Origin of the sequence: Pseudemcibacter aquimaris (assembly GCF_028869115.1) — a bacterium.
Classification (GTDB): Bacteria; Pseudomonadota; Alphaproteobacteria; order Sphingomonadales; family Emcibacteraceae; genus Pseudemcibacter; species Pseudemcibacter aquimaris.
Genome location: NZ_CP079800.1, coordinates 749,436 through 980,121, shown reverse-complemented (window position 1 = coordinate 980,121; position 230,686 = coordinate 749,436). Strand labels below are relative to the sequence as shown.

The window sequence follows — 230,686 nt, the reverse complement described above, 5'->3', positions numbered from 1 at the left end:
CCTACACCGCCGACAAAGATACTTGGATTGCAACAATTCCAGCCGGTCATGTGGACGGCGTTCCGCGCGCTGCAGCCAATGGTGGTTGGGTAAGAATTGGTGACACCAATTATCCTGTTATCGCCAGCGTTTCCGCAAGTCACACTCTGGTTGAAATCGGACCGGAAGAAGCCGTGAAAGCTGGTGACGAAGCCACTTTCTTTGATTGGCGTGATGGCTCTAGACCGGAAGATGCAAGCGCAGCATCGGGTGCTTCAGTATATGATATGATCATGCATTTAAACCCGACTTTACCAAAACGGATCGTTTAAATATTCTCGTCTCCCAATTTAATATAAAAATCGTTGCATGATTTTGCCGCAAAGGTTTACTATATTTTCAAAATATAGATATTGGGAGACAATCAATGAGCAATGCGAGACGGAATTTCCTGAGAGCTGTTGGGGGGGCTGCGGGAATGAGTGCACTTTATTTATCCGGCAGTCATTCGACCGCGCTTGCTGGCGCTGATGTTCGCGCTCTTGCCGCAGCCCAAAACGGAACTTCCGGTACAGAATTATTTTGGGATAAAATCCGCGAAGAATTTGTAATTGAAAAAGACCTTAATATTTTAAACGCGGCAAACATGACGCCGACACCAAAAGTGGTACATGACACGGTAATTGAACACACACTTGATATGGAAAGGAATTGTTCCTTTCAAAACCGCGCCAAGTATCGTGACTTAACGGAAAAGTCGCGTGAATTTATCGCCGGTTTCCTGGGCGCCGATACGGATGAAATTGGTTTCGTGCGCAACACTTCAGAAGCAAATAACACAGTGATTAATGGCCTTGATCTTGGTCCCGACGATGAAGTTTTAATCTGGGATCAAAATCATCCCTGCAACAACATAGCATGGCATCAACGTGCAGAAAGACTTGGATTTAAGGTGGTTACAGTTTCAACGCCCCCTATTCTAAACACAACTGAAGACCTGCTGCGCCCATTTAAAGAAGCCATTAATTCAAGAACAAAAGTACTGGCATTCAGCCATATTTCAAATCAAACAGGGACGTCTTTGCCGGGCAAAGAAATGACGGAACTTGCCCACGCGCATGGCGCCAAAAGCCTTGTAGATGGTGCACAGACATTTGGGTATATGGAAATTGATTTACATGATATGGGATGCGATTTTTACACCTCAAGCGGTCAAAAATGGATTCTTGGCCCGCGTGAAGCCAGCTTTGTTTATGTACGCAGAGATGCACAAGAGGAACTCTGGCCAAATATCGTAACGGTTGGCTGGGAACGTGTTAAAGAGCAAGGGGCTAAAAAATATGAAAGTCTCGGCCAACGCGACGATGGCCGTCTATGGGCATTGGGGCGAGCCGTCGAATTTCATCAAATGATCGGACAAAAACGCATTGAAAACCGCATAAATGATCTTGCCGCCGCGCTTCGAGGACACATGCAGGAAAAAATACGTGATATTGATTTCCTGACCGAGCAAGCTTCGGGCTATAACAGCGGCATTATCGTGGCATTAATTTCAAACACGGACGCCCCAAAAGCCGCACAGAAAATTTATGATAATTATCGTATCGCAGGTGCCATCGGCGGCAATGATAGCGTTCTTCGCGTCCGGCTCTGCCCACATATTTATAATTCCATGGAACAAATGGAACGCGTTGCTAATTATATTTCATTATCGATATAAGGATAAAAATTAATGAATAAAACAATCATTGGATTAACTCTGGCTGCATGTATGTCAATTACGGCCCATGCTGCTGATAACGAACTAACCGCTGAGGAAAAAGCAGCCGGTTGGGAACTTCTTTTCGACGGCAAAGATCTTAATAAAGATTGGCGTGGCTATAAAATGGAAACCAGCCCGACAAAATGGGAAGTCGAAGATGGCGCTATTTTCTTTAACCCAAATAATTACGGCACAGGTGGCGATATCATCAGTCGCAATCAATATAGTGAATTTGAATTTTCACTGGAATGGAAAGTGGCACCAGCATCAAACAGTGGTATTTTTTATCTTGCTGTTGAAAGTGATGATTATAAACATCCATATGAAACCGCACCGGAAATGCAAGTGCTTGATAACACAAGACACGGCGACGGAAAAATCAAGTCACATCGCGCAGGTGATCTTTATGATCTGATGGAAAGCCGTGTTGAAAATGTAAAGCCCGTTGGCGAATGGAACAAGGTTCTAATCAAGGTAGAAGGCAACAACCTTGAACATTGGCAAAACGGTGAATTGGTCATTAAAACCACCATGTGGGACGACAACTGGGCCGCACTGATTAAAGACAGCAAATTTGAAACTTGGCCGGGTTTCGGCAAAGCAAAGACTGGCCACTTTGCCTTACAAGATCATGGTGACCCAGTATGGTATAAAAACATCAAGGTTAGAAAATTAGACTAATCCCATTTCAGTTTTGATGCGGATGAACGACGCCCCTCTTCATCCGCATAAAGACCAACAATGCCGCGCATAAAAGCATTTGGAAACACCCCCTCATGTAACTCATCCGGCAGCACTTCAATATTCAATTTCAAATTTGGATCAAACCGTCGCTGCAATGAATTAAACAACACATATAAATCCGTCACTAGGCTCATACGTTCTTCCGCATCCCCGACGGCAAAATAAACACGTGTTTCAAACGGATATTTCGTATCCTTTGTATTTTCTGCAACCTTCATAATTGCGCGGTCCATTCGGGGATACAAAAAATCATCCCACCAAATTGATGGGCTAACAATCAAATACCGCTTAAATAATCCTGGTCTTGTCATAACAGCGTAGGATGCCGCCAAACCGCTCATAGATTTACCGACTAATACGCGTTCTTTATCATCAACATCATATTTTGCTTCGATAAATGGGATGACTTCGTTCTGAACGACATCGAAAAATGCATCAGCACCCCCTGAATTTTCATAATCTACAGGATTTCCGGATAAGAAATGACTATCATCCGGCGGAGCAAACGATGTTGGCGTATAATCACGAGTGCGATTTTCCTCTTTCCATTTTCCATCAGCCTCATCCTGATATCCTATTCCAACAAAATAACTACTGGGCATATAATTGAAATATTCGTAATTGTAACTCATGGCTGCGGCGGGGGTAAAAAGCGCTAACGGATCAAGGAAATATATTGTGGATGATTTTTGCCCTTCTTCAGGTGGTTCAATAGGTGGCCGTACATATAACCGATAGCCGACACCATTTGATGATGTGGGCAAATCAAAAACCTTCACTTCCCATGGATATTCAAACTTCTTTTCTTCAAGAGTTTGTGCCAGCTCTTGTGGTGTTTGCGCATGCGCAAAAATGGGCAATATGATTGCCATGATTGAAAGTAAGATAATTTTGAAATATTTCATGATGTCAACTGTCATTTAAAAATGGCAATTTCCATACTCCCTTTATGAACTATAACATCATGAAGATGAAAAGCAACTTTGCTTAAATTCGGGAATTCAGACTATTTGCAATCTCGGCCATCACATCTTCCCACTTACCAAGTTCATTTTGAAAGAAAGGTTGTATGGATGGAGTAATCGTAAATTTATTCTTTCCAAATGTTTCCCATCCAGGGCACCTAAATGGCACCAATGCTTCTTTACCCAAAACACACGCCATGTTTGCTGGCGCACTCATTACCCCGATCGTCAAATCCAGCTGTCCAATTAATGAAAAAACATCTTCAAGATCATTTTTATAATCAACATCATCAAATGTTATGATCTCTACACCCATTTCATTCTTAATTATTTCTATTTCTTCAGCGCAGTCGTCATACATAAGATTAAAGAAATGAACATCTTTTGCTTTAATAATAGGCCCCCACTCTTCAAGTGATGGATAATTGATATTTCTTTTTAATGACTGTTTTCCACTTCGCCAGCAAATACCGACTTTCAACTTGTCGCTATATGGCGTTAGCCTCTCTTTCCACTTTTGATCAAGAGCCTCATTGGTAACGAACTGTCTATCAACTTCTGAAAAATCATTGATATCATTCTTTAAAATTCGACAGGCTCCCAGCATTGAATCCGCATAATCAAGTTCATTGACGTCCCAGTCGTAATGAAAATGACTTACATTCGCTATCAATTTTACATTCAGCGACTTCACCGTGATTTCCGGATAGGTACGCGCGAAAATTTCTACTAGTCGCTCATCGATCTCAACAACAACCTCTTTAGCAGTAGATATGATGTCTTCTAACGCACTTAGATAACGCATTTGGTCACCGATCCCCTGCTCGCACGTCAGAAGAATTCTCTTATTCGTAAGATCTTCGCCTTTCCATCTTTTTAATTGGTGATGATATTTTTTTTGCTTATCTTTCCTGTTCCATGATGAAAAATCATGTTCTTTCCATCCTTCTTCCAAACGCCCCAGAAGGAATAATGCATCGCCACGGGTATGACGTATCAGTGCATTCCTTTTATCTCGTTTAAGAGCTTTATCAAGTAAAGTAAGCGCCTCTTCATAACGTTTTTTCTGCAAATAAATATCCGCAAGGTTTGTCATCGCTTCGACAGAGCCTGACTTTAACCTTAACGCCTCGTTGTAAAAAATTTCTGCGGTTTCAAGGTCATCTTTTAACAGCACACTATTTCCAACGTTAATCCATGTAGGAACATGTTCAGGATTTAATGCGAGTAATGCCTGATAAATATCAATCGCTTCATCGGGGCGGTCTTGTTCATTAATTACAATCGCAAGATTTGTTGCTGCCTCAATTGAATCTGGTTTTATGCCATAAACAGCCCTGAACATTTGTTCCGCTATTGAATACATACCCATTTTTTTAGCAACATTGCCCAGCGCAAATAAAATTTCTGGATTACCTGGATTTTCATTTAAAGCAGTTTCATAAACTGAAATGGCTTCGGCATTTTTACCTTGTGCCTCTAGCTTCTTGCCTTGCTTTAAATAAACCCTCGCTGCTTTATTCATCGAATGGCATTTCTCTATCACGTTTCAAATGATTTTTTAAAAGGCTCATAAAAATAGCAGCCGATATTCCTGATGCTGAAAATAACATACACATCACCATGATTTGATATCTAACGGCAATTAATGGCGAAACCCCTGATAAAATCTGCCCTGTCATCATACCGGGAAGCGATACGAGTCCAACGCCAAATAATGCATTTACAATTGGGATGAGTGCTGCACGTAATGCAATACTTCTTGCTTGTTCATAAGTTTCACCACGCGCCATTTCAGCGTTTATGCGTTCAGCAGATAGGCTGATACTATTCATAGAGCTGGAAAAAATCATACCTGCGAGCGGAATAAGGTATCTTGGCTCATACCAAGGGTCTAGCCCAAGTACACCTTGAGTAATCATAAATAATACGCTTCCACCACCAATAAATATTGAAACGATGGCATAGGAATATAATGTTCGACGCTCCGTTTTCACGGTCCTTAAAGATATCCAACTGGATACCGTAAGCATTACACAAAGCACTACAATTACTATCCATGCGCTTTCTGCTTCGAATAAAAACGTCAGAAAATAACCAACAATCAAAAGCTGGATTAGCATTCTTGAAATGCCAAGCATGGCCTCTTTGCCATCACTTTTCCATTTAAACAAAATAAAAAGAACAACCGATACAGGAACAAATGCGAGCGCAAGGTTTAAAAGTGATATTTCCTGAATATTGTCCATATTTTCCCTTTTGAATTAATTATGCTGACTTTATAACAGTGGAAAAATAAATGCATCAGTTAATTTGGCATTCATGTGAAGAGAATTATTCTTTATTTTGAAAAATCCAATTTTGTGATATTGAATGATGAAAACTGAAAAAAAGCGGGCAATTTCCCCGTAAACGTATTATACATACCGATTATTATTTTGAGAAATTAACAGGAAGCAATTTTATAATTAGTTTCCGATTATCTAAAAGGCATTTTTATGAGTATCAACTCAAGCATTTCAAATAAAATTCACCGACATGTCAATCCTGCAAAAATCAGCAAATCATTTCTGATCGCGCTTCAACTTGGAACTTTCGCTAGTGTTTCTGCTTATGCACAGGAAGTAACAATTTCTGATGACCGGACATCTGCAGTTGATACGGCCACAATTGATAGCGGCAGCCCGGCAGATATTGTTATTGATTCCGATGGTAGTATCACTGTTAGCACTGGTGCAGCAGTTACGGTAAATAGCGACAACAACCTAACATCAGAAGGTGGCATTATCGCTGAATCATTCGATAATGCCATTGCAATTCATGTTGATACACAAGGTGCAGGTACGCTGACTTCAGATATCAATATTACTTCTCGTATTGAGAGCAGTGCCGAAGATAATGATAATAATGTCGGCTCAAATAACTATGGCGTTCTTATTGATGGCGATGGTACTTTAGAAGGGGATGTTACCTTTTCAGGAAATGGTGATATTATTGTTTTTGGTGATAATTCCGCCGGTTTCTCTCTTCAATCAGACATGGTTGGTGATATCACATTTGATAATGTTGGTATTACAGGGGAAAACAGTAGAGGTGTTGAAATCCTCGGCAATCTAACTGGTGACATTTTAACAACACAAAATATTGTAAATCGTGATGCCGGAACAATAGGCGTGTATATCGGCGGTGATGTTGACGGTGGATATGATAATACTGGCGCTTTAAGCACAGGTAGGGATGCTGCGTTTAACTTTTCCACACAAGAAGATATTCCTGCGGTTAGCGGCATCGCAGCTGTTCAAATCAGTGGCAATTTAAGTGGTGGTTTTGAAAATAAAATCACATATTTCAATGGAGATGGCGACCCTGTAAATATCGCAGAAGGTGATTCAATATCAGGCTTTTCATCAGATACAAGTTCTGTTCAAGCCTTTGGTGGTGGATATGGTGTTTATATAACGCCAGAAAAAATTGACGCCGCACCTATGACCAATATCACTATCGGTAATACTGGCTCATTCTATGGCGATTATTCCGTCCTAAACCAAGGAAACATTAATGTTTCGGGTGCAAATTCAGGTGCTGCTACAACTGCAGTATATATTACTGGTGCAGTTGATGGCCCTGATACTTATACGACCACCCTCACCCACGGAATTTATAACGGCCTTTGGGGCGAAATTAAATCTGAATCAATTGATGCTACAGCAATAGCAGTTGAGATCGGCGATCACGCTAGTGCACCCGAATTTCGCAATAACGGCGAAATAAATGTGAAAGCTGCTGTCACCTATAATGATGATGATGAGATTGTTGGAACTGGCGGTGACGCATATGCATTACTTGTAAATGAAAATGCATCACTTACAACGTTTAATAACGACGGCCTAATCACAATCGAAGCAGAAGGTAATAACACATCCGCTTACGGTATTATTGATAGATCAGGCACAATTTCTTCATTTACAAATACTAGATTGATTGATTTGACACTAAATTCTGAAAACACGGGTGATCGCATCGCAGTGGATTTATCAGAAAACACCACATCAATCGATTTTTTCAATAGTGGTCGTATTAATGGTGATGTTCTTTTGGGCAGCGGAACCAATTCCATTACAATGGAAGGTTTATCTGAAACAGAATATGCCGAATTAGAGCAAGCCTTCATTGATGATGGCGCAATTGAATCAATCTATAGACCATTATTAGAAAGACATATTGACGGCGGCATTACTTTAGAGGGCGGCACAGCCACACTAGACATGTTCGACAATGCCCGATTAACAGGCGGCATCTTTTCACCAAATGGTCAATTAAATGTGACTTTAAATGACCAGTCAGAATTGGTTGTACCTGCAACAATCCCACTCAATGTGGAAAATATTTCTATCAATGATACTGCGCAATTAACCATTGGCGTGTCGGGTCAAGATGATCTAGCAGGTGGTGTTAACGCAACAGGAGACGTAATATTCGCTCCTGATAGTAAACTTAAAATTGAAATCGATTCTCTTATTGGCATAGAAAACACATATGAAATTATCTCAGCAGATAATTTGGTAATAAACAGTGAAGACAACCTACTTAATGAATCTGATCAAGTATTTATCTATGATATTGAAACCACGACTACTTCAAATTCCTTAAGCGTATCCCTAAGACGTAAAACGGCTGAAGAACTAGGACTTTCAGAAAATATTGGACGGTTGTATGAAGCATCGGTTCCAGCTTTGGAATCTACAAGTGATATTGGTGGTGAAATCAGCAGCATAACCACTGCAGATGACTTCAATAGAACATATAGACAAATGATGCCTAATAACCTTACACAGGCAAGTAGACAAATTTTGATCAATAGCAACAACCTTGCTTTTGGTGCAGTTTCAAGTCACTTGGACAACTTAAGAAATCTGAAATATGTCGCGGATGATCCATTACAATCTGGCCAGGGGTTATGGGCACAACAATATGGTAGTATGTATAATCTTGACACTACTATGGACGAAAAAGGCGCCGATGGCTTCACATTCGGCATTGCGGTTGGTTATGAATTTGCATTAACCAAACGAGGTGCATTCGGTATCAGTCTGGCCAGACATTTTGCAGACATTAAATTTGATGATGCTGGCGCTAGCCGTATGGGTATGGAAAACACGCAACTTGGCGTTTATGGCGGTATTTGGCTACGTGATTTCTTCATTGAAGGTCAGGCAAATGTTGGCCTTCTCGATTTCGAAAGTGACCGTTACGTTGAATTCACAAATTTTGACAGAACCTCTACAGCAAATTGGGACGGCTTACATTATTCATCGCATTTAAAAGCCGGCTACCAACTTAATATGGGCAAATTTACTGCGACCCCAAGCGGTAGCATCAGTTATAATAACATCAAACAAGATGGCTACACGGAAACAGGTGGCGGTGCTGGTGTTGATCTTGTTGTAAACGAGTACAGAACCAATTCCATGCTTGGTAACTTGAAAATGGAATTTGCGTATAACACTGATCTTTCTACAGATGAAGATACCATTGGCCAATTATCAATTGGCGTATATGGCGGTTGGACAAAAGAACTAAATGAGACAATTAATCCACTTACAGCACGCTTTGCTGGTTATAATAATTCATCGTTTACGTTACAATCCACACCGCTTGACCCTAATGGATTCCAGGCTGGAATGGGCTTATCATTTAAAACTGAAATTACTAACTTTAGTATTACCTATGATGCCAATTGGAAAGAAAACTATATGGCCCACACAGCAACTATGAGTTTCCGTGTAAGGTTCTAGAAAGGATATCGATATGATCAGAATAAAGCTAAATGGTATTTGTGTTGATGATCAAGCAAAGGCTCTTGAATTTTATACTGAGAAAATCGGTTTCGCAAAGAAACAAGATATTCCAATGGGTGAGTTTAGATGGCTAACTGTTGGCCATCTTGATGATGATTTAGAATTTGTGCTCGAACCCAACGCTCTTGATTCTGCCAAAGTTTTCTACGCTGACCTTTATGAAAAAGGTATTCCTGCAACTGCACTTGCGGTTGATAATATGGAAGAAACTTATAAAGAATTAACTTCTAAAGGCGTAAAGTTCAAATCTGAACCTCAAGATATGGGTGGTGTAATGGTTGCAGCTTTCGATGACACTTGCGGTAATTGGATACAGTTATATCAGGCATAGTACTCTAATTGGATTTTCACAGTGTTAGACGATAAAATTGATCATCATTTCAATGAACTTTCGCCATTGGATTTCAATATCTATGATGATTATTGCCTATTTGAAAAACTAAAATCCGAGCATATCAATTATCAAGTCGCTAATGATCTTCACGATTATATCCTTGGCATTAAAGAACAGGTTGGCAGCGTCATCAACGAAGAAGACGAGCACCTGGCTGTTGTTTATGATTTTTTATCCCCTACAGAACAAAATGACTATTATCGTTTTTTGTCAAAAATAGAATCGTCTACACAGAAATATTTACTCTTCTTAAATAAAAAATAGTATTATATCAGCTCATCTTTCAAAGGAGGGCGGAATTATGAGCACAATTCTAATTGTTGATGACGATGATGACACAAGATCATTAATCGAAAATCGTCTTGGTTCAATCGGCTATCAAATTATCACTGCCAATGATGGCCTAGATGGGTTAGGCAAAGCCAGACATCATAAACCTGACTTCATTCTAATGGACATGTTTATGCCTAAAATGGATGGTAGTGACGTTACAAGAGAGCTACGTATGCTTGGGTACACAACTCCCATTATCGCACTTACAGCGGCCGTAAAACCGGCTGATGAGAAAATAGCATTAGATGCAGGATGCAACGCTGTTATCGTAAAACCTATTAAAGATAATTTTGAAGAGCAAATAGCAGCGATGATTAGGGCTTATTCCTAAATCTTTCACATACTATTCTTAATGCTTATCATTAATTCCTTATGCGCCAAGGTTAAGCTTTCAACCGGAAGGCCACTACGGACCATTACACGAAAACCAGAATATGCAGCAAGAATCCAGCGCGCTTTATCGGCAAGCTCTTGTTTATCTATGGTTGGCTTAATCTCGTACAAAGCATTTACCAGTCCCTGTTCCAATTTGTTAAAAGCTCGCTGCACCATTTCGGATGTTTCTGGATTTAATGATGCGCGATCCGATGACGCATTGCATAAAAAACATCCGCTTCGGTCATTTAAAGTACCTACCGCCTCAATTGGCGCGAATAAAAAAGTTTGAATACGAGAAAAAGCATCCCCCTCACCATTTGTTAAAAACTGATAAGTCTGATTGACTATTTCACTTTCATAACTTTCAAATGCAGCAATATACATGGAATGTTTATCGCCAAAGGTCGCATATAAACTACCTTTTTTTAATCCAGTCGCGGCAATAATGTGCGAAAGAGAAGTGCCTTCATAACCATTCTTCCAAAACAGTTCCGTGATGTTTTTCAACACGTTATCCTTATCAAACTCTCGTGGGCGGCCTGCTAATTTGTTTTTAGTCATTTTTATCCATTTAATTATTGACCGATCGGTCCATATTATTTATAACAATTCTAAACGACAAATATGTCGTAAATTTTTTAACCTATTTTTGACCGATTGGTCAATATAATTATATTCTCCAAAGGAATTATTATGGAAAAAAGAACAGTAGATGTTGCAATTATCGGCACAGGAACATCTGGCATGGGTGCATATCGTGAAGCGGCTAAAACAACAGACAGCATTGCATTAATAGAGGGTAACAAATATGGCACAACATGCGCACGTGTTGGATGCATGCCTAGCAAACTACTCATTGCCGCAGCAGAAGCTGCCCATAATGTTGAAAAAGCCCCTCAATTTGGTGTTAACGCACAAATAAATGATATTGATGGTCGCAAAGTAATGGAACGCGTCAAATCCGAGCGCGATCGATTTGTTGGTTTTGTTTTGGAATCTGTCGATGGTTTTAATCCAGATCACTTAATTAAAGGGTATGCAAAATTTGTTAACGACAATACCTTGATCATTGATAATAAAATTGAAATAAAAGCAAAAACCATCGTAATCGCCACGGGGTCCTCGCCTGCCATACCACCGATATTTCAAAAAGTGACAGATCGCCTGATCATTAATGATGATGTATTTGATTGGGATGATTTGCCAGAATCTGTTGCGCTGTTTGGTCCCGGTGTGATTGGCCTGGAACTTGGTCAAGCTCTACATAGACTTGGTGTTAAAATTAAGATCTTTGGCCGTGGCGGGTTCGTTGGTCCACTTAGTGATCCTGAAATACTCGAATATGCGACAGATGCCTTTCAAGGTGAGTTCTATTTAAACCCTGATGCAGATGTTACTTCTATTGTCCAAAAGGATGATAAAGTTAACATTACTTATAAGCATTTCGATGGAAATTCTATTACTGAAGGTTTTGATTATGTATTGGCAACCACTGGTCGCACACCAAATGTAAGAAATCTTGGTCTTGAAAACACTACCTTGCCACTTGATGATCGTGGTGTTCCGCTGTTCAATCAATACACAATGCAAATCGGGGATCATCCCGTTTTTATTGCCGGTGATGCAAATAATGATAAACCCCTGCTGCATGAAGCCGCTGATGAAGGTAAAATCGCAGGCAAAAATGCCGCCCAATTCCCAAAAATTAGCGCAGGTAAACGTACAAGCCCAATTGGTGTGGTTTTTTCTGACCCGCAACTCGCAACAGTCGGTAGCTCATTCGCATCCCTGACTGAAGGTTGCTTTGAAACAGGCACTGTATCCTTCGAAGGACAAGGCAGAAGCCGTACCATGCTTGTGAATAAAGGATTGATGAATGTTTATGGTGAACTAGGTACAGGCTTATTACTAGGTGCTGAAATTTTTGGACCACGCGCAGAACATCTTGCGCATTTGCTCGCATGGTGTCATCAACAAAAAATGACAATACCAGAAATCTTGGAAATGCCATTCTATCATCCAGTAATAGAAGAAGGCTTAAGAACAGCGTTGAGAGATCTTAACAGTAAGCTCCAATTAGGCCCCATCCCTGTAAAACGATGCCTAGACTGCGGCCCAGGGGCTTGACTTTAAATATTAAGTGATGAATAGCCATCTTAGATTAAGGATCAGAAATACCAAGATCAAATGCAGACATTAAAAAAGGGTCCCAAAAGGGACCCTTTTTTAATGGCGGTGTATTGAACCCCTTTGAGTTCGAATCCTCTACACTCACCATTGTGTTGCAACAAATAATCGCCCTGAAAACAATAGAAAGCAAGTTTTATGTTGCAACACCTTGTGCTGCTTTGATTTCCGTTCTTGGTATGGCCTCAATCATAGCGATGAAAGTACCGTACCAATCATGCGTTCGAATCCCTGTTTGGGATTCATTGGAATTTAAAGTCACTTAGTATTTCTGGCAGATTGAATATCGCGTATTTTCTGCGGCCATGTCGATTTAATGTAGTTTAATATTGCAGCTATTTCTGCATCACTCAGGCTATCTTCATAAGCTGGCATGCCACTATTTGGGTTTTCATAACCCAACAGCTTGGCTATGCCCTTGCCCCCAAGTTTCGTATAATTAAATAACGTTTCATCATCATGATGCCATGTGTGTCCTGTTTCGTCATGGGGCGGGGCAGGAAAACTGCCATCAGTATTTGATGAACGCCAATTCGGCTGACCTTCTAGATTTGCCCCGTGACAACTGGCACAATTTTGTTGATACAACAGCTTGCCAGTTGCAATGGACCGAACTTGATTGTTTGAAACAAGTATTGTTGGCTTGTTCTTTATGAAAATGGCACCACCAAAAGCTCCAACAATGATAATAATAAATATCAAAATGATGGTGGTCTTATTCATTTTTTTGCAAAACATCGTCATTATTAGAAGTCTTGGTCTCAGAATGGCAAGATTTTCCCATAAATTTATGCAGAACTAAGTGCGCTCCTACGCATAACAACAACGGACTGGCTTGAAAAGCCAGCTCAACGACATCAAAATCAGATCTGTTGAATAACAGAAAGCTAAAGAGCGGTACAATCATCACGATGCAGCATAACCACATCATTGTATGAGATTTGATGTTTGTTGCTATCCTTGACATGAGCACATTCATAATAATTACTTTCCTTTCGTATGGGATCGCTAAATATCTTTTATGCAACTTCAACCCAGGTTTTCATTCCTGCAGCTTGGTGAGCCAACATATGGCAGTGAAGTAACCACTTTCCTGGATTATCGAAAACACAGGCAATTTTTGTGGTTTTCCCAGCATCAACAAGGATGGTATCTCGCAATGGCGACATGCCTCCTGATACGATCGCCTGAAAATGATGCCCATGCAGGTGAATCGCGTGTGGAAATCTGGTATCATTGACGAGTTCGATGACACCAGTCTGACCCGCTTTGAACTTATGGAATGGTGTATCTGTCATGCCTGATACACCATTGAAAGCCCAGACATCACCGTTCATCATGCCCCCCATCATCATGCGGCGGCTCATGGCTCCACCTTCCATTTGAAGAGTTAATTGCACAGCGTTTTTCAAATCAGGCATTTCATAGCGATTTATCATCGGTAGAATGACTTCGGCTTTCGCTGTTGGTTCGATCAGGCCTTGAACCGTAAATCCTCCCAATCGGAACAAACCATCACGAGCCGTAAAATTGACTTCAATTGTTTCACCGGTTACATCCGCGATGATATCGGCACGTTGCGCTGGTGCGAGAATAATATTGTCCATATCCTCTGGTTTTTCGAGTGGCATTCCATCATAAGCGATGATTTTCCCGTCTACACCAGTAAGCTGGAGCGGGAATATTCGGTCTGTTGCAACATTTATGAAGCGCAAACGAATTCTTTGGTTAAGTTTGATTGGAGAGGTTACACCTTGAAAGATTGCCTTAGCAAAATTACCCATTCTGCCAGCATGAGCTTGATCGTGCATATTCTCAAAATCACCGGCCTGCGAACCATCTCGGTTGAGACGCCAGTCATCGACAAAAACAATGATGTCATGGTCGACAAGAGGTGGATTTTCCTCTTCAACAATCAGCGCACCATACAAACCACGTGCAACTTGTTCCCACGATCTATCATGAGAATGATACCAGTAAGTTCCAGCATCCGGTGCAACAAAGTCGTAGAGAAAATCATTCCCAGAGGAAACCTGCGATTGCGTTAACCCTGGCACGCCATCCATCTTATTATCAATACGAATTCCGTGCCAATGTACCGCAGAAGATTGCTTCAAAGCATTCTCGAACCGAACCTTTACGCGCCCACCTTTGCGGGTCCGAATGGTAGGGCCAGGAGTGGAGCCGTTGAACCCCCAAAGTGAAGTCTGGTCTTGGTCTGGCAGCAAGTCAAGTTTAACTGGCTCGGCGCGTAGCCTCATGGCTTCATCTGCAAAAGCCAGAGAGGGTATGCACAGGCTAGCGGCGGTCGAGGCCAAAAAATGTCGACGAGTGATCATGAATGAGCCTCCGGCAAGGTGAGAACACTTGTTAGAACCGCAGTTGCAAACAATATGAAAGCCACCAAGTTAATCTCGACCAGTACTGAATGTTTAAGATGTTTCAGAGCATCCGAATCTCCACCCCTTAAAGCAGGGACAAACCGTAGCTTGTTGGCAGCTGCCAAGCCCAGCAGCCCAGTTACAAGGAAAATCTTGATAAGCAGAGTCTGTCCGTATCCTGTGGTGAATAAATTTGTGAGTGAATTTACCAGTTCATAAGCAAGCCACCCGCCCGCAATAAATAATATAGGTACGAAGAGCACTGCCAACCGACCAAACCGATGTGCGATCTCTTCGGTTGTTTTAATTTGTGCAGGATCTGAACTTAATCGGTATAAGGGGAACAAAATCCCGACCCAGATGGCAATTCCCATCAAATGGGTGAGCAGTAAAGCCTGAAAAAGAAAATTCGGTATATCTGCTACATGACCTATTTGAGTGAATGATCCTAGAACGACCAAACAGCCAATAGCCATTAAGCTCTTGCTAACTTTACCAGAAAAAAGTCCAACAATTATGAGGAAGAATCCCAAAGCACGTAAAAGCAATGCCGTTCCAACTGGAGTTTGCCATAGAATGCCGAGCATTTCTGGATCGACTGCGCCAGCTACTTCGCCGGTTAACCTTGCAGCAGCCAAGGCATAGCTGGTCAACGCAGAAATCAACCCAACAATAGCAAACAAACCCGTTATTGGACGACCATTGAAACTTGATTTTGCTTTATTTGTTTCAAAAACTATCAGATATATAATGGTGCCTGATGCAAACAAAGCACCTATGTAAAGCATAAGTTTCGATATGATTGAAAAGAGGCTCAACAAGTCCATCTGCCGCTATTCCATCACAGTAAACTGGAATGCACCCTCAATCGGATGACCATCCTGTCCAAGGGCACGCCAGGTTATATTATAAATCCCCGTACCCATGGGTTCGATTGGCAATGTGAATTCCGTTTGAAAGCTCTTATATTCGGAAGTATCAATTTCAAGGATTTCATGATCTTCATGTTGCATTTCTACTTTAGTCAAACGAATTTTTTTGGCCATATGGATTGAAATCGTTTCGGGGACTTCATCTAATATCGCTTCATTATCGGGTACGGTCATTTTAGTATCGGAATGTGCTAGAGCCTGTGAAGTTAAAACAGCTGAAAATGCGACTATCGTTACTAGGTTAAGAATGCGGTTCATTTTTTCCTCTTTGTTTGGTGCGTTAGTTAATTCCATTTGCCCGCTGTAGCTCGCGAACATAGGTTATAATGGTAGACACCTCAGCCCGAGTGAGCCCATCAACTGGCGGCATATTGCCAAATGGCCAATGGTGAGCACGAACCCCAAGCGCAGCCGCACGCTGGAAGCTCTCGTCCCCGTGGTGAGATGGTTCGTAGATTTTGTGTATCAAAGGTGGAGCTACGCCCTTTTGCCCCGCAGCGTTTTGACCATGACACGAAGCGCATTTTGCTTCAAAAATGCGCTTACCTACGATGGCATTATCGGAAAGCTGTTCAGGCAATGTAACAGACACCAAGGCGCTGTTTGACTTTGTGCCGTCAGAAACTTTGGCATTCTGCTCATCATTATTTGACAGCCAAAAGTAAACGCCGCCGATAAGGGCGATAATAAGAAGTATTACAATATTACGAGTCATAAATCGATTTAACCTCTAAATTATTCATTAAATGATTTTGAACAATATCCAGACAGCCATGCCGACCATCATCAAATTTTCTAGCAATGAGATAAATCCGAGCGGAACATTTGTATTACCTCCGACACAGGCACAAGTAAGGTCTCGTTTATCAATATAAACCGCCTTGAATACGCTGACGGCCCCAATCGACCCAAACACCAAAGCGACTGGCGCAGATAGCCAAGTCAAAATGCCTGCGAACATCAGCAAACCAGCACCCGCTTCCAGAAACGGATAAATTTTTCCATAGGGAGGCCATGCGCGTGCTAACAAATCATAATTCAAAAACATGTCAGCAAATGATTGAATATCTTTCAGCTTTTGCAAACCAAGCAGGATCATCGAAATGGCTATAAACCACGGGAGGGTCATATTTGAAAAAACCGATGTTGAGACCAACCAAGTCACTGATACTGCACTTAAAGCAGCAATGGAAAACAGCGCGATAACTGGCATATAGGTTTTGTCATTACCTGCTTGGTCACCAAAATGCTCAAGAGAAGCCTCATATCCACCAACAACTTGATTATCTATCACCAGCTGTGGGGTTGTTTTTACACCTAACTCATCTTTCAACGCCTCCACCTCATTTCTGCTTTTAAGAGGATGGTCTGTGAATTTAATACGCTTCTTTTCCAGATAGCTTTTCAACTTTACGCCGGAGGGGCAAAGATGGTCTGGCAATTCCATTCGATATAAATGTGCTGTCATGCTTATATCATGCCTTTCAAATTATATTTTCTTTCACTTTGGATCACGTAGAACCTTTCCGATCTATTCATATTTTTTAAGGAGCGTGACGATCTCCTCAATTTTTTTATTTTGTTCATCTGCGCTGTGACAACAGGCCTGATCGAGACAAGACTTCATGTGCGTTTCAAGAACGGCCAGCTCTACTGCCTTCAGAGCGCTTCGAGCCGCACGTATCTGTGTCATGATATCAACGCAGTATTTTCCTTCATCAATCATTCTTTTAACCGCCTCAACCTGCCCGGAAACGCGGTTTAATTTTCCTAAATGATCTTTGTGTGATGGATGCATCGCTTTATACCTATCTTAATATACCCAGTATGGGTATATACCCCAGTGGGGTATAATGTCAAGGGTCAACGCTTGCATATTCATCTATTTTCTACTATTTTCAATCCATATATCCCGAGAAGGACATTAAAGCTATGCCCAATGATGACATTATGACCGTGAAGGAACTCGCCGATTACCTCAAGATTGCTGAGAAGACGGCCTATCGATTTGCATCTGAGGGCAAGGTTCCGGGCTTCAAAGTGGGAAGCGCGTGGCGATTTCGCAAAAGCGAGATTGACCGTTGGATCAGTGAACAGGAAAGAAATGAAACAAAAGGTGAAGCTGGTGAGTAAAAAGCTAACGCTGAAAGAATTAGAGCACCAGCTCTGGATGGCCGCGCATATTATCACCGGGCCTATCGATGCGTCTGATTACAAGACCTACATCTTCCCGATCCTTTTCTTCAAACGCATCAACGATGTCTATAATGAAGAATTTGAAACGGCGATGGAGCTTTACGGTGATGAGGACCTCGCCAACGCTGCTGAGCAACACCGCATTCAAATTCCAAAAGGCTGCCGCTGGAGCGATGTGCTTTCAACCACAAAGGATGTCGGTAAAGCCCTGCAAGGTGCTTTCCGCTGTGTTGAAAAAGCCAATCCGCATCTTTATGGCATATTTGGTGATGCGCCGTGGACCAACAAAGATCGCTTGCCTGACAGCTTAATCACAGAACTGCTCAATCATTTCCATCAAATCCCGATGGGCGTGAAGGATGTCCGTGATGATGACATGGGTCGCGCCTACGAATTTCTAATCAAGAAGTTTGCTGACAAGGCCAATAAAAAAGCAGGTGAGTTCTATACACCGCGCACTGTTGTAAGGCTGATGGTCAATGTCCTTGACCCAAAAGCGGGTGAAGTTGTCTATGACCCGGCTTGCGGTACAGGCGGCATGCTGCTTGAAACAATCCACCATGTTCAGGAGCGTGGCGAAGACCCACGGCTTTTGACGCTCAAAGGCCAAGAGAAAAACCTGACCACCGAAGCTATTGCCCGCATGAACCTGTTTCTGCATGGCATGGAGGATTTTCAGATCATTCGCGGTGATACACTGCGCGATCCCAAATTTACCGATGGTGACAAGCTGGAAACCTTTGACTGCGTGATCGCTAACCCACCATTCAGCCTTGAAGACTGGGGTCATGATAGCTGGAGTGCTGATCAATATAACCGTAATGCCTACGGCATCGCACCAAAAAAGAACGGCGACTTTGCTTGGGTCATGCACATGTATGCGTCCATGCGTGATGATACAGGCCGGATGGCTGTTGTTGTGCCACATGGCGTTCTATTCAGAGGAAGCTCTGAGGCCAAAATCCGTGAGGCGCTTATCAAAAATGGCGCTTTGGAATGTGTGATTGGCCTTGCAGAGAACCTGTTTTATGGCACTGGTATTTCCGCTTGTGTGCTTGTCCTGCGAAAAGACAAGAAAACGCTGAACCGAAAAGAAGTCCTCTTCATCAACGCTGATGAGATTTACACCAAAGGCCGCGCTCAAAACACCATGAGCGAAGGCCAAGCCGATGAAATCTACGACATCTACAAACGCCAGCATGAAGCAGCGGAAGAAATCGAAGGCGTAAGTCGCTGGGTGCCGATCAAGGAGATCGAAGAAAACGACTTTAACCTCAACATTGCGCGATATGTGCAAAAGCCGCTTGAGGAAGAAACCATCACGGTGGAAGAAGCCCTGAAAGATTTTAAACAGAAACTCGCCAATCTTGAACAGGCAGAAGATGAATTAGAGGCCCTGCTGGCCAAGGAGGGTTTCGAGCTATGAGCATCACACAAAAACAACTGGAAGATTTGCTCTGGGGTGCGGCTGTTTTGCTGCGCGGTCAAATCGAAGCATCAGATTATAAACAATACATCTTCCCGCTGCTGTTTTATAAACGCATGGATGATGTCTATCAGGAAGAATATATCCAAGCGCTTGAGCTTTATGAGGATGATGAGCTTGCCAAAAAGCCTGAGCAGCACCGCTTTGTCATTCCCGATAATGCCCGCTGGAGCGTGGTCCAATCCACCACCAAGGATGTCGGCAAAGTCCTGAAAGATGCCCTGCGAGCCATCGAAAAAGCCAATCCGCGCTTATATGGCGTGTTCGGCGATGCCGTCTGGACGAATAAAGAGCGCTTGCCGGACCACCTACTGGTGTCGCTGATCAATCATTTTAGCCAAATCCCGCTCGGCGTGAAGGACATTGATCAGGATGATCTGGGTAATGCCTACGAATATCTGATCAAGCAATTCGCCGATGATTCAGGTCATACCGCAGCCGAGTTTTACACCAACCGCACCGTTGTGCATTTGATGACACGTATCCTTGGCTTGCAACCGGGTGAAACGGCCTATGACCCCACCTGCGGTACCGGAGGGATGTTGCTGAACGCCGTCATGGATTTACGCAAAGACGACCGCGAATGGCGCACCGTCAAACTCTATGGGCAAGAGGTCAATCTTCTGACCTCAGCGATTGCCAAGATGAACATGCTGCTCCACGATATTGAGGAATTTGATATTGCCCGTGGCGATACACTCAAAGAGCCGAAATTTACCAAAGGCGACAAGCTCCAGCAATTCGATGTGATCTTTGCTAACCCACCATACTCCATCAAGAAATGGGACCGAGAGGCATTCGGATCGGACCTATATGGCCGTAACATGCATGGCGTCCCCCCACAGGGCTGCGCCGATTATGCGTTTTTCCAGCATATCATGAAAAGCCTGAACCCGAAAACAGGCCGCGCTGCAATGCTTTGGCCGCATGGCGTGTTGTTCCGTGATCAGGAAGAAGATATCCGCAAAGGCGTGATCGCCAGTGACTTGGTTGAGGCCGTCATCGGCTTGGGGCCAAACCTGTTTTACAACAGTCCTATGGAATCTTGCGTGGTGGTCCTGCGCCATAACAAAACCGCCGACCGCAAAAACAAGATTGTCTTTGTGAATGGCGTGCATGAAGTCACCCGTGAACGCGCCACCAGCTTTTTATCCGACGACAATTTGGAAAAGCTGGTCGAAGCCTATTACGAGCCAGAAGATCACCCAGATATAGCGCGATTAGTCGATCTGGATGAGGTCAAAGACAATTTATTCAACCTGTCCATTCCACTCTATGTCACCGCCAAAAACGGCAATGGCAGTCACGAGGAAGAACAGGATTTAGAAGGTGCCATTGAAGATTGGAAAATCTCTCGCACCCTTCTCAAAAAGCAAACAAACAAGCTGTTCGATAGCTTGAAAGAATTGGGATATGAGGCGTAAACAGCGATGCAATTAACGGAGAAACAAAAATCAGAAGGCTGGCGCATCGTTAAGTTTGGCGAGATTGCCAAAAGCGTGAGCAAGCGTGTTGATCCTGCGGATACAGACTTGGAAGTGTATGTTGGACTTGAGCACCTTGATCCTGACAATTTACGCATTACCCGCAGAGGCGTACCGAGTGATGTGAAGGGCCAGAAGCTTCTGGTGAAGCCCGGCCAAATCATCTTTGGCAAACGTCGCGCTTATCAACGCAAAGTGGCCGTTGCTGATTTTGAGGGCATTTGTTCGGCGCATGCAATGGTGCTGGAAGCGATCCCAGAAGCAGTGGTGCCTGAATATCTGCCATTTTTTATGCAATCAGATATGTTCATGGAGCGAGCCGTTGCAATCTCCGAAGGTTCACTCTCACCAACCATCAAATGGAAAACACTGGCCAACCAAGAATTCCCACTGCCGCCCCGCCCACGACAGGAGGAGATGCTGGAGATCTTTGAGAAGATTGAAGATAAACTTTTTCAAATTGATGAACTCCTGAAAAGAACTGATTTTTTATTGGGTAAAATAAGGGCGGAGTCCGTTCATGATGATGAATATAAAAAAATCAACTTAGGCGACATCGTCAAATTTAAGGGTGGATCTGGTTTTAAACCTAAATACCAAGGAAATAAGCAAGGAGAAATACCCTTCATCAAGGTTGCAGACATGAATCACGGCGAGAATAGCAAATATATTATCAAGTCTGATAATTGGATAAGTGGCGAAGAGAAGAAAATAATGAAAGCCACAGAATTTCCTGCTGGCAGTGTTGTATTCGCAAAAGTTGGCGCAGCTCTTTTATTAAATAGAAGGCGCATTTTGAAGCATTCAACAATTATTGATAATAACATGATGGCAGCCTTACCAAGCGGAGAGATTTCAACTGAGTATCTATACCACTTCTTAAACACGATTGACTTTGCAACCTTCGTAAGGCAGGGCGCTGTTCCCTCGGTTAATCAGTCAGACATGGCTTCAGTCAAAATCAACCTTCCTGATTTAGAGAAACAAGAATCAATCTCTGAGACACTGAATGGTTTTGAAGCATCAATTGATTTACTTGAAGAAAAGAAAGATAAAACACTAAATATTCGAAAATTATTAATTAAAAATACTCTCGAGGAGGCAGCATGAGCGGATTTAACGAAGCCAATACCATCGAAGAAGCCATCCGCGACCGCCTTGCTGCGTTACCGGGTGATAACTGGACATTCATCCACGGGACCGAGTTGCCGCGTGAGCCGCAGGATGTGCTGATTGAATGCTGGCTGAAAGATGCGCTGTGCCGTTTGAATCCCGATATTGCCAAAGACTCCGAAAAAGCCGATGAGGTGATTTACAAGCTGCGCGGTGTCTTGCTGGAGGCCAGCCATAGCGGCCTTGTTCGCGCCAATGAGCTGTTTACCGAATGGTTGCGCGGTGAAAAATCCATGCCGCTAGGCAAAGATGGCGAGCATATCACTATCAACCTGATTGATTATCACGACCATTCCAAAAACCAGTATGTGGTCTCACAGCAAGTGCCCTCCATGGGCGCGAAAAACGCCTTCTTTGATCTGGTGCTGTATGTGAACGGTATACCGTTGGTGGTTGGAGAAGTTAAAACACCTGTCCGCATGGCGATCAGCTGGCAAGATGGTGCCTCTGATTTTATGGGCGGTGACAAGCATTACTGGGCTAATCAGAGCAGTTTTTTTGTACCGAACCTTTTATGTTTCGCCACGGAAGGCAAAACCTTTGCCTATGGCGCGGTGAATGCCGGGTTCAAACACTGGATGCCATGGCACAAAACCACAGATGGCGATGAGATTCCGCAGAACATGAATACGGTCCTGACCAGTGCCGAGCGCCTGTTGGAGCCGCAAACACTGTTGGAACTGCTGCAATCGTTTGCGCTGTATTCAGCCACCAAGCTGCCTAACACCAATGTGATCAAGCGTATCAAGCTGCTGCCCCGTTATCCGCAATATGAAGCGGCCAAACAAATCGTGGATCGTGTAAAAAGCGGTGAAATCCGCAAAGGGTTGATCTGGCATTTCCAAGGCTCCGGTAAATCCTTGCTGATGCTCTATGCCGCGAAGATGCTGAAAGCTGATCCGGATTTGAAAAACCCAACCGTGGTGGTTGTGGTGGATCGCGTTGATCTAGACAGCCAAATCAACACTACCTTTGACAATGCGGATGTGAAAAACGTCACCCCGGTGAAATCCTGCAAACAGCTTTCTAAAGAGCTGGAGCATGATAGCCGCAATATCCTTGTGACCACTGTCTTCAAATTTGATGACGTGGAAATTGACGAGAACAATAAGGACGGCCTGAACCCACGCGAAAATATCATTGTTCTGGTCGATGAAGCGCACCGCACTCAAGAAGGTATGCTGGGCGAAAAAATGCGTTGGGCGTTGCCGAATGCTTATTTCTTTGGCCTGACAGGCACGCCGATCTCTGGCATTGAGCGTAACACCTTCCGTCTCTTCGGTGCTGATCAAGACCAAGGGCGATATATGAACCGCTATTCATATAAACAGTCCATTCGTGATGAGGCTACACTTCCAGTTAAGTTTGAACCGCGTTTGGCTGAGCTGCGTGTTGATCAAGAGGCTATCGATAAAGAATTCGATGCGCTGGCCGAGGCTAATAACCTGACGGAAGAGGAAAAAACACAGCTCTCACAAAAGGCCGGGAAGCTCGCGCATTTGCTTAAAGCTCCTAAGCGTATGGAAGCCATCGCCAATGATATTCAAGAACACTTCACCAGCCATGTTGAGCCTAAAGGGCTGAAAGCCATGGTGGTGGTCTATGACCGCGAAGCCTGTGTTTTGATGTATGATCTTCTGACCAAGCGTTTCGGCGAAGGCATCTGCGAAGTGGTGATGAACCTCTCCCAAGGGGCGATTGATGATGAAAAGGACGAAAACGGCAATCCAAAGAAAAAGGCTGCCGATTGGGTCAAATGGGAAAAGCTGGGCCTGCCGCTAGATAAGGAAGCCTTTAAGCGCTGGCAGTCTATTGATGCCAGCTCAACCAATCAGGAAAAAGTGCTCGATCAATATCGTGACTCCACCGATCCACTGAAAATCCTGATTGTGACTGCTAAGCTCCTGACCGGATTCGACGCGCCGATTTGCTATTGCATGTATTTGGATAAGCCTCTGCGCGACCACACATTGCTGCAGGCCATGTGCCGGACGAACCGCCTGTATGATGAAACCAAGCAGCATGGCCTTATCATTGATTATTTGGGCGTGTTTGAAAACCTGGCAAAAGCACTCGCCTATGATCCGAAAGAGATTGAAGGCGTTGTGGATCAGCTGGGCAAATATAAAGACGAAGTGCCTGTTGCGATTGAAAAATGCTTGGCCTTTTTTAACGGCGTTGATCGCACCGTTGGTGGGTATGAGGGCTTGATTGCGGCGCAGGATTGCCTTGCCTCAAATGAGGTGCGTGACCAATTTGCGGCGCAGTTCAATGTTTTGAAAAAATTGTGGGAGGCTTTAACACCCGATCCATTCTTACAGCCATTCCAGAAAGATTATCGCTGGTTGGCGCAAGTCTATGACTCTGTGCGTCCAGTTGGTGGTTTAGGCTCATTGATTTGGCAGTCGCTTGGGCCAGAAACTATTCGCTTGATCCACCAGCACACAGATATTGACCAAATTCGTGGTGATCTCGACGAGTTGGTAATGGATGAGGATTCCATCTTCACTTTGACCGAAGCAGAGCAATCGAGACGTGCCAAAACACTGGAAATCAGTTTGATGGCTAAAGTTCGCAAGAAGTCTGGTGATCCCAGATATGTTGAGCTTGGTGAGCGCCTTGAAAAACTCCGCGAAAAATATGAATCTGGTGTATTAAGCTCTATCAACTGGCTCAAAGAACTTCTCGACGCTGCCCGTGAGACTGTACATTTAGACAATGGCTCTGGGCATGATGAAAAAATCGTCGAAGATAATAAAACGGCGTTGTCTGAATTGTTTAAGGAAGTTCGCAACGATCAGACACCTGAAATCATCTCTCGCATTGTTGATGACATTGATAAAATCGTCAAAGCAACACGCTTCCCGGGATGGCAAAACACGACAGCTGGTGATCGTGAGATGAAGCAGGTATTGAGAAAAACTCTTCTCAAATATCAGCTACATAAGGATGCGGAATTGTTTGATAAAGCCTATGGCTATATCAGCGAGCATTATTGATACGCATATAGATCACTTTCAGCAGCCCGACGCCTAACCAGCCCTTTGAGCTTACGGCCACCCGCCCAGACCCAGCGCATGAATTGCTCTGGTACTTCGGCGTGTTCCTCACGGTTGATTTTACGGCGCAGTGTGGAGCGTTGAAGCGCCCCGCCACCAAGATTATAGGTGAATGAGACCAGCGCATCGAACTGACCATCTGTCAGCGGCACATTGATCAGGCGCAAAACAGCACGTTCTGCAATCTGGGCATCTTGGCGCAATAATTCCTCGGCTTGTACCTCATCAATGCCTGACGAAAAGTCCTCGTCGTCTTTGACAACGTGGCCATAGCCGATGGTGGGATAACCAGCCGGGCAAAAATAAACGGTCCGAGAGAAGCCCTCGAACCGTTTGATCAGGTCCAATCCATTTTGTGTGATATGTCTCATTTTTCCAGTGTTCCTATAACTTTAAGGTTTTTGCTGCCATATTCAAAAACGCCATGCCATTGCTCTTGCCCGAGGACTTCTTTGCGCTCAATCATTAGCGTAAAGCGGTCAATGCCGTATTGTTTGGCAGTGGCGTAATCTTCCAGCGCGTACCAAGCTTTACGGGCTAGCGTGGTCGCCATTTTTTTGACTGTGTATTCAAAAGCATTGAGCAGCGCTTCCAGTTCGGCATCGGTGCATTTTTCGTTTTGAACATCCTCAATCATGGCTTTGCAAAATAGTTTGCTCATGGCGTTATCTCCTTGTTTTCAATTGCTTTTTACACTTACAGTAACGCTTCATTCCGGGCGCTTATCAAGTGAATAAGATCATGTTTTTCAAGGATTTGAGCGGAACTTGGCCAAGGCGCGTTGCCCGAACCAGAAGGACATGACAGCGGCAAATAACGCCTGCGTTTCAGCGTCCCATACGGCGATCAGTCCGTCGGTAATCCCGACACCCTGATCCAATAGCTTGAACAGTGCAGCGGTTTTGACGGTGGCAAACAGAATAAAAAACGCGTAGGTGATAATCGGGCGCACAGAGGCACGCAAAGCCTCAACCCATTTCACACCGCTGGGCTGGCTGGCATGAGCATAGAGCGCCTTGCTTTCGGCGATATCGGCCTGCACCTGTATTTCTTCAAGACGTTGTGTGTGGCCTTGGCGTTGCGCTTCCATCTGCCGATCCAGAATGGCCAGCTCATGTTTACGGTCGGCATGATCACGCCAGAGTTTTAAGAAATCCGGAAACGCGGATGATAAAAAGCCCAGCAGGCTTCCAAGTAATGTCAGCATAGTTTTTCTCCTGTTTATTTGGGGGTGAAGGGTCCAAGTTTTGCAGCCACGCCTGCGACCAAGAGCGCCAGAACACCAATGGTGATCCAGCGCACAACGGTTTGCAGAAAGGTGCGTTGCATAGCTTTGATTGAACTGACCAGATCGCGTAAATCGTGGATATCGTGAACAGCTTCTTCATCTGCTAAGCCCACTTCCTTTAGGGCTTTTCTGGCTCCTCGGCAGGCAGCTTGCTCCAGCAGAGCCTCAAATTCTGTACGCGGCAGGCACACCATATCGTCCTGCCGCTGATGGTTATCAGCGGTCATGATTACGTTCCTTACTTCAGAGTTAAATGCGGTGGGTTATGGCTGAGACGGCGTCTCAGCATCTAGGCGGCATTGATAGCCGCTATTATCCAAAACATGCTCAACACGGGTGGCGATCCATTCACCATCGACACCTGCGCGGATGCCAGAAAGCGTTATTTTGCCTTCGCTCATCAATCGTGTATTGCCGGGCAAGCTGATATTCAGCGTACCTGTGCCGCGTTTCAGGCGCTCTAATGCTGATCGGGCATTTTGTGTTGCCTGATCTGCGCCATCATAGGTGTGACGCAGCGTATAAACTGGCTCAGCATCACCAATCTTGATGGTTTCTTTTTCAGCGGTTTGCTTATTGTGGAAGCTGGCCTGAACTGATCCGTATTTATCCCGATCTGTAAAACTTGCCTCCCAACTGGTAAGCTGATGCCCTGCAATAGCAACTGGTTCTATTAATATGCCACTGACAGATTTGGCCTGACCTTTCGGCACGAAGAGCAATTTGCCATGGACAGGTTTGGTGATTGCGCCGTGGTTTCTGGCAAGACGCGTCAGCAAATGCAGGTCACTTTCCTCAGTCTGTGTCAGATATGGCAGCTGAATGGACGACATATCGCTTGATATTTTAGGCTCCAAGCCATGAGCTGCCGCGATCTCATTCACAACATCCACCAATGTGACTTCGCCCCATGTTTTTGTTCTGGGGGCTTTAAGCACTTGGCGCATATCAGCGGCATGGGCACGAATAGTCATGCTTTGCGGGGGGCTGGCGATACTGACTTCATCAACAATATAAAGCCCCATCCGCACAAGACCTGTTTCCTGATAGCCCAAGGCAATATCCAGTTCCGCTCCTGTGCGCGGCAAAGCGATTTTGCCATCACGATCATCCAGCTTGATTTCAACCTTATCGCTACCGACACCAGCCTCGTCAGTCACCCGCAAGGATAATAGACCACGCTTAATAGCAGCAGTAATATCGGTGCTATCAGCAATAACGCGGAAATCCGGTGTACTCATTTTCTTATCCTTATTACTTAATCCCAGAGGCGAATAACCTCGTCCGTTTCAGGTAGCGATAACTCGGGTAAGACGATCTCAACACCTGCGGGCAAAACATCACCTAAATCAGCAAGCCCATTATTGGCTTCCAAGACTGCTTCAACGGCACCGCTTTGGGCTCGGTAGTGTTTCCAGCATATCCAGTCCAACACGTCGCCCTCACGGGTGCGATAAATTGCACTCATCCTTCCTCCTTTCAAATGATTCACTGGATCATTTGATTTGCTTAACGCAAACCAGTCGTCAGTCTCCATATTTGCTAATGGACATGCGAAAACTGATCTTGCGGGGAACGCCGCCTTTTAAGAAAATCTGACGATTTTCTTCAAGCCGGGTAATAACCCATCGGCCCCAGATGCCGCCCATGCCATCAATCAAAAGGAGCGGCTCACCTTTGTCAGCCGCTCCTTTCATATCTTCAATTTGATCAAGCCCACCTCTGAATTCAGGGTAGATCGTGCCTTCCAGATGAATCTGCTCCATGCCATGCCCGAGATATTGCATAGCAGGATTATTTTGCAGCCGTTCCTGACCTTGCCATCGATACTCAATAGAGCGCCTAAATTGCTGATATGCGCTGGTATTGAGTGAAAACCGATAGTTTCCTAATCCCATCATGGTGCTCATAATACGGCTCCTGCAGTATCAAATAATGCGCCACGGGTTTGCTCTTTAATGCGGCGCATGACTTCGTCAGCAATGCGATTCACGTCTTGGCCGGGCGCGGCTTGAACTGTGATGTTGAAAGCGTTGTTATGCGTGTGCTCAGTTGATTGACGGATGCCACCACGCGCTGCATCCTGAACAGAACGCTGCAAGGCACTATGTTCATCCTTGTTGGTTATTGTGGCTTCAACAGACGGTTCCTTGCTGCCAAAAATGGCGTCCCAGACTTTACCAATGGCTCGAATGGGGGCGCTGATGATTTTCCAAAAACCACCAATCCAGTCAGCAAACGCTTCCCAGACAGGCTTTACACTGTCCCAGATACCGGAAAAGAATGTCTTTACCTTGTTCCAATTCGTAATCAGCAGTCCGGCAGCCAAAGCAATGCCGCCTACAATCAGCCCAATGGGATTGGTCATGATCGCTACGGTTAGCGCACGCATACCGCCAATAACAACGGGAATAGCGCGTGACGCCAACCCAATCAGACTGGCAGCAAAGGCTTTAATCATGCCCCCAAAGGCAAGTGCTTTCAGACGTACTGCTGTAATAGCAGCGCTGATGTTGAAGGCCCCCATGCGAAGAGACGCAAGTGCCAAGGCGGATTGCAATCCACGGAAACCAACCACAAGTGCGTTGGCTCCTCCCAACACAAATGTCCAAGCATAGCCCAGACCAATCGCTGCGATCTTGATGCCGATCAGGGCGAATGTAGCCCCAAATACAACACTCGTGAGCAGCGGAAAACGCTCTGCCAGATCAGCTACCATACCGCTCATTGGGCGTAGTACATTGTTCACCAAGAAATTAAGCGGCGGCAGCAAAGTCGTGCCGATATTCATGCCGATTTCAGTGATTTGATTGCTCAGCAGCTGCAGACTGTTCTTGGTCGTATTGGAGCGATTGGCAAACTCGCGCTGCATGGAATTATGCTTTTTACTATCGCCCAGTAAATCCAAGGTTTTCTGGTAGGTCTGCACTTGGCCCGCAAGCAGTGAAATATCATCCGCATATTCAAGCCCGAACAGATCAGACAAAATCCCGGCACGCTCCTGTTTTTCAACCTGTGAAACGGTTTGCAGGAAAGAGAGCAACGCTCCTTGAGCATCATCTCTGATGGCATCTTTCAAACCCTGCGCCTCAATACCAAGAGCACTGAGGCCGGACTGGAATTTGGCGCTTTGTTTGTCTGCCGTATTCAGTTTCAACAGCAATGCATTCATCGCCGTGGCAGCCACTTCGGGCTTTTTACCCAGCGCGACAAACGTATCTCCAAGTGCAGCGGTTTGCTCCGCAGAAAGGCCGAAATCTCTGGCTTGTGCGCCCGCACGCGTAATCACTTGTACAATCTCGCTGGCTTTGGCCGCCGTGTTATCGGATAAGTGATTGAGCGCATCACCCAACTGGCTCATCTCAGTGATTGGAATACCGAAGATATTAGAGAGTTTGGCCATGGATTCACCTGCCTGATCGGGCATGATGTCAAAAGCCACGGCCATCTGGGATGCAATCTTGACAAAATCCGGTAAGGCATCTTCTGACACACCCAGCTGTCCACCAGCGGCAGCAATCTGAGCCAGACCTGCAGCAGAAAGAGGGATTGTGCGTGACATGGCCTTGAGCTGATTGCCAAAAGCTCGAAGGCCGTTTTCCTGATCCTTGAAATCAACGACTTTGCGGACATCAGCCATCTCGCTTTCAAAATCAATCGCTGCTTTTAGCGGTGCGCCCATAGCAGCGCCGAGTGCCACCATATCCAGAATTTGACCGCGCAAGGCGGCACGTCTGGATTTGATGCCATCACCGCGTTTTAGCGCCTGATCCAAAGCATTATATTTGGATTTGAGACGATCTACTGACGCGCCAAGCTTTGTCTGTTGGGCGGCCAGATTGCGTGTGCTTTGCCCTGCGGTCTTCATTTCCAGCCGTACTTGGCGCAGCGATTCCTGTTTTTTCTCATAGGCCGCTTTGGCCCGCCCGGCGACGTTTTTGGCTTTTTCAAACTCCGACCTCATTTTAGCCGTCGGGTTAGCTGTTTGTTTCATGGCCAGAGCCAATTCACGCACTTGCGTTTCCGCAGCCTGCCAAGCGTTTTTCGCGCCCATGACATCCGTTTTCAGCTTTTGGAAGCTTTGGATGCGCTTGCCACTGGCATCAAGAGATTTCAGGGCTTGGCCCATTTGCATGAGCTGCTTGCGTCCACCACCTAAAGCAGTGCCAAAGCTGCTCTTCAGGGCAGCGCCGATGGTAATGGATACAGCGTTATTCTGTGCCATGATGCATGTCCTGTGATTGTGGGTGAATATTTAGGGTTTCATCAGTGATGATGCGTCTTGATGCCAAAGCAAAAACTCATCGACCTCCATGTTAAGCCAAAGCTCAATGCCGCCGACGTGAGAAGCCAAGGTCAGAACGGCTAGTCGGATGTCTCCGGCGTCGAGGGAAAAAAATCAGCAAAACTCTGTTGGATTTTGCCGTAATCAGCCAAGTCCAGCTCTTCAATCACGCGGATATCAACTTCGGCCAGATTGGCAATCATGGCGATTTCTTTTTCTGCATCGGTCTTTTTCATGCGCTCGACTGCCAGACGATCACGCACTTTAGGCCGCCTGATATTCAGCTCATCATAGGTAACATTATCAATGGTGATCGGGTCTTGTAGCTTAATGGTCTGCATTGTTTTTCTCCTCGGTTACGGGTTTGCTGGCCTGAGTGGTTTTTGGCTTGTCCTCCTTTGGAGAGGCAGCAGGTTTCTCTGCTGTAGGCTTGGCCGCTTTTTTGGTGGGTCGCTTTGTCTTGGATGGCTTTACGGCGCTGCGACGTGCCTTGTGGGCGCTGCGATACATGGATTTGCGACCGATATAGAGTTCAATATCTTCGCTGGGATAATCCTTCTCAACCTCGCTGTGTTTGCCTTCAATGATCAAGATCGAACCTTGGCCACGGTGATAAGTGAGCTCACCGTTTTTAGGGGCCTTGAAATCTGGCTCATCCAGAAGAAACTCCTCTAGCGGATATGAGAATTCTTCAATCTGAACCGTATCGTTTTGTAGTGAAAATAGTCCTTTCATGGGGGTCTCCTGCGTTTGATGTTAAATGCCAATGGCGGTACGGATGGATGCCAATTGATCAGTGCCATTGATGACCCGAACCATATTTTCGGCATCAATTTCGATGAGTTCATCGCCATTGACGGTGAGTTTGTAATACCGCGCAGCAATCATGCATTTGAGCGTGGCCTTATCTCCGGCCTTCCATGTGCCAGCATCCAGCTCTTTGAATGAGCCGCGCAAATTCACCACAACGGCCTCAGCTTCACCGCCAGCTTGAATGGCACCGCGCAGGGTAATTGCCACAGCATTGCCATCAACAAGCCCGAACAATCGGAAGAGTTCATGGTCATATTCAGCAAAGGTAAGCTCTGCCTCCAGCTTTTCCATGCCCATATCAATCTCGACCGGGGCATCCATCCCGCCAGCGCGATGTTCTTCCGTCTGGATGGTGAGTTTTGGCAGCACACATTCATCGACGCGCCCGGCATAGCCCCGCCCATCAACGGTAACGTTAAAGTTTTTCAGTATTTTCGGAATCATGACAAAATCTCCTCAATGTAATCGTTGACCAGATGGCTGCGGAAGGTGATGTGCTCCGCCGGATATGGCGGGGTGAAATCAAAATCGAAATAGACCTTGCCCTGCGTGATATTGGCTGGGGTATTCAGCTCCGGATCAGCGTAACAACGCCCGCCCAAAATGGCCCCTTGCGCTGTCAATGAGGCGAGATAGCCATTCACTGCCTCCGTCACATCTTCGATGTAGGTTTTGGTGATGTTTCTATCGACCGCCCATAAATGCGCTCTGAGCAGACTGTCATTGATAATATCAGCGGTACGGCGCACAGACAGGAAGGCCCATTTAGGGTCACTGGAACAGGTACGGTTTCCCCACAGCCTGTAACCATCTTGGCGAATAATCGTCGCCACCTCATTTTCATTGAGATGATTGGCGCGTGCATTGGCATCGCCAAGGGTGAAGTCGACCGGGCGTGCGGTGCCAATAATGCCGTTAATATTCTGGTTTGACGGTGACCACCAAAAGCCACGATCATTGTCACTCTTGGCAATCAAACCTGCCACACGCGCACTGGCCGGAGCCAAAGACGAGGCAGAGGCTTCGCTATCCCAGATTTTGACGAACGGATCGACCACATAGACACGCGGGCTGCCCCAATCGTTACGATAGGCAATTGCATCAGCGTCATTGCTGTTAGGGCCATCTGCGATAATGACCGCTCTGAGACGCTCAGCAATACCGAGCAATTCAGCGACAACAGGGTTGGCATTGCCTTCAGGTTTGATGTGGGTAAAACCCGGCGCGATCAATAAACGCGGACTAACATGCACCACGCTTTCTGCACCTAAAAAGGCGTGAACACCTTCATATTGACCTGTGTCGATGTCTATGCCGCCGATAATATTGCTCAAGGTTTCAGCCTCATCAGCACCTTCAGCAACACGGACAACGACGACCATCGCGCCTGCCTGATCAAAGATAGCGTCAATAGCAGGAGGCAGTGTGCCGCCAGCTCCTAATTGAGCGGCTTCTGTTTGGTTCCCGGCAATTAATACCGGAGTATTTTCTGGAAAGAGAGATGCATCTGCATCTGGTGCTGTGCCGATCAATCCAATAATGCTGGAGCGAACGGTGCGTATGGGGCGTGGTCCGGTATCAATCTCGACCACTTCCACGCCATGTAAAAATTGTTCAGGCATAGTGTTTTCCTTATTGTTTGGTGAAATTCAGGCACAAAAAAATCCCGCATGGGCATTCCCAGCGAGATCGGTTCTGGCCTATGGTCTATAGCGTTACAGTGCTGTAATGGCGCTTCGCAGCTCCGCTTGCATGGCTTCCAGACTGGTGCGTAAATCATCACGAGATGTGGCAGCCTCAATCACTCTGGCCGCTTTATCCTCATAGGCTTCAATGAGCGCTAATGCGACATCACGCTCATCCATCTTTGTTTTGATCAAACTCGCCATTTCGACAACGGTGATTTCACGCACTTTGGCGAGCTCCCCAAGAATTTGCTCATCCAGTGGATCAATCTCCTGACCCGACGCATCCGCTTCCAAGACACGCAGTGCCGATCTGGCTTGCGTTTCATAGGCTTTGTTTTTTCCAGCGGAATAGCCTGAGAATTTCTGGCGGCATTGCTCCAGTTCAATGCGGACTTCATCTGCTGCCTTGATACGAGCCAGTGCCAAGAAATTGCTTTCGTTTTCTTCTTCGGTTTCCAGACGAATGGTATCGTCTGCCTCTTTGCGATAGCGCTTGACTTTATCAAAATCATCAGGCGCTTTGTGCCAATCACCGGATGGTTGGGTTTTGCGAAAGACCGTCTCGGTCTGTACGCCTTGATCATCAAATTTCAAATAGGTTGGCATAGAGTTATCTCCTTATGTTGCGGTTAGAGCCAGATTTGGTGGGTATTGGATGTGCCAACGCCTTGCTGCCATGCTTTCAAGGTGCGCTCAAAATCAATCTCAAGCCCTGTGGTCATGAAGTTGCTTCGGAAATTGTAGACATACCACCCCATAAAAGAGGCATATTGGCTGGATGGACTGGCGAAATAATAGGCCGATGTATAGAGCATAATCGCAACCGTTTTGCCCGCCGGGATTTCAACCGTGGCTGATTGACCGCCAAAATCATGCGTACTGCTTGAGTAAGAATAAACCGTATTCCACGATACACCCGTGATATTTTCCTTATTGGCATCCACCTCATTGGGAACGCCCACATTCAAAGACGCGCCTTCATAACCAGAGCCCCAATAGGACGAGCCACCGAAATAGAACGTTCGGCTGATATTTGAGCCCGTGGTGTTTTTGACAAAGAAAATGCCGACCAACGCTGCAGGATAGTTATAAATATTGGATGTATTGGCATAGCTGTGGAATTGACGCTTATAATTGAAGCGGCCATTACTTCCTTCCAAGAATTGAAGTGCCGGAGGCCTCATAAATCCTGAATAAGACGTACTTTCGCCATGTGCACCTGTGATCAAACGGAAGGGCCAATCTTCATTATTGGTGTACCATTGTCCAAGTTCAGATGTCCATTCACCGGGGCCGTATTTATATGCCTGATAGCGGCTTAAAATACCAAACAGGAATGGAATAGAGTTTGGATCAAGCGCCATGGTTGCCTGTAGCTGGCTTTCCAGATCAGTTTGTACATTGCCAATCTCACCCATAATGCTGGAGCCATCAGGCACATCATTCACCAGCTCAAAATCACTGGCGAGTGCGCTCAGCGGTGCCAGCTGTGCTGCGCCTTCGGTTTGAATGGCTGTCAGATGGGATGTTTTGGCCGAATCCAGCGCGGCGATATGATCATCCTTGTCACTGAGCATATCAGCCAGTGCATTGACCTTGGTCGTTGCAATTTCATCCAAGGCATCCGTTTGCGCGGTATCAATAGCGCTCAGAGCACTGGTCTCTGCAGTTTCAATGTCTGCCAGATGCGCGGTAGCCGCATCCACTAGCTCCTGCAATTTGTCATCCGTCAGAGCAACGATATCAAGGATCGTGCCTTGCCCGGCCATATTTTGCACAGATTTTGATAAATAGGCCAGCTGCTCTGGGGAGGCTTCTGGTGTCAGCTCTTCCAGTCTGGCATTTAAGGCTTCAACAGCCGATTTAAGCAATGTGGGTGTGGTCATGATTTAGCTCCATAGTTCAATTGTGGTTTCAAGTTTCTGCCGGGCCTCAAAGTCCCAGACTTCCTCAATGTCGTCATCAATGGAGACGAGAGCATTGCGGATACGCACAACATCGCTTGACGCCACATTGTCCGGGTGCGGCAATTCATAGCCGCGTGGTGATTGATCATTGGGCATGATGGCCTCCTTGCATTTGTGGTTAAGTGATAATGACCCGTAGCGCCCGCAGACGCGGACGGTAGAGCGGGTTTCCGGTAATCGTGATCCGCACGCGGGTTTCATCGGCAGTGAAATTTTCTAAAATATGCGTGCGTTCTTCCCAATCGTCCCCAACCGGGCTGCCTGAAGACAGTGGGATATTCTGCCAGTCACCATTACTGTCCTGCACATCAACGGCCACATTCGCGAGCCCCGGCAACAAAGACTCATAGGTCACCGTCACCTTGCTATTTACGCCAGCAGGTAAGGCCCGCGTGATGTAATTGGCGCTTTCAGACATATTGCCCAAAATTGCCTGCAATCCGGGAAACATGACAGGGCTTCGCAAGTCGGAACCACGCAGTACCGCTTTCACGTTCACATCGCCATTCAAGCGATCACGCAAGGCAAGCGGTCTATCATCAGCGATACGGATTTCCTTGCCTTGCTCATCGGTTAAGACGATTTCCACATCTGTGTCGGTTGCGGGGCGTTCAATATTGGCCAGTGCAATGACATCAGACACGTCAGAGACCGTGATATTGCCCAGATCAATGGTGCGTGTGGTTGCTGTAAAACGGGCACCAAGCAAGCGGAAGGTTAAATCCCGATCCTGATGCGGTGTCCATGTGCTGGCATTTGATGAAGAGAGCAGCACACCAACCTGATAAGGCTGGCTGGTGACCCATCGCTCATGAACCGCATCATATTTGCCAAGTTCAGCCACGCGAACCGCAGGTTCAGCATCATCGGTCAGAATTACAATGGCGTATTCTGTACCTGCATCCAGCCAGACCGGAGCCCATTCAATGCGTGTATGGCCACCGCTCAGATTGATGTCTTCTGCCTGAACATGAGCTTCGGCGAGAATGGTTTGATTGGGGATGCCTGTTGTGGTTTCCCTGATCTGAGCAATGACACGGCGCGTGCCTTTCTCCGTAAACCATAAATCGACACCGCCGATATGACGGCCTTGATTGAGGGTAAAGGTCTGGGCAAGCGGATCGGAACGAAATCGCCGGACAACCACGGTCGTTTGTTGTTGGCGAATATCTGTCAGGGTTGTAACCCGGCGGCGCTCCTCAGTCGTGATAATACCACGCGCGGTATAGGAGGCTTCGCCGTAATTACCCTCACTCCCAACAAACTGCATGAGCTTGGTGCCCACGGGGATATTGGGTGGGACGGTAAATCGTCCACTGATTTTACCGTCACTATCTGCAACTAATTGTGCCATATGCGTTCTCCTATGCTTCTAAGGGTTCGATTTCGATGCCGTCAAACAGCAGCGTTTCCAGCTCTTCTCCGGGATCAAACCCTTCAATGTCAAAGCGCTGGGTAATTTGCCGCATGAATTCGGCATTCACTGACGTTGAGGATAAAAGCTCACTTGATTCAGAGCGCTGCACACGTAACAGCACATTGCTTATTGTGCGCGATTGCACCACTGAGCGATTGCCACTCCCAACAATACTGGTTCGTGTCAGTGGGCTTGTGAATTGGCTAAAGCGCCGGGTAATCGGGCTTGACCATGATGTGTTCACCTCAGTCCAGCGATCTACCGCCAGATTAAGCGTGACTTTTGCCGGAACAGGCTCAAAGGCCTGATAGGGATTAACCTTCATATCTGTTGTGCGGAGCAATTGCTCCAGCACAGGCTCCAGCTCATAGCTTAGGGTAAAGGCATCACTTTCACGGCCTGTTTCCGCAATATCTGCCGCAATCGGCAATGTAAGCTCACCATCAACAATAGCTGCGGTTTGTTCCATGCCCTGATCGCGCATATCGTCATCGAAAAACGGATCGACAAAAATCCCCAGCTTGGCTGATGGTTCCTGAGAGTTTGCATCGTTTCTCAGGCGTTCTTGCGCGACGAGGCTGTAGAGATCGTGAATAGACTCACGCATTGCCTCAATATCGCTCATCGGAATGGCATGCACAGCGGTGCTGGTGGTCTTAACGGGGGTATCGTTTTCCCATGTTTGCTCAATCAGGGCGATATCCAGCTGGCCTTCCGGCGAGCGAGGAATAGAGGGCCGCCACTGGTGCGCCAGACCTTTTACCCGGCGAACATTACCGGATGCGTCAATGCTGACCAAATCAAAGCGTGGCATTTTCCATTTGTAATCCACCAATATCAGTGAGCCTTCGACAGCGCCTTCGACGTCAAAGCCTGTATCATCCAGATTGGCAGGCTGGAGCTGCTTACGGTAGCGGTATGTCACATCATAGCTGCTGCCCGGTGCAGGCTCTGCACCGCTTGGTGACCAGTCCACATCACCTGCTGTCAGCCGATAATCGGTTCCGGCTTCATAGGTGGTACCACCTTGCGTGATTTCGACAATCTCAAGGACGGCTTCATCCGGTAGCGGATCGGTCGCACCCGTGAAAGAGCCATGGGTAATCGTTACGCTTTTTTCAGCAGTAATGTCGATTTTATCAACTTCATGGATTGGCGTATTATTGAGCGTCAAACGCATCACGCCGTTTTCATCCGCCTGAAACGTATGTGGCTCGGATTCAATCTCATCAATATCCGGGTCTTCCGCGAAACGCACCCGCAGACCGTGAGGAAGCTCGATTTCATAGCCATTGACGTGCGCTTTTCCTTCAGTGATGACAAAGACCTGTTCGCCATTATCCACTTCCAAAAAGCGAACTTTGAAGCCTGACACCACATATGATCCGTTTGCTTCACGGTCATATCGCGCCAGTCCAGCCGTAACGGCATCAAGCTGTGGTGGTGGGGAACTGATAATCAGCACGCCATTTTCAACATTATAGACGGGGTAGAATTCACCAGTGCCTTGGGTTTCATAGCCGTCGGCCTCATATCCCCATTCCAGTTGGATTTTTAAACGCGCAGCGCCGGGCTCCTGATAGTTGCGCGTTCCAACAGCAGGATCACGTAGCCCCGGGTCTTCCAGCTCAGTCACGGTGATTTCTTTGTAATACACCCCAATACGCACAGTGGTGTCCGTGGGAATGGTGAATTGATCGCCATCCACATCACGCACAGTGCCGCGCAGATAAATCTTGCCGCTTTCAATGGTCACGGTTCCGGTATCTGGGTTGGCAACAATTGCAGTGCCTTCGACAACGTCACCATCACCAAAAATGGCATCCCCCACATTTTTGAGCTTTTGCAGGGCGTTTTCCTGTATTTCATTCAGCTCGGCTGATTGCAGGCCACGCCCCGCTAAAAAGAGCGTGCGGTCATATTTTTTGCTTTTATCAAAGCGATTGTAATAGCTTTGCAGTGTCATAATTCAGATCTCCTAAAATTCGTGTTTGCCCAGTCTCTTTTTACAAGGTCGCAGTTCCCAAGAAGGCTCATCAGAAGGTCACCACGAAGGAGAAGGTCTCGCGGGTGGCTGCCGTTCGCACCAACGGCACTGTGTGCTCCAGCACCAGCAAGATGCCGGGATCGGTAATGTCTGCGCCTTGGAAATATTTCTGACCTTCCGGCAGATTTTCTGCCAATGCCGTATTCACCATGATGCCCAGCTCTCGAATGATCTCGCCGGGGCTGTCCTCAAAATCGAAGGTAAAACGCATATGCAGGTTATTGGTCGGCTGCTCAGAAGCGGTAAATCGGCCTGTTGGCGTCACCAGATCGCCTTGCTCATCGGGCACACAGAACACCACTTCATCAGCCATGCGTCTGCCGATCTCTGCAATAAGCTGACCGGCGCTGATATCTTCAGGGGGAGTATCCACCACATAAGAAACAAGCAGCGTGTCACTGGAGCCAATGTTACCTGCAGGAATTCGGCTGATCAGACCTGTGACGCTGTCAGCATTGTAATCAACACCTTGCGTATAGGTGGTTTGCTCATCCTGACTTTTGATAACCAGCTCTTTGATATAGGTCTGGCCAAGATCAATCTGGTCATCTGCAAATGAAAACTCTGCTGATTTATCATCTTCCCAATCTGGGTTTCCATTGCCCCATGCCAGATGAATGGGTTGTGTTTTGATACTGGCGGCCATGGCAGCGCGGCCAGATTGCGTCAAGATAGCCATGAATGATCCTCATATGTTTGGGTTGCATAAAAAATCCCGCCGCGAGCATGGAGCCCGGGCGGGATTGTTGTTTGATTGCGGATTTAAAAAAGCCGCTTAACTGGTTTGCGTATGCCTGCTTTGAACGATGGGTTGGGTCTCGTTCCAAGGTTGATTTAGGTGCATGTAGCCATGCCATCCATCAGCGTAGCGATATGCCGCATCTTCAAAGACGCTGCCACGGTGGTGTAAAACGTCGCTTGCATTCAAGTTACTTATCGGCGTTTTACCCAGATATTCACTCACGGCCTGCGATGTAATGTGCTGGTCGCTATATGGTTCCGGGTCACTCGTTACGCTCTGCCGATACGTCATCCTTGAGATGATATGACTGATATCGCGCCACGGGCGATCTAAATGCCGATGATCGTGCCAGCCATCTACACCGCGATATTGGCCATTACCAACATGGGTTTTGACAATAATAGGCTGCGGCGCATCTGCAACGGCATGCTTGTCTGAAAGTTTTGGCCAGCGGATCTGTTCGTCATAGCGACTGATCCGAAACACATCCGAAAACCCGCCAATCACAGGCTCATCGAAGGCACCTTCGGTTTTCGCTTCATGGCTTCGCAGGAAACGCTCATCAATCGGTATAGATTGTATGATCCACTGTTCCTCAGAAAGTAGGCTCTCATTCAATGTGAATGCTTGACCTGTCTCCATTGTTTCAGCAGGTGCAAAGCAGGCATTGATGTCACCAAGCACCCAACTGTCAGAGAGGACAATTTCTGCCTTGGCAAAACGGTAAACATCGCTGATGTCGTCTAGGGCCAGTGATATACCATGCAGATTGGCAGCGCTATATATCCGGCCATAGCCACCGCGATGATTAATGACATGTGGCTCGCTTTCACCAAGCTGCACCCGATCCAGTCTGTAGGTATCTGGCAGAACCGCCAGCGCCCATGAATGATGATCATGGTAATCCAAAAGCTCGGTTTTTGGCGCTGCTGCAAATGCTGCGTTAAAGCGGCCAAAAGATAGCACCGGACCATCGTCTGAAAGCCGATTACCTGAATAATCAGACAGCAAGTCACCCCACTGGCTTTGATCCAGAATAAACCGCCTGACATCATAGCGGTCGTTATACATTCTGGTCAGTCGCGTGCGGATGGGTGCAGAGAGCTTGGCAAGCTCAATAACCACATCAATAAACAAATCATTCGGGACATTGCCCTCAGCGCCGACCTGAAATTCGGCAAAATGCTCGCCGGGTACTTCTTCTTCGACATATACGCCCTCAAGTCCCGCCCATGACAGCGCAATCTTCAGAGATTCCGGCGTTCCGCGAATACGTTGCCATTGAACACCCTCAGCAATAGCGCGGCGCGGATCGGGTAACCAGCGCAGCAACTCTCCAAGGCCATATTCCCAGATCAATGCTGCCAAGAAGCTATCAGGAGGATGAAACTTGAATCCCCGCATTACTGCCGGGTCAATAGGATAATGGATTGAATCTACTACATCCTTTTCCGGTTCAGTAATATTGGGAGGCAATAGCGTCATTATCTGTCACGTCCTGCTAGGTTTAAATTCAAAGCCCCAACAGCTACACAAGCGTTTTCAGGGGCGATCACATTGTCTGTTGGCTGGGCAAGTTCCACGCGCTGTACGCCTTCTAAAAACAGATGGGCGATAATCCATGAGCGGGTTAAATCCCAACCAAGACCACGATTTTCATCGAATTTTTGAATAAAGCGTTGGCGTATTTCATCCATCACACTCTCTGGCGTTTCAGGATAGAGATAAATATCCGCGTCGATATCGACCTGAACGACATCACAAGGAACCACTTCCACCGTATCCGTCAGCACACGCGTATCATCTGCTCTTACTTTACTACTTACGATCTGCAGTAATTCATTGGATGGCAGGCCGTTTCCTTCGGAGGACAGAACAGCCACACGCACCAGACCTGCTGTCGGTGAATCTGCTCTGGCATCACGCACGCGCACATCTGATGATAAGGCATGGAAGCGATAATGGGCGCGACTGCCTGCGGTTGACCAGCCAACAATCTTTTCCTGAATGCGTTTTTTGAGAGCTGTATCATCCTCAGCTTCCAAGCGTTCAACACCATAAAAGGCGGCAAGATGTTCCAGATCATTGCCGCCTGCAAAAGCCAGAAGGTTGGCTCTGGCAGCATCATTCACCCGTTGGCGAATGAGAAGCTCGCGCCATGCTGCCACTTCCAATATTTTCATGGCCGGATCGCTCTCAAGCAGATTTTGGAACTCTGGATCACGGGCAGTCAAATCTTGTACCATACGGCTCAGAATATCCTCGTAATCCAAGCCCTCAATGATATCTGGCGGCTTCAATGCAGCGGTATTTAATGTCATACAATAATTCCATCCAATGTAATCGGCTTACCTTCTGGCAAATAAAAACCCCGCAAAAGCAGGGTTACTTGGCCTTTTCCGATATGTTCAATCTGCACCCGTTCCAATCGGAACCGATGCTCCCATTTGGCTAGCGCTTCTGCGGTTGCGGCAAACAGCTCAATGGCAAAATCATCCACCATTGGATTGTCGACCAGCTCAAATATGCGTGATCCATAATCCCGGCGCATCACCCGTGAGCCGATGGGAGTCGTTAAAATATCAATGATCGACTGTTTGAGATGATCAATCCCACTCAGGCGTTTACCTGTATGTTTGTTCATTCCATGCATGTTCAGCCTCCGGCAAAGACATTGGTGCTTCCTTGCGCGACACTGGAACCGCAATCGACCGGATCGCCGATCCGGCCACACTGCTTGCCGTTGATATAGACGGTTGATGACCCGGAAGCCAACTGTCCCGCGTGACAAGACGGACCACAACAATGCACCGCCCAAGCATCCCCATGGCGATGAACAGGAATACCATTCACATAGACATTGGGGCTGGCACTGACATTCGGTCTTGGCGGCCAGCAGCCATGTCCTGTGCAATTATCACCTAATCTTGTCACAGCGGGCATCGTTTTATCCTCTAGTTCAAATCAATTCGGCCACCTTGGGCGCTTATTCCAGCATCCGTGACAACCAGCTCCGACCCACCATTGGATAATCTGATGGCATCATCTGTCATAGTGATGCGAGAGGCACCAATGATCAGCTCAATACGCCCATCTGCATTCACATTCCCGGTGAGAATATGGGCTTTGCGGTCATAACGCAGAATAGAACCGTCTTTGTAGGCGACTTCATGAATATCTACGTCCTGATGCGCTGGAGCATGGTGAGCGCTATAAATGGCAGGCAGCACCACGGCTTGCGCTAGTTCCCCAGAAGGGGCCAGAAGCAACGCTTGTTCACCCACTTCCGGAGCCCACCATGTTTTATTGTCATGAGCTCGAACGGTGAGCCATGGCAGCCAGTGCGTGATAATGTCACCCATTTTCACTTTCACTTTGGCTTGTTCGTAGTCCGCCTCCACAATCGCAGCAATTTGTATAAGATTAGAAACACGCCGATCCAGCTCCGTTAATGCAAAATTTGTCTCCATCATAAGCCTGTCTCAGCTTCTGTTTCCGGTGCATGGTCGGCTCGAATATATTTGTCTTCATGCGCGGCACCGATATATGGCGCGAAGCCCACATATATTTCCGAGGGCACAATGCCATCATCGTCCCAAACAGACTCGCCAATATGGAATTCTTGCTCCCATTCCACCATCCAGACCTCATAAGCATCCAGATCAGGGCTAAAGCCGTCATTACCAATCGACACTAAAGCCGCTGGTTTGACGGGCAAGCCAAAGCTGTTTTTATGAATGATCCGTCCAACTTCTGCCGCTAACTCGCGCACGCGAAGCAGAGCGTTTGCTTGATCATCGACCGCACCAACTATGATGCGAGCTTCAAATCTTGCTATGTAGGCGATTTCATCGGTTCCCGGATCATCCCCGGGCTCAAGCGATGCCATGTCCACAAAGATTGCTGGCGCTTTGACCGCTTCGCGCAGTTTGGGATAGAAGCCAGATGTTTCTATACCTGGAATTTCAGCCATCAACGTATCAATAATGGCCTGATGCAAATCAGTGATAATGCTCATCAATGCACCTTCTAATTATGTTTGCGGCTGATGAAATTCAGCTCATGTTCAAAAAAGCGCCCAAAACGCTGCATGACTTCATCTCCTTTGCTGGCATCTTCCCATGCGCGGCTGGTAAAGCCGCCATAGTAAAAACCAAGCTCACGGATCGGCAGGCGAGCCTTCTGTTTGCGGCGGTAAATGCTGGTCTTCCCCGTAGAAGGCATGTGACCAACAAACCCGCCTTCAAAATAGAACTTGCCAGCTCGTGCGCCTTTGCCGCTTTCACGCATACGACCCAGCTCACTGGCAGGGATATGCTGATTGCGACTGGTTAGCATGGCTCTTAAGTTTCTCCGATTAGCATGCAGCATATGCATGCGTTTGCGGATGAGCTTCTGTGTCAGGCCCGTTTCACCACTGATGTGGCGAATGGTTTGAGTTTTTAGCCAGCGTGCTGTCTTGTTCAGGGCGCGGTACGCAGCGATTTGCACCAGCTTTTCCTGAACATCTAAGCTCAGTAGCGCATGTTCAATGCTGCCGCCATCATGTGCGTCTATTGAAAATACACTCATGATTCCTCCAATGCCTCCACATCCCAAGTATTGCGCTCATAATTACGAACAGGTTCGCCCATAATTTTATAGCGCAAGCTGTCTATGGCTATGATATGCCCCGGCAAAGGGCGCTCCACATCATCAGCAAGCAGCTCAAAGCGAGCGACATTGCCAACCATCTGTCCTGATCCCAGCTCATATTCTGTATCGCTGGCAAATTTCAGGACACGGAGAGAAAGTGAAGCGCCTCCGCTGGATTGATAGGTTGCATCCACACCTAAGTGTTTGAAACAATCACGCGTGGCGCGAGATAAAACCTCTCGAGCTGTCATAGCGCCTCCATTTCATCATTTATGATGCCTTGATTTTGACCAGAACCGCCGGACGTAAACATAACGGCAACGGATTTGACTGCGTGTGTAGGTCCGTACCACGCTCAAATTTACGCGATTCCTGTTTGGCATAGATTTCACGACCCAGCGTATTCACTGTTTCGTTAAAATCAGCAGGGGCAAAATAGGTGCGGAAGGTATTCAGCGTTCCCATCGGGAAAGCATGACCTTCGCCCTCAGCGATAAAGCGGCGGACATTGCCGTCGACATCACCAGCCTCTGCATTATATTCTTCAAAGGTGATGCCGCCGAAGGTAAAGCCATCACGCATATCATCACGAAGGGCGCGGCCTTCCTGCCAGCGTTCAAATGCCTCTTTCACACTGGCATGCCCGGTCAGCGCATCGAAAAACTCAGGGCTCACCAATGCGTGAATGGTCCGCATGACTTCGCCGCGCAGGCTTTTCTCAATATGCCGTTTTACTTCCAAGCACTTCTTTTTCACATTGGTGGATTCTGTCCCCAAGGCAAAATTGATAGTCTTGGCGGTGATCTCGAATTCATCATAGAGATTGACCAATTCAGAGCCGTCCGCATCAAGAATTGTGCCTTTGAGCGCACCAATACGAAGATGCTCAAGGGTAATGGCGTGTTTGTTCCGCATATCCTGCAAATGATCCGTGATAACATCGGATAAAGCCTGCAGCTCGTTTTCAGAACCAAAGGCGCGGATTCCTTGCACTTCCTCCGGCAACACCACATCATCATGTGGAATATGCGGAATATTAAAGCTCCGCAATTTGCGTTTGCCACGAACACCAACACTTCCGGGTGTACCGGGGGCTTGCGTTGGCAGCAGATTTAAAACGCCATTATTTTCCTCAATGGTGATATTACGCGTGCGGACAGGTTTATTGCGAAATAGACCAAGCTCACCCGCACGCCCATACATATTGGGCAGAATGTTGATACTGTCGGTTAGCGATGCCATGCTGAATGCAGGGTCATCAAAAGGGTTGTTCATAGACATTGGTTAAGCTCCTTTTCTAACTAGAATTCCAAGATTTTTGAGAGTGACGGTGGCAGCGGATAATTGTCCGGCAGTGATGCCTTCCGGCCAGACAAGTGCATCTTCCGAAACAATGGCATGGCGAGCCGCAATCCAGCTGGCGGTATCTGCGGCAGTTGCATCTATGCTTTCACAAAGAATGCCTGCTGGCGTTTCGCTGCCATCACTGGCAGACGGGTCGAACTGCACGACTTTGCCATCTGCGCTTACGCGCCCAATAACCGTACCGATGGATAGGTTTTGGCCGCTGGCAATAGTGACTTCCTCACGGGAATAGAGCTGATCTGCCTCATATTTTAGAATATCGCCCAAGCGAGCGGGCTCAGTAAGTGTGGTCATGATGAAATCTCCTTATGGGTTATGATTGGCTGATTTGAGCGCGTGCCTTGGCAGCTTTAACCACCGGGCTTTCTTCGCTTTCGCTCAGCTTGGCTGGCAGTGTTTGCGTATGAATTTCAGGCTGCTGATTGTTTTTTGCAGCCATCAGCTTCATGAGCTCATCTTTGGCCTGATCGGCGCTCAAACCTTGTTCGATAAATGCGCCAAGCTTCTCGGGCATGCCTGCAATCTCGCAGGCTTTGGATATCGCGGTGATTTCAGCACGCAAGGCTTCCTTGGCATTGCTTTGCGCCTGCGCCATCAACGCGTCTTTTTCCTGATCACTCAGGATGGTTTCTGATGCGCTCGCTTGCGTTACTCGCGTATCAGGTTCTTGTGTCTCAGCAGCTTGTGCTTCTGTTTTTTGGGTTTCCTGTGTCATGGTTTTCCTCATTCGTTTGGGTTGAACAGCTTTGGAGTTTTTGGCGGCCATTTCTTGTAAGGCGTCGCTGAATGTCATCACGCCATCGGCAAGCCCGGCATTCACCGCATCATTGCCAAAAAACAGCCCGGCTTCGGTGCCTGTTACCTTGGCTTCAGGCAAACCGCGATTGCGGGCGACTGTTCTGGTGAATAGCTGATAAAGCCGATTGATCTCACTCTGCAGCAGTGCTGCGGCTTCGCTGGTCAGCTCGTTATGGGGGTCAAAGTCATTTTTTCGTCCCCCGGCAAAGACCGTGGTGTATTTGACTCCGAGTTTTTCATCGAAAGCTGACTGATCCACATGGCTTGCAATCACGCCAATACTCCCAACACCGCCTGTGCGCGTGACAAAAACCTTCTCCGCCGCCGAGGCAAGAGCATACGCAGCAGAAAATGCATCATCATTGGCAACAGCCCAGATCGGTTTGTCATCGCGGGCTGCGTAAATCAGATCTGCAAGATCAAACAGTCCGGAGACTTCGCCACCGGGACTATCAATATCCAGCAAAATGCCAGTGACATCCGGATCATCGACAGCGCTTAAAAACTGCTCTTCCAATACTTCGTAGCTGCCGATGCCAAAAAAGGCATCAAAAGGACCAGCACGTTTAGATAGCGCCCCATGCACATCAATGATGGCAATCGAGTCCTGCATAGCAAAAAGCCGCCCATGATCAGGCGGCTTTGCATTGAGGAGTTGTCGTTCCGATATGGATTGAGCACTCAGCTTTTGTAAATGTTCAAACGCTTTTCGCTCAAGGCACATCGGACGGCCTGTCATTAGGCCACCGTAAGGGTGAGTAATGTCCATGTAAGTATCCTTTAAATTTTAGCGGGCTGTTTTGCCGTAGCGCGGGTCTGAGTCATATTTCAGTCCCAAACTATCTGCGCGGGCATTATCAGCCGCGATTTCTTTATCCACTTCTTCCACATCAAAACCGAGCTCAGAGACTACCTGAGAGCGACTTTTAACGCCGTTCTTCATAGCCATTTGATCTGCTTGTTGGTCTTTGAGTGGGTCAACCCATTCAAATCCCTGCGGTATCCATTTCACGCTGCGATATTTGAAACTGTTATCCGGCAAACTGATGCGGCCCGAGAGGAGTGCTAATTGAAACCACTTATTCCATACAGGGCGGCAGAGCTGAAATACCATCGTATGACGTTGTAGCATTTCACAACGTCTGCGAAATTCGATCATGCCAGCGCGGATGGAAGAATAATTTACGCCTGTAAGATCACCGCTCAGCTGTTCATATGTCAGTCCCATGCCAATCGCGATAAAACGCAGTTGCTGGCGCATGAACGTCTCATAGGATGAGCCAACATCTGACGGCGCAGAAAATTTAATATCCTCACCGGGCTCCAGCAGCTGCACCGTTCCCGGTTCCAGCTCAGCCAAGGCCAGACCTGCTTCATCCTCCGGGCCTTCACCCATCAGGTTTCCCTCTGGATCAAGCCTTGTGATAAAGGCAGCAAACAGCGCCGCCGTTTTCTTTCTTACCAGCTCTGCATCATCATATTGTTCCAGCTCATAGAGCTTTAACAGTACCTTTGACAGCCACGGCACACCGCGAATTTGTCCAACTCGCAGCGGTTTATAGATGTGTAATATCTCATCGGCAGGCACACGGATCGTTTCGCCTTTGGAAAACAGGCTCTGTTCTCCGGGATGTTCCTGATAAAGGTGATACGCTGCTCGTTCATTATCAGGGGTAAACTCAATCCCGCTTTTAATCACATTACCATTGGATAAACGCTGATTAAGCGTGTCATTCAAATGTTCAGATTCAAGGGCTTGTAACTGTAACGGCACCGATAAATTCTTATCTGGCCGCACGCGCATCCGCACAAAACATTCACCGCCTTCCATCATGGATTGGCAAACCAGCGCTTGCAGGCCATAAAAATCACAGGTGCCTGTAATATCAGCCTCATCCTTCCATTCCAGCCATAGCTCCTGTAACTCTTCCTTAAAGGCAGAGTCTGGCGCTTTGGATTGCGGTTTGATGCCAGTGCCGATGCAATTAACAACCATTGCCTCAATGGCGTTGCTGGCAACCGGATTGTTTCGTACTGCATTGCGTGAACGGGTCCGCAAGATGGCAAGACTGGCAGCAAGCAGGCTGTTCACGGACTCACTACTGGGCCACCAGTTTTTTAGGCGTTTCCCATGACCCGCAGCATCCCATGCATTGCCCAGAATATCAGGCTTGCGGCTTCTAAAGCGCGGCATCATCTTTTTGACTGTCTGTAACAATGCCATAGGCGTTAGGTTCCTTTATTTGAGATGATCTGTATCCGGCGTTTCTTTCCAGCCTTTCTGCCTTTCACTTGCGCGTTGATCCGGTCGCGCAAGGCAACCAGATCGCTCAGCTCAATATCTTTGTATTTGACCACATGGCCGTCATGGGCGACCTGCACAACGCGTTCGCCTGCCACCAATTTGGCCAGCGCGTCATTGACCTGCTGTAAATCGTCTTCGGTGTAAGCCATTCCTGTTATCCCATAATGCTACTGCGCGATTTACGTCTTCGCGTATTTCGCGTGATTGATTTTGACGGTGCGGACTGAGGTCTAACAGTGTTGGATATTTTGGTTTCACCCATCACCTGCGCCTGCAGTTTCTGCCAGCGGCTGTCACTCCACAGTTCCACACCCAGCGCAATAGCGGCTGCACGCGCATATATCCGGCAATCCAGCGCTTCGTTACGATCACGCGTTTTTTGCCATTCCCGTTTCGGATAGCCTTTGACAATACGTGTCACCAACTGCTCGGCGGTGAGCTGTTTGAAAAACTCCATATCGTATTTGGGAAAATGGCAGTAACCATTGGGCAGACTACCATCCTCATTCAGTGTCAAATTCAGCCAGTTATAAAGCTCGGATTTCAGCAATGATACGCCCACAGGCCAGACGCGCACGCCACGGCGCAGCTTCTTACCCTTACTGGTCACATCAACTTTGCTCGGCGTGCCAAGCGGCGCAACAGAGCGGTCCTGTCCTTTAATTGCCATGATGCGAGAGACAGGCTTTTTACGCACCCAGTCATAGACTTCCTGCGTGGCATAGCCGGAATCCACCGCCGTCATCAGAACACTTAAACTCGCGCCTGACGCATGGCGGTATTGCTTGCCTGTGATCTCGCCGTAAACCTTTTCCCGAAAGGCGGGATCAGCGATATCACCATAAAAAATACGATAATCAACAGACCAGCTATGTTTATCCAAGCCCCACGCAACAATCTCAGCCTCAATCCGGTCGCGCTGCACATCAACGCCAGCGGTTAAAAACAATCCACCTTCCGGCACTGTGCCGATGGCATAGTCTTCGGAGCGTTCATATAAACGCTCCCATTCGGGGGCATCGTGATCTTCTTCAAACGGCTCGCCCAGCACCGTGTTGACAAAACTCTTCATCAACTCCGGATGTTCTTTGGCTTGCTCGAACATGGCCGCCGCATCAGACCAGCTAAACCAGCCAACGGGGCTATAAAGCGAGGAAAGATGATAGCCAACCGTAATGCCGTCGCCGTCACTGCTGGAAACCCAGCGACCATTTTCCAGCATTTCTGTTTTATGATGCTCAGCAATCAGCTTGTCGCAGGACTCGCACTGGTACGACACATTCGACGGGTAACCTTCTTCCCAACGCAGCTGAGTGAATCTTAGCGGTTGCTCATGTCCACAATGCGGGCATGGCACATGGAAATAGCGCTGATCTGAATGCTCAAATTCTCTGGCAATGCGCGAAACTCCTTTCAGTGTTGGTGTGCTCACAAGAAAAACCTTACGTCGCCCCTGAAAAGTGGCGCTCCGGCGCTCTGCCAGCATGATAGGATCACCTTCACCTTCGACATCGCCGGGATAGCCATCCACTTCATCCATAAATAAGTATCGCGCAGGCATAGAGCGTAAGCCCACCGCCGAATTTGCGCCTGTCATCACCAAGACGCCGCCCGGAAACTCTTTTGAGAGAACCGTATTGCCAGAATCCCGCGAGCGAGCAGGCTTTACGCGCTTGCTTAGCTCCGTTGAATCCTCCAAAAGCGGATCAATACGCTGTTTAGAGTTCCGTTTCGCCATTTCCACCGTGGGCGCAACAGCCATCATTGGGCCGGGAGCCATATGGATGACGTAACCAATCCAGTTATTGCCAGCCTCAGTGCCGCCAATCTGAGCACCTTTCATGAAAACCACACGCTGCGCCCGTTTATGGGGTGACAGCTGATCCATGATCTCACGCAAATATGGCGTGCGCTCAGTGCGCCATAGCCCCGGTTCTGCAGCTGATTTTGGCGAAAGCACACGGTATTTATCGGACCATTCCGAGATGGTCATAAATGCGTCTGGTTTTAATCCTTCATTCCAAGCCTGTTCAATTGTTTCATATCCATCGTACAAAGCGCCGTCATATCCATTAGTGTTTGAAGTGTGTTTTAAGCTCTCCCAATTCTTCCAAGTGTTCACGGACATAGCGCTCCAACGTCACATGTAAGGTATGGGCATCGGTCTCGAGTTCGGCAGCCATCTGGCTTGAAATCCTTGCAGGCCATGTTTGCCATGCATCACGTTCCTGACGCGCAAGGCGAAATACGTGAGCAATGGCCTCACTGCGGTCGATGAGCTCACCCTTTAATTGCTTGAGGCGCACCCGGTTGGTTTGCGCCTTTAAAACCTCATTGGCGGTTTTGGCCTGCATGTAGGTCGTGCCGCCCGATGAAAATGGGGTGCCGCTTTCCTTTAAGGTGTCTTCAACAGCTTCCACCGCAGCCGCAGGCACTGGTTTGGTCTTTGCCGTCCGCTTTGTTTGTGGCTTGGCCGTGTTGGATGACCATTCCTGATCAGCGCGTTCCACATCAATGGTGCCATCAGGCTCAGCAGTAATTCGGCCTTGTTTCAACGCCTTTCTGACGGCGGTGTCGCTGACACCGCGCTGCCTTGCATATTCTCGGATCGATACGCCCATATTCTTCGATTAATCCCCTGAATTGACTTGATAAGCCTTGGTTTCCAAGCGTTCATGAACATGTCAACGAGCAAAGGAGCAACCATGACAAACAACATAAAACACACCCCAAAAGACCAAATACTGGCGCAGATCGCCAAAGTCGAGCTGCACCTTGAAACCTTGGAGACCCGCAAGAGCGACAGCCTTGATTTTCATGACTGCGCGGTCTGGTGCATCAAATCTGCATTAGAAGCCGCTTATGAAGCGGGCCAACAATCTACCGCCAAAGGAGGTAAGTAATGAGTAAGACCACCAAACAAGCACAGATCATCGAAACACTCAGCACCAAGGAAGGAGCCAGCATCGATGAGATGATGAAACTGACGGGCTGGCAAAAACATACGGTGCGCGGCGTTTTATCCCGGGTCATCAAAAAGCTCGAAGGCTTTGAGCTGAGCTCGGAAAAACAAGACGCTGACCGCCGTTATTACCTTAAACCAACCGAGAAAAAGGAAACCCAAGCATGAGCAACCAAAATCCCATTATCAATAACGCCATCCAAGCCAACATGAACGCCATGCGTGACATGCTGGAAAAAGCTGCCACTCTTGCAAAAGAGGGCTGCGGTTACATGGATGACGGCAATCGCAACGCTGCCATCGGTTCCATCATCGACCTTGATCGGCTGCTTGGCGATGCCAAAGCGTTACACGAAGCGTCACTCGCCCTCCACAGGCAGTGAGGCTTCGGCCTTACCGCCAAGACGATCTTTTTCAATAGCCTTAAATTCCTGATCGGTACCAGATAGCGTTGCCTGTAATCCGGTCATTTCCTGCCAGCGCCGCACAATCACATCCACATATTTGGGATCAAGCTCAATCAATCGCGCCTGTCGCCCGGTATGTTCTGCAGCAATCAGCGTTGAGCCAGAACCGCCAAACGGATCGAGCACAATATCCAGCGTTTTGCTGGAATTTTTAATCCCGCGCACCACCAGATCAACGGGCTTCATAGTAGGGTGAAGATCGTTCTTCTGTGGTTTGTTATAAAACCAGACATCACCCTGATCACGCGCACCGCACCAATAGCGGTCATTGCCATCTTTCCAGCCATAGAGGATGGGCTCATATTGGCGCTGATAGTCAGAGCGACCAAGGGTGAAAGTATTCTTCGCCCATATGATAAAAGTCGACCATTTGCCACCAGCATTGCGGAAGGCGCTTTGCAGCGTATCCAGCTCACTGGAACTCATGCAGATGTAAAGAGCGCCCTTGGTATGATCCAGCATATTTTTGCAGGCTGCGGTTAAAAATGCCTCAAAGTCATCGCCCAGATTATCATTCATAATCTTGCGTCCGGCTTTGGAGCGCAGCTTGTCTTTGGCTGTATCGCCGTAATTCACATTATAGGGTGGATCGGTAAAGACCATGTCGGCCAGCTCACCAGCCATCAGTTTTTCCATGTCGGCCTCGCTTGTGGAATCGCCGCAGAGCAAACGGTGCTCACCCATAATCCAGATATCGCCTGTACGGCTGACAGGATTTTCCTGTACTTCTGGAATGTTTTCATCAAGTGCGGCTGCTTCATCGTCATTCAGTGATGCCAACAAATCATCCAACTCCACATCGTCAAAGCCCAGCAGATCAAGATCGAAATCTTCATCGGCAAGATTTTGTAATTCTAATCGCAGCAATTCTTCATCCCATCCGGCATTCTCGGCGATTTTGTTATCGGCAATCACCAAGGCGCGGCGCTGGTTTTCTGTCAGGTGATCCAACTTGATGGTCGGAACGGTTTGCAGACCCAGCTTTTTCGCCGCCATCACGCGACCATGCCCTGCGATGATGACATTATCACCACCCACCAGAACAGGGTTCACAAATCCAAATTCAGCAATCGATCCTGCAATCTGTGCGATCTGTGACTCGCTATGTGTGCGGGCGTTGCGGGCATAGGGAACCAGCTGCTCCAGCGCTATTTGCTGAACATTCAAATCCATTGTTAAACCTTTTATCTGTTATCGACGTGCGAACCCGGGTGCGAACTGCGAACCATTTTTTATGCTCTGCCGCTAGGCAAATCCCGCGCGCACGCCGCCCGCTTTTCCTATTCGCTAGGAAGGACCCGTGGAATTGTGGGGATATCAGGGGGATGGCTCGGGCACAAAAAAGCCGCATGCAAGATGACCTGCAGCGGCTCGCTTTAATCTCATTTTATCGGAACAAGTGCGTTGCCTGCACTGCTCCCGATTATGCTTCTAAGAATAGCGAAAAATGTTGCAAGTGTCGAATACTAAAGTGTTGCAACACTTTTACTTCTGTCCAGCATTCAAGCGAGCCGCAATTTTTGCCAAGGCCACATTCCATTTGCGCCATGCTGTGCTGCGATCACAGCCCAGCTCCCAACAAATTGTTTTCCAGCGTCTGCGAGCGGCGCGATGCCAGATCAAACGACGCTCCTCCACATCAACCCATGTAATCCAGCGCAGTGTTTGTTCCATGCGTGAGATGGCATCTGGTGTTGCCCGCAAGCGAAGCGGCATGGGTTCACCTGCCGCAATCTCTTCCGGGGTGCGGACAATCTCGGGCCATGCATTGAAATAGCCTTGCGCCCGCACAGGCGGTAGCTTTTTCAAAGTAGAAATAGATTCTTCAAATTGACCTGCCACGTCCTTTTCAGTCCAGTTATGCTCCATAAGCGCCTCCGTTGTTATTGATGATTTCGTTTAAAATTGCTGCATATCCTGCGACATCGACCATGCTGTCATGATGCTTGGAATTGCTATTTAGTCGAGCTAACTTCAGCTCAATCAGGCAGAGCACAACCTGTGCAGCGGTCACCTCTATGCCCAATGTCAGCGACCAGCGTTTGGCCACGTTTTCGAATAGCGTGTGCGGCGAGCCGTAGCTTTCACCACGCTCTGCCAGTGTCCGTGTCGCTTGTTCCAAAAGTCGGTTGGCATGTCTCATGACTGGCCTCCTATCATTTGCTCACGGGCAAAATGCAGGAGAGCCAGCGCATCGGCTTCGTTGTCATCTTCGGGCAGATGGCCGAGGGCTTTGACAGCTTCAATAACAGCCTGTTTGCCAGCATTGCCTTTGCCAGTGATGAACTTCTTGATCGTTCCGACCGGAACGCCTTCGTAAGGGATGCTGTGCTCCTCACACCATGCGGTGAGTGAAGCCAGAAAGCCGCCATAAGCATGGGCTGCGTCCACACCAAGGTGCCTGCGGACTTCTTCGAAATAAACTGCATTGATCTCGCCCGATACATCACGGGTTTCATTTAGCCAGCGTTCAAAGCGCAGGTAACGCATACCGCCACCCTCAAAACGACGGGGACGAAAATGCGCTGTGCCGCTCATGATGCGTCCATGTTTGTTGGAAAGCGCCCATCCAGTGGCTGTGCCCAGATCGAGACTGAGCAAAATGGGTTGATTGGTTTTTTCCATGGAGACCTCCTGTTTGGTTGTTGGGAAAGATGAAGTGAGCACACACAAAACCCTCGACCGGGGAGAGTTGCCCCCATAGGGGCACTCTCTCCCGTAGGGAGAGGGAGTCTTTTTCCTAAACACTTCCAAACTGGCTAAACCTTGAAATAAAAGGCTTTCCCGCCAGTTTGGGCAGTTTGGAACGAAACTGGATGACCAAAACTGGAATCTGGCACGAAACTGCGCTGAAACCGTTGATATGGTTGGCGTTTCCCAGTTTTGGCAGATTTGCTGCAGTTTCAGATTGGGCCGAAACTGCTCCAGTTTGGGAGCGCATAAGACCATTTTTCCCGGGTGGGAAAATTGGTTTTTGTGGGTATTTTGGAGCTGGTTTGTCATGCCTGATCCTCCTCGTCATAAATCCACATGCGAGGGTTCTCGACAGGAAGGACGGCGGCTGTCTGGCGGCATTTGTAATGGGTTGGATAGACCGCTTGCAGCTTGGCAGAGACTTCGCCTGTGTGCGGATCGACCATCTCTTCACCAGTGCCAAGATGCATATCTTCAACGCACAAAAAGCCGTATTTGGTGCGAGAGGGACTGCTCAGACCGTAATTGTCTGCATCCTTGAAAAACTTGACGTAGCCCTTGGTGGAGAGCACATCCAAGCGACCACGAATGGTGTCTTTGCCGCCAAGCCCGGCGCGGTTTTCAAACGCCTGACAAAACTGGTTCATCGTGTAGACACGACCAGCGCGGGATTCTGCGTAGATGATTTCAAGGATGACGTCACGCTTGCGACGGCGCTCCGCATCAAGCTTCTGGCCATAGTCGCGATTGACCAGACGATCCGAGCTGTATTCCATCTCTTGCCACGCACCATCAACCTTATCGATCACCTTGGAGCGCAAGCGTGGCCCGTTTCGCAGTTCAAAAATCAGTTGACGATAGGACTGGTTTTCATCTGGCTGGAACATGATCAGCCCGGTGGTGTAATAGCCTCGTAAGCTGCTCGCACCGGAGAGTGCCTGAAACGGATCTTCTTCCAGCTGTTTCTTTTGGATTTTGCGTGTGTGGTGGGCAAGGATGATTCCGGCATCGGGATTAACGGCATCACGCAAGGCATCGAGCCGTTGCTGCAAAAAAAACAGCATGGCGGCGTTATCATTTTCACCTGCATCACCGTCGCCGCCGTCAAACACATTACGCAGCGGATCAACGACGATAATATCAACGCCCAGATCGCTAAAATGGCTTCGAATGGCCTCACAGGTGGCAGCCACACCATGCTCATTGAGCAGCATCTTGAATTGCGGTGTGACAACCAGATTTTTGCGGACCAGCGGCAGCAGGTTTTTATCAAACGCCATGTTTTGCAGGCGCTCGCGCAAATAGTGATAGCCAATCTCTGCCTGCAGATAAAATATCCGCAAAGGGCGTGGTGGCTTCATGCCAAGGAAAGGAACGCCTGCCGCCATATGGGCCAGCAACGAGAGCAGAAAATCACTCTTGCCGACCTTGGGCGCACCACCAAAGACCATCAGCCCACCCGGCGTTAATACACGCGGCAGGATTAAATCTTCCGGCATGGGCGATGTGTCATCCAGAAAATGCCCAACCGTGAAGGCAGGCACAGCAGTGACAGCGGCTTTTTCAGTTTTGATGCATTCAGCAATAAAAGCGCGTAAGTCCAAGCCCTCAGACACAGCATCAGCTGCATCCCATTTTTCGGGCTTGTCGCTTGGCACATCCAAAATTGTGAGTGAGGCAGTAATACCTTGCGAACCGAGATATGTACTGACAGCCTCGGCATAAGCGCGGCCAGCTTCATCATGATCCGGCCAGATCAGCAGGTGTTTATCTTTGAGGGGTGACCAGTCTGTTTTTTCGGGCGGGGCTTTTGCGCCATTCATCGCGGTTGTGGCTGTGATGCCATGAGCCATCAAAGCTTCGGCGGCTTTTTCACCTTCGACCAGAACCACATGCTGGTTTTCCTTGAGACCCGGCTGATTAAAGAGCGGTCTTGGGGTGGGAGCGCGATGTTTTTTTGCCAGCACATCCCATGGCCTGAATTCCTTGCCGTCAGCTGTGTCATAGCGATAAACGCAGGCGATTAGTTTGCCATCGCCATCCAGATAGTCCCATTTGGCCGTGTGTGGGCCAAGCTCATCCTCGGGGATATGTTTTGCAGGTTTGACTGGAGCAGCAGGTATCGGCGCAGGTAAAGCCAGTCCAAGCCATTCACTGGCTGAGCTGACCACCTGTGGGAATTGATGTTTGGTATCCAGATTGTGACACGCTGCCCACAGATCAAAGATGTCGCCACCTTCGCCCGTGGCAAAATCATGCCACATGCCAGCCTTGCCGCTATTCAGCTCAATCTTGAGGCTATCACCCTTATTGCCTTGAATATCACCGATCTCATACACGCCGCGCTTGATGCGGCCTGCGGGCAACAAATAAGACAAGACTTGATCCAGCCGCCCGATCAGCTGCTGACGTATATCGTCTGTGGGAATCGTAGCGTCTTTAAACTCAGGATATTGGCCTGGTGCATCGTTGAAGTCGGACCAGTTTGCTGTCATGCAGACACCTCCCCAACGAGTTGGTCCCAACAACGGTTGCGGTAGGCACAGAAACGACATTCAAAATGTTCAGGATCAGCGGTATGGCGCGGCAGTAACTCACCAGAATCGGCTGCTTTTAAGATGGTAACCGCACGATCACTGACCTTTTGAGCAAGGCTCGCATCAAAAGGAACAAGCTCAAAATGCAGCTCTGCCGTATCTTTATTAATGGCTGTAAATAGCGCCGGGTTTTTGCTAATGCCCGGCACACTGCCTTCCATATAGGCTTGGTAGGTGGCCATCTGCGCTGCATAGACAGGTTTTGATTTGGCAACGCCGCGCTTAACGGTGTCTTTCCATGACTTGGCATTGAGCGACTTACACTCCCAAAGCATCGGGAATGTGAGGCCCAGCGCCTCGGGTGCGCCATTAATAATGCCGTCAACATGTCCACGGATGCGGCCATCGGCGACCGAGAACCCGAATTGATAGCCATTCGGTTTCTCAGTGAAGAGCTCAAACCCGGCAAGACGTAGCCAGCGAATGGCCAGATCTTCAAACACATGTCCTGCGGCAAATATCCGTAAGGTCTGGCCGGAAAAACCTTCGTCTTTGGGCGTGTTGGTATATTCGTATTGTAATTTACGGCTACAGTTTTCCCCGAGGCGGGAAGCCCCCAGATAATCGCGTTCTGGCTGGGCTTTATGTTCCGCGCACAGTGCCTGATCAATCAATTCAGACACACGCTCTGTAAAACTGGGCCTGTGATTAAAATCAAGCATCTAAAACGGAATCTCCTCCGAGCCTTTGGAAAGCTCGTCCATGTAAGCGGTCACAACGACTTCGATCAGCGTTAGGACCTGCTCACGGGTTAAATCTTGGAAGGCTTTGCCAGTACCAATCTCGGCGACATATTCGCCAAGAGGGCGCAGAGCCTTATTCATGCAATCACGTTCAAAATCGGTGGGATCAATCATGCGGCGATCCTCCCGTTTTCAATGACCTGACGGATGGCCGTGTTGTTAAACCGCATGGTCATCAGCGCGGATGCCTTGTAACGGGTCAGGCTGTAATCATTGCGATATTCAGGAGGGAGATGACGCAGCTGTTTTTCGGTAGCAGGCTGGTGCAACCAGTTCTTGGTTTTGTGAGCAGCGCTCTCGGTTTCAAACAGGTTGATCCAGTCATCGGCAGCAGCGAAGCACACAATGCGCTCACCCGCAGCCAAGAGCTTAACCGCATGGTTTTTGCGGCCACCAACGGCGTACCATTCGCCGTCACGGTAAAAGACACCGCCCCAAGCTTCAAAGCCGGTTGCAATGAAATACTGATCATCGCCGCGTAAATCGCACCAAAGGAAGCTGGAGCGTTTGAGGATGTCGATCTCCGTCATGTGGAAATCGGCGGTCTGTGTGGTATCAGCCTCGGGCTGGCCTTCCCAGATATAGCCACATAACGGACATTCCTTACTGGCGAGCGGCACATCAGCGCCGCATTCCGGGCAGTCTTTATAGGGCGCATCACCTTCAATAAACTGATCATCCAGCTGGACTTCTTGTTCCAGCGAGCCATGCATCAGTGTCGATGTGCCAAAGTCGAGCACAACACAGTCTTTTTTGATGATGCCGGGAAACTCAGCCGGGTCGACCGTTCGCAAACCACGACCGATCATCTGGATCATGGTGGATTTGTAAGAGCTAGGGCGCAGCAAAACGATGCAGGATGTTGGCGGGTGGTCCCAGCCTTCAGTCAGTACCGCGACATTCACAATGACTTGCAGATCGCCTTTGCCGTAAGCTGCCAAGGTATCAGAGCGATCTGTTTCGCTCATATCACCCCAGATCATGCCTGTGGCAATGCCAGCGCTGATAAAGCTGGCCATAACATCCCGCGCATGCTCAACGGTCGAGCAGAATACGACGGTTTGACGGTCTCCGGCTTTTTCTTTCCAGTGCTGAACCACCGCATCATTGATCGGGCGCGTGTTCATGATGTCGGCAACCGCGCTCATATCATAATCAAGGGCGGTTTTACGGACTTTACTCAGCTCTTCCTGAACGCCGACATTCATGACAAAGGTGCGTGGCGGCACAAGGTGACCGGAAGCGATCAGCTCTTTGACCGTGATCTGGTCCGACACGTTGGAGAAGATCGGGCGCAGACCTTTTTTATCACCACGGTTAGGCGTGGCGGTCATGCCCAGCAGCTTCATGTTTGGATTGATGTTTTGAGCGTGTTCAATCACCCGCATGTAGCTGTCGGCCCGGGCGTGATGGGCTTCATCAATCACCAATGCATCCAGCGACGGCAATGAGCGCAGATTGCTCTCCCGCGAGAGGGTTTGCACCATGGCAAAGGCCACTTGGCCATCCCAGCTTTTCTCATTCGCATTAAAAATACTGGTGGAAATGGATGGGTTTACGCGCTTGAACTTGCCTTCATTTTGAAAGGTCAGCTCATCACGGTGAGCAAGCACGCAGGCACGCTCAATATCGCGGTCAAACATGCGTCCCAGCACTGCTGATAGCATGATCGTCTTGCCTGCACCTGTTGGTGCGACCGCTAGCGTGTTGCCGTGGGTGTAAAGCGCATCAACAGTCTTGGAGACGAGCTCCTTTTGTCTTGGTCTGAGTAACATGCCGCCCCCTTATCATTGCGCCCATGACGGCAGGTTGCTTCTCGAGCCCGCAGATGCGGGCTGATCACTATTGGGCTGAGGCGCAGAAGCTGCTCCGGATACAGCGCCCATGATAGAGGCGTATTCCTTGTTGTCCGGTGTAATAGCCAATTTGATGACGTTCTTGTCGTCACCGTTCTGGTCTTTCTCAATATCAATCCGGGCGGCAAACTCGACACCATCCAGATCACCAAGGCCGTTGATACGGCGGGCATTCTGGGCAGCTGGCGTATTATCCTTGTTGGACACGCCGCGAGAGGAGTTCAAAATCCCTTTGATGAAGGCGCGACCAATATTGGCCCAGTCCGGACCTTTGGCGCTGTACAGTCCAATTAGGCTCCAGATTTTGCGGCGAGCATATTTGCCTTCCAGCACCACAAACTCGCAGTTCAAATAGACCGCACTTGTGGTATTACTGCGCGTGGCCCAGCCACCCGTCCAGCCTTGTGATGCATCATCATGACCGCCGGGCTTAATGGTCATACGGACCTTAGCCAGCGTTCCTTTTGGGATGACATCAAATCCGCTTTGATCATCTGCACTATTAAAATCGTTCCAACTCATTCTTGGCCTCCTTGTGTTTCGTTGTTGTGTTGGGAATCAGGGGTGCTGCTGGCAGGCGCGTCTTGTTCAATTGAGAACGTGAGGCGTTCGGCAACAGGCTTGGCTTTGCCCGCAATTTTCTGCATGAGGCGGCCAAGATGGGGTTCTTCCATTAGATCAAGACGACCGGAACGATCCTTGGCCGGATATCCGGCATCATTGATGGTGTGGCAGATAAAGGCGCGGAATGACTTGCCTTCGGGGCTTGTCATCTCGGTCATAGTGATGACCTGATCGACAATACCGGGAAGCTCTAACGCAGTTTTGCTGCCTTCAATTTGTGGCTGGAAGAAACGGCGATTAAAGTCATCGATCTTTTCGTCCAAGATGCCGACAAACCAGATATTCTTGCCGCGTGTGTGTTGGAGATGTGTAAGCCACGCGATCATTTCCTGACCATGCAGGCCGTAAGCACCTCGCGTATCAGGCTTGCCTGTTTTGTCAGAAAATGCCTGTGGCTGTCCCTTGCACCAGTTGAAACACAAGCGTCCGGCAACGGTGATACTGTCGATGAAGATCGTGTCGTATTTATCTAGCGCACTATTATTTGGATTATTGGCATCACCATACTTGGCCGTGACGGCATCATAATGGGCTTGGCTGTATGGCTGCTCATCACGCAAGGCCGGGTTTGGGCCGCCAATAAAGGCTGCAATATCACGGCAGTCCTGCCATGTGCGCAGACGGATGGTATCGCCTTGCCAACCTTCGATGGCCAGATCACCAGCCTCAAGATCAAAGAACAGCGTCTTTTCTGCAGGAAGCGTCCAGAGCAGTGATGTTTTGCCGATACCGCTTTTACCGAAGATGCATCCTTTAATGCCCTTGGTTTCTTTCAAGCGTTCATCGGCTGAGATGATAGGAAGGCTCATTGGGCACCTCCTTTGCGGGAGAGTGCATCCACAATATTTTCAGCGCCTAATGCGCCTTTGGAACGTGCTTCCGTATAAAGCTCACGGATGGCAGACAAGCGCTTGTAAATGGCGCTTTGTTCTTTATCCAAAGCCTGTGCGGCAAAGGCCAGATCATCCAGCGTTGCCTCATGGATAGGTTTGGTGGTGTCTTCAGGAATAGCACCAAGTTCTGGAATTTGAATAAATGCCGGAACATGTTTGGCGTAGTAGCTGTCTTTAATCAGCTTTTGTAACGATAGCTTAAACATAAAACCTCCTTGATTTCGTGGGTTAAAAATTGCTCTTTGGTCATGTCGTTTCGGCTGCCGGGTTCTGACGCCGCCCAAAGAGCAAAGCGGTCGCGGTATTTCCTTGTGGGGTCTTGTATTTCCGCGAGAACCCGGCATGTTTTCTTGCCTTCAAAGAGTTACTTACCGAGAGGGCTCAAAAACTGTCGGCGGCTCAGTGCAGATATTCCGCAAAGCCACGCTCCTTCAGCGATCCGCGAAGTTCGGACAGCGTCCCGTAGAGGGTCGAGCGTGGGGTTTTGGTTTTGCGTGAGATTTCACTGATGCTGAGCGTCCGCAGATCAACCAGCAGCAACACCAGATGCGGCGGCATCTGCTGAACGGCCTGTTCAAGGTCAATTTGTAGGTCGCGGCTGGTCAGGTCTTCGGTTGCGGGATCAGGCAAGGCGTTGTCTTCGCCGTCCTTATCCTCTAGCCATGCATCAAGTGAAAAATCACTGATGCCGGACCCACGCTTTTGGGCGCGGGCGGCCTCAATCAGGCTGGCGCATTTGTGGTTGAGGATGCGATCAGCAAAGGTCGACCATTTTGCTTTTTCAGGATCATAAGCCTGCTTGCGGGATAGATAATCCAGCATCAGCTCTTGCTCTAGGTCCTCGACTTCTACGCCATGAATGGCGGAGTGCCGCATCAGGCTGCGTGCGTGATAACGGACTTGGTTTACGACATAAGGATGGATTCCTTCATAGTTGTTTTTGCTCATGGTTTTCGTCTCCAGTTGCGGTTAGCCGCCACGCGGGCGGGTCAACTGGGACTGGCGAAAACTCACTGGAGGCCCGGTGAGACGGGCTATTCAAAGCGCTGCAAAAAACAAAAAAAGCCCCGACAGGCGGGGCTTTGGTGGGTGCGAATTTTTTTGAAAAAAATTTCAGAGTGTTCGGTGAAATTTCACCGAAGGGAGATTAGGCAAATCCAAAATGCTTTAATTGCTCATCCCAAATATCGGGAAATGGGGTTTGCATATCCTGCAGACTTAACTGGCGTGGTTGCGTACCATCCAAGATGGCTTTTTTAATCTGGGGGGCGAGTTGATTGAGGCGCAGTATCCGCGACATATAAGAGGAATTGATTTTGCGCTGGCGCGACATGTCATCGATGGATTTATAGCGCCCGGTATCAATCAGGTTCTGCCAGTAATAGGCTTTGGCCAAGGCTCTAACGAGCGTCTCGTCGGGTTTCGAATCTTCCTGCGGTGCAGTCATATGAGCACCTTCAGGAAATAAAATCAGTTTTTTGCCGCCGTAGCGTTTGATTTTTATCGGCACCCGAACCGAGATCACATTGCCTTCCATCATTTTTATGCGTGCATCCATGCTTGCTCCTCCAATTGTTTGGTTGAAATTCCTTGGAGGCGCTTTTCTTGTTCGTCCAATTCTCGTGCAAGGCTGAGCATGCCATCTGCCCGGATACGGACATCGACATATTCATAATTGACGATGACTTTCTCAATCATCAGCTCAAGAATACGTTGCTGCTCTGCCGGAAAAAGCTCCTTCCAGATCGGTACAATATTGCCAAGCGCGTCCCGGACTTCCGTTTCAGTCACGCTTTCATCTTCTTTGTATGCCTCGCGCCATGTCTCAACGATCATTTCAGGTGATGCAAAAACGGCTTGTAGCTGCGCCAGGATCAAAGCTTCCATCTCACTGGCACTGACATTACGAACTTTGCAATCAGGGTTGATACCTTTGCGATAGTGCTCGCAGGTGTAATAGCGATAAAGCCTGCCGCCTTTTTTACGGGTATGGCTTGGCACCAGAGAGCATTCACATTCACCGCATTTCAAAAGCCCCATCAAAATGGCCTTGGTTTTCTTGCGTGTGATTGCGCCTCGGTTGATGGTGTTTTCTTTCATGATGGCGCGGACTTTATTCCACGTATCCATGTCAATGATGGCCGGATGGCGGCCCTCGTAGATTTGGTCCTTATGTTTGATTTTTCCGATATAGATGGGGTTTTGCAGAATCTTATAGAGGCCACCTTTATCTAGTGCCTTGCCACCAATGACGCGTCCGTTTTTAGTCGTACGCTTCTTGCTTAAAACCCCCATGCGCGGCAACATCTTTGCCATCTCTGTGGGCGACTTGGTCATCAAAAACAGATCAAATATTTTGCGGATGCCCTCAGCCTCATCAGGCTCGATCACAAGCTCACGGTTTTTCACCACATAGCCCATGGGCGTGACACCACCCATCCACATGCCTTTGCGTTTGGAGGCTGCCAATTTATCGCGGATGCGTTCGCCAATTACTTCACGCTCAAACTGGGCAAAGCTGAGTAGAATATTCAGCGTTAGACGACCCATTGATGTGGTGGTGTTGAATTGCTGGGTAACAGAGACAAAGGACACTTTGTGCTCATCGAACAGATCGATCAGTTTGGCAAAATCAGCCAAGGAGCGCGACAAGCGGTCAACCTTGTACACAACAACCGTATCAATCAGGCCGCTTTTGATATCGTCCATCAGACGCTTTAAGGCCGGGCGATCCATATTGCCGCCTGTAAAGCCGCCATCATCATATTCATCAGGAAGCTGGAACCAGCCTTCATGTTTTTGTGAGGCAATATAGGATTCACAAGCCTCGCGCTGAGCATCAAGGCTGTTGAATTCCATGTCCAAGCCTTCTTCAGTAGATTTGCGCGTATAAATCGCGCAGCGTTTTTTCGGTGTGGTTGTGCTCAATGTTTGCCTCCTTGTGCTTTGTTGTTTAATCCGAAGAAGGCAGGTCCTGACCAGCTGCTGCCCGTTATAGCCAGCGCAACTTTCGACAGGCTTTTGTATAAACAGCCTGCATATTCGTAGCCTTCTTCTAAAATGGTGACCTGATATTCGATGCCCTTATATTCCCGGACGAGTTTGGTGCCGGGGATGGGCCGCTGATATTGTGTTTTACGCTTCGATTTTGCTTTCTTGCCCGATCCGAATAAATCATTGGCCTGCTGTTCGATCCGGTTCTCAATCTGCGGATCAACGCCATATGCAAGCTCCTGCAGGCGATAAGCCAGTCTGCGGACAATGTGGCTTTTATGGCCGCCGGGTGGTTCGTCCTGATACACATCCCGCCATAATGCTTTCAGGTCTGATAGCGGCATGTTTGGGAGTGCGGCCACACGCGCCAGAAGTGTTTTATCCATCTGTTTCTCCTTGGTTTTTTGGTTCTTCGTCATGGGCATGAACGCTTGGAAAAACCCTGAAGTCCAATGAATTAGAGGGATTTGTTGGCTCGAACTGACGGTTTAGACGGATCTTGCGGCGCAGGATGCCAAGCGCCAGCAAACGCGCCACTTCGGTGCGGCGATCTCGCTCATTTATTAGGTTTGGGGAAAGTGAAGACATGGGCGAACCTCCTTGAGAATTATTGCGTCGTTCAAGGAGTTACTTACTGAAATGACCTGAAAACTGTCGGTTCAGTCAATGCTGTGCATTGAATCAAATTAGGCTTGTGAAAATCGTAAGCCTAATTTATATTAGGTCATTAGCCAAAATTGAAAGGATGCTATGGAGCAACTGACAAACGCACAGAATACGCTATTACAGGCCATTGAACGCCTGAAACGTGCCATGGGGATGTCGCCCACGGTACAAGAGCTTGCTGTGGAATTGGGTGTGAAAGCGCCCAGTGTGTTTGAAGGGCTCAAGCGTCTGGAAGATAAAGGCTATATTCGCAGGCAAGCGCGAAAAGCGCGGTCTATCGAAATTCTCCACGCACAAACACCGGATAAGACCAACCTAACGGCTGTTCCTGTTTTAGGGATGGTTGCGGCTGGCCAACCGATTCTCGCCCTTGAAAACAAGATTGGTCAGGTCATGGTGCCGAATAATGTTCTGCGCGGGAAGTGCTTTGCGCTCAAAGTGCAAGGTGACAGCATGATCGATGCTGATATTTTCGAGGGCGATTACGTTGTTGTGCGCCAGCAACCGATTGCTGAAAACAGCGATATTGTGGTGGCCATGGTCGGCGAAGAGGCCACTGTAAAGCGGCTGAGCATTGAAGGGGAGCATATTGAACTGCGCCCTGAAAATCAGAAACTAAAACCCATCATCATAGGACAACAAGATGAACTTAAAATAATTGGGAAGGTCTTACATGTATGCTCGGGTGTTGACACCGAGGCCCTCCTAGACGAACCCCCAAGGAGGATAACCACATGAGCACCTATAATTTACGACGTTTTGCCCAACCTGATGTTTTGAAAAACATCCAGCAAGATAATCTGATCACTTTTCTTAAGCGTTATGAAAGCTACCTGACCGGGCGCGGGTTCAGCTTTGAGTTAGATGAAGATAGCGAGCTGGATTTCGAGTGCTTAAGCCGAGTGCTGCTGGAACCCACAGACGATATCGATATTAATTTTGTGGAGGCGTTATTTTTTATTCAGGAAATGTCCGATGATGATCATTTTGAACAGCTTCATGGGCTTGCAGAAGAAAATAAAATTGAAACGCAAGATGACGTTTCTCCGGCTGATCTCGCTCTAACGCTATGGCTGCATGATCCTGAGCTTTTAAAGCGCCCACATGCCGAAGTGCTGTTGCTAAAACCAAAGTCATTCATGTACTTCATGTCAGACAAGAAAGCGCCAGATGAATTCGGTGTTCCGAAGCAAGAAGTTCTTACCGCTCTTGAGAAGGAGATGGATGTTTGGTTCTCTAAAAATAAGCGTGGGACTGGCTGCCGCATTTTGGCAGTGAGCGCCGATGATGAAGATAAGATATATTTCTTGGTTCATCATGGAATGCCTTTTAAACGCGAAGGCAAGATTGAAGACGGAAAATCAAAGACAATTTTCTATCGTCCAGAATTTCATGATGTGCTGATATATGATCGTCCAAACAATGAGCTAGCAATATTCAATAAATCAAGCGCCAAGAAAGAGCGCAGCATGTATTTGGATTTGTTCAGCCAGCATCTGTTCGGTCAGGCTGAATATTTTCCGGGCGCTGAAAAATATACATTGCAGCCACTCATCGATAATGGCGTTGATGCTTTGGCCTGTGCTGATATTGATGGGCTGGAAGATATTAAATTAGTCGAAATCCAACACCAGTTTCTGGGGCCTTATAATGACAAACAGACGTTACGCTCAAATGATGTGTTTGCGTCCTTAGCTTCAAGAGATCGTGAATTTCCAAATTTTGGCAGACTGGTTTCGGCCAGCTTTTCGGTGAAGTTTGAAAACGCCAAACGTCCACGCATGGTCAAGGTACGAACACCGAATGTGGCCAATTTTGACCGTAAGGAAGATTCTCACCTGATTGAAACATGGTTGCGGAAACGTGGCTTTGTGAATGAACAGAAAGAGGAAGAAGACAGCACACAACCCGTAACGCATCAGGAGAGCCATGACGCCGTATCAATCGCCGCCATGGCGTAAACTGACAAAGCTTTCTGGTGGCAAGGGTGTAAAAGCTGAATGGCAAAACTTTCCGGCAGAATTTCTTGCAATAACGAATGAGCAAGCATCCGCCATTCCCTGTAATGGCCGAGCCGGATGCTACATGAATGTCGTGCGGCATGGGCCAAACGATATTGTCGGCATCTGTACGTCAGATGCCAAGCAGTGCGACCGCCGCACAATTGAAAAATCAGAACTGGCACTGTATCGCGTTGATCATAAAAAGCTGGCGACCAAAATTGCTGAGGCCATTGGTTTCACCGAGCAACACGAAAAAATCACAGGACATACAGCCCTTTGGAAATTTGGTGTACTGAATCCGCAAGCTGAGCATAGTTTTCCTGTGTATTGCTTTTTGGGCCAGACATCCTCGCAGCTGGATAAAATCGTCAATCAGCTTTGTATGGGCGAGCAGACGTTTCTGTTGATTGCCGCCACCAGCAGTCTTATCAGCACTGCCAGCTCTGATGCGAGCAGCAGGCATAAATCCAAACTCATCGGTATAGATGATGTGCTTGCCGTTGATGGCGTAGGCAAGGTCACGGCAAAAGGCAGCGCTCAAACCATCGTCTCTAATTGGCTGGAAACAGTGTTGCCAAAATCAGCGAAGCCGGGATCGGAGTATCAATTCCCGACACCAGCAGGCGCAACGTGGGAGCAGTTTGTGTTCGAATTTACCGCAACAGAGATGTTGTTGGTTTCGTGCGGGCAGATTCAAGAACGGCTGGAACCTGAACATCTGAAGATGAAGAACCAGAATTCCGGCAAGCCAACGCTGCAGTGGACTTTGTTACGTTCTCTCGCCACAACAGGCGGAAGCATCTCATGGCAAGATCAGGACGCTACTGATCGCGTCAAAAAACAAAAGCAGGAATTGGCAAACAAGCTCAAGCAAACCTTTGGCCTTTCGGAAGACCCGGTGCCTTGGAATGAGGGCGAGAAAGCATACAAAGCAAGGTTCGTTATCAAAGCCGCCGATAACGTTTTAAGACAAATGGTAGGATAAAAGATGAACCCCCAAGATATTGAAAACTACATTTTAGAAAATTTTACAGACGTAAACCCGCTGGATAGCTGGGGCGAAAAAAGCTTCTTCCTAAATCCGGGGCATCAATTAAAACGCGGAACCTATTTTGCTACGTTGAAAGAAAAAGACGGTGACAATGATAAAGCGTCGTATTTGGATCGTAAGGGCATTTTCAGGCTGAATATGGGTGTAAGCAAAGATGTTTATTTGTCATTGTTCAACACGCTGCCAAAACGACCAGCAAAGGGTTGTTTCATAGATGGTTGCTACGATTTCCAAAGAACAGACATCGTATTACCACATCCTGTTTATGGCTGGATGGGATGGGTTTGTATTTTGAATCCAAGTATTGAAACTTTTGAAACATGCAAACAATTATTGGATAATGCCTACGATAAGGCAGTGAAAACAACGATGAAGAAGTTAAATTCTCAGAAAAAATGAAAGGTGGAAAATAAATGGGAAAAATAGATTTCAAAAAAGAATTAAAACATCTCTACAAACCTTCCGCAAAGATTGTTGAAATTGTTGATGTGCCTTCTCTGAATTATTTGATGATCGATGGGCAAGGCGATCCCAATACGGCGCAATCCTTTCAGGACGCGATCAATGCTTTGTATCCGCTTTCTTATGCCTTGAAATTTATGGTCAAAAAGGGAGGTATTGGTATCGATTACGGCGTCCTGCCGCTGGAAGGGCTGTGGTGGGCCGATGATATGGAGACGTTCAGCGTAGAGGACAAGGCAGGTTGGAAATGGACGCTAATGATTATGCAGCCGGACTTCATCACTGAAGATATGGTTGAGCAAGTAACGCGGCAGGTCAAAGCCAAAAAGAATCCTGTTTCCTTACCCTTGGTGCGTTTTGAATCTCTGGAGGAAGGAAAGGCGGCGCAAATCATGCATATCGGCCCGTTTTCCGAAGAAGGGCCAACGGTTGAAAACCTACACGTATTTATCGAAGAAAGCGGTTACCAAAGGCGCGGAAAGCACCATGAAATCTATTTAAGCGATGTTCGCAGGGCTGCGCCAGAGCGATGGAAAACAATCATTCGCCAGCCGGTAGCGTAATAAGGCTATGTATACGTTCACAATGCGCCACAAGATTTTCCTTTGACTGCACAGCCGCTTTCAGTGGATTTTCAATGGGTGGTTTCAGGAAATTGGCGGTAAAAGCATACAGCGTCAAATCCAATATCGTAGGTTTGTCTGTATCAAAAATATATGTTTTGTTACCAAGAAAATCCGAAAGCGCCTGTATATCTTTTTGTCCAATCCGATAGATTTCGTCATGGTCGTGCAATCCTATGCCATGCGCTTTCGCCTTGTTCCATATTTTCTTTTACTGGGATTTTTGCACGAAACCTTTTAATAACGCCGGAACATCTCCAAAAAAGGTCTCTTTAATGACATTCCAGCCAGGCGCATCTTTCCATCGTGAGTAAATCAAAACCCAGTAGAGGTTTTCTTCCAGCAAGCGCCGAAATGCAAGAGATATTGCTTTTTGCTCTGCTGAAAGCGACGCATCAGGATCATATGCCCCACTATCAACCAAGTGGTTTATAATCAGACCTGAATCCCCCATAAGCTGACCGCCGCCAAGATCCACAAAAGGAAATTTTCCTTTAGGCGCTTTCTTAAACATCGAAATATCAAACGGAGGTGCGTCATAGGCAAGGTCAGCCAGTTTTAGATAGCTTTCCAGTTTTAAGCAAAAGGGACTTGGGTCATCAATGCCCCACTGGGGGCCAAATTTGTAAAGTGTAAGTGTCATTTCTCTATCCCGCGCCTCCTACTGGTGAGCAGATCTCAACCAAGTATCCATCCTTATCTGATACATAAGAAGTGGTTTGCCCCCACGGCTCTTCTCTAACATCCTGAATAACGGTTGCGCCAGCATTTTTTGCTTTTTCAAGAGCTGCAGACACATCATTCGTTTCAAACGCAATTTCAAAAACAGGAGATTTTACATCAGGTATTCCTGGAGATTTACCAAGTTCTGTCATGAGGCGACGAGAAGAAAAAGAGAGCGTTGTAGTACCTGTTTTTAATTCTCCATAGTCTCCAGATTCATGAATCATTCCGCGCTCAAGACCAAAGGCTTTTTCATAGAATTCTATGCTCTGTGTAACATTCTTAACGTATAAAATGGTGTATTTCAGCTGCATCTTTTCTCCTTTATAACCAGTGAAAAGACTACTGGATAAGAGTGCATTTGTCCATGACAAAGAGAGCGGTTATAACAATGACAGGCATAGACTGCTGCGAACTGGTCAATTGCCAAGCCCTTGATTTCCCATGACTAAAAGCTCCGTACTTCGCTTTTCCAAGTACGGTGTTTTTCAGGAAAGGGGCATATATAGGAGGAAAATTAGAGAAAAACGGGGTGTTTTTATAGAGAGGAAGTCAATTGCAAATAGCGAAAAAGCCCGCAAATGCTGGGCTTTTGAGGCTATGCCATCTCAGGCATATGAAAGTTCGTTTGTAGTTAATGGCGGAGAGGAAGGGATTCGAACCCTCGGTACCCGTGAGGGCACAACTCCTTAGCAGGGAGCCCCATTCGACCGCTCTGGCACCTCTCCGCCGCCGTTTTTAGTGAAGCACGGCCCTCTTGTCAAAACATTTCTGAAAAAAAGTGCACCATAAAAAAAAGAAGGCATGGAAATCAATTCCATGCCTAAATTTTAGTTAGAACAAATTATTATTTGGACGGTAGATCCTCTTAACTCAACTCTTTACTTCACCCAAAAAAACTAAAAACTTAGTGTGTTACCATCCATTCACGCGCTTTTCTTTGCGCTTCAGAAATTTCCATATGTGACATACCATCTGCCACTTCTGCACGGTCGATTTGTGCGCTGATCATGCCGCGCATCGCTGCCAGATTAAACCATTTATGTGCTTCTATATTATCCTGCTCAACCCCATGACCGATTGAATATAGTAACCCAAGATCATAATATGCTTCCGCCGTGCCTTTTTCGGCGGCTGCCATCCGGTTTTTGATATAATCTTTGTCTACCTGTCCCATTACATTTGCTCCTTAATCTCGTGTTTGCTTATTTGCTGCAATTTGCTGCGTTGGTTCGCAACTTATGGTTAATAAAATAGATTTGTAACTATAAAAAAATAGTTAACAAGAAAATTAATTTTCTAACGTATTGTTTTAAAAAGAAAAATAGCATTAACCACTAAAGGTTAACAAATGCGAAAAAGGTTAATTTTTACCAATTTGGGGATATTTCCCGCCTGATTCTTAATTAATAAAAGAATCATTTTCGCTATAAAAATAAGAAATGAGTAACCATATTTATTAAGTGTATTTATTTTACACCTTAAAACCAAAAAAGCCAGCGAAATCGGTTTCGCTGGCTCTTAAGTACAGTCTTAGTAATTTTTAACCATCTAGCTTAGGACGAAGCAATTGATTAACCACTTGTGGGTTTGCTTTACCTTGGGTCTTTTTCATCACCTGGCCGACGAAGAAACCGAATAGTTTATCTTTACCACCACGATATTCTTCCACCTTGTCAGCATTAGCCGCAAGAATTTCATCAATCATCGTTTCGATCTCACCTGTATCGGACATTTGCTTAAGGCCTTTGTCCTCTACGATCTTTTCTGGGCTATCCCCTGTTTCGATCATAATCTCGAAAACATCACGAGCGATACGACCGGAAATAGTGCCTTCCACCTGAAGACCAAGAAGCTCTGCTGCATGCTCAATCGACACTGGATTTTCACCAATAGATTTTCCAAGCTTTTTAAGTGCACCAAATAGGTCAGAAGTCACCCAGTTAGATACAAGCTTACCAAGTTCAGAAACCGGCTTGCCAGTTTTTTCTACGGTCGCTGCAAGAAGCGTTTCAAAATAATCCGCGTTCTCTTTTTCTGCTGTCAAAACATCCGCATTATACGGCGTAATATGAAGATCCGCGATGAAACGTTTTTTCTTTGCGTCTGCAAGTTCCGGCATATCTTCTGCTAGCTTGTCCACGAATTCCTGAGTAAATTCAAGTGGCAGAAGATCTGGATCAGGGAAGTAACGATAATCATGTGCTTCTTCTTTAGAGCGCATCGGACGTGTTGTACCCGTGGCCACTTCGAAAAGACGTGTTTCCTGATCAACTGTACCACCATCTTCGATAAGATCGATTTGACGGCGAATTTCGCTTTCAACCACCTGCATCACATAACGGATGGAGTTCACGTTTTTAGTTTCTGTACGTGTACCGAACTCTTCGCCTGGGCGACGGACAGATACGTTTACGTCCGCACGCATGGAACCTTGTTCCATATTCCCGTCACATGTACCCGCATAACGAACAATCGAACGAATTTTCTTGAAGTATGCTGCTGCCTCTTCCGGTGTGCGCATGTCCGGCTTGGAAACAATTTCCATAAGCGCTACGCCAGAACGGTTAAGGTCAACATATGTCATCGTTGGATGCTGATCATGCATTGATTTACCAGCATCCTGTTCAAGATGAAGTCGTTCAACACCGATTTCTTTTGTGCTCCCGTCTTCAAGGTCGATTGCCACATGCCCCTCACCCACAATCGGATCAAGATACTGTGAAATCTGATAACCTTGTGGAAGGTCAGCATAGAAATAGTTCTTACGATCAAAAATACTGCGTAGGTTGATTTTACAACCCATGGCAAGACCTGTACGGATTGCCTGACGCACGCATTCTTCGTTAATTACCGGAAGCATTCCCGGCTGTGCTGAACAAACAAAGCTTACTTGTGAATTTGGCTCTGCGCCATAGGCCGTCGCCGCACCAGAGAATAGTTTTGCTTCAGAAATAACCTGTGCATGGATTTCAAGGCCAATTACGGCTTCCCAATCACCTGTGGCACCTGGAAATAATTTTGTCATTATACGTCTCCCCACCACTTGGTTGGTTTATGGGTAAAGCTTGCGGCGCCTTCCATTACATTTGCAACATTTAGAAGTTGTTCTTCACCGAATGCTTGTCCGATTAATTGTAACCCTAACGGCAATCCATCATTGCTTAGTCCTGCTGGAACGGAAATACCCGGTAGACCAGCAAGGGATGCTGGAACAGTGAATACGTCATTCAAATACATGGAAAGCGGGTCAGAAACCTTTTCACCAAGGTTAAATGCCGCACTTGGCGCCGTTGGTGTTAAAATCACATCGCATTTTTCATACGCAGCTTTAAAATCATTCGCGATCAATGTACGAACGCGCTGTGCTTTAAGATAATATGCATCATAATAACCTGCTGAAAGCACATATGTACCGATCAGGATACGACGTTTCACTTCGTCACCAAAACCAGCAGCACGAGTTTTCTTATACATGTCATCAAGGCTATCGCCCTTTACACGAAGGCCGTATTTAACACCGTCATAACGTGCAAGGTTTGATGAACATTCGGCTGGTGCAACGATATAATAAGTCGGCAACGCATATTTTGTATGCGGTAAGCTGATGTCTACGATTTCTGCACCAGCATCTTTTAACCATTCAACACCTTGTTGCCATAGTTTTTCAATTTCTTCCGGCATGCCATCAACGCGGTACTCTTTTGGAATACCGACTTTAAGACCGCGTATATCGCCTGTTAAGGCTGCTTCATAATTCGGAACAGCAATATTTGTTGACGTAGAATCTTTTGGATCATATCCAGCCATGCTTTCCATCATGATCGCCGCATCACGAACCGTCTTGGTAAGCGGTCCTGCCTGATCAAGTGATGATGCAAATGCAATCATACCAAAACGTGAACAACGTCCATATGTTGGCTTAAGTCCAACAAGACCGGTAAATGATGCTGGCTGGCGAATTGATCCACCTGTATCAGTACCTGTTGTCGCAATCGCGATATCTGCTGCCACCGCAGCAGAGGAACCACCCGATGAACCACCAGGCACCGTATCTTTATCGCTGCCAGTCGCACGCCACGGATTTTTCACCGGACCGTAATAACTGTTTTCATTGGATGAACCCATGGCAAATTCGTCCATATTGGTCTTACCAAGCATAACGGCGCCATCGTTCCAAAGATTACCGGAAACTGTACTTTCATATTCAGGTTTAAAACCATCAAGAATATGGCTACATGTTTGGCTGTGAACACCTTTTGTGCAGTATAGGTCCTTCATTCCTATCGGAATACCGGTCATGCCCTTGGCATTACCAGCTTTGATCATTTCGTCAGCGGATGATGCCATTTCCATGGCTTTGTCGGCTGTTACCTCAACATAACAGTTAAGCTCTTTTGCATCTTCCATTGCAGCAAGATGTGCTTCCGTAATTTCAACCGATGTAATATCGCCTTTATGAAGGGCATCACGCGCTTCGGAAAGGGTCATTTTTGTAAGTTCAGTCATATTCCCCTCTCCTATTCGATTACTTTAGGCACAGCGAAGAAACCATGCTCTGATTCCGGTGCGTTTTTAAGAACCTGATCACGGTAACCGCCATCTGTAACTTTGTCTTCGCGACGTGGTAGTGATGCTTCAACAACACTGGTCATTGCTTCTACACCATCCGTATTAACTTCACCAAGCTGTTCCACCCAATCAAGGATGTTATTCAGCTCTCCTACGGTTGATTCCAGCTCTGTATCTGAAACCTCAATCCGTGCCAGATTTGCGATTTTCGCAACTGTATCTTTATCGACTGACATTATGGTCTGTCCTTTTCATTTTTTAATAGAGATTTAACTGCGGGAAATTAGCACCAGACAGGCATATTCGCAAGGCTTTAGTGAAGCAAACAAATCATTGTTTGCACTTTTCAGAATTAAACAGGAATTAATCCGGATTCTCCTAGTATTTCGACATAGGACCGTAATTTTAACAGAATAAAAAAAGGACGCCGCATTAAATCGACGTCCTCGTTTTTCTATTGCATCAAGTTTAATAACCGCGAAATATCTTCGCCTTGTCCTGTTTTAAATTGGACCCTGACGAAACCATCATCATTTTCGATCACAGATGCGACTAACTCTTCATTCCAACCTTCTGGCATAAAGGATATATTATCCATCTCTTTGACTGGCGCTTTTGAATGGATAGCTGCACCACCGCGGCTAACATTTGCGATACCGCTTTCAAAAACCCCGCCTTGGAAATGAACCGTACAATCCATCTTTGGTTTTGGCTTCAAACGTTCTTCTGTACGTCTGTTGAATGCTTCATAACCACGTAAGTTACTCATGATTGTAACCACTTTTGCAGAAAGCTGTTGTGTTGCTTCTGATACACCGACGGCTTCACTGGCAACTTCTTTCACAATTTCAGAACTTTTCTGCGTTTTATTTACAACATCAAGTGTGCTTGTTGATGATGTTCTTGTGGATTCTGCAGCCTCAAGCACGCTTTGGCTAATTTCTTTGGTTGCGGTTAACTGTTCCTGTGTCGCATCAGCAACAGATTTTGAAATATCACCACTTTCACGAATAGCATCACCAATGCTTTCCACGGCCTGCGTTGCATTATTCGCCATTTCCTGAATTGTTGTGATTTGCAAATCAACACGGTCTGTCGCTTCAGCGGTTTGATTGGCCAGATTTTTAACTTCTGTCGCGACCACGGCAAAACCTTTACCTGCTTCGCCTGCTCTTGCTGCTTCGATCGTGGCGTTCAACGCCAATAGATTTGTACGTGAGGCAATATCCTTAATCATGTTGGAAATTTCACCAATTTCAATGGCTGCAGATGCCAGGTCCTGTACAATCGCCGTTGTGCTTTCAAGTTCAATTTCTGCTTTTTCAGATGATTCCCTTGATGATGTAACCTGTCTAAAGATTTCCTGTGCTGTTACTGACATTTCTTCTGATGCAGCGGCACAGGTTTCTACATTGTTCGTTGCATTTGTTGATAAATCCGCCACATGGTTTGCTTGCTCGGCAACTTCCTCGAGGTTTACGGCCATATCTTCTGATTCTGAACGCATTCTTTCACTGATTTCTAAAACATAATCGATGGATGTTTTAACCTCTTTTTCAAGGTTATCAGCAATACCAATCAGTTCATCTTTTCTGCTTACATCGTTTTTGAACATACGCTCTCTTGCGTTATTGATGATGACTGACCCTTGTCCAAAATCACCAAGCATCCCCGTTCTGATAAATTTTCTGTAATATTTACCTTCTGCGGCGTGTTCAAGCGTCGCACCTGTTTCACGGACATAGGCATCAGTCAGGTCAAGAAATCTATTTAAATTTGCAAGCGTTCCAGATAACTCACCCATCTGTTCCCAATGGACAATTCTTGCATTCAAATCACCTTGAGCAAGGCTGCTTGCGACATTGGTAACTAAATCAAATGCCGCTTTATATAATTCATTTTCTTTACGTAATTCTTCTAGTTCAGAATTCTTGGAATTATCCTGAATATCAACAGGTTCTTTTATTTTTTTTAGCGCTCCAAACATTAATATCTCCATTGTTCGGTTACATTTAATTCAAAACAACTGCATCTCCCCTCAATGACCAACTGCCATAAGAGGTTAAACACAAAAATAATTTCTACCCTGATATTGATAAGCGTTTAACAAATGGAAAAACCTGACCTGATTATTGGTTTTTCCTTAATTTTATGTATAACTTTGCCCGCAATTTTATATTGCTTATTTTGGCAAACATTCTTGAACCTTCAAAAATTTTGAATCATTCTTAGAATTACTCACTACACCTTTAAAATCAAAACGTTAACAATTACAAATCATTAACATCAATTCAAAGGCATAATATTTTAAATAGGTTTAATAAATGATTAATGAAAACTTGGTTTGATATTTTTTTGTCGTTAAACAAGATGGAAGTTAATTGATTAAATTTCGCATTTGAAGTCTTCGAACTTACTACCCCATTCACGTCCGATAAATTCGACCCTCTCGGTTGAAATATCAACATTATCTTTAAAGATTTTTTGAATTTCGTCATGCATGATTTCCAAATCATTTTCAGATAACTCAGCATCAGAAACATAAAGTGCATGAATTTTATCATAATCCCTCTGTATAAGCTGAATCTGTCTTACAGGAATTAAAAGTGCGAAATCATCAGAATGGAAGCGTGGCCAAAAACTGTCCCCATTTTTGTCTTTCGCCATATTACGTGCCCGGCCCATTATGTTCTTAATTGTCGGCAGCCCTCGCCCACAATCACATTTTGGCCCGACGGTCGCGTAATCCCCAATTTCATAACGAATGATCGGCATTGATGTGTTAGTAAGACTAGTGACAACAATTTTCCCTACTTCGCCCTCTTTTGCCGGTGTTCCATCTTCACGTAATATTTCTAAATACACATTGCTTGTCTGAATATGATACAGGTCAGAATTCTTGCATTTAAGGGCCATACATCCGACTTCACGGCTACTGTATTTATCAATCACTTCAATATCATGTTTTTTTTCAAACATGTTTTTTATGTCCGGTGTTAATACCTCGCCATATGTCAAAATCTTTTCGATGGAACTCAAATCGAGTTTATGTTCTTCAGCATATTGAAAGACAGAAACTGCATTTGCAGGATAAGCCATTAAATAATTTGGCTTTATATGAGCAAGCCAGCGTGTCTGATGAGAAATCGGCAAAGCACTACTGTTTGTCGCGTACCCCCCTTTTGGGAACCCATCCATCCATCCATTAGAAAAATTACCCATATTACCTTTGCTCTTTGGGGCATCTGAATATAAACGTGCAAGGTTCTTATTTCCATCAAGGCCCGCCCAACGATACCACCTCTCCTGAAGGATAGTGGTATAAAGATAAGAACATCTTGCCCATCTAACAACAACAGGTTCAGACGTTGATCCAGACGTAGGCAGATCGGTAGCCCCGATTTCCATTTTAGGATGCTTACTATGCATTCTTTTTGTATTATCTTGAATATCTTGTCTTTTTAAAATTGGGATCTTATGGAATTCAGAAAGTTTAATTCCACGTTTTTTATCAATAAGTACATTGGAAAGAAGTTTTTTATAATAAGAAGTATACTTGCGAGCATGTACACAAATATTCCCCAAGTGTTGCTCAAGTAAATCTTGTGCCTCTCTTTGATCATACCATTGAGACTGAAGAATAGTTTCAGAAATTATGTTTGATGAAGCAAAAAAGTTCTTGGCATCGACAGCCCAGAATAAACTATTTTTTTCTCTATCAATTTGAGTTTTAATCGGACTATTAAAATTCATTCACTATATTTCGCATAAAAAATCTTCAAACTTACCACCCCATTCGCGCCCAACAAAATCAACCTTTTCAATAGTAACTTCAATAGGAAATGGAAATAATTTCTTAGCACTATTACACACGTCTATACGGTCATTACAAGAAATTTCACCATCAGATACATAAAGTACATGAATTTTCTCATAATCAACCTGAATATATTGAATTTGCTTAACTGGGGTTTTTGATATTAACTCTTCCGTATAAAATCGTGGCCAGAAACTATCCCCATCCCGCAATTTTGCCATATTACGGGTGCGGCCCATTATTTTTTTAATTGTTGGCAATCCACGTCCACAAACACACTTCGACCCGACAGCTGCATAATCCCCGACTTCGTATCTAATCAATGGCATAGCTGTATTCGTAAGGCTTGTTACAACAACCTTGCCAACTTCCCCTTCTTCTGCAGCTGAACCATCTTCTCGTAAAATTTCAAGATATACATTACTCGTTTGTACATGATAATTATCCGAAGATTTGCATTTCAATGCCATACATCCGGTTTCACGACAGCTGTATTTATCTATGACATCTATTGCATGTTCATTTAAAAAATAACTCTTCGTTTCGCAGGATAGAACCTCACCATAAGTCAGTATTTTTTCAATTGAACTTAAATCAATATTATTATTTTCGGCATAATCAAAAATTGCATAAACATTAGACGGATATGCCATTAAATAATCTGGTTTAATATGTTCCAGCCATTTTGCCTGAATTGAAATTGGAAGTGTACTGCTATTTACTGCATACCCCCCATTTGGGTTTCCCGACATCCAGCCTTTTGAAAAACTGCCCTGATTTCCATTAATCTCATCAGCTTCTGAATACAACCTTGCTAAATTACGATTACCATCCAAACCTGCCCATTTATACCATCTATCCTGCAATACAGTCGTAACCAAATATGCGCATCGAGACCATCTTACCGCCAACGGGGTTGATGTTGATCCTGTTGTACTTAAATCTGTAGCACCATAATTTTCCATAGCCAAGTCCCGGCTATGCATTTTATCTTTATGGTTCTGAATATCAGCTCTTTTCAAAATGGGAATATTACTGAAATCCTTTAAATCAACCCCTTTCTTTTTATCAATTCTCAGGTTTTCAAGTCTCTTCCTAAAAAATGGGGTATTTTTAAAAGCATGACCGCATATTTTCCCAAGCTGCCTTCTAAGTAGCTCTTCGGCTATGTCATTTTTATACCATTGGCTTTGCTGAATTTTTTCATTAATTATATCAAATGAAGCATGAATGTTTTTATTATCCACTGGCCAAAACAAAGTTTCTCTTCGTTTAATATTCTTAAGAAAATCTGGATACTTACTCATTTAAGCTACACTACCCCCAACAATTATTTATACTACTATAAAATCTTAATTTCACTGCATTTGCGTTCAAAAAGCATATGTCATAAAATACCTTTGTTTACAAGGATAACATAGAGGAGGAAAAAATGATTTTACGGTTTTTAGGGATAATTTCACTTTCATTACTATTCATTTCAAGTGCTCTTGCTGCCGACATTGATGGCAATTGGAGCATAACTTTTTCAACAGCTGAAGGTGGGTCAACAATCCCCTTTGAAATCATGGTCGATGGTGAAACAGTTACCGCCGATGCTGATGGTGATGCGTTAGAAGGCACATATAAAGATGGTGTATTAAAAATCAAAGGACCAATGTATGTCCCGGAAGTTGGAATGTCCGCCACTCTTGATATGACAGCGCAGTTAGAAGGTAACGACCTAACCGGAAATGCAACATGGGACATGTATTCCGCAAGCGTTTACGGCGTTAAAGTCGACTAAGTAACTATAATTAAATAATAAAATACATTAGGGCGGCAGATCGCCCTTTTATTTTACGATTCAACTTTACTTTACGGTAAAGTAAAGTTATCATTCCTTCGCTAACAACTGAAAAGGAATAAATTATGATAACCAGAATTATGACTGCAGTATTTGCAACCTTACTCATGGTAACATCCAGCTTCGCGGCTGATGCTGAGGGTGAATGGAGCATTACGCTTTCCGCAGCAGAAGGATCAACGTCAATTGTTATGGATATTAAAGTTGACGGTGAAAATGCGACAGGTACGTCAGATGGTGATGAACTTAAGGGTACACTTAAAGATGGCGTGCTTGTATTATCAGGTGATCTTTATATTGCTGATGCCGGCATGTCTGACACAGCGGATTTAAAAGCCACTATCGATGGTAATTCACTAGAAGGCAATATGAGCTGGGGTGGTTATAGCCTAGATATGTACGGTTCAAAATAATTAACTATCTAATTAATACCTTCCCATAACCTAAAAGGGGCCATATATGGCCCCTATTTTTTATTCCAAAGATATTCGCTTTTTAATTTTAGAATATTCTTTTCCATATTAGTCGCCATCATATTATAGCCGCCCTGCTCTAATGACGCGAGCAACTGAATTTCCAATGAAGTGACTTTGGATAGCCTCTTCTTTCTCTCTTCGCCTTGATATTCTGATGCCTCGATAATCAATTTCTTGATTTCATCAAAAAGGAAAGATTCATAAGGTTGGCCAAGTTCTGTTTTATCAGGAGATGGCGGCGCAATATAATCCGGGTCCTGACGTTTTTTTAGCCAGTCCTTGATTTTAAACTCTGATAATAGGTCAAATAACCGCATACGCCCATTATATCACAAAAATTAGAACTTAATATTTAACTTTAAACCCTACGCGTACAATTCGCGGCTCAACAGGATGATAATGAATATCTTCGACTGCGGCAGCTTCACCCGCCATTTGTGATTCATAGAAGTAAGTAATATCACGCGCATTTGAATTAAGGACATTGAAAACATCAAATTCAATTGTGTATCGATCAAAATCATATGACGCGCCAAAATTTACTAATGTGGTTGGTTCTGAACGTACGCTGTTATCTTCAATGAGTGGTGCACTTCCGAAATGACGCACCCTTAAACTGGATGTAAGACCGTTATCAAGCGTAACCGTAGCCCCCGCCCCTAAAACGGAACGTACAGCACCCGGAATATAATTGTCATTATCCAGATTGAATTTTGCGTCCGTACTTGCCGCCGTTAAATCAAACGCAAGCCAGTCATTGGCCTGCCAGAATGCTGCAACCTCAACACCATAACGACGGCTTCCATCATTAACTTCTGTTGCACCAGCATCCCCAACAAAAACAAGCTCACTATCCAGATCAAGCCAGAAACCGGAAACAGCAAAATTAAAGTCATCATTTGGTTCAAGGCGAATACCAATTTCCGCACCTTTACTTTTCGCAATTACAGGAACAGCAGATACCGGATCGCCAGACACAGGATCAACACTGATCGCCGCACCCCGAACATCATTTGAATGGAACCCATGACCATAATTGGCGTAAATTTCTGCGGTTTCGTGAACACGGTATGCTGCGGAAATTTTTGGACTTACAGCTGCTTGGTTTCCGCTTCCGGAATTTTCAAGCCTTTGTGCCGTCACATCATAACTAAAACGGTCAACTCTTACGCCACCGGAAACCCTGAAATCATCATTCAGATAGAGCTTCACATCCGCATAACCACCAAATGCCAATTCATCAACAGAATCATTTCTGATTGTTGTATGACGAACACGGCTTTCTGTTTTATATAATCCCACTTCTTTGATCTGATCATAACGAATAGAACTGCCAACAGTCCAAACCATATCCATATCATTTAATGAAGCATCATCAGAATAGGAAAAATTCCCGCCCCATATAGAACGATTATCAACCTGTTCAAATTCATCACCACGTACCGGATCATCAAGAAAATAAGTAAAATTGGAAAATAGATTAAAGTCATAATACTGACCGTAAACTTGTGCAGTTAAGTTTTCCGTTTCAACTTTACCGGAAAATAACATACGTGTCGTATTGCCACCAAGATCATCATCAAGATTACCCATTTCATCAATAATGTTATTTTCAACAGCGCGCATTGGGATTTGATCTGTGGCCATCCAAGTTGAATGATAGGCTGTCGCCAGCAATTCAGTTCTTACAGCATCATTTTCCAGGCTGTATTTCATGATGGCATTATATTTCTTTAAATCATCATCAAGCACCCAAGGGCCATCATTCAATTGACCTTCTGCAGCGAATAATAAATTACCATCTGATAATTCAACGCTATTACCGCTAACAACACGGTAGTAGCCATTTTGCCCGATGTTAATTTCTGCAAAATTCTGATCCAATTTGTCATAAATATTAAAATTGGTTGAACCCGCCGATGAAAAATCACCGATTTCAGTGCTATATGGCCCTTTTCTATATTCTACTGTTTCAACAACTTCTGGAATAATGAAATTTAGATCAAGATACCCCTGTCCATGCCCATGGGTCGGCAGATTAATTGGCATTCCTTCGAAAGTTGCCAGAAAATCAGTACCATGATCAAGATTAAAGCCACGCAAGAAATATTGATTTGCCTTACCTGATCCACTGTGCTGGGTCGCTACCATGCCGGGGATCACTTCCACCAGTTCCCCAACGCGTAACAATGGTCTTGTTGTAAAGTCGGCATACCCTACAACACCATCAGATGCAGAATCTGCTGTACCGATTAATTTTTCTGCGCGACCGAATACAACGACCTTATCAACATTCTCGTATGAAGCTTCATACGAAGTTGCCTCATCCTGTGCCGCATTTGCAGATGAAATTGCTGTTAATGCCGTTCCGGCTAACAGAAATAATTTCCCATAATTATAAGTCAAAATATTCCACCAAGTGTATTGTTACAATATAACAAATACTATATGCAGAATTATTCGCAGTTATTCAAGTGTTTTCTAATTTAATCGACGAGTTTATCTATTGCGTATCCATCAAACGGCTTGGTATTTTCAAGAACCACATGACCGCTGATATTCGCAGTTCCCTGCATCCGTTCAATCAATGCATCGTTAAGTTCCAAATAACGCTTCATATCCGGACATACAACCCGCAGATAATAATCAAAATTTCCGCTTACCGTATAACATTCAACAATTTCAGGAAATTCAGCTACAGCTCGATTAAATGTATCAAAATTTTCATTGGTATGATCATGTAAACTAACGGTCAAAATAACCGTAACTGTTCGACAGATTTTATCAAGATCAATATGGGCCATATAACGGTCCACATATTTTTCTTCTTCAAGTCTTCTGACACGTTGCAAACAGCTACTTGGTGACAGGTTCACTTTATTTGATAATTCATGATTTGTAATTCTGGCATCATTTTGCAGAATCGAAAGAATCTTCAGATCAATATGATCGATTGCCTTTTTCTTCATAATATCTCTCTTGGGGGAAACCCCGCATACACCCTCTAATCTATAAGAATACTGCTTAATAAAACAAAATTCAAATTCACACAAGTATACCGAATATTATTTGGCAATACAGCAAAAATAAATATTACATTCATTCAGAATTGTGAGAAATTATTAAGACATAAAAAAATCAACCAATTGCAGGACATTCTGCAAGTAATTCGACCACAGGTAAATATTATGACGGACAAAGTATCACTTATCGGCGTGCCGAGCGATATTGGGGCAAGTGACCGAGGCGCATGTATGGGACCCGAAGCCCTACGCGTTGCAGGTATTGATAAAATGCTTAAAAAACAGGGATGCGAAGTCCGTGACATTGGTAATCTGGAAGGGCCAAAAAACCCTGAACAACCACCAGTTGATGGATACCGTCATTTGGAAGAAAACATCGCATGGGCCAATACAATTGCAGATTCCATATATTCAGAAATGAAAGATGGCCGCTTCCCCATTATGATGGGCGGTGACCACGCTATGTCAGTGGGCTCTGTTGCGGCTGTTGCAAAATATTGTGCTGAACAGGAAAAACCGATTTGCATATTATGGATCGACGCACATGCGGATTATAATACAAATCAAACTTCCCCATCAGGTAATATCCACGGCATGCCCGTTGCTGTTGCAACAGGACTTGGACATCCTGACTTGCTTGCAGTCGGACACGCCATCCCAATGGTAAAACCGGAAAATGTTTATCAAATCGCCATACGGTCTGTTGATAAAAATGAGAAAAAATTGGTCATCGATAGTGGTATTAATGTTTACGACATGCGCCGTATTGATGAAATTGGCATTCGTCAAACAATGCAGGAAATCCTTCATGAAGTTTCTGAAAAGAATGCCCACCTTCACGTTAGTTTCGACGTAGACAGTCTTGACCCTTCCATTGCACCGGGTGTTGCAACGACAATTCCGGGGGGGCTAACTTACCGCGAAGCGCAGCTTTGTATGGAAATGGTCCATGACAGTGGCCTAATGGGATCACTGGATATCGCAGAAATTAATCCAGCACTCGATACCGAAAATAGCACAGCTAAAATTGCTGTCGATTTAACAGCATCACTCTTTGGCCGTCAAATTTTCCCAATACACTCACTTTATCAAGGGGAATAACCATGTCCTTGCAAGATGACATAATCAAGCAAACTGATGAACGAAGCGCCCATAATTACCACCCGTTGCCACTTGTATTATCCAAGGGCGAAGGCATTTGGGTATGGGATGCGGACGGCAACAAATATCTTGATTGCCTTAGCGCTTATTCAGCCGTAAATCAGGGCCATTGTCATCCCAAGATCATTAAGGCATTAACCGATCAAGCAAGCCGTATGACACTTACGTCACGCGCGTTTCATAATGATCAAATGGGAAAATTCCTAGAAAAGCTATGTCAGGTAACAGAAATGGACATGGCCCTTCCTATGAATACTGGTGCAGAGTCCGTTGAAACAGCGATTAAAGCCGTCCGCAAATGGGGGTATGAGGTAAAAGAGGTTGAAGAAAACAAAGCAGAGATTATTTGTTTTAGGGACAATTTCCATGGACGCACCATGTCAACGGTGAGTATGTCATCGGAACCGGATTACCGTAAAAACTTTGGCCCATTCCTGCCCGGCTTTACGCTTATTGATTATAATGACATTGAAGCCTTAAAAAACGCCATTACTGAAAATACCGTTGCGATCATCATGGAACCAATTCAGGGTGAAGCAGGCATTATTGTGCCAGATAACGGGTATTTATCTGAAGCACGAAAAATATGCACCGAAAACAATGTTTTATTTGTTCTTGATGAAATTCAAACAGGCCTAGCACGAACCGGCAAAATGTTTACTTATCAGCATGAGAAAAACGCGAAACCAGACATGCTAATCGTCGGAAAAGCATTAAGTGGTGGCGTATATCCCGTATCCGCGATTGTTTCATCCAAAGAAATCATGAACGTGTTTACACCAGGTATACATGGCAGCACATATGGCGGCAACCCACTTGGCGCAGCCGTTGGCCTTGCAGCACTCGAAGTCATCGAAGAAGAAAAGCTTGTTGAACGTTCCGCGATGCTTGGTGATTATTTTTTAAAGAAATTAAATTCCATCCAAACCAATAAAATCGCTGAAATTCGTGGAAAAGGTTTATTCATCGGTATCGAGCTACATAAATCAGTTGGCCTTGCCAGACCATATTGTGAAGCCTTAATGGAAAAAGGAATGCTTTGCAAAGAAACGCATGATTATGTGATCCGACTTGCACCGCCACTCATCGTGGAAAAGGCCGATATTGACTGGATGGTTGAACAAATCGCAGACGTGCTTAAGGACTGATGAATTAATCAGACCACTCAAGCCCCATATTCTGATAGCGTTCTTTATCGTCGCCCCATCCTTTTCGGACTTTCACGAATATAAACAGATGAACTTTACGGTCGAGCAGCTCTTCAAGCTCCTCCCTTGCCATTTTACCAATGACTTTTAACCCCTGGCCGCCTTTACCAATAACTATCTTCTTTTGGCTATCACGTTCCACATAAATGACCTGTTCAATTCGGACGCTGCCGTCTTTTAATTCTTTCCAACGTTCCGTTTCAATGGTCGCAGCATATGGAAGTTCTTCATGGAACCTTAGATAAAACTTTTCCCGTGTAATTTCCGCGGCAAGCATACGTTCTGTGATATCTGTTAAATGATCTTCCGGATACAACCAAGGACTTAGCGGTAAAAATTCAGCAATCTTATCCTGCAAATCGTCAAGACCATTGCCTGTTTTTGCCGAAATCATCAGTGTTTCTTCAAAATCACCCAATTCATTTAATTCTTGTGTTTTGGCAAGTAATGTTTCCCGCTTCACAATATCAATTTTATTCAAGGCAAGGATGGCTTTTTTACCGCTTTCTTTTAACCCTTCTGCGATTGAACGTGTTGCATCATCAATTCTTAAGGTAGCGTCGACTAAGAATACGACCACATCGGCATCCTTGGCCCCTTCCCATGCCGCGGAAACCATGGCACGCTCAAGACGTTTTTTGGCTGTAAAAATGCCCGGCGTATCAACAAACACCATTTGATTATCACCATGAATGGCAACGCCAACCATTCTGGCTCTAGTTGTTTGCACTTTATGCGTCACAATAGCGATTTTGCTACCGACTAGTGAATTGAGTAGTGTAGATTTTCCGGCATTTGGTGCACCAATAAGGGCGACAAATCCGCATTTTGTATTTTGTTGAATATTCATTTTACGTTCCACGCCTTTTCCAAACGTTCCAGCATGGCTTCCGCTGCATTCTGTTCGGCTTCGCGTTTTGATTTTCCTTTTGCCTGCTCTTCTTCTTCCCCCTTAACCCTTAAGGCTATTGTGAATACAGGCTGATGATCCGGCCCTTCTTTATCGACCGTCACATAATTTGGGGTTGGCTTCCCTTTAGATTGCACAAGCTCCTGCAATCTTGTTTTTGCATCGCGTTTTGCAACTTTTACATTATAAGCCTGATCTTTCCAAAATTTACGGATAAATTTTTCGGCTTCTTGATAGTTAGCATCAAGATAAATGGCACCAATGATTGATTCACTAACATCCGCGATAATGGTTTCACGTTTTCTTCCGCCGGTATCTTCGCTGCTTTTGGCCATATGAATAAAATCACCAAGGCCAATTTCCTCACCAACTTTTGCGCATGCTTCGCGTCTTACAAGATTTGTGTGACGGCTCGCAAGACCGCCTTCATCAACATCAGGATAAAGTTCAAACATCCACGCAGCAATGGCAAGACCAAGCACACGGTCGCCAACGAATTCCAATCTTTGGTAATTTTTCGCACCTTCCAAACTTGGATGCGTCAATGCTTCTCTTATTAATTCTTCATTCTTAAATGAATATCCAATGATTTCATAAAGCTCTGAATATTGACCGTTTTCAACTGTCAAAATACTACCTCGATCTAATTAATCGTTGTGAAGAAACGGTCACGGCGTTCTTCAGGGAACCATTTCCAAAATTCCCATAAGGCGCTGTGATTATCAAATGACAATGTAAGCCATGTTGCCTTACCAATGATATTTTCAAATGGAACGAACCCAACACCCTCGCTTGATGGCCAGCGACTATCAAGTGAATTATCACGGTGATCACCCATTGCAAAATAATGTCCTTCTGGAACAATAAAGACCTGGGTATCATCAGCACGTCTGACATATTCACGGTTCAGTGTGACATATGTTTTACCGCTCGGCATCACTTCTTCAAACTGTTCAAATCGTTCTTCGCGGCCATATTCATTTGTTCTGACGTAATCTTCGATTTGAATGCGTGGAAGCTTTGCACCATTAAGGTGAAGCTCACCATTAATCATTTGAATTTTATCACCCGGCACGCCAACAATTCGTTTGATGTAATAAATATCCGGGTCCCTTGGAAGACGGAAAACAACAACATCGCCACGTTCAACATCATCTGAAAAAATTCTATCAGGTATGATCGGTAAACTAAAAGGCAAGGAATGTTTTGAATAACCATAAGACATTTTGTTCACCAACAAAAAGTCCCCAACCATAAGATTCTTTAACATCGATTCAGAAGGAATCGAAAACGGCTGCAAGATGAATGTTCTGACCGAAATCGCAATTAAAAATGCATAAAATATGCTGCGAAAGAACTCACCCCACGTTTCCCCTTCATTTAGAAGTGCTGATTTAGCACCTTCGCCTAAGGAATTATTCTTTTCTTTGCCGTCCATTTAAATACTTCTTTTAAAATTGTTTAAAATTCTTGTTCAAGACACTAATGATTTTCGTGTTCTTTTCAACTTTTTACTGCTGTTATAATAACAATCGCCTGTGCAAGTGGGGGTTCATCCGTAAGGCTTAAGTCAATCTGTGCCTCAAGCCCATCTGGCGTTAGTTCTTTAAGTCTATCTCGTGCACCGCCCGTCAGTTTCAAGATCGGCTTTCCTAAATCGTCATTAATGACTTCCATATCTTTCCAATAAACACCCTTTGCAAATCCAGTCCCTAGTGCTTTTGAACATGCCTCTTTTGCTGCAAATCTTTTTGCAAAATTCGATGCATGATTACCTTTGGACTGACAATATTCAATTTCACCATCGGTAAAAACACGTTTCATAAAACGGCCATCGAAACGGTTTAAGGATTTTTCAATCCTGCGAATATCCGTTAAATCGTTTCCAAGTCCGATGATTTTCATAAAACATGCCCTTTATGGCGAATTAATGGCGCTATTTGCACTTTGCTCTACCTTGACCCATCAGGTCGCGCATTTCCTTGATGGTTTGCTCAAGCCCAACAAAAATTGCTTCACCCATCATGAAGTGACCTATATTAAATTCGGTAAATTCAGGTATTTGCGCAACCGCACCAACGGTTTCATAACAAAGTCCATGCCCCGCATGAACCTCAAGTCCGATCTCACCGCAGTATTTAGCACCCGCGCGTAGGCGTTCTAGCTCTGCTGCGCGCGCCTCGCCCTCTGCATCGCAATATGCCCCTGTGTGTAATTCTACTTTATCCGCCCCTAATTCATGTGATGCTTTAATTTGATCCTTATCCGCATCAATAAAAAGGCTAACGCTAATGCCGACATCCTTTAATTTCTGGATATATCCTTTTAAATGATCATATCCGCCAATCACATCAAGGCCACCTTCTGTGGTCAACTCTTCACGTTTTTCCGGCACAAGGCAAGATGACGCAGGCTTTAGACGTGTTACGATTTCAAGCATTTCATCGGTGGCGGCCATTTCAAAATTAAGTGGAACTTTAATATTGGCCATCAAACGTTCCATATCATCATCAACGATATGGCGGCGGTCTTCACGAAGATGAGCCGTAATGCCATCTGCGCCAGCTTTCTCGGCGAGCAGTGCTGCACGAACTGGGTCAGGATGAAATCCACCACGCGCATTACGAACCGTCGCAACATGATCAATATTAACGCCAAGGCGAATTCTTTCATTTGGCATTTTACATCCCCTTCTTATTTTTCTGTCTGCGTTTCATGCGGTTTATTTTATATTCTGAAACCAATTTGTAAATCGGCCAGTAAAAGAAAAACCAAAGTGACGCACCGATAAGCGCCCCACCCAGCAACATTGGTAAAAATACGGTTGTCAAAAATGGGCCCAGTGCCTCTATCGGATTGTTGACAAGATCGACAATCGTAAAACTACTGAACATCAGATCCAGTTGCCCCATTAGGTCATCTGTTGCTTCCCCGCCCATTAAATTTATGCCAAGGTTATAACTACCTGCCCAGATAAACGGAAAAGTCCATGGATTTCCCACAGCCGTTCCGATAGCAGACGTTAAAATATTTCCCCTGACAATCCATGCGATAACAGCAGCAAATATGAAATGAAGGCCAACAAAAGGTGTAAATGAAACCGCGGCACCAGATGCAAATCCCGCCGCAATTGCGTAAGGCGTGCCGTCGATACGGGCCAAGCGGTGCTTCATATAATTACCCGCCCTGCGCCACCCGGCAGACGGCCAAATAAATTCACGCACCTTTTCCAGAAACGTCTTTTGTTTTCTACGCCTGAACAATTGTCATTCTCGCTTAAAGGAATAAAAGTTTATTTTTTTAGATCTCTACTACCCGGCTTTACGGCTTCTGAATTTTTTAAATGTTCAGGAAGATTATCCGCATCATACGCCGGAACCTCAAGACCAATAAGGGATACAAGAGGCACACCAACATCAACCTTGCCATTGCTTCGGTCAATAAGACAGCTTGCAGCAACCACATTCCCACCAAGCCTTTCAATCGTTGCAATACATTCTTTGGAAGAAAGACCAGTTGTCACGATATCCTCAGCCATAAGAACATTTGCACCTTCCGGAATTGCAAAACCGCGTCTTAATTCAAATTCACCATCCACGCGTTCCGTAAAGATTGAATTTACACCAAGCTGGCGCCCCATTTCATAACCAACAACAACGCCACCCATAGCAGGTGAGACAACAATATCAATTTTTGGCTCAATGGTTTTGCGGATTTTATCAGCAAGTGCCGCACAAATACGTGCGCCGCGATCAGGATCCATCATCACCCTAGCGCACTGAAGATACATTTCACTATGTAGCCCAGATGAAAGCAGGAAATGCCCTTCCAGTAATGCTTCTGCGTCTCTAAATTCTTGTAATACTGCGTCTTTATCCATGATGGTCTTTCATTTTTATATTATGTAAATGCCCGCTCGATTGAACTCACATATTTGCTGGCACGTAGTGCGGTGATTACGTCCGTTAAATGTTTAGCATCTCTGACTTCAAGATCAAGCTCAATTCGAAAAACATCGGCCGATCTTTCGTTAATTTTAATGTTACTTACGTTTGCTTCATCCTGCGCGACGAGCGAAAGGACTGATGCCATCGCCCCTGTCATATGTTTTAATGACATATCAACGCGCCCTTGGAAAATATCAACACTATCTTCCGGTGGGCTCCAAGATAAATCGAGCCAATCTTCCGGCGTTTCCGTATAAACATCAAGCGCTTCACAATCGATTGTATGAACCATGATGCCTTTACCTTCGGCGACAATCCCAACAATGCGGTCACCAGGTAACGGATGACAGCATTTTGAAATATGCACATCAAGTCCCGGGGTAAGCCCCTTGATCGGAAGCTGATTGTCACCCGCTTTATGAGGACGCTTCGTATCAACAACGATAGACCCCGTCCCTTTGGTTTCATTTTTGTTTTTCAAACTTGGGAATACGATTTCCAGCACTTTTCTATCCGAAATTTCACCGCTACCAACTTTTTCGAAAACGGTTCCTGAACCGCCTTTTAAGTTCAACTTCTTAGCTGCACTCGTGATGGCTTTCTTGTTATATTCTCTTTCTTCCTGCTCGAATGAATGTTTTAATATTTCTTCACCAAGAGCGATATATTCTTTTTTCTGTTCTTGACGCGTGTACCTGCGAATAGCAGCCTTAGCCTTACCAGTTGCAACAAATTGTTCCCAATTTTTATGAGGTTTCTGTGCATTGGAACGTAAAATTTCAATCTGGTCACCATTGGCTAGAACCCGATTTAATTGTGCAGGTTCACCGTTCACCTTACCACCAACACAGGTATCACCCACTTTCGTATGAACCGCATAGGCAAAATCAACAACCGTTGCCCCAGCCGGTAGGTTAATAAGTTCGCCTTTAGGGGTAAAACAAAACACCTGATTTTGATACATGGCGATTTTGGTATGTTCCAGAAATTCTTCCGGATCAGCCGCATGTTCCATAATTTCAAGCAAATCCTGAAGCCAGCGATAATGAACACCATCTTTTTTCGATGCATCATTTTTATAACGCCAATGTGCCGCCACCCCTTTTTCAGCGATAATATCCATTTCGGTTGAACGAATTTGAACTTCGATGCGTTTACGCTGTGGACCGATCACCACTGTATGAAGCGATTGATAACCGTTCGGTTTTGGCATTGAAATATAATCTTTTAATAGGCCTGGAACCGCTTGCCATGTTTTATGAACAACCCCAAGCGCTTTATAACAATCCTCAATATCATCAACAATGACACGGAACGCGAATAAGTCAGCCTGATTTTCAAGACTAACATTACGGTAGGTAATTTTCTTCCAAATTGAATATGGTTGTTTGCGACGGCCGATGACCTCTGCATCAAGGAAATTTTCCGCAAAGATTTTTTCAAGTTCACGAATAACTTCATCACGGACATTTTCCGTGTTCGCATAAAGATAATCCAAACGCTTCATAATTGATTCGTGTGCTTCCGGATAAACATGCGGGAAGGCTAGATCCTCAAGTTCATTCATCAATTCCTGCATTCCGATCCGCTCTGCAAGTGGTGCGTATATATCAAGCGTTTCGCGGGAAATACGGGCGCGTTTTTCCGGCTTTTTAATATAATGAAGCGTACGCATATTATGAAGCCTATCCGCAAGTTTCACGAGCAGAACACGAATATCATTGGACATCGCCAGTAAAAACTTTCTGAAATTTTCTGCTTGCTTGGAACTTTCGGATGTATATTCCAGTTCGGACAGTTTCGTAACACCATCCACCATTTTGGCAATATCCTGACCGAACAGCTCTTCAATCTGTTCGTAGGTCGCAACAGTATCTTCGATGGTATCATGTAAAAGCGCCGTAACAATCGTATCACAATCAAGCTGCATTTCAGTAAGGATGCCCGCCACTTCAAGCGGATGAGAGAAATACGGATCGCCACTGGCACGTTTTTGCATTCCGTGCGCCTTCATGGAAAAAACATACGCGCGGTTAAGACGCATTTCATCCAAATCAGGATCATACGCTTTTACCATATCTACCAGTTCGAACTGACGTATCATCTGCCAAATTCCATATTCTTGTTATTCATTTGATTATAATACAAAAAAAGACTTGCTGAGAACACCTCAAACAAGTCTTTTTTTTAGATTATTTTCTGGTGCAATTACTCTGCGTCATCCTCAACCGCATTAAGGGCCGCTTCAAGTTCTGCTGCCGCTTCTGCTTCTGCTGTTGCAATATCAGATTTTACTTCCATCGCAACTTTTGCAAGGTTGTCTGCTGTCATGTCCTGATTATTTTCAGAAAGCTTCTGTTCAGCAAGCAGAAGTGAAATATCATCTTCTTCCGGCTCGTCGACCTCAACATGTTTTTGAAGGCCGTAAAGCACTGCTTCTTCAAGATCAGCAGGATTAATTGTTTCATCAGCGATTTCACGAAGAGCAACAACAGGGTTTTTATCATTGTCACGTTCAACAGTGATCGGTGCACCAGCTGAAATTTGACGAGCACGACGCGCTGAAAGCAGCACAAGGTCAAATCTGTTAGTAACTTTATCTTCGCAATCTTCTACGGTAACGCGTGCCATGTTGCACTTTCTCCATAAATATAGTTCTGCCTTTTCGGCGTATAAAGATACGGCTTATACAATTGTTAAATAAACCTGTAAAGCCAATATCAAGTAAATAAGTGCTTATTTTACAGCATTTTTCGTACAATTCCAGCGGATTGCTGCCCGGCCAGCATTTTTTCAGTGGTTTTGCCCAGCACTGGATGCTGCCAATCGGGGCATATATCCATCATGGGAATCAGTACAAAATCCCTTTCATGGAGTCGCCCATGGGGGATGATCGCATGTTCGGGATTTATATTCTGCGCTTCACTTTCCCATTCATCTCTGGATGGGAATATCTCATCATTATAACTTAATAGATCAAGATCAATGATCCTTGCTTCCCAACGTTTCCGTCTAACACGACCAAGGTCATGTTCAATATCATGCAATAATTTTAAAAGATCAATCGCCCCCATTTTCGTTTCAACCGAAACAACCGCATTACAAAACCATGGCTGATCCGATTTTGGCACCGGTTCCGTTTCATAAAACGCTGACCTTTTCAAAATTTCAACGCCGCGCTGGGCAAGCATATCCATTGCCGCTTCAAGAATTTCTTTTGAAGTCGCAAATTCATCGGTTGTTAAATTGCTGCCTAGGCCAATTAAAATCATTTTGATTACCATCTAAAAATATCCACTGGAAACTACAGAAATAAGCGGTGCGTGACCAGTCAAAAAAACATCACCCTTCCTTAAAAGGGCTATTTATGGTATAAGTAGTTATATTTTATTTATTTTTTAGGAATTTATTATGTTATTTTACCCCGATGAAAAATTGGCCATTTTTATTGACGGCTCTAACCTTTTTGCTACTGCAAAATCCCTTCATTTTGATATCGACTATAGCCGTCTACGCAGATATTTTGCCGACAAAAGCCGCCTTGTGCGCGCCAATTATTACACAGCACTAATCGAAGAAGCCGAATATTCACCACTTCGTCCGCTTGTGGATTGGCTGGATTATAACGGCTACACAATGATCACCAAACCGACCAAAGAATTCACCGATGAAAAAGGTGATAAAAAAATCAAAGGTAACATGGATATGGAACTGGCCATCGATATGATGGGCATGGCAGAACATGTGGATCATATGGTATTGTTTTCCGGTGACGGGGATTTCAGAAGACTGGTTGAAGCCGTCCAAAGACGCGGCGTTCGCGTTTCAGTGGTCAGCAGCACCAAAACCCATCCATCCATGATCGCGGATGAATTAAGACGACAGGCTGACAGCTTTATCGAAATTGCCGACATGGAAGAAGCCTTCGGCCGCGTTGACGGCACAGATCACGGACACCCGTAATCATGGCAAACATGGAATTGATCAGGGATCACCAAAGCTCCCTGCCCGGCAATGCGCCGCTTGATTGTGAAATGTGCCCGCGCCTTGTCGCATTCAGAAACGACAATATCGAAAAATATCCCGATTATTTCAACGGCCCTGTCCCCGCCTTTGGCGCACAAGACGCGGAATTATTAATTGTTGGACTTGCCCCCGGATTAAAAGGGGCAAACAGAACCGGCAGACCATTTACCGGCGATTATGCAGGTGATTTATTATACCCGACATTAATAAAATTTGGCTTTGCAAATGGCACATATGACAGTCGCATTGAGGACGGCTTAACCATGAAAAAAGCCATCATTACCAATGCCGTAAGATGCGTACCGCCGCAAAATAAAACCATTGGCGAAGAAGAACGCAATTGTCGTCCTTTTTTAATTGAACAGATTGAAAAATTACCAACCATTCGCATTATTTTGGCACTTGGTCTTGTTGCTCATAATGCGGTGCTTTCAACATATGGTGAAAAGAAATCTGCCTTTAAATTCGCACATAATCAAATGCATACACTTTCAAACGGCCTTACCATGATCGATAGCTATCATTGTTCCCGTTACAACACCAATACCGGCCGACTAACCACTGAGATGTTCGAAGATGTTTTTACAAGCATCACACAGTATTTAAAATAATCAGGGTCTATGATATATTCTGACCCGATAAAAAATTGAGGAAACACAATCATGAAAAAAATCGCATTCGCATCAATTCTCGCACTGGGTCTTGCAGCGCCAGCAACAGCACAAGACTGGGATGCTGTTGAAATTAAACCAATCAAAGTTCGTGACAACCTTTATATGATGACGGGCCAAGGCGGCAATCTTGGTGTTTCTATTGGCGAAGATGGAGTTTTCCTGATTGATGATCAATATGCCCCACTTACGGAAAAAATCCTTGCGGCGATCAAAACTCTTTCAAGTGATGAAATTCAATTTGTCTTTAATACCCATTATCATGGCGACCACACGGGCGGCAATGAAAACTTGGGTAATAAAGGCATCGATATCGTTGCCCATGATAATGTTTATAAACGCCTTAAAGATAGCGGAACAACCAAAGAAGGGCTTCCGGTTATCAGCTTTAACGATCAATTGACGTTCCACCTTAACGGTATGGATATCAGCGCCCGTCATTATAAATCCGCGCACACGGACGGCGACAGTATCGTTTATTTCCAAGGGGCCAATGTAATTCACATGGGTGATACATTCTTTAACGAAGCATACCCCTATGTTGACGTTGATGGCGGCGGTTCATGGAAAGGGTTGCTTCTTGTTGTAAAAAGCACTCTTAACCAAATTAACGATGACACCAAAATTATTCCGGGTCACGGCCCGCTAACTGATAAAGCAGGACTACAGATTTATCATGATGTACTGATGGATATTGATAGCATCCTTCGCCCAATTGCGGAACGTGGATTATCACTTGATGAAGCTAAATCATTGAACCCACTTGAAAAATATGACGGTGATTATGGCAATGGCTTTATGGATCCAGATACATTCATCAGCATCGTTTATCAGAACATTAAAGATAATCTGTAAACAAAACCACATCATAAATATTCCTTAAGGGCCCGTTCAGTTTCGGTTCAGATAGCAATGCTATAGTGTAATCAGGTGAACGGGTTCTGTTATTAAAAAGAAGGAATATTAAATGAGTAATATGCATAAATTCCTGAACAAGACCACAATCATTGCAAGTCTTGTTGCAACGAGCCTTATTGCAATCCCTCTCAATGCATCAGCGCAGGAACGCGGTAAATACCGTGACCGGGGTGGCGTAAAGAAACAAAAAGTGGCCTATAATACCGGTTACCGTGCCGGCAGACAGGATGCCCGTCAAAATTATCGTTCAAACAGACAGGTAAACCGCGCCTATAATCGCGGCTACCGCGAAGCTTCAAGAAATTATAATCGCGGCTATAGAGATGCCCGTCGCAGTACATACCGTGCTTATAACCGTGGATACCGTCACGGCAGCTACAATAACGGCGGCGCATTTGTAACCGGCCTTGTTGGCGGTGCTATTCTTTATTCTGCGCTGAACAACAGCAGTCATTATAACACACACGTTAGCTATAGTTACGGATATCCAAGCTATGGATATGGCGGATACCGTTATGGTTATAGCTATGGATACCCTGGCTATCATTATGCACCGCGCACAAATGTGGTTTATGTGGACCGCCCGACAACGGTTGTGAGAGAAGTGCCCGTTTACACACAAGCAGCACCACAATACCAACAGGCCCCGCAGTACCAGCAGGCACCACAGCAGCAGTACCAATATCAACCGCAGCAACAAGCGGCCATTGATAGCAGCTGTCTGCAAACCCGCGAATATACAACTACAATCGAGGTGGGCGGCGAAGCAGTACCAGCATACGGACAAGCATGCTTGCAGCCAGACGGCAGCTGGAAATTCGGTGACCCGGTCGCGGTACCCAGTTTTTAAGAATTAAACCTTTTAAGAGTAGACAATAATTTTGTCGAAGAAATACCCGCCACTCTCTCTCCCGGCGGGTATTTTTTTATCTGCAGTTTCATCATCTATCAAATGATCTTATAATATAGGTCATTCCATTCAGGATTATTTTCTTCAATAAGAGAAATTTTCCAATCCCTATGCCAATTTTTCAATTTCTTTTCTCTGAGAATAGCCTCTGAGATATCATCAAAACATTCATAATAGACCAAGCGTTTAACATTATGCTCTCTTGTAAATCCATCACTATGTCCTTCACGGTGCTGATAAATTCTTTTTAAAAGATCATTGGTAACACCAATATAAAGTGTACCTCTTTTTTGTGATGCTAATATATAAGTAAATCCTGCTTTCATCATTTTTAAATCATAGGATTCCCTAGACCCTGAATCAAGTTCAGGGTGACGATAATTATATTAAAATATTAGACAAAAAATACGTCATGCTGAACTTGATTCAGCATCCACGGAATCTTATCAATGGATAAATCTGTTCTTATAAATACAGCAATCTAACGATAATTATTCTTCAATAACCTACCCTGCTCACGGCTCCAATCGCGGTCCTTCACCGTGTTGCGCTTATCATGCATTTTCTTACCCTTACCAAGACCGATTAAAACCTTGGCACGGTTATGATCATCGAAATAAAGCTTAAGTGTCACAAGGGTCATGCCCTTTTTCTGCACGGCGGCCATAAGCTTATTAATCTCACGGCGATGAAGCAGCAATTTACGCACGCGCCTCGCCGAATGATTAAAGCGGTTGGCCCCTTCATATTCCTTGATATAGCTATTGATCATGAAGGCTTCGCCGTCTTTAACCTCAGCATAGCTATCATTGATATTTGCTTCACCCGCGCGTAGTGATTTGACCTCGGACCCCAAAAGCACAATTCCGGCCTCGAACTCTTCTTCAATAAAATAACTGTGGCGTGCCTTTTTATTCTGCGCAATCAGCTTATAGGCACTCTTTTTATTTTCACTGCTCATCATGAAACTCTTTAATCATTTCCCTGCAAAATAAGGATAAGACACTATAACTTCAAGAGGATAAAATTTAAACTTTGTTATTAAGGCAATATCAGACAGGTATTAATGAAAACCCATGTGTATAAAAAATCATCTTTAACTGAACAAAAGACAACATGACACAACAAGAAAAATACAACGGTCGCTTTCAAAAAGTGATAAAATATATCGAAGATAACCTTGATGAAAACCTATCGTTAGAGGTTTTATGCAATGTGGCGAACTTTTCCAAATATCATTTCCACAGACAGTTTACTGGCTTTACGGGTATGACATTATCAAAATTTATCGCCCGCAAAAGAATGAAACGCGCCGCATATCAATTGTTATTCAGGACTGATATTTCAATAATTAATATCGCTTTTGATGCAGGCTACAGCACACCTGAAGCCTTTTCAAAATCTTTTAATCGCGAATTCGGTGTGTCCCCGTCACAGTTCAGAAAAGATAATCACAAAATCAACCAACTGGATGAATTAAACCCCTTAAACTTGGAAGAACTTAAAGACATGGACATCAGTATCATTATTTTCAAAAAAACCAGAATTGCCGCATTAGAACACGTAGGCGCCCCAAATAAAATCATGAATTCTGTTCAAAAATTCATAAATTGGCGAAGAGAAAATCACCTACCTCCACAGACAAGTAGAACATTCAATATTTTCTATAATGACCCCTCAAACACTGCACCAGAGGATTACCGCATGGACATCGCCGCAGAATTAAAAGGCAAGTTAAAAGAAAATACGGACGACATCATAGAAAAACAAATACCTGAATGTGAATGCGCTTATCTAAGGCATATTGGCCCATGGAATACATTAGAAAATAGTATTCGTCATTTATACAACGACTGGCTCCCAAATAGCGATCGCGAACTACTGGATTTTCCATTGTTCGTTGAACGCGTCAATCTATATCCTGAAACACCAGAACATCAATTGATTACAGATATATATTTACCTTTAAAGAAGTAATAAAAAAAGGCGAGAGGTTACCCTCTCGCCTTCAAGTCATACGCCTTGGCCCCTATGGGGGTGGGTCCAATGCGCACGGGACATAAACTTATGTGCGGTCACCTTTTCTATCGTGACCACGGCGGCCTTCGCGGCGGTGACGGTCGTTTAAAATACCGTCGCCATCACGGTCCATGCGTTCAAACATTTTGTCGCCGGCTGCTTTATATTCTTCTGCGGTGACGACCCCGTCACCATTTTCATCCAATCTTTCAAAACGTGACTTCATGCGTTCTGCCATACGCTCTGATCGCTCTTCTGTTTTTTCAGCACGCTTTTCTTCTTTTTCCTTGCGTCTTGCTTCACGGGCCTCTTGCCATTTGGCGGCGTCCGCTTCTGCTTTGGCTTGGTATTCTTCAAGTGTGATACCGCCGCCATTTGCGTCTGTTTCCGCAAAACGCTTATCCATCATGGCATCGAATTCTGATTTTTCAACGGTGCCATTTTCATTGGTATCCATGCCGCGCATCATGCCTCTATCCTGTGACATGGCCACACCGGCAATTGATACTGCGAGAACGCCTGTCATTACATAAATCGTTTTTTTCATTTTGATCTCCAATTTAACATCCCATTCCCGCTAGTCTGTAAACATAGTACGGTGAGTATTTCAAAACCCGTCACATATTTTTTAATTTACGATAAAAAGGTTATTTTTTGCGGTAAAATAAAAATGACGCGATTAAAAATGCCATAAAACAAAGAACCGCCATGGCGTAATAAGAAAGACTGCCTGATTGTTCATATAGAACCCCACCAATATAGGTCGCAAGCCCCAACCCAAGCCCCAGCGGCAGTGCGGAATAAAGGCTTTGTGCAGACCCCGCCATATCTGCACTGACCCTGCGGCTGATGTAACTGATGGCGGCAAGATGGCTGGCGCCGTAGGTAAGCGCATGAATAGTTTGTATCACAAATAAAATCGGTAATGACATTGTCATGCCCACCACCGCCCAGCGGATAGCACCCAAAAACCCAACAAGGGCGAATATGGACATCACAGGTTTATTTGAAACCCATTTACCGCAAAATACAAAGAACAAAATCTCTGCGATAACACCAATACCCCAAAGAATACCAATGGTGTCTTCCCCCATTCCCTGTTCCTGCCAATATAAGCTACCAAGGGAATAATAAACACCGTGGCTCATTTGCAAGAGGCCAACGACCAATAAAAACAATAGAAAATCATTATCCGATAGTAATGATTTTATCGGGTTTGCCACCAGTGGTGTGTCCGTTTTTTTCTTTTTATTGCCGCGCGGTAATAACGATATGGTCACGACCAACAAAATCAGGCTTAAATAAACGGCCCAGATAATATCATCCGTATCATTTTCTTTTAAATACCAACCAAAGAGTACAGATGCAGCAATGAATGAAAATGAACCAAATGACCTGATGCGCCCGTAATCAAGATTATGTTTTCCCGCCTGACTGACAGTTATCGTTTCAAGGAGCGGCGTAATCGCGGGAAAGGTCAGATTAACCAAAATGGTTATCAGCATAAATTGCCAGAACCCTTGCCCGAAAAAATAAAGCGTGAAAAACACAAACCCGCTTATCGCCGTGAACATGATGGGCCGCCAATATTCTTCGCGTTTATCGGCAAATTGGCTGATCATTGGCGCGACGAAAATTTTTAATAAATATGGCACTGCGATGATAAGGCCAATTTCACTTGGGGTGATCCCCTTAGCCCTAAGCCATAATCCCCAAAATGGTGTAAATATTCCAAGATATATATAGAGCGACGTATAATTGGCCGATAATCTTAAAAAAGTGGACGTCTTACTAACCATAAAGAATATCTTCCAATTCATTACGGTCACCGCTTAAAACACGGTTTGTTTCATCATATGAAAAACCGGCGCGGGCCATAGCCGCGATTTCTTTATTGCGGGTATTTTCCTGTTCTTCGCGAATGCGAAATGGGCCAAAGCGACGCTTGCGTGCATATTTAATGGCGCTTTTGAAATTTAAATCCGGTTGGTCGTTTTTTGCGGCCTCTATCAGTTCCGCAATAATATCTTGCGGCACGCCTTTGGTTCTTAGCTTATTTTTGATTTGCGCCAGTGAATTACCGCTTAACATAAATGAATTGAATTTGCTTTCCGCGTATAGCCTGTCATCGACAAGCCCCATTTTAACACATTTCTGAACGGTTTCATTGATCCAGGTTTCCGCGTTTTGTCGCACCTCTTCCACATCTTCTTGATCCGCAAGAATTCTTTCGACTTTACGTCTTAAAATAAAAAATAAATTTGCCTCTGTTGTTGCATATCGTTCAAGGTAACGATAGGCTGCACCCTGAATATAAGCTTGGCTAAGTTTTTTATTTTTAAATCTTTTTTTCATATTGGGACAATAGCGTTTTAACATGACTGAGAACAGACCAATTTCACATTATTTACTATTACTAGTCCTTGCGGGCGTTTGGGGCTGTTCTTTTCTGTTTTTGAAAATTATCGCGCCCACGGTACCGCCGTTCACGATTGCCGCAATACGCATAACCATCGGTGCAATTGTTATCGCGCTTTATGTTTTATATAAGCGGGAAAAACTGCCTACACATAAATCCATTTGGTTAAAAGGATCCGTTATCGGTTTAATTGGCACAGGGACACCTTTTGTGCTGATTAGCTGGGCGATGCTTTATATTAATAGCGGCACGGGCGCAATTTGCATGTCCGTCATCCCGTTAATGGTGTTCGTCATGGCGCATTTCGTTCATCACGATGAAAAAATGAGCTGGTATGGATTAATCGGCATTCTGTTTGGGATATCCGGTGTAGTGGTGCTGTTTTATGATTCCATCAGCATCAGCGACGAAGGAAACATGGGCACATATGCGCTTATCGCCATGATGGCTGCATCATTTGGTTATGCTTTCGCCAACATCCTGATTAAACGGTTTGTAAAAACAGATCCGATCAACACGTCATTTGTGATGTTAACCACATCGGCAATTGCCATATGGCCTGTTGCTTTTATGACTGAACAGCCGCTTTCTATTGAATACGGAACCACTGAAATACTATCGCTTGTTTATCTTGGTGTTTTACCGACTGGTATTGCAACAATGGTTCTTGTGATATTTACCCGTATCGCCGGATCGACTTTTGTATCGTACAATACTTATTTAATTCCAATCGTTGGTGTGATTGTCGGTTACATATTCCTTGATGAAGCACTGAAACAAACCACGATTTTATCTATTATCTTTATTGCCTTGGGCATATTCATATCCCAGCGCCCCAGATTAAAATCCCGCAAGCCCTGATTTTCATCATATAAAAGAGTTGAAATCATCTGTTTTATTTCATTGCAAAAACCGTCAGGGACGATAAGATGTGTTGCAAAAATATAAAAAAATTACTTGCGATAATATGCGTCAGCATGTATCGAAGGTGAATTATTTAATACTAAAATATAACAATTGGGTTATTTTTAATTTTAAACTTTTAATGTGCGGGGATGTCAGTCACTTAAGTGCGCGATATTCCTATGTAATTTATAGATAACAGCTAAGTGACATAAATCATATATGCTTGAACCTACTCCTACACTTGATTCTTCCCTGCCAAGAAGGTACGCCGATTTTGATACCCTATTGGATGCACTTGACTACGCGGCCCAGGGGAAACGCGGATTAAATTTCTATTCGCCACGCGGTGAGCTGGAGACAAGCCTGACTTATAAGCAGATCAGAGACCGCGCTTTTGAAATTGGTAAACGCCTTGTTCATTTTGGCATTAAACGCCATTCACGCGTTGCTCTAATTGCCGAAACAAACGAAGATTTTGTTTGCTATTTTCTTGGTTGCCAATATGCAGGGCTTCTCCCTGTTCCGCTTCCACTGCCAACATCATTTGGTGGTCGTGATGGCTATACGGAACAACTTCATCAACAAATGAAAAGCTGCGAAGCAAGTGCTGCGATTTCTGCATCATATATGTTACCGCTTCTTGATGAAGCAACAAATGGTCTTGAAATGGAATTCGTTGGCACCCCTGTTACTTTCGAAGCACAAGCACGCCTTTCTGATCTTGAAAATGTGCAACTTCCAAATGTAAAGACTGATGACCTTGCCTATCTGCAATATTCATCAGGAAGCACACGTTTCCCACATGGTGTTGCCGTTACGCACAAATCATTAATGTCGAACTGTCATGGTATTGGCAAATACGGTATGGAAGTACAAGATGACGACCGCGCGGTTTCATGGTTACCGTTTTATCATGATATGGGTCTTGTCGGCATGCTTATTTCGCCAATTGCCTGTCAGGTATCAATTGATTACCTTGCGACAGAAGCATTTGCCCGACGTCCAATGCAGTGGTTGAAACTGATTTCCAAAAATAAAGGCACCATGTGTTCCGGCCCGACATTCGGTTATGAAATTTGTGCGCGTCGCGCCAATAAAACAGACCTTGAAGGTCTTGATTTATCATCATGGCGCGTTGCTGGTATTGGCGCGGATATGATCCGTCCACCGGTTCTTGAAACATTCGCGGAAACATTTAAAGATTGCGGCTTTAACAAAAACGCCTTTATGCCGAGTTATGGCCTTGCTGAATGTACACTGGCGGTTAGCTTTGGGCCAAAACTTTCCGGATATGACATTGATCTGGTCAGCGAAGATGTGCTTAGCGGCGAAGTCAAAACCGTTAAAGAACACAAAGCAAACGGCAATGGCGCCAATTACCGCGAAGTTGTCGACTGCGGTAAACCACTTCCTGAATATGAACTTGAAATCCGTGATGAAAACGACAATGCACTCGGTGACCGTGAAATCGGCCGCGTTTGCGTTAAAGGCCAAAGTGTTATGGTCGGTTATTACATGGATGAAGAAGCCACCAAAGCATGTCTATCCGACGACGGTTGGCTTGATACGGGTGATATCGGTTATGTTGTTGATGGATCATTATTCATCATCGGCCGCATTAAAGATCTGATTATCATTAATGGTAAAAACCATTGGCCGCATGATATTGAATGGGCCGTTGAAAAATTACCGGAGTTACGTTCTGGCGATAGTGCCGCCATTTCAATTCCCGGTGAAAACGAAGAAGAAGTTCCAGCAATCCTTGTTCAATGTCGCAAACGTGACGAAGATGAACGCGAAGATCTCGAAAACAGAATCAAAACCGAAGTACAAGCCGTAATCGGAAAATCACCGGTTGTTGTTCTTGTCCCACCACGTTCATTACCACGCACATCATCTGGAAAATTAAGCCGTGTTAAGGCAAGACGCCAATATCTGGCCGGACAGCTTGCTTAATTTCATTACCTGATTGACGAAACAGTTTTAAGAACGCTAATCTACCTTAAAAAATAGATTAGCGTTTTATTTATTGGGATTTTAAATGACAAAAACAATTGCCTTAACGGGCGCTACCGGTTTTGTTGGCGGGCATTTAATGTCCCGTCTTACGTCCCAAGGCTTTCATGTAAAAGCCCTCACCCGTCGCCCCCAACCCGAAATACAAAATGTAACCTGGATCAGTGGCGATCTTGATAATGATGCCTCATTAAAAGAACTAGTAGAAAATGCGGATGCCATCATTAATGTTGCTGGGTTGGTAAAGGCAAAAAATAAAGACGATTTTTTAAACGCAAATGCGGATGCTGTATCAAAACTTGTTTCCTTGCTTAATCCAAAACAACACTTCATTCAAATATCATCACTCGCTGCACGTGAACCCCAAATTTCCGATTATGCATTCAGCAAGTATCAAGGTGAAGTAATGCTTCAGGAAAGCGGTCATGACAATTGGACCATAATCAGACCGCCCGGCATATATGGGCCCAATGATTTTGAAACATTAAAAATATTTAAAATGCTAAAAAGCCGTTTTGCATTTTATCCCGCCAACAAGGATCACCGTGCATCATGGATTTTTGTAGATGATTTGGTGGAAGCCATCATCCATACGATAAACAATCAAAAATATATAAATAGAACCCTCGAAATGGATGATGATGCGCCAAATGGCCATTCACATGAAGAATATTTTAATACCGCCAGTGAAATTCTGAATATATCCCCCGTAAAAATAACGATCCCCAAATTTTTATTAAGTACGGCCGGCCACATAAATGACATAATGGGACGTATTTTTGGCTACGCGCCGATGGTATCATCGAAAAAAGTAAATGAACTGTGTCATCCTGATTGGATTTGCCGAAAGACACAAGATTTTCAAATGGATGACTGGGCCGCAAAAACCGATTTAAAAACAGGATTAAAAGAAACACTCGACTGGTACAAAAAGAACAAATATATTTAGACCACATTTTATAATGGATTTTAAAAAAGATATTTTGTAGATTAGCCGACCTATTCTAAAGGTAAAAAAATGACACTAAGTACAAATGAAATTTTCGACCAAATTTGCGACATCATGCAACCTTTCAATCAAAAATCGGTCGATATAAAGCAAGAAACAACGTTTGCAACTGATCTTGAACTTGATTCATTATCTGTAATGGACATGTTGGCTGCAATCGAAGACCACTTCGATGTAACGGTCCCACTTAACATCTTACCTGACCTTGAAACTGTTGGTCAGGTCGCAGAAGCCATTAAAAACATTCTTGATGAATAATTCCCTATCCGGATAAGAAATTTCATGACCCTTGATTTATTTGAAAAATTTGACGCAACGCTTGATAGCTTCAATCAACTGCCGCAGGGGGATTTAAATCCTTTTACGGTGAAAATGGACGAAGTTCTGTCGCCAACAGAAGCCATCATTAATGGCCGTAAAACCATTCTGGCCGGCACCAATAATTATATGGGCATGACTTATAACGAGGAATGCATGGAAGCGGCCGAAAATGCGCTAAGGAATTTTGGTACAGGAACAACTGGTTCTCGTGTTCTTAACGGTACTTATTACGGCCACAAACACCTTGAGGAAACATTAAAAGATTTCTATGACGCGGATCACGCAATCGTTTTTTCAACGGGCTACCAGGCAAACCTAGGCGTTATCGCAACGCTCGCCGGACCAAAAGATTATGTGGTTATTGATGCAGACAGTCATGCCAGTATTTATGATGGCTGTGCAATGGGCAATGCGACCGTTGTCCGCTTTACCCATAATGATCCGGAAAATCTTGAAAAACGCCTTGCCCGTATCCGTAAAAAAGATCCGGAAGCCGGTATTCTTGTCGTGATCGAAGGCGTTTACAGCATGCTTGGTGATCAGGCACCGATTAAAGAACTTGCAGAAGCATCGAAAAAACATAATGCATCCGTTCTTGTTGATGAAGCACACTCAATCGGCGTATTCGGTAAAACCGGCCGTGGCGTTGCACAGGAACAAGGCGTTGAACATCTGGTTGATTTTATCGTCGGCACATTCAGTAAAAGTGTAGGCACCGTTGGTGGATACTGCGTATCTAACCATCCGAAATTTGAAGTATTACGTCTTGTTTGTCGTCCTTATGTATTTACGGCGTCACTGCCGCCATCTGTTGTTGCCTCTGCGACAAAGGCACTTGAGCTGATTAAAGACAGTAATCTTCGTGTAAAACTCCTTGAAAATTCAATGCGCCTCAACAAAGGCCTTGCTGACGCAGGTTTTGAAATGGGAACAACTGGTGAAAGTCCAATTGCAGCGATCATCATCGATACTCAAGAACGTGCCATTGCATATTGGCAGCGTATGATGCAGGAAGGGGTTTATGTAAACCTTGCTGTACCACCTGCCACACCAAATGGCCTTAATTTAATGAGATGCAGTCTTTCAGCAGCCCATAGTTTTGAACAAATTGACTATATGCTTGAAAAGTTTATTGCTGTTGGTAAGGAACTTGGCGTTCTTGGTTAATCCAGCCGGATAAAGGTAATTTTTTCAGAAGCGGTAATGAGCAATTCACCTGCTTCATCTGTTTCATAATATCTGCCGTCAACAACAAAGTTTTTATGAAACACCAAACGCGCGTGTTCAATTTCTGTTAATGTGTGACCCGGCAAAAAAGCCTCGCCATAGGCCCCCTTCATTAACTGCTTACCCGTCTGCATGATGGCATCTTTGGTGTTTTCAACGCTTAAAAAATGAAGCGTATCCGCATTTTTTCGTGGCGGAAACTTAGTTCCCAAAAATATCCAGCTAAGGCTTGTGATATTGACCATAAAATAACGCCCAACGACCGCACCGCGTTGATTACGGTTTATCCGGATCATTTCATCCACATTATCGGATAATTTTGACCCAACGTATGCCTTATAAAGTAAGGATGCAATCGTGGTATAATTCTGTATTGTCTGCTTAAGTCCGGATTTATGAAGGATGCGCTCGAACAGTGATTTCTGTTCCACGATTTCACCAGTGCAAAAATATAATCCGTATAATTTTCCAACCCCGGCAACCCCCTCAACCTTCATCAATGGCAATTTAACCAAATGGTTTAATAACGTGCCTGCATTATGTTTTTTAAGTATGGTTGCCAGATCAGCGGTAATATTCGTTGATGTTGCGCCAAAGCTTTGTGACGTAAAACTGTCAGCCGTGCCAGATAAAACAGAAATAGGAACATCGTAATCGCCAAATGGTTTATTTTCAATGATATGTTCAAATGTAGCTGAGGCAATAGCTTGCCCGCCGACAATCACTAACGATGTGATCCCACATTGATTAAATCGGGTCAGTGCCTCTCCGATATCATCGAAATTTTTCACTTCATAGTGAATAACCCCTGAGCCTTCATTTTTAATCACATTCCTGATTTTATCCATTTCGTTTCTTTTCTGAAATGAATCAGGACTGCTCAAAATTGCAAGCATTCAATTTTCCCAGCTTTTTTTACTTAACATCATTGTTCAGTAGTAATATACCAATTCCATGAAAATTTAAACGAATTTGCCGTAATAAGACCATAAAGTTTTGGCAATCAGAAAAAACATTTATTATTTCAATGATTTTCCTTACTATACGGATGATCAAGGCCTGATTAGGACAAGTATACAAGAAATTCAATAATGCTTAAAAAAATTGATTTTTATATTTTGAAAAACACCGTAGTACCGCTTTTTGCGACACTCGGTGTTTCTGCATTATTGCTGTTACTTGAAAAAATGCTTTCACTGTTTGATTTTGTCATCAATCAGGGCGGCCCTATTGATGTTGTCTGGCAGATGCTTGGTAATTTGATGCCGCAATATCTGACGCTGGTTATTCCGCTTGCCATGTTCCTTGGTGTGTTGCTTGCAACCCGTAAATTTGCGCTTAGTAGTGAACTTGATGCCATGCTGTCCTGCGGGTTAAGTTTGCATCGATTGCTTTTACCATCAATTCTGATCGCGGTAAGCTTGCTTGCGATTAATATTATTGTTGTTGGTTTTGTTCAGCCATACAGCAAATATGCCTATGAAGAACTTATTTTCGATGTAAGAAGTGGTGCGCTTGGCGCTGCAATTAAATCCAATGAATTTACCGGCCTTGGCACAGGATTAACATTACGTATTGAAGAATCCAGAAATTCTGGTCGTGAATTAATCGATATTTTCGCACAAAAAGAAGATTCAGACGGACACATTTATTCCGTAAGCGCGAAACGTGGTAATTTCTTTGCCTCCCCCGATCAGAAATATATTATCTTACGGCTTTATGAAGGCAGTCTGATTGATTTTGATGCTAGCCAGGATAGACCACGTATTTTAAACTTTGATATGCATGATTTACCACTGGAAGTTCCAATGTTCGAACAATTCCGTAATCGTGGTGATGACGCCGAAGAAATGACATTCCTTGAATTATGGAAACTACGTAACAATGGCGATACCGCGGTTACAGCGACACTGCATTCACGAGCGGCTCGTGCCCTTTCGATTTTGATTGTACCGTTCCTTGCCGTTCCGCTCGGCCTTGTTGCCAAAAGGTCTGGTCGTGCACTTGGTATATCCGTCGGTGTATTTTTATTACTCCTTTATCATAAAGTTCTTGAGTTTGGCCTTGATTTTTCAGCGGAAGGATCAATTGACCCCCTACTTTCCATATGGTTACCAACCGCAATATTTATCGGATTAACGGCGCGGCTTTATTATATTGGCGCCTATAAAGTTGGTGGAACCCCTCTTAAATATCTTGAGGTTGTGTCTGAGATATTGGCTGAACATGCAACCCGCCTATTCAAGAAAATGAGGATCGCGAGCTAATGGTAGAACGTGTCATCAGTTACGGCGGCCATTTTGGCAAAATATTTAACCCGGGCAGCATGGATGTCTATCTGGCGAAAATTTTTATCATCAGATACGTGATTATTCTGGCGGGCCTTATTGCCACACTTCAGATGCTTGACCTGCTTGCAAAATCCGAAGAGGTCCTCGCTGGTGAAGGGGCCGTATACGCTGACCTTTGGCGATATGTGACCTTAAGAAGCCCGCATCTAATATCTTTATTTTCGCCATTTGTTGCGCTGCTGGCGTCAATTCTGACCTTGTCAGTGTTAAATGTGAATAGTGAAATTGTGATTATGAAAGCAGCCGGTTGGTCGGCCTTTCGTATATTAATGCCATTAATGGCAGTGTCATTACTAGTCAGTGTTATCAGTTTCGTTTTTTCAGAAACCGTGACTGTACAAGCTCGCGCGGAACTTAGAAACTGGGAAGCAAATGCATTTGCCGCTGATATTCCACCCGCGCCGGATTCCGTATTTGACACGTGGGTAACCGATGGTCAAAATTTGGTAAAAGCAGAAAGCGCAAGCAGGAATGGAAGCATCCTTCTGCTTGATGAAGTTACACAATATATTCGTGACGAAAATAAAACCATCACCAACATTATCAAGGCCGATTTCGCCGTTTACCGCGATGATGCTTGGAAACTGTTTGAAGTTAAAACCTTTGATGTTAATACGCTTGAAATTACAGTGATGGAAAACCTTGATTGGGAAACAACAATTCCACCAGAAAGGTTTATTTCATTGGCGATTGTCGCGGATCAGGTCAATATGCCGCGCCTTCGCCGCGCGATCACGCAATTAAAATCAGAAGGGCATGATACAGACAGCCTTGATACCATGCTGCATCAAAAATACGTATCACCATTAAGCACACTGCTTATGCCATTGCTAGCGGGACTTGCGGCATTTGGCCTTCATCGTGGTGGTAACCTGTTTGGCCGAATTTTGATCACCCTATCCATGGGCTTTGGATTTTTTGTGGTCAATAATTTATTCATCGCGTTGGGGCAATATGGCGCGGTTCCGCCACTTATTGCCGCATGGCTGCCGTTTTTGCTCTTTGGGCTCGCGGGCGTCAGCTTTATCCTGCTAACAGAAGAATAATAAAAAAGGACAATCTGTGACATCCGAACATATTGAAATTAAACCTGCCATCTCGAAACAAGACAGGAAAACATTCGTAACGCTTCTTTGGGATATTTATAAAGGTGATCCGCACTGGGTTCCGCCTCTGATAATGGAACGCATGGATGCGATTGATGAAAAGAAAAACCCGTACTTCCTACATGCGGAAGTAAAGCTTTGGATTGCTTATAAAGACGGTAAGCCTGTTGGACGCATTAGCGCGCAAATTGACGAACTTGTTGAAAAGCAACACGGATTAAAAACCGGTCATTACGGTTTCTTTGACTGTATTGATGATCAGGATGTGGCCAATGCATTATTTGATACGGCACTGGCGTGGTTGCGTGAACAAGGACGTACAGAGGTTATTGGACCATTTAACCTGTCCATTAACGAAGAGACAGGTATGCTTGTTGATGGTTTTGAACATTCACCACGTCTGTTGATGGGGCATGCGCGTCCCTATTATGAAAAACTAATTACCAATTACGGGTTAGGAAAAGTTAAGGATACGTGGGCTTATACGTTAGATATCAGCAAACCGATCCTTCCGCCAACCATTCAAAAATTGGTTGACCGTGCCGTTGATAAAGGACAAGTCACATTCCGCCCTATCAATATGGATAAATATGAAGAAGAGCTTCGAATTATTCTTGATATTTTTAACGACGCTTGGATTGATAATTGGAAATATATCCCATTCACCGAAGCAGAACTTGATCACGCGGTAAAAGAATTGAAAATGATTATCCGTGAAGATTTCACTTATATCGCTGAGGTCGACGGTATTCCACAGGCGATGATGGTGACGCTGCCGAATATCAATGAAATCATCAAAGACCTTGATGGTAAGCTATTCCCGTTTGGCGTATTCAAATTGCTGTGGCGTCTTAAGTTAAAACCAAGCTTTAAGTCTGTGCGCGTGCCATTAATGGGCGTTAGAACCGAATATCAAAATAGCCGCCTAAGTGGTATTATGTCATTCGGCCTTTTTGAAGCATGCCGCAAAAGCACAGAAAAATTAGGCTGTGATACGGCGGAACTTTCATGGGTCCTTGAGGAAAACACAAGACTTTCCAAGTTATTGGAAACCATTGGCTGCGTAAAATATAAAACATATAGATTATATCAAAAAGATTTATAAATGACCGAAATCATCGAACCACCAAAGAAAATCAGCCTGCTGCACAAGATTAGAAATTATTTTCTAACCGGTCTTGTGGTTGCGTCACCGATAGGGATTACGATCTATATCGGTTGGTGGTTCATTACGTTTGTTGATGAAAATGTAAAACCACTTATTCCGGATGCCTATAATCCGGAAACATATTTGCCGTTTTCAATTCCAGGACTTGGCCTTATCGGGGTGGTCATTTTTCTGATCATTCTTGGTGCATTAACGGCGAACCTTTTTGGCCGTGCATTACTTCGGTTTGGTGAAAAAATCGTTGACCGTATGCCGGTGATCCGAAGCGTTTATGGTACGTTAAAACAAATTTTCGAAACGGTCGTTTCTCAAGATAAGAAAAGCTTTAGTGATGTGGTGCTAGTGCAATACCCTCGTCCCGGTCTTTGGGCAATTGCATTTGTATCCGGTGAAAACACAAGCGAAATTCAGGACCGTATGGAAGATGAGATTGTAAACCTTTTCCTTCCGACGACGCCAAACCCGACATCAGGTTTTCTATTATTTGCACCGAAAAAAGATTTAATATATCTGGATATGACACCAGATCAGGGCGCGAAATATGTCATTTCAGCAGGCCTTGTTAACCCAGAAGACCTTCCGAAGAAAAATGGCAGAAAAAAATAAACCCCTTGTCGTTGATTTTGTTGGCGGTGCGGTCGGGCATCGTTTCCGTCAGGGTGGTGGCCGTTCACAAGCCCTTCCCAAAGCCATAGGATTTAAAGCTGGCATCATTCCAAACGTTGTTGATGCCACCGCGGGACTTGGGCGTGATGCATTTTTGCTTGCAAGTCTTGGCGCCACTGTCACGATGGTCGAACGCAACGAAGACATGTACCAACATTTACTTGATGGCATGGAACGTGCCCGCAAAGAAAATGATGAATACCGCGATATCATGGATCGCCTGACATTAATTCATGGCGATGCCAAAGAAATCATTCCGACATTAAATCCGGAAATAATTTTGGTTGATCCCATGCATCCTGAACGCAAAAAATCGGCACTTGTCAAAAAAGAGATGCGCATTATTCGCGATCTTGTCGGCACCGACCCCGACGCAAAGGAATTAATGGAAGTCGCCCTTCATCACGCCAGTAAACGTGTGGTATTAAAATGGCCGATGAAAGCGGATCCTATTGAGGACCTAAGAAAACCATCACATCAGATCACCGGCAAAACGACCCGTTATGATGTGTTTATCCGCTCTTAAGGTATTTAACCCCTTCATCGCGTTCGAACAGATAAAGCAGCGTTCTTAATGCTTTTCCGCGCTCTGAAGATAGATCGGCATCTTTTTCCAAAATCAACCTGGCGTCATCACGTGCCATAGGGATTAAATGATGGTGATCTTCCATACTGGCGACACGGAATTTTGGTAAGCCGCTTTGTCGAGTGCCGAGCACTTCACCCGCACCGCGTAATTTCAAATCCTCTTCTGCAATCACAAAACCGTCCTCGGTTTCGCGCATAATATTCAGACGTGACTTTGCCACCTCACCCAATAGATTTCCATATAGCAACAAACACGTTGATTTATCCGCCCCGCGGCCGACACGACCACGTAATTGATGAAGCTGCGAAAGGCCAAATCTTTCGGCGTGTTCAATGATCATCACGGTTGCTTCGGGGACATTTACCCCCACTTCAATCACTGTTGTTGCAACTAGAATATCCAGATCACCTGATGCGAATTTCTGCATCACGTCGTCTTTTTCTGCGGCCTTCATTTTACCGTGAACCATTCCGACGCGGTCCCCAAAAACTTGGGTTAGATGTCTGAACCGTTCTTCTGCAGCGGCGAGGTCTATCACTTCTGATTCTTCCACAAGTGGGCAGACCCAATAAAGTCTCGCACCCGTCTGAATAGCCCTATTTGCCGCAGAAACGACCTCATCAATTCTGTTTAATGCCATCACGCGGGTATCCACAGGGGTTCTTCCTGGTGGTTTTTGGTCAAGTCGCGATACATCCATATCCCCATAAACAGTCAGCGTCAGTGTCCGTGGGATAGGTGTCGCGGTCATGGCAAGCACATCCATACTGATACCCTGCTTTCCCTTTGCCGCAAGCATCATACGCTGTTCAACACCAAAACGGTGTTGCTCATCAATCACCGCCATGGCAAGATCATGATAGATCACATCTTTTTGGAAAATGGCGTGCGTACCGATCAATATGTCAATTTCACCGGATGCGAGATCTGCGAGTATTTTCTCACGCGCCTTGCCCTTATCTCGTCCCGTTAAAATGGCGATATTAACATCAACCCCTGATGCCATTTCGGTCAAGCTTTCATAATGCTGACGGGCCAGTATTTCCGTCGGTGCAAGTATGGCAGCCTGTGTTTCATTTTCAACGGCAACAAGCATAGCAATCAGTGCGACTACGGTCTTACCACTGCCTACATCCCCTTGTAATAAACGCATCATAGCCGAACTTTCCGCCATATCGGCCATAATTTCTTTAATTGAACGACTTTGTGCATCTGTTAAAGCATAGGGTAATTTTTCAATAACGACGTTCGTCAGAAAACCTTTGTTTTCAAGCGGCCTTCCTTTTTTCTTTTTTACCTGTCTTCGCATGATTTCAAGCGCCAATTGATTGGCAAGAATTTCATCATAGGCAAGGCGTAAATGGGCGGACGTGTTGATTTCAGTATCATTTTTATTTTCCGGGTTATGACATCCCATTAATGATGGATACCATGCCGGCCACCCTTCGCGGGCCAATAATGTTTCATCAATCCATTCTGGAAGCTCCACCGCTTTTTTAACCGCTTCTTTCATTATTTTTGCCATTACCTTGGCGCTGATCCCTGCAGTCAATGGATAAATTGGTTCGATCGGGGGAATTTCATCCTTTTTATCTGGGGTAACCATATATTCCGGGTGGCTCATTTGTAACGCGCCATTGAATATTTCGATCTTGCCGCTGATTAATCGTTTTTCCCCTTCCGGTAATTGACGCTGAATGTAATCCCGCCTTGGATGGAAAAACACCAATTGCATCTGCCCCGTATCATCATGACACCAAACCCGATATGGCTTTCTGCTTTTTGCGGGTGCCGGGTCATGCTTTCCCACGGTGACTTCAACGGTCACGACTTGATCAAATAAAATATCTTTTAATGCTGGCGTATTGCGGCGATCAATTACATCAACCGGCAAATGCCATAATAAATCAAGTATGCGATTACCCGTTATTTTTTCCAGTGACTGTGCAACCCTTGCACCAACACCAGGCAGGCTTTGGGTATCAGTAAAGAGTGGATATAGTATTTCCGGGCGCATATGTGATTATTCTTTGTGCTTTTATTGGTTTTCATATATTAGATATTTTTATATACACATAACATAACCTACCAATAGCCGAATGAGAAGTTAAGTGACAAGATTTAATACACCGGGATTTATTGAAGACCCGGTTGATAAAAATGAAAGCATCGAAATCCGCAGAAAACGGCTTAAATTCAGAAGCTGGCACCGCGGTATTAAAGAAGCTGATATCTTGCTTGGATCATTCGCTGATAAATTTTTGCAAGATATGCCTGCTGACGAGCTGGATAAATATGAAACGCTTTTGCGTGAGGCCGATTCTGATCTTGTGGCATGGATTACCGGGGACAGAGAACCACCGGAACATTATAACCACGAAGTCATGCAAAAATTAAGATCCATTGATTATATCAAGATATTAAAGTGACCCATCTGTCCGAAGAAGAAGTGCCGCTGATTTTAAGCAACGTGCCGGAAGGCATGGATGCGCTGGTCATTGCTGACATGGTCGCTTCTCTTGAAAGTGATAGGGCGACGCTTCATATTGCCCGTGATGATATGCGTATGGAAAATATGGCGGAACTGATCCGTTTTTATTTGCCCGATGTAAATGTCATTACATTCCCAGCGTGGGACTGCCTTCCTTATGACAGGGTTTCACCGAACCCGGATGTTCTTGCAAAACGTATGACAGCGCTTACGGATATTTTATCATCCGGCCAAAAGAAACAAATCATCATCACTACCATTAATGCGGTCACACAGCGCATACCGGCGACAGATACGGTTAAAGAAGCCACCTTTAAAACCAAGGTCGGTAAAACCCTGAATATCGATAAGCTATCCCATTATTTAAGTCATAACGGTTATAGCAGATCAAGCACAGTGGTTGATCATGGCGATTACGCCATTCGCGGCAGCATTATTGATATATTCCCACCGGGAAACAAGAAACCTGTTCGTATTGACCTTTGGGGGGATGAGGTTGATACCATTAAATACTTCGATCCCGTTAGCCAGCGCACAGAACAAAAAATTGACCGCATCGATTTAATCCCGATGGGCGAAATATTTTTGGATGAAAAATCAATATCACTTTTCCGCAGAAATTATGTTTCAGAATTCGGTGTCGCACGCGGCAATGACCCGTTATACGAAGCGGTTCTTGACGGCAGAAAGCACGCCGGAATGGAACATTGGCTGCCGTTTTTTCATGAAAAGCTCGAAACGCTTTTTGATTATCTGGAAAACCCTGTCGTTACTATGGATAATCTGACGACAGAAGCATTGGAAAACAGGCTTTCCGCCATTTCCGATTATTACCTTTCCAGAAAATCGGCGTATGAAGACGCACCGAAGAAAAGTGATACTGTTGCCCCCTATAAACCCGTTCCGCCTGAACAATTATTCATGGGCGCTGCTGAATGGAAAGAATATGCTGAAAACTTAAGAATTCATCAATTTAATCCATTTGACGCACCACCCGGCGAAGATGTCAGACCCCATAAAGGATCACAAGGGCGTAATTTTGCACCCGAGCGAAACGATAAAAACATCAATATATATGATGCGTTACGCAAACATATCGTTGCCCTTCAGGAAGCTGGAAAAAAAGTATATCTCGCCAGTTATAGTATCGGTGCCCGTGACCGATTAAGCGCCGTTTTAAATGACCATGGCATGGCAAGGCATAAGCTGATCGATACATGGAAAAGCGCAAAACGAAATACCCGCGATACCATTGGATTAATTATTCTGCCACTTGAACACGGTTTTGAAACCGATAAATTCGCCGTTATTTCTGAACAGGATATTCTTGGTGACCGTCTGATCCGTAAAGTCAGACGCACGCGCAAAGCAGAAAACTTTATATCCGAAGCATCCGCCCTCACCCCGGGTGATCTGGTGATCCATATGGACCACGGCATTGGCCGTTATGTTGGGCTTAAAACCATTGAGGTCGGTGGCGCTGCCCATGATTGCGTGCTGCTTACGTATCATGGTGGTGACAAGCTTTATGTTCCTGTTGAAAATATCGAAGTTTTAAGCCGTTACGGCAACGAAGATAGCGACGGCAAACTTGATAAACTTGGCGGTGTTGCATGGCAAGGACGTAAAGCCAAACTTAAAAAACGTATCCGTGAAATGGCCGATGAACTTATTAAAGTTGCGGCTGAACGTACGCTGCGTAAAGGCGAGGTCATCAAACCTGCAGACGGGCTTTATAATGAATTCTGCGCCCGTTTCCCATATACGGAAACCGATGATCAATTAAATGCTATTGGTGACGTGATTAAGGATTTATCAAGCGGCAGACCGATGGACCGACTTGTTTGTGGTGATGTTGGTTTTGGTAAAACAGAAGTGGCGCTTAGAACAGCATTCCTCGCCGTTATGGAAGGCTTCCAAGTAGCCGTGGTTGCGCCGACCACCCTGCTCGCGAGGCAACATTACAAAACTTTTGTTGAGCGTTTTAAAGGGTTCAATATCAAGGTCGGTCATCTTTCCAGACTTGTTACAAGTAAAGAACAAAAGCTTACAAAAGAAGAATTATCAAAAGGCGATTGTGAAATCGTTGTTGGCACACACGCCGTGCTTGGTAATTCTGTGAACTTTAATAATCTTGGAATGTTGATTATTGATGAAGAACAGCATTTTGGTGTTGGTCATAAAGAACAACTTAAAAAGCTTAAAAATAATGTTCACGTTTTAACACTGACTGCAACGCCAATCCCACGAACTTTACAATTGGCCATGAGCGGCATTCAGGGCTTAAGCCTGATCGCAACACCGCCAGTAGATAGGTTGGCTGTCAGAACATTTGTGCTTCCGATGGATGATCTCGTGATCCGTGAAGCACTTCTTCGTGAACATTACCGCGGCGGTCAAAGTTTTTATGTTTGCCCACGCATTTCCGATTTGAAAGAAGTTGGTGAATTTTTAAAAGAAGTGGTCCCAGAAGTTAAATTCATCACCGCCCACGGTCAAATGTCACCGGGACAAATCGAAGACATCATGAATGCCTTTTATGATGGTGCCTATGACGTTCTTTTATCCACGACCATCGTGGAAAGTGGTCTGGATATTCCAACTGCAAATACCATGATCATTCACCGTGCGGATAATTATGGCCTGGCGCAGCTCTATCAGCTTCGTGGGCGTGTTGGCCGCTCTAAGGTTCGGGCATATGCATATCTGACATTACCGCCACGTAAAATTCCGACACCGCAGGCGGAAAAACGTCTTCATGTACTACAAACACTTGATACTCTTGGTGCCGGGTTCACACTTGCCAGTCATGATTTGGATATTCGTGGTGCAGGTAACTTACTTGGTGATGAACAATCAGGTCATATCAAGGAAGTTGGCATCGAGCTTTATCAACAAATGCTTGAAGAGGCCGTGGCCCAAGCCAAATCATCCACATATGACGATGAAGAAAGTGACGAAGCGTGGTCACCACAAATAAATGTGGGTGCATCTGTGATGATACCGGAACGGTATGTTAAAGATCTTAATCTAAGAATGTCACTATATCGTCGAATCGCAGAACTTAAGACAAAAGAGGATGTCGATGCATTCGGTGCAGAACTGATTGATCGTTTTGGAAAACTACCAGAAGAAGTAGAACATCTACTGAAAGTTATTGAAATCAAGCAATATTGTAAGATTGCCTGCATTGAAAAAATTGAAACCGGACCTAAGGGCGCCATCATTTCATTTAGAAATTCAAAATTCCCAAATCCACCAGGTTTGATAAATTTCCTTACAAAACAAGGCGCTGTCACAAAATTAAGGCCGGATCATAAACTGGTTTATGTCAGAAAATGGTCAAAAGTTGAAAGCCGATTACTCGGGTCGTTAAATCTTTCGAAAGCGCTCGCGAAAATTGCGCAAAATGTGGTACAATAGTTAAAATTATTACTAATTGTTAAACTATAGTTAGAAGGTTTTTCCTATAGTAAGCACATGATAAATGGAATTAGCACAAGTCTGTCTGGATTACTCGCAGCGTCAACAAGGGCCAATACTGCGGCCAATAATATTGTTAACGCTTACAATACTTCTATGCCTGTTGGTGGCGACAGAAGCACTGCGGGTTTAAAAGCGGCCAAGGCATATGTCCCGCAAAGGACAGTAAATACATCCAATAAGAATGGCGGCGTAACAGCACATAATGTTCCTGTAAATCCGGCATCTTTAAGTGTATTTAGCCCGGATAATCCGGTTGCAAATGAAGAAGGATTTGTTAATGTTCCAAATGTCGAACCGGCAATTGAATTTTCCGAGCTGATAAAAGCGAAGAATGCATATAAGGCAAATGCCGCGGTTTTAAGAACATTGTCCGAAATTGAAGATGCAGCTTTGGACATTATTGAATAGAAGTTTGAGTAAATTTGTTCTTTTTAGTTAAGTTTTATGTTTTTTTGGGCAAAGTTGAAACATTCTTAACTTTTTAACGATAGGCTTTTCGTTAATAATAAAAAGAATAAAAATAATCATCAGGTATACAAGAATGTAATCAGATGATTCAGGTGAGTAAGAATGAGCGATATAGAGAACACAACAGGCGAAGAAATCGAAAAGCTGATGTCATTGGCACACGATAGCAGTAAAGATGCTCGTGCGGCCCTTTTTGATGGCATAACAGACCTGATAGAGGCACAACATCAACAAATTTCAATCACTGAAATTGATTTGATGATGGATATCTTAAGCAAAATCATTTGCGATATCGAAGTGAACATTCGTAAGAAACTCGCACTTAAGCTAGCCGATCGAGCTGACCTTCCTGCAGAACTTATTATTCTTCTCGCTAATGATGAAATTGAAGTCGCCAACCCGATTCTTTTACAAAACACGTTACTGACCGATAAAGAACTGGTTCGAATCATCCAACGAAAATCGCGTCAGCATCAATTAAGCATTGCTGCACGCAAAATGCTTTCTTCAGATGTATGTCGTGAACTGGTGAGAACCGATGATGACGATGTAATTGTGACACTTCTTTCCAACCAAGAAGCAAAGATCGATAACGATACAATTGAACAAATTGTAGAAAAATCAAAAACGCGCGAAATTTTACAGTCACCACTTGTTCATAGACAAGATCTTCCTAAACATATCGCAGCCAGAATGTATAGCTGGATTTCCATGTCGTTAAAATCTGAACTGATGGAAATTCATTCTTTCACTGAAGAAGAATTGGAAGAACAGCTAGAATCATCAATCAAAGAATTAAAGAAAGAAGACAACCTTAACGGTCAAACAGTTGATGCCGAAGTAACATTGATTGCAAAACTGAAAAAGGCAAACAAACTGCATATTTCTTTCTTGATGAAAAGTCTTCGTCAAGGCAACACCCGCTTATTTGAACTCGCTTTCGCAGAAATTCTGAATGTTCCTGAAGATATCATGTGTAATATTTTATATGAACGTGGTCCGGCGGCCCTTGCCATAGCATGTTGTGCTGCACGCATTGATAAATCTGTATTCCTAACCATGTTCCGCTTAACACGTGAGGCAAAAATGATGGATACAGAATTAAGCCAATCAGAAATTGAACATACATATAGTCAATTTGTGAATACAAACGAGCAACGCGCAAAACTCATTTTACACAAATGGGTTGAAGATTCTGCACGTACTCCTATATTCTAAGCCTGTTTAATTATTAATAGGCAATATCCATGTCGAATAAAGACTTAAAGCTCGCGCTTGTGAATAGCCATAGCGAAGAGGCGGAAAAATCAGCCGAAGAGCTTAGAAAGTTATATTCATTTGTTTCTGTTGAAGAAGCGGATGCAATCGTCGCCCTTGGCGGTGATGGATATATGCTGCATTTATTTCATGAAATCATAAATGTTAATAAACCTATTTTTGGAATGAATTTGGGTACGGTTGGCTTTCTTCTCAACGAATATCACCCAGAAAACCTGATTGAACGCATTGAAAAGGCTATGCCGTTTCAACTTCATCCGCTTAAAATGCAGACGACAACGATGGAAGGCCAGGATTTCGAAGCAATTGCTTTTAACGAGGTATCCTTACTTCGTGAAACAAGGCAAGCGGCCAAGGTCAAAATCTATATTGATGGAAAATTAAGATTAGAAGAGCTAGTTTGTGATGGCGTTTTGATATCGACCCCGGCTGGCAGTACAGCCTATAACCTATCGGCGCACGGTCCGATTATCCCGATGCATGCAAATATCCTGGCACTTACACCGATCAGCGCCTTTAGACCGCGCAGATGGCGTGGTGCGCTATTATCGCAAGCCGCAAAAATTAAATTTGAAATTAGTGACCCTGCGAAACGCCCGGTTAGTGCGGTTGCTGATACCATTGAAGTACGTAATGTTATGTCCGTTTCAATTGAACAGGATAATTCATACACCAAAACATTATTATTCGACCGTGAACATACGCTTGAAGAGCGTATCTTAAACGAACAATTTATCAGCTAAAAAAGTTTATATCTTATCTTGAAAGCGGAAGCAGAACGGTAAATTCTGATCCCTCGCCGACTTTACTTTTCAGAACGACGTCACCACCCATCTGTTTGGCTAGATGTTTTGAAATATGAAGTCCTAGACCGGTTCCTTCTTCCTTACGGGCATAAATATGACCGCGGTCCTGATGGAATTTCTCAAAAACAAGTTCTTGTTGATCCGGGGCAATACCAATACCGGTATCCCATACTGTTACGCCGATGATTCCTTCTTCAAAGACGCGCGTTTTAACACCAACCGAACCACCTTCTGGTGTGAATTTCACGGCGTTACTTAGAAGGTTTACGAAAATTTGTGTAACACGACGTGCATCAACACAGATATCAACTTCTTCATTCAGTGAAACTTCACTAATATCAATTTCTTTGCTTTCCGCCTTAATCGCGACCATATTACGGGCACCATTAATAACATCATTTAATGACACATCTTCTGTCTCAAGCTGAATTTTGCCGCTTTCAAGAACCGCAACATCCAGAATATCATTGATAAGGTGTAGCAGGTGACGACCCGCATTCATAATGTCATTACTATATGAAATATATTGATCGTTAAGTTCACCAAACGCCTGCATGGTCATGGTTTCAGCAAAACCAATAATCGCATTAAGCGGCGTTCTTAGCTCATGACTCATCGCCGCAAGGAAATCGCCTTTTGCTTCGATGGCTTCTTCCGCCTGTTTCGTTGCCACATCAAGTTGCGCACGCTTACCTTTTAATTCATGAAGCGTATCAATCAATGTTTCCTGAACGGTCTCTGCTTCAATCTTTGCTTTACGGTTTTCCGTCACATCTGTACCGGCACCTCGGAAACCTTGGAATTCGCCACTTTTTACGTCAAAAAGCGGCACACCACTTAAGTAAACATAAACATCTTCATCGTCCTGATCCTTAATCACCAACAGCTGATCACGAAACGGCGCATTTTTGTTCATAAATGCTGTTTCATCAACTATTTTTCCATCAAAGCCATCAAGAAGTGTTCCCAACTCACTAAGCTGTTTACCCATCATCAAGAATGATGGAACACCCGTTAGTGCAGTGAAACGATTTGATAAATAAGTCAGATTAAATGATTTATCAACTTCCCAATACCAGTCCGACGTTGCACGTGCGAAATCGCGGTAACGTTGATCATTACCGCTTAATTCTTCTGTCTGTGTCGCACGGTATTGATCCGTACAATCCGTATAAGTACCGCCAATGGCAATCACATATCCTTGGTCGTCACAGATAGGAAAATGACGAGAACGATATTGATGATTGCTGCCGTGAAGATGGATAGTCTCTTCAACGGTAACGCTGCTGCGGGTTAATTGTACTTCATTTAAAATGGATAGTAGGCTTCCAGGTAGTGAATATTCACCACGCGAATTGTGAACGATGCCGCTGATAGATTCGCTGTCGCTGACAAGAGCGCGATATCCATCATTAACATAAACAAGTTCACCATTAATTGTTGAAACATAAAGAGGAACATTTTCATCAAACTTCATTTTAGAAAGAAGCATGTGAATCTGATCTTTAACAGTCGGATTGTCACTCTTCTCTAATTGAGTTTTGACAAGCTTTTCTGCCCTCAGCTTTTCAACGATTTCCAATGGGATAATCGTTTGATTTGTTATATTATTTTTCTTTCCCACTTTACTATCCTATCCCAGTAATGTGTGATGCACCCTAACATGCATCCTGTAATAACAATTGTGCTTCCTGAAAATGATAATCACGTTGCCAATACTTCACTGCGGCACGTGCATTTGCAGGTTTAATCCTATCATACAAACTTAGCATCGTATTCAATATTGATGTCGATCTTGCCTTTGGCCCACTATTCACCTGCAAGATTAACAAAAACATTGATGAAAACTGCGATTTTTCTAACCCGATGGCACGTGAAATCACAGCGAGACCCTCGTCATTTTTTTCCCTTATCACGCGCCAGATAATCTTTACCCCAAGGCCGCTCATTTCCGCGAGAGCAGCAACAGCCACATTTATTTTTTGCTGTCTTAATGATGTGACAACAAAATCAAAATTCAGCCTTCTTTGGTTATTCATAGTACGAACAAGCAATATCGCTTTTTGCATAACGCCATCCTCTTCGTTATGGTTCGCGATAATTTCTTTTGTTGCACTTTCCAGTGCATCATCAAGCAAATTTGGATCGACATCAAAATCTTCAACGATTTTCCGACGCAGCGCTGCTGTCACCCACCAATACATTTTGTGGGCCATTTCAAATGACAGATCATTTCGATTTACAAGCGGTTCTTGGAAGCGGTCCACTGAACGTGATTCCTGCACCAAATAATCCAGTGAAGCTTGTGAAATTTCTGCATTCTCATTGCGAATAAGCGCTTCGATCACATCTTCACTGCCATGTTCAATCAGTTCACCTGATACATTTTCACTGACATGTTCACGTATAGCAATGGAAAGACGATGTGCATCCGTGCGGTTACGAATTGTTTCAATCAGATCTTCATCACGAAGTAGCTTACTTTTTTCAAGAACGGGTTGCGCAATTTCAATATTGTCATTGGCAAGCATGGTGACAAGCTCGATTGAAATCTCATCCGATTCTGCAAGTTTTTTGGAAAGGTTTTTTCTGATTGTTTTTTCAACGGTTTTAAGAAGCTTGACCATAATGTCATTCATTAGAACGCGTTCATGCTCATTCAAGCGACCTTTAGAGGACAAAAACAGATCTGTAATGTTCTCCATCAGGGCATCTTTCGATCCCTTCGAGCTATCCATAGCAAGCTTTAACAAGCTTTGTGATGATAGATTTTCACTCATAACGTTCCAACATTTTCGTAACATTGCTTACTGCAATTTTACTTATTTCTTCTTATTATTATTCTTATTTTTCTTATATTTTTAACTTACGAAGTTTAAAACGATTTGGTTAATAAAATATAAAAATCCTTATTTTACAGTTAGTTCAATATATCACTTAATTTAAAACTTTAGATATAAATTTTGGCATTGCAAGTCTTTTTTTGACCTCACATTTTTCGTCCATAAATTCCAGCTCTATAATACAGACCAAACTCTCTTGTAAAAAGACGAACTAAAATTAACCATAAATGGTTAAAAATTGATTTCGAAGATGGATAAAAATCTATTTATTTTTAATGGCTTGGAAGAGGTGGTGCGCTCGGCCGGACTTGAACCGGCAAGCCCGTGAGGGCGGCAGATTTTAAGTCTGCTGTGTTTACCAATTTCACCACGAGCGCACATTGAAACGTGATTGGTAAATCGATAAGAGGGTATGCCATATTCTTTTAAGGAATGGAACCATCAGTTTTCACTTTTTTTCATTTTTTTTAACAAAAATTATAAAATTCGCAGAAAACTGCCATTTTTATCATTTAAAGTGATTCTAATTGATTCTATGTGATTCTCTTATTCCGGTGCTTCCCCGTCAAAGAATTCAGAACCACGGTCTTTAATCTTTTGGCCTAGCAATTCAATCGCCTTATCAACATCATTTTCAATGGGGGAACGCACAACGAAACTTGCACCATAACTACCCGCTTTATAAAATGGGTAACTGCCGATGGTTAAGTGCTCAAATGTATCTTCGACTTCCGTCAGGATTGCCGCAAAATGACTTTCCCCTTCGAATACATGAATGGATTTTGAAACAACCTTTGACCCACCGGAAACTTTATTTTCAACATCAAGTAACATGCTCTGCATGACGACCGGAATGCCCGCAAGAACAAATACATTGCCAAGCATAAAACCTGGGGCACCGCTAACCGGATTTTTAATCAGTTCCGCACCATCTGGAATCATCGCCATTCTAAGACGCGCTTCGCTTAAATCTTTTGTCCCCAAACTTTCTTCAAGCAATCCTCTTGCCTCATCATGTAAAAGGAGGTCCACACCGAATGCGCGCGCCACATTTTCAGATGTAATGTCATCATGGGTCGGCCCGATACCACCTGTGGTAAAAACATAATCAAACGTATTTCGGCATTCATTAACGGCCACTTGAATACGTTCCGCAATATCAGGGATAACACGAACTTCATCCAGAACAATCCCCATTCCCCCAGCCCATTTTGCCAAATAGTTCAAATTGGCGTCATGGGTTCTTCCTGATAAGATTTCGTCACCGATAATGATGAGTGCTGCTTTTACTTTTTTTACCATTCTTATGTCATCACAATTGAATATCATTGAAAATAGGACTATATCCTAACTTATGAAATTTGAACACGAACTTTTCCATGGAACGTTAATTAAAAGATACAAACGTTTCCTTGCTGATGTAAAACTGGACAGTGGCGAGGTGGTAACCGCCCACTGCGCCAATAGTGGCTCTATGCTTTCCTTAAAAGACGAAGGCAACGAAGTCTGGTTATCCCCCGCAACGAACCCTAAAGCGAAACTTTCTTATAAATGGGAAATCGTTAAAGTGGCTGGTGCCATGGTCGGCATTAACACATCCCATCCAAACAAGCTGGTGGAAGAAGCCATTCTTGACGGAACCATCAAGGAACTTCAGGGATACGAAAATCTACGCCGTGAAATGAAATACGGCGAAAACAGCCGCATCGATATTTTCTTAAGCGGACATAAAGACGGCAAACCGGATTGTTATGTTGAGGTCAAAAGCGTAACCCTAAGCCGCGAAGCAGAACTTGGTGAATTTCCCGATGCCGTCACAAGCCGCGGTACAAAACATCTCAATGAATTAAGCAATATGGTGGATGAAGGTGCACGTAGTGTGATGTTATATCTCGCCCAACGCAGTGACATCAAAACATTCAAAATTGCATCAGACATTGACCCCGCTTATGCAGATGCGTTAAAAATGGCAAAAGAAAATGGTGTTGAGGCATATTGTTATATCAGCAATGTAACACCACAGGGTATTGAAGTGGATCATAGCATCCCGATAATGGATAAAGAATGAGATATATAAAAGCATCAGATGCACCGGTTGAAGCAACCAGCGCGATTAAATTACACGACCCTGCCGATTTTGATGGCATGCGTAAAGCTGGTAATTTAGCCGCGCGTACATTGGACATGATTACGCCACATGTTGTGCCGGGTGTAACGACTGACAAACTTGATAAAATATGCGCCGATTTTGTGGCGGATCACGGCGCCATAAGCGCACCACTAAATTATAACGGTTTCCCAAAATCAATTTGTACATCCATCAACCATGTGGTTTGTCACGGTATTCCGGGACCAAAGAAACTTAAAAAAGGTGATATCATTAACATTGATGTTACCGTGATTGTGGATGGCTGGTACGGCGATACAAGCCGCATGTTTTATGTCGGACCACCAAGCGTAAAGGCAAAACGCCTTGTCGACATCACATATGAATGTCTTATGCGCGGTATTGAACAGGTTAAGCCCGGAAATACAATGGGTGATATCGGTTACGCCATTCAGGAATATGCCCACAGCCAACGTTGCAGCGTGGTTGAGGTCTTTTGTGGCCACGGTCTGGGCCGTATTTTCCATGATAGCCCGAATGTCCTTCATTATGGCCGTAAGGGCGAAGGTGCCGTGATTAAAGAAGGCATGTTCTTTACCATTGAGCCAATGATCAACCTTGGTACCAAGGAAGTAAAGGTTCTATCTGATGACTGGACCGCGGTAACACGTGATAAATCACTATCCGCACAATTTGAACACAGCATGGGGGTGACCGCTGACGGCGTTGAGGTATTCACGCTATCACCAGAGGGACACACAAAACCGCCCTATGTCTGATGATCACCGTCTAGGACATAGAGAAAGACTTAAAGAGCGCTTCCGCAAAGGGGGCGCAAACGCACTTGCTGAATATGAATTACTTGAGCTGGCATTAATGCTGGCGATCCCACGCCGTGATGTTAAGCCACTTGCAAAAACATTGCTCGCTGAATTTGGGAATTACGCCGAAGTAATCAGCGCACCACCAGAACGATTAAAGGAAATTTCCGGTGTTGGTGACAACGTGGTCACCACATTAAAAATTGTCGAGGCCAGCTCACAAAAACTTGCACAAAGTAAAGTACTTGAAAAACCGGTTCTCAGTAACTGGCAGGCCCTTATTAATTATTGCTCATCTGAAATGGCCTATAAGAAAAATGAACAGTTCCGTGTTCTGTTTCTTGACCGTAAAAACCGTTTGATTGCGGACGTTAAAATGCAGGAAGGCACCATTGACCACACTCCGGTATACCCACGTGAAATCATCAAAAAAGCACTGGAACTCGGTTCCACTGCCATCATCCTTGTTCATAACCACCCAAGTGGCGACCCTACCCCAAGCCGTGAAGACATCGAAATGACCAAAAAAATCATGGAAGCCGGCAAACAACTCGGCGTCATACTGCATGACCACCTTATCATTTCCAAAGGCGGCCATAGCAGTTTCAAGTCACTGGATTTGATTTAGGCAGACAGCAAGGTCATCTTTATTAAATCGAATAAGCAATAATTTTCTTGCAAGCCGGTGCAAGTTTGCTTTTTTCAGATTATTCATGCGTTTCTTACCCAACCTTTTATCTAGGACGGCCAAAGATTGTATTAAACAATTTTCTGAATCCAAAGCTTCATCAAGCCCCATTTTGTGAATATATTCCCAACAAGCTAAGTAAAAATTCTGACGCGACATTTCTCCATACTCAACAAATTGATCTTTGTACTTATTAGTTTTCTTGTTATCTAATTTCATTTCACCTCTGCCATATCCCATTGGATATCTATTAAAGAAAGCTCTGGTACAAAAATTTGCAATGACTTTTCCGTCTAATGTCAACCAAGCATGTCCACATGAACAGTTTCCATAAGCAGTGCTGTGAATGGAAATGCGTGACTTAATGTTTTCGGCAAAGTTATCTTCTATTCGTTTCTTAAGTTTCGACCAACGCATAGTTACTCCTTTCCATTATTTTCTCTTAAATTTTATACCCTCATAAGTCCTAACCGCATTACCACGTTCAAGGTTATGATGTTGTCGCCACATGGCTTCTTTGGCATCTTGTCTTTCGGATGACTGACGGTCGGCAAAAATCATAGCAAGCTTGGTGATAGCGAGCTTCCGGTTCATATGCTGTGAACGTTCTTCTCGGGCTACTACAGAAACATTCGTCGGGACATGTGTCGCCCTTACTGCTGAATCCGTCGTATTCACATGTTGCCCACCGGGACCAGTTGCACGCATGGTTTGATATTGGATATCGCGTTCCTGTAGTTCCGGCACCTCGCTAATGGTTGGTGCCTTTGATACAGAAACAAACCAGTTCTTGCGTTTGTGATTTGGCCTAAAGGGACTGTTACCAATCCATCGGATAGTACCAATTCTTTCTTTCGCAAATTCGCGTACCGACTTACCAGAAAGTTTCATCAATAATGATGGGGCAAGCGATGCTGAGGGGTTATCTCCCAACAATATGATCGCCTTGATACCCTCAGCACGGCCTTCTTTGACAAATACCTCCGCAAGCTTGTTCACGACCCACGCACATTCGCGCGGGCCAGAACCTGAAGAAATATGAATATATACGTCCATTATTTCCTCCTTGTCTTGTATGTAATGAGTGGCTTCATGGATGCAATTAGGTCGATCAACCCTGCATTGACCAAGTCAGAAATCACCACCTCGATATCTTTGTAAGCTTCTGTAGCCTCTTCATATATCAAGGCCTTATCTTCGCAGATAACACGACCACCAAACCTGGTTTGTTCAAGATCTGCGACCTTATAACGTTTAACAAGCTTGTCTTTGACTTCACCACGTTTCCATTTACGACCTGCACCGTGTGCAAGTGATTTTAATGCCACATCATCAACTCCCGACTTCGGCATCACCACATAGGTAATCGCACCTCGCGAGCCGGGAATGACAATTGCACCTTTATCAGATGGCGCAGCCCCCTTACGGTGTAGCCAGCCACCATCAACATAGTTCGTTACGCTGTTATGGCAAATATCAAGACAACGTTTACCAGTACCTCCAAGACGATTTAGAAAACGTTTGGCGATCACACGGCGATTTATCTCTGCCCATTTAATGGCATAGTCATGTTCCGTAATATAGGCATCAAAAGCACCGCTATTCTCGCGAAGTCCCTCCGCTTTACAATCAGACACATATTTGTGGTAAATCACCTGTCCAAGACCACGTGAACCACTATGGATAAGAAGCGCGACCGACTTTTCATCAAGCCCGAGCGATTGAAACAAGCCGTTATCAAAGACCTGATCAACGCGTTGAAATTCAGCAAAATGATTTCCACCACCAATGGTTCCAAATGAGTGTGAGGTAAATTCATAGAATTCTTCTTCATCCAGAATATCACTGATGTCACCATCATATGGTTCTTCGAAACCTTTCAGTTTCTTAACAGCCTTATCCAGTTTGAATTTATGAACCGGAATATCCGTTGTCCATAGCCCCATACCACAGCCAATATCATTACCCACAAGATGCGGGTATATGACACCTTCGCTAAGAAATGACGCTCCAATTGGAATACCTTTCCCCGGATGAAGATCAGGTAAACCAACTGCACGCTTGATACCTTTCAGTTTTGCAGTTTCTTCAAGTTGACGGATGGCTTCACCTTCGATCCAGCTATCACAGGATGCGATAATGTTCACACAATTATTACACATAACGCCCCTCCCAAAATAAATGAGAAGACATTACGATACGTCGTTTAATGTTATTAAAATGTTGAGCCGCAACTTGCGCACTCAATTCAGTTAGGTGGTCATAACCACCTTCATAGGAATTGCCCATGTTTTTTCTTCCTGATTAGAAAAATTAATAAGTAGTGTCGAAATGTCTGTGTTTATGTTTTGCATTTGACCCTCCTCTTTTTCTGATAATTACATGTGCAAATTGTTGCGCGGTTATATTGAAATCAATTTTAAATTGCAAGCGGATTATTCAAAAAATATTCAGAACGATAAATCAAAAAGCCCCTGATCATAAAAATCAGAGGCTCTAAAATGGTCGGAATGACTGGATTCGAACCAGCGACCCCTACACCCCCAGTGTAGTGCGCTAACCAGACTGCGCCACATTCCGCTAAATTGGTGGTGGCAATATAACGACAGGCTTAATAGTCTGCAACATTGATTTTTACCCAATATGTTTATAGCATATGGAAAAATAATAATTACAGGATTACAAAATGTTTAAAAAATTAATTGCTATCATATTCGCATTTTCATTTACATCTGCGCAGGCACAAAATCTGGAGGAATTTACCGTTGAAAACATCCACTTCCATATGGGTGTGATTGCCGCTTTTGCCGAGGTTGTTAACCTAGAGGTTAAGCAAGTAGGCCTTAGTGAATTATTCACAGAAGAGGAAGCGACAAAATGGGAACCTGTGGTAAAACACATCGCAGAGCGTAATGGCGTAGAATATTACCGTGAGAATGATTTTCTGGTAACCGATCTTTTCCCGGCATCAAAGACAAATGGTTTAACATTATTTGTGATCTATAAAGATGACACACTTGATAAGTATCTTGCACTTAAAAAACGAAAAGCAGAACTTATCGCAAGCAATAAATATGATGCAGCGGGTCGTCGTGAAATCGCCGTTGGCTTTGGCGAGATCCTTGATTATTCGGATGAGGTTATCGAACGCCTGATTAAATCAAATGGCGCTGGGAATTAGACCAACATTATAACTAATTGTTTTTATTACAATTTGAACTAATCCTTAAGCTAATTTTAAAATAGCTTTAGTAACATCCAAAATCTGAAAATACGAATTTTGAGGATTTTGAGATTAAATGCTAAAGCTATTTGATCATATAACAAATAAAACGATGAATGCTTTTTCCCGTCTTATTGGGGGCAAGGCATATTCACGTTATTCCGATATTGAGAATTTTGAAAAAGTCGTCGCGGCAAGTGATTTATTCGATTCTGGTAAAGTCCATTTAATAAGTCTTCAGCATATTAAAGAAACTCTCGGCCTGGCGTGGTATGGTAAAAGAGAAAAAATTCTATCCACTTTGATGGAAAGAATTAAATATCACACAGATGACGAAGATATATTTTTTTCAAGGTCAGAAACAGAGCATCTCATAATCTTCACATCTAAGACAACTGCCGATGGTCAACAAATTTGCGGTAGCATTCTAAAAGGGATTTCAAAAAAGTTTCTGGGACAATGTTACGATAGAAATGTGATACTTAGAACAGCTATTGGTAAAAGGCATGGTAAGCTTCTTTTTAAAGATGTGGCATATTCCAGCAAGTTAGAAACAAAAGAAAAACCCATTACAAATGAACATGCCTCTGTTCCTAAACTTGAGCCTTTTGTTTCACATATAAAGCCAAAAAAGGAACGCCCGTTTGAGCTGATCTATAAACCGATTTGGGATAAGAAGAACAATGTCATTTCAACATTTATGATCAGTATTCGAAAAAATAAAAAGAATAAATCAGAAAACACAACTTCGTTAATAAGCTATAAGACTTTATCAACGCCATTTTGTTTTGCCTCTATGATTGAACTGGACAAGCTTTTATTGGATGAAGTTGTCGATATGATGCAGGAATTCTTCAACAATAATTTCAGGGCAAAATTTTCAATTCCATTACATTATAAAACGCTTTTTAACTTAACGCGCCTGCATACATTTTTGTTTCATTGTCAAAATATCCCTGAACCGCTTAGAAATTATATCACATTCCAATTGGTTGGATTTCCAGAAGGGTTCCCAGAGGCAAGAATGCATTTAATCATCACCTCACTTAGAAAGTTTTGTAAGGAAGTCGTAATTGAATGCGAAAAAGTACCATCAGAAATTTACTATTATAAAGAATGTGGTTTAGATGGAATTTATCTAAACGCATCACCCAAAGAAAAATTGGCAAAAAATTACGTTGAAAAAGTCAATAAATTAGCCGCTCTTTGCGCGAAAGAGGAAATTGCACTTTCACTAGACGGCGTTGATCATAAAGACGAACTTATTATCATTAAAGAAACTGAATTAGATTATATTTCAGGTAAAATAATAGGAAATTATTCAGAGGCCCCAAATCACATGGCATATGTAAATTGGGATGATCTGGTGAAACATTAAGCTTTTAAAGCTTTTCTGAGTTTATCTCTTGAGACTTGAAGATTATCACGGATTGATACAAGACTGACATCATCACTATTGGCAACAGCGATGCTATCGGTTGTGCTCTCTTCTTCATCAGTTGTACTTTGAGCATACGTCTGATTGATAACGGCTTTTACACCATGTTCACGTAATAATTTTTGCGCACCCTTAATGGTATAACCATCATCGTGCAAAAGCCTTCTGATGGCTTCGATGATTTCTACATCTTCCGGACGGTAATAACGTCTGCCACCGCCACGTTTCATTGGTTTGATTTGGCTAAATTTACTTTCCCAGAACCTTAAAACATGCTGCGGAATGCCGATGCTATCAGCAACTTCGCTGATGGTCCGGAACGCATTTGGTGACTTTGCATGTTTACTAGCTGACATTTAACCCAAGTTCTTTCTGGCTAAACCCATATGATTGAATTTAGCTTTTAGATGAAAAGTTTAGTAATTTAAGAATTACTAACGCGATCTTTTAAAACCTGTGACGGTCTAAATACCAGTACACGTCTTGGTTCAATCGGAACTTCTTCGCCCGTTTTTGGATTGCGGCCAACACGACCACCTTTATCGCGAACGATAAAGCTGCCAAACGATGAAATTTTTACATTATCCCCATTTGTAAGCGTCGATGCGATTTCATCCAAAACCGTTTCAACCAGATCGGAAGATTCATTTCTGGATAGTCCCACTTCCTGATAAACGGCTTCTATCAGATCAGCTCTTGTTACTGTTTTTCCACTCATGTTTCTCGCCTCTTTTGTTTTCCCTAGCCTACTTCAGCAGAATTAATCGGTCAATATCAAAGGGATGCGTAATCTTCCTAAAGGTCTAGTTTACAAGGAAAATTTCAGAAAAATCGGGTTTTTGAGGCTTATTTGGAAAGTTTTACCACCTAAGAAGGCAAGCACCCCATGTGAATCCGCCCCCCATCGCTTCAAGAATCAGCACATCACCACGGGTGATTCGGCCATCTCTTACGGCGATATCGAGCGCTAATGGGATTGAAGCCGCCGATGTATTGGCATGCTTATCTACGGTAACAACAACCTTTTCCGGTGCAATTTTAAGTTTTCTTGCTGTGCCATCAAGGATGCGTTTATTTGCCTGATGCGGAACAATCCAGTCAACATCATCTGATGTCATTTCAGTGTCACCAAGAACCTCACCAACGACGGACGCAAGATTTTTTACAGCGTGACGAAATACTTCCCGCCCTCTCATTCTAAGATGACCAATAGTCCCCGTGGAAGCAACACCGCCATCCACATAAAGCATTTCATTATAACGACCGTCTGAATGGATGCGTGACGCCAAAATACCCTGATCGTCGTTGTTACCTTCGCCCTCTTTGGCAGAAAGAACAACAGCACCAGCACCATCACCGAATAAAACGCAGGTTGTTCTATCTTCCCAATCAAGAAGACGCGAGAAAATTTCTGCACCAATCACAAGCACATTTTGAGCCTGCCCAGCCTTGATAAAATTATCTGCTGTTGTCAGTGCATATACAAATCCCGAACATACCGCCTGTACATCAAATGCTGCACCACGTGTGATACCCAGTTTTCTTTGAACTGTTGTCGCAGTAGATGGAAATGTTTGATCCGCTGATGAGGTTGCCACAACGATTAAATCAATATCATCCGCAGTCATTCCCGCCGCATCAAGTGCATTGTTCGCCGCGTTCACGGCAAGATCAGAAGTCACCTGATCATCAGCAGCGATATGGCGCTGTTTAATGCCAGTTCTTTCGATAATCCATTCGTCGGATGTATCGACCATTTCTTCCATATTTTTATTGGTTAAGATCTTTTCCGGTAGGTATGATCCAGTGCCCGATACAATCGAACGGATGGCGGCCATTACTTTTGTTCCTTAATATTCATCTCAATAACCGTTTCGTTCGTGTCGACATCTTCGGTATTTTCAATCGTACTATTAAAATTCTTAAGATCACGGGTAATTTTACCCGCGAGGTCATTTTCGGCCATATCAACGGCCACCCCAATCGCAGCAGCAAATCCTTTTGCCGATGCACCACCATGACTTTTAATCACAAGGCCATTTAGTCCCATAAATACGGCACCATTATGATTATTAGGGTCGAGATGATTTTTTAATGACATGAGTGATGAACTTGCAAAAGCAGCACCAATTTTTGACATTACAGATTCATTTAATGATCGCTTAAGAAGGTTAGCAATCATTTTTGCGGTTCCCTCAGCAGTCTTTAGCGCGATGTTCCCTGTAAAACCATCCGTCACAACAACATCAACTTCGCCACCGCCAAGGCCATGCCCTTCGGTAAAGCCTTTATAATCCATAGGAAGGTTTGCATTACGCAGCAGCTTATCCGCATTTTGAATAACATCACTGCCTTTTAATTCCTCAACACCGACATTCAAAATAGCAACAGATGGCAACTGAACACCAAGAACGGTTCTCGCGAATGCGGCGCCCATAATTGCAAATTGGGTTAGATTATTCTCATCACATTCCACATTAGCGCCAAGATCAAGCATGACGCTTTCACCGCGTGTTGTCGGAATTAATGACGCAAGCGCAGGTCGGTCAATACCATCCATCGTGCGTAAAATAAATTTTGCCAGTGCCATTTGAGCACCAGTATTCCCCGCAAGTACAGCCGCGCATGCTTTACCATCTTTTACAGCCTGGATGGATTGCCCCATACTTGAATCACGGCCACGACGTAACGCCTGACTTGGTTTTTCATCTGCGGAAATTACCTTATCCGTATGGCTGACTTCACAACAATCTTTCAAGATTGGGAATTTTGTAATAAGCGGGACAACTTTCGTTTCATCACCGTAAATAATGAATTTCAAATTCGGCACACGTTCACGTGCGATTGCTGCGCCCTCGATAACAATATCAGGTGCGTCATCACCGCCCATAGCATCCAATGAAATTACAAGTTCACGCGTCAAAGCATACCCTTAATTTGGTTATTCTGTTTTCTACCAACACTCATTAACTTTGAATCAAGCCTAAAAAGGTCGTTTGTTTAAAATATAGTATTATCTTTTATCTTCAAGTCTTATGTTTAAGGTCTTTTAAAACAGCAAACGGATTTTTCTTTTCTGGTTCTGCAATCACGTCTTCTTCATCCATAATTTCATAACCCAGTTTTTCTTTATCAACGGTGTTTTGTCGGGGATAAGGGTTCATCGCTAAGGAAAGATATTCAGCCACATATTCACCCAGATCAATTTCCGAGCCACTAATAACTTCAATATCCTCATCTTCCAAAGAAAACTCTACTTCTTTTTCTTCTTCCTCTTTTTGTCTGCCTTTATCATCCAGTTCGAAAATTATTGTAAATTCTTCATGAATTGATTCGTTTACATCATCAAGCGTCATTACACATTCCTGAATAACTTCCGCATTCAGAACGACACTCAATTGGAAATCACCAACTTGTTTTTGAGCTCGTTTTTTAATTGTACAGTTTGCTTCAAGCTTTAAAATTCCAGGAATTGAAAAGCGACCCGCCAGTTTTTGCCTCTCTTCTTCGTCTGCTTCAATGTTGATGTCGAAGCCTTTTTTTTCAATTGGTTTTAGATCAACCAATCTCACAAATTCATTTTCAGGTAAATCTTCGCTCATTATTCATCATCCGGCACAAAAAAATTAATCTCACCGCTAAATACTTTTTGTGCATCTTGATTTAAGACATGAGAATATTGCTCAAATACGTATGCCACCATCGCATCAACGGACTTTCCGTCAACATTTCGGTCACGGTAAAGATTTCTTGTTAATGCAGCTGTCATTTCAGCTTTATTATTTGAATTGAGATGCTCTTTATAGGCTTTCATTCGGCCGTAAAATGCTTCTGCCATTGCTTTTACTTTTTTACCCACGCCCATATCACCAACGCCAATTTCACGCATGGTAAGGTCAAGGTTATCAAACATAATTTCTTGCAGGGCCTGCTTCAATTTAAGAACATCTTCCTGATTTTCCGAATTGTTCAATTTTTCAATCACAATTGCCATATGAAGCGCCATAAGATCGAATCTACCGTCCAAACTGTCTTCCACAGAAAATTTCTTATAAAAAACAGGTTCACGAGATTGGGATATGATTTGACCAAATAAATCATGCGCTATGTTATTCAACTTTTTGTTTTTAAATAAAAATCCAAACATTTCGTTCTTTACTTTCACTGAAATAGCCAATCATTCAAAGACATAAAATTACTGCCCTTTAAAATACATATACTAAATGATTGACTAGTGTTATCGCAAATGCCATTTTGTTGCCAAATTTAGGCTGTTAAAGTAAGCAGCTGTGAATTAACATGTAGCAAGCAAAACTGCAAATGATACTAGAGAAAAGGTATAAAAACCGATGAATATTAAGATAGCAAATACGGCAAAAAAATTGACAATTCTATTATTGTCAACAGCTATTCTTGCAAGTTGCTCTGCTATCAAAACCACTCGTGGTTATGTACCGGATCCTAAAATGACAGAAGCCATTCGCGTTGAAGTGGATAATAAGGAATCTGTACTTTCCATGCTGGGCAATCCTACAATGCGCCCAACGTTTGATGATGAAAACTGGTATTATTATTCTAAGAAAACAGAACAATGGGCGTTTTTTAAAGAGCGCGTGACGGAAATGGATATTCTCGCAATTTCATTCGATGATGAAAATTATGTATCAGATATTCGTCGCTATTCTGTAGAAGACAATCAAATCATTGATCCTGTGACGAAGAAAACTGTCACCCACGGTAAAGACATGAATTTCTTTGCTGAACTGTTCGGAAATGTTGGTCGCTTTGGCGGCGGTGCTTCAAACCCAACCGCCGGTAACTAGCAAACTACAAATTCATTGCATCGTTAATGACAACACGCGTTACAATGTTTTTGCCAATTTCCTGATCAATGATTTCTTGTATCTTTGATGATAGTTTATCAAAATCAACAACGCGTGGATTATCTTCGCGTCCCACTGAATTATTGCTGTAATGTCTAAGCAATGCATCTTTGATGATAATCATATTTTTATTCACCAAAGTCATATTCTCTTCACCAATTGTTTCCAGAGAGACACTCATCATGGCGTAATTTAGCACCCTACCATTATGAAATAGAGGTAAACTGAGACGGTCTAACTGCGCATATTGATAGTCTGGACGCTCAATTTCCGGCTCTGGCTCTGCTTCAACGACTTCGGCACCACCATCATTACCAGATTGCATAATGAAATACCCCGCGGCGCCGCCACCCCCGACGATCAAACCTGCCAGCAAGCCAACAATCAACAGCTTCTTACCACCGCCGCCTTCTTCTGTTTTTTCTTCCGGTTTTTCGTCTTCTTTATTTTCTTCTTCGGACATTATTCACCTGTTTTCAAAAATGTTGGAACCCTTGTTTTTCAAGCTCTATTTTATTTCCTATACCATCAAGTAAGATAGCATTATCCCCTTCGATAATTTCTCCAATTTTTACAATGTCATGATATTGGCATTTGGGTAAATTTTGCAATTGTTTTTCATTCTCTTTTGGTACTGTAAACAATAATTCATAATCATCACCACCACTCCATGAAAGGGAATGATACTGCTTATTTTCGTTTAAAATATTTACAAAAGCCGATGATAGTGGGATTTTGTCACAATAAATTATTGCGCCCACACCGGAATGATTACAGATATGTGATATATCACCCATAAGCCCATCTGATATATCTAGTGCTGCCGACGCAACACCCACCAGGTTTTTACCAAGTTTCAATCTTGGAAATGGTTTGTAAAATCGTTTTTTAAAAAATGCATCTTTATCAGTGTTCAAGTTCCCCTGAATAACATCAAGCGCCATTGCTGCATCACCAAGCGCACCTGATACATATATACCGTCGCCTACATTTGCACCTGATCTGGAAAGATACTGCCCTCTCTTCACTTCCCCAATCGCCGTTACAGATACTGATAATGGACCGGGTGTGCTTACAGTATCACCACCCCATAAATCCCATCGAAAAAACTTTTGATTGCTGCTTAGGCCTGTGGCAAATTTTTTAACCCAACTATCAACATCAATCCCAGTTATCGGCAATGAAAGACTTAGTAAATAGCCCACAGGTTCCGCCCCCATGGCAGCAAGGTCAGACAAATTAATCCTTAAGCATCGTTCAGCAATCAATTCCGGATCGTCATTTTCAAAAAAATGAACACCAGCAATGGACGTATCTTTTGTGGTAACGATATCCATGCCCGGATTTGGGCTATAGACAGCAGCATCATTTTTAAGGGCATCAGCGGCCCCTCCCTCTTTAGTCAGGGGCCTTAAATATTTCGAAATAAGATCAAATTCTGATGTGGTCAGCTTATCACCTTTACCCTAACCGCGATTATCCCGTGCTACTTTATCAAGAACACCATTTACAAATGCTGGTGTGCCGTCATCAAAAAATGCCTTTGTCGCATCAATATATTCGTTAATGATCACCTTGGTCGGCACATCAACACGTGCGATAATTTCATATACACCCGCGCGCAGCGCTGCTCTAGCAACGGATTCAATACGTTCCATTGACCAATCATCGCTAAGGTTCGATTTTATTTGTTCATCAATTTCATCAAGACGCTCATGAACACCAATGACCAAATCTGTAAAAAATTTAACGTCTGCTTTTTCCAATGGCGTATCGTCAATAACCTCGTCAATTCGGTGATCGACAAATTCCTTGGCCACAATTCTTGCCGGACTACCACTTGCTTCAATTTGGTATAATGCTTGTAAGGCAGCAAGACGTGCAGAACTTCTTGCGCCGCCTTTTGCTTTTCTATTCTCTGCCATTTTAAGAAACCCCGTATTGTTTCTTAAGTTCAATCATACGAATGGCCGCTTCTGCAACCGCACCGCCCTTGTTCTTATCATCGACAGAACATCTGGCCCATGCTTGGTCACGATCTTCGACAGTCAAAATGCCATTACCGATTGCAAGCCTGTCTTTAATGGTTAATTCCATTAAGCCACGCGCACTTTCACCACATACATAATCATAATGGGTTGTTTCACCGCGGATAACACATCCAAGGGCGATAAAACCGTCATAACCATCATTACCATCAGCAGCAAATCTGATCGCTGCTGGAATTTCCAAAGCACCCGGAACGGAAAGACGGTCATATTCTGCGCCGGCATTTTCAATTGCCTGCACTGCACCTTTTACAAGTTCATCTGCAATATCTTCGTAAAATCTTGCTTCAACAATCAGTAGTTTCATTTACTGGTCCTTCTTATTTACAATCTGAAGATCAAGGTCAGCATCAAATGCCTGATGCGCAACAATATTAAGACCATATCCTTCAATACCGACTACGTTATGTTCACTATCAGAAAGTAAAGTGAATTCTTTAACCCCAAGATCGAGCAAAATTTGCGCACCAATACCATAGTTTTTAATATTCGGTGATTTTTTCGATTTCTTCTGATCTTTCTTGGCAATTTCATCGGTGATATATGTTTTTCTATTTTCACGAAGGAAAACAAGCACACCACATTCTTCTTTACCTAGCTCTTCCATCGCGCGGTTAAACTGACCGGTTTTTGCACCTTTTTGTCCAAGCAAATCTTCAAAAATATTAAAAGAATGCATGCGGACTAATACTTTATCGGCAGTCGTAGGATTACCTTTAACAAGGGCAAAATGTTGAATTCCATCTTCCTTTGAAAGATAAGCACGCATTTTAAATTCACCGCCAAATTCGGAATCAACACTTGTTTCATCAATGCATTCAACAAGATTATCATGACGTCTGCGGTACGCGATCAGATCAGCAATAGTCGCTACTTTCAATTGGTGTTTCTTGGCAAATTCCACAAGGTCAGGAAGACGAGCCATTGTTCCGTCATCATTCATAATCTCACAAATTACGCCAGATGGGATAAGACCTGCAAGACGCGCAACATCGACCGCTGCTTCGGTATGGCCCGCACGGACAAGAACGCCGCCGCGCTTTGCCACAATTGGGAATACATGCCCCGGCGTTACGATATCATCTTTGTTTTTTGTTGGGTCAATTGCCACTGCAATTGTGTGGGCACGGTCCGCAGCTGAAATGCCGGTTGTTACCCCTTCCGAGGCCTCAATAGATGTTGTGAAGGCCGTATGATGACGCGTTCTATTGTTTTGCGACATCATCTGAAGGCCCAATTCTTCGGCTCGTTCAGCAGTTAATGTCAAACAAATCAAGCCACGTCCATGGGTCGCCATAAAGTTAATAGCATCCGGCGTTGCCATTTGTGACGGGATGATTAAATCCCCTTCGTTTTCACGGTCTTCATCATCAACAAGGATGAACATACGACCATTTTTTGCATCTTCTAAAACATCTTCAATAGGGGATAAAAATCTATGTGGCATTATATTCTCTAAACTTAATTTGCAACGTCTCTCATTCTGGCGACATATCTTGCCAGAATATCAATTTCAATATTGACCTTATCCCCAACTGCAACACTGCTAAAGGTCGTTTTTTCTTGTGTATGTGGAATAATATTTATCGAAAATTCTGTATCAGTGTCATTATCAATAACTGAGTTCACGGTAAGGGAAGCACCATTAATAGTAACCGACCCTTTTGCAGCGATATAAGCTTTCAGTGAAGGCGGTAATGTGAAAATAATTTTCTTACTGTCACCTTCCGGCTCAATCGATTTAACATTACCCACTGCATCAACATGCCCGGTTACAATATGACCGCCAAGTTCTTCACCCACTTTTAAAGCGCGTTCAAGATTAACCTTTGATCCAACAGCCCAATCACCAAGTGACGTACATGATAGCGTTTCCGCAGACACATCAACACTGAACCAATCATCCCCCTTACCAACAACAGTAAGGCAGACGCCAGAACAAGCGATGGATGCACCAAATTCAATCGTTGAAGTATCAAATGATGTTTTAATCACCATGCGGGTATCACCGCTTTTTGTGATTTCTGTGATTTCACCGATATCTGTAATAATTCCTGTAAACATTTTTTTACCTAACGTTTAACCATAAATTCCTGCCAGTGATCGGCCCCGGCAACACCATTTTCAATGAGCGATAGATCTAAATACTGATCAATTTCATCTATTGGAATATCGTATAATGCATTTACACCATTTTCGCCAATAGATTCTGCAGATTTAAACCATATTATTCGGTCAACTAAGCCATTTTTCACCAAAGAAGCATTTACTTTAGCGCCCCCTTCAGAAAGTAATCTGGTAATTCCATTTTGCGCAAGCACTCTTAGCACTTCTGAAATATCAGGTTGGTTTTGATCATTTTTCTGTATTTGAAAGATTTTTACGCCCAGCTCTTCCAAAGTAGATATCTTTTCTTGATCATTTGACACCGTCATAACCCAAACTGGAATATCCTGCGCTGATTGCGATAATTTGCTAACCACAGGCAACTTAAGTTCACTGTCCAATATAATTCTAATTGGTGAGTGGCCATTTAATCCAGATAACCTACAATCAAGTGATGGGTCATCCGCTAGAACAGTGTTGATACCAACCATTATGGCATCATGGCTTACACGGTACAGATGTCCACGCGCCCTCGCCTCTTGCCCTGTCACCCAATATTGTTCCCCTTCAACTTTGGCAATTTTCCCGTCACTTGATGTTGCCAGTTTAACCGTGACAAGTGGCTGTTGAACGGTAACTTTCTTAAAGAAACCCTGATTAATTTGGTCAGCTTCCTCCTTCATCAATCCAGTTGAAACATCAACACCTGCCTTTTTAAGAATATCAATTCCCTTACCAGCAACCCGTTCATCAGGATCACCTGTAGCAATGACAACCTTTGCCACGCCGGCTTTTACCATCGCTTCTGCGCACGGTGGTGTCTCACCATAATGCGCACAAGGTTCTAAGGTTACATAAGCAGTCGCACCGCTTGCATCGCCAGCATTTTTAATTGCAATAGTTTCTGCATGTGGGCGTCCGCCATCTGCCGTCCATCCACGGCCAATAATATGCCCACTGCGAACCAAAACACACCCGACAGATGGGTTTGGCGCAACGCGTCCTATTCCACGGCGGGCGAGGTTCAGGGCCAAGCCCATGAAATAATGATCTTGTTGATTAAAATCGGGGTTACTGTTTTTCATGATCAGCTAACTCGCTGACAAAATCTTCGAAATCGCTGGCTTCACGGAAGTTTTTATAAACTGAAGCGAACCGAACATACGCAACCTTATCCAGTTGCTCCAACCCTTCCATAATCAGCTTACCGATGGTTTCGGATGGAATTTCGCTTTCCCCCATGCTTTCAAGTTGGCGTACAATCCCGCTGATCATGCGTTCAACTTGTTCTTCTTCAACAGGGCGTTTACGGATTGCCATTGTTACCGAACGTTCTAACTTATCACGTTCAAACGGTACCTTTTTACCCGAAGTTTTAAGCACCGTTAATTCACGAAGCTGGACGCGTTCAAATGTTGTGAAGCGCGCCCCGCAACCGTTACAGGAACGGCGGCGCCTGATCGCAGAATTATCCTCTGTCGGACGACTGTCCTTTACTTGAGTATCTTCGTTCGCGCAAAATGGGCACCGCATTTTTCTGTCCTTTTATTGACTAGTAAATCGGGAAACGTGCACAAAGTTCTTTAACTTTTTCACGCACGCTTGCTTCCACTTGACTATTATCTTCAAGGTTTTGCTGAAGGCCGTCAAGGATTTCAAGAATAAAATCACCAACCAATTCAAATTCCGCTTCTTTAAATCCGCGTGTTGTGCCTGCTGGCGTACCAACGCGAATACCAGAAGTTACCATTGGTTTTTCAGGGTCAAACGGAACACCGTTTTTGTTACATGTAATATTCGCACGACCAAGTGAATTATCAGCATCACGACCAGTAAGACCTTTTGGACGCAGGTCAACAAGTGCCAAATGCGTATCTGTTCCATTAGAAACGATGTCACAACCACCCTCTTTTAGTCTGTTTGCAAGGGCGCGGGCATTTGCCTTAACCTGTTTTGCATACTCTTTAAATTCAGGTTTTAATGCTTCACCAAAGGCAACAGCTTTTGCAGCGATCACATGCATCAATGGACCGCCTTGAAGACCCGGGAATACAGCGCTATTGAATTTCTTACCAAGATCCAGATCATTTGTCAGGATCATGCCACCACGTGGGCCACGTAATGTTTTATGTGTTGTTGTTGTCACAACATGGGCCTGCTCAAGCGGGCTTGGGTGTTCACCACCAGCAACAAGACCAGCAAAGTGAGCCATATCAACAAGAAGATAAGCACCAACGCTATCCGCGATTTCACGCATACGGCCAAAATCAATTTCACGTGGGTATGCAGAACCACCTGCAATAATCACACGTGGTTTATGTTCGTTAGCAAGGCTTTCGATTTGATCAAAATCCATAAGATGGTCATCTTTGCGAACACCATATTGAACAGCATTAAACCATTTACCGGACTGCGCAGGCGGCGCACCATGTGTTAAGTGACCACCAGCATCAAGTGACATACCAAGAATAGTGTCACCCGGTTTTGTTAATGCAAGCATAACCGCACCATTTGCCTGTGCGCCAGAATGCGGCTGAACATTTGCAAATTCACAATTAAACAGTTTTTTTGCACGTTCAATAGCAAGGCTTTCTGCAATATCAACATATTCACAACCACCATAATAGCGACGACCAGGATAACCTTCCGCATATTTGTTGGTCATAATTGATCCCTGCGCTTCAAGCACAGCGCGGCTTACGATATTTTCAGAAGCAATCAATTCAATATGTTCTTGTTGGCGGCCCATTTCCAGATCAATTGATTCCAGAAGTGCAGCATCTGTTTCGCTTAAGGGTGCGTTAAAAAATGTTTCCAAATTTGATGACATTGGTAAAACCTTTAAAATTAAAAAATAGATTAAGACATTTTATCAATACGGCGTTGATGGCGATCGCCTTCAAATTCCGTATTAAAAAATACATTCAAACAGTCTTTCGCTGTTTCAATACCAGTTGTTCGTCCCCCTAGCACAAGAACATTCGCATTGTTATGTTCACGCGTTAATCTTGCCGTTAGCGCATCATGAACGAGCGCTGCCCTAATATGTTTATGGCGATTTGCAGCAATACTAATACCAATCCCCGTACCACAAATTAAAACACCACGGTCCGCGGTGCCATCTTTCAATGCATCCGCAAGTTTATTGGCATAATCAGGATAATCAACAGACGAATTGTCATGACAGCCCAGGTCGGCAACCTCGTACCCCATATTTTCAAGTTCTGATTTAAGGATTTCCTTATAATCGAAACCGCCGTGGTCGCTGGCGATGGCAATAACTTCATTCGTCATAGAGCTTACTCTCCAAGTTAATTTGAAGCATATAATTGATTCATGGCTTCATAACATATGTGACTTTTTTATGAAACAGAAAAGGTTCTAAATTTTAAGTATTATTTCGCCCTACTTATCGCAGGAATTTACCCCCTTATCGCAAATGTCATTTTCACTCTTCAACTTATGTTATCTAATATAGTCGGGCAAAAAGGGACGATCAGGCGATGTTTAAAAATTATTTTAAAACGGCAGTTCAAAATATACTGAACAACAAACTTTATTCTTTAATAAATATTGGTGGATTGGCCATAGGCTTGGCCGCCGTGATGTTAATTTCATTATTCGTTATTGATGAATTAAGTTACGATAAATGGATACCTGAGTCTGAAAATATATTTAGACTTGAATCAACAATTACCCTACCAGGTCAAAAAGCGGAAAACTATGCAGGAACACCTGGAAAATGGTATGAGAGCCTACAAACTTATTTCTCATCAGAATTAGAGGCAATTACACGTGTATATCGCCGTGGTTATGATTTCAGGTTTGGTGAAAGCGTCTCTAGAGAGACAGTTGCATTCGTAGATTATGATTTTTTTGATGTCTTCGACCTGCCCATTATTGCTGGCGATCCATCACAAGTATTTCAGGATAATGCATCCATCATCATCAACGAAGAAAAAGCAGCCAAATATTTCCCTGACAAAAACCCAATTGGCGAAACAATGATTTTAGGGGGCGGTAAAAGCTATAAAATCGTTGCCATGTTTAAGAATCTTCCTGAAAATACCCACCTCGATTTCGAGATGATCACATGGTTTGATACCGCACAATTTATCAATGAACCCTATATCGCGGAAAGTTGGGTTTCCCATAATGTCTACCAATATTTGAAATTAAATACCGCAGAACAAGCAACCCAAGTTGAAAACAAATTTCCAAATTTCCTCGACACCCAACTTGATATCAGCAAATTGAATATGGGCACCATTACCGCGTCAGATGTTATTGACATTAAACTTATGCCCCTTGAAGACATCCACCTTCATTCACAAGCGCAAATGCAGTTCAAACCAACAGGTGATATCAATGTGGTTTATAATTTTTCCTCAATCGCGCTACTTGTTCTTGCTATTGCCTGTATAAATTTCATGAATTTATCCACATCACGTTCTTTCACACGCGCAAAAGAAGTAGCCGTCCGAAAAGTATGCGGTGCAAGTAAAAAACAGGTAGCAAGCCAGTTTTTAATGGAAGCCATCCTCATTACAATTATTGCAAGCCTGATCGCCTTTATATTGGTAGAGCTTGCCTTGCCGATATTTAGTGATGTGATTGAAAAAGTGCTTTCGCTTAACATCATCAATGACCCATTTATGTTGTTTCTTATTTGTGCATTAATAGTATTTGTAGGCTTCGGCGCTGGTGCTTATCCATCGCTTTATCTTTCATCCTTTAGACCCGCAGAAATATTAAAAGGTAAAAAAGAAGAAAATTCAAATTCTGGCCTACTTCGGGCATCAATGGTCACTATGCAATTTGCTATCGCAATCGGTCTTATTTTGATGACGGCAGTGATGTATTTTCAAGTGGATCTCGCCCAAAACAAAGTTCTCGGATTTGAAAAAGACGATAAATATATGCTCTTTAGCAATTTGGAAGAGGATTCCGAAGCAGCACTAGACACCATCAGGTCCGAATTTATGAAAATGCCACAAATCACCGATATTACGGTTGCCGATCGCAACTTGCCACTATCTGGTGACAATGCAGGCAGAATTCAATTGTTGGGACGGGAAACAAGCGATGTTTATTTCATCGACCGACTTACTGGCGATTATAACTTTTTATCTTTTTATAATGCAGAACTTTTAGCAGGAAGATTATTTTCACCAAATTTTCAATCTGACTTGGTAACACCCATTGATAACGAGGAAAATGGATATAAAAGAGGTGTGATTATTAACCAAAACGCCCTTGAATATATGGGTTTTGATAGTGCAGAAGATGCCATTGGCAACACAATGGTTGTAACAGAAATAAATAGCGACGACAGAACGCTATCAACTATTGTCGGTGTGGTAAAAGATACAAACTTTGCTTCACTACATTCCCCTATCAGACCAATGATTTTTCAATTAGGCATCGAAAACCTGTGGGCCGTAAGCCTTCAATACGACAGAGCATACCGTGCTAACTTAGCAGAAAGCTTACATGAAAAATGGGCAGAAATTTCACAGTCCAATAACAAACCATCCGGCTTTTATCTTGATGACCAATATAATTTTCATTATCAGGCAGATGAAGAACGCATGATGACATTCGCATTCTTTTCAAGTTTCGCAATCTTTGTTGCCTGCCTTGGACTTTACGGCCTTGCATGCTTTGAAGCAGAACAACGCACCAAAGAAATCGGTATCCGCAAGGTTATGGGTGCAAAGGTCAAGGATATAGTCAAAATGATGATATGGCGTTTTTCAAAACCTGTATTACTGGCGAACATAATCGCATGGCCAATTGGCTGGTATTTCATGAACGACTGGCTTACCACTTTTGAATATAGAATTGAATTATCCGGGCATTTCTATCTTTTCGCTGTTGCAGGAATGATTACCCTTATCATTGCATGGTTAACGGTTGGCATTCATGCATTTCGTGTTGCGCGTGCAAATCCGATTAAAGCCCTTCGTTACGAATAAACATAAAAGTGACAAAAATATTTTAGTCCTCTATTCTATTTAAAAAGAGAACGGGAGACAAAATGAAGGTCATCACTGAAAAACCAAATCATATCGCCAATGAGGAATTTAACATTGGTAATCATAATTGGGATGACCCGGAAAGTTTGGCGATTTCGCAAACATCAATGCATAATTTATTTAGAACCATTGCCATTGAACGCGGGACAATTACTTATCCCTTATCGTATTCAACCAATCAGTTAAATATAAATAATGCCGAATTAATTGACCCTCTAAGAAAAAATCAAACGATCACAGGTGAACAATTTTTAAACCGCAGACTTTATAATGATGCATTACTCGTGATGCATAAAGGTCAGGTTATTCATGAATCTTACCGCAATGGAATGACGGAAAACGATAGGCATGTTCTACATTCATGTACAAAGTCCATAAATGCGATGCTTATTTTCATTGCAATGGACGAAGGATTATTAAAAAGAAATGACTTGATATCCAAATATATCGAACCGTTCAATAATCGTGCCGAATGGGACAGTGTCACTATCCAGTATGTACTCGATATGCAAGCCGGTATTGAATATAGCGAGGATTATACAGACCCAAATGCCCATTATTGGCATTATGCAAGAGCAGCAGGATATTACCCGCCATTAGAAGGCGAAGAAGCTATTGGTGCAAAAGCATGGATGCTAGAAAATTTAAACACCCGCATTCACACGCCGGGGGCAGCCTTTGTTTATAATTCATGTCTTTCAAACGTATTGGGTATGGTTCTTGAAAGTATTTACCAGAAAAACTTGGGTTTAATCCTTGAAGAGAAATTATATTCAAAAATTGGTGCGGAACATGATGGCTTCATGAATACAGACCCGCAGGGCTTTCCTATCATTGAAGGACAATTTAATCTGCATCTAAGAGATTTTGCAAGATTAGCTTTCCCCATAATTTCAAAAGGGAAGAACATAAATGGCGAACAAATCATTAATCCGGATTTCATCGATCAATTATTTACCCCCGATGAAAAAGCAAAAAATATATACCAAGCCGAAACAATAGATAATATATTTCCAAGCGGCCAATATCATGATCAATTCTGGATCGTTGAACCGGAACAAAAGCAATTCACTATGCTTGGCATTCACGGTCAATTTGCATGGTTTGATATTGATAAAGACCTTATGGCCGTTGGTTTCGGATCTTACCCAAAACAAGATAGCGACCTGATGATGACTTGCCTTAAGACATTATGGCGATATTTATCAGATACATATAGTGAATAAACGATTTCATCATTTCTGACATGCTGGAACATGCGGCGCTCTGAAATATATATATCCACATATTAAAATCGCATACCCCGCAAGCATCAGCCAACCTGTATTACCGATGAAGTCCCAAGAGGAATATATGCCGTATCCGTAAATCACCACAGACGCGAGCGGAAATACTTTCGTTGCCCAAAGCGGCAATTTAAACGGTGCATTTGCATAGGCTTCTGGCTTCCTGCTAGCCAAGTTATAAAGTGCAAAAACAGGGAATAACCCAAAAATTGCGCCAACAGCATTGCCAAGTATTGCAACATATTCAAGACTAAGCCCAGTTAGAATTGGTGTAATCCCGACAATAAAAAACAATGTCAGATAAATATATGGCGTTCCAAACCTATTTTTTGTCGCAAGTTTTGAAGGAAGCCATCCATCTTCGGTTGCCATATATAGACCGCGCGTACACCATGCGAAAATAGCGTTAAGCGACGTAACTAGTGACACCATTATACCACCGCCAATAAAGGCATAATAAACGGCTGGCGAGAACACCACTTTCGCCGTTGCAGCAAGATTTTCACCGATCACTTGCTCAAGCGGCAAAACACCCGTCGCAACAATAGCGATACAAATATACAGCACGACCACAAGCAATAATGATAAACCCATAACAAGAGGGATCAATTTACCAGGATTTTCCATTTCACCACCAAATTCAGATACAAATTCTGATCCGATTAAGCTAAGGCGTAAAAGAAATGCTGCAGCAAAAAAGCCGCCGAAGCCATTCGGAAGTACTTTACTCATATCACCATAATGACTGTAATCTTCTATGTGTGCAAAGCCAGATAAAATATAGAAAACAAGGGAACCAACCAGCACCAACACCATAATACTTTGAAAACGAGCGGCTGTTTTAATCCCCATCAGGTTAGCAAGATAACAAAGCACCATGATAATTGCCGCGGTCATGGTCAAATTAATATCAGGAAATAGAGCTTCGGCGTATTCCGCAAATCCAATGGCGAAACTAGCAAGGATCACCTGTCCGGCTATCAGTAAAGAAAGATATAAAAAAGATGTTCTTGCTCCAAGCATATCACGAACATATGTATAATTCCCCCCTGTACTTGGAACTGCTGATCCAAGGGCCGCAATACAAATGGTCGGCATTGCAACTATCAAAAGAGCCAGAATAAAAGCCCACGGCGCGCCATAACCGGTCATGCTTATACTGATACCGGTTAGAACCACTACACCTGTGCCAATAATCTGACCAAGTGAGATGCTCATTAAATCCCAAAACCCCAATAGCTTTTTATTTTCCGCGCTCATTTTATTTTCCCTTTTGCGCACAGTTTACAAATTATATTTGTGAATGCACCCTTTTTTTAGTAAGTAAGGCAAGAAACAGAGGATATTCAATGGAATTAATTTTTGTTGCAGGATCTTGGGGAAGCGGTACTACCGCTGTTGCCGGAGCATTAGATAAACTAGGTGTACCCACCTTTGGTCCACACTTCAAAACCCGCGATGAACGCACAAAAAATTCATACGAGCTTATCCCCTTTCGCGATATGGTGCTTCATTTTGTTGATGAAGCATCAATACAGCATAAAGGTAATTATACGTCTGGCTTTAAGCTTGAATTGGAAAATTTCAAAAATTCGCTCCTAAAGGCCAAATGGCCGGAGCTCCCCAATCCCGAGAGGAAAATTTTTGCACTAAAAATGCCGCTTGCGACTCTCTGCCTTCCGGAAATTTGCGAAATTTTTGATACAAAAATCATTTTGATCCACCGCCCTTTCGATGATATTGAAGAAAGCCGATTAAGAAGGGACTGGCACCCAAATTTTGGTGGTGCTGGGGCCTATAAAATCTATCAACATTTTCTGGCCAACACGATTACGCACAAACTTTCGTATTTAAGTATTAGCCATAACGACTTTGTTACGAACACACGTGATAGTATGGAAAAAATCATTGATTATTGTGACATTGGTGAGTTTAGTCATAATATCGACAAAGCGGATGAATTTGTCAGGAAACCTTAGCAGTACCATTACTGTTGTAACGTTTTAATCGCTTTATCTGCAAAACCCGCGCCGGCCTTTTGATAAAAATTGAAAACCACATCAATTCCACAATCAAGCAATTTTTGCTTATTATCTTCATATTTCGCAATGCCCGCCATTTTTCCTGAGTAATTGACATGTCTTAATTGCTTTACAATCTCAAGAATATCAAGATGATTTGGAATTGCGAACATGATCATTTCAACGCAGCTTAAATCAACATGCTCCCAAAAGGCAGGGTCCTCGGCATCCGCATTCACAACATTTCGCCCACTATCAATATGATCTGCTGCTCTTTTACGAATAACTTCAATGCCGCAGACATTTCCGTGTAACTTTTCTATTAATGTATCGTATGCACCCGTACCAACACGCCCCATACCAATAATTAATATTGAAGCGTTTTTCGGCACGTTAATCACATCTTCAGGCAGGCATTCATGTTTTTCAAAAGTAACTATTTTGCTACGCCATATTGCATAAAGCCTGTGGGCCGCCGAATTTAAAATACTTGAAAAGATAAAAGAGAACGTTACGACAAGCGCTAATATAACAAGCCACTCTTTAGCGAGCATTCCAAAACCAACGCTTGCGGAAACAACGATCAAGCCAAATTCACTATAATTTGCAAGGCTTAATGACGATAGAAATGCCGTCCGCCCTCTTAACTTTAATTGCGTCATGATAACAAAGAATAGACCAGCCTTAATTGGCAAGAACACACACATTATGAGTGCAGCAAAAATCATATCCAGCGTCGGAAGCGCCGTAAAACCTATCGACAAGAAAAAACCAATTAAGAAAATATCTTTAAAATTCATCAATGATTTTGCAAGTTCATTGGATTTCACATGTCCACTGATTAAAACTGCGATAACCAAGGCACCAAGCTGTTCTTTTAAGCCAACAAGTGCAAATAATTCACCGCCTGAATAGGCCAAAAAGAAACCGGCAAGAGGCAAAAGTTCCCCATGCCCGCATTTTTCAAGCAGTTTTATTATATATGGCCTTAATAAAGGAAGTCCGACTAACCCCAAAGCCCAAATTGATGGAATTTTTGCTGAAGCAAAGGTAACAAACAAAACAGCGGCAATATCCTGAATAATCAGAATACCGATAGTCACCTGACCATGCCTCGCCCTCAATTCTGATCGCTCTTCCAAAACTTTTACGGCACAAACTGTACTGCTAAAACTAACAGCGAGCCCAATAAGAAGAGCACCGTAAACATTTAAATCATCAAAAAAACTTAATCCCAAGTAAGCAAAAAAGAGGCTGTTTATCGTCGTTAAAAACACTACAATACCCATATGGGCAGTCGCTGAACCCCATATTTCCGTCTTAAGAAGACTTTTTATGTCGAGCTTAAGACCGATTGTGAATAACAGTAACGTAACCCCAAGATCAGACAAAGTTTCCAAAGATTCTTCAGGTTCAACGCCCAAAGCATGTAAACCGAACCCCGCAATCAAATACCCGACAAGTGGCGGTAGATTAATCTGCCTTGCGGCAAAGCCAAAAACAAATGCCACCAATACCCATATGTAATCCATCAATTCGTTTCCAATTGAATAAATTATTTCATTAATTTTCAAAAATTAGAATGCCAAGCAATGACAGTAACTGTAAAGAAGTTTCGCTAAAATTATTTTATGATTTTTCTTTCTCAATCACATATTTCATTTTACGGATTGCGGCTTGGGTAAGTTGCGATCTTGGTGCGTTCGCGGGACCAATGGTAGATACCTCACGTCCATCACGTGGATCAACACAGGTCACTTTTACTGTATTCCCCATCGCAATGAATTCAATGATAAAGCCCTCATTATTACTCATTGCGTATTCCTGTTTAAATCCTTATGCAGCGCTGGAGTATTTATCGATATCCAGTTTCTGCCAAACTTTTTTAAGTGATTGTACCAAATGATCCATCATTGCATCATCATGAAGAGGATTTGGCGCAAAACGAAGTCGTTCCGTACCACGCGGCACTGTCGGGAAATTAATCGGTTGTACATAGATACCATATTCCTCAAGCAACATATCAGATGCCTGCTTACAGATAATCGGATCACCAACCAAAAGAGGAACAATATGACTAAGTGAAGGCATTACTGGTAAATTCGCATCACGCATCATTTGCTTAAGTGTTGCTGCACGTTCCTGATGACGTTCACGTTCAGCCGTAGATTTTTTCAAATGACGTACACTTGCAAGTGCACCCGCAGTAATCGCCGGTGATAGTGATGTTGTAAAAATAAATCCTGGCGCAAAACTACGCACGCTATCAACAATATCGCGTGTCGCTGTAATATAACCACCCATAAGACCATATGCCTTACCAAGTGTTCCTTCGATTATATCAACACGGTCCATTAAGCCGCGCTCTTCTGCAACACCGCCACCGCGTGGGCCATACATACCAACAGCATGTACCTCATCCATATAAGTCATACAGTTATATTTATCAGCAAGATCACAGAATTCCTCGATCGGGGCAAAATCACCATCCATAGAATAAACAGATTCAAAAAGGATAATTTTCGGCGCTGCCGGATCGTCGGCTTTTATCAATTCTTCCAGATGTTCAACACAGTTATGTTTGAAAATACGTTTTTCGCATTTTCCATGAAGTACACCATTAATCATTGATGAATGATTTAGTTCATCAGAATAAATAATGCAGCCAGGAAGCATTCTTGCAATTGTGGAAATTGATGTTTCATTGGAAATATAACCTGATGTGAACAATAGGCCAGCTTCCTTACCGTGAAGGTCGGCCAGCTCATTTTCAAGCATCACATGATAATGATGGGTACCACTGATGTTACGTGTACCGCCAGAACCAGTACCAACCTTATCGATGGCATCTTTCATGGCTTTAATCACATCAGGATGTTGACCCATACCAAGATAATCATTACTGCACCAAACAGTAATATCTTTTTCACCCTTTTCTGAATGCCATGTTGCCTTCGGAAAATCACCGTTTTTACGTTCAATGTCCATAAAGACACGGTAACGGCCCTCGTCCTTGATGTTCGCTATTGCATCCGAAAATATACGGTCATAATCCATTATAAAAATTCCACACGATTCACTTCGCCCTTGTCCTACCTTAGTTTGGCATACAAAGGAAGCGAAATTTTACAATAAAACGGTATTTGAGCCAATAAATATGTAATTTGTGATCGCAAATAATTTAATTAATTGCTTTTATTCTGTTTATTCAGAGAATCGCAGCATATCCGTCCAGAAGCTTTCAAGCGAACGAAGTCTATCACGAAGTTCATTAACGCCTTGATCTGTAAATAACTTTTGATCTTTTACCATGTTTAGGTTTTCATCAAACAATTCACCCACAAGATTACATACTGATTTACCGCTATCGCTTAACCAAATTCTTAATGCACGTCTGTCATGCTCGGAACGTTCCTGCCTGATATAGCCCGCTTCAACTAGCTTTTTTAGGTTATAAGACACGTTTGACCCCAAATAATAACCACGGTTCCTTAAATCACCTGCTGTAATTTCATGGTCACCAATATTATAAAGCAATAGTGCCTGCACTGAATTAATATCACTTAAGCCTTTTGTATCAAGGCGATGCTTAACAATATCAAGCATTCTTCTGTGCAGTCTTTCGATAAGTCTCAAACATTCAAGAAAATTATGGCGTGTCCTTGATTCTTGTGTTTCATGGCCACCAATAAGGTTGCTACTATGATGAGTTAGTGACATTCTAGTATCCCGTATTTTAAAAAATATTTTGCTTTATTTGCATAGGTTATATAACAACATACCTAACAAGCTGTTAAAAATGTGTTTACAAACATTTAAATTGCTTAAAAAAAGCATTAGGAGCCAAAATCATGATAATCGGTTCATATCCAAACAGTCGCCCAAGAAGAAACAGACAATCCGCATGGACCAGAAATCTGGTACGTGAAAATTCACTTTCAGTAAATGACCTGATCTGGCCATTGTTTGTGCAGGAAGGCGAAAATCAGTCCTCCGACATTTCATCAATGCCAAATGTAAAAAGATGGACAATTGATCTTATTGTCGAACAAGCCGCCAAAGCAAAAGAGTTGGGCATTCCCGCTATTGCCATTTTCCCGCAAACCCCCGCGGATAAGAAAACGGAAGACGGTTACGAAGGCGTAAACCCGGACAATCTTGTTTGTCGAACTGTACGCGCTATCAAATCACAAGTGCCTGATATCGGTGTGATTTGCGATGTTGCCCTTGATCCCTATACCAGTCACGGTCAAGATGGCTTGATTAGGGACGGATATATCGACAATGACCTGACCATCGAAGCCCTTGTCAATCAATCACTTATGCAAGCGCAGGCAGGATGCGATATTCTGGCCCCATCTGATATGATGGACGGCAGGATTGTTTCCATTCGTGATATGCTTGAAACAAAAAAGATGCCAAATGTTGGCATTATGGCTTATTCTGCCAAATATGCTTCTGCCTTTTATGGCCCATTTCGCGATGCCGTTGGTTCAACAAACAATCTAAAAGGTGGTAAGGAAACATACCAGATGGACCCTGCCAATACGGATGAAGCCATGCGTGAAGTATCCATGGATATTGCAGAAGGCGCAGATAGCATTATCGTTAAACCGGGCATGCCGTATCTTGACATCATCGAAAGAGTAACAACCGAATTTAAATTTCCAACATATGCTTATCAGGTCAGTGGTGAATATGCCATGATCCATGCCGCAGCCGGAAATGGTTGGCTTGATCTTGAAAAAACCATGATGGAAAGCTTGCTGGCCTTTAAACGTGCCGGCGCCAGCGGCATCTGGACCTATTTTGCACCCGATGTTGCAAAAATTCTAAACAGATAAAAAAATGCCCGCATTAAGCGGGCATTTTCTTTTGTTCATTTAATTCAATTTATGCAAAGACATCATTTGGTATTTCTTGCAGAACTTCATCAAGCTCATAAAATGACGGTTGGAAATCATGCGGTACTGCACGGCGTGCGATTTCAGACGCAATCTGCGGTGCATTGCCTTGTAGATGAGCAATGATAAAATCTTTCATCACATCATACACATGACCTTCTTCGTCAATAATTTGCTGCAAACGTGACGCGAGCGGACTGGCCATTGTATAGGATACCAAGATACCAAGGAATGTACCAACAAGCGCACTACCGATCATGCCGCCAAGGACATCAACTGGTTCGTTAATTGCACCCATTGTTTTCACGATACCTAGCACCGCCGCCACAATCCCAAGGGCTGGGAATGCTTCACCAAGGATGGCGAGTGCATGTGCGCCTTCACTTTCTTCGTGATGATGTTTTTCCAGGTCCTTAAGCATTACATCTTCAAATTGATGTGGGTCATCAAAGTTCATTGTTGTCATGCGGAAATAATCGCAGATAAAATCCGTAATATGATGGTCATCTTTAACACGCCCAACATGATTGAAAATTTTACTTTCTTGAGGGTTTTCAATGTGTGCTTCCAGCGCAATAACGCCTTTGGTTTTAATCAATTTGGAAATCATAAACAAAAGACATAAAATATCTTTATAATCATCAGCGTTCCATTTTGGCCCTTTAAATGCTTTCCCGAGACCAGATCCAGCTTTTTTAAGAATTGAACCGCCATTTCCTGTCAGGAATGATCCTAAACCAGCTCCCCCAATCATCATGCCTTCAATCGGCAAGGCGTATAGAATGGGTTCCATAGCACCCCCAGCAAGGATGTATCCTCCAAAAACCATTCCTAAGGTAACCAATATACCTACGATAATTAACATTCCAAAACCCTTATATTTATTAAGTTAACCATACTTATAGTTCGATTTCCTTAAACAAGTTTTAATGCCATGAAAAAAAATAAAATTTTATCTAATTAATATTTTTTGGACATTTCTGCGATAAAGCAATATATCAAGACATTAAATAAAGCGCACTAACCCTAATTAGGTAATAAGAAAATGACTAATGAACTAAACGATTTAACACTTGAGGATGTAAAAAAGGCAGAACAAGGTTTTGCCGGCGCCATTAAACATACCCCAACCAGTCATGCGATTACATTATCTAAAATTACAGGGGCTGATGTATATATAAAGAATGAAAACAGGCAATTTACTGCATCATTTAAAGAGCGCGGTGCACTTAACAAATTGCTGAATTTATCTGACGAACAGAAAAAATCCGGCGTTATAGCCGCAAGTGCGGGCAATCATGCGCAAGGTGTTGCCTATCATGGTACGCGTCTTGGTATTCCAACAACAATTGCGATGCCACTTGGCACCCCTTTTGTAAAAATCAGCAACACTCAGGAACTTGGTGCAACTGTAGTTCAAGTCGGTGAAAGATTTGATGAAACTGCTGAAGAAGCTCTAAAAATTGCTGAAAAAGAAGGTTTTACCGTCGTTCATCCATTTGATGATTACCACGTAATGGCAGGACAAGGCACCATTGCACTGGAAATTCTTGAAGATGTTCCTGATCTCGAGGTACTTGTTGTGCCAGTTGGCGGCGGCGGCTTGATTGCAGGCATTGCCACTGCCGCTAAAGCGATTAATCCAAATATCAAGGTCATTGGTGTTCAGTCAGAAAGATTTCCGTCCCTTTACCGTGCAATGCATGATGAAGAATATAAACCACAAGGTTCAACCCTTGCCGAAGGGATCGCCGTTAAAAACATCGGTGTAAAAACATTAGAGGTTTGTAAAAAACAAGTTGATGACATCCTTTTGGTCAGTGAAGAAGAAATTGAAACAGCCCTTGGTATGTTACTCACTATAGAGAAAACTGTATCTGAGGGTGCCGGCGCATGCCCGCTTGCCGCCTTAATTCGTTATCCTGAAATCTTTAAAGGCAAAAAAGTCGGTTTGATTGTTACTGGCGGTAATATTGATACACGCTTACTAGCTTCTATCTTAATGCGCGGACTTGTGCGTGACGGCAGAATTACCAGATTACGAATTGAATTACCGGACGTTCCGGGTGCGTTATCAATAATTTCGTCAATCATCGGTGACAAGGGCGGCAACATTATTGATGTATCGCATCACCGTTTATTTACAGAATTACCAGCCAAGGAAACATATTCAAACATAACATTGGAAACCCGTGATTCAAATCATCTGCAGGATATTCTTGATGAACTTCGTCAGGAAGGTTTTGTTGTGTCTGTAAATCGCAATATTGATATGTAAATCAATTATTTGTCCTTTTGATAAGACTTAATTAACCATCATCGGTCATTATACGGTCAAATAATGATAAAAAGAACAGGTTATAAATGTCAGATGATCAGCAACAACGTCCGATAATTGTTAAACGGATCAAAAAGGTTGATGGCGGTGCCCATGGTGGCGCTTGGAAAGTTGCCTATGCTGACTTCGTAACGGCAATGATGGCTTTCTTCCTGCTTCTTTGGCTTTTGAATTCAACATCAAAAGAACAAAAAGAAGGGCTTTCTGACTATTTCTCACCAACCACAGCCGCGACACAGTCTGCCGCAGGTGGTGACGGTGTATTTGGCGGGATTTCCATTACGCAACAAGACGATGCAATCGGCGCTGTCACCGCAGCTATTCCTGAACAAACAGCCGTTATTGAAGAAGAGGTTGAAGTCCCTGTCGACGAAGAATCATTTGAAGAAATGATGGCAAACCGCGAACAGGAAGCGTTCGAAGATATGGCTGCTGAAATGAATTTAAGCATTCAACAAAGTGCTGAGCTTTCAGAGCTTCAAGATCAGGTCCTTATCGACGTTACCGAAGATGGCATGCGTATCCAGTTGGTTGACCAAGACAACAGATCCATGTTCAGAAATGATACGGCCGAACTATATTCATATGCAGAACGAATGCTTGCGCATATTTCAGGTAAGGTGAATGAACTACCGAACCGTATTTCCATCAGCGGACATACAGATTCGGTTGGTTATCGTGCTGGCGCAACTTACAGCAACTGGGAATTAAGTTCGGACCGCGCCCATACGGCACGCCGCGTTATGAATAGCTCGGGCGTTTCTGCTGACCGTTTTGCAGAAATTGTCGGTAAAGCGCATACTGAACCACTTCTCCCGGATAGACCGGAAAGACCTGAAAACCGCAGAATTACCATTCTGGTTATCCGTGAAGCACCGATTCTTCCAACTAATTTATGATATTAGTTTAAAATCAATCTTGTTTTTTAAAAAACTCTCCTGATACTATTGAAAAAAACAATAGGGACGGGCCATGGAAGTTTTGGAACCATCATTACAAATGTGGTTTACATTCGCAATAATCGCGGTTGGTATTTTCTTTTATATTCTTGATAAATTTCCCATGGAAATCACTTCCTTGGGCATCATTTCATCATTACTGGTGCTTTTCCATGCGATGCCGTTAACTGGTGCGGATGGCGAGCTTCTTTTAAATACGAAAATGCTGCTTTCCGGCTTTGCTGATCCCGCACTTATTACCATTCTGGCGCTGCTCGTCGTTGGCCATGGAATGGTTGAAACGGGGGCGCTTGATAGCCCGGTTAAAGTCTTAGTGCGCCTTGGAAATGATTATCCCATTACAATTCTTGTTTTATCACTCATTACAGTGATGGTGATCAGTGCCTTTTTAAATAACACGCCTGTTGTCGTAATTTTTATTCCGATCATGATTACGCTTGTTGAAAATCTTGGGAAGTCCCCTTCCCTTTATTTAATGCCATTAAGCTTTGTCGCGATCCTAGGCGGTATGACCACACTAATTGGATCCAGTACCAACCTGCTTGTTGCCGGTTCATACGAATCAATTGGCGGTGATGCGCTTGGCTTTTTCGATTTTGCCGTACCCGGTTTATTCCTTGCCACCATCGGCTTTCTATATGTTCTGTTTATCGCACCGCGCATATTACCAAGTGACAGATCATCCAGTAACACTGAAATGCAAATCACAGGTAAGCAATTCATTGTGCAAATTGACCTGACTGATGGAAATTCGCTGATCGGTAAAAAGGCGGTTGCAGGCATGTTCCCTACGCTGGCGGGTTTGACAGTTCAGATGATTAACCGTGGGACAGAATGTTTTTTACCGCCGTTTGATGACATTACCCTTGAAAAGGGAGATCAAATTGTTATTGCCACCACGAGAAAATCCCTTACAGAAAAAATCACCAAAGACCCAATGTTGCTGGCGGACGTTAAAAATCAGCCACTTGTTGATCTTGATGATGATGCTGATCAAAAAACAACATTATCACGTGGCCAAACATTGGTTGAAGTCATCGTCGCCCCTAAATCCAGGCTTGACGGCAGAACACTTGCGCAAGCAGGTTTTGTATTACAGGGCGGTTGTAAAATTCTTGGCGTTCAACGACGCAGTCGCATGAACAGAACGTCTTTAAATGATATCAGAATAGAAGCAAACGACACACTACTTGTACTGGGCAACCAGAACCAAATTCAATCCTTAAGGTTAAATAACGATGTTATGCTGCTTGAATGGTCGGTAAAAGAAATTCCAATCATGGCCGACATGTGGAAAGCATTAGGTATTTTCCTAGGGGTTGTTGTTCTTGCTTCCGGCGGTCTTATGCCCATTGCTATTGCCGCAACCCTTGGTGCTTTTGCAATGATTATCACAGGATGTCTGAACGTCCGAAAAGCGGCACACGCCATTGACCGTAATATATTCATGCTTATTGGTGCCGCACTTGCCATGGGAACATCGTTACAAATGACGGGGGGCGCATCATATCTTGCCATGGCGATGCTTGATCTGCTTGATGGGGCCAGCACTATGGTCGTGTTATCGGCATTTTTCCTGCTGATTGCTTTTCTTACCAATATTCTTAGTAACAATGCGACGGCCGTTCTTTTTACCCCCATTGCCGTGAATGTGGCACAGGAACTTGGTGTTGATCCGTTTATATTTATTACAGTCGTCATATTTGCGGCCAATTGTTCATTTGCCACACCAATGGGATATCAGACAAATTTACTTGTTCTTGCGCCCGGGAATTACAAATTTTCCGACTTTTTAAAGGTCGGCGTACCGCTTATTTTGTTGCTATGGATTTGTTACACATTCTTTGCCCCATGGTACTTTGGAATTTAACCGGATTTGGTAAAACACCCCTAAATATGCTATTCTGAATATCTAGCGATAGAGAGGAAATACGTTTAGAGCTCACAATGTATGTATAACAAGTGGGTAGCGTATGGGCGAAATTGAAACAAATATTCACATGTGGTTGGCCTTTGCCATCATTACATTTGGCATTATTTCTTATGTTATGGAAAAAGTGCCAATGGAACTTACGTCATTAGGCATAATTGCGTCCCTTCTTTTTCTATTTCAATTTTTCCCTTTATATTCTTCAAATGGCGACATTATTTTAGGCACCCGTGAACTGCTTGCGGGTTTCGCCGACCCGGCATTAATTACAATATTGTCCTTACTTGTTGTTGGGCAAGGTTTGGTAAAAACCGGTGCTTTCGACAGGCCAGTCAAAATCTTACTTATTTATGGCCGAAAAAGACCAAATTTGATTTTGTTTTTTACTCTGTTAATCGTGGTGGTGGTTAGTGCATTTTTAAATGACACACCTGTTGTTGTTATCTTTATCCCAATTATGATTTCACTGATAAATAGGCTTAAAAAATCACCATCGCTTTATCTTATCCCCTTAAGTTATGCGGCCATTCTTGGCGGCATGACGACATTAATTGGATCAAGTACAAATTTACTTGTTTCTAGTTCTTATGAGAACCTATCAGGAAGCCCCCTCGAATTCTTTGATTTTGTCATACCGGGTAGTTTTCTGGCGCTTATGGGTTTTATATATTTAACTATTTTTGCGCCTTTTCTATTACCAAAAAACAACGATAATTCTGATCAAGAAGCCAAACAAACAGGTAAACATTTTCTGATCCATTTAATTCTGACAGAAGGAAATTCATTAATCGGCAAAAAATCAAAAGCGGGTATGTTTCCAAATATTGACACTATGACCATTCAAATGGTGAAGAAAGACAGGCAAGAATTTTACCCCCCCTTTGATGATATTACGCTTAACAAGGGTGATCATGTCCTTATTGCAACGACAAGAAACGCGTTAAAACGGATGGTCGTAGAGGATAATATACTTTTTTCTGATGTAAATATGTTTGGTAACAATGCGGATTATTCAAATAACCTAATCCGTGGTCAACGTATCGCCGAGGTCATCATTCCCCCCTATTCAAAACTGGATGGTACCTATCTTGATCAAACCAGCAATTATTTCACAGGCGGCAGTAAAATCATAGGCATAGAACGCCGTAGCCGCATGAGTAGATCAGAAATCATGCGCATACGATTAAAAGCCGGTGACAAGTTATTAGTAACAGGTAGTTTTCTTGATATTCAGGCATTGAAACTAGATAAAAATCTAATTCCACTTGAATGGTCCCTTGAAGAAATTCCTTATAAAGCCGATAGATGGAAGGCATTATCCATATTTGCGGCATTCGTTTTATGTGCAACGACAGGAATTTTGCCCACGTCTACAGCTGCATTTATAGCCGCATTTTTAATGATCCTTTCCGATTGCATCACGATCAGAAACGCATCTAGCGCGATTGAACGAAAAATATTCTTACTAATTGGCGCTGCTCTTGCCATGGGCACTGCTCTACAGGCAACCGGCGGCGCCATGTACATTGCCATGAACTTAGTTCAGCTTATTGAAGGAAGCAGCCCTGCCGTAATATTGAGCGCATTTTATTTACTGATAGCCTTTATGACCAATATCTTAAGCAACAATGCAACTGCCATATTATTCACGCCCATCGCCGTTAGTGTCGCACACGAAGTCGGAATTGATCCTTATATATTTGTCACTACCGTCATTTTTGCCGCCAACAGTTCATTTGCAACGCCAATGGGATATCAAACCAACCTATTGGTACTTGCCCCCGGAAATTATAAATTCGCAGATTATATGAAGGTCGGTATCCCGCTAATCTTATTACTTTGGGTCAGTTATAGCTTTTTTGCACCTTGGTATTATGGTATTTAATTAAATATGACTGATCAATCGGCACATTTTCCAAAATTCTATGTTACGGCTCCTTCGCCGTGCCCTTACCTTGAGGGAAGAACAGAACGTAAGATTTTCACAGAACTGGTCGGGCCACCGCTGGCATATGACAAAGATGCGATTATGATGCATGCTGGCCCGGATGACACACGTGAAAGCGCGGAAGCGCTACATCAATCACTAGCACTCGTTGGGTTTCGCCGAAGTCAGGATATCGCCTATAGACCGGCTTGCCAGACATGTCATGAATGTAAATCTGTACGCATTCCAATTGTTCTTTTTAACCCCAGCAAAAGCCAAAAAAGAGTACAGAATAAAAATAAAGACCTAATCATTTCCATCAGACCAAATATCGCAACAGAAGAACAATATTCACTATTAAAAAAATATATCACCAGCAGGCATTCTGATGGTGGCATGTCAGAAATCAGTTTTGAAGAATATAAAGATATGGTGGAAAGCAGCCCCATCAGCACAATGATTGTGGAATACAGGCTTCCCGATGGACATTTGGTTGGGGCGGCCTTAACCGATGTGCTCGAAGATTCGCTTTCAATGGTTTACAGTTTCTTTGATATTTCTGAAGAATATAACAAACGCAGCCTTGGCGTGTGTATCGTCTTAAATCATATATATCTGGCTGAATCCCGTGGTTTGGATTACATCTATCTTGGCTATCTCGTTAAAAACAGTAAGAAAATGGGTTACAAAGAAAATTTCAAACCGCTCGAAATTTTAATTTCAGAAGGTTGGCAGCTCGTAAAATAAGCAAGAGCAACGCAAAGAGGCCATTAAATTTGACAATCGGCATCATAATAAGTAAACCGTACATTATAACTATTACAAAATATATTAATCTCAAACAAAATTAAGGCCTACTCATGGAACGTCGTTCATTTCTAAAAAAATCCGCTTCACTAGGGGCGGGCACCCTTGCCGCAGGCGCTGTTGCAGCCTGTAGTCCAAGCCCAGTTGATCCAAATTCTGGCACTTATAAAAACGCTGGTGCATCTTCAAGCACAGCAACAGGGGGCAATAGCAGACCATCAATCGACCTTAAAATGGTTACGACATGGCCGAAAAACTTCCCGGGTTTAGGTACTCGCGCGGAAGAATTCGCAAGAGATATTGAAATAGCGACAAATGGCCGCATTAGAATTCGTGTATATGCGGCGGATGAAATGGTTCCTGCCCTTCAAGCGTTTGATGCGGTATCACAAGGAAACGCCGACATTTACCATGGCCCAGATTATTACTGGCAAGGTAAGCATATTATGTTCAATTTCTTTGGCGCTGTACCATTTGGATTATCAGCAACTGAAATGACACAATGGCTTCAGTATGGTGGCGGACAAGAACTTTGGGATGAGCTAGCCGCTGGATTTAATGTTAAACCAATGCTTTGTAACGCCACAGGAATGCAGATGGGCGGATGGTTTAATAAAGAAATCAATTCCGTCGAAGATTTCCAAGGTCTTAAAATGCGTATTCCGGGCTTTGGTGGCGAGATTATCACCCGCATGGGCGGCACGCCAGTAACACTTCCAGGTGGTGAGATCTTCTTATCCCTATCACAAGGTAACATTGACGCGACAGAATGGATCGGCCCATGGAACGATCTGGCCCTTGGTTTCCATCAGGTTGCAGAATATTACTATACATCAGCATACCATGAACCAAGTGCGTCTGTTTGTGCGGGTTGGAACCTTGATGTATGGAATGAACTTGATGATTCAGAACGTAAAGTCATCGAAGCATTGGCAGAAATGCATTATGCCCGTTCACTCGCGGAATTTAATGCCCGTAACGCAAACGCGCTTCGCCAACTGGTGAATGATCATGGTGTACAACTAAGACAATTCCCGCAGGAAGTCATGAAAGCGCTTGCCGATGTAGCGGCCGATATCGCGGCCGACATGGGAAGAACTGATGACCTTTCCACACGCATCTATAACAGCTATATGGCAACCTTGTCCGAGGTTAAAGAATGGAATGGCGTTGCTGACGAGCCGTATTTTGCCGCCCGTCGTCTATCGGATAAATTTGGTCAGGCTCTGTAAAGAGCCTAATCACAAAATAATAAATAGGGATTAACCAACGGGAGCAAAAGCCAATGGAAGGAATTGCAAAATTCGCCCGCGCAATTGACGCCATGAATGAAATAATCGGCAAGATTACAGCATGGTCAGCACTTGGGCTAGTACTCGTACAGTTTGGGATCGTGATGATCAACTACCTTTATTCAGAAGGCAGTATCGCTGTACAGGAAAGTCTAACTTATATGCATTCTCTGTTATTTTTGGGGGCAGCAGGATACACATTACTACATAACGGTCACGTACGCGTTGATATCATTTACAGTAAACTGAATGAAAAAAAGAAAGCCTGGATTAATTTACTTGGCTCTCTCATCATTCTGTTTCCGGTTTTGATTTTCATCGGCGTTTATGCATGGCCATTTGTGTCACAATCATGGGGCATTATGGAAGGATCAATTGAAACCAGTGGGCTTCATATTGTTTATATCCTTAAATCCATGATCCTTCTTTTTGTAGCAAGCACCTTCTTACAAGGTGTTTCAATTTCGCTTCATTCATTATTGATTATCACGGGTCGTGAACACCTCGTCGAAGAACAACTGACGGAGGGCGTGTAATGATTTTAGATTTATCTCTTATTGGCCTACAGATCGATTTTGTACTTATTGGTATCTGGCTAAGTGAATTATTCGGTATGCCGCTTGATTTGCTTCTTTGTTCCGTCATGTTCCTTTTGGCATGTGGATCGTTACTTGTGGGTTATCCGGTTGCCTTTACCCTTCCGGGTATTTCAGTGATATTTGCCGGACTTGGTTATGCCTTTGGCATATTTGATATGTCCATCATTGGTGGGGTACCGCAACGGATTTACGGCACCATGACCAACGTGGTTATGATGGCCGTTCCCCTGTTCGTGTTTATGGGCGTGATGCTTGAAAGATCACAGATCGCAGAAGATTTGCTTGAAAGTATGGGCCAGCTTATGGGCCGCATTAAAGGTGGTCTTGGTATTTCCGTAACGATCGTGGGTGCGCTTCTTGCGGCGTCAACCGGCATCGTGGGTGCAACAGTGGTCATTATGGGCCTTATGGCGCTACCGACTATGCTCAACAAAGGATATAGTCCTGCTGTGGCAACAGGCGGCATCGCTGCCGCCGGTACGCTTGGACAGATTATTCCACCATCAATCGTGCTTGTACTGCTTGGTGACCAATTATCATCTGCATGGCAAGCATCCCAGCTTGCACAAGGTAACTTTGCACCGACGCCACTTTCAGTGGGTGACTTATTTGCCGGCGCCTTGATCCCTGGTCTTGGTCTTGTATTACTTTATATTCTTTATCAGGTGTTGGTCGCTGTATTCTTCCCGAAAGCGTGTCCACCAACAGTTGATAGCAATGAAAAAATTGATCTTAAGCCTGTTCTAGCAGCATTTCTTCCGCCAATTATTTTGGTGGTGGCTGTGCTTGGTTCGATCCTTGGCGGTATCGCCACACCGACTGAGGCAGCAGCCCTTGGTGCTGTTGGTGCGATCCTTATGGCCGGTTACAAGAATGACAAAGACAATCCAATGCCAGTTGTTGTGGCTGGTGGCGCGATTTTCCTTCTTCTATTGCTTGGTGGTTTATTCGACCTGCGTATGGGACGCGAAGAAATCCCTGTAATGGATTATATTGCCTTTGCTGTTTCCATCCCAACGCTACTTGCGATGGTTTGGGGATTATTCGTTAGCTTCATGCGTGTTTACCGTAACCGTGTCATTCACGAAGTGGTACAAATGACAGCAAAGACAAGTTCAATGATTTTCATCATCATGGTTGGTGCGGCGCTCTTTACGCTGATCTTCCTTGGGTTTAATGGCGATTATTATATCACTGAGTTTCTAACGAACCTGCCGGGCGGGCGTCTTGGTGCGTTTGTGCTGGTGATGCTTGTGATGTTTGCTCTTGGTTTCTTCCTTGATTTCATCCAGATCGTGTTTGTGGTGGTTCCAATTGTGGCACCTGTGCTGTTCCTGATGGATATTAATCCGATTTGGCTTGGTGTTATGATGGCAATGAACCTTCAGACATCATTCCTGACACCACCATTTGGTTATGCACTATTCTATCTTCGTGGCGTTGCACCAGAAGACAGAGTTAAGACAACCGATATTTATAAAGGTGTGATGCCGTTTATCCTGATACAGGTACTTGCGCTCGTGATCCTTTATAATTTCGAAGGATTAGTCACATGGTTACCGGAACTCATATTCGGAACCGGATTATAAAAGACATAAAGAAAAAGGAGGCGAAAGCCTCCTTTTTTGTATCTGAATATTTTATCCTCTGCCGCGGTACGTCGGCACCCCTTGATCAGGGATCCATACACCTTTCGGTGGCTCCCCCGTTTGGAAAAACACATCAATCGGAATACCACCACGCGGATACCAGTATCCACCAATGCGTAGCCATTTCGGTTGCATCTCTTTCACAAGGCGTTCACCAATGCCAACTGTGCAGTCCTCGTGAAAACCTGCATGATTTCTAAATGAATGCATATAAAGTTTCAGCGATTTACTTTCCACAAGACTGTCGCCTGGTACATAATCAATGACCATATGTGCAAAATCAGGCTGTCCAGTTACTGGACAAAGTGATGTAAATTCCGGACATGTAAAGCGTACAAAATAATCACTATTCGGCCTTGGATTTGGAACATATTCCAACACTGCTTCGTCTGGATTGGTTGGCATAACAGTATCGCCACCAAGCTGTGATAATCCGTCATATATTTCTTTTGTCATTGTTCACGCCTTTAATATTTTTTCTCACTCTATAATCTATAATAGTATTTTTGTCATCAACATATGCTTATCGTTGACCAAAGGGCACATTGTACCTATTTTAATGTGAATTTATTTAAAGGGAAAAAATATGTCATCAACACCATCACTTGTATCAACGAGTTGGCTAGAAGAAAACCTATGCAATGAAAATGTCAGAATATTGGATGCATCATGGCATCTTCCAAATTCTGATAGAAATGCGCTAGCAGAATTTAATGAAGCACATATTCCTGATGCATTATTTTTTGATATTGATGAAATTGCTGATCTTGATAATTCCCTGCCACATATGATGCCAAGCAATGAAAAAATGTCGAGCCGCATACGCACGTTAGGTATTAAAGAAACAGACCATATCATCGTATATGACAACAGCGATTTTAGTACCGCCGCCAGATGCTGGTTCATGTTTAAAAACTTTGGCCATGATAAAGTATCCATCCTTGATGGCGGATTACAAAAATGGCTTGCTGAAGAAAGACCAATGGATAAAGATATCGTCGCCTATGCCAGCAGCCATTATAACGCCACGAAAGACGAAAGCCGCATTCGCAATATTGATGATATTAAAGCCAATATTGATAGTGGTAATGAGCAAGTCGTCGACGCACGCGCTGCAGGTCGTTTTAACGGCACTGCACCGGAACCAAGGCCAGAATCCCGTTCCGGCCACATCCCGGGAAGCTTTAATGTCCCGTTTAATACTTTACTAAACGACAATGGTACTTATAAATCACCGGATGACTTAAAGAACGCTTTTGTAAATGCCGGTGTCGATCTTGAAAAACCAATTGTAACAAGTTGCGGCAGTGGCGTAACTGCTTGCGTTCTACTTTTCGCACTTCATCAAATTGGGCATACACAAAATGCACTATATGACGGATCATGGACAGAATGGGGCTGCCGTTTGGACACGCCGATAGAGACTTAATAATGAAAAAAGATACCAAAATTGTCCATGCCGGACGTGATAAAAAATGGACCGGACAGGCTGTAAACCCGCCTGTATATCATGCCTCAACCATTCTATTTGATACGGTAAAAGATTTAAAATTCGCTCTTAAAAACTTCAAAAACAAAATCATGTTTTACGGAAGACGCGGTACACCAACCCATTTTGCGTTTCGCGATGCCATGACGGAACTTGAAGGCGGGCATGACTGTCTTGTTTATCCAAGTGGGATTGCCGCGGTAAGTGCAGCATTACTTTCATTTTTACGCAGCGGTGATCATCTTTTGATGGTTGATACCTGTTACGGCCCGACACGCGCTTTCTGCAATAAAATGCTTAAAAAAATGGGTATTGAAACCACATATTATGATCCAATGATCGGCGATGGGATAAAGGATTTAATCAAGGATAATACCAAAGTTATCTTTACCGAAAGCCCCGGTTCAATCACCATGGAAATTCAAGATATCCCCGCGATTTCCAAAGTGGCCAAGAAAAATGACATCATCCTAATGATTGATAATACATACGGCAATCTGGTTAATTTTAATCCCTATGATCATGGTGTCGATCTTTCGATACAAGCCGCAACGAAATATATCGTCGGTCATTCGGACGCCATGCTTGGCACCATAACCTGCACTGAGAAACTATGGCCGCAATTACAAGACTATAGTTATTATATGGGCCAAACGGCAGCACCGGATGATATTAACCTTGCTATGCGCGGCATCCGTACAATAAAAACAAGGATCAAGCAGCACGAGAATAGTGCCCTAAAAGTTGCAAAGTGGTTAGAGACACGTGATGAAGTTGATCTTATCCTTCATCCGGCATTCAAAGATTGCCCCGGTCACGAGATTTGGAAGCGTGATTTTAACGGCTCAAACGGATTATTTTCTTTTACCCTTAAGCAAGGCAGCGAAAAGGAAATATCAACGTTTCTCGATACTCTTAATCTATTTAAAATGGGCTTCAGCTGGGGTGGCTTTGAAAGCCTTGCTATGAGCTTTTACGACCTAAAAGCAGAACGTGATCTTCCTTTATGGGATGATTACGGACCACTAATCAGGCTGCATATTGGTCTTGAAGATGCAGATGATTTGATCGCTGATCTGGAAAAAGCTTTTGACGCTATTAAATAGCAGCTCTTTTAAACCTGCCAAGTAAGAACAGAACGGTCGCCGATAATACAATTGCCGGCCCTGTTGGTACGTCCCATTGACTTGATGCCATAATGCCTGACACCACAGCTACAACACCGCCAATGGCAGAAAATAAAATCATCTGTAACGGTGTTTTCGAAATGGTTCTGGCCGCAGCAGCCGGAATAATCATCAATGCAGTGATTAATAGAACACCAATGACTTTAAGCGCAACAGCAACAAGGAAAGCAATCAATAACATATAGGTGATCTTAATACGTTCAACCTTAACCCCTTCGGTATGGGCAAGGTCCTCATGAACCGTAAGCGACAACAAATCACGCCAAATAAACTTTAAACAAATGGCTGAAAACACCCCTACACCGGCAATGGTATAGATATTTTCTTCACTAATCGCCAGAATATCCCCGACCAGATAATACATCATATCCGTTCTGAAATTATCCATCATTGAAATTAGTATAATACCAATGGAAAGCGCACTATGCGCCAAAATCCCAAGAAGTGTATCCGAGGAAAAACGACGGTCTCGTTGCAAAAATTGCAAAAATAAAGCAATCGCTGAACAGGTACCAATCATCACAATTGGATTTTCCGTATCAAAAGCAATACCAAGCGCAACACCCATCAAGGCGGAATGAGAGACAGTATCCCCAAAATACGCCATTTTACGCCACACCATGAAACACCCAAGTGGTGCAGCAGTAACGGCGACAAGAACACCAGCAATCAAAGCATTTAAAATAAATTCATCAATCATGATTACATCCTTCTCCATGTTCATGATTGTGTGCATGACCATGATGTCTTTCATCATGCCCTTCATTATGATGATGGGTATAAATTGCGACCCCTTCCATGGGGCGGCCCATCATGGCGTGATATTCAGGATTATCTTTCACGAATTCCGGCGACCCACTACAACAAATATGACGATTAAGACATAGAACCTGATCCGTAGATGCCATCACCAAATGAAGATCATGCGAAATCATAAGAACGCCGCACCCGGTTTCATCACGAATTTGTGCAATCAATCCGTAAATTTCCTGCTGCCCCATGATATCAATTCCCTGCACGGGTTCATCAAGCACCAACAGGTCTGGTTTTCCAAGGATCGCACGCGCAAGTAAAATACGCTGCATTTCCCCACCGGAAACGCTTTGAACCGGTTGATCTGCGAGCCTTGAAAGTCTAACTGTTTCAAGGGCTTCCATTACTTCATCATAAGTCGTTTTCGGGCGTAAATATAAAAAGTCGCGAACGCTTAATGGCAGCGTATCATCCACCATGATTTTTTGTGGCATATAACCAATGGAAATTCCGTTTTCGCGATCAATTTCGCCAGAACTGGCATCAAGAATACCAAGGGAAATCTTCATTAGCGTACTTTTACCCGCACCATTTGGTCCGATTAAAGTTACAGTTTCCCCACGATTAACTGAAAACGATACATTCTCGAGCACCAAATTTTTATGATAACTTTTGCAAATGTTCGATAATTTCAAAAGCGGGCTTTTATTGCCACTCATATCATTTAATTCCTGCAGTTTTCACAAACGCCCGCAATTTCAAGAATAGAATTATCGTAACTATATCCATTTTCCTGCGCCGCTTTTTCGATGACATCATGTAATGCTCTTTCATTCATTTCGGTCACAGTACTGCATTTTGTACAAATCATGAAGTGGCCCTGATGTTTATGTTCAGGATCACTACAGCCAACATAGGCATTAAGCGATTCGATCCTATGGACAAAACCTTCTTCGATTAGGAAATCAAGTGCGCGATAAACGGTCGGTGGTGCAACGCGCTTTTGCCCCTCACTTAACATATCCAATACTTCATATGCTGTAATTGGTTCATGTTTACTCCAAACCAGCTCTAACACACGGCGGCGTAGCGGTGTAAATCTTGTTTCGCGTTCTTCACAAATTTTTTGTGCGGCTTCAAGCGCTGTCGCGATACAATGATTATGATCATGTTTATGTTTTAACACTTGTCTCTCTCTTCTTGTTATTACTATTCCATAGAGAAGTAATTTATGATATTGCACTGTACGTTATAAAATATCAAGCCATCAAGGAAATATTATGGCAATACCAACAGATAACAATCAATTAGAGCGATTGTTAAAAGAAATTCAATTCAATGATCAAGGATTAATTCCTGCGATTGCCCAAAGTCATGATTCGAAAGAAGTATTAATGATGGCTTGGATGAATGAAGATGCCATTAAAGAAACCCTTGAAACAGGTCGCGTCTGTTATTATTCCAGATCACGCAGTAAATTATGGCGAAAGGGCGAAAGTTCCGGTCAAATCCAGACATTAAAAAATTTCCGAATTGATTGCGATCGCGATACCATTTTACTTTTTGTTGAACAAATCGGTGTTGCCTGCCACACAGGTCGTCGTAGCTGTTTTTTCGAAGAAGTATCAAATGATGGCCAGATAAAAATCGTTGCTGACGTACTTAAAAGCCCAGACGATCTCTACGGAAAATAACCCTTAAATCCCCCTTTCCTAAAAAAATTTATTTTTCTATTGATATTAATAATTAATATCATTATGGATTCTTATTAATAATGATTATTAATATTAGAAAGATAGAAATGTTTAAGAATTTTATTTCCCTCACCATGATGCTTGCTGCTACAGAAGCTGCAAATGCACAACAAGCATCAGAAGACAACACTGATCAACTTGACGCCGATGTCATAACGGTTGTTGGTAGAGTTTCAAATTTTGGCGCGACCAAATCTGACATTCCGATCCTTGAAACGGCGCGTTCAGTTTCAGTAATCAAAGCAGATGAATTTCTTGAGAAAGGTTCCCTCACCCTTGATGATACACTCAACTATACAGCCGGTGTAGTTGGCGACAGTTTCGGGTATTCAACACGCGGTGATTTTCCTTATGTTCGTGGCCTTGATGTGCCAGAATATCTTGATAACGTGCAAGTTCTTTTCGGTTATTATAATAATGCCAGATCAGATATTTATACCCTAGAACAAGTTGAAATTTTAAAAGGGCCAGCATCAGTACTGTATGGTCAGGGTTCACCAGGTGGCATTTTAAATACCATCAGTAAAAAAGCATCCGCTGAAAACACAACCCGCGAAATTGTTGTTGATTATGGTACCCATAACCGTAAACAAATCGCGATGGATGTTGGTGGTATTCTTTCTGATAATGGTAACATATCCGGACGTCTTGTGACGCTTTACCGCGATAGTGATACACAAGTTGATTATGTAAATGATGATGCATTTGTGATCGCACCGTCTCTTACCTATGAAGATGAAAGCACAAGACTTACAGCGCTCATTAATTACACAGACCGTAAAAGTGATACTGCGCATCAATTCCTACCACAAACCGTAACGGGTTGCGCAACAACCGATGTTACCAATTCAATTGACGCTGTCTGTGCCGGCACCAATGGGCAGGCTGTTGATAACTCACTATATGTTGGTGATCCTGCGTTTAACACATATGATACGAAATCATTTTCTGCGACTTTATTTGCTGAACAAGAAATCAATGAGATTTTTTCATTCGAAGCAACAGCAAGATACCGTGACAACGAAGCCGATTATAAACAAACTTGGGTAGCCTTCCTTGGTGATGGTGCACCGCGTACAACACCAGATGGAACCGCCATTGGCCGAAGTTGGTATGATAATCCGGCAAGCTCAAATCAATTTGCTGTTGATGCGCGTTTTCGCGCTGAATTCAACACAGATGTCATTGAACATCAAATGCTTGCAGGTGTGAATTATCAGGATGTCGATACGTTATCTGAATCAGCTTATCTCTATGGATTGCCGACGACATTTAATCTATTTAACCCGGATTATTCCGGTTCAGAAATTCCTGATCAAGCTGATTTTGACGCTGCACGCAACAGAAGCGAAAGCAATACAAAAACAACCGGCTTCTACATCAATGATCAGATCACCGCTGGTAACTTCGTTATTAACGCGGGCGTAAGATACGACGAAGTAAAAACATTTAACGGCGTTGATACTCAAAAAGATTCAGCAACAAGTTTCAGCGCCGGCGCACTTTATAAAACGGAAATCGGTCTTAACCCATATATCAGTTACTCTGAATCATTCCTTGCTGTTACCGGTCTTGATGCCATTACGAATGAACCACTTAAACCACAAGAGGGTAAGCAGCTTGAGGTTGGAATAAAATATCAGCCACGCGGTACACGCACTTATATAACAATGGCTTATTTTGATATTGAACAATCAAATCTTGATAACCCGGCAGGTCTTCCAAATGCCCCAACACAACAAGAAGGTATCGCAGACATTAAAGGTTTCGAAGTTGAAGCCCAAACCGTAATCGGTGAATTTAAATTCGATGCTAGTTACAGTTATGTAGATGCCAAAGACCCGAACGGCATCATTTTTCCAAGCGTTCCTAAAAACCAAGCCTCTGCATGGGTAACATGGGAACCTGCAAGTGGTGATCTGGCTGGTCTTAGGCTTGGTGCTGGTATCCGTCACGCAAGCGGCAATGAAAGTCACGGCACGGCATATCCGGCAGCAAATGATTTTGCCCCAACCCCAATGGTTGTTACGACCAAAGGGTACACGGTTATGGATGCGCTGATCGGATATGATTATGGCGACATGGAATTTACACTTAACCTGCGTAATTTGTTTGATAGTGCATATTACGGCACCTGTCTTGCACGTGGTGACTGTTTCCCTGGTGAGGGCAGAACAATCGTTGGTCGCGCTAAATATAAATTCTAATTTGCATCTATGAGGGCTCGGGGAGAAATCCCCGGGTCATTTTTCCATGAATTCTATAATATTATCATATGCGTTAATCGGGACGTGTTTATCAGTGATAAGCATATTCACACTCTGGCGATCATGGTCACTAAAATCAAGATCCGTTAAATTAAATCTGTTGGGATGGTTTCTATTGCTCGCTGCAACTATCATGTGGGGATATGCAGCCGGTGGTGACCGGGGAACATATATGGCAATGTTATTAATTGGCGTGATTGCACTATTGTTTGTTTTTAAAGAAGCAATTAACAATAGCTCAAAAAAGAAACCACCTCACCAAAAACAAGTAACAGAAAATGACCCGTTTATTTGCAAAAAAGGTGCATTAATTGTCCTTAAAAACTTTCTTTTTTACGGCCTTTTCTGCGGCATAGTCGCGTTAACATTTACAATGGGTATTTATGAAATCATTATTTTTTCTGGCGCCCATATGTCAAACAGTCTGGTATTCGCTTTAATGCTATATCCCATCATTTGGGGGACATTAGCATTTTATCATATAGCTGCAACATCACGGAAATACAAAAACATCGTTATGGCCCTAATTACTGGTTTCGGGGCAATATTAATGGTTCTGGGGAATTAAAATGGCAAATTCATCAATAGTAAAAAAATCACTTAATGCACACAGCGCCATTGCATTGGCGGTTAGTGGCGTGCTCTATATCATTTGTTTAAGCGGCACAATTTCCGTTTTCAAAGACGAATTAATGCTATTTGAGAACAGAACTGAACCTGTTGTTTCATCAATATCCGGTGAAGCCGCAGAAAAAGCAGCTGCAAATGCGATAGCGCTTGACCCTGAAACCGCACATTTATTTATTCACATGCCAGCGGATGATAATAAACGTGCCATTGTCGAAACCGATAACAAAGAACATTATATTGATGAAAACGGCAACATCATCGCACCAACCCATTACCCATGGAATGATTTTCTAATTAATTTACATTATTATCTGAATATCCCATCCATTATCGGCATGGTTATTGTTGCGATTTTTGGCGTGTTTTTATTTGCTATTTCTCTATCCGGTTTTTTCGCACACCCCAATATTTTCAAAGATGCTTTTTCATTTAGGCTTAATAAATCAGAACAAATCAAACAAGTCGATCTGCATAACAGATTAAGTGTCTGGACTTCACCATTCATATTTGCCGTTACACTTTCCGGTACCATGATCGGATTATCAATCGTTGCAGCCCTTTTTGTGGGATATTTAAAGTATGACGGTGATTATGAAGCTGTTTTTGAACCCGTATTCGGGGCCGAGCCAGAAATGAACCTTGAAAAAGCGCCACTTGTCGACTTTTCGAAAGCTTTTAATTACTTAAACGAACATCATCCCGATAAGCCAATGGTATATGTGATCTTACATGACCCGGGTACCAAAGGACAATATCTACAAATTATGGCAGAACACCCAAGAAGGCTCATTTACGCAGAAAAATATAACTTTAATGGTGATGCCGAATTTGTGGGAACAGTGGGTTCTGCGGATGGTACCATCGGGCAACAAATCGCAGATTCAATGTATAAAATTCATTTCGGTTATTTCGGCGGTTACCCGATAAAGTTCGCATATTTCCTGTTTGGCATCGCGCTGCTTTATATTATCCATTCAGGCACAAAAATATATTTCATCAAACAAGCATCCGCTGGAAACCCGTTACCACAATTTGAAGCGGCATGGGCCGCAGTGATTTGGGCAACCCCATCGATGTTAGTAACGACATATGTCATCAGCTTTATTTTTCACGATAAAGCCGTGCCACTCGCCCCTATTTTCTGGCTTGGGCACATTGGCTTTATCGCTATTTTTGTGATGAAAACCCGATCTAGGCTTTCATTGCTTTCTCAAGTTGATCCGCAATCGGAAGTTTCCTAATACGAACACCACAGGCATCAAAGATCGCATTACAAAGCGCCGGAATTGCTGGTGGCAATGACATTTCACCAAGTCCCTTTGGTGAAATGGTGTTGCGTGCCACTTCGGCGGTGAAGTTATGCGGTGCAAGGCCGATACGTGCCATTTCATAACTATCAAAGTTATTATTCACAACACGGCCGCCTTCAATTTCAATAGCCTGTCCCATTGCGGCACTAAATCCATCCAGCGTGCCACTTTCGATTTGAGCACGGCACCCTTGTGGGTTAATGGCAATACCAGGATCAGCAGCACCAGATGCATGTATAATGGTTAGTGTTCCATCATCATCCACTTTTACTTCAACCACACAGGCGGCATAACCACCAAATGTCATGAAGCTAGCAACACCCATACCGTGCCCTTTTGGAAGCTCTTTACCCCATCCGGCATTTTTCGCTGCAATTTGCAGCACATTGATGAAGCGGTCCGCGACCATTACATCACTGCTAAAGCCCGGATGCGGTGTGTCGCCCGTTTCACGGAACATATCAATGCGATACTTAAGCGGACACTGTCCTGCCATATGCGCCATTTCATCAACAAAACTCTGCATTGCGTATCCAGCCACATTTTCCGTAGGACCACGCCATGGACCACTTGGTAAAACCTGGCTACTGATAACTTCACCACGGTAATTCGGTACATGATGGGCAGGGAATGCATGGGTAGCAAAATCATTATCTGTTGAACAATGGATATAATTTGCAGCGACCAATTTGCCATCTTTATCAAGACCGCCTTTAAACATATGACGACCTTTTGGATTATAAAAGTCCTGCTCTAGGTCATCTTCACGTGTCCAGATCACTTTAACCGGTGCACCAACCTCACGTGAAAGAATCGCAGCTTCGGTACAGGCATCAACGATAAATTTACGGCCAAAACCGGAACCAAGACGCATGATGTTTACTTCAAACTGATCATGCGTATAACCCGGTAGAACGCGCATCAAATCATTCATTACGCGAACGGCCGTTTGGTTGCCCGCATAGACAATAACCTTGTCTTTTTGAACATCCACAAGTCCACATGGTGTTTCCATTGTCGCATGGGCCCAATATGGTTGTTCGTATGTGACTTCTAATGTCTTATCGGCATCCGCAAAGGCCTGATCAAAATCGCCATGCTCAAGGCGCACTTTGGTATCACCACTGGCAACAAGCTTATCAAAGTTACCATCGATCCATGCATTATCAACATGGGCCCAACGTCCTTTATCCCATTCGATCTCAAGCGCTTCGCGTCCCTTTAATGCGGCCCAGTGGCTATCAGCGATAACCGCAACTCCATCGGCGATATATTTTTGTTCGTTAAGATCTTCCGGAATTCGGTTAACGCGAACCACATGACGCACCCCTGGTACTTTTAAGGCTTCTGTTGCATCAAATGATTTCACAAGACCGTCCATATACGGGCATCTTGCAATCACTGCATTAAGCATTCCGGGCAGTTCCATATCCATGGCATACTTCTGTTTACCAACGGCAATATCACCGGCCACCTTTTGCGGTTGATCTGTACCAATAATGGTATATTCATCCGGTTCTTTCAGCTTTGGCTCATTTTTAAGCTCTAGAGCCGCTGCCTTTTCCACAAGTGACGAAAACGGTATTTTTCTTCCACCATTCATAATATGACCGTCTTCGGCTTTTAACTGTGACATAGAAACGCCTAACTCATCTGCAGCGGCTTGTATCAAACGGTCGCGCGCTTCTGCCCCCGCCATACGAAGCATATCATATGACCTGCGAATTGACTGACTGCCCCCTGTTGTTTGGTGGATTGAATGTCCTTTGTATGTTTGATTGACATATCCATCACGGGCATTGCTGTCATCATTTTCTTTATAAAGGGGCGGTAATTTTTCAACTTGAATCTTGGCAAAATCAACACCAAGCTCTTCTGCGACCAACATCGGCAGCGCCGTACTTACGCCCGTGCCATCATCTGGAACGGAATAACCAATTGTAACCGTATTATCAGCATCAATTTTCAGATAAAAACCAAGGTTCGCATCCATATTTTTATAACGTTCATCATTGCTATTCTGTGCAAAGCTAAATGATGGCCCCGTTATCACCAGTGCACCGGCGGCCGCGGTGACTTTTAAAAAGTTTCTTCTATCCATCTTAGCTCTCCCCTCTTAAATAACGGGCGGCTGTGTGGATCGCCTTACGCATACGGGCATAACTGGCACAGCGACACAGATTGTCATGATTTTCATCAATATCCTGATCTGTTGGGTTTGGAAAATCTTTAAGAAAAGATGCGATTGCCATGATCTGACCCGCTTGACAGAAACCACACTGGGCTACATCTTCATCGATCCATGCACGCTGAACCGCATGCAGACGTTCTGCAGTTCCAAGTCCTTCAATAGTGACAATATCTTCACCGTCAACAGCAGCCATTGGGATGGAACATGATCGTTGTGCCATACCACCCATATGAACCGTACATGCACCGCACTGCGCGATACCGCAACCAAATTTTGTCCCTGTTAATTTTGCATCTTCACGCAAATACCAAAGAAGCGGCATATCTTCATCACCGGTAAAGGTGTGCTCTTTGCCATTGACCGTAAATTTCACCATATTTTCCTCGTTATCTTAATTACCCTATTTAATTTTTGTTACACTATAACATTATATTGAAAAAGCAAATAACATATTTGTGAAAATTGGATGAAATTATCTTACGCGTAAATAATTTATTCTAATTCGCCGTCGGTCGCTTCATTGCTTTTCAAAAAACGATTACCGAGGATAATTGCTATCGCCCCGATTAAGACAACCGCGTATATAAAGACACTATCATTACCAAGCCAGATAGTCGCCGTGCCGACCACTAATGAACCCGTTAAATCAATCATGCCATAAAAATTTGTTTTATATTCTTCGCTAGAAAATAACGTTATCGCTCGCGCAAGAAGGACACCTGCGATTGCAAGCAGTGCAAATCCAATAAGGATATCCGGCCAATCGCCAACCATCAGGATTTCAGGATTATATATAAAATAGAACGGAATAATAAAGGCAGAAAGACCTAACTTAAGCCCCGCAATACTTGTTTCCTTAAGGTCTGCTTTCGCGAGACTGGCCGCCGCATACGATGCAATTGCAACGGGCGGCGTTAAGAAAGACGCAAGGCCAAAATAAAAAACGAAGAAATGCGCAGCGATTAAGGGCACGCCCATATCGGCAATTGATGGCGCAAGTAACATCGCCACAATAATATAGACGGCCGATGTCGGCATCCCCATCCCAAGAACAATGGACGCAAATGCCGTAAGCAATAACATCACAAATAAACCGTACGCCATACCAACATCACTTAATGCGAGCGCGATACTAAAACCAAGGCCGCTCATATTAATGACGCCAATGATGACCCCTGCTCCACCGCAAATCATCACAAGCATTACAAATGGTTTTCCAAGCTGCACCAGACAATCATACATAAGCGATAATGTCGGAAGTTTCCTAAATTTCAAAAGCGCCAGAACAAGTAACGAAAGCGTCGCATATAACGCGGATTTTGCCGGATTAAAATTAAGAACAAATAAGAAAAACAAAAGCACCCCAAGTGGGATGATAAAGAGCCAGCCCGATTTAAGCACATTCATCAGGTTCGGAAGTTCCGACTTCTTTAATCCTTCAAGTCCCTTATCACGGGCATAAAAATCGATCTGACAAAATAGAAATAAATAATAAACGATTGCCGGGATGATCGCCGCCGCAACAATTGTGGAATATGGCATTTCCAAATATTCCGCGATGATAAATGCTGTTGCCCCCATTACGGGCGGGGCAAGTTGACTGCCGTTAGATGCAACGGCCTCGATCCCTGCGGCCATTGATCCTTTAAATCCGTTTCGTTTCATAAGCGGAATTGAAACCATGCCCGTTGACATAATATTAGCAACCGTTGCACCGCTTACCGTTCCCATCAATGAACTGCCAACCACAGATACTTTCGCAGGGCCACCTCGTCTATGGCCGATGGATGCCATGGCAATATCGGAAAAAAATGTTGTTGCGCCACTCGCTTGCATTACCTGTCCAAGGATCAAAAACCCAAGGATCAATGTCCCCGCCACCATAATGATAAAACCAAGCACCGCGCTACTATCAATATAAAGATACATAAACAGCGCATCATAATCATTTTGCGCCCCCTCGAATATCCCTGGCGCCTTATGACCAAACACACCATATAAAAGTGATGCCAATATGATAACCGCCATACCATTTCCGGTAGTTTTTCGAACCCCTTCGGTCAAAAGGCCAATCGATGCAATCGCCATTGATACTTTAAACAAGGTTCTCTCATGCTGATTTAAAAGCCATTCTTCATAATGATAAGCGCATAGTAGCCAAGCTGCACAGGCAAGAAAGGCTAAAATATAATCATAGGATTTTACCTGCTCGCCATATGGCCAGTATATAAAGGCGGCAGCCACCGAAAAACCAATTAATAATGCCAGATAATTACCGCTTAGTACTGATAATCCAAGCTGTAGTGGAACACCCATGATCCAACCAATGCCACACAATATTGGAACACCGAACATAAAAACATTGACTGCTTTTTTTAAGAATGGTTCCTCTGCCTGACTATGTTGATCACTCACGATTACTTATTTCCAGACATCCAATAATTTTTGATTTCGTGCTTCGGCCTCAGCGTCCCAAATGTTTCCACCTTTATCGCTTTTGAAATATTCAATGGCGGCTTTGTGGTACGGCACGGTTTGTGTTTCATGCACTAGTCCAGCTGGTGCAAAATTTGCAAGTCCCGCATAATCCTTTGCCATATCATCCCAATTATTATGAAGCACATCCATAATTTTTACCACATCCACATCGGATAGCGATGCCGGAACAACAATATAAATATCCATACCAAAAATGCGTGTTTCTTTTTCAATACCCGGATAACTGCCTGCGGCAACGACAAATGGCCTAATGGGCGAAGAAGCTGTCTGCGCCAACCTTTCTTCAAATCCTTCTTTTTCAAGACTTGGGATCGTGATCCCCGCTGTGGCATTGGCTTTTCGAACCGCGGCCATGCTCACACTTCCTGGTGCTGCGTCTGCATTTCCTTCGACGACAGCCTCGATCCCTTGGCCAACACCAGAAACCGTAACGACCTCAACATCATCGCGGCTTAACCCGGCACCATCAAGCATAGTTTGTGTCATTTCCGTTAATGCACCAGCCGCAGCAAAATCCAACACCACACGCTTGCCTTTTAAATCCTCGATGGTGTTAATGCCGCTATCCTTACGTACAACAAAGGCAAAAGGCATTGTAACAATGCGCCCAATGGTGCGGACATCTTTCATCGGATCCGTTTCAAGCCCTAGGTAAGATGCATTTGATTCACTCATGGATGATAAGCCCATGGTGATTTCACCTGCATTAATCAACGGCATAAAGGCACTTGGCCCCACATGGGGACGTGCTGTCACACGCATGCGCAAATTTTTCTGCATATGCTTTGCCATAACAGTTCCCAGCGCATGCATTGAACTGCCGACAAAACCGGTACCAATTGTAAATTGCCTGCTTTGAGCAAAAGATGGGATAGATGTAGCCAGAACCACCATAAACCCAAGAATAAATAATGCTGTATTCTTAAAAAACTGCCTCATGATCTGACATAAAATCCCTATTTAATATTTTTTGTAATATTATATCACAAAACATCTTAATGATTTTAATGATGAATTCAATGGGATTAGGCTATTAATAATGTTCTATTCTTAAGATTACTATCATTTGATACTAAAGAAATGTTGAATATGATTTTGCTTATTGGCGTAAATAATTTTATCTACATCTGCTGAGATATTCGCAAATTGAATTTTCAATACATCTCTATATGTTTTTAATTCACGTAGATTACCTGTCATCAAATATTGCTCTTTTGCTTTTTCCCAACCATCTCGCGCATTCTTGATCAATACCAGAATTTGATCGTTGTATAATCCTTCTAATCTAGGTTCATACAAGACCGTATCAAATATAAATGCCGTTTTCTCGTCTTTAGCAAAATAAAGGCTATTCCATTTTAAAAATGGGTCTAACCCAAGCTCTTCTAGCAAAAAAGAAGATATTTCTCCTTTTTCGCATGCAGTTTTACACAAAGGCACCCAATTAATACCAACACATCCCCTCTCCCTAATTTGAAGATTAATTTTCTCCAATAATTCTTTGTGCCTTACTTTAGCATCGTCAAAAGAAACGAAATCTTTCTTCAATTCTTTTTTCATTATAGAAAGACGCTCATCCTTTGAGAACATTGTGTTACTTGGAATATTTTTCTTACTTACCTTTTTACGACCAAAAACTGGTTTTTTTCTATTTGTTTTGAAATTCATTATTCCCCCCTATTATTATTTCCAATAATAACTGATTTGCATCAGTCATTTTCATTAATTTTATCTTATATAACTTTATACTGGATGCAATGATGAAAAATTGAAAACGCCGTCCAATATTTTCTTATTAGACGGCGTAATAATTTGATTTATAAAATATTAGAACAGTCCTTGAACCAAACCGTCCTCATCAATTTCAATGGCTTCCGCCGCTGGCACACGCGGAAGTCCCGGCATGGTCATGATTGCACCACAAACCACAAGGATAAATTCAGCACCGGATGAAATGCGCACTTCCCTAATCGGGACTCCATATCCGCTCGGCGCGCCTTTTAATGCTGGGTCCGTTGAAAAACTATACTGCGTTTTGGCCATGCAAACTGGCAAATGTCCAAAACCATCCTTTTCAAAATCTTTAAGTTGGTTTCTGATTTTCTGATCAGCAAAGACCTCATCCGCACGGTAAATCTCTTTTGCAATCACTTCGATCTTGGTCATCAGGTTCAGATGATCAGGGTATAATACATTAAAATCTGCGTTTCCTTCGTCAATAGTATCTGCAACAACCTGCGCAAGTTCAGCACTTCCGTCACTTCCGTGTGCCCAGTGATAACTTTCAACGGCCTTGATTCCAACTTTCGCACATGCATCAACCACGGCTTGAATTTCAGCGTCCGTATCCGTTGGGAAACGGTTAATACCAACCACCGCATCAACCCCAAATTTCTTAATGTTTTCCGCGTGGCGTTCAAGGTTCTCTAATCCCTTATTCACTGCATCAACATCTTCTTTTCCTAAATCATCTTTCGCCACGCCACCATGCATCTTAAGCGCACGAACAGTCGCTACAAGCACAACGCAATCTGGGCTAAGACCAGCTTTACGACATTTGATATCAAAGAATTTCTCCGCACCAAGATCAGCACCGAAACCGGCCTCTGTCACAACATAATCTGCCATTTTAAGCGCGGCTTTTGTTGCCATCACCGTATTACAACCATGGGCAATATTTGCAAATGGCCCACCATGAATGAACGCCGGATTATGTTCAAGTGTTTGCACTAGGTTCGGCTGTAATGCATCTTTAAGAAGCACTGTCATCGGGCCGTCCGCCTTTACTTCACGGGCATATACCGGTTTGCGGTCACGTGTTTGACCAATTGTAATACCACCAAGACGGCGGCGCAGGTCATCAATGCCGCTCGCCAAACAGAAAATCGCCATCACTTCCGATGCTGGCGTGATGTCAAATCCGCCTTCACGTGGGAAACCATTTGCCACACCACCAAGTGATGTTGCGATATTACGTAAACTGCGGTCATTCATATCCATAACACGGCGCCAAACGATACGGCGGTTATCCAGCTGTGATGCATTACCCCAATAATTATGATTATCAATCATCGCCGCAAGCAGGTTATTGGCTGACGTAATCGCGTGGAAATCACCCGTAAAATGCAGGTTGATATCTTCCATCGGGATCACTTGTGCATAACCACCACCGGCAGCGCCCCCCTTCATTCCAAAGCATGGACCAAGGGATGGTTCGCGAATACAAATCATCGCTTTTTTACCGATTTTATTAAGACCATCACCAAGTCCAACTGTCGTGGTTGTCTTACCTTCACCGGCCGGTGTTGGTGTGATCGCCGTCACGAGAATCAGCTTTCCATCCGGCTTGTCTTTTAAACTTTCAATATAATCAAGGCTCACTTTTGCCTTGTCATCGCCGTACCTGATCAGCGCATCTTCGGGAATATCAATTTTATCTGCGATTTCCTGAATTGGTTTTGCAGTTGCTTCGCGTGCGATTTCAATATCGCTTTTATATTCGTTAGTCATTTTATATCCACTTTTGCAAATTGAGTTATTCTGTCGATTTCCGGAAAGCGACGTGGCGGCCTCCGGTGTTTTGTTTTTTGTTCATAAGCATATGAAACGGTAAATAAAATATCTTCCTGATAATCCCGCGCTAAAAACTGTAACCCCGCAGGTAAGTTTCCGTGAGTATATCCCATCGGTACAGTTGCAGCTGGAAGTCCGGTTGATGGAGCAATCAGCTGGCTATTATCCCCTTTATAATCCTGATCAGCGCGCATCAATGTGGCTGGCGGATTTGTCCATGTCGGGTAAATGATGACATCCACATTGTGTTTATCCATTGCTGCAAGGACATCTTTCTTAAACGCATTTCGTCCTTCATGGTTTGGATATTCCATACAAGGCGGGTTCTGATCATTCGGATGAACATCAAGCGGCCCGGCACCAAAGCTTTCAAGCCCACCACGCACATCCGGTGTATGCTGTCCTGTTTCCAAAACCATCATTACATCCTTAATTGGCGCATCCGGTCCCAATGATTTTAGATACTCATGCATATCATACCTAAAACGAGAACAGAAATTATCGGCATCACGATGAGCTGCAAAATTATCAATGGTGAATGGATCAACAATAATGGCCCCTGCGGCTTTTAAATCCTCGACCGCCTGAATAAATAAAGCTGTAACCGCAGGATCAGCATCTTCTGTAAATACAAGATCTCGCAACACACCAATGCGTTTTCCTTTAAGACCATTTTTATCAAGAAACTTTGTATAATCTGCTTTGTGTTTTCCTTTACCAAATTTCGTCATCGGATCTGCCGGATCATAGCCCGCGACCACATTAAATATTTTTGCGCCGTCCTCGACCGATCTTGTCATTGGCCCCGCAATATCACGGTCCCATGCAAGCGGAATAATACCGTCACGACTAGTCAGCCCAATTGTTGAACGAATGCCGAATAAGGCAAGATGTGAAGATGGCCCCCGAATGCTATTTCCCGTATCCGACCCCATGCCCGCAACCCCAAAACTAGCCGCCGTTGCAGACGCTGTTCCGCCACTTGATCCCGCTGGCACTCTTGTCAAATCATATGCGTTTGCAGTTGTGCCGTATGATGAACTTTTGGTTTTACGCGGGCTAAACGCCCATTCTGCCATATTGGTTTTTGCGATAACAATTGCATCTGCTTCGCGCAGTTTCCTAACCATAAAGGCATCATCAGGTGGGTAATTATCTTTTAACGCAATGGAACCACCAGTTGTTGGCAGGTCATGCGTATCAAAATTATCTTTTACAAGTATCGGTGCACAATAAAGCGACCCTAATTTTTCACCATTTGCAATTTTTTCATCTATGGCATCAGCCTTGGCAAGGGCACCACGATTTATCACCGTAATCGCGTTTAATTTTGTGTCTTCATCAAAATAATTAATACGGTCCATATAACCGGAAACGATATCCCGACACGTCACATGACCTGACTGAAGTGCTTTATGAATATCCCCAATGGTTGCTTCAACAAACTGGAAAGATTGGGCCGCGGAAAAACACGCGCCCAAGTAATAAAAAATAAAAACAAGATAAAACCTGTTCAATATATAACTTCCCATATTATTTTTTTTGCCATGCTAACTTAAATTTTTAAATTGAGGAAGCGATATTTTTATGTTCTATTCTGCCCAAATGACATAGGACGTAACATGACTTTAAACAAAGTAAAAATCTATGCCGACACACCAGGCAAGCAAAACATCATTCATTTTAATAATGCCGGTGCATCATTGATGCCACAGTCCGTGCTGGATACTCAAATTGAACATTTGAAACTGGAAGCATCTATTGGTGGCTACGAAGCCATGAGTGCTGCGAAAGAACGCATTGATAATGTTTATAAATCTGTGGCCAAAATGATTAATGCAGATGCGTCAGAAATTTCCATTGTCGAAAATGCCACTGTGGGCTGGGCTATGGCTTTTTACGCCATCGATTTCAAACCAGGTGACCGCATTTTAACGGTTGAGGCAGAATATGTTTCCAACTTCATTGCCTATCTTCATATTGCCCGTGAAAAGCAGGTTTCCGTTGAAGTCATCCCAAGCGATGAAGATGGTAATTTAAATCTGGAACTGCTTGAGTTCATGATTGATGAAAAAGTGAAACTTATTTCAACAACCCATGTGCCAACAAATAGCGGCCTTATCAATCAGGTACAAGAAGTCGGCAAAATTGCCAAAAAACATAACATTCTTTTCTTGCTTGATGCCTGCCAGTCAGCAGGGCAAATGCCACTGGATGTTGATGAACTTGGCTGTGACATGCTTTCCGCAACAGGCCGTAAATATATGCGCGGGCCGCGCGGTGTCGGTTTTTTATATGTCAGAAAATCAATCATTGATCAATTGCACCCGCCAATTGTTGACCTGCGAAGTGCCGATTGGGTTAGCCCGACCATTTATGAGTTAAGACCGGACGGCAGACGTTTTGAAAACTGGGAATATAATTATGCAGCCGTCCTTGGCCTTGGCGCAGCCGTTGATTATGCGCTTGATGTCGGTCTTGAAAACATCAAGGCAAGAAATGACGAACTTGCCGGATTATTAAGAACAAAATTATCAGAACTTCCGGGCATGCATATCCACGCGATCAGTGAACATCAATGCGCGATTACAACATTCCATGTGGATGGGCATAAATCAGAAGATCTTGTCGCCAAATTGCGTGAAAAAGGAATAAATACGAGCCTTTCTGAACCGAATAGCACTTTACTAGATGCTACAAAAAATAAACTCCCGAACCTGGTTAGGGCTTCTGTGCATTATTTTAATGATGAAAGCGAAATTGAAACATTCATTCAGAAACTTGGTGAAATAATCAATTAATGGTATTCTTGATCTTACCTATTGGTAATAAGAAAAGAAAATACCATGAAACAAATCGCCTATTATTCTAGCCAGACAAAAAATTTTAAGGAAGAACACCTTAAAAAACTGGTTGAAGTGGCCGTTTCAAACAACCAAAAGAGCGACATTACAGGTATCCTTCTTTATGCTAGGGCGTGCTTCTTTCAAATTATTGAAGGACCTGACGAAGCCATTGATACCTTATTTGCAAAAATCCAAAAAGATGGCCGCCACCATGCTGTTACAAAGGTAATCGATGAACAAATTACTGAAAGAAGTTTTGCCGATTGGTCAATGGCAGGCCTTGCATTAGATATTTCATTGACTAAGCACGATGCAATCTCTGAATTATCCGATCAAGTGATTAATAATAAGGTTACTACCCAGCCGCACGACATATTAAAAATACTTCTAAGTACTTTTTATAATTCATCCATAAGAGAACAAGTTTAAAGGGATCACGCTTCCTTATATGGCACCATAACAGTGAATTCAGTACCCTTATTAATTTCACTTTTCACTGAAACTTCTGCATTCATGATGGTACATAAATTCTGCACAAGCGAAAGTCCAAGCCCTGCCCCACCATGATTACGTGACATGGCATTATCAACGATGGCAAAGCGTTCAAATATTCTTTCAAGATGATCTTCCGGTATGCCGATACCAGTATCATTTACTTTAAGGCATACACTGTTACCACCAACAAGTTCTGCTGATACAGTAATCTTGCCCTTATGGGTAAATTTACTGGCATTATGAATAAGGTTAATCAGTACTTGTGTTAAAAGCTTACTGTCAAACAAACCCATCTTGATATTGTCATCAAAAACCAGTTCAGATTCAGTTTCATTTTCTTTCATTTTCACAAGACAAGTATTAATCGCCGACCGTAGCAAGGTATTTAAATCCACCGGCGTCAGATTAAGTTTAATCGCCCCGACCTCTGTACGTGAAATATCAAGAATATCATTAATCATCGTCAACAGATGCGTACCGGCCGTATGAATAATATCGTTATATTCATGGACTCTCTCTTCACCAAGGTCGGAAATTGTTTGACCTTTAATGATTTCACTAAAACCAATCACGGCATTTAATGGGGTTCTTAATTCATGGCTCATATTAGCGAGAAATTGACTTTTAGCGATATTGGCTTCTTCAGCGGCTGCTTGTGCTCTTGTGATTTCAGTCATATCTGAAATAGATGCCAGAAAATTTCTTTGACGCTTTCTTTTTAATTCACCAATTCCCAAATGTATGGGAAATAAATGACCATCTTTATGCTTTGCAACAAGTTCACGACCGATACCAATGATTCTTTTATGCCCGGTTTGAATATAACTATCCATATAAACGCTATGTTCCATGCCGTTTTTCTTTGGCATCAGGATCGTGATATTTTCGCCCATTAATTCTTCTTCGGTATAGCCGAAAATTCTTTCCATTGCCGGATTTACAGCAAGAATAATGCCCTTATCATCGGACACAACATGACCATTGGTGGAGCTTCGAAATGCCTCTCGAAACCGCAGGCTTTCGCCCTTATACATATAAAGTAAAATCGCAGTAATCCAGATCGCCGATAAAGCATAAACCCTGTTCAATAGAACAACCCAGAGAACCGCATAACTTTCAGAAAGGAAAAAACCGATAATAATTAAAAACGTAGAACCATAGGCAAGTCTTAAAAACCATTGCCTGTCTTCAAATTTCAATCCTAATAAAATCAGCGCCACATATGGCACCCCGGCAGCAACACCAAGTGGTGTGATGATATCCAGGACGAATATGACTGCCGCTACTATAAACGCAACAAAAATATACACTATGCACTCGTCAAAAAATATCCCCGAAAACTATGTACACGCAACATTATAACAATTCAAGAAAAAAGTCACATAAGCCATTGATTAATAAAGATTATTTAATATGTTAATATTTATTTTTTATACATGATTTAACTAACTACCTATCACCTCTTTATAATTCAGGTTGTATTATTTTTTCTTAAAGATAGAGTATGCATAAATTTAAAATACGGGAGTGATTAATGAGCAACAAAAAAACTGTCACCGTTGTGCAATTGGATAACAGAGCAGATGTCCGCGCACAAAATATGATCGACTTAGCAAAGCACGTAAAAGAGAATAAAACGGATTTCCTTCTTTTGCCGGAAATGTGTTTCTTCGATTGGCTTGCGACAAAACATGATTGTGATCCTGCAAAATGGCAAGAAGCCATTAATGCGCATGATGCTGAAATTGCAAAGTTTAATGAACTTGGTGCGCCAGCAGTTATGGGGACACGCCCAACGTTAGAAGCCGATGGCCGTCATCAAAATCAGGCATACATCTGGACACCTGAAAACAAAGACCAAAATTTCCATGCAAAATGGAACCTACCCAATGAGGGCGGATATTGGGAAGCCAATTGGTACGACCGCGGCGATGGTATTTTTAACCCTGCCCGCGCAAACGGAATGATTTTGGGAGTACAAATTTGTACTGAAATGTGGTTCTTTGAACATTCACGTGAATATGGAAAACATAAAGTTGATTTGCTTTGTGTTCCGCGTGCAACGCCGCATGGATCAACAGAAAAATGGCTTGCGGGTGGACAAGCTGCTGCCGTCGTTTCAGGCGCATTTTGCCTGTCTTCAAATAGCTATACACCGGAAGGTTATAAAGCAGCCAATATTGGCGGCCTCAGTTGGATTGTATCACCAGAGGGTGATGTGCTTGCCACCACCGATCCGGATAACCCCTTTGCTAGCGTGGAAATTGATCTTGACGACGCGAAGGAAGCCAAAAGCACATATCCACGCTATGTGCATGATTAATTAAGCAAAGAACACATTCAATAAAATAAAGGCACAGGCAATGGGTGAGAGAAGCTTCATGGAAAATGACCATAGCTTCCAACCCATGTCTGTTTCTTTATAACCGAACTGTTCAAGCAGCGTTTTACGCGACAATAACCATCCGATAAAGATAGCAATAATCATTGCGTTAAACGGCAAGATAATAGCCGACACCAAGAAATTCAGAGTATCAAAGATATTCATTTCCGCGAGGAACGGAATAAAACCTAGCGGGCGTTCGTCCTGAAGAATATTAAATGATAGTGCCGCCAGCATACTTAGGAACCAACAAAAACTGCTGACCAAGATCACGCCTTTTTTACGTGATAATCCTTTTCCTTCTAGCACAGATACAATCGGTTCAATCATACTAATACCGGATGTAAATGATGCAAAAATAAGCAAAATGAAAAACAGCGAACCAATGATAATACCGCCTGTCATCTGACCAAATGCGATTGGCAGTGAGACAAAGATCAGCCCTGCGCCCTCGCTTGGTTCAAGACCATATTGAAATACAATCGGGAAAATAGCCAAGCCAGCGAAAATCGCAACAAGCGTATCGGAAACAGCGATAACCTTCGCAGTTTTTGGAATATTCACATCCTGCGGTAAATAGGCACCATACGTAATAAGTGCACCAGCACCAATCGCCAGAGAAAATAGCGCCTGGCCCAATGCATCAATCAAAACCCTGAAAGTAATTTTTGAAAAATCTGGTTCAAACAAAAATGTAAGCGCAGCCCCCGCATCACCGGTTGCCAGCGAGTAAATCGCCATCAGAACAAGAATAGCAAACAAAGCCGGCATCATAATACGAACTGTTGTTTCAAGCCCTTTTTTAACACCAAGCGCCACAACGATACCAAGAATGATCATGAAACCAGTATTAAGGCTTAACATATATGCCCAGCTATTTTGCAAAACAGAAAAATATTCGGTTGATTGATCGGCATTGATATTATTGAAAGACCCCATCAAGGTGCGAACAATAAAATCAAGGATCCAGCCTGTAACAACCGTATAAAAGCCCATGGTTACGAGCGGCAGACAAACACTGACCCAACCAATTGATTTCCAAAAAGGATGATGTCCTTTTTTCTGAAGATCTTCCATCGTGGCAACGGGGCTTTTGCCGCCCTGCCTCCCAAGAGCAAGTTCCCCCATCACAAGCGGAATACCAAGTGCGATTACAAATAATAGATAAACGATTACAAAAGCGCCGCCGCCTGATTGTCCCGCCAGATACGGAAAACGCCATATATTTCCAAGCCCCACTGCAGCCCCCACAGCCGCAAGTACAAAGGCGTATTCAGACGACCACCTTGGTGTTGATGATTGAGATTGCATTATCTTCCCCTTTTATATTTGACGCCATTTTTTCCACGCCTTTATGATTTTATACAATATACAGTTTAACCCCTGCATGATTGATTGCAAATATTTTAAACATTTAATTTCTTGTTATTCTATCTAACACAAATAATGCGCGCTTCAAAAAATTAAAGCACGCATTAAATTGTTTCATTATGATGATTATTTAAAAGTTAAGCGTAATATACCCTAAACCGGTTGCACTACCTGCTCCACTGCCCAGATTAGTATCGATATATTTTGCACCAATGGTAATTTGGTCAATATCATATGACAAACCTAGTGACCAATCGGTTTTATTTGTACCAAACGCACCATCCTCGTATGCGAAATATGCGCTTCCGGTTAAACCGGTATCAAGTATCGGCATGGAATAACTGGCAGAAAGATAAGTATTATCCTGACTTCCGATATTATTCTGACTTGGCGTATAATTAATACCCACCGTTAAACTTCCCACGGCCACTGGGAAAGTTGCAAACCCATACGCTTCAAAATAATTAGTTCCTGTACCACCTGGATAAATGTATTCCATTACACCCAAATTAAAAGAAACGTCATTTCCTGCATCGAAAACATACCCAGCCATTACATCCACTTCTGTATTGGCGCCGTTAAAATCAGATATATTTGATCCCCAAACGGTTACATAAAACCCAGAACTATGTTGTAAATTCAATGTGCCCTGAACCGCTGGATCCTTACTTGTTAATGATACCCCCCTAAAACGGTAATCACTTATACCACTTATATTCCCAGAAACTGTAAAGTCAGACATTTGCGCAATTGCTGTTTCCCCCATCATAATCAGCATCATCACCGTAGACGATATTTTTAGAAACCTAGACATGCAAACTCCTTTACTCTTAAATTTCAATTACTCCACCCCAATAAAAATCACTCCATCTATATTTTGTTTACTCCGGCAATAAATGTATCAATCGTGGTTTTTAGTGTTACTGTTTGATGAGCTATATCTTTTGAAGTGCTCATGACTTGCGAAGCAGCAGAGGCCGTTTCAGAAGCACCAGCAGCCACGCCGCTGATATTCTGACTAACATCTTCTGTGCCTTTAGATGCTTCTTGAACATTTCTTGATATTTCATTTGTAACGGCCTGTTGTTCTTCAACGGCGGAAGCAACAGAAGACGTCATGTTCGCCATTAAACTAACTGATGAGGAAATCTCTGACATGGCATCAGTAGCGTCTTTGACCTTTACTTGAATGTCTCTAATTTGCTCACTAATCTGATTTGTGGCCCCTGCTGTTTGTCCAGCTAATGATTTCACTTCTGATGCGACAACGGCGAAACCTTTACCAGCATCGCCAGCACGAGCCGCTTCAATAGTCGCATTCAATGCCAACAGGTTCGTTTGTTCAGCAATATCATTAATCAAGTTAATAATATCATTAATGGATTGCGAAGAACTCGATAAATCTTCCATAATTTTGGTTGTCATATCCGTTTTCTTGGATACTTCTTGTGTCGCCTCATTCGAACGCAACATTTGTTGACTAATTTCATTAACAGAGGCACTCATTTCTTCAGTGGCTGTTGCAACTGTCTGTACATTTGCTGACGCCTCTTCTGCAGCAGCGGCAACTGCTGAAGATTTAACTCCCGCATCATCCGCGACCGATGTCATTGCCTGTGCTGTTGCCTCTAGTTCTGTGGTTCCGGAAGTAACGCTCTGGATCATTGCCGTAACTTCAGAATTGAACGTGCTAACTAAATCCGCTAACGCATTTGCCCTTGCTTCAACGGCTGCGGCTTCTTCACGTTCTCTTTCGGCTTTCTGTCTTTCTTGTTCAGCAATAGCCTCTTTCTCTAGCTGCTCTCTCTCACGTTCAGCTTCTTCGGCGACACGCGCTTCTTCACGTAATCTTTCACCTTCTATCATGCTCAAACGAAATGTTTCGACAGCACGCCCAATATTACCCAATTCATCTTGACGTTGACGTGATGGCACCTCTACATCTGTTCGGTTTTCATTTGATAACACATCCATAACGTTAACAAGCGCGACGATTGGCTTTGTGATTGTTACTGAACCATAATATGCAACACCACCCAATATAATTGTCAGGCCGATTGCAATCATGATCATTGTGTTTCTCATGCTTACTACTGGTGCGTTGACTTCTTCTTCGTCAATTTCAGCGAGCAACGCCCATTTGACACCGTTAAAATCAATCCCTTGATAAGCCGATAACACATTGATGCCACGGTAATCCTCTACAATTTCAATACCTGATTGTCCGCCAATGGCATTTTGTGCGGTCACGCCATCAACACGCGTTTTAAGAATTGAGGTTTCACCTTCGTTTAAGAAACGACTATCAGAGCGCATCAAATAATCATCGCCAACAATGTAACTTTCACCAGATGTTCCCATTCCAGATGATTTCTGCATAATTTCATTAATTCGTGCTATTGGCATTTGAAAAGCAAGCACACCAATACGGTTGCCCATCAAATCAAATATCGGTGTTGAAATAAAACTCGCTGGCGCATTCGCACTTGGGGCATATGGCCTAAAATCATAAAAAGAAACTGCTTTTTCAGCAGCATTTCTTGAAGCCTTAAAAACATTAGCAAGGTCAGTGTCTTTCCATTCACCTGTGTTCATATTGGTTCCATAGTCAGCTTCTTTAAAAACTGAATAAATTAGATCACCATTAATATTGAACAAAAACACATCGTAATAACCACGATTTTGCTGCAATTCATGAAACCAAGGATGATATTTTACATGTGCAGCTGTATATGTTGAATCATCACCCGCATCATAAAGATCAGATAATTGTGATGTTAAGTATAAATCCCGTACTGTGCTTGATGCCCCCATCCCCAATTCCATCCAAGTAGAGGAAAAATCCTGAACAGCGGATATCGTGTTCAAATTTGAAGAAACCAGCAATAAATCTTCCTGAATTGCGCTTAAATATGATCGTAATTCAGACGTCCTACCGTCCAATACAGCAACCAGTTTACTCTCTGCTTGCGCATTAACTTCGTTCTTTGCTGAATTATAGGATGTTACGGTCACGATCAGGGCTGTGATCAGGACAATTATGATTGCTGAAACTGGAATTTTGATCGCCAGAGAGGCATTTTTTACATTTACTATCATCGGGTACCTTTTACTATAAATTAGGTTGCCCCCAATGACTGAACACTATAACTTACTGTAATTATTACTTTATCCCAGATATATTAAAAATTTATTAAACTGATTAATAATTTTCTTTTGCGTTATTCCCCCCATAAAGATGAATATTAAATATATTTATTTTTTCAGTTACTTACGATTTTTTCAAAAATTATTTTAAACATCATTTTTGGAACATTTTTTTGCCAAATTAACTCTGAAAAGCAATTTATGACGGGTAAAAAATTGACAATTTTGGATTAAAAATTGCTCAATAGATTTCAAATATTCATGTGTAAATTTTAGAGATATTTTCTCTCAATAAATGAATGAAAAATATCAATTTCGATGACATTTTTCTCAATATATTCGAATTTACAAAAACTCTTCCACAACGAAGAACGGTTTAGGGAATATTAACCAATTATCAATATTAATTATAAAGTGTGTTAGTAGGTATCACCACAACATAAAGGAACAATATTGGGGTAACAGCATATAGTATAGAGTTGTAAATGAAATTATGTGTCCAAGTTAACCCCTTAAAAGTTGCTATAACTTTAGTGACGTGGTTTATCTTGTTTTTCATTTATACACACAGTATCGCACAAGAAACAAAAGCCCCTGACCCCGAAACAGTTCAACTTGCAAATGAATTTATTACAGATGTTCAAGAACTGCTTGAATACGATCTTATCCATAGCATAGAGAATGACGAAGCAAATATACTTGGCGATAATACCCCGGAAGATTTAGAAAGAATTTTCAGTGTAGCAGAATTTTATTTCAACCTTGAAATCCAAGAAAAATTAACCAAATACGCCGAAATGCTACTTGAAAAGGCGTCACTGCAAAATCATGCTACCTACATCAGGGTTGCACACATTTTAAAACTCTACAGCATTAGCCTAGATGGAAACTATAGTAATGCGTTTGCAGAAATTGAAATACATCTAGAAGAAGCAGAGGCGGAAGAAGACACTCTTTCAATGGTAATCGCATATCAGGCGTTAATGGGCCTCGCTCCTTTGATCGGTGAAGAATATAGCGCTTTGCTTTATGCAGAAAAAGCAAAAGAACTTGTTCACCTTACACCGTTTCAACACAGATTAGAGTTACATCATTATAATGCATTAACATATATATATGCGGAACTGCGCGATCCCAAAAATTCAATTTTGGCCGCGATCGAAAGCTTAAATATTATCCGTAACCATCAAATCCCCACCGATATCGCAACCCTTATTTATAACATCGGTATTGCGTTACAGGATGAGGAACTATTTGCGCTTTCAAGAGATTATTTAACAATTCTTTCTGATTTTTATATCCAAAGCGGTCAGGAAATATGAATTTATATTCATATTACGGTATTGCGATGAATTATAGCCAACTGAATGAATATGAGAAATCAGCGGAATATATTGAAAAGGCATTGGTTTATGCTGACACCGACATGATATTTGAAATTTGGTCACTGCAATTAGGCGCACTCGTATTACCGGAAATTGGCGAAGTTGATAAAGCCGTTTTATACAGAGAGAGAATAGACCAAATCATAAATCAAAACCCCAGCATCGAAGAAGCTTTCTGGGTTAACATGAATTTAGAAATTGATGCGAAAATTGCATTTGCACAAGGCAAATATCAAGAGGCCTATCAATTATTATATGATTACCACATTGCAAAAACCCGTAGTTTAATGAATGCTACGTCAAATGACGTGCAAACACTGCAGACTAATTTCGAAGCATCCATGCAAATCGAAAGAATTCAAAGAGAAGCAAATCTTGAAAAACAGTCATTACAATTTCAACAAATGATACTGATCATTTTTGCAATTTCAATTATTCTTATGCTGGTTATTCTTGTCCTTATTATGCAACGCCGCGCAGCGCAAAAATTAAGAGAAAGCAAACAAATCGCGGAAGACGCCAATCAATCGAAAACAGAATTCCTTGCGAATATGAGCCATGAAATTCGCACCCCATTGAATGCTGTTATTGGCTATGCGGAAGCGCTCGAGATGGGTGTTGGCGCTGATGATAAAGAAAAACGCAATGAATCATTAAAAATCATCGCTGATTCAGGGCGTAAGTTAAATAACCTGATCTCAGACATTCTTGATTTATCGAAAATGGAAGCGGGTAAAATCGAATTTAATCTTGAACCCGTTTGCCCGCATCATATCTTTTCTAAAAATATTCCGATAATAAAACCGCTCGCAAAACAAAAGAATATATCCTTCACCGTTAACGAAGAATGTAAGAAAAAAGTATTAGTCGATAAGAACAGACTGGATCAAATTATCCTTAATTTCATCACTAACGCGATTAAATATAATAAAGATAACGGTAGCTTTGAATTTGGCTGTGTGGAAACCAACAATCACCACATGAGAATTTATGTCAAAGATAGCGGCATAGGCATCCCCCAAGATAAAGAAAAACTGCTTTTCACTGCTTTTGACAGGGTCGACCCGAGCAGCATCACCAGCACAGGTATAGGACTTGGTTTATTTATCTGTAAAAAACTAACTGGATCTATGGGCGGTAAAATCGGTTACAAAACAGAATTAGGTACAGGCACCACATTCTGGGTCGAATTCCCGATCGTAGAAGAAAATTAAGCCCAATTTATCAAGTTATAAAAAAATAGAAAACGTAAAAGTAAAGTTAGAGAGAAAATTCTTCAATTCATTTTTTTATTGAAAACTTTCTTCAATAATTTTTACGGGAACCAATATATGTTCATATATCATTTTCTGAGCCATCTCTTGATCACGCTCTAGTACAGCCTTAACAATATCCTTGTGCTCTGAGATGTTTGAATCAAATGCATCCTCTTGGCGAACATTTTCCTTTAACCATAAATTTCTATATCTTGTGGCTTTCTCATAGAGTGATTGTCGTACCTCTAATAATATCGAAGATCCACACCCATTAACAATCGCATTATGAAATTCATGATGTAACTCTTCCCACTCTTCTATTGAAATTTCTTCCAATTGGCTAATATTACCATATTTGAATAAGCGATGAGCCGCCGCAACTATACCTGCTTCCCATACATCATCCCCTCTTTTAATAGCCAGCTCAACTAAAACCCGCTCAAGGCATGCTCTAGCCTCGTAAATATCCTTGAGCTGCGCGAGCGATACAGGGCTAACTCTAAATCCTCGCATATTTTCAGTTGTGACTAAGCCTTCCGCTAAAAGCTGCGACAGTGCCTCCCTGATAGGACTTGCTCCTACTTGGTAATTTTCCCGTAGCTTTGACAAGATCAATTTGCCACCAGGTAGATACCTTCCATTAAGGATATCATTCTTAAGCAAATCATATACTTGCGATACTAAATTATAGTTTCCATTCTTCATAATGCGCATATTAATACCTGTTTATAAAAAGCGCAATTCTATTGACATTTTTTCTTTTTATCGATAATTATTCTTTTCATCGATAATATTGAAAGAAACGAAATCATGAGCGCAATGAAATGGAAATCAGCCCCGTGGGATGATGTATTGCTTTTGGAAGAAAGCCTTAACGAGGAAGAACGCATGATCCGCGATCAGGCAAAAGCCTTTTGCCAATCGGAACTTATGCCCGGCATTCTTGAAGCAAACCGTCATGAAAAATTTGACCGCGATATCCTGACCAAGATGGGTGAAATGGGTTTTCTGGGCCCTACCATCGATGGCTATGATTGTGCGGGTGTTGGATATGTTTCATATGGCCTTATTGCGCGTGAGGTGGAAAGCGTTGACAGTGGATACCGCAGTGCCATGTCCGTTCAAAGCTCGCTCGTGATGTATCCGATCTATGCTTATGGTTCCGAAGAACAAAAGCAAAAATATCTACCGAAACTTGCAACCGCAGAACTTATCGGTTGTTTTGGGCTTACCGAACCCAATTCAGGATCTGATCCTGCAAGCATGCAAACACGTGCCAAATCCGTTGATGGTGGTTATTTACTATCCGGTACAAAAATGTGGATTACAAACAGCCCAATCGCCGACGTATTTGTTGTATGGGGTAAAAATGATGATGGTGTTGTTCGCGGTTTCATCCTTGAAAAAGGAATGAAAGGATTAAGCGCACCAAAAATCGAAGGTAAATTTTCACTGCGTGCATCCGATACCGGTGAAATTGTTATGGATGATGTGTTTGTTCCAGAAGAAAATATGCTTCCAAATGTTGAAGGAATGAAGGGGCCGCTGGGTTGCCTTTCTAACGCGAGATACGGCATTGCATGGGGTGCGCTTGGTGCTGCAGAATTTTGCTGGCATGCTGCACGTCAATATACCCTTGACCGTAAACAATTTGGAAAACCACTGGCCGCTAATCAGTTAATCCAGAAAAAGTTAGCGGATATGCAGACGGAAATTACACTGGGTCTTCATGGATGCTTGCAAGCAGGTCGCCTGATGGACAAGAAAATATTATCACCAGACGCCATTTCATTACTGAAAAGAAATAATTGCGGTAAAGCATTGGATATCGCCCGCACAGCGCGTGATATGCATGGCGGTAACGGTATTGCCGATGAATTTCATGTTATTCGTCACGCCATGAACCTTGAAGCGGTTAATACATACGAAGGCACCCATGATGTCCATGCACTCATTCTTGGTCGCTTACAAACAGGTCTTAACGCTTTCTAGTAATGGCAGGTCCCCTATCCCATATTAAAGTATTGGACCTAAGCCGGGTTTTGGCCGGCCCATGGTCGACGCAGATGCTCGGTGATATGGGGGCGGACGTGATAAAAATCGAACGCCCCGGTGTTGGTGATGATACTCGGACGTGGGGACCGCCTTTTATGAAGAACGAAGATGGCAGTGATGGTGATGCTGCCTATTTTCACTGTACCAACCGCAATAAATCATCACGCGCCATTGATATAACAACGCCCGCCGGACAGGACGAGATTAAAGCGCTCGCTGAAGAATGCGATATTCTGGTTGAAAATTATAAAGTCGGTGGCCTTAAAAAATATGGCCTTGATTATGATAACCTTTCTAAAGTCAATCCTGGGTTGATTTATTGTTCAATCACAGGATTTGGGCAAACGGGTCCTTATGCAAACCGTGCCGGGTATGATTTCATGATCCAAGCCATGGGCGGCATGATGAGCATCACGGGCGATAGTGATGAAAATGGTGGCGGTCCGCAAAAAGTTGGCGTTGCCATTGCCGATGTTATGACAGGTATGTATGCAACGATTGGTATTTTGGGTGCCCTTGCCCACCGCGACAAAACCGGCGAAGGACAATATATTGATTTAGCGTTGCTGGACACCCAAATTGCCATGCTTGCCAATCATACATCAAATTACCTGATGAGCGGCAATGTCCCAAAACGCCATGGCAATGAACATGTCAGCATTGTTCCCTATCAAACGTTCAAAACAAGTGATGGTGATATGGTGCTGGCGGTTGGCAATGATAGCCAGTTTGAAAAATTCAGCGCGCTTGTTGGTGAAAACTGGGCAGATGATGCCAATTATAAAACCAACGCCGAACGTGTTAAAAACCGAAAATCATTAATTCCATTAATCGCAGATAAAATCATTCAGAAATCCACAAAAGAATGGGTCAGTTTATTTGAACAACATGGCGTACCTTGCGGACCCGTCAATAATATTGCTGAAATTTTATCTGATCCGCATGTGAAAGAACGTGGCGTACTTGAAACCATTAAAGATGAAAATGGCAACGATGTTCCCATCATTGCCAACCCGATTAAATATTCAAAAACACCAATGGAATATAAAAAGGCACCACCAAAACGGCCAGATTAAAGCATTGTTTAACAGATAACAGCCAATTCCCGATTATATTTCCAACTTGCACTGCTGAAAAATGATTGTAATTATTTACATATGAATAAAAACAACCTCTTAGTGATTTTACCTATTTTCGCCGCAAGCTGGTTTTTGGTGACCTTAGTTTGGGGTGGGATAATTTATGAAAATTATAATCACTCATCCCAGTTCATAAGCGAACTTGGTGCAACGGGTGCTGTTACAGGTCCATTTGTTAATTATCTTGGCTTTATTCCCACGCAAATGTTTATCCTGATTTTTATTGTTCTTTGCACCAAAATAATACCGAAAAACAAATATAATATACTCGGTATGTCTTTCTTGGTGCTTTACACATTATCCCTTACGGTCGCCGCAGTTTTCCCTTGTGATTTTGAATGTAGACCAGCTTCACCTACACTTTCTCATAATATCCATATTGTCTCAGCCCTCCCCGGTTATTTAGGCGGAGCGGCGGCAATATTTCTTATTTCCTTGGGATTAGATAATTGGGCCCCATCCAAATTTTTTAAAAATTTAGGAATTACACTAGGTATGGTGCTCTTACTGTGTTTTACAAATTTAGATCCGAATTCCCAATGGGTAGGACTAATTCAACGTATACTTGAAGCATCAATTTTTATCTGGCTGATCTTACTCGGCAAACACATTAAAACGTATTGTGATGATCTCCAAAAGAACGAAGCAGTTAACTAAAGCCGAAAATTTAATAATTTCCCATAAAAAAAAGCGCCTCAGGCAAATACCATTGGCGCTTGTTTTAGTACCGAATGTGGTGACCCCTACGGGACTCGAACCCGTGTTTCAGCCGTGAAAGGGCCGCGTCCTAACCGCTAGACGAAGGGGCCTCCGTGATCGGTGTGGGTGGTTTCTAACCCTTCAGGCGGTCTTGGTCAATAGCTTTTTTGTAATAAATAATACTTTTTTTTGGTTTTTTTAAAAAACCGCAGAAATCAAGCCTATTCCGACGCATCATCAATGAAAATTTCTGCGCTTGTGCGGCCATTCCAATGATTATTTCTGATGGTGCCTGCAATTTTTATCGCTTTGCCACGAGAATCTATCAAAAAACGCCCAAGTGGTTTATCGGCACTTCTAAATGCCATTGCCTTAACGGTTGATCCATCGCCCCCCTTAAGTGTGCATTTCACATGATCTTTGCCAACAATATCCACATAACTGACAAAACAATCAGAAAAAGCAAAACGCGGTCCTGCATTCCCCTGCCCGTATGGTCCGATCTGATCAAGTTGATTTACAAGTGTTGGATCCACTGCAGAAAGTGACAACGCACCATCCAGTTTCAGTGACATCGTTGCCACCGCTTCATCAATTTTACTTTTAAGTCGGGATGTTAAAAACTCTTCTAAATCATCCAGCATTTCTTTACGCATGCTAAGTCCTGCTGCCATGGCATGTCCACCACCGGCGGTTAGGATTTCCGCTTGCCTTGCGGCGGTAATGGCCGAACCAAGATCAACACCGTAAATGGACCTGCCGGATCCTTTAGCGTCACCATGCTCATCGATGGCGATCACGATGGTCGGTCTGCCGAAATGTTCTTTTAACCTTCCGGCGACAATACCAATTACACCCGGATGCCATCCATTTCCAGCGGCAATAATCACGGGTGGAACAACACCACCTGGGCCAATTTTTGCAGTGACCTGATCCATCGCATCTTCAAGAACCATTGCTTCGATCGCCTGACGTTCCGCGTTATAAGTATTCAGTTCTGACGATATACGGATCGCCTCTTCTTCGTTATCGGTACTTAATAGAATGGTACCAGCTTCCGATCTGCCAACACGGCCGCCTGCATTCACACGTGGCCCAAGTAGAAAACCTGCGTGGTAAGTGCCCGGTTCTTCTGAAATACCCGCCACATCACTTAATGCTTTCAATCCTTGATTGCCACGTGCTGCCATAATCTTAAGCCCTTGAGCCACAAGTGCACGATTAACGCCCGTTAATGGCACCACATCACAGATGGTCCCTAAGGCCACGAGATCAAGCCACTGGATAATTTTTGGCTCTTCAATTGCTTGATCCTTATACCAGCCACGGTTCCTAAGTTCCCGGTTAATCCCGACAATGGTGATAAAGCTAACACCAATCGCGGCAAGTTGCCCGTATCCCGGTTCTTCATCAAGTCTGTTTGGATTAACGACTGCGACTGCATCTGGAAGCTTGGCTTCCGCCTGATGGTGGTCAACCACAATCATATCAAGTCCGGCATTTGTAGCGGCGGCAAGAGGTTCAAATGAAACAATGCCACAATCAACTGTAATCACGAGCTTATGTCCGGCGGCTTTTAATTCAAGCAGTGCTTTTGTATTTGGGCCGTACCCCTCTTCCATCCTATCGGGAATATAAGCTGTAATGTCCTGTCCGATGGATTTGAAGAAACGCTTGAATATTGCCGATGATGTTGCGCCGTCCACATCATAATCGCCGAAAACAGCAACCTTTTCACCCGCCATAATCGCATCAGCAATACGTGCGCATGCTTTATCCATATCCTTAAATATTGATGGATCAGGTAGTTGTTCTCGTAATGTGGGATTTAGAAATATTTCCGCATTTTCCACGGAAATGCCGCGTCCAACAACGACGCGGGCAACAATTTCAGGCAGATTATGGTTTTGCGCGATCGCCTGTATAAAACGAGGCTCGGCAGGACGTGACACCCACGCCCTGCCGGTAATTGAATTTTCCACAGCAAGAACCAGTTCCCGGTCTGCTATGGTTTGCGCATCATCACTCATTTACGAAAGTTTGATGGCGCGGTCATGTTCTGTTTGAATACGACGTACAGTTTTTGACGCAGAACGCATAACGATCGTTTCTGTTGTGTAACGCTTGCCGTCTTCTGATGTGTGAACACCGTGAAGAAGCGTACCGTCAGTCACACCCGTTGCCGCGAAAATCACATCGCCTGATGCCATTTCTTCTGTTGAATATTTACGGTCAAGATCCGTGATACCCCATTTGTTAGCACGACCACGTTCCGTATCATTACGGAATGTCAGGCGACCTTGAATTTGACCACCGATACAACGAAGTGCAGCAGCTGCAAGTACACCTTCTGGTGCGCCGCCAGAGCCCATGTAAATATCAACTGATGTTTTTGGGTTTGTTGTATCAATAACACCGGCAACATCACCGTCACCGATTAGTTTTACGCGTGCTCCGCATTCGCGAACTTCTTTAATGATTTGTTCGTGACGTGGACGGTCAAGAACACAAACAAGCATATCGCTTACTGGGCGGTTCTTTGCTTTGGCCACAGCCTTAACGTTATCAGCAACGGAATTATCAAGATCAACAACACCTTCCGGAAGACCAGGACCAACCGCGATTTTGTCCATATAAACATCCGGTGCGTTAAGTAGGTTTCCTTTTTCCGCAAGCGCCACAACAGCAAGTGAGTTTTGCATCGCTTTCGCAGCAATCGTTGTACCCTCAAGCGGATCAAGTGCGATATCGATTTCCGGGCCGTTTCCTGTACCTACTTCTTCACCGATGTAAAGCATTGGTGCTTCGTCGCGTTCACCTTCACCAATAACGATGCGGCCTTTGATATCAAGATCGTTAAATTCATTACGCATGGATTCAACGGCGGCTGCATCTGCGGCCTTCTCATCACCCATACCAACAAGTTTTGCTGCTGCGATTGCCGCTGCTTCTGTTACGCGTACTAGTTCAAGAACAAACACACGATCCAGTGTTGAATTAACTGCCATAATTATTTCCTATTTTTAATCTCTCTGGGGCGAATATAGCCCAATTTTATAATTTTTCAATTCTAATAGACATTGTCGGCTCCAATACAACCGACAATTCATCAATACGGTTTACAGCATCTTTTAACGCTGTTTCCGTTGTTTCATGGGTTGTGATAATGATATATACCCGCCCATCGTTTGATGCTGTTTTTTGCTTCATATCATTTACAGAAACACCAGCTGACTTAAGTTCATTTGTAATATCAGCAAGAACACCAGTATTATTATCAGCTAAAATTCTAACATAATATTCACCGCGGCGCTGATTAATTGAAACTGGTGATGCTTCAACCAGTTTTGATGCCGGTTTAAAGAATGCCGCACCTGTGTGGTTTCTTGCGATATCGATCAGGTCCGCCACAACCGCAGATGCCGTTGGCCCTTCACCTGCACCGCGCCCTTGATAGAATGTGCGGTCGATATAATCGCCATCAACCACCAATGCGTTAAAGCCGTCATTAACGCTTGCAATCGGAAGATCACGATCAATCATCACCGGATGCACACGTTGACTTAACGTACCATTTTCATATTTAGTCATACCAAGAAGCTTGATTTTTAAACCCATTTCTTTGGAATTTTCAATATCAATGCCTTGGATTTTACGGATGCCTTCGATATACACATTATCAAAATCCGTCTTGGTGCCAAACGCAACACTACTTAAAATCGCAAGCTTATGCGCCGCATCGATACCGTCCAGGTCAAGTGCTGGATCAGCTTCGAGGTATCCAAGTTCTGTTACCTCATCAAGGATTTCATCATAAGTCAAACCACGCTGTTCCATATGTGTCAGCATATAGTTCGTTGTACCGTTCATGATACCGTAAACTTGAGATAGTTTATTGGCTGCAAGGCCCTCGCCAATTGCTTTAATGATTGGAATACCGCCGGCAACGGCCGCTTCATAACGCATAGCAACATCATTTTCTTGTGCCATATCCGCAAGTAATGCACCGTGGTGAGCAACCATCGCTTTGTTTGCTGTCACAAGTGATTTTTTGTTTTTAAGGGCGTTTTTAGAAAGTGTAAATGCAATCCCTTCTTCACCGCCAATAAGTTCAACAACGATATCAACATTATCAAGATCAGCCATATCGGCCGCGTTATCAACCCATGTATAAGGTGAAAGATCAACACCGCGGTCCGCCGTTTTGCTGCGTGCTGATACTGCGGTAATTTGAATTTCACGACCGGCACGGTCCTTGATCATTTCTTTATGTTCTTCAAGAATTTTAACGACGCCAACGCCAACATTACCAAGTCCCGCGACGGCTACCTTAAGAGGGTCACTCACTTTTTTATTCCTTAATTTTTGTTTCTAATATTTGATTTAAATATTCATCACTGTTTTTCAAAAATTGCTTCATATTACGCATCGCTTGCCTGATGCGATGCTCATTTTCCACAAGCGCAATACGCACATGCCCATCGCCATATTCACCAAAACCAATTCCCGGCGCAACGGCGACTTTCGCATGGCTTAATAGTGCTTTTGAAAATTCGTTTGATCCAACCTGTTCCCATCCATCCGGAAGTGGCACCCATGCAAACATGGTTGCTTCGGGTGATGGGATTTCCCAGCCGGAACCTTCCATTCCACTGACAAGTACATCACGGCGGCTTTTATATGTATTTCTTGCGAAATCAATACAGTCCTGTGGTCCATTAAGGGCCGCAGTTGCCGCCACCTGTATCGGGGTAAAAGCACCATAATCCACATATGATTTCATACGTGTTAGCGCACCGATAAGTTTTTTATTACCAACAGCAAAACCCATACGCCAACCAGCCATGGAATATGTCTTACTCATGGATGTAAATTCAACAGCGATATCACGGGCGCCTTCGATCTCTAATATCGAAGGTGGTGGATTATCACCATAATAAATTTCTGCATACGCCAAATCAGAAAGAATAAAGATTTCGTGCTTTTTGCAATAAGCCACGACCTCTTTATAAAAATCCAGATCGACCACTTCTGCTGTTGGGTTTGACGGATAATTAATCACAAGCGCAAGCGGTTTTGGAATGCTGTGTTTTACCGCCTGGTCAAGCATTTCCATAAAATCATGGTCTTCAGTTGTCGGCAGGTGACGCATAGTCGCGCCGGCAATGATAAATCCAAAATGATGGATCGGATAACTTGGGTTCGGGACCAAGATCACATCACCCGGCGCGGTTATTGCCTGCGCCAAGTTTGCTAGTCCTTCTTTTGATCCAAGTGTCGCGATAATTTCCGTTTCCGGATCAAGCGTCACATTAAAGCGGCGCTCGTAATAAGCGGCCATTGCTTTACGTAGACCGTGAATTCCTTTTGAGACGGAATAACGATGCGCTTTTGGGTCTTTCATGGTTTCCGTGACCTTATCCATCACATGTTGAGGTGGCATCAAATCAGGATTTCCCATACCGAAATCAATGATATCTTCCCCGGCCGCTCGCGCCTTTGCCTTCATGGCATTAACTTCGGCAAAAACATAGGGGGGTAATCTTTTTATTCGGTAAAATTCGTTGTCCATCGTTCTTCTCTGATTTTTATATTACGACAATAATCAGCGTAACATATTTCGCGCCCCCTAATAACAGCAAAATCCCGTTCATGGAACAGGATTCTGCATTAGAATGGCTAAAAATTTAGGTTTTTCAGTGATTAACTGAATTGCGCAATAATTTGCGAGACAAACACAATCGCAATCGCAATCGGACAAAGATATTTGATCACCGTATATAGAAGGTCCAGATGGCTTTCATTTTCACCGAATGCTTCAATAACATTTTGCTTCTTAATAACCCAGCCAACAAAAACAGCAGTCAGCAATCCACCAAGCGGCAGACCGATTTGGTTCACATACCAATCAAAGCTATCCAATAGTCCTAACCCCGCGATTTTCACATGCGCCAGAATATTACTTGAGAATACAGAAAGCATACCAACAGTGAAGATCGCACCTGTTACAATCGATGCCGATTTACCACGTGACATATCATAAAATTTGTTCAGATAAACAACCATCTGTTCCATCAGCGCAAGCAAGGTCGTAAAGCCCGCAATCGCCAGCAATGTGAAGAACCCAGCACCAACCAAGCCACCGTATTCAAGCTGGCCAAAAGCAACCGTCATTGTGTTGAAAACAAGCGCAGAACCAACATTCGGTTCCATGCCAAACCCAAATACAATTGGGAAAATGGAAAGACCCGCAAACACCGCAACACATGTATCCGCAATACAAATGATAAATGCTGATTTCACAATGGATGTTTCCTGCGGTAAGTAAGCACCAAAAGTCAGCATAATACCAAGCGCCACACCGATTGAGAAAAACGCCTGACCAAGCGCGCTAACAACCACACTCAAGGTTACTTTAGAAAAATCAGGTTCAAATAGGAACGCCGCACCCGCAGCAAAATCACCAATGAATGCCGCCATCACAATAAGTGACAATAGTAAGAAGAAGAAAATCGGCATTGCAATCGATGTCATTCTTTCGATACCATCATTCAGCTTATGAGAGAGAATAAACGCACATACGATCATGAAAAACGCATGCCAGAATGTTAGTTTTAACGGGCTACTGGAATAACTCGCGTATAATTCCACCGATCCTTCCGGCGTGATACCAGAAAAACTACCCATCACGGCTTCATAGGCATAAGCCGCTGTGGTCCCGGCAATAACGCTATAATATGAACACAAGATAAAAGATGAAAAGGCAATAAACCAACCGATGTATTTCCAGTTTTGAGATTTACCTTCCATTCTGGCAACATGGCCAAAGTTTGTTACCGCGCCCTGCTTGCCATAACGGCCAAGCATTGTTTCCGCTGCAAGAAGCGGGAAACCGATAATGATAACAAAGCCAACATAGATAATAACAAATGCGGCACCGCCATTTTCGCCAGCTTCAAATGGAAAACGCCAGATGTTACCAAGGCCAATCGCCCCGCCAACCGCGGCGAGCAGGAAACCCGTGCGGGATTTCCATTGGCTCTTCATTTCATGTTGAGTACTAATTGCCATGTTCAATTACCTTCCCTGTTAATTACTCAGCAGCTTGTTTTGCTGCTTCAATGCGTGCTGCATGTGCTTCTTTTGTTAGTTTGAAAATTTCAGGACTGTTCAAAAGCAAGATTATTAAATTCGGTGCTGCCATCAAACCAAGTGACGCAAGACCAAATGCCCAGATTGTTGAAAATTCACCAACGCAGCCAAGAAATACAACAGCGACACTAGAAAGTCTGAACATCAGTTTATATTTCTCATTACTTAAGAACACACCTGCGCGTTCCACATAAAGGCTCCATGCAATAATCGTTGTGAACGAGAATATCAGCTGACCAACAATAACAACATATCCACCGCCAGGAATACCCGCAGCAAAAGCTTGTGACGTTAATGTCGCACCAGCATTGCCATCATCACCGAATAGCCATGCTGACTGAACAACCCCGCCCATTTCAATCTGTACCGTTAAAATAATCAGCGATGTAAATGTACAAATGATAATCGTATCAATCACTGTACCAAGCATCGCAATTTCACCCTGACGGATCGGTTCTTTTGTCTCGGACGACGCATGGGCAATCGCCGCACTGCCGGTTCCTGCCTCGTTAGAATAAAGGCCACGCGACACACCTTGCTGGATTGCCGCCGCAATTGCCGCGCCAGCAAAACCACCGACGGCCGCCGTACCATTAAACGCGCCATCAAAAATTAATCCGAAAGCTTGTGGGATTTGACCAGCATTCATAATCAGAATACCCGTACCAAACAACAGATATAAAATGCTCATTGTTGGAACGGTGATTTCAGCCATACGAGCGATGGATTGAAGACCACCAATGATTACGCCAAACACAAGAATTGACAAACCAACCGCAGTAACCCAGTTGTTGACACCAAAGTTTTCATTTAAGACAACTGAAATCGCGTTCGCCTGAACCATATGTCCTGTAGCAAGGCCAGCAATTACCATCATAATTGCATATGCAACCCCAAGAATCGCACCGATTTTACCAAGACTGATTTTACCGTAATACATCGGCCCACCGATCAACATACCTTCTTCATTACGGGTTCTGTATTTAATCGCCATAATGGCTTCAGCATATTTGGTTGCCATACCGCAAAGTGCCGTCATCCACATCCAGAAAATTGCGCCCGGTCCACCAATTAGAATGGCCGATGCCACACCAATGATATTTCCCGCACCAATTGTTCCGGAAAGAGCTGTCATCAACGACTGCAGCGGCGTAATACCATCGTGCTCTTCGGTATGTGTCATTGATTGTTTGCTAAATAATAATTGGAAACCTGCTTTTAAGCGCCTTACCGGCATAAATTTTAGGCCAATCGTAAGATATACCCCTGTCCCCAATAAAAGCGCCAACATTATTGGCCCCCATACAATAGCGTTTAGTTGAGCGGCAAGGGCCGCTAAATTCGCTTCCATTTTCTCATCCCATCAATTTTGTGTTTTAATATTTTTATTTTTTTGCTGATTTTAAAGAGATTGTCGCTTAAAGCAACGGAAAATATTATCGTTTGACTTCTGGGCCATTTGCTGCTCTCCAGGCCTTCATTCCCCCTTCAAGCTGCACAGCATTTTTAAATCCATTTTTAAGCAATACTCTAACAGCCGGAATACTGCGATGCGCGCTTAAACAAATCGCTACAATGGGCTTATCCCCGTTCAAGTTCAAAGAACTAACTTTAGTGCTAAATTCACCGACTGGTACGTTAATTGCCCCTTTGATATGCCCGTCATTCCATTCTTTTGGTGTTCTAACATCCAACAAATGAACATCATCGCCAAATTCATCCATTAAACTTGATAATTTTTCTGTACTGATTTCAGGAACAGAACCAAACGGAACCCACCAAAAGAAGCTTTTTAACGACACTTATTCTTCCTTATTTATATTCTTCAAGATAATCTTTTGCAGTGCGAACATATTTCGCCGCCCCCTTGGATAAAGCGCGGTATTCACTTTCCCCCAGTTCGCGCACAAATTTCGCCGGTCGCCCCATCCACATTTCACCTTCACCAACGGTTTTACCGGGACTTAATAGTGAACCTGCAGCAAGCATACCGTTTTTCTTAATCAAGCTACCGTCCATTGTCATGGCACTAAAACCAATGAACCCTTCATCCTCAACCGTGGTGCCATGTACCATGGCCATATGACCGACAAGAACATCATTACCAAGGATGGTATCATTGCCGCCACTATCCACATGCAATACGCTGCCATCCTGAATATTTGTGCGGTCCCCAATACGGATTTTACCAACATCCCCACGCAATACACAATTAAACCAAATGCTGCTTTCTGAACCGATTACCACGTCACCGATAATACGTGCACCGGGTGCGATAAATGCATCATCTGCAACTTTTGGCCATATCCCTTTATAAGGATAAAGCATGCCGCCCCCATTTGCGATTTTACCGATCGTGTCATTCATTATTTTTCAAGCGCCTTTTTAAATGTTTCTTCGTCCACATTACCACCGCTAAGGACGATACACAATTTTTTGCCCTTCACATCGATTTTACCGTGAAGCACAGCAGCAAGGGCGACACTTGCGCCAGGCTCGACAACCAGTTTAAATTTTTCCCATGCATATTTCATTGCGGCTAAAGCCTCGTCATCCGTCACGGTAAGCACACCGGCAAGGTTATCGCTCATGATTTTATGGGTCATTGGTTCTGGGTGTACCGTCAGGATTGCATCACATATGGAACCGCCCGCACGTGGGTTATGTTCAATGTTGCCGCTTTCGATGGAACGTCTAACATCATCGAACCCTTCCGGCTCAACACCATAAATCTCGGTATCTGGGCTTAATGCCTTTACCGCAAGTGAACAGCCGGAAATAAGACCGCCGCCACCAACTGGGGTCATAAATAAATCTAACTTTACACCTGCCTCTTCGGCTTGCTTTACGGCTTCTAAACCTGCCGTACCTTGCCCGGAAATAATATAGAAATCCTCGAACGATGGCACAACAACTGAACCACGTTCCTCAGATATTTTATCGGCAATTTTTTCGCGGCTTTCATTTTCACGGTCATATGTAATAACCTCTGCCCCGTAATTCTTTGTATTTTGTAATTTCATCTTTGGACTGTCTTCCGGCATCACAATCACCGATGAAATCCCAAGTATCTTTGCTGATGCGGCAACCCCTTGTGCATGATTACCGGATGAATATGCAACAACACCGCGTTTCTTTTCATCATCATTCAAACGGGAAAGGCGGTTAAATGCCCCGCGAAATTTGAAAGCCCCAACCCGTTGCAAGCATTCAGGTTTGATATAAATTTCTGCATCCAGTTTTTCTGATAAATCCTCTGCTTTTAAGAAAGGTGTTTTAACGGCATAGCCATCAATTTGTTTTGCCGCGTCCAAGACATCATCAAAAGTCGGTAAATTCATATTTTGATACTCTGTTTGTTTTTAATTTTTTGAAACACTAAAGGATTCTTTAGCGGTTGTGAATGTTTTCTTGCGCATATCATCCCTTTTGAATAGGATTTTAAGCAACAAAAAATATAGGGAACAATCCATGAGAATATTATCGTTTCTCGCCGTTTTGATTACGGCGTTCTTTTCAATTGCATTTGCACAATCCCATGTTGAACGTGGCGCAGTTATTTTTCCGGAAAATATTAATTATAATCCGGATATCCCAAGACCCGCGGAAATTATTGGCCACCCACTTGGTCACCGTGTTGCCCGTCATGATTTATTACTTGAATATATGCGAACGCTTGGGGAAAAATCTGACCGCGTTAAAGTTGAAACGATCGCCAAAACCCACGAAGGGCGCGATATTCTGATGTTAACGGTGACGTCACCGGAAAATATGGCCCGTCTTGATGAAATTAAAGCGGCCCACGTTGCCTTAAGTGATCCAAATTCAGATATTCAGGTGAGCGATGATATGCCTGTGGTCACATGGTTAAATTACGGTGTTCACGGTGCAGAGGTCAGTTCCACTGATAGTTCCATGGCGGTTGCATACTATCTTGCGGCGGCGCAGGGTGAATATATTGAAGAAACACTGAAAAATAGTGTTGTTTTAATCATTGCTATTTTTAATCCGGACGGTAACGCCCGCCAAAGCGCGTGGAACCATATGCATGGATCACAAGTGCCCATCACCGATCCCAATGGCCGCAATCATAATACATATTGGCCAGGCGGTCGCACCAACCATTATTGGTTTGATTTAAACCGACAATGGCTTTTACAAACACAGCCGGGACCACAAGGGTGGGTCGCGAAATTCCATGAATGGATGCCAAACATCAGCGTTGACCACCATGAAATGGGCACAAACAGCACATTTTATATCCCGCCGGGGGTGCCGGGCCGTACATTCCCGATGATCCCGACAGAATCCATTGATTTATTAGAGGAAGTCACAGATCGCCCGCGCGATTTTATGGATAGCGAAGCCCGCATGTATTTCAGCGAAGAAGGATATGATAATTTTTATATCGGTAAGGGCGCCACATATCCGCATATGAACGGCAGCATCGGCCTGTTATTTGAGCAAGCCCGCACCCTTGGTGATGTGGATACCATCCACGGCAAAATGTCATTCCGAGATAACGTGCGTACTTACCTGAACATCAGCCTTTCCATCGTGAAAGCGGGACTTGAACTGCGCCCACGATTACTCGATTACCAAAAACGCTTCTACGCACAAGGCCAGGATATGGCAGCGGATGATGATATCAAGGGCTATATTTTCGCATCCCCGAAAGATAAAGCACGCAGTTATCATTTCCGTAAATTGTTGGACCGCCATCAAATTGACGTCAATGTCATGGATAATGATGTGACCATTGATGGCTTTACATATAAAGCAGGCGAAAGTTACATGGTGAAAACGGATCAACGCCAATATACGTTGATCAAGGGTATGTTTGAAAAAATCACCACCTTTGAAAATAATACTTTCTATGATGTTTCCGGTTTCACAGCACCGCTAGCATTCGGTATGGATTATGCCCCCGTTGGAAGCCGCACACTTGATAATGCGGGTGAAATCATAAAACCAACATTCGAAAGCGCACCGGTGCCAGAACGCGCATCCGCCGCATACGTTTTTGAATGGAACGAATACTATTCACCGCGTGCGCTTAACCGATTATTACAAGCGGGTGTTCGTCCGAAAGTATCAACAAAACCGATTATGATGGATACATCCGATGGCAGACAAGAACTCGGATACGGCAGTATTATTGTTTCCACTGGCTGGCAAGGTAGCGAGCTTTCCGATGATGAGCTTTATTCACTGATGGCAACCATCGCCAAAGAAGACGGCATTAAAATTCACGCGACAAGCAGTTTCAGAACCGCATCTGCGGGTATGGACTTGGGCAGCCGCAATATATTGCCCATCGAAAAGCCAAATATCCTGCTTTTAGTTGGCGAAGGAACCCGTGCCTATGACGCGGGTGAGGTTTGGCACCTGCTTGATTACCGCATGAATATTCCAGTGGTGCTTTATGATAAACGTAATCTATCGCGTTTGGATTTAACCGATTATACCCACATTATTATGGTGGGCGGCACATATAACAATGATGACGCATTAAACAATAAAATCAGGAACTGGGTCCGCAGCGGCGGCACCATCATTGCCCACCGCCAAGGGGCCAAATGGGCCGGTGAAACCCTTCTTAATTTAATAGATGACAATGAAACTTATCCACTTGATCGTCAAGATTACGCATCCCGCGTTCCAAACGAAGTGGAAAATATCGTTGGCGGCGCGATTATGCGCGGTGACTTGGATAACACACATCCAATTGGTTATGGCTATAACAGACGCGAAATATATACGCACCGCGATACGTTAATCGCATTTGATAAGCCAGAAAACCCATACGCCACCGTGGTGAAAATTCCGGAAAATGCCCTCGCGTCCGGCTTTGCATCAAGTGATAATCAATCAAGATTAGCTGGCAAAGCAAATGTGATCGCGGAAAGGTTAGGCCAAGGATCAGTAATCCTGTTTGCCAACAACCCGAATTTCCGGGCTTACTTCTACGGATCAAATAAAATGTTCTTAAACAGTATTTATTTCTCGAAAGCCTTCGTCAGGCCTCGGAATTAATCCGGTCTTTATCTTCATCAATTAATTTCTGCGGCAATCTTTTTATAAAGAATGCCGCAGCGATCAAGAATGTTACCCCCTCTGCGACAGGCAGGGCAATGAACATACCGATATTTCCAATCCAGAGCGGCAAGATCAACAAACATATTGCCGGAAGCACAAAGCTTCTGGAAAAAGCAATGACAGTTGACTGAAACGCCTTATGCATGGATGTAAAATAAGTCGAAAGCAAAATATTTAACCCGACAAACAAGAATGCCGGCCATATATAAATCAAAAATTCGGCGGCAATTTCTCGTGTTCTAATTTCGTCTTCCTGCAAGAAAATGCTAATCAACATGTCTGGGAAAAAGATCATTGCTATGATCATTATAATTCCCACACTTAATGATGATATGGCAGCAATGCGCATAAAATCGATAATACGTTTTGCGTTACCTGCGCCGAAATTTTGACTAATGCTTGGCTGTAACGAGTCACACATTCCAACAATCACATAAAGTCCAACCATCCAGATATGATCAATGATGGATAGTGCCGCGACCCCCTCCGTCCCAAGACGCGTGATCATGACCCAGTTAAAAATTAGTACTGTCACACCAATGGATGCTTCGTTTGCAAATTCAGATATGCCATTTACATATGCTTTAAGCAATAGACGAATGTCCGTCATCGGCTTTGTGAATTTAAGCTTGGAATACTTTGTGAAAAAGTACGGAAACAAGATTACAAAATTGGTCACCATAGCTAGCCCTGTGGCGTATGCTGCACCCTCAATACCCCAACCGAATTCGGCAATGAATAACCAATCCAGAAAAATATTTACCGCAGCACCAAATATAAATGCACCTGACGCCAGTTCTGGCTGTCCATCAAGCCTGATGAAATAAAACGCCATAATTTCCATTACATAAAGCGGCGCAAATAACAAAATGATCCCTAGGTAAGTACTTAACATGCCCTCTAATTCATCGCCTTTTGCACCAAGGGCGATTATCAGTTCATTAAAGAAAATCATACTTAGAAGGAATAAAAGAAGCGCACTAATTACACCAATAATAATTGTACTGGTGAATACAGCATTAGCCTGTTCGCGTTTTTTGCGACCAATTAATTTCCCGCATACGACTGAGCCACCCACGCTGATCAGCATACTAACAGCAAAGAACGTGGTGAGTGCCGGAATAGAAAGATTAACAGTCGCCAGAGCAATCTGTCCCACATAATTTCCAAGGAATATCGCATCCACAAAACCCGCAGACGAAATCGCCAGAAATCCGATAATTTCCGGTAAGGCATAACGCCAGAATACGGTATTTACATTACCGTTTATAGGGTCCCGATTGTTAATCACTTGGTTCATGGCTTACTTTCCAAAAAACAATTGGCGAAGACTACAGAGAAGCATAATTCTTGTAAACAGATTTCGGCTTCCCTGCGGGACCGTATAGAAGTGATTAGCTTTTTAAGTATTGAACGGGATTAACGGCGCGTGACCCTTTGCGCATTTCAAAATGAAGTTGTGGGCGTGTGACACGGCCCGTCTGGCCGACTTTCGCAATGACATCTCCGCGCTTAACCTGATCCCCTTTTTTCACCATCAGGCTATCGTTGTGGGCGTAAGCAGTGACCCAGCCATTCTGGTGCTTAATCAACACCAAATTACCATAACCCGCCAGTTTATTATCCGCATGCACAACAACACCACTTTCCGATGCATATACATTGCTTCCTTCTGGGGCAGCGATATTGATACCGTCATTATGGTAGCCCGCCTGTTTTGGACCAAAATTGGATAGCACCCGCCCTTTAATCGGCCACATGAACCCCTTCCCGGTGATTTGGGGTGGTGGTGCAATTGCAACTTGTGTAGGGCGCGCGGATGACGCACTTCTTCCGGGCAAGTTTAATTTTTGCCCGACATTAAGGGCATATGGTGATTTAAGGTTATTAAGCTTAACCAGTTCACTCATTTGAACGCCGTTGGCACGCGACACACCATAAACAGTATCTCCGCGCTTTACGGTATATGTTGATCCGGCGGGTATTTTTAACGTCTGCCCCGAATTAAGCATATAAGGCGGACGTAGGTTATTGCTATTGATAATCGACCGGACGGATACACCGTATTTCCGTGAAATCGCATAAACCGTATCCCCTCGCCCAACACGTACAGTTGATGTGCCACTGGCCACAACCTGCCTTCCTGGAACAGCGGGTTTCGTTCTTGGCGTTGGAATTGGGACCGGAGTATTTCTTGATGATGCGCTGCTTTGATAGGTACTGTTCGGGCTATTGACATGTGAATATGGGTATGGCCCCTCGCTATCATAACCGAGCGAACACCCCGTCATGATCAGCGCCATTATAAACAGCAATAAGAATTTTATTCGCTTAAATTCTAAACACATCATAGCGAAACTATAACAGTCATTCCGATGAATGCACAATACCAGAAAGTAGTGGCACAAATTTTACCGGCAATAATGTTTTTACATCAAAATCATCACCCGTTCTGGTAATGCGGACAATATGTTGCGTTTCGTCCTGCGCGCCAACAGGAATAACCATGATGCCGCCGTCTTTTAATTGATATAAAAGATCGTCCGGAATTTCTTCGCCAGCCGCCGTCACCATGATACGGTCAAATGGCTGTTGTTCTTTCCAGCCTCGCATTCCATTACCAAAAAGCGTCGTGATATTATAAAGGCGTAGTTTTTTAAAAAGCGCCGTCGCACTTTCATAAAGCGGCAGGTGGCGTTCAACCGTAAATAACCGTCTGCATAATTTTGAAAGAATGGCCGCCTGATATCCGGATCCGGTTCCAATTTCCAGAACCTTATGCGTTTTTTCCAGTCTTAATTCCTGCGTCATATAGGCGACAACAAAAGGTTGGCTTATTGTTTGTTCGCTTTCAATAGGAAGTGCGGCATTTTCATATGCTTGCGCCCTTAAGAATGGCGCGATGAATTCTTCACGTGGAATTTCGGCAATAACATCAAGAACATCTTCATCTTTGATGCCCTGCTCACGCAGCCTCTTAAGCAATCGTTCCTTTTTATCATCCAGTGCAATATTCATATGACTTATGACGCTTTGATAACCTCTTGCCCGCCCATATATGGACGAAGTACTTCTGGAACAGTGATCGAACCATCAGCATTTTGATAATTTTCAAGTACGGCAACCATGGTACGGCCAACCGCAAGTCCCGACCCATTCAGTGTATGAACAAAGCGGGTTTTCTTGTCATTTTTCGGGCGGCAACGTGCCTTCATCCGGCGTGCCTGGAAATCACCCGTATTTGAACAGCTTGAAATTTCACGGTACATATCCTGCCCCGGTAGCCATACTTCAAGGTCATATGTTTTATGCGCTGCAAAGCCCATATCACCTGTACAAAGTTTCACCACACGGTAAGGAAGGTTCAATCTTTGAAGCACTTCTTCCGCGATACCCGTCATACGTTCCAGTTCATCATTTGATTGTTCAGGTGTCGTGACACTAACCATTTCCACTTTCTGGAATTGATGAAGACGGATCATACCGCGTGTATCACGCCCTGCTGATCCTGCTTCTGAACGGTAACAACTGCTTAAACATGTAAAGCGCATTGGAAGCTTTTCTTCCTCTACTATACTTTCACGCACAAGGTTTGTAAGTGGCACCTCACCCGTCGGGATTAAATAATGATCCGATGTCGTTTTAAACAGATCTTCTTCGAATTTCGGTAGCTGGCTTGTGCCATATAAGGCCTGATCACGCACCAAAAGCGGCACTGAAACTTCCTCGTAACCAAATTCTGTCGTATGCATATCCAGCATAAATGCCGCAAGTGCACGTTCAAGTTTCGCAAGATCAGAACGTAAAAGCACAAAACGCGCGCCTGACATTTTTGCGGCACCTTCAAAATCCATTTGACCAAGGTCTTCACCCAAATCGAAATGTTGTTTCGGTTCAAAATCAAATGACGGGATATCACCCCATTTGCGAATTTCCAGATTGTCATCTTCGCTTTCACCATCCGGAACATCATCATCCGGAATATTATCAATTTTTGATAATGCAGCATTTAATTCTTCGGTAAGTGAACGCACATCTTCTTCCAGCGATCCCATTTTGGCTTTTAATTCACCAACTTTTTGGATGGCTTCCGATGCGTCCTCGCCTTTTGATTTGGCCATGCCGATGGCTTTGGATGCTTCGTTGCGTTGCGATTGACAATCCTGAAGTTCTGTTTGCTTTGATCTTAGCTCTGTGTCCATGGCAAGCAACGCAGCAGATTGCGGTTCCATACCACGACGGCCCCAAGCCGCATCAAATTTTTCAGGGTTCTCACGAATTGCTTTAATATCAAACATCGGCTTGGTCTTCGTTCTTTATTGTTAATCTAATTAGGATAATTGAAATTTCATATAGTGCGATGATCGGTATCGCAAGCAGTAACTGACTTAATGGATCAGGTGGTGTCATAAACATGGCAAAAACAAACGCGCCAAGAATGGCATACCTTCTTTTTCCTGCAAGTCCTTCTGGGGTGATGATGCCCGCACGGGCCAAAAGCAATAACAACACCGGAAGTTGGAAGCTAAGTGCGAACGCAAACATCAAAAGAATTGTCAGTGATAAATATTCACGCACCGCAGGCAGTGACTGAATTTGAAGGCTCGCTTGATTGGCGAGTTCACCCGCCATTTCCGGCGCCACTTCAAATGACATAAAGAAACCCCATGCGCGTGGGATAACAATATAATATGCCATTGCCGCCCCAAGGGTGAATAACACCGGGGTCGCAAGAAGAAACGGTAAGAACGCTTTCTTTTCATTTTGATATAGACCCGGCGCCACAAATTTCCAGATTTGCATTGCAAGCATTGGGAATGTCACACAAAGCGCCACATAGAAAGCCAAACGGATATTCACGAAGAACTTATCCTGAAGCCCGGTAAAGATCATTGTTGGCTCTTTACCGTTTTCACGGGCAATATCCACGAATGGCTGCGCTAGGAAATTATAGATATTATCGGCAAAGTAAAAACAGACACCAAACGCGATAATAATATAAACGATACACCAGATCAGACGTGATCTTAGTTCAATAAGATGATCAAGCAGCGGTGCTGAGCTTTGATCAAGATCGTCTTCTGTTGCTTGATCACTCATTCACTTTACTCTTATCTTCTGCTTCTTCTGGAACGTCAACAGCCACGTCTTCCTCAACGACTGGTTCTTCAGTGGCTTGCTCTTCTACCTTTTCGGCGTCTTCTTCAGTTGCATCATCTTCTTTATCGGAAGCAGAAGAATCGTCATAATATCCATCATAATCATACTGGTCATAATCATATTCATCATAATCGGAAAAATCAGGCTTTGATTCTGAAGATGAAGATGTGGATGTTGTTGATGACGATGAACTATTGTTATCATCTATCTTAACATTACCCGCTTCATTTAATTTGCGGGTAACAGCCTCTAGCTCGACTTCGTCCGCCATTTTCTTCATTCCTGCTTGGAACTCGCTTCCCATTTCACGGACTTTATTAATCATGCCCATAACAGAACGAATTACTTTCGGCAGGTCTTTCGGTCCCACCACCACAATGGCAAGGACCGCAACGATAAACAGTTCCTGAAAACCAACATCAAACATTATTGATATGACCTAATTGTATGATTGTCTTTAAGTAAGCTTATTCAGCTTTCTCTTTTTTATCTTCAGATGCTGTTTCTGAATCTTGTTTTGTAACCTGTGGGTTATCATTTTTTGCTTCTGGCTCGTCATCTGCGATACCTTTTTTGAAGCTTTTGATACCTTGAGCAACATCGCCCATTAAAGCTGAAATTTTTCCACGGCCGAATAGTAGAATTAACAAAACAACTACGATGATGATTTGTGGTAAACTAGGTGACATATTTTTTCTCTCCTAAAATGCAATTATCCTCCACACACACGGAGGCGCTTTTCACGCAAAAGATCGACGATCTTGAACAGGAAATCAACAGAAAATATAAATTAAGAGATTACCTGCTCCTCAGAACTGCTTTCATCATCATCCATCGGCAGGTCGGGTTGCTCTTCGTTCGGAATATCGTCGCTTAAAAGGTTAAGTCTTGAGGTGTTCACATTCTCTAAGAAACCTGCAGCTTTAAGCTCCGCTATACCTGGTAGGTCTTTTACACTATTTAATCCAAAGTGTACAAGGAAATCTTCAGTTGTGCCGTAAGTCATTGGTCTGCCTGGTGTTCTGCGGCGCCCTTTTGGTTTAATCCATAAGGCTTCCATTAATACATCAAGCGTTCCTTTACTAACACCAACACCGCGCACTTCTTCAATCTCGGCACGTGTTACAGGTTGGTGATATGCAATAATCGCAAGCGTTTCCACCGCCGCGCGGGAAAGTTTTCTTTCTTTTTCTTCTTCTTTACGAAGTAAAAATGCAAGATCAGATGCCGTTTGGAACATCCATTTTCCAGCGACCTCAACCAAGTTTACACCTGATTCTTTATATTTTTCTTGTAGCTGTTTTAAAATATCTTCTACGTCCGATCCTTCCGAGAGCTGCTCGGCAAGTGCGATCGATGAAAGCGGTCTGTCTGATGCAAATAAAAGTGCCTCGCAAATTCGCATTTGTTCATGAATTTCCATATTACTCACGTCCCTCACTCTCGTCTCGTTTTCTTCCTCTGATAAACAGTGGGCCAAATAATTGTTTTTGTACGATCTCTGCCTTGCCGTTTTTCGCAAGTTCCAGACTTGCTGTAAACATACTTGCTTTTGCCGACCTGATCACTTGCGGATCATCAATATCATCCGGCATAAATTGCGACAGGTCCGTCCAGTCAAGAGCAAGCCCAAGCATACCGGATAATCTTTCAATTGCTTTATCCAGTGTATAAACGGCGCGTTTATGAATTCGTATATCTGCGGCGACACCGCGAATTTTATGTTCTGAATATGCGGTCAGCAGTTCATAGAGACTTAATTCATATGTATGATGTCGTTCCACAATCACCGGTTCCGGTGCACCACGGGCAAACATATCACGGCCCATCTGGTTTCTGGACATAAGCTCTGCCGCGCGTTCGCGGATAGCGTTTAAGCGCTGCAATTGATGCGTCAGTCTTGCCGCGAGCTCTTCTGCGGAAAGTTCGTTTTCATTTTCTTCTTCCGGCAGTAACAATCTAGATTTCAGATAAGCAAGCCACGCTGCCATCACAAGATAATCCGCCGCAAGTTCCAGTCTTACTTTTCTGGCTTCCTGCACAAATTCAAGATATTGTTTCACAAGTTCCAAAATGGAAATTTGTTTTAAATCCACCTTCTGCGTTCTCGCAAGCGCAAGCAGAACATCAAGCGGCCCTTCAAAACCATCGATATCGACAATAAGACGCTCTTCTTCCGGCACGTCATCCATCTTGGCAAGACGCGGGTCCGGCAGTTCAAATTCGTCAATTTCGTTATCGTGTTCTTCGTTCATTTAAAATAAATTCGCTAATCCCTGCGCCCATTCCAACATTATTTGAACAGGCGGCATAACAATATACTGGAAAATATTAATATTCAAACCGAGATATCGTCCACCTACCGGAATGATAAATAAAGCCATGATAATGATCAACATTCCATATGGCTCAAGTCGGGCAAGCGGCCTTGATAATGGGTATGGCAACACACCAACCGCCACACGACCACCATCAAGCGGTGGAATCGGCAACATATTAAATACTGCTAGAATGGCGTTGATAATAATCATATTCACAAGATTTTGACCAACCCATTCATTGGCGATACCCGGCACATATTCAATAAAATTTAGAAAAATTGCCGACATTACAAGCAGAAATATATTCGCGCCCGGCCCCGCAAGTGCCACCAATACACTGTCGCGGCGTGGGTTATTCAGCCTATTAAATTGAACGGGGACCGGTTTTGCATATCCGAACATAAACCCGGAACCACTTAATAATAAAATAAGCGGTAATATCACCGTCCCAAATGGATCAATATGGCTTATCGGGTTAAATGTAACACGGCCAAGCATTTTGGCGGTATTGTCACCAAGTTTCCATGCGGTCCATGCATGCGCTGCTTCATGCAGCGTAATTGCGAACAAAAGCGGCAGCGCCCAAACGGATATATTCACCATTATTTCAGACATTGAACAACCCTTTCGTTAGATCCAACAATTGCGCATATTGTTCATTAGCATCAAATGATTTCATATTTTCTGACTTCACAAAATATGTTCTTAATCGCTGATACTCATTGTCATTTAATTCTTCCGTTGCCATCAACGTATCTCTTCGTTCATCAAGCGTACCATTACAATGAAGCGCAATATCACAGCCGGCATTTAGTGCATCAACCGCATTTTCAGCGGCTGATTTATTTAATGCCTTCATCGATAAGTCATCGGAACAAAGAACACCTTTAAAGCCAATCTCATCTCTAATCACATCAGAAATTATTTTTTTGGAAATGGTGCCGCAATAATCAGGGTCAATATCGCTATAAATTACATGGGCCGTCATGGCGCATGGCATTTCGTTTAATGCTTTAAATGGAACGAAATCAGTTTCACGTAAGGTGTCGATATCGGTATCCACAATCGGTAATGATAAATGACTATCCACATCGGCGCGTCCATGACCTGGAATGTGTTTGATAATTGGTGTTACACCCATTTCCATCATGGCCTCTGCCCCAGCGCGTGATAGTTCAATAATTTTGTCAGTCGTTCTACCGAAGGATCGATCACCAATAACCTTATCTGCACCATCAAAAAGAATATCCAAAACCGGATAACAGTCTACATTGATGCCACATTCAAGAAGGTCATTTGCCATAAGTGACGCATGGATAGAAACGGCACTGATGGCATCATTTTTATTTTGATCATAAAGCTCCGCATAAACGGCCGCGGATGGATATTTTCTCCAATTTGGTGGGCCAAGGCGCGCGACCCGTCCCCCTTCCTGATCAATCAGGATCGGGATATTTTCATCACCCGTAACATCACGCATTTGGTCCGTCAGTCTTTTTAACTGCTCTGGATTATCGCAATTTCTTTTAAAAAGGATAAAGCCAAACGGCTTAAATTCACGGAACAAATCCCACTCTTCAGTGGTAAATTCAAGTCCCGCAACATCTGATACAACGGGTCTTACCATCTATTTGGTTACCACCATGCATGATTGATTGTTTTTCTTTATTGCATCACAAATATTATCTGCAGCACTGCGGTTAGCGATCATGCCACCGCGCACACGATAAAGTACGCCACGCGCACCAAGATCAACGCGCATATATGTGGGGTTTAGGTTCGCAAGTGCGGAACTGTTTTTTGATTTCACTTGGTTCCAATGGGTTTCGGCTTTTGCCTTATCAGCGAATGCGCCAACCTGCACCATAAAGTCACCAACTGGCGCCGGTGGTGGGGCCGGTTTGGTTTCTGGCGTTTCTTGCGCAGTTTCTTCGGCGACTTCCACTTCTTCTTCAGTTGCTTCTTCTGCTGGCTCTATTGTTTCTGCTACAGGACGCTTTAATGGAATTTCTGAACTCGCCGCAAGTACATCATCATTTTCTTGCGGCAGATTATCAACACGGTCAAATACTTCACGATCCTGAAACGGAATTTCTTTACCGCCCGGATCATCCGGTTTTTCTTTCACAATGGAATTATCAGCACGCACAACCGGGACTGGGCCGCCCTCGTCAACCTCGGACGTATAGCTTGCCCAAATCATCCCCGCAAAACCAAGAAGCACAACAGCACTAAGGCCCACCAGCAACATTTTTCTTTTTTTATAAAGACCTTCGTTTGCAAATTCTTCCGGTAACGGTCGCAACCATGAAGCATTTTCAGGATCGTGCTGGCTCAATTATTTGCTCCTTATATTTTTTAGTCCGGCTTACATTTCATTTACTGGCTCAACCCCCAGAATATTTAATCCTGCCGCAATGATCATGGAAAATGCCTTAATCATTGCAAGACGTGCCAGTGTCAGGTCCGCATTATTATCAATAATGAATCGCAGATCAACCCTGTCATTACCCTTATTCCAAAGCGCATGGAATTCTGACGCCAGATCATAAAGATAATATGAAATGCGGTGCGGTTCATTTGCCGCTGCTGCACTTTCCACAATACGCGGCCAATTCACCATCGTTTTGATAAGCGCAAGTTCACTTTCATCGGTTAAAAGCGATAAATCAGCCGATTTTAAGGCCGCATCTGATAAATCAACGCCTTGTAACGCATCCGCCGCTTTTTTCAGAACCGAATAAACGCGGGCGTGGCCATATTGCACATAAAATACCGGATTATCTTTTGATTGTTCGGTTACTTTTGTGAAATCAAATTCTAAGGACGCATCATTTTTACGGGTTAACATGATGAAACGAACAACATCTTTGCCGACCTCATCCACAATATCGCGAAGAGTTATGAAATTTCCGGAACGTTTTGACATTTTCACCGGTTCACCGTCACGCATTAATTTCACCATTTGACAAAGACGCACATCAAGTTCCGCATTGCCATCTGATAATGCTGTTAACACCGATTGTACACGTTTCACATATCCACCGTGATCCGCACCCCAAATATCAATTTGCTGGTTAAAACCGCGATCCATTTTATTTTTATGATAAGCAACATCAGCAGCAAAATATGTCCAGGCGCCATCTGATTTCTTTAACGCGCGGTCAACATCATCACCAAATTCAGTTGATTTGAATAATGTTTGTGGGCGTTCTTCCCAATCATCCGGAAGCTTTCCTTTTGGGGCGTCAAGTACACCTGTGTAAATCAGGCCTTTTTCTTCTAATGCTTCAAGGCCTTTTTGAATATCACCATTATCATGCAGGCTTTTTTCAGAGAAAAAGACCTCATGTTTAATACCTAGCGTTTCAAGGTCTTCACGTACCAAATCCATCATGGCGCTGCTTGCGAATGCTTTTAAATCTTCAAGCCATTCGCTTTCGTCTTTGCCTTTAAGACTATCACCATATTTTTCCACAAGCGCCTTACCCACAGGAATAAGATATTCGCCTGGATAAAGACCTTCAGGGATTTCACCGATATCTTCGCCTAATGCTTCAAGGTATCTTAAATGCGCTGAACGCGCGAGCGTATTGATCTGCCCCCCCGCGTCATTGATATAATATTCTTTGGTCACGTCATAACCGACATGATCCAGAAGTGTTGCCAGCGCGTCACCAAAAACGGCACCACGACAATGACCAACATGCAGTGGTCCTGTCGGGTTTGCGGAAACGTATTCAACATTTACCTTTTCTTTATTTCCAAGATCACTACGACCGTAATCAACACCTTCTTGCAAAATCGTTGACACTTGGTTCTGAATAAAATCCTGTTTAAGGCGAATATTGATAAAACCTGGACCTGCTATTTCAACACTATCAACAGTATCAATGACACCTAAGCCATCAGCGATAAGGTCCGCAATATCGCGCGGTTTCATTTTGGCTTGTTTAACAAGAACCATCGCTGCATTGGTTGCAATATCACCGTGTGATGGGTCACGCGGTGCTTCAGCGGTAATATTGGACAGGTCCATATCAGTGGGTAATTTTTCTTCGTTGCCAAGCGATGTAATGACATCTTTGATGGCATTCTGGAAATCTTTAAAAATATTCATTTTCTAAATGTCTTTATAATTCAAACGTTGAAGTATCAAATAATCTTTGATGCTCTAGTAGCGCAAACCTGTCCGTCATACCAGCAATAAAATCAGCAACACGTCTTGCGCGTTCCGATGCCGTCGCATTTTCAAGCGATTTTTGCCATTCTGTTGGCAAACATTCCGGCTCAACCAAATAAAGGTTAAACAGATCTGTCACCACCCGTCTTGCCTTACTGGACATGCGATTTACCTTATAATGACGATACATATTCTTCATGAGGAATTTTTTCAATATATTATCTTGGTTTCTCATATTTTCTGAAAAATCAATCATGGCTTTACCCGCCCCACGAATATCATCAACTGTTTCCGGCGCAAGAGCTTTTAAATTAATCTGGCTATGAATTGTCACATCATTGACCATTTGGGCGATCAACCGTCTGGTCAATTCATGATGCATTTGCCCCTTTTCAATTTTACCGTAGTTATCGACAATATCTTTAAGTTTTTTACGGACAAGCGGCACTTCTGCCACTTGTTCTAGGGTTATTAATCCTGCCCTAAGCCCATCTGCCAGATCATGACTGTTATATGCAATGTCATCGGCGATGGCTGCTGCCTGTGCTTCCGCGCTCGCATAGGTATGTGGTTCAAGGTCGTGTTGCTCAAGATACCTGTTAAAATTCACATGTAGTTCTTTTGTATCACCCTCATACGCAACCAGCGGCCCGTTATGCTTTGCAAGCCCTTCAAGGGTATCCCACGTAAGATTTAACCCAGGGAAATCGGCATATCTATTTTCAAGTATTGTCACCACCCTTAAGGACTGCGCATTATGGTCAAATCCACCATATGGTTTAATGGCCTCATCAAGTGCTTCTTCGCCCACATGACCAAACGGCGTGTGGCCAAAATCATGGGCAAGCGCCAGCGCTTCGGTTACATCTTCATTAAGGCCAAGATTTCTTGCAATGCTTCTGCCGATTTGCGCTACTTCGATTGAATGGGTTAGACGGGTACGATAATAATCACCCACATGATGAACAAAAACTTGGGTTTTATGTTTCAATTTCCTAAATGCACCAGAATGAATGATACGGTCACGATCCCTTTGATATTCTGACCTGCGGTGGCTTTCTGTTTCGTTGTGCAATCGCCCGCGCGATTTTCCAGGGATTAGCGCATAAGGCGCTAAATTCTGTTCCGGATTAAAAATTTCAAAATCTGCCATGGAAACTTCTTTTTCTATCTCTAAAGGGTATTTTTCATCATAAGCCTTTTTGGTGGCTATTGACAATTCAATCGTTTAACATACATATAAATTCATACAGGGTATAATATTCAAGGTTTAAAAGAATATGACAAATGATAACACACCAGTAACACTTAGTGAAAGTGCAGCAAGGCGCATTAACACACTGGTCGAATCAAAAGGCAACAAAGATCTTAAATTCCGCATTTCCATTAATGGCGGCGGCTGCAGTGGTTTTCAATATGACTTCGCACTTGTTGAAGATAAACAAGACGACGACCTGGTCATTGAACGCGACGGTGCAACCATGCTCGTTGATGGATTATCAGTAATGTATTTGATGGGATCAGAAGTTGATTATACAGAAGAACTTGCCGGTTCCATGTTTGTTGTTAAAAACCCTAACGCGACCGCGTCATGCGGCTGCGGTTCATCATTCGCGGTATAATTTATGAAAATTGCTTCCTGGAACGTAAACTCGGTTAAAGCTCGCTTGCCGCGTGTCACCGAATGGCTATCTGAATTTCAACCTGATGTGGCCTTGTTTCAAGAATTAAAGTGCGTTGATGAAGCCTTTCCCCGCGTGGAAATAGAAGACCTTGGCTATAACGTGGAAACCCATGGCCAAAAAACTTATAACGGCGTTGCTATTCTTTCAAAACACCCGATCGAGGACGTTATGCGCGGTCTTCCTGGGGATGATAGCGACGAGCAATCCAGATATATCGAAGCGACCATCAATGGTGTCCGTGTTGCAAGCATTTACCTTCCAAACGGCAATCCGTTTCCGGGGCCAAAATTTGATTATAAAATCGGATGGATGGACCGCCTTGTAAAACGTGCTGAAGAATTGCTCACTTGGGAAGAAGATGTCGTTCTTTGTGGTGATTATAACGTTTGTCCAAAGGACGAAGATTGCTATGACATGGTACGTTTTGCAAATGATGCCCTAATTCAACCGGAATCGCGTGACCGCTTCTTCACACTCTTGAATTTAGGATATACAGACGCGCTTCGTGCTTTTACACCAAGTGGTCGTAATTATACATATTGGGATTATCAGGCGGGTGCTTGGCAAAAAGATAACGGCGTTAGAATTGACCATTTGTTACTTAGCCCTACTGCGGCTGATAAAGTGGTAAAATGCGATATTGACCGCACCCCAAGGGCAAAAGAAAGACCATCAGACCACACCCCGATCTGGTGCGAATTAAACGTTTAATTAGCTCTGGTTTCAAGTTTATCCACAAATTGTCCAAGCCAATCTTCAAGGCTTAATTCATTCATTTTGTATTCTTGAACATTACAATTTGGATCGATAAAACATTCACTAAACTGATCAATCGGCAGACCATCATTAACGATATCTTCCGGTGTCATTGCGACAACCATTCCTTCGCAGGTAGGGTTTAAGAGTAAAGCCAAACATTTTGCATGAAGCCCTTCATTTAAGACCGCCATCTTACCATTACTAAATATCAATTCATCATGATGTGCGTAGCCCGTTCTGGGGGATTTTTCCAATTTTTCATTATAAATATGTAGTGAAGTATCCTTTTTATTAGAAATAACTAATGTTGTATCAATTCTGGCATTTTTGGGTGTTGAAAATTCTTTTTCAAAAATTTTCATCGATCTTTCTTTATTCGACGACGGAAATGTATTTATCTCAATTATCGTGCCGCTCTCACGCCAAGATTTTGTAATATCTTTCGTGATATAATCAATGCCGGATACATCAAGCCGGAATGCTTTTGATACCTCTATGGCCATTGCTTGTACATCTGGATGCACCTGATCGATTTCAATTGTTTTAGAGGTAGCACCAAAATTAGCATGAGAAATTCTATTCAGAAATGCTTTTTCACCTTTTGCAGGGATTGAATTTACTGTTAAATTTGCATTTTGAAGTTCAGCCAATGAAAACTGGTCAATTTTTAAATCCTTAAGATATCCACCATTTTCACGATCTAAAAACCTCTTCTCATTCTCAATTCGTATTAATTCCTCGATCTTATTTTTTCCGTCCCCAACGACGTGCGCAGGCGTCATTTCAATTACAAAATTTATTTGTCCGCTCGCCACTTCAATCCGGTAAACAGCCCCTTCAACATATTTCTCAACAGCAATGTTGCCCGGTGACAACTGTTCGGCCAACTTATAGGCTGCTTGTGCTTGGTTTAGATTGCAAATATTGGCAGTAATCCCATTGCTACTACCTGCACCCAATGGTTTTATAACAACCGGAAAGCCAATTTTATTTATTGCGTTCAAACAACTTTCAAAATTCGGGGTCGTAATTTGTTCAGTCGTGGGATACCCTAACGTTTTAATAAAATGATTTGATTTCATTTTGCTATCCGACATTCTAAATCCGAATAGACTGTTTCGATCATTGCTCGCATGGCTATGAATTATAGCCTTATTACCC

At 43.6% G+C, this 230,686-nt stretch carries 237 protein-coding genes, 4 tRNA genes and 2 pseudogenes (2 of these 243 only partly in view); 80 read left to right on the top strand and 163 right to left on the bottom strand.

All coding sequences use genetic code 11. The features are described 5' to 3' along the window. The 3 genes from alr to KW060_RS04805 form a co-directional block, all read left to right on the top strand. Positions 1-311, top strand: partial view of an alanine racemase gene (gene alr, locus KW060_RS04815; RefSeq protein WP_249035241.1) — the 3' end only. The gene continues 898 nt to the left of window position 1, outside the view; 311 of the gene's 1,209 nt are visible here — the last part of the coding sequence; the start codon falls outside the window, past its left edge; its stop codon occupies positions 309-311. Between the two features lie 146 nt (positions 312-457). After that, a complete protein-coding gene (locus tag KW060_RS04810) occupies positions 458-1,699 on the top strand; it encodes an aminotransferase class V-fold PLP-dependent enzyme (protein WP_249035240.1) in 1,242 nt (413 codons plus the stop codon). A 12-nt stretch (positions 1,700-1,711) separates the two neighbouring features. Then, positions 1,712-2,422, top strand: coding sequence for a 3-keto-disaccharide hydrolase (locus tag KW060_RS04805; protein WP_249035239.1), 711 nt, complete (start codon positions 1,712-1,714; stop codon positions 2,420-2,422). Here KW060_RS04805 and KW060_RS04800 read toward each other — a convergent pair. The 3 genes from KW060_RS04800 to KW060_RS04790 form a co-directional block, all read right to left on the bottom strand. Next, a complete protein-coding gene (locus tag KW060_RS04800) occupies positions 2,419-3,405 on the bottom strand; it encodes an alpha/beta hydrolase (RefSeq protein ID WP_249035238.1) in 987 nt (328 codons plus the stop codon). The two genes, KW060_RS04805 and KW060_RS04800, sit on opposite strands and share 4 nt — an antisense overlap. 67 nt (positions 3,406-3,472) lie before the next feature. Further along, complete coding sequence (locus KW060_RS04795; protein ID WP_249035237.1) at positions 3,473-4,975, bottom strand: tetratricopeptide repeat protein; 1,503 nt, start codon at positions 4,973-4,975, stop codon at positions 3,473-3,475. Beyond that, positions 4,968-5,699, bottom strand: coding sequence for an ABC transporter permease (locus KW060_RS04790; protein WP_249035236.1), 732 nt, complete (start codon positions 5,697-5,699; stop codon positions 4,968-4,970). The genes KW060_RS04795 and KW060_RS04790 overlap by 8 nt, the downstream gene beginning before the upstream one ends. A gap of 249 nt (positions 5,700-5,948) precedes the next feature. Here KW060_RS04790 and KW060_RS04785 point away from each other — a divergent pair, with 249 nt between their 5' ends. Genes KW060_RS04785 through KW060_RS04770 form a run of 4 tightly spaced genes read left to right on the top strand, consistent with a single transcriptional unit; the run spans position 5,949 to position 10,366 of the window. Next, positions 5,949-9,245 (top strand): autotransporter outer membrane beta-barrel domain-containing protein, encoded by a 3,297-nt coding sequence (locus KW060_RS04785; RefSeq protein ID WP_249035235.1) that lies wholly within the window; start codon positions 5,949-5,951, stop codon positions 9,243-9,245. Between the two features lie 13 nt (positions 9,246-9,258). Then, positions 9,259-9,639 (top strand): VOC family protein, encoded by a 381-nt coding sequence (locus tag KW060_RS04780; RefSeq protein ID WP_249035234.1) that lies wholly within the window; start codon positions 9,259-9,261, stop codon positions 9,637-9,639. A gap of 21 nt (positions 9,640-9,660) precedes the next feature. Next, a complete protein-coding gene (locus tag KW060_RS04775; RefSeq protein WP_249035233.1) occupies positions 9,661-9,966 on the top strand; it encodes a hypothetical protein in 306 nt (101 codons plus the stop codon). A 37-nt stretch (positions 9,967-10,003) separates the two neighbouring features. Continuing rightward, positions 10,004-10,366, top strand: coding sequence for a response regulator transcription factor (locus tag KW060_RS04770; RefSeq protein WP_249035232.1), 363 nt, complete (start codon positions 10,004-10,006; stop codon positions 10,364-10,366). A gap of 5 nt (positions 10,367-10,371) precedes the next feature. Here the strand turns inward: KW060_RS04770 and KW060_RS04765 are convergent, their stop codons facing one another. Beyond that, the gene (locus tag KW060_RS04765; protein ID WP_249035231.1) at positions 10,372-10,974 is read right to left on the bottom strand and encodes a TetR/AcrR family transcriptional regulator; all 603 of its coding nucleotides are present in this window, start codon (positions 10,972-10,974) and stop codon (positions 10,372-10,374) included. 132 nt (positions 10,975-11,106) lie between these two features. Between KW060_RS04765 and KW060_RS04760 the strand changes: the two genes are divergently transcribed. Then, a complete protein-coding gene (locus KW060_RS04760; protein WP_249035230.1) occupies positions 11,107-12,540 on the top strand; it encodes a dihydrolipoyl dehydrogenase in 1,434 nt (477 codons plus the stop codon). Positions 12,541-12,858: 318 nt separating this feature from the next. Here KW060_RS04760 and KW060_RS04755 read toward each other — a convergent pair whose 3' ends face one another. From KW060_RS04755 to KW060_RS04725, 7 genes are all read right to left on the bottom strand, one after another. Beyond that, positions 12,859-13,323 (bottom strand): c-type cytochrome, encoded by a 465-nt coding sequence (locus KW060_RS04755; RefSeq protein ID WP_249035229.1) that lies wholly within the window; start codon positions 13,321-13,323, stop codon positions 12,859-12,861. Between the two features lie 296 nt (positions 13,324-13,619). Further along, entirely contained in the window at positions 13,620-14,939 is a 1,320-nt protein-coding gene (locus KW060_RS04750; protein ID WP_249035228.1) for a multicopper oxidase family protein, read from the bottom strand. Beyond that, a complete protein-coding gene (locus KW060_RS04745) occupies positions 14,936-15,808 on the bottom strand; it encodes a copper resistance D family protein (protein ID WP_249035227.1) in 873 nt (290 codons plus the stop codon). Before KW060_RS04745 ends, KW060_RS04750 begins: the two co-directional genes overlap by 4 nt. A gap of 6 nt (positions 15,809-15,814) precedes the next feature. Further along, positions 15,815-16,207: a copper resistance CopC family protein gene (locus KW060_RS04740; RefSeq protein WP_249035226.1), complete on the bottom strand. Its 393-nt coding sequence runs from the start codon at positions 16,205-16,207 to the stop codon at positions 15,815-15,817. Next, positions 16,194-16,628, bottom strand: a complete 435-nt coding sequence (locus tag KW060_RS04735) for a c-type cytochrome (RefSeq protein WP_249035225.1) — start codon at positions 16,626-16,628, stop codon at positions 16,194-16,196. The genes KW060_RS04740 and KW060_RS04735 overlap by 14 nt, the downstream gene beginning before the upstream one ends. Positions 16,629-16,655: 27 nt before the next feature. Continuing rightward, on the bottom strand, positions 16,656-17,381 hold the full coding sequence (locus tag KW060_RS04730; RefSeq protein WP_249035224.1) for a glutaredoxin family protein: 726 nt from the start codon (positions 17,379-17,381) through the stop codon (positions 16,656-16,658). 63 nt (positions 17,382-17,444) lie between these two features. Then, positions 17,445-17,711, bottom strand: coding sequence for a metal-sensitive transcriptional regulator (locus KW060_RS04725; protein ID WP_249035223.1), 267 nt, complete (start codon positions 17,709-17,711; stop codon positions 17,445-17,447). Positions 17,712-17,845: 134 nt separating this feature from the next. On the opposite strand from KW060_RS04725, the gene mads1 reads away from it, so the two are divergent. Genes mads1 through KW060_RS04700 form a run of 5 tightly spaced genes read left to right on the top strand, consistent with a single transcriptional unit; the run spans position 17,846 to position 25,251 of the window. Next, the gene (gene mads1, locus KW060_RS04720) at positions 17,846-18,046 is read left to right on the top strand and encodes a methylation-associated defense system helix-turn-helix domain-containing protein MAD1 (RefSeq protein ID WP_249035222.1); all 201 of its coding nucleotides are present in this window, start codon (positions 17,846-17,848) and stop codon (positions 18,044-18,046) included. Beyond that, the gene (locus tag KW060_RS04715; protein WP_249035221.1) at positions 18,018-19,535 is read left to right on the top strand and encodes a type I restriction-modification system subunit M; all 1,518 of its coding nucleotides are present in this window, start codon (positions 18,018-18,020) and stop codon (positions 19,533-19,535) included. Before mads1 ends, KW060_RS04715 begins: the two co-directional genes overlap by 29 nt. Continuing rightward, on the top strand, positions 19,532-21,019 hold the full coding sequence (locus tag KW060_RS04710; protein ID WP_249035220.1) for a type I restriction-modification system subunit M: 1,488 nt from the start codon (positions 19,532-19,534) through the stop codon (positions 21,017-21,019). Before KW060_RS04715 ends, KW060_RS04710 begins: the two co-directional genes overlap by 4 nt. A gap of 6 nt (positions 21,020-21,025) precedes the next feature. Beyond that, positions 21,026-22,189 carry a restriction endonuclease subunit S gene (locus KW060_RS04705; protein WP_249035219.1) on the top strand — a complete coding sequence of 388 codons (1,164 nt, stop codon included), beginning with the start codon at positions 21,026-21,028 and terminating at the stop codon, positions 22,187-22,189. Beyond that, positions 22,186-25,251, top strand: coding sequence for a type I restriction endonuclease subunit R (locus KW060_RS04700; protein WP_249035218.1), 3,066 nt, complete (start codon positions 22,186-22,188; stop codon positions 25,249-25,251). The genes KW060_RS04705 and KW060_RS04700 overlap by 4 nt, the downstream gene beginning before the upstream one ends. On the opposite strand, the gene KW060_RS04695 is transcribed toward KW060_RS04700, so the two are convergent. The 33 genes from KW060_RS04695 to KW060_RS04535 form a co-directional block, all read right to left on the bottom strand. Beyond that, entirely contained in the window at positions 25,245-25,682 is a 438-nt protein-coding gene (locus KW060_RS04695; RefSeq protein ID WP_249035217.1) for a lysozyme, read from the bottom strand. The genes KW060_RS04700 and KW060_RS04695 overlap by 7 nt on opposite strands. Next, positions 25,679-25,972 carry a hypothetical protein gene (locus tag KW060_RS04690; protein WP_249035216.1) on the bottom strand — a complete coding sequence of 98 codons (294 nt, stop codon included), beginning with the start codon at positions 25,970-25,972 and terminating at the stop codon, positions 25,679-25,681. The genes KW060_RS04695 and KW060_RS04690 overlap by 4 nt, the downstream gene beginning before the upstream one ends. Before the next feature lie 87 nt (positions 25,973-26,059). Then, positions 26,060-26,518, bottom strand: a complete 459-nt coding sequence (locus tag KW060_RS04685; protein ID WP_249035215.1) for a hypothetical protein — start codon at positions 26,516-26,518, stop codon at positions 26,060-26,062. A 14-nt stretch (positions 26,519-26,532) separates the two neighbouring features. After that, positions 26,533-26,826, bottom strand: a complete 294-nt coding sequence (locus tag KW060_RS04680; protein WP_249035214.1) for a DUF6127 family protein — start codon at positions 26,824-26,826, stop codon at positions 26,533-26,535. A gap of 36 nt (positions 26,827-26,862) precedes the next feature. After that, positions 26,863-27,840 (bottom strand): phage late control D family protein, encoded by a 978-nt coding sequence (locus tag KW060_RS04675; RefSeq protein ID WP_249035213.1) that lies wholly within the window; start codon positions 27,838-27,840, stop codon positions 26,863-26,865. Between the two features lie 17 nt (positions 27,841-27,857). Then, complete coding sequence (locus KW060_RS04670) at positions 27,858-28,067, bottom strand: tail protein X (RefSeq protein WP_249035212.1); 210 nt, start codon at positions 28,065-28,067, stop codon at positions 27,858-27,860. A gap of 58 nt (positions 28,068-28,125) precedes the next feature. Then, positions 28,126-28,509 (bottom strand): phage tail protein, encoded by a 384-nt coding sequence (locus KW060_RS04665; protein ID WP_249035211.1) that lies wholly within the window; start codon positions 28,507-28,509, stop codon positions 28,126-28,128. Beyond that, positions 28,506-30,824, bottom strand: coding sequence for a phage tail tape measure protein (locus KW060_RS04660; RefSeq protein WP_249035210.1), 2,319 nt, complete (start codon positions 30,822-30,824; stop codon positions 28,506-28,508). Before KW060_RS04660 ends, KW060_RS04665 begins: the two co-directional genes overlap by 4 nt. 140 nt (positions 30,825-30,964) lie before the next feature. After that, positions 30,965-31,225: a phage tail assembly protein gene (locus tag KW060_RS04655; RefSeq protein ID WP_249035209.1), complete on the bottom strand. Its 261-nt coding sequence runs from the start codon at positions 31,223-31,225 to the stop codon at positions 30,965-30,967. Continuing rightward, positions 31,212-31,619 (bottom strand): dihydrolipoyllysine-residue succinyltransferase component of 2-oxoglutarate dehydrogenase complex, encoded by a 408-nt coding sequence (locus KW060_RS04650; RefSeq protein WP_249035208.1) that lies wholly within the window; start codon positions 31,617-31,619, stop codon positions 31,212-31,214. The genes KW060_RS04655 and KW060_RS04650 overlap by 14 nt, the downstream gene beginning before the upstream one ends. 21 nt (positions 31,620-31,640) lie before the next feature. Then, the gene (locus KW060_RS04645) at positions 31,641-32,141 is read right to left on the bottom strand and encodes a phage major tail tube protein (protein ID WP_249035207.1); all 501 of its coding nucleotides are present in this window, start codon (positions 32,139-32,141) and stop codon (positions 31,641-31,643) included. Then, the gene (locus KW060_RS04640; protein ID WP_249035206.1) at positions 32,138-33,319 is read right to left on the bottom strand and encodes a phage tail sheath subtilisin-like domain-containing protein; all 1,182 of its coding nucleotides are present in this window, start codon (positions 33,317-33,319) and stop codon (positions 32,138-32,140) included. Before KW060_RS04640 ends, KW060_RS04645 begins: the two co-directional genes overlap by 4 nt. A 93-nt stretch (positions 33,320-33,412) precedes the next feature. Further along, positions 33,413-33,991: a hypothetical protein gene (locus KW060_RS04635; protein WP_249035205.1), complete on the bottom strand. Its 579-nt coding sequence runs from the start codon at positions 33,989-33,991 to the stop codon at positions 33,413-33,415. A gap of 23 nt (positions 33,992-34,014) precedes the next feature. After that, a complete protein-coding gene (locus tag KW060_RS04630) occupies positions 34,015-35,271 on the bottom strand; it encodes a hypothetical protein (protein WP_249035204.1) in 1,257 nt (418 codons plus the stop codon). A 3-nt stretch (positions 35,272-35,274) separates the two neighbouring features. Further along, positions 35,275-35,448 carry a hypothetical protein gene (locus KW060_RS04625; protein WP_249035203.1) on the bottom strand — a complete coding sequence of 58 codons (174 nt, stop codon included), beginning with the start codon at positions 35,446-35,448 and terminating at the stop codon, positions 35,275-35,277. 22 nt (positions 35,449-35,470) lie between these two features. Beyond that, positions 35,471-36,706, bottom strand: coding sequence for a hypothetical protein (locus tag KW060_RS04620; RefSeq protein ID WP_249035202.1), 1,236 nt, complete (start codon positions 36,704-36,706; stop codon positions 35,471-35,473). 10 nt (positions 36,707-36,716) lie between these two features. Then, positions 36,717-38,735, bottom strand: coding sequence for a DUF4815 domain-containing protein (locus tag KW060_RS04615; RefSeq protein ID WP_249035201.1), 2,019 nt, complete (start codon positions 38,733-38,735; stop codon positions 36,717-36,719). A 70-nt stretch (positions 38,736-38,805) separates the two neighbouring features. Next, positions 38,806-39,495: a hypothetical protein gene (locus tag KW060_RS04610; RefSeq protein ID WP_249035200.1), complete on the bottom strand. Its 690-nt coding sequence runs from the start codon at positions 39,493-39,495 to the stop codon at positions 38,806-38,808. A 96-nt stretch (positions 39,496-39,591) separates the two neighbouring features. Beyond that, a complete protein-coding gene (locus tag KW060_RS04605; protein WP_249035199.1) occupies positions 39,592-41,043 on the bottom strand; it encodes a phage tail protein in 1,452 nt (483 codons plus the stop codon). Continuing rightward, complete coding sequence (locus KW060_RS04600; protein ID WP_420833176.1) at positions 41,043-41,858, bottom strand: baseplate assembly protein; 816 nt, start codon at positions 41,856-41,858, stop codon at positions 41,043-41,045. Before KW060_RS04600 ends, KW060_RS04605 begins: the two co-directional genes overlap by 1 nt. Positions 41,859-41,875: 17 nt before the next feature. Beyond that, on the bottom strand, positions 41,876-42,211 hold the full coding sequence (locus KW060_RS04595; RefSeq protein WP_249035197.1) for a GPW/gp25 family protein: 336 nt from the start codon (positions 42,209-42,211) through the stop codon (positions 41,876-41,878). A gap of 2 nt (positions 42,212-42,213) precedes the next feature. Next, positions 42,214-42,501 (bottom strand): PAAR domain-containing protein, encoded by a 288-nt coding sequence (locus tag KW060_RS04590; protein ID WP_420833154.1) that lies wholly within the window; start codon positions 42,499-42,501, stop codon positions 42,214-42,216. Positions 42,502-42,512: 11 nt separating this feature from the next. Then, positions 42,513-43,028 (bottom strand): phage baseplate assembly protein V, encoded by a 516-nt coding sequence (locus KW060_RS04585; RefSeq protein WP_250646679.1) that lies wholly within the window; start codon positions 43,026-43,028, stop codon positions 42,513-42,515. Next, positions 43,028-43,576 (bottom strand): hypothetical protein, encoded by a 549-nt coding sequence (locus KW060_RS04580; RefSeq protein ID WP_249035194.1) that lies wholly within the window; start codon positions 43,574-43,576, stop codon positions 43,028-43,030. Before KW060_RS04580 ends, KW060_RS04585 begins: the two co-directional genes overlap by 1 nt. 11 nt (positions 43,577-43,587) lie before the next feature. Continuing rightward, positions 43,588-44,130, bottom strand: coding sequence for a phage tail protein (locus KW060_RS04575; RefSeq protein WP_249035193.1), 543 nt, complete (start codon positions 44,128-44,130; stop codon positions 43,588-43,590). After that, positions 44,127-44,444, bottom strand: coding sequence for a head-tail joining protein (locus tag KW060_RS04570; RefSeq protein WP_249035192.1), 318 nt, complete (start codon positions 44,442-44,444; stop codon positions 44,127-44,129). The genes KW060_RS04575 and KW060_RS04570 overlap by 4 nt, the downstream gene beginning before the upstream one ends. A gap of 19 nt (positions 44,445-44,463) precedes the next feature. After that, the gene (locus KW060_RS04565) at positions 44,464-45,468 is read right to left on the bottom strand and encodes a major capsid protein (protein ID WP_420833175.1); all 1,005 of its coding nucleotides are present in this window, start codon (positions 45,466-45,468) and stop codon (positions 44,464-44,466) included. A 9-nt stretch (positions 45,469-45,477) separates the two neighbouring features. Next, positions 45,478-45,852: a head decoration protein gene (locus KW060_RS04560; RefSeq protein ID WP_249035190.1), complete on the bottom strand. Its 375-nt coding sequence runs from the start codon at positions 45,850-45,852 to the stop codon at positions 45,478-45,480. Positions 45,853-45,871: 19 nt separating this feature from the next. Then, a complete protein-coding gene (locus tag KW060_RS04555; protein WP_249035189.1) occupies positions 45,872-47,095 on the bottom strand; it encodes a S49 family peptidase in 1,224 nt (407 codons plus the stop codon). A 48-nt stretch (positions 47,096-47,143) separates the two neighbouring features. Continuing rightward, positions 47,144-48,580, bottom strand: a complete 1,437-nt coding sequence (locus tag KW060_RS04550) for a phage portal protein (protein ID WP_249035188.1) — start codon at positions 48,578-48,580, stop codon at positions 47,144-47,146. Positions 48,581-48,585: 5 nt separating this feature from the next. Beyond that, positions 48,586-48,810, bottom strand: a complete 225-nt coding sequence (gene gpW, locus KW060_RS04545; RefSeq protein WP_249035187.1) for a gpW family head-tail joining protein — start codon at positions 48,808-48,810, stop codon at positions 48,586-48,588. Positions 48,811-48,815: 5 nt separating this feature from the next. Continuing rightward, the gene (locus KW060_RS04540) at positions 48,816-50,654 is read right to left on the bottom strand and encodes a phage terminase large subunit family protein (RefSeq protein ID WP_420833174.1); all 1,839 of its coding nucleotides are present in this window, start codon (positions 50,652-50,654) and stop codon (positions 48,816-48,818) included. A 79-nt stretch (positions 50,655-50,733) separates the two neighbouring features. Further along, entirely contained in the window at positions 50,734-51,282 is a 549-nt protein-coding gene (locus KW060_RS04535; RefSeq protein WP_249035185.1) for an elements of external origin, read from the bottom strand. A gap of 84 nt (positions 51,283-51,366) precedes the next feature. Here KW060_RS04535 and KW060_RS04530 point away from each other — a divergent pair, with 84 nt between their 5' ends. Genes KW060_RS04530 through KW060_RS04520 form a run of 3 tightly spaced genes read left to right on the top strand, consistent with a single transcriptional unit; the run spans position 51,367 to position 52,006 of the window. Next, entirely contained in the window at positions 51,367-51,564 is a 198-nt protein-coding gene (locus tag KW060_RS04530; protein ID WP_249035184.1) for a DUF6900 domain-containing protein, read from the top strand. Beyond that, positions 51,564-51,791 (top strand): DUF3489 domain-containing protein, encoded by a 228-nt coding sequence (locus KW060_RS04525; protein WP_249035183.1) that lies wholly within the window; start codon positions 51,564-51,566, stop codon positions 51,789-51,791. Before KW060_RS04530 ends, KW060_RS04525 begins: the two co-directional genes overlap by 1 nt. Beyond that, positions 51,788-52,006 carry a hypothetical protein gene (locus KW060_RS04520; protein WP_249035182.1) on the top strand — a complete coding sequence of 73 codons (219 nt, stop codon included), beginning with the start codon at positions 51,788-51,790 and terminating at the stop codon, positions 52,004-52,006. Before KW060_RS04525 ends, KW060_RS04520 begins: the two co-directional genes overlap by 4 nt. Here the strand turns inward: KW060_RS04520 and KW060_RS04515 are convergent. The 16 genes from KW060_RS04515 to KW060_RS04440 form a co-directional block, all read right to left on the bottom strand. After that, complete coding sequence (locus tag KW060_RS04515; RefSeq protein WP_249035181.1) at positions 51,983-53,263, bottom strand: site-specific DNA-methyltransferase; 1,281 nt, start codon at positions 53,261-53,263, stop codon at positions 51,983-51,985. The two genes, KW060_RS04520 and KW060_RS04515, sit on opposite strands and share 24 nt — an antisense overlap. A gap of 312 nt (positions 53,264-53,575) precedes the next feature. Then, positions 53,576-53,959 carry a DUF6362 family protein gene (locus KW060_RS04510; protein ID WP_249035180.1) on the bottom strand — a complete coding sequence of 128 codons (384 nt, stop codon included), beginning with the start codon at positions 53,957-53,959 and terminating at the stop codon, positions 53,576-53,578. Beyond that, positions 53,949-54,233, bottom strand: a complete 285-nt coding sequence (locus tag KW060_RS04505) for a DUF6378 domain-containing protein (RefSeq protein ID WP_249035179.1) — start codon at positions 54,231-54,233, stop codon at positions 53,949-53,951. Before KW060_RS04505 ends, KW060_RS04510 begins: the two co-directional genes overlap by 11 nt. After that, on the bottom strand, positions 54,230-54,715 hold the full coding sequence (locus KW060_RS04500; RefSeq protein WP_249035178.1) for a crossover junction endodeoxyribonuclease RuvC: 486 nt from the start codon (positions 54,713-54,715) through the stop codon (positions 54,230-54,232). The genes KW060_RS04505 and KW060_RS04500 overlap by 4 nt, the downstream gene beginning before the upstream one ends. A gap of 374 nt (positions 54,716-55,089) precedes the next feature. Further along, positions 55,090-57,279: an AAA family ATPase gene (locus KW060_RS04495; protein ID WP_249035177.1), complete on the bottom strand. Its 2,190-nt coding sequence runs from the start codon at positions 57,277-57,279 to the stop codon at positions 55,090-55,092. Then, the gene (locus KW060_RS04490) at positions 57,276-58,043 is read right to left on the bottom strand and encodes a PD-(D/E)XK nuclease family protein (RefSeq protein WP_249035176.1); all 768 of its coding nucleotides are present in this window, start codon (positions 58,041-58,043) and stop codon (positions 57,276-57,278) included. The genes KW060_RS04495 and KW060_RS04490 overlap by 4 nt, the downstream gene beginning before the upstream one ends. Then, positions 58,044-58,238 carry a DUF6511 domain-containing protein gene (locus KW060_RS04485; RefSeq protein WP_249035175.1) on the bottom strand — a complete coding sequence of 65 codons (195 nt, stop codon included), beginning with the start codon at positions 58,236-58,238 and terminating at the stop codon, positions 58,044-58,046. Next, positions 58,235-59,899, bottom strand: coding sequence for a DEAD/DEAH box helicase (locus KW060_RS04480; RefSeq protein ID WP_249035174.1), 1,665 nt, complete (start codon positions 59,897-59,899; stop codon positions 58,235-58,237). Before KW060_RS04480 ends, KW060_RS04485 begins: the two co-directional genes overlap by 4 nt. 12 nt (positions 59,900-59,911) lie before the next feature. Beyond that, positions 59,912-60,502, bottom strand: a complete 591-nt coding sequence (locus tag KW060_RS04475) for a hypothetical protein (protein WP_249035173.1) — start codon at positions 60,500-60,502, stop codon at positions 59,912-59,914. Beyond that, positions 60,499-61,413, bottom strand: a complete 915-nt coding sequence (locus KW060_RS04470) for an ATP-binding protein (RefSeq protein WP_249035172.1) — start codon at positions 61,411-61,413, stop codon at positions 60,499-60,501. The genes KW060_RS04475 and KW060_RS04470 overlap by 4 nt, the downstream gene beginning before the upstream one ends. Continuing rightward, positions 61,410-61,703, bottom strand: coding sequence for a hypothetical protein (locus KW060_RS04465; protein WP_249035171.1), 294 nt, complete (start codon positions 61,701-61,703; stop codon positions 61,410-61,412). The genes KW060_RS04470 and KW060_RS04465 overlap by 4 nt, the downstream gene beginning before the upstream one ends. A 193-nt stretch (positions 61,704-61,896) precedes the next feature. Further along, positions 61,897-62,445, bottom strand: a complete 549-nt coding sequence (locus KW060_RS04460) for a sigma-70 family RNA polymerase sigma factor (protein WP_249035170.1) — start codon at positions 62,443-62,445, stop codon at positions 61,897-61,899. A 199-nt stretch (positions 62,446-62,644) separates the two neighbouring features. Beyond that, positions 62,645-63,055 carry a hypothetical protein gene (locus KW060_RS04455; protein ID WP_249035169.1) on the bottom strand — a complete coding sequence of 137 codons (411 nt, stop codon included), beginning with the start codon at positions 63,053-63,055 and terminating at the stop codon, positions 62,645-62,647. Then, on the bottom strand, positions 63,040-64,425 hold the full coding sequence (locus KW060_RS04450) for a recombinase family protein (protein ID WP_249035168.1): 1,386 nt from the start codon (positions 64,423-64,425) through the stop codon (positions 63,040-63,042). The genes KW060_RS04455 and KW060_RS04450 overlap by 16 nt, the downstream gene beginning before the upstream one ends. Next, positions 64,422-64,877 (bottom strand): DUF2924 domain-containing protein, encoded by a 456-nt coding sequence (locus tag KW060_RS04445; protein ID WP_249035167.1) that lies wholly within the window; start codon positions 64,875-64,877, stop codon positions 64,422-64,424. The genes KW060_RS04450 and KW060_RS04445 overlap by 4 nt, the downstream gene beginning before the upstream one ends. Further along, complete coding sequence (locus KW060_RS04440) at positions 64,870-65,079, bottom strand: hypothetical protein (protein WP_249035166.1); 210 nt, start codon at positions 65,077-65,079, stop codon at positions 64,870-64,872. The genes KW060_RS04445 and KW060_RS04440 overlap by 8 nt, the downstream gene beginning before the upstream one ends. 162 nt (positions 65,080-65,241) lie before the next feature. On the opposite strand from KW060_RS04440, the gene lexA reads away from it, so the two are divergent. Genes lexA through KW060_RS04415 form a run of 5 tightly spaced genes read left to right on the top strand, consistent with a single transcriptional unit; the run spans position 65,242 to position 69,236 of the window. Continuing rightward, entirely contained in the window at positions 65,242-65,895 is a 654-nt protein-coding gene (gene lexA / locus KW060_RS04435; RefSeq protein WP_249035165.1) for a transcriptional repressor LexA, read from the top strand. Continuing rightward, positions 65,892-67,118: a hypothetical protein gene (locus KW060_RS04430; RefSeq protein WP_249035164.1), complete on the top strand. Its 1,227-nt coding sequence runs from the start codon at positions 65,892-65,894 to the stop codon at positions 67,116-67,118. The genes lexA and KW060_RS04430 overlap by 4 nt, the downstream gene beginning before the upstream one ends. Continuing rightward, complete coding sequence (locus tag KW060_RS04425) at positions 67,087-68,145, top strand: hypothetical protein (protein ID WP_249035163.1); 1,059 nt, start codon at positions 67,087-67,089, stop codon at positions 68,143-68,145. Before KW060_RS04430 ends, KW060_RS04425 begins: the two co-directional genes overlap by 32 nt. Positions 68,146-68,148: 3 nt before the next feature. Further along, positions 68,149-68,610 carry a DUF6194 family protein gene (locus KW060_RS04420; RefSeq protein ID WP_249035162.1) on the top strand — a complete coding sequence of 154 codons (462 nt, stop codon included), beginning with the start codon at positions 68,149-68,151 and terminating at the stop codon, positions 68,608-68,610. A 14-nt stretch (positions 68,611-68,624) separates the two neighbouring features. Then, a complete protein-coding gene (locus KW060_RS04415) occupies positions 68,625-69,236 on the top strand; it encodes a GyrI-like domain-containing protein (protein WP_249035161.1) in 612 nt (203 codons plus the stop codon). On the opposite strand, the gene KW060_RS15890 is transcribed toward KW060_RS04415, so the two are convergent. The 11 genes from KW060_RS15890 to KW060_RS04365 form a co-directional block, all read right to left on the bottom strand. Then, a complete protein-coding gene (locus tag KW060_RS15890; protein ID WP_249035160.1) occupies positions 69,214-69,468 on the bottom strand; it encodes a glutathione S-transferase C-terminal domain-containing protein in 255 nt (84 codons plus the stop codon). The two genes, KW060_RS04415 and KW060_RS15890, sit on opposite strands and share 23 nt — an antisense overlap. Positions 69,469-69,507: 39 nt before the next feature. Then, complete coding sequence (locus tag KW060_RS04410; protein ID WP_249035159.1) at positions 69,508-69,939, bottom strand: Tom37 metaxin N-terminal-like domain-containing protein; 432 nt, start codon at positions 69,937-69,939, stop codon at positions 69,508-69,510. Between the two features lie 4 nt (positions 69,940-69,943). Beyond that, positions 69,944-70,333, bottom strand: a complete 390-nt coding sequence (locus KW060_RS04405; RefSeq protein WP_249035158.1) for a VOC family protein — start codon at positions 70,331-70,333, stop codon at positions 69,944-69,946. A gap of 324 nt (positions 70,334-70,657) precedes the next feature. Next, positions 70,658-70,747, bottom strand: a tRNA-Ser gene (locus tag KW060_RS04400). Between the two features lie 179 nt (positions 70,748-70,926). Further along, entirely contained in the window at positions 70,927-71,196 is a 270-nt protein-coding gene (locus tag KW060_RS04395) for an SEL1-like repeat protein (RefSeq protein ID WP_249035157.1), read from the bottom strand. 366 nt (positions 71,197-71,562) lie between these two features. Beyond that, positions 71,563-73,047, bottom strand: a complete 1,485-nt coding sequence (gene gatB / locus KW060_RS04390; protein WP_249035156.1) for an Asp-tRNA(Asn)/Glu-tRNA(Gln) amidotransferase subunit GatB — start codon at positions 73,045-73,047, stop codon at positions 71,563-71,565. After that, entirely contained in the window at positions 73,047-74,528 is a 1,482-nt protein-coding gene (gene gatA / locus KW060_RS04385; RefSeq protein ID WP_249035155.1) for an Asp-tRNA(Asn)/Glu-tRNA(Gln) amidotransferase subunit GatA, read from the bottom strand. Before gatA ends, gatB begins: the two co-directional genes overlap by 1 nt. Before the next feature lie 11 nt (positions 74,529-74,539). Beyond that, a complete protein-coding gene (gatC, locus tag KW060_RS04380) occupies positions 74,540-74,827 on the bottom strand; it encodes an Asp-tRNA(Asn)/Glu-tRNA(Gln) amidotransferase subunit GatC (protein WP_249035154.1) in 288 nt (95 codons plus the stop codon). Positions 74,828-75,045: 218 nt separating this feature from the next. Continuing rightward, positions 75,046-76,578 carry a methyl-accepting chemotaxis protein gene (locus KW060_RS04375; RefSeq protein ID WP_249035153.1) on the bottom strand — a complete coding sequence of 511 codons (1,533 nt, stop codon included), beginning with the start codon at positions 76,576-76,578 and terminating at the stop codon, positions 75,046-75,048. 398 nt (positions 76,579-76,976) lie between these two features. After that, positions 76,977-78,344, bottom strand: a complete 1,368-nt coding sequence (locus KW060_RS04370; protein ID WP_249035152.1) for a phenylacetate--CoA ligase family protein — start codon at positions 78,342-78,344, stop codon at positions 76,977-76,979. Between the two features lie 3 nt (positions 78,345-78,347). Next, on the bottom strand, positions 78,348-79,715 hold the full coding sequence (locus tag KW060_RS04365) for a phenylacetate--CoA ligase family protein (protein WP_249035151.1): 1,368 nt from the start codon (positions 79,713-79,715) through the stop codon (positions 78,348-78,350). Positions 79,716-79,840: 125 nt separating this feature from the next. Here KW060_RS04365 and KW060_RS04360 point away from each other — a divergent pair, with 125 nt between their 5' ends. Then, on the top strand, positions 79,841-80,194 hold the full coding sequence (locus KW060_RS04360; RefSeq protein ID WP_249035150.1) for a hypothetical protein: 354 nt from the start codon (positions 79,841-79,843) through the stop codon (positions 80,192-80,194). A 125-nt stretch (positions 80,195-80,319) separates the two neighbouring features. Beyond that, positions 80,320-80,667: a hypothetical protein gene (locus KW060_RS04355; RefSeq protein ID WP_249035149.1), complete on the top strand. Its 348-nt coding sequence runs from the start codon at positions 80,320-80,322 to the stop codon at positions 80,665-80,667. 53 nt (positions 80,668-80,720) lie between these two features. On the opposite strand, the gene KW060_RS04350 is transcribed toward KW060_RS04355, so the two are convergent. The 3 genes from KW060_RS04350 to KW060_RS04340 form a co-directional block, all read right to left on the bottom strand. After that, positions 80,721-81,047, bottom strand: coding sequence for a hypothetical protein (locus KW060_RS04350; protein WP_249035148.1), 327 nt, complete (start codon positions 81,045-81,047; stop codon positions 80,721-80,723). Between the two features lie 28 nt (positions 81,048-81,075). Further along, positions 81,076-83,136, bottom strand: coding sequence for a TonB-dependent receptor (locus KW060_RS04345; RefSeq protein WP_249035147.1), 2,061 nt, complete (start codon positions 83,134-83,136; stop codon positions 81,076-81,078). A gap of 80 nt (positions 83,137-83,216) precedes the next feature. After that, entirely contained in the window at positions 83,217-83,699 is a 483-nt protein-coding gene (locus KW060_RS04340; RefSeq protein WP_249035146.1) for an Lrp/AsnC family transcriptional regulator, read from the bottom strand. A 219-nt stretch (positions 83,700-83,918) separates the two neighbouring features. Here KW060_RS04340 and rocF point away from each other — a divergent pair, with 219 nt between their 5' ends. Both rocF and rocD read left to right on the top strand, forming a co-directional pair. Beyond that, positions 83,919-84,854, top strand: a complete 936-nt coding sequence (gene rocF / locus KW060_RS04335) for an arginase (RefSeq protein WP_249035145.1) — start codon at positions 83,919-83,921, stop codon at positions 84,852-84,854. Positions 84,855-84,856: 2 nt separating this feature from the next. Next, complete coding sequence (gene rocD / locus KW060_RS04330; RefSeq protein WP_249035144.1) at positions 84,857-86,062, top strand: ornithine--oxo-acid transaminase; 1,206 nt, start codon at positions 84,857-84,859, stop codon at positions 86,060-86,062. A 4-nt stretch (positions 86,063-86,066) separates the two neighbouring features. On the opposite strand, the gene era is transcribed toward rocD, so the two are convergent. The 10 genes from era to folK form a co-directional block, all read right to left on the bottom strand. Then, positions 86,067-86,972: a GTPase Era gene (era, locus tag KW060_RS04325; RefSeq protein WP_249035143.1), complete on the bottom strand. Its 906-nt coding sequence runs from the start codon at positions 86,970-86,972 to the stop codon at positions 86,067-86,069. Continuing rightward, positions 86,969-87,661 (bottom strand): ribonuclease III, encoded by a 693-nt coding sequence (gene rnc, locus KW060_RS04320; protein WP_249035142.1) that lies wholly within the window; start codon positions 87,659-87,661, stop codon positions 86,969-86,971. The genes era and rnc overlap by 4 nt, the downstream gene beginning before the upstream one ends. A gap of 14 nt (positions 87,662-87,675) precedes the next feature. After that, positions 87,676-88,470, bottom strand: a complete 795-nt coding sequence (lepB, locus tag KW060_RS04315) for a signal peptidase I (RefSeq protein WP_249035141.1) — start codon at positions 88,468-88,470, stop codon at positions 87,676-87,678. A gap of 65 nt (positions 88,471-88,535) precedes the next feature. Continuing rightward, positions 88,536-88,937 carry a holo-ACP synthase gene (acpS, locus tag KW060_RS04310; RefSeq protein ID WP_249035140.1) on the bottom strand — a complete coding sequence of 134 codons (402 nt, stop codon included), beginning with the start codon at positions 88,935-88,937 and terminating at the stop codon, positions 88,536-88,538. Between the two features lie 31 nt (positions 88,938-88,968). Beyond that, on the bottom strand, positions 88,969-89,712 hold the full coding sequence (locus tag KW060_RS04305) for a pyridoxine 5'-phosphate synthase (protein ID WP_249035139.1): 744 nt from the start codon (positions 89,710-89,712) through the stop codon (positions 88,969-88,971). 1 nt (position 89,713) lies between these two features. Beyond that, positions 89,714-90,256 (bottom strand): DUF2062 domain-containing protein, encoded by a 543-nt coding sequence (locus KW060_RS04300; protein WP_274757342.1) that lies wholly within the window; start codon positions 90,254-90,256, stop codon positions 89,714-89,716. 68 nt (positions 90,257-90,324) lie between these two features. Then, on the bottom strand, positions 90,325-90,912 hold the full coding sequence (pyrE, locus tag KW060_RS04295; RefSeq protein WP_249035137.1) for an orotate phosphoribosyltransferase: 588 nt from the start codon (positions 90,910-90,912) through the stop codon (positions 90,325-90,327). 20 nt (positions 90,913-90,932) lie between these two features. Next, on the bottom strand, positions 90,933-93,083 hold the full coding sequence (locus tag KW060_RS04290) for a RelA/SpoT family protein (protein WP_249035136.1): 2,151 nt from the start codon (positions 93,081-93,083) through the stop codon (positions 90,933-90,935). Positions 93,084-93,187: 104 nt separating this feature from the next. Continuing rightward, positions 93,188-93,610 carry a DNA-directed RNA polymerase subunit omega gene (gene rpoZ / locus KW060_RS15885; protein ID WP_420833153.1) on the bottom strand — a complete coding sequence of 141 codons (423 nt, stop codon included), beginning with the start codon at positions 93,608-93,610 and terminating at the stop codon, positions 93,188-93,190. A 110-nt stretch (positions 93,611-93,720) separates the two neighbouring features. Then, positions 93,721-94,263 carry a 2-amino-4-hydroxy-6-hydroxymethyldihydropteridine diphosphokinase gene (gene folK / locus KW060_RS04280; RefSeq protein WP_249035135.1) on the bottom strand — a complete coding sequence of 181 codons (543 nt, stop codon included), beginning with the start codon at positions 94,261-94,263 and terminating at the stop codon, positions 93,721-93,723. Positions 94,264-94,390: 127 nt separating this feature from the next. Here folK and KW060_RS04275 point away from each other — a divergent pair, with 127 nt between their 5' ends. From KW060_RS04275 to KW060_RS04260, 4 genes are all read left to right on the top strand, one after another. Beyond that, positions 94,391-94,942: a LabA-like NYN domain-containing protein gene (locus tag KW060_RS04275; RefSeq protein WP_249035134.1), complete on the top strand. Its 552-nt coding sequence runs from the start codon at positions 94,391-94,393 to the stop codon at positions 94,940-94,942. Between the two features lie 2 nt (positions 94,943-94,944). Beyond that, positions 94,945-95,616, top strand: a complete 672-nt coding sequence (locus KW060_RS04270) for a uracil-DNA glycosylase (protein WP_249035133.1) — start codon at positions 94,945-94,947, stop codon at positions 95,614-95,616. Between the two features lie 51 nt (positions 95,617-95,667). Further along, positions 95,668-96,531, top strand: a complete 864-nt coding sequence (locus KW060_RS04265; protein ID WP_249035132.1) for an MBL fold metallo-hydrolase — start codon at positions 95,668-95,670, stop codon at positions 96,529-96,531. Between the two features lie 112 nt (positions 96,532-96,643). Next, positions 96,644-97,444, top strand: coding sequence for a hypothetical protein (locus KW060_RS04260; RefSeq protein WP_249035131.1), 801 nt, complete (start codon positions 96,644-96,646; stop codon positions 97,442-97,444). A 98-nt stretch (positions 97,445-97,542) separates the two neighbouring features. Here the strand turns inward: KW060_RS04260 and KW060_RS04255 are convergent, their stop codons facing one another. Together KW060_RS04255 and smpB are read right to left on the bottom strand one after the other, a co-directional pair. Further along, positions 97,543-97,833, bottom strand: a complete 291-nt coding sequence (locus KW060_RS04255) for a GIY-YIG nuclease family protein (protein ID WP_249035130.1) — start codon at positions 97,831-97,833, stop codon at positions 97,543-97,545. A 152-nt stretch (positions 97,834-97,985) separates the two neighbouring features. Further along, entirely contained in the window at positions 97,986-98,465 is a 480-nt protein-coding gene (gene smpB / locus KW060_RS04250) for an SsrA-binding protein SmpB (RefSeq protein ID WP_249035129.1), read from the bottom strand. 155 nt (positions 98,466-98,620) lie between these two features. Between smpB and KW060_RS04245 the strand changes: the two genes are divergently transcribed. Further along, positions 98,621-99,481 (top strand): AraC family transcriptional regulator, encoded by an 861-nt coding sequence (locus KW060_RS04245; RefSeq protein WP_249035128.1) that lies wholly within the window; start codon positions 98,621-98,623, stop codon positions 99,479-99,481. Positions 99,482-99,569: 88 nt separating this feature from the next. Here the strand turns inward: KW060_RS04245 and KW060_RS04240 are convergent, their stop codons facing one another. The 3 genes from KW060_RS04240 to KW060_RS04230 form a co-directional block, all read right to left on the bottom strand. Next, positions 99,570-100,070 carry an EF-hand domain-containing protein gene (locus tag KW060_RS04240; RefSeq protein WP_249035127.1) on the bottom strand — a complete coding sequence of 167 codons (501 nt, stop codon included), beginning with the start codon at positions 100,068-100,070 and terminating at the stop codon, positions 99,570-99,572. 100 nt (positions 100,071-100,170) lie between these two features. Beyond that, positions 100,171-101,322: a 3-phenylpropionate MFS transporter gene (locus tag KW060_RS04235; protein ID WP_274757318.1), complete on the bottom strand. Its 1,152-nt coding sequence runs from the start codon at positions 101,320-101,322 to the stop codon at positions 100,171-100,173. Beyond that, on the bottom strand, positions 101,315-101,878 hold the full coding sequence (locus KW060_RS04230; RefSeq protein WP_249035125.1) for a regulatory protein RecX: 564 nt from the start codon (positions 101,876-101,878) through the stop codon (positions 101,315-101,317). The genes KW060_RS04235 and KW060_RS04230 overlap by 8 nt, the downstream gene beginning before the upstream one ends. Positions 101,879-101,900: 22 nt before the next feature. Here KW060_RS04230 and KW060_RS04225 point away from each other — a divergent pair, with 22 nt between their 5' ends. The 5 genes from KW060_RS04225 to spt all read left to right on the top strand — a co-directional run bounded on the left by KW060_RS04225 (position 101,901) and on the right by spt (position 107,361). Further along, positions 101,901-102,803, top strand: coding sequence for a DMT family transporter (locus tag KW060_RS04225; RefSeq protein WP_249035124.1), 903 nt, complete (start codon positions 101,901-101,903; stop codon positions 102,801-102,803). Positions 102,804-103,067: 264 nt separating this feature from the next. Then, on the top strand, positions 103,068-104,804 hold the full coding sequence (locus KW060_RS04220; protein ID WP_249035123.1) for a fatty acyl-AMP ligase: 1,737 nt from the start codon (positions 103,068-103,070) through the stop codon (positions 104,802-104,804). Between the two features lie 85 nt (positions 104,805-104,889). Further along, positions 104,890-105,813, top strand: a complete 924-nt coding sequence (locus KW060_RS04215) for an NAD-dependent epimerase/dehydratase family protein (protein ID WP_249035122.1) — start codon at positions 104,890-104,892, stop codon at positions 105,811-105,813. A 69-nt stretch (positions 105,814-105,882) separates the two neighbouring features. Next, entirely contained in the window at positions 105,883-106,131 is a 249-nt protein-coding gene (locus tag KW060_RS04210) for an acyl carrier protein (protein ID WP_249035121.1), read from the top strand. 24 nt (positions 106,132-106,155) lie between these two features. Then, on the top strand, positions 106,156-107,361 hold the full coding sequence (gene spt / locus KW060_RS04205) for a serine palmitoyltransferase (protein WP_249035120.1): 1,206 nt from the start codon (positions 106,156-106,158) through the stop codon (positions 107,359-107,361). Here the strand turns inward: spt and KW060_RS04200 are convergent. Continuing rightward, entirely contained in the window at positions 107,358-108,317 is a 960-nt protein-coding gene (locus tag KW060_RS04200; protein WP_249035119.1) for a hypothetical protein, read from the bottom strand. The two genes, spt and KW060_RS04200, sit on opposite strands and share 4 nt — an antisense overlap. Positions 108,318-108,512: 195 nt before the next feature. Here KW060_RS04200 and lptF point away from each other — a divergent pair, with 195 nt between their 5' ends. Genes lptF through KW060_RS04175 form a run of 5 tightly spaced genes read left to right on the top strand, consistent with a single transcriptional unit; the run spans position 108,513 to position 113,238 of the window. After that, positions 108,513-109,688 carry an LPS export ABC transporter permease LptF gene (gene lptF / locus KW060_RS04195; RefSeq protein WP_249035118.1) on the top strand — a complete coding sequence of 392 codons (1,176 nt, stop codon included), beginning with the start codon at positions 108,513-108,515 and terminating at the stop codon, positions 109,686-109,688. Next, a complete protein-coding gene (lptG, locus tag KW060_RS04190; RefSeq protein WP_249035117.1) occupies positions 109,688-110,818 on the top strand; it encodes an LPS export ABC transporter permease LptG in 1,131 nt (376 codons plus the stop codon). Before lptF ends, lptG begins: the two co-directional genes overlap by 1 nt. Positions 110,819-110,834: 16 nt before the next feature. Further along, the gene (locus tag KW060_RS04185; RefSeq protein WP_249035116.1) at positions 110,835-111,983 is read left to right on the top strand and encodes a hypothetical protein; all 1,149 of its coding nucleotides are present in this window, start codon (positions 110,835-110,837) and stop codon (positions 111,981-111,983) included. After that, positions 111,984-112,652, top strand: coding sequence for a DUF502 domain-containing protein (locus KW060_RS04180; RefSeq protein ID WP_249035115.1), 669 nt, complete (start codon positions 111,984-111,986; stop codon positions 112,650-112,652). Further along, the gene (locus KW060_RS04175; RefSeq protein WP_249035114.1) at positions 112,636-113,238 is read left to right on the top strand and encodes a class I SAM-dependent methyltransferase; all 603 of its coding nucleotides are present in this window, start codon (positions 112,636-112,638) and stop codon (positions 113,236-113,238) included. Before KW060_RS04180 ends, KW060_RS04175 begins: the two co-directional genes overlap by 17 nt. On the opposite strand, the gene recG is transcribed toward KW060_RS04175, so the two are convergent. Further along, a complete protein-coding gene (gene recG, locus KW060_RS04170; protein ID WP_249035113.1) occupies positions 113,225-115,318 on the bottom strand; it encodes an ATP-dependent DNA helicase RecG in 2,094 nt (697 codons plus the stop codon). The genes KW060_RS04175 and recG overlap by 14 nt on opposite strands. A 94-nt stretch (positions 115,319-115,412) precedes the next feature. Between recG and KW060_RS04165 the strand changes: the two genes are divergently transcribed. The 5 genes from KW060_RS04165 (at position 115,413) to KW060_RS04145 (ending at position 121,767) form a co-directional block, all read left to right on the top strand. Then, a complete protein-coding gene (locus tag KW060_RS04165) occupies positions 115,413-115,730 on the top strand; it encodes a succinate dehydrogenase assembly factor 2 (protein ID WP_249035112.1) in 318 nt (105 codons plus the stop codon). Further along, the gene (gene mfd / locus KW060_RS04160; RefSeq protein WP_249035111.1) at positions 115,727-119,215 is read left to right on the top strand and encodes a transcription-repair coupling factor; all 3,489 of its coding nucleotides are present in this window, start codon (positions 115,727-115,729) and stop codon (positions 119,213-119,215) included. Before KW060_RS04165 ends, mfd begins: the two co-directional genes overlap by 4 nt. A gap of 57 nt (positions 119,216-119,272) precedes the next feature. After that, positions 119,273-119,686 (top strand): flagellar basal body rod protein FlgC, encoded by a 414-nt coding sequence (locus KW060_RS04155; RefSeq protein WP_249035110.1) that lies wholly within the window; start codon positions 119,273-119,275, stop codon positions 119,684-119,686. A gap of 162 nt (positions 119,687-119,848) precedes the next feature. After that, positions 119,849-120,964, top strand: a complete 1,116-nt coding sequence (locus KW060_RS04150; protein ID WP_249035109.1) for a DUF2336 domain-containing protein — start codon at positions 119,849-119,851, stop codon at positions 120,962-120,964. Positions 120,965-120,993: 29 nt separating this feature from the next. Then, positions 120,994-121,767 carry an NAD kinase gene (locus KW060_RS04145; RefSeq protein WP_249035108.1) on the top strand — a complete coding sequence of 258 codons (774 nt, stop codon included), beginning with the start codon at positions 120,994-120,996 and terminating at the stop codon, positions 121,765-121,767. A 13-nt stretch (positions 121,768-121,780) separates the two neighbouring features. Here the strand turns inward: KW060_RS04145 and KW060_RS04140 are convergent, their stop codons facing one another. The 4 genes from KW060_RS04140 to KW060_RS04125 form a co-directional block, all read right to left on the bottom strand. Beyond that, positions 121,781-123,454, bottom strand: coding sequence for a PAS domain-containing sensor histidine kinase (locus KW060_RS04140; protein ID WP_249035107.1), 1,674 nt, complete (start codon positions 123,452-123,454; stop codon positions 121,781-121,783). A 34-nt stretch (positions 123,455-123,488) separates the two neighbouring features. After that, complete coding sequence (locus KW060_RS04135; RefSeq protein WP_249035106.1) at positions 123,489-124,610, bottom strand: DUF2336 domain-containing protein; 1,122 nt, start codon at positions 124,608-124,610, stop codon at positions 123,489-123,491. A 353-nt stretch (positions 124,611-124,963) separates the two neighbouring features. Next, positions 124,964-125,050 (bottom strand) — tRNA-Leu (locus KW060_RS04130). A 169-nt stretch (positions 125,051-125,219) separates the two neighbouring features. Next, positions 125,220-125,975, bottom strand: coding sequence for a competence/damage-inducible protein A (locus KW060_RS04125; protein ID WP_249035105.1), 756 nt, complete (start codon positions 125,973-125,975; stop codon positions 125,220-125,222). 52 nt (positions 125,976-126,027) lie between these two features. Between KW060_RS04125 and sfsA the strand changes: the two genes are divergently transcribed. Genes sfsA through radC form a run of 3 tightly spaced genes read left to right on the top strand, consistent with a single transcriptional unit; the run spans position 126,028 to position 128,229 of the window. Further along, entirely contained in the window at positions 126,028-126,741 is a 714-nt protein-coding gene (gene sfsA / locus KW060_RS04120; protein ID WP_249035104.1) for a DNA/RNA nuclease SfsA, read from the top strand. Beyond that, entirely contained in the window at positions 126,738-127,559 is an 822-nt protein-coding gene (map, locus tag KW060_RS04115; RefSeq protein WP_249035103.1) for a type I methionyl aminopeptidase, read from the top strand. The genes sfsA and map overlap by 4 nt, the downstream gene beginning before the upstream one ends. Beyond that, positions 127,552-128,229 (top strand): RadC family protein, encoded by a 678-nt coding sequence (radC, locus tag KW060_RS04110; RefSeq protein WP_249035102.1) that lies wholly within the window; start codon positions 127,552-127,554, stop codon positions 128,227-128,229. The genes map and radC overlap by 8 nt, the downstream gene beginning before the upstream one ends. Here radC and KW060_RS04105 read toward each other — a convergent pair. The 4 genes from KW060_RS04105 to KW060_RS04090 form a co-directional block, all read right to left on the bottom strand. After that, positions 128,212-128,706 carry an SF0329 family protein gene (locus KW060_RS04105; protein WP_249035101.1) on the bottom strand — a complete coding sequence of 165 codons (495 nt, stop codon included), beginning with the start codon at positions 128,704-128,706 and terminating at the stop codon, positions 128,212-128,214. The two genes, radC and KW060_RS04105, sit on opposite strands and share 18 nt — an antisense overlap. 15 nt (positions 128,707-128,721) lie before the next feature. After that, positions 128,722-129,345: a peptide chain release factor H gene (prfH, locus tag KW060_RS04100; RefSeq protein WP_249035100.1), complete on the bottom strand. Its 624-nt coding sequence runs from the start codon at positions 129,343-129,345 to the stop codon at positions 128,722-128,724. Beyond that, the gene (locus KW060_RS04095) at positions 129,345-130,451 is read right to left on the bottom strand and encodes an RNA ligase RtcB family protein (protein WP_249035099.1); all 1,107 of its coding nucleotides are present in this window, start codon (positions 130,449-130,451) and stop codon (positions 129,345-129,347) included. The genes prfH and KW060_RS04095 overlap by 1 nt, the downstream gene beginning before the upstream one ends. Positions 130,452-130,791: 340 nt before the next feature. Further along, positions 130,792-130,869: transfer RNA gene (locus KW060_RS04090), tRNA-Pro, on the bottom strand. Positions 130,870-130,975: 106 nt separating this feature from the next. Here KW060_RS04090 and KW060_RS04085 point away from each other — a divergent pair. Further along, positions 130,976-131,470, top strand: a complete 495-nt coding sequence (locus tag KW060_RS04085) for a hypothetical protein (RefSeq protein WP_249035098.1) — start codon at positions 130,976-130,978, stop codon at positions 131,468-131,470. 118 nt (positions 131,471-131,588) lie between these two features. Beyond that, on the top strand, positions 131,589-132,890 hold the full coding sequence (locus KW060_RS04080) for a hypothetical protein (RefSeq protein ID WP_249035097.1): 1,302 nt from the start codon (positions 131,589-131,591) through the stop codon (positions 132,888-132,890). A 166-nt stretch (positions 132,891-133,056) separates the two neighbouring features. On the opposite strand, the pseudogene KW060_RS15880 reads toward KW060_RS04080, so the two are convergent. From KW060_RS15880 to KW060_RS04050, 6 genes and pseudogenes are all read right to left on the bottom strand, one after another. Next, positions 133,057-133,306 (bottom strand): annotated as a pseudogene (locus KW060_RS15880) (MerR family transcriptional regulator); the annotation flags it as partial. A gap of 68 nt (positions 133,307-133,374) precedes the next feature. Continuing rightward, a complete protein-coding gene (locus KW060_RS04070; RefSeq protein WP_249035095.1) occupies positions 133,375-133,668 on the bottom strand; it encodes an integration host factor subunit alpha in 294 nt (97 codons plus the stop codon). A gap of 142 nt (positions 133,669-133,810) precedes the next feature. Then, complete coding sequence (locus tag KW060_RS04065) at positions 133,811-134,788, bottom strand: beta-ketoacyl-ACP synthase III (RefSeq protein WP_249035094.1); 978 nt, start codon at positions 134,786-134,788, stop codon at positions 133,811-133,813. Continuing rightward, positions 134,788-135,873 (bottom strand): phosphate acyltransferase PlsX, encoded by a 1,086-nt coding sequence (gene plsX / locus KW060_RS04060; RefSeq protein WP_249035093.1) that lies wholly within the window; start codon positions 135,871-135,873, stop codon positions 134,788-134,790. Before plsX ends, KW060_RS04065 begins: the two co-directional genes overlap by 1 nt. A gap of 103 nt (positions 135,874-135,976) precedes the next feature. Further along, positions 135,977-136,552: a YceD family protein gene (locus tag KW060_RS04055; protein ID WP_249035092.1), complete on the bottom strand. Its 576-nt coding sequence runs from the start codon at positions 136,550-136,552 to the stop codon at positions 135,977-135,979. After that, a complete protein-coding gene (locus KW060_RS04050; RefSeq protein ID WP_274757341.1) occupies positions 136,552-137,097 on the bottom strand; it encodes a ubiquinol-cytochrome C chaperone family protein in 546 nt (181 codons plus the stop codon). Before KW060_RS04050 ends, KW060_RS04055 begins: the two co-directional genes overlap by 1 nt. A gap of 202 nt (positions 137,098-137,299) precedes the next feature. Between KW060_RS04050 and KW060_RS04045 the strand changes: the two genes are divergently transcribed. Then, entirely contained in the window at positions 137,300-137,773 is a 474-nt protein-coding gene (locus KW060_RS04045) for an outer membrane protein assembly factor BamE (RefSeq protein WP_249035090.1), read from the top strand. A gap of 4 nt (positions 137,774-137,777) precedes the next feature. Here KW060_RS04045 and KW060_RS04040 read toward each other — a convergent pair whose 3' ends face one another. The 10 genes from KW060_RS04040 to rpiB are packed head-to-tail and all read right to left on the bottom strand — an operon-like array spanning position 137,778 to position 145,281. Beyond that, the gene (locus tag KW060_RS04040; RefSeq protein WP_249035089.1) at positions 137,778-138,296 is read right to left on the bottom strand and encodes a flagellar basal body-associated FliL family protein; all 519 of its coding nucleotides are present in this window, start codon (positions 138,294-138,296) and stop codon (positions 137,778-137,780) included. Positions 138,297-138,309: 13 nt separating this feature from the next. Next, complete coding sequence (gene thiL / locus KW060_RS04035; RefSeq protein ID WP_274757340.1) at positions 138,310-139,260, bottom strand: thiamine-phosphate kinase; 951 nt, start codon at positions 139,258-139,260, stop codon at positions 138,310-138,312. A 39-nt stretch (positions 139,261-139,299) separates the two neighbouring features. Continuing rightward, on the bottom strand, positions 139,300-139,758 hold the full coding sequence (gene nusB, locus KW060_RS04030) for a transcription antitermination factor NusB (RefSeq protein WP_249035088.1): 459 nt from the start codon (positions 139,756-139,758) through the stop codon (positions 139,300-139,302). Between the two features lies 1 nt (position 139,759). Further along, positions 139,760-140,188 (bottom strand): 6,7-dimethyl-8-ribityllumazine synthase, encoded by a 429-nt coding sequence (locus KW060_RS04025; protein WP_249035087.1) that lies wholly within the window; start codon positions 140,186-140,188, stop codon positions 139,760-139,762. Further along, positions 140,189-141,328, bottom strand: coding sequence for a 3,4-dihydroxy-2-butanone-4-phosphate synthase (ribB, locus tag KW060_RS04020; RefSeq protein WP_249035086.1), 1,140 nt, complete (start codon positions 141,326-141,328; stop codon positions 140,189-140,191). It abuts the gene before it with no gap. Between the two features lie 14 nt (positions 141,329-141,342). Continuing rightward, the gene (locus KW060_RS04015) at positions 141,343-141,945 is read right to left on the bottom strand and encodes a riboflavin synthase (RefSeq protein WP_249035085.1); all 603 of its coding nucleotides are present in this window, start codon (positions 141,943-141,945) and stop codon (positions 141,343-141,345) included. Between the two features lie 8 nt (positions 141,946-141,953). After that, the gene (ribD, locus tag KW060_RS04010) at positions 141,954-143,072 is read right to left on the bottom strand and encodes a bifunctional diaminohydroxyphosphoribosylaminopyrimidine deaminase/5-amino-6-(5-phosphoribosylamino)uracil reductase RibD (protein WP_249035084.1); all 1,119 of its coding nucleotides are present in this window, start codon (positions 143,070-143,072) and stop codon (positions 141,954-141,956) included. Continuing rightward, entirely contained in the window at positions 143,059-143,520 is a 462-nt protein-coding gene (nrdR, locus tag KW060_RS04005; protein ID WP_249035083.1) for a transcriptional regulator NrdR, read from the bottom strand. The genes ribD and nrdR overlap by 14 nt, the downstream gene beginning before the upstream one ends. 19 nt (positions 143,521-143,539) lie before the next feature. Further along, positions 143,540-144,817: a serine hydroxymethyltransferase gene (glyA, locus tag KW060_RS04000; RefSeq protein ID WP_274757317.1), complete on the bottom strand. Its 1,278-nt coding sequence runs from the start codon at positions 144,815-144,817 to the stop codon at positions 143,540-143,542. Between the two features lie 29 nt (positions 144,818-144,846). Further along, the gene (rpiB, locus tag KW060_RS03995; RefSeq protein ID WP_249035082.1) at positions 144,847-145,281 is read right to left on the bottom strand and encodes a ribose 5-phosphate isomerase B; all 435 of its coding nucleotides are present in this window, start codon (positions 145,279-145,281) and stop codon (positions 144,847-144,849) included. A 209-nt stretch (positions 145,282-145,490) separates the two neighbouring features. On the opposite strand from rpiB, the gene KW060_RS03990 reads away from it, so the two are divergent. Both KW060_RS03990 and KW060_RS03985 read left to right on the top strand, forming a co-directional pair. Then, positions 145,491-147,965, top strand: coding sequence for an ABC transporter permease (locus tag KW060_RS03990; RefSeq protein ID WP_249035081.1), 2,475 nt, complete (start codon positions 145,491-145,493; stop codon positions 147,963-147,965). A gap of 62 nt (positions 147,966-148,027) precedes the next feature. Next, positions 148,028-149,251 (top strand): serine hydrolase domain-containing protein, encoded by a 1,224-nt coding sequence (locus tag KW060_RS03985; RefSeq protein WP_249035080.1) that lies wholly within the window; start codon positions 148,028-148,030, stop codon positions 149,249-149,251. Positions 149,252-149,260: 9 nt separating this feature from the next. Here KW060_RS03985 and KW060_RS03980 read toward each other — a convergent pair whose 3' ends face one another. After that, a complete protein-coding gene (locus KW060_RS03980) occupies positions 149,261-150,571 on the bottom strand; it encodes an APC family permease (RefSeq protein WP_249035079.1) in 1,311 nt (436 codons plus the stop codon). 89 nt (positions 150,572-150,660) lie between these two features. Here KW060_RS03980 and KW060_RS03975 point away from each other — a divergent pair, with 89 nt between their 5' ends. Continuing rightward, on the top strand, positions 150,661-151,290 hold the full coding sequence (locus KW060_RS03975; RefSeq protein ID WP_249035078.1) for a sulfotransferase: 630 nt from the start codon (positions 150,661-150,663) through the stop codon (positions 151,288-151,290). Between the two features lie 8 nt (positions 151,291-151,298). Here KW060_RS03975 and KW060_RS03970 read toward each other — a convergent pair whose 3' ends face one another. The 4 genes from KW060_RS03970 to KW060_RS03955 form a co-directional block, all read right to left on the bottom strand. Continuing rightward, entirely contained in the window at positions 151,299-152,864 is a 1,566-nt protein-coding gene (locus KW060_RS03970) for a cation:proton antiporter family protein (RefSeq protein WP_249035077.1), read from the bottom strand. A 97-nt stretch (positions 152,865-152,961) separates the two neighbouring features. After that, complete coding sequence (locus KW060_RS03965) at positions 152,962-153,147, bottom strand: DUF6898 family protein (protein WP_249035076.1); 186 nt, start codon at positions 153,145-153,147, stop codon at positions 152,962-152,964. Between the two features lie 21 nt (positions 153,148-153,168). Next, positions 153,169-154,389 (bottom strand): 5-aminolevulinate synthase, encoded by a 1,221-nt coding sequence (gene hemA / locus KW060_RS03960; protein ID WP_249035075.1) that lies wholly within the window; start codon positions 154,387-154,389, stop codon positions 153,169-153,171. A gap of 147 nt (positions 154,390-154,536) precedes the next feature. Next, positions 154,537-155,052, bottom strand: a complete 516-nt coding sequence (locus KW060_RS03955) for a MarR family winged helix-turn-helix transcriptional regulator (RefSeq protein ID WP_249035074.1) — start codon at positions 155,050-155,052, stop codon at positions 154,537-154,539. 131 nt (positions 155,053-155,183) lie between these two features. On the opposite strand from KW060_RS03955, the gene hemB reads away from it, so the two are divergent. Next, positions 155,184-156,176: a porphobilinogen synthase gene (hemB, locus tag KW060_RS03950; protein WP_249035073.1), complete on the top strand. Its 993-nt coding sequence runs from the start codon at positions 155,184-155,186 to the stop codon at positions 156,174-156,176. A 49-nt stretch (positions 156,177-156,225) separates the two neighbouring features. On the opposite strand, the gene motA is transcribed toward hemB, so the two are convergent. Then, positions 156,226-157,101 (bottom strand): flagellar motor stator protein MotA, encoded by an 876-nt coding sequence (motA, locus tag KW060_RS03945; protein WP_249035072.1) that lies wholly within the window; start codon positions 157,099-157,101, stop codon positions 156,226-156,228. A 180-nt stretch (positions 157,102-157,281) separates the two neighbouring features. Here motA and KW060_RS03940 point away from each other — a divergent pair, with 180 nt between their 5' ends. The 8 genes from KW060_RS03940 to KW060_RS03905 all read left to right on the top strand — a co-directional run bounded on the left by KW060_RS03940 (position 157,282) and on the right by KW060_RS03905 (position 167,677). Further along, the gene (locus KW060_RS03940; RefSeq protein WP_249035071.1) at positions 157,282-158,514 is read left to right on the top strand and encodes a threonine ammonia-lyase; all 1,233 of its coding nucleotides are present in this window, start codon (positions 157,282-157,284) and stop codon (positions 158,512-158,514) included. 86 nt (positions 158,515-158,600) lie between these two features. Further along, the gene (locus KW060_RS03935; RefSeq protein ID WP_249035070.1) at positions 158,601-159,473 is read left to right on the top strand and encodes a flagellar motor protein MotB; all 873 of its coding nucleotides are present in this window, start codon (positions 158,601-158,603) and stop codon (positions 159,471-159,473) included. A gap of 73 nt (positions 159,474-159,546) precedes the next feature. Then, positions 159,547-161,403 carry an SLC13 family permease gene (locus KW060_RS03930; protein ID WP_249035069.1) on the top strand — a complete coding sequence of 619 codons (1,857 nt, stop codon included), beginning with the start codon at positions 159,547-159,549 and terminating at the stop codon, positions 161,401-161,403. Positions 161,404-161,506: 103 nt separating this feature from the next. Then, entirely contained in the window at positions 161,507-163,348 is a 1,842-nt protein-coding gene (locus tag KW060_RS03925; RefSeq protein WP_249035068.1) for an SLC13 family permease, read from the top strand. A gap of 6 nt (positions 163,349-163,354) precedes the next feature. Continuing rightward, positions 163,355-164,137: an arginyltransferase gene (locus KW060_RS03920; protein WP_249035067.1), complete on the top strand. Its 783-nt coding sequence runs from the start codon at positions 163,355-163,357 to the stop codon at positions 164,135-164,137. Positions 164,138-164,250: 113 nt separating this feature from the next. After that, entirely contained in the window at positions 164,251-165,429 is a 1,179-nt protein-coding gene (locus KW060_RS03915; protein ID WP_249035066.1) for a TRAP transporter substrate-binding protein, read from the top strand. A gap of 53 nt (positions 165,430-165,482) precedes the next feature. Continuing rightward, a complete protein-coding gene (locus KW060_RS03910; RefSeq protein WP_249035065.1) occupies positions 165,483-166,025 on the top strand; it encodes a TRAP transporter small permease subunit in 543 nt (180 codons plus the stop codon). A gap of 77 nt (positions 166,026-166,102) precedes the next feature. Then, positions 166,103-167,677, top strand: a complete 1,575-nt coding sequence (locus KW060_RS03905) for a TRAP transporter large permease (RefSeq protein WP_420833173.1) — start codon at positions 166,103-166,105, stop codon at positions 167,675-167,677. 51 nt (positions 167,678-167,728) lie between these two features. On the opposite strand, the gene queF is transcribed toward KW060_RS03905, so the two are convergent. Then, a complete protein-coding gene (queF, locus tag KW060_RS03900; protein ID WP_249035063.1) occupies positions 167,729-168,193 on the bottom strand; it encodes a preQ(1) synthase in 465 nt (154 codons plus the stop codon). Between the two features lie 130 nt (positions 168,194-168,323). On the opposite strand from queF, the gene sseA reads away from it, so the two are divergent. Continuing rightward, entirely contained in the window at positions 168,324-169,166 is an 843-nt protein-coding gene (gene sseA / locus KW060_RS03895; RefSeq protein WP_249035062.1) for a 3-mercaptopyruvate sulfurtransferase, read from the top strand. 2 nt (positions 169,167-169,168) lie between these two features. Further along, positions 169,169-170,332, top strand: a complete 1,164-nt coding sequence (metC, locus tag KW060_RS03890; RefSeq protein WP_249035061.1) for a cystathionine beta-lyase — start codon at positions 169,169-169,171, stop codon at positions 170,330-170,332. Here metC and KW060_RS03885 read toward each other — a convergent pair. From KW060_RS03885 to KW060_RS03875, 3 genes are read right to left on the bottom strand one after another with little or no spacing between them, the layout of a single operon-like run. Further along, positions 170,325-171,113 (bottom strand): iron chelate uptake ABC transporter family permease subunit, encoded by a 789-nt coding sequence (locus tag KW060_RS03885; protein WP_249035060.1) that lies wholly within the window; start codon positions 171,111-171,113, stop codon positions 170,325-170,327. The two genes, metC and KW060_RS03885, sit on opposite strands and share 8 nt — an antisense overlap. Then, positions 171,106-171,885, bottom strand: a complete 780-nt coding sequence (znuC, locus tag KW060_RS03880; RefSeq protein WP_249035059.1) for a zinc ABC transporter ATP-binding protein ZnuC — start codon at positions 171,883-171,885, stop codon at positions 171,106-171,108. The genes KW060_RS03885 and znuC overlap by 8 nt, the downstream gene beginning before the upstream one ends. Positions 171,886-171,890: 5 nt before the next feature. Beyond that, entirely contained in the window at positions 171,891-172,352 is a 462-nt protein-coding gene (locus KW060_RS03875) for a transcriptional repressor (protein WP_249035058.1), read from the bottom strand. 94 nt (positions 172,353-172,446) lie between these two features. Between KW060_RS03875 and hisI the strand changes: the two genes are divergently transcribed. From hisI to KW060_RS03855, 4 genes are all read left to right on the top strand, one after another. Then, entirely contained in the window at positions 172,447-172,860 is a 414-nt protein-coding gene (gene hisI, locus KW060_RS03870; protein ID WP_249035057.1) for a phosphoribosyl-AMP cyclohydrolase, read from the top strand. 107 nt (positions 172,861-172,967) lie between these two features. Further along, the gene (locus KW060_RS03865) at positions 172,968-175,127 is read left to right on the top strand and encodes a TonB-dependent siderophore receptor (protein WP_249035056.1); all 2,160 of its coding nucleotides are present in this window, start codon (positions 172,968-172,970) and stop codon (positions 175,125-175,127) included. 46 nt (positions 175,128-175,173) lie between these two features. Next, the gene (locus tag KW060_RS03860) at positions 175,174-175,755 is read left to right on the top strand and encodes a hypothetical protein (protein WP_249035055.1); all 582 of its coding nucleotides are present in this window, start codon (positions 175,174-175,176) and stop codon (positions 175,753-175,755) included. A 1-nt stretch (position 175,756) separates the two neighbouring features. Continuing rightward, positions 175,757-177,058: a PepSY-associated TM helix domain-containing protein gene (locus tag KW060_RS03855; RefSeq protein ID WP_249035054.1), complete on the top strand. Its 1,302-nt coding sequence runs from the start codon at positions 175,757-175,759 to the stop codon at positions 177,056-177,058. Here the strand turns inward: KW060_RS03855 and KW060_RS03850 are convergent. The 8 genes and pseudogenes from KW060_RS03850 to KW060_RS03820 all read right to left on the bottom strand — a co-directional run bounded on the left by KW060_RS03850 (position 177,009) and on the right by KW060_RS03820 (position 186,907). Continuing rightward, positions 177,009-178,730 carry a xanthine dehydrogenase family protein molybdopterin-binding subunit gene (locus KW060_RS03850; protein ID WP_420833172.1) on the bottom strand — a complete coding sequence of 574 codons (1,722 nt, stop codon included), beginning with the start codon at positions 178,728-178,730 and terminating at the stop codon, positions 177,009-177,011. The genes KW060_RS03855 and KW060_RS03850 overlap by 50 nt on opposite strands. A 438-nt stretch (positions 178,731-179,168) precedes the next feature. Further along, a pseudogene (locus KW060_RS15875) lies at positions 179,169-179,231 on the bottom strand (twin-arginine translocation signal domain-containing protein); the annotation flags it as partial. Then, positions 179,230-179,694 (bottom strand): (2Fe-2S)-binding protein, encoded by a 465-nt coding sequence (locus KW060_RS03845; RefSeq protein WP_249035052.1) that lies wholly within the window; start codon positions 179,692-179,694, stop codon positions 179,230-179,232. The pseudogene KW060_RS15875 and the gene KW060_RS03845, both read right to left, overlap by 2 nt. Positions 179,695-179,810: 116 nt before the next feature. Beyond that, positions 179,811-181,733 carry a TRAP transporter permease gene (locus tag KW060_RS03840; protein WP_249035051.1) on the bottom strand — a complete coding sequence of 641 codons (1,923 nt, stop codon included), beginning with the start codon at positions 181,731-181,733 and terminating at the stop codon, positions 179,811-179,813. Positions 181,734-181,739: 6 nt separating this feature from the next. After that, complete coding sequence (locus KW060_RS03835) at positions 181,740-182,756, bottom strand: TAXI family TRAP transporter solute-binding subunit (RefSeq protein ID WP_249035050.1); 1,017 nt, start codon at positions 182,754-182,756, stop codon at positions 181,740-181,742. 123 nt (positions 182,757-182,879) lie between these two features. Further along, a complete protein-coding gene (locus tag KW060_RS03830; RefSeq protein WP_249035049.1) occupies positions 182,880-183,485 on the bottom strand; it encodes a hypothetical protein in 606 nt (201 codons plus the stop codon). Positions 183,486-183,644: 159 nt separating this feature from the next. Next, complete coding sequence (locus KW060_RS03825; protein WP_249035048.1) at positions 183,645-185,327, bottom strand: formate--tetrahydrofolate ligase; 1,683 nt, start codon at positions 185,325-185,327, stop codon at positions 183,645-183,647. Continuing rightward, on the bottom strand, positions 185,324-186,907 hold the full coding sequence (locus tag KW060_RS03820; RefSeq protein ID WP_249035047.1) for an amidase: 1,584 nt from the start codon (positions 186,905-186,907) through the stop codon (positions 185,324-185,326). Before KW060_RS03820 ends, KW060_RS03825 begins: the two co-directional genes overlap by 4 nt. Before the next feature lie 105 nt (positions 186,908-187,012). Here KW060_RS03820 and KW060_RS03815 point away from each other — a divergent pair, with 105 nt between their 5' ends. Together KW060_RS03815 and KW060_RS03810 are read left to right on the top strand one after the other, a co-directional pair. Further along, positions 187,013-188,191: an aminotransferase class V-fold PLP-dependent enzyme gene (locus tag KW060_RS03815; protein ID WP_249035046.1), complete on the top strand. Its 1,179-nt coding sequence runs from the start codon at positions 187,013-187,015 to the stop codon at positions 188,189-188,191. Between the two features lie 45 nt (positions 188,192-188,236). Continuing rightward, on the top strand, positions 188,237-188,665 hold the full coding sequence (locus KW060_RS03810; protein ID WP_249035045.1) for a BLUF domain-containing protein: 429 nt from the start codon (positions 188,237-188,239) through the stop codon (positions 188,663-188,665). A gap of 5 nt (positions 188,666-188,670) precedes the next feature. Here the strand turns inward: KW060_RS03810 and KW060_RS03805 are convergent, their stop codons facing one another. Then, a complete protein-coding gene (locus KW060_RS03805) occupies positions 188,671-190,041 on the bottom strand; it encodes an ATP-binding protein (protein ID WP_249035044.1) in 1,371 nt (456 codons plus the stop codon). A 224-nt stretch (positions 190,042-190,265) separates the two neighbouring features. On the opposite strand from KW060_RS03805, the gene KW060_RS03800 reads away from it, so the two are divergent. Then, positions 190,266-191,054, top strand: a complete 789-nt coding sequence (locus KW060_RS03800; protein ID WP_249035043.1) for a carbon-nitrogen hydrolase family protein — start codon at positions 190,266-190,268, stop codon at positions 191,052-191,054. Here KW060_RS03800 and KW060_RS03795 read toward each other — a convergent pair whose 3' ends face one another. The 3 genes from KW060_RS03795 to KW060_RS03785 all read right to left on the bottom strand — a co-directional run bounded on the left by KW060_RS03795 (position 191,055) and on the right by KW060_RS03785 (position 195,584). Further along, positions 191,055-192,425, bottom strand: coding sequence for a sodium-dependent transporter (locus KW060_RS03795; protein ID WP_249035042.1), 1,371 nt, complete (start codon positions 192,423-192,425; stop codon positions 191,055-191,057). Between the two features lie 190 nt (positions 192,426-192,615). Next, entirely contained in the window at positions 192,616-193,299 is a 684-nt protein-coding gene (locus tag KW060_RS03790; protein ID WP_249035041.1) for a TorF family putative porin, read from the bottom strand. 56 nt (positions 193,300-193,355) lie between these two features. Next, entirely contained in the window at positions 193,356-195,584 is a 2,229-nt protein-coding gene (locus KW060_RS03785) for a methyl-accepting chemotaxis protein (RefSeq protein WP_249035040.1), read from the bottom strand. Between the two features lie 533 nt (positions 195,585-196,117). On the opposite strand from KW060_RS03785, the gene KW060_RS03780 reads away from it, so the two are divergent. Continuing rightward, positions 196,118-196,954: a hypothetical protein gene (locus KW060_RS03780; protein ID WP_249035039.1), complete on the top strand. Its 837-nt coding sequence runs from the start codon at positions 196,118-196,120 to the stop codon at positions 196,952-196,954. Beyond that, a complete protein-coding gene (locus KW060_RS03775) occupies positions 196,951-198,231 on the top strand; it encodes a tetratricopeptide repeat-containing sensor histidine kinase (protein WP_249035038.1) in 1,281 nt (426 codons plus the stop codon). The genes KW060_RS03780 and KW060_RS03775 overlap by 4 nt, the downstream gene beginning before the upstream one ends. 75 nt (positions 198,232-198,306) lie before the next feature. Here the strand turns inward: KW060_RS03775 and csiR are convergent, their stop codons facing one another. Continuing rightward, the gene (csiR, locus tag KW060_RS03770; RefSeq protein WP_249035037.1) at positions 198,307-198,987 is read right to left on the bottom strand and encodes a DNA-binding transcriptional regulator CsiR; all 681 of its coding nucleotides are present in this window, start codon (positions 198,985-198,987) and stop codon (positions 198,307-198,309) included. Between the two features lie 96 nt (positions 198,988-199,083). Here csiR and KW060_RS03765 point away from each other — a divergent pair, with 96 nt between their 5' ends. The 3 genes from KW060_RS03765 to KW060_RS03755 all read left to right on the top strand — a co-directional run bounded on the left by KW060_RS03765 (position 199,084) and on the right by KW060_RS03755 (position 202,124). Continuing rightward, complete coding sequence (locus KW060_RS03765) at positions 199,084-200,265, top strand: acyl-CoA dehydrogenase (RefSeq protein ID WP_249035036.1); 1,182 nt, start codon at positions 199,084-199,086, stop codon at positions 200,263-200,265. Between the two features lie 2 nt (positions 200,266-200,267). Further along, complete coding sequence (locus tag KW060_RS03760; protein ID WP_249035035.1) at positions 200,268-201,404, top strand: CaiB/BaiF CoA transferase family protein; 1,137 nt, start codon at positions 200,268-200,270, stop codon at positions 201,402-201,404. 81 nt (positions 201,405-201,485) lie between these two features. Continuing rightward, positions 201,486-202,124 carry a DUF998 domain-containing protein gene (locus KW060_RS03755; RefSeq protein WP_249035034.1) on the top strand — a complete coding sequence of 213 codons (639 nt, stop codon included), beginning with the start codon at positions 201,486-201,488 and terminating at the stop codon, positions 202,122-202,124. Positions 202,125-202,201: 77 nt separating this feature from the next. Here the strand turns inward: KW060_RS03755 and KW060_RS03750 are convergent. The 10 genes from KW060_RS03750 to KW060_RS03705 all read right to left on the bottom strand — a co-directional run bounded on the left by KW060_RS03750 (position 202,202) and on the right by KW060_RS03705 (position 212,659). Further along, positions 202,202-202,276: transfer RNA gene (locus KW060_RS03750), tRNA-Glu, on the bottom strand. 111 nt (positions 202,277-202,387) lie between these two features. Beyond that, the gene (gene recJ / locus KW060_RS03745) at positions 202,388-204,196 is read right to left on the bottom strand and encodes a single-stranded-DNA-specific exonuclease RecJ (RefSeq protein ID WP_249035033.1); all 1,809 of its coding nucleotides are present in this window, start codon (positions 204,194-204,196) and stop codon (positions 202,388-202,390) included. After that, the gene (gene glpX, locus KW060_RS03740; RefSeq protein WP_250646661.1) at positions 204,197-205,174 is read right to left on the bottom strand and encodes a class II fructose-bisphosphatase; all 978 of its coding nucleotides are present in this window, start codon (positions 205,172-205,174) and stop codon (positions 204,197-204,199) included. A 46-nt stretch (positions 205,175-205,220) separates the two neighbouring features. After that, positions 205,221-206,513, bottom strand: coding sequence for a homoserine dehydrogenase (locus KW060_RS03735; RefSeq protein ID WP_249035032.1), 1,293 nt, complete (start codon positions 206,511-206,513; stop codon positions 205,221-205,223). Between the two features lie 4 nt (positions 206,514-206,517). Then, on the bottom strand, positions 206,518-207,738 hold the full coding sequence (locus tag KW060_RS03730) for an LL-diaminopimelate aminotransferase (protein ID WP_249035031.1): 1,221 nt from the start codon (positions 207,736-207,738) through the stop codon (positions 206,518-206,520). 131 nt (positions 207,739-207,869) lie between these two features. Further along, positions 207,870-209,237, bottom strand: coding sequence for a sodium-dependent transporter (locus KW060_RS03725; protein ID WP_249035030.1), 1,368 nt, complete (start codon positions 209,235-209,237; stop codon positions 207,870-207,872). A 22-nt stretch (positions 209,238-209,259) separates the two neighbouring features. After that, a complete protein-coding gene (locus tag KW060_RS03720) occupies positions 209,260-210,669 on the bottom strand; it encodes an alanine/glycine:cation symporter family protein (RefSeq protein WP_249035029.1) in 1,410 nt (469 codons plus the stop codon). Positions 210,670-210,754: 85 nt separating this feature from the next. Next, positions 210,755-211,120, bottom strand: coding sequence for a rhodanese-like domain-containing protein (locus tag KW060_RS03715; RefSeq protein WP_249035028.1), 366 nt, complete (start codon positions 211,118-211,120; stop codon positions 210,755-210,757). A gap of 10 nt (positions 211,121-211,130) precedes the next feature. Then, positions 211,131-211,685 (bottom strand): gamma carbonic anhydrase family protein, encoded by a 555-nt coding sequence (locus tag KW060_RS03710; RefSeq protein WP_249035027.1) that lies wholly within the window; start codon positions 211,683-211,685, stop codon positions 211,131-211,133. After that, positions 211,685-212,659, bottom strand: a complete 975-nt coding sequence (locus tag KW060_RS03705; protein ID WP_249035026.1) for a threonine ammonia-lyase — start codon at positions 212,657-212,659, stop codon at positions 211,685-211,687. Before KW060_RS03705 ends, KW060_RS03710 begins: the two co-directional genes overlap by 1 nt. Before the next feature lie 130 nt (positions 212,660-212,789). Here KW060_RS03705 and KW060_RS03700 point away from each other — a divergent pair, with 130 nt between their 5' ends. Further along, a complete protein-coding gene (locus KW060_RS03700) occupies positions 212,790-215,354 on the top strand; it encodes a M14 family zinc carboxypeptidase (protein ID WP_249035025.1) in 2,565 nt (854 codons plus the stop codon). Here the strand turns inward: KW060_RS03700 and KW060_RS03695 are convergent. From KW060_RS03695 to KW060_RS03630, 14 genes are all read right to left on the bottom strand, one after another. Beyond that, positions 215,338-216,717 carry an MATE family efflux transporter gene (locus KW060_RS03695; protein WP_249035024.1) on the bottom strand — a complete coding sequence of 460 codons (1,380 nt, stop codon included), beginning with the start codon at positions 216,715-216,717 and terminating at the stop codon, positions 215,338-215,340. The genes KW060_RS03700 and KW060_RS03695 overlap by 17 nt on opposite strands. Positions 216,718-216,811: 94 nt before the next feature. Continuing rightward, entirely contained in the window at positions 216,812-217,708 is an 897-nt protein-coding gene (locus tag KW060_RS03690; protein ID WP_249035023.1) for a M23 family metallopeptidase, read from the bottom strand. A gap of 76 nt (positions 217,709-217,784) precedes the next feature. Beyond that, a complete protein-coding gene (locus tag KW060_RS03685; protein ID WP_249035022.1) occupies positions 217,785-218,435 on the bottom strand; it encodes a protein-L-isoaspartate(D-aspartate) O-methyltransferase in 651 nt (216 codons plus the stop codon). 5 nt (positions 218,436-218,440) lie between these two features. Further along, positions 218,441-219,715 (bottom strand): serine--tRNA ligase, encoded by a 1,275-nt coding sequence (gene serS, locus KW060_RS03680; protein ID WP_249035021.1) that lies wholly within the window; start codon positions 219,713-219,715, stop codon positions 218,441-218,443. After that, complete coding sequence (tatC, locus tag KW060_RS03675; RefSeq protein WP_249035020.1) at positions 219,708-220,517, bottom strand: twin-arginine translocase subunit TatC; 810 nt, start codon at positions 220,515-220,517, stop codon at positions 219,708-219,710. The genes serS and tatC overlap by 8 nt, the downstream gene beginning before the upstream one ends. Further along, on the bottom strand, positions 220,510-221,004 hold the full coding sequence (gene tatB / locus KW060_RS03670) for a Sec-independent protein translocase protein TatB (protein ID WP_249035019.1): 495 nt from the start codon (positions 221,002-221,004) through the stop codon (positions 220,510-220,512). Before tatB ends, tatC begins: the two co-directional genes overlap by 8 nt. 40 nt (positions 221,005-221,044) lie before the next feature. Further along, positions 221,045-221,266, bottom strand: coding sequence for a twin-arginine translocase TatA/TatE family subunit (locus KW060_RS03665; RefSeq protein WP_249035018.1), 222 nt, complete (start codon positions 221,264-221,266; stop codon positions 221,045-221,047). Positions 221,267-221,367: 101 nt separating this feature from the next. After that, complete coding sequence (gene scpB / locus KW060_RS03660; RefSeq protein ID WP_249035631.1) at positions 221,368-222,000, bottom strand: SMC-Scp complex subunit ScpB; 633 nt, start codon at positions 221,998-222,000, stop codon at positions 221,368-221,370. Position 222,001: 1 nt separating this feature from the next. Further along, positions 222,002-222,832, bottom strand: coding sequence for a segregation and condensation protein A (locus KW060_RS03655; protein WP_249035017.1), 831 nt, complete (start codon positions 222,830-222,832; stop codon positions 222,002-222,004). Further along, positions 222,833-223,513, bottom strand: a complete 681-nt coding sequence (locus tag KW060_RS03650; protein WP_249035016.1) for a site-2 protease family protein — start codon at positions 223,511-223,513, stop codon at positions 222,833-222,835. After that, complete coding sequence (gene nagZ / locus KW060_RS03645) at positions 223,506-224,525, bottom strand: beta-N-acetylhexosaminidase (protein WP_249035015.1); 1,020 nt, start codon at positions 224,523-224,525, stop codon at positions 223,506-223,508. The genes KW060_RS03650 and nagZ overlap by 8 nt, the downstream gene beginning before the upstream one ends. Then, positions 224,526-225,236 carry an SPOR domain-containing protein gene (locus tag KW060_RS03640; protein WP_249035014.1) on the bottom strand — a complete coding sequence of 237 codons (711 nt, stop codon included), beginning with the start codon at positions 225,234-225,236 and terminating at the stop codon, positions 224,526-224,528. Positions 225,237-225,266: 30 nt separating this feature from the next. Beyond that, entirely contained in the window at positions 225,267-227,018 is a 1,752-nt protein-coding gene (gene argS, locus KW060_RS03635) for an arginine--tRNA ligase (RefSeq protein ID WP_249035013.1), read from the bottom strand. A gap of 13 nt (positions 227,019-227,031) precedes the next feature. After that, complete coding sequence (locus KW060_RS03630) at positions 227,032-228,234, bottom strand: deoxyguanosinetriphosphate triphosphohydrolase (RefSeq protein WP_249035012.1); 1,203 nt, start codon at positions 228,232-228,234, stop codon at positions 227,032-227,034. Between the two features lie 127 nt (positions 228,235-228,361). On the opposite strand from KW060_RS03630, the gene erpA reads away from it, so the two are divergent. After that, complete coding sequence (gene erpA / locus KW060_RS03625) at positions 228,362-228,703, top strand: iron-sulfur cluster insertion protein ErpA (RefSeq protein WP_249035011.1); 342 nt, start codon at positions 228,362-228,364, stop codon at positions 228,701-228,703. Positions 228,704-228,706: 3 nt separating this feature from the next. Continuing rightward, the gene (xth, locus tag KW060_RS03620) at positions 228,707-229,477 is read left to right on the top strand and encodes an exodeoxyribonuclease III (RefSeq protein WP_249035010.1); all 771 of its coding nucleotides are present in this window, start codon (positions 228,707-228,709) and stop codon (positions 229,475-229,477) included. On the opposite strand, the gene KW060_RS03615 is transcribed toward xth, so the two are convergent. Further along, on the bottom strand, positions 229,474-230,686 hold the 3' portion of the coding sequence (locus KW060_RS03615) for a hypothetical protein (RefSeq protein ID WP_249035009.1). 554 nt of this gene lie beyond the right edge of the window; the window shows 1,213 of its 1,767 coding nt (coding positions 555-1,767); its start codon lies off the right edge, out of view — the gene reads right to left on this strand; the stop codon is at positions 229,474-229,476. The two genes, xth and KW060_RS03615, sit on opposite strands and share 4 nt — an antisense overlap.

Coding starts and splice junctions, on each gene's coding strand:
- KW060_RS04810 (WP_249035240.1), top strand. CDS start 458: ATGAGTGCACTTTATTTATCCGGCAGTCATTCGACCGCGCTTGCTGGC.
- KW060_RS04805 (WP_249035239.1), top strand. CDS start 1,712: ATGAATAAAACAATCATTGGATTAACTCTGGCTGCATGTATGTCAATT.
- KW060_RS04800 (WP_249035238.1), bottom strand. CDS start 3,405: ATGACAGTTGACATCATGAAATATTTCAAAATTATCTTACTTTCAATC.
- KW060_RS04795 (WP_249035237.1), bottom strand. CDS start 4,975: ATGAATAAAGCAGCGAGGGTTTATTTAAAGCAAGGCAAGAAGCTAGAG.
- KW060_RS04790 (WP_249035236.1), bottom strand. CDS start 5,699: ATGGACAATATTCAGGAAATATCACTTTTAAACCTTGCGCTCGCATTT.
- KW060_RS04785 (WP_249035235.1), top strand. CDS start 5,949: ATGAGTATCAACTCAAGCATTTCAAATAAAATTCACCGACATGTCAAT.
- KW060_RS04780 (WP_249035234.1), top strand. CDS start 9,259: ATGATCAGAATAAAGCTAAATGGTATTTGTGTTGATGATCAAGCAAAG.
- KW060_RS04770 (WP_249035232.1), top strand. CDS start 10,004: ATGAGCACAATTCTAATTGTTGATGACGATGATGACACAAGATCATTA.
- KW060_RS04765 (WP_249035231.1), bottom strand. CDS start 10,974: ATGACTAAAAACAAATTAGCAGGCCGCCCACGAGAGTTTGATAAGGAT.
- KW060_RS04760 (WP_249035230.1), top strand. CDS start 11,107: ATGGAAAAAAGAACAGTAGATGTTGCAATTATCGGCACAGGAACATCT.
- KW060_RS04755 (WP_249035229.1), bottom strand. CDS start 13,323: ATGAATAAGACCACCATCATTTTGATATTTATTATTATCATTGTTGGA.
- KW060_RS04750 (WP_249035228.1), bottom strand. CDS start 14,939: ATGATCACTCGTCGACATTTTTTGGCCTCGACCGCCGCTAGCCTGTGC.
- KW060_RS04745 (WP_249035227.1), bottom strand. CDS start 15,808: ATGGACTTGTTGAGCCTCTTTTCAATCATATCGAAACTTATGCTTTAC.
- KW060_RS04740 (WP_249035226.1), bottom strand. CDS start 16,207: ATGGAATTAACTAACGCACCAAACAAAGAGGAAAAAATGAACCGCATT.
- KW060_RS04735 (WP_249035225.1), bottom strand. CDS start 16,628: ATGACTCGTAATATTGTAATACTTCTTATTATCGCCCTTATCGGCGGC.
- KW060_RS04730 (WP_249035224.1), bottom strand. CDS start 17,381: ATGACAGCACATTTATATCGAATGGAATTGCCAGACCATCTTTGCCCC.
- KW060_RS04725 (WP_249035223.1), bottom strand. CDS start 17,711: ATGCATCCATCACACAAAGATCATTTAGGAAAATTAAACCGCGTTTCC.
- mads1 (WP_249035222.1), top strand. CDS start 17,846: ATGCCCAATGATGACATTATGACCGTGAAGGAACTCGCCGATTACCTC.
- KW060_RS04715 (WP_249035221.1), top strand. CDS start 18,018: ATGAAACAAAAGGTGAAGCTGGTGAGTAAAAAGCTAACGCTGAAAGAA.
- KW060_RS04710 (WP_249035220.1), top strand. CDS start 19,532: ATGAGCATCACACAAAAACAACTGGAAGATTTGCTCTGGGGTGCGGCT.
- KW060_RS04705 (WP_249035219.1), top strand. CDS start 21,026: ATGCAATTAACGGAGAAACAAAAATCAGAAGGCTGGCGCATCGTTAAG.
- KW060_RS04700 (WP_249035218.1), top strand. CDS start 22,186: ATGAGCGGATTTAACGAAGCCAATACCATCGAAGAAGCCATCCGCGAC.
- KW060_RS04695 (WP_249035217.1), bottom strand. CDS start 25,682: ATGAGACATATCACACAAAATGGATTGGACCTGATCAAACGGTTCGAG.
- KW060_RS04690 (WP_249035216.1), bottom strand. CDS start 25,972: ATGAGCAAACTATTTTGCAAAGCCATGATTGAGGATGTTCAAAACGAA.
- KW060_RS04685 (WP_249035215.1), bottom strand. CDS start 26,518: ATGCTGACATTACTTGGAAGCCTGCTGGGCTTTTTATCATCCGCGTTT.
- KW060_RS04680 (WP_249035214.1), bottom strand. CDS start 26,826: ATGACCGCTGATAACCATCAGCGGCAGGACGATATGGTGTGCCTGCCG.
- KW060_RS04675 (WP_249035213.1), bottom strand. CDS start 27,840: ATGAGTACACCGGATTTCCGCGTTATTGCTGATAGCACCGATATTACT.
- KW060_RS04670 (WP_249035212.1), bottom strand. CDS start 28,067: ATGAGTGCAATTTATCGCACCCGTGAGGGCGACGTGTTGGACTGGATA.
- KW060_RS04665 (WP_249035211.1), bottom strand. CDS start 28,509: ATGAGCACCATGATGGGATTAGGAAACTATCGGTTTTCACTCAATACC.
- KW060_RS04660 (WP_249035210.1), bottom strand. CDS start 30,824: ATGGCACAGAATAACGCTGTATCCATTACCATCGGCGCTGCCCTGAAG.
- KW060_RS04655 (WP_249035209.1), bottom strand. CDS start 31,225: ATGCAGACCATTAAGCTACAAGACCCGATCACCATTGATAATGTTACC.
- KW060_RS04650 (WP_249035208.1), bottom strand. CDS start 31,619: ATGAAAGGACTATTTTCACTACAAAACGATACGGTTCAGATTGAAGAA.
- KW060_RS04645 (WP_249035207.1), bottom strand. CDS start 32,141: ATGATTCCGAAAATACTGAAAAACTTTAACGTTACCGTTGATGGGCGG.
- KW060_RS04640 (WP_249035206.1), bottom strand. CDS start 33,319: ATGCCTGAACAATTTTTACATGGCGTGGAAGTGGTCGAGATTGATACC.
- KW060_RS04635 (WP_249035205.1), bottom strand. CDS start 33,991: ATGCCAACCTATTTGAAATTTGATGATCAAGGCGTACAGACCGAGACG.
- KW060_RS04630 (WP_249035204.1), bottom strand. CDS start 35,271: ATGACCACACCCACATTGCTTAAATCGGCTGTTGAAGCCTTAAATGCC.
- KW060_RS04625 (WP_249035203.1), bottom strand. CDS start 35,448: ATGCCCAATGATCAATCACCACGCGGCTATGAATTGCCGCACCCGGAC.
- KW060_RS04620 (WP_249035202.1), bottom strand. CDS start 36,706: ATGGCACAATTAGTTGCAGATAGTGACGGTAAAATCAGTGGACGATTT.
- KW060_RS04615 (WP_249035201.1), bottom strand. CDS start 38,735: ATGACACTGCAAAGCTATTACAATCGCTTTGATAAAAGCAAAAAATAT.
- KW060_RS04610 (WP_249035200.1), bottom strand. CDS start 39,495: ATGGCTATCTTGACGCAATCTGGCCGCGCTGCCATGGCCGCCAGTATC.
- KW060_RS04605 (WP_249035199.1), bottom strand. CDS start 41,043: ATGACGCTATTGCCTCCCAATATTACTGAACCGGAAAAGGATGTAGTA.
- KW060_RS04595 (WP_249035197.1), bottom strand. CDS start 42,211: ATGCATGGAATGAACAAACATACAGGTAAACGCCTGAGTGGGATTGAT.
- KW060_RS04590 (WP_420833154.1), bottom strand. CDS start 42,501: ATGCCCGCTGTGACAAGATTAGGTGATAATTGCACAGGACATGGCTGC.
- KW060_RS04585 (WP_250646679.1), bottom strand. CDS start 43,028: ATGGAGACAAATTTTGCATTAACGGAGCTGGATCGGCGTGTTTCTAAT.
- KW060_RS04580 (WP_249035194.1), bottom strand. CDS start 43,576: ATGAGCATTATCACTGATTTGCATCAGGCCATTATTGATACGTTGATG.
- KW060_RS04575 (WP_249035193.1), bottom strand. CDS start 44,130: ATGAGTGTATTTTCAATAGACGCACATGATGGCGGCAGCATTGAACAT.
- KW060_RS04570 (WP_249035192.1), bottom strand. CDS start 44,444: ATGACAGCTCGAGAGGTTTTATCTCGCGCCACGCGTGATTGTTTCAAA.
- KW060_RS04565 (WP_420833175.1), bottom strand. CDS start 45,468: ATGAACAACCCTTTTGATGACCCTGCATTCAGCATGGCATCGCTAACC.
- KW060_RS04560 (WP_249035190.1), bottom strand. CDS start 45,852: ATGACCACACTTACTGAGCCCGCTCGCTTGGGCGATATTCTAAAATAT.
- KW060_RS04555 (WP_249035189.1), bottom strand. CDS start 47,095: ATGACAGGCCGTCCGATGTGCCTTGAGCGAAAAGCGTTTGAACATTTA.
- KW060_RS04550 (WP_249035188.1), bottom strand. CDS start 48,580: ATGGCATTGTTACAGACAGTCAAAAAGATGATGCCGCGCTTTAGAAGC.
- gpW (WP_249035187.1), bottom strand. CDS start 48,810: ATGGCTTACACCGAAGACGATTTACAGCAGGTCAATGACGCGCTGGCC.
- KW060_RS04540 (WP_420833174.1), bottom strand. CDS start 50,654: ATGACCATCTCGGAATGGTCCGATAAATACCGTGTGCTTTCGCCAAAA.
- KW060_RS04535 (WP_249035185.1), bottom strand. CDS start 51,282: ATGGGCGTATCGATCCGAGAATATGCAAGGCAGCGCGGTGTCAGCGAC.
- KW060_RS04530 (WP_249035184.1), top strand. CDS start 51,367: ATGACAAACAACATAAAACACACCCCAAAAGACCAAATACTGGCGCAG.
- KW060_RS04525 (WP_249035183.1), top strand. CDS start 51,564: ATGAGTAAGACCACCAAACAAGCACAGATCATCGAAACACTCAGCACC.
- KW060_RS04520 (WP_249035182.1), top strand. CDS start 51,788: ATGAGCAACCAAAATCCCATTATCAATAACGCCATCCAAGCCAACATG.
- KW060_RS04515 (WP_249035181.1), bottom strand. CDS start 53,263: ATGGATTTGAATGTTCAGCAAATAGCGCTGGAGCAGCTGGTTCCCTAT.
- KW060_RS04510 (WP_249035180.1), bottom strand. CDS start 53,959: ATGGAGCATAACTGGACTGAAAAGGACGTGGCAGGTCAATTTGAAGAA.
- KW060_RS04505 (WP_249035179.1), bottom strand. CDS start 54,233: ATGAGACATGCCAACCGACTTTTGGAACAAGCGACACGGACACTGGCA.
- KW060_RS04500 (WP_249035178.1), bottom strand. CDS start 54,715: ATGGAAAAAACCAATCAACCCATTTTGCTCAGTCTCGATCTGGGCACA.
- KW060_RS04495 (WP_249035177.1), bottom strand. CDS start 57,279: ATGACAGCAAACTGGTCCGACTTCAACGATGCACCAGGCCAATATCCT.
- KW060_RS04490 (WP_249035176.1), bottom strand. CDS start 58,043: ATGCTTGATTTTAATCACAGGCCCAGTTTTACAGAGCGTGTGTCTGAA.
- KW060_RS04485 (WP_249035175.1), bottom strand. CDS start 58,238: ATGATTGATCCCACCGATTTTGAACGTGATTGCATGAATAAGGCTCTG.
- KW060_RS04480 (WP_249035174.1), bottom strand. CDS start 59,899: ATGTTACTCAGACCAAGACAAAAGGAGCTCGTCTCCAAGACTGTTGAT.
- KW060_RS04475 (WP_249035173.1), bottom strand. CDS start 60,502: ATGAGTTGGAACGATTTTAATAGTGCAGATGATCAAAGCGGATTTGAT.
- KW060_RS04470 (WP_249035172.1), bottom strand. CDS start 61,413: ATGAGCCTTCCTATCATCTCAGCCGATGAACGCTTGAAAGAAACCAAG.
- KW060_RS04465 (WP_249035171.1), bottom strand. CDS start 61,703: ATGTTTAAGCTATCGTTACAAAAGCTGATTAAAGACAGCTACTACGCC.
- KW060_RS04460 (WP_249035170.1), bottom strand. CDS start 62,445: ATGAGCAAAAACAACTATGAAGGAATCCATCCTTATGTCGTAAACCAA.
- KW060_RS04455 (WP_249035169.1), bottom strand. CDS start 63,055: ATGGATGCACGCATAAAAATGATGGAAGGCAATGTGATCTCGGTTCGG.
- KW060_RS04445 (WP_249035167.1), bottom strand. CDS start 64,877: ATGGATAAAACACTTCTGGCGCGTGTGGCCGCACTCCCAAACATGCCG.
- KW060_RS04440 (WP_249035166.1), bottom strand. CDS start 65,079: ATGTCTTCACTTTCCCCAAACCTAATAAATGAGCGAGATCGCCGCACC.
- lexA (WP_249035165.1), top strand. CDS start 65,242: ATGGAGCAACTGACAAACGCACAGAATACGCTATTACAGGCCATTGAA.
- KW060_RS04430 (WP_249035164.1), top strand. CDS start 65,892: ATGAGCACCTATAATTTACGACGTTTTGCCCAACCTGATGTTTTGAAA.
- KW060_RS04425 (WP_249035163.1), top strand. CDS start 67,087: ATGACGCCGTATCAATCGCCGCCATGGCGTAAACTGACAAAGCTTTCT.
- KW060_RS04420 (WP_249035162.1), top strand. CDS start 68,149: ATGAACCCCCAAGATATTGAAAACTACATTTTAGAAAATTTTACAGAC.
- KW060_RS04415 (WP_249035161.1), top strand. CDS start 68,625: ATGGGAAAAATAGATTTCAAAAAAGAATTAAAACATCTCTACAAACCT.
- KW060_RS04410 (WP_249035159.1), bottom strand. CDS start 69,939: ATGACACTTACACTTTACAAATTTGGCCCCCAGTGGGGCATTGATGAC.
- KW060_RS04405 (WP_249035158.1), bottom strand. CDS start 70,333: ATGCAGCTGAAATACACCATTTTATACGTTAAGAATGTTACACAGAGC.
- KW060_RS04395 (WP_249035157.1), bottom strand. CDS start 71,196: ATGGGACAGGTAGACAAAGATTATATCAAAAACCGGATGGCAGCCGCC.
- gatB (WP_249035156.1), bottom strand. CDS start 73,047: ATGACAAAATTATTTCCAGGTGCCACAGGTGATTGGGAAGCCGTAATT.
- gatA (WP_249035155.1), bottom strand. CDS start 74,528: ATGACTGAACTTACAAAAATGACCCTTTCCGAAGCGCGTGATGCCCTT.
- gatC (WP_249035154.1), bottom strand. CDS start 74,827: ATGTCAGTCGATAAAGATACAGTTGCGAAAATCGCAAATCTGGCACGG.
- KW060_RS04375 (WP_249035153.1), bottom strand. CDS start 76,578: ATGTTTGGAGCGCTAAAAAAAATAAAAGAACCTGTTGATATTCAGGAT.
- KW060_RS04370 (WP_249035152.1), bottom strand. CDS start 78,344: ATGAATTTTAATAGTCCGATTAAAACTCAAATTGATAGAGAAAAAAAT.
- KW060_RS04365 (WP_249035151.1), bottom strand. CDS start 79,715: ATGAGTAAGTATCCAGATTTTCTTAAGAATATTAAACGAAGAGAAACT.
- KW060_RS04360 (WP_249035150.1), top strand. CDS start 79,841: ATGATTTTACGGTTTTTAGGGATAATTTCACTTTCATTACTATTCATT.
- KW060_RS04355 (WP_249035149.1), top strand. CDS start 80,320: ATGATAACCAGAATTATGACTGCAGTATTTGCAACCTTACTCATGGTA.
- KW060_RS04350 (WP_249035148.1), bottom strand. CDS start 81,047: ATGCGGTTATTTGACCTATTATCAGAGTTTAAAATCAAGGACTGGCTA.
- KW060_RS04340 (WP_249035146.1), bottom strand. CDS start 83,699: ATGAAGAAAAAGGCAATCGATCATATTGATCTGAAGATTCTTTCGATT.
- rocF (WP_249035145.1), top strand. CDS start 83,919: ATGACGGACAAAGTATCACTTATCGGCGTGCCGAGCGATATTGGGGCA.
- rocD (WP_249035144.1), top strand. CDS start 84,857: ATGTCCTTGCAAGATGACATAATCAAGCAAACTGATGAACGAAGCGCC.
- era (WP_249035143.1), bottom strand. CDS start 86,972: ATGAATATTCAACAAAATACAAAATGCGGATTTGTCGCCCTTATTGGT.
- lepB (WP_249035141.1), bottom strand. CDS start 88,470: ATGGACGGCAAAGAAAAGAATAATTCCTTAGGCGAAGGTGCTAAATCA.
- acpS (WP_249035140.1), bottom strand. CDS start 88,937: ATGAAAATCATCGGACTTGGAAACGATTTAACGGATATTCGCAGGATT.
- KW060_RS04305 (WP_249035139.1), bottom strand. CDS start 89,712: ATGCCAAATGAAAGAATTCGCCTTGGCGTTAATATTGATCATGTTGCG.
- pyrE (WP_249035137.1), bottom strand. CDS start 90,912: ATGGATAAAGACGCAGTATTACAAGAATTTAGAGACGCAGAAGCATTA.
- KW060_RS04290 (WP_249035136.1), bottom strand. CDS start 93,083: ATGATACGTCAGTTCGAACTGGTAGATATGGTAAAAGCGTATGATCCT.
- rpoZ (WP_420833153.1), bottom strand. CDS start 93,610: ATGGCACGCGTTACCGTAGAAGATTGCGAAGATAAAGTTACTAACAGA.
- folK (WP_249035135.1), bottom strand. CDS start 94,263: ATGGTAATCAAAATGATTTTAATTGGCCTAGGCAGCAATTTAACAACC.
- KW060_RS04275 (WP_249035134.1), top strand. CDS start 94,391: ATGTTATTTTACCCCGATGAAAAATTGGCCATTTTTATTGACGGCTCT.
- KW060_RS04270 (WP_249035133.1), top strand. CDS start 94,945: ATGGCAAACATGGAATTGATCAGGGATCACCAAAGCTCCCTGCCCGGC.
- KW060_RS04265 (WP_249035132.1), top strand. CDS start 95,668: ATGAAAAAAATCGCATTCGCATCAATTCTCGCACTGGGTCTTGCAGCG.
- KW060_RS04260 (WP_249035131.1), top strand. CDS start 96,644: ATGAGTAATATGCATAAATTCCTGAACAAGACCACAATCATTGCAAGT.
- KW060_RS04255 (WP_249035130.1), bottom strand. CDS start 97,833: ATGATGAAAGCAGGATTTACTTATATATTAGCATCACAAAAAAGAGGT.
- smpB (WP_249035129.1), bottom strand. CDS start 98,465: ATGAGCAGTGAAAATAAAAAGAGTGCCTATAAGCTGATTGCGCAGAAT.
- KW060_RS04245 (WP_249035128.1), top strand. CDS start 98,621: ATGACACAACAAGAAAAATACAACGGTCGCTTTCAAAAAGTGATAAAA.
- KW060_RS04240 (WP_249035127.1), bottom strand. CDS start 100,070: ATGAAAAAAACGATTTATGTAATGACAGGCGTTCTCGCAGTATCAATT.
- KW060_RS04235 (WP_274757318.1), bottom strand. CDS start 101,322: ATGGTTAGTAAGACGTCCACTTTTTTAAGATTATCGGCCAATTATACG.
- KW060_RS04230 (WP_249035125.1), bottom strand. CDS start 101,878: ATGAAAAAAAGATTTAAAAATAAAAAACTTAGCCAAGCTTATATTCAG.
- KW060_RS04225 (WP_249035124.1), top strand. CDS start 101,901: ATGACTGAGAACAGACCAATTTCACATTATTTACTATTACTAGTCCTT.
- KW060_RS04220 (WP_249035123.1), top strand. CDS start 103,068: ATGCTTGAACCTACTCCTACACTTGATTCTTCCCTGCCAAGAAGGTAC.
- KW060_RS04215 (WP_249035122.1), top strand. CDS start 104,890: ATGACAAAAACAATTGCCTTAACGGGCGCTACCGGTTTTGTTGGCGGG.
- KW060_RS04210 (WP_249035121.1), top strand. CDS start 105,883: ATGACACTAAGTACAAATGAAATTTTCGACCAAATTTGCGACATCATG.
- spt (WP_249035120.1), top strand. CDS start 106,156: ATGACCCTTGATTTATTTGAAAAATTTGACGCAACGCTTGATAGCTTC.
- KW060_RS04200 (WP_249035119.1), bottom strand. CDS start 108,317: ATGCTTGCAATTTTGAGCAGTCCTGATTCATTTCAGAAAAGAAACGAA.
- lptF (WP_249035118.1), top strand. CDS start 108,513: ATGCTTAAAAAAATTGATTTTTATATTTTGAAAAACACCGTAGTACCG.
- lptG (WP_249035117.1), top strand. CDS start 109,688: ATGGTAGAACGTGTCATCAGTTACGGCGGCCATTTTGGCAAAATATTT.
- KW060_RS04180 (WP_249035115.1), top strand. CDS start 111,984: ATGACCGAAATCATCGAACCACCAAAGAAAATCAGCCTGCTGCACAAG.
- KW060_RS04175 (WP_249035114.1), top strand. CDS start 112,636: ATGGCAGAAAAAAATAAACCCCTTGTCGTTGATTTTGTTGGCGGTGCG.
- recG (WP_249035113.1), bottom strand. CDS start 115,318: ATGCGCCCGGAAATACTATATCCACTCTTTACTGATACCCAAAGCCTG.
- KW060_RS04155 (WP_249035110.1), top strand. CDS start 119,273: ATGATAAATGGAATTAGCACAAGTCTGTCTGGATTACTCGCAGCGTCA.
- KW060_RS04150 (WP_249035109.1), top strand. CDS start 119,849: ATGAGCGATATAGAGAACACAACAGGCGAAGAAATCGAAAAGCTGATG.
- KW060_RS04145 (WP_249035108.1), top strand. CDS start 120,994: ATGTCGAATAAAGACTTAAAGCTCGCGCTTGTGAATAGCCATAGCGAA.
- KW060_RS04135 (WP_249035106.1), bottom strand. CDS start 124,610: ATGAGTGAAAATCTATCATCACAAAGCTTGTTAAAGCTTGCTATGGAT.
- KW060_RS04125 (WP_249035105.1), bottom strand. CDS start 125,975: ATGGTAAAAAAAGTAAAAGCAGCACTCATCATTATCGGTGACGAAATC.
- sfsA (WP_249035104.1), top strand. CDS start 126,028: ATGAAATTTGAACACGAACTTTTCCATGGAACGTTAATTAAAAGATAC.
- map (WP_249035103.1), top strand. CDS start 126,738: ATGAGATATATAAAAGCATCAGATGCACCGGTTGAAGCAACCAGCGCG.
- radC (WP_249035102.1), top strand. CDS start 127,552: ATGTCTGATGATCACCGTCTAGGACATAGAGAAAGACTTAAAGAGCGC.
- KW060_RS04105 (WP_249035101.1), bottom strand. CDS start 128,706: ATGCGTTGGTCGAAACTTAAGAAACGAATAGAAGATAACTTTGCCGAA.
- prfH (WP_249035100.1), bottom strand. CDS start 129,345: ATGGACGTATATATTCATATTTCTTCAGGTTCTGGCCCGCGCGAATGT.
- KW060_RS04095 (WP_249035099.1), bottom strand. CDS start 130,451: ATGTGTAATAATTGTGTGAACATTATCGCATCCTGTGATAGCTGGATC.
- KW060_RS04085 (WP_249035098.1), top strand. CDS start 130,976: ATGTTTAAAAAATTAATTGCTATCATATTCGCATTTTCATTTACATCT.
- KW060_RS04080 (WP_249035097.1), top strand. CDS start 131,589: ATGCTAAAGCTATTTGATCATATAACAAATAAAACGATGAATGCTTTT.
- KW060_RS04070 (WP_249035095.1), bottom strand. CDS start 133,668: ATGAGTGGAAAAACAGTAACAAGAGCTGATCTGATAGAAGCCGTTTAT.
- KW060_RS04065 (WP_249035094.1), bottom strand. CDS start 134,788: ATGGCCGCCATCCGTTCGATTGTATCGGGCACTGGATCATACCTACCG.
- KW060_RS04055 (WP_249035092.1), bottom strand. CDS start 136,552: ATGAGCGAAGATTTACCTGAAAATGAATTTGTGAGATTGGTTGATCTA.
- KW060_RS04050 (WP_274757341.1), bottom strand. CDS start 137,097: ATGTTTGGATTTTTATTTAAAAACAAAAAGTTGAATAACATAGCGCAT.
- KW060_RS04045 (WP_249035090.1), top strand. CDS start 137,300: ATGAATATTAAGATAGCAAATACGGCAAAAAAATTGACAATTCTATTA.
- KW060_RS04040 (WP_249035089.1), bottom strand. CDS start 138,296: ATGTCCGAAGAAGAAAATAAAGAAGACGAAAAACCGGAAGAAAAAACA.
- nusB (WP_249035088.1), bottom strand. CDS start 139,758: ATGGCAGAGAATAGAAAAGCAAAAGGCGGCGCAAGAAGTTCTGCACGT.
- KW060_RS04025 (WP_249035087.1), bottom strand. CDS start 140,188: ATGAAACTACTGATTGTTGAAGCAAGATTTTACGAAGATATTGCAGAT.
- ribB (WP_249035086.1), bottom strand. CDS start 141,328: ATGCCACATAGATTTTTATCCCCTATTGAAGATGTTTTAGAAGATGCA.
- KW060_RS04015 (WP_249035085.1), bottom strand. CDS start 141,945: ATGTTTACAGGAATTATTACAGATATCGGTGAAATCACAGAAATCACA.
- ribD (WP_249035084.1), bottom strand. CDS start 143,072: ATGAAAAACAGTAACCCCGATTTTAATCAACAAGATCATTATTTCATG.
- nrdR (WP_249035083.1), bottom strand. CDS start 143,520: ATGCGGTGCCCATTTTGCGCGAACGAAGATACTCAAGTAAAGGACAGT.
- glyA (WP_274757317.1), bottom strand. CDS start 144,817: ATGTCATCAAATTTGGAAACATTTTTTAACGCACCCTTAAGCGAAACA.
- rpiB (WP_249035082.1), bottom strand. CDS start 145,281: ATGACGAATGAAGTTATTGCCATCGCCAGCGACCACGGCGGTTTCGAT.
- KW060_RS03990 (WP_249035081.1), top strand. CDS start 145,491: ATGTTTAAAAATTATTTTAAAACGGCAGTTCAAAATATACTGAACAAC.
- KW060_RS03985 (WP_249035080.1), top strand. CDS start 148,028: ATGAAGGTCATCACTGAAAAACCAAATCATATCGCCAATGAGGAATTT.
- KW060_RS03980 (WP_249035079.1), bottom strand. CDS start 150,571: ATGAGCGCGGAAAATAAAAAGCTATTGGGGTTTTGGGATTTAATGAGC.
- KW060_RS03975 (WP_249035078.1), top strand. CDS start 150,661: ATGGAATTAATTTTTGTTGCAGGATCTTGGGGAAGCGGTACTACCGCT.
- KW060_RS03970 (WP_249035077.1), bottom strand. CDS start 152,864: ATGGATTACATATGGGTATTGGTGGCATTTGTTTTTGGCTTTGCCGCA.
- KW060_RS03965 (WP_249035076.1), bottom strand. CDS start 153,147: ATGAGTAATAATGAGGGCTTTATCATTGAATTCATTGCGATGGGGAAT.
- hemA (WP_249035075.1), bottom strand. CDS start 154,389: ATGGATTATGACCGTATATTTTCGGATGCAATAGCGAACATCAAGGAC.
- KW060_RS03955 (WP_249035074.1), bottom strand. CDS start 155,052: ATGTCACTAACTCATCATAGTAGCAACCTTATTGGTGGCCATGAAACA.
- hemB (WP_249035073.1), top strand. CDS start 155,184: ATGATAATCGGTTCATATCCAAACAGTCGCCCAAGAAGAAACAGACAA.
- motA (WP_249035072.1), bottom strand. CDS start 157,101: ATGTTAATTATCGTAGGTATATTGGTTACCTTAGGAATGGTTTTTGGA.
- KW060_RS03940 (WP_249035071.1), top strand. CDS start 157,282: ATGACTAATGAACTAAACGATTTAACACTTGAGGATGTAAAAAAGGCA.
- KW060_RS03935 (WP_249035070.1), top strand. CDS start 158,601: ATGTCAGATGATCAGCAACAACGTCCGATAATTGTTAAACGGATCAAA.
- KW060_RS03930 (WP_249035069.1), top strand. CDS start 159,547: ATGGAAGTTTTGGAACCATCATTACAAATGTGGTTTACATTCGCAATA.
- KW060_RS03925 (WP_249035068.1), top strand. CDS start 161,507: ATGGGCGAAATTGAAACAAATATTCACATGTGGTTGGCCTTTGCCATC.
- KW060_RS03920 (WP_249035067.1), top strand. CDS start 163,355: ATGACTGATCAATCGGCACATTTTCCAAAATTCTATGTTACGGCTCCT.
- KW060_RS03915 (WP_249035066.1), top strand. CDS start 164,251: ATGGAACGTCGTTCATTTCTAAAAAAATCCGCTTCACTAGGGGCGGGC.
- KW060_RS03910 (WP_249035065.1), top strand. CDS start 165,483: ATGGAAGGAATTGCAAAATTCGCCCGCGCAATTGACGCCATGAATGAA.
- KW060_RS03905 (WP_420833173.1), top strand. CDS start 166,103: ATGCCGCTTGATTTGCTTCTTTGTTCCGTCATGTTCCTTTTGGCATGT.
- queF (WP_249035063.1), bottom strand. CDS start 168,193: ATGACAAAAGAAATATATGACGGATTATCACAGCTTGGTGGCGATACT.
- sseA (WP_249035062.1), top strand. CDS start 168,324: ATGTCATCAACACCATCACTTGTATCAACGAGTTGGCTAGAAGAAAAC.
- metC (WP_249035061.1), top strand. CDS start 169,169: ATGAAAAAAGATACCAAAATTGTCCATGCCGGACGTGATAAAAAATGG.
- KW060_RS03885 (WP_249035060.1), bottom strand. CDS start 171,113: ATGATTGATGAATTTATTTTAAATGCTTTGATTGCTGGTGTTCTTGTC.
- znuC (WP_249035059.1), bottom strand. CDS start 171,885: ATGAGTGGCAATAAAAGCCCGCTTTTGAAATTATCGAACATTTGCAAA.
- hisI (WP_249035057.1), top strand. CDS start 172,447: ATGGCAATACCAACAGATAACAATCAATTAGAGCGATTGTTAAAAGAA.
- KW060_RS03865 (WP_249035056.1), top strand. CDS start 172,968: ATGTTTAAGAATTTTATTTCCCTCACCATGATGCTTGCTGCTACAGAA.
- KW060_RS03860 (WP_249035055.1), top strand. CDS start 175,174: ATGAATTCTATAATATTATCATATGCGTTAATCGGGACGTGTTTATCA.
- KW060_RS03855 (WP_249035054.1), top strand. CDS start 175,757: ATGGCAAATTCATCAATAGTAAAAAAATCACTTAATGCACACAGCGCC.
- KW060_RS03850 (WP_420833172.1), bottom strand. CDS start 178,730: ATGAATGGTGGAAGAAAAATACCGTTTTCGTCACTTGTGGAAAAGGCA.
- KW060_RS03845 (WP_249035052.1), bottom strand. CDS start 179,694: ATGGTGAAATTTACGGTCAATGGCAAAGAGCACACCTTTACCGGTGAT.
- KW060_RS03835 (WP_249035050.1), bottom strand. CDS start 182,756: ATGAGGCAGTTTTTTAAGAATACAGCATTATTTATTCTTGGGTTTATG.
- KW060_RS03830 (WP_249035049.1), bottom strand. CDS start 183,485: ATGAATTTCAAAACAAATAGAAAAAAACCAGTTTTTGGTCGTAAAAAG.
- KW060_RS03825 (WP_249035048.1), bottom strand. CDS start 185,327: ATGACTAACGAATATAAAAGCGATATTGAAATCGCACGCGAAGCAACT.
- KW060_RS03815 (WP_249035046.1), top strand. CDS start 187,013: ATGACTTTAAACAAAGTAAAAATCTATGCCGACACACCAGGCAAGCAA.
- KW060_RS03810 (WP_249035045.1), top strand. CDS start 188,237: ATGAAACAAATCGCCTATTATTCTAGCCAGACAAAAAATTTTAAGGAA.
- KW060_RS03800 (WP_249035043.1), top strand. CDS start 190,266: ATGAGCAACAAAAAAACTGTCACCGTTGTGCAATTGGATAACAGAGCA.
- KW060_RS03795 (WP_249035042.1), bottom strand. CDS start 192,425: ATGCAATCTCAATCATCAACACCAAGGTGGTCGTCTGAATACGCCTTT.
- KW060_RS03790 (WP_249035041.1), bottom strand. CDS start 193,299: ATGTCTAGGTTTCTAAAAATATCGTCTACGGTGATGATGCTGATTATG.
- KW060_RS03785 (WP_249035040.1), bottom strand. CDS start 195,584: ATGATAGTAAATGTAAAAAATGCCTCTCTGGCGATCAAAATTCCAGTT.
- KW060_RS03780 (WP_249035039.1), top strand. CDS start 196,118: ATGAAATTATGTGTCCAAGTTAACCCCTTAAAAGTTGCTATAACTTTA.
- KW060_RS03775 (WP_249035038.1), top strand. CDS start 196,951: ATGAATTTATATTCATATTACGGTATTGCGATGAATTATAGCCAACTG.
- csiR (WP_249035037.1), bottom strand. CDS start 198,987: ATGCGCATTATGAAGAATGGAAACTATAATTTAGTATCGCAAGTATAT.
- KW060_RS03765 (WP_249035036.1), top strand. CDS start 199,084: ATGAGCGCAATGAAATGGAAATCAGCCCCGTGGGATGATGTATTGCTT.
- KW060_RS03760 (WP_249035035.1), top strand. CDS start 200,268: ATGGCAGGTCCCCTATCCCATATTAAAGTATTGGACCTAAGCCGGGTT.
- KW060_RS03755 (WP_249035034.1), top strand. CDS start 201,486: ATGAATAAAAACAACCTCTTAGTGATTTTACCTATTTTCGCCGCAAGC.
- recJ (WP_249035033.1), bottom strand. CDS start 204,196: ATGAGTGATGATGCGCAAACCATAGCAGACCGGGAACTGGTTCTTGCT.
- glpX (WP_250646661.1), bottom strand. CDS start 205,174: ATGGCAGTTAATTCAACACTGGATCGTGTGTTTGTTCTTGAACTAGTA.
- KW060_RS03730 (WP_249035031.1), bottom strand. CDS start 207,738: ATGGACAACGAATTTTACCGAATAAAAAGATTACCCCCCTATGTTTTT.
- KW060_RS03725 (WP_249035030.1), bottom strand. CDS start 209,237: ATGGCAATTAGTACTCAACATGAAATGAAGAGCCAATGGAAATCCCGC.
- KW060_RS03720 (WP_249035029.1), bottom strand. CDS start 210,669: ATGGAAGCGAATTTAGCGGCCCTTGCCGCTCAACTAAACGCTATTGTA.
- KW060_RS03710 (WP_249035027.1), bottom strand. CDS start 211,685: ATGAATGACACGATCGGTAAAATCGCAAATGGGGGCGGCATGCTTTAT.
- KW060_RS03705 (WP_249035026.1), bottom strand. CDS start 212,659: ATGAATTTACCGACTTTTGATGATGTCTTGGACGCGGCAAAACAAATT.
- KW060_RS03700 (WP_249035025.1), top strand. CDS start 212,790: ATGAGAATATTATCGTTTCTCGCCGTTTTGATTACGGCGTTCTTTTCA.
- KW060_RS03695 (WP_249035024.1), bottom strand. CDS start 216,717: ATGAACCAAGTGATTAACAATCGGGACCCTATAAACGGTAATGTAAAT.
- KW060_RS03690 (WP_249035023.1), bottom strand. CDS start 217,708: ATGACGGGGTGTTCGCTCGGTTATGATAGCGAGGGGCCATACCCATAT.
- KW060_RS03685 (WP_249035022.1), bottom strand. CDS start 218,435: ATGAATATTGCACTGGATGATAAAAAGGAACGATTGCTTAAGAGGCTG.
- serS (WP_249035021.1), bottom strand. CDS start 219,715: ATGTTTGATATTAAAGCAATTCGTGAGAACCCTGAAAAATTTGATGCG.
- tatC (WP_249035020.1), bottom strand. CDS start 220,517: ATGAGTGATCAAGCAACAGAAGACGATCTTGATCAAAGCTCAGCACCG.
- tatB (WP_249035019.1), bottom strand. CDS start 221,004: ATGTTTGATGTTGGTTTTCAGGAACTGTTTATCGTTGCGGTCCTTGCC.
- KW060_RS03665 (WP_249035018.1), bottom strand. CDS start 221,266: ATGTCACCTAGTTTACCACAAATCATCATCGTAGTTGTTTTGTTAATT.
- scpB (WP_249035631.1), bottom strand. CDS start 222,000: ATGGAAATTCATGAACAAATGCGAATTTGCGAGGCACTTTTATTTGCA.
- KW060_RS03655 (WP_249035017.1), bottom strand. CDS start 222,832: ATGAACGAAGAACACGATAACGAAATTGACGAATTTGAACTGCCGGAC.
- KW060_RS03650 (WP_249035016.1), bottom strand. CDS start 223,513: ATGTCTGAAATAATGGTGAATATATCCGTTTGGGCGCTGCCGCTTTTG.
- nagZ (WP_249035015.1), bottom strand. CDS start 224,525: ATGGTAAGACCCGTTGTATCAGATGTTGCGGGACTTGAATTTACCACT.
- argS (WP_249035013.1), bottom strand. CDS start 227,018: ATGAATATTTTTAAAGATTTCCAGAATGCCATCAAAGATGTCATTACA.
- KW060_RS03630 (WP_249035012.1), bottom strand. CDS start 228,234: ATGGCAGATTTTGAAATTTTTAATCCGGAACAGAATTTAGCGCCTTAT.
- erpA (WP_249035011.1), top strand. CDS start 228,362: ATGACAAATGATAACACACCAGTAACACTTAGTGAAAGTGCAGCAAGG.
- xth (WP_249035010.1), top strand. CDS start 228,707: ATGAAAATTGCTTCCTGGAACGTAAACTCGGTTAAAGCTCGCTTGCCG.